The following is a 230686-nucleotide window of genomic DNA, read 5'->3' as shown; positions in this document are numbered from 1 at the left end:
GGGATACTTTTCGGCAAAACCGTCTTGGTTTAAATCAGCCAGCTCAATTTTGTGCAAGCGGTCATGTTGCTTTAATTGTTGCATTTCATTGCTGCATAAGGGGCAGGCACTGTCGTAAAAAATCCGTAATTCCATCTCGATACCTCTATGGTTAATTACTAAGTTCTAAATTAACTCAATAAGTTACTACAATGAATAATACGTCAAATGTGCTTGTTTAGATCTTTGTTGCTGGCTTATAGTCGCTATTATTGTAAGTTTTTGAATGTTATTATCTAGTTAACTAAAATGTTTCGGAGCAAAAAATGAAGAAGCCCTGTAAATTTTCTTCTTTACTCGTGTTCTCCTTGGTGGCTTTAACCAGTCCCTTTCTCGCGTATTCTACTGCTGCTGAGCAGACTACAACAGCTGCATCATTTGACCCCAGGCCCGTTAAAGTCCTGCAAATTGATGTGGGCAGTGATTTTCGAGAACGATTTTTACCTGGTGAAGTAAAAGCCTCAGAAAAAGCCGCTTTATCTTTTAGGGTTGCTGGTGAAATTGCTGACATTTTTGTGCGCCCCGGCGATGCCGTGGAGCCCGGCCAAGTGCTTGCGCAACTTGATGGCGCTATTTATATACAGCAATTGGCTGTCGCTCAGGCGCAATTTGAATTAGCTAAAGTTCTGTTCGAGCGTAATGCATCTTTGGTTGAGCAAGGGGTGGTTTCGCGTAATGATTACGATCAAACCAAAAGCGATTACACCATTGCCCAAGCCGCATTAGACAAAGCCAAAGCAGATGTGACTTACACCAAATTATTGGCTCCTTACAAAGGCATCATTTCTAAACGCAGCAAGCGTGCTTTTGAATATGTTCAAGCCCAAGAAGAAGTGATGGGAATTCGGATCGAATCAGCCATTGATATTAGTTTTCAGTTACCTGAGCAGTTTATTGGTGCGATTCAAAAAGCCGGTTCAAGCTTTGATAAGATGCAAAACCTTGAGGTGAAGTTTGACAGTCGCGATCGTTGGTATGCTGCCAGTTTAAAAGAGCTCAATACCATTGCCGACTCAACCACAGGTAGTTACACCATCATTTTAACCCTGCCAATGCCTGAGCAACTTAATGTGCTACCGGGGATGTCGGCCCAAGTAAAAGTCAAACTGCCTGCCAGAACCGCTGATGCTCATCCTAAAATTCCTGCTGGTGCTGTGATTACTGAAAATGAAACTGACTTTGTTTTTATCTGGTCTCCAAAGGCGTTAACCCTTGAAAAAGTACCAGTAAAATTAAAAGGCAATCGCTTAATATCTGGCCTTGAAGATGGTGACTGGTTAGTCGTTGCTGGAGCATCTGAGCTTAAAGATGGCCAAGCTGCGGTGCAATGGATTAAAGAGCGAGGCTTATAAATATGAACAGTAATTTTATCTATAGCATGCTTAAAAGTGTTGGCCTGCTGCTGGCGGTTATGACTCTGAGTGGCTGTGACAAAAGCCCCGATATTGAGCCCAATGTTACTAGAGTTACGACTTACGCTTTACCGGTTGTAGATAACTCGGTGATCCGTGAGTTTAATGGTGTTGCTAGAGCGCAAGACTTAACTAACCTTTCTTTTCGTGTTGGCGGCCGTATCGCGCAAATTCCAGCGAGCAAAGGCAAACAAGTCGAAAAGGGAGATTTACTGGCGATATTAGAAAAAACTGACTTTGAGATTGCTTTAAGCGATCGAAGGGCACGTATGGAGGTTAATTTTAAACAATCTGAACGTGGTAAACAGTTGGTGGCTAAGCAGTTAATGGCGCAATCTGATTATGATCAAATGAATGCCCAGTACTTAGTAGCAAAAGCCGAGGCAAGGCAAGCAGAGCTTAATCTGCAATACACTGAGCTAAGAGCGCCCTTCTCAGGGGTGATCAGTGATGTATTTTTAGAGTCTTTTGAAAACGTGCAGCCGGGCGTACCAGTGGTAAGTATTCAAAAGATTGAGCGCATCGAAGTGGATGTACAAATTCCTGATATGTTGATTGCGGTGTCAAAGAAGGCTAAGGACAGAAGCGTAGGCGCATTGCTAGAGGTCAGTTTTGAAGCCTTTCCTAATGCCACATTTGATGGCCATTTACTGGAAGTTAACACCGAAAAAGATCCCGCAACTTCAACCTATATAGCCACGATAGCAGTAGATTTAGACCCTAAATATAAAGTGCTTGAAGGTATGCCTGCCAAGGTGAAAGTTGACTTAAGCCACCTTACTTACACCTACAACCGACAGTTCTTGGTGCCTATCGAAGCGGTGATTATGCAAGATGGCAGTGACATTGAAATACAAGACAGTGGTGTTTGGCTGTTTGATAAATCTGATCAATCTATCCAGTATCAGCACGTGACTTTAGGTGTGATCGTCGGCGACAGAATTGAAGTTATCGATGGGCTAAAAGATGGCCAAGTGATTATTCAAACGGGCGCTTCACGTTTAGTGGCTGGTCAAAAAGTACAAGTAGTAGGGGGAGTGTAGGCTGATGATTGTATTGTTAATAAACCCATTACTCACAATCGTTCCAGCTAACACAAAGGAAAGTGTCATATGAATATTGCAGGCTACTTTGTCAAAAACACCGTCATTAGCTGGATGTTTACCCTGATCTTATTGATCGGCGGCTTAATGTCATTTACCGGCCTTGGCCAATTAGAAGACCCACCATTTACCATTAAAGATGCGGTAGTTGTCACCCTGTACCCAGGGGCGACCTCAACGGAAGTTGAGGAAGAAGTGACCTACCCAATCGAAAAGGCCATTCAAGAATTGCCTTATATCGATACTCTCAAGTCATTAAGCACATCGGGAATGTCACAAATTACTGTGACCATGAAAAATAACTACGGCCCTGATGAGCTTCCACAAATTTGGGATGAGCTGCGCCGAAAAGTGAATGATATGTCGTCCAGCTTACCGCCAGGGGTTCAGGCCCCGATGGTCAATGATGATTTTGGTGATGTTTACGGGGTGATGCTAATGGTCAGCGGTAGCGATTACAGTTACCGCGATATTTTAGATTACGTCGATTACGTTAAACGTGAATTAGAGCTAGTGCCAGGTGTCGGTAAAGTGTCATTGGCAGGCAATCAACAAGAACAAGTTTTCGTTGAAATGTCGCTTAACAAAGCTGCCAGTTCTAATATCGACCCATCTTTAGTTAGTAACCTGCTTAACTCACAAAATATGGTGTCTGATGCCGGTAACATTCAGGTTGCCGGTGACAACTTAAAAATCCGTACCAGTGGTGGCTTTAAGTCTGTTAGCGAGTTAGAAGGGCTGATTATTCCAGGCACCCAAGGCGATAAGCTTATTTACTTAAAAGATGTCGCCACAGTATCGCGGGGCTTTCAAAATATTCCCACCAATCTACTGACCTTTAATCAGCACAATGCGATCAACATTGGCATCGCATTTTCAACCGGGGTGAATGTGGTTGAAGTGGGTAAAGCCATTGACGCCAAGCTTGCCAGTATTGAAAGTGTCCGCCCAGCGGGCATGATGATTGAAACCATGTATAACCAGCCTAATGAAGTAGATGCTTCAGTGGGCAGCTTTGTATGGAACTTAATTGCCGCGGTAGTGATCGTAATCGGCGTGCTACTGGTCTTTATGGGCATTAAGTCAGGTATTTTAATTGGGTTAATTTTGTTCTTAACCTGTTTAGGCACCTTCATGTTGATGCTGCAAGCAGAGATTGAGCTGCAGCGAATATCCTTAGGGGCGTTAATTATTGCCTTAGGGATGCTGGTGGATAATGCCATTGTTATCGTTGAAGGCATATTAATCGGCAGGCAGCGGGGCCAAACGACTTTAGAAGCTGCTCAAAGCATTGTAAAACAAACCATGTGGCCATTACTTGGTGCGACAGTGATTGCTATTACTGCCTTTGCGCCAATCGGTTTATCACCTGATGCTACCGGTGAATTTGCGGGCTCTTTATTCTGGGTATTACTGTTTTCACTGTTTTTATCTTGGATTACTGCCATTACCATCACACCATTTTTTGCGCAGTTATTTTTTGGAAAAGATGCTGAAAAAGTGGAAGGTGAGCTTAAAGATCCCTACGGTGGTGCCTTTTTTGTGTTTTACAAAGTATTACTCGATTGGTGTATGAAGCATCGCTGGGTGAGTGTTATCGCCGTGGTGATGGCATTTTGTATTTCGATTTATGGCTTTGCTTACGTTAAGCAATCGTTTTTCCCGCCTTCTACCACGCCGATTTTCTTAGTGGATGCCTGGATGCCAGAAGGCACAGATATTCGTGAAACTCAGGGTATTGTCGAGGGCATGGAGTCCATCGCCATGGGGCTTGATAATGTTGAGTTTGTTGGCTCGAGCATAGGTAAAGGCTTTCCGCGTTTTCTACTGACTTACTCGCCAGAGAAAAACTACGCATCTTATGCGCAAATGGCTATTCGCACCGAAGATTTTGAGTCTCTTAGTGAGGTAATGACTGAATTTAGAAGGGCAGTCGAAGCTAAATACCCGCAGACGCAGTTTAAGTTTAAGCGCTTAGAAATCGGCCCTTCAACAGACGCTAAAATTGAAGCGCGTATTAGCGGTGCAGACCCTGATGTATTGCGAAGCATTGCAGCGCAAGTGATGGAGATATTCCAGGCCACACCGGCAACCGTTAACGTGCGTCATGACTGGCGTGAACGGGTGAAATACATTGCGCCTCGCTTTAATGAAACCCAAGCAAGACGTTTAGGTATCGTAAAAAGTGAAGTAGATGAAGCGATTAAGTTTTCGTTTACAGGGTTACAAATAGGGGTATACCGCGAAGGGACGACCTTATTGCCAATCATTGGCCGTTTACCAGAAGATGAGCGTATTGATATCGACTCACTTGAAAGTGTTCGTATTTGGAGCCCTGCGCTGTCTGCCTTTGTACCGCTGCAGCAAGTGGTTGATGGGTTTGAGGTTAAGTTTGAAGATCCCATTATTCAACGCCGGGATCGCAAACGTACCTTAACGGTATTTGCCGATACGGATTTTGAGTATGATATTTTACCGGCGCAATTGTTTGCCCAAATTAAGCCACAAATTGAAGCGCTAGAATTACCTGTGGGTTATGAGCTGCAGTGGGGCGGTGAGTTTGAATCATCCAATGATGCACAAGAGTCATTATTTGCCACCTTGCCACTGGGCTTTTTATTCATGTTCTTAATCACGGTATTCTTGTTTAACTCAGTGAGAAAACCATTAGTGATTTGGGCGTGTGTGCCGCTGGCCATTATTGGTATTACCTCAGGCTTATTGATTTTAGATAAACCCTTTAGCTTTATGGCGCTGCTGGGAATGTTAAGTTTATCGGGTATGCTACTTAAAAACGGTATTGTCTTGCTGGATCAAATTAACACTGAGATTAATGACGGCGTCGAAACCTTTGAAGCGGTATTTAACTCAACCGTTAGCCGTGTTAGACCCGTTTGTATGGCTGCTATCACCACCATTTTAGGGGTGCTACCGCTATTGACCGATGCCTTCTTTGAGTCATTAGCGGCGGTAGTGATGTTTGGTCTTGGGGTTGCAACCATATTGACATTAATCATAGTGCCGGTGTTTTACCTTATTTTCTTCAAGGTAAGTTATAGAAATTATAAAGAGTTTTAGTAAGCCAACTAGCTTGAAGTTAATCCTGTGGTAGTTGATTTTCTTTAAGCTGACTAATTAAGGTAAGTTAACTAAGCTATCAAGCACGTAAACTCGCATAATGGTTTGTTTATCGCTATAAATAGGAGAGTCAGCAGAGTTTACGTTGGCTCTTTTTTTATTTGATCTTTACTAGATGTATTCACGTATTGCGCATTGGTATACAAAAACAGTATCCAAAAACGCGTATTCAAAATGAGGCTTTCTATGTCAATTAGCCAAGCAATTATTAAAGTTACTAATTTACGTTTACGTACTTTCATCGGCTTTAACCCTGATGAACGAGAAAAGCAGCAAGATGTTGTTATTAATATTGAAATTCAGTACCCAGCCGATAAGTCTTTTCAAACTGATGATGTCGCTGATGCGCTGAACTACAAGATAATCACCAAGAAAGTGATCCAACATGTTGAAGAAGGTCGATTTTTATTACTGGAAAAATTAGTTGCTGATGTGCTGGCAATTTGCAGTGAGCATCCTTCCATTACCATGTCGCGGGTGACAATCGACAAACCACACGCATTACGTTTTGCCGACTCTGTTTCATTATCATTAGAGCAGCGAAAATAAAGTGAGTTTTAATTTGGCACGAGTTGCCATAAGGAAAACACATGATTTCTGAAGAAGCACGTAAAGTACAGCAAGTACTGATTGAGCGAGGTCTTGAAACCCCAGTCGTTGAAAATGACATGACTAACGAGCAAAAAGTGGCTCGCATTCAAGGATTGATGACAGAAGTTATCTCTACCCTTGGACTTGATTTAACCGATGACAGCTTATGTGAAACCCCTCATCGAATCGCCAAAATGTATGTTAATGAAATCTTCTCTGGGCTTGATTACAACCACTTCCCTAAAGTCACCCAAATTGACAATAAAATGGGCGTAGATGAAATGGTTAAAGTCAGTGATATTAGCGTGGTTAGTACCTGTGAACATCACTTTATTACCATCGATGGTGTTGCCAATGTTGCTTATGTGCCGGGGCGCAAAATTATTGGTTTATCTAAAATTAACCGCATAGTGAAATTTTTTGCCCAGCGACCTCAAGTACAAGAGCGACTCACCCAGCAAGTGCTGGTGGCACTGCAAACCTTGCTTGAAACCGACGATGTTGCCATTAGTATCAATGCCACCCATTACTGCGTTAAATCCCGAGGCATTATGGATACTCAATCCTATACCAAAACCTCCGCACTAGGCGGCTGCTTTAAAGCTAACCCTGCCTCAAGAGCTGAATTCTTTGCTAACAGCTAATCGGCTTTAGCTTGAATCATACTTTAAAGGTCATTAATTTCGAGTCAATGAGGCTATTATTAATTGCTTATGATTAATTGCAATGATAAACGACTGCATTAATGACCTTTTCTAACACTTCTTATTTTCAATAAAAATCATCATAAGAGAACTGCAATGAAGCAAACTATTTTCATTACTGGCGTCGGCAAACGTATTGGTTACGCCTTAGCAAAGGACTTTCTCGCTAAAGGCATGAAGGTCATCGGCACCTTTAGAACCCATTACCCCTCTATTGATGAATTAGCTGAATTAGGTGCCGACCTTTATCAATGTGATTTGTGCATTCCTGCTGAAATAGACGATATGTTAGCGCGCATTAATGACACCCATGACGAGCTTCATTGCATCATTCATAATGCATCTGACTGGCATAACGATAAAACCAAGCCGGGCATGACCTCAGCCGATATCATGAACCGAATGATGAATATTCACGTCAGTGCGCCTTATCAAATAAACTTGGCTCTGGCCGACAAATTAATCGCTTCAGCAAGTGGCAATATTGGCAGTGCTAATATTATTCATATTACCGATTACGTGGCAGAAAAAGGCAGTAAAAAGCATATTGCCTATGCGGCCAGTAAAGCGGCAATGCACAATTTAACCCTGTCATTTGCGAGTAAACTTGCGCCTATGGTGAAAGTCAATTCCATTGCCCCTGCGATGATTTTGTTTAATGAAGGCGACGATGAGGCCTACAAAGCAAAAGCGCTAGCCAAAGCCATACTGCCTAAAGAGGCGGGTAACCCTGAGATCATTGAATTAGTTGATTACCTGACAAGCAGTCAATACGTCACTGGTCGCAGTTTTGCGGTGGATGGTGGCCGTCACTTAGCCTAACTGTGTTTGCTATTGAGTTTATATAGGGGAGCTACGGCTCCCTTTTTAATGGTTGAATATTTTAAATAGACATCTAGACGTCTTATTGTTAGTGTGGAGTACCACTGGTTTTTGGTTGTTTTTTATCCGGCTATTAATTCGAAAGTTTATCCGGCAAACAACTTTTTGGTAGATGGCCCAATTTGAATATCTTAAGGTAAAGGAAGGCATTATGACGGCAGAAAACATGAAACTGGAATCACTGGCATTACATTATGGCTACGAGTCGGAAGCGACCACCAAGGCCGCAGCAGTGCCGATTTACCAAACCACGTCTTACACCTTTGATGATACCCAGCATGGTGCCGATTTATTCGATTTAAAAGTGGCTGGTAACATCTATACCCGCATCATGAACCCAACCACTAACGTGCTTGAGCAGCGCTTAGCCGCCATCGAAGGCGGCATTGGTGCCTTGGCTGTCGCATCAGGTATGGCTGCCATCACCTATGCGATACAGGCGCTCACCCAAGTAGGCGATAATATTGTTAGCACTAGCCAGTTATATGGCGGTACTTATAACTTATTCGCCCATACATTGCCCCGCCAAGGGGTTGATGTACGCATGGCAGCCTATGATGACTTTGACGGCTTAGATGCGCTAATTGATGATAAAACCAAAGCGTTGTTTTGTGAGTCCATCGGCAATCCAGCGGGTAACGTGGTCGATTTACAACGCTTGGCCGACATTGCCCATAAGCATGGGGTGCCGTTAATTGTCGATAATACTGTGGCAACGCCCGTGTTATGCCGCGCTTTTGATCATGGCGCAGATATCGTGATTCATTCGCTGACGAAATACATTGGCGGCCATGGCACCACCATAGGCGGGGTGATCATTGATTCAGGTAAATTTGATTGGGTCGCCAATAAAGACCGCTTTGCGATTTTAAATCAACCCGATCCGTCTTATCACGGCGTGGTGTACACCGAAGCCTTTGGCCCCGCTGCCTATATTGGCCGCTGCCGGGTCGTGCCCCTAAGAAACACCGGCGCAGCTTTATCACCCCAAAGTGCGTTCTTATTACTCCAAGGGCTTGAAACTTTAAGTCTGCGCATGGAACGCCATTGCAGTAATGCCCTAGCGTTAGCCGAGTATTTACAGCAACACCCTAATGTAAGCTGGGTAAACTACGCTGCGTTAGCTGATAGCCCATTTAACGCGACATGTAAAAAAATCACCGGCGGTAAAGCCTCAGGCATTATCAGTTTTGGTATAAAAGCAGCCGATGCACAGGCGGGTAAAGTGGCTGGTGGTAAATTTATTGATGCGCTGCAAATGGTGCTGCGATTAGTGAATATTGGCGATGCAAAGTCACTGGCTTGTCACCCTGCCAGTACCACCCATCGTCAGTTAGACAGCGCAGAATTAGCTAAAGCTGGGGTATCAGAAGATTTAGTACGTATTTCGGTGGGCATTGAGCATATCGATGACATTATTGCCGATATCAGCCAAGCGTTAGATAAAGCGGTGAGTTAACGCCAGTGTTTTAATGAGTTCTCAGCCTAATATTAAGCCCATCATGATATTGTCGTGATGGGCTTTTTTTGCATGTTAATTGCTGACATATTAATGGTTTATATACAGGATATGCGCCTTGTAGGGGTGATAATTATTGGTAGCGACACATCCCAATATTCTACTGGGAGTTGGCTCACTTGCTGGCAGTCGTGGGCAAAGCCCACTGCTAATGGTTTCCCATCAATCACTTGGCACAAAGTGCGATCGTAATAGCCACCGCCCATGCCCATGCGATTGCCCTTGTCATCAAACGCAACCAGTGGAGTGACAATCATATCCAGTTTGTTTACTGGGATAATATCTTGCACCGACAACGCAGGCTCAGCGATACCATATTGATTGAATACCATTTTTGATTCGGCATGGTAATGCAAAAACAACAAGTTACCTTTGCTAAATGGGTGAATGCGAGGTAAGTAGGTTTTTACCCCGATGTGCCAAAGGGCTTCTATTAATTTTTGTGTTGCCAGTTCACCGTCATGGCTGATGTACAGAGCCACTGTTTGGGCATTTTTTTGCTGTATTTCTGCCAGCATATGGCGGCAGGCAATTAACGAAAGCTGGTGCTGTTCTGCTTGGGTATAACTTTTACGTTCTTGACGAATATGCCGGCGAATAAAGTCACGGTTCATGCCTTGGCTATCAAATAAGGCGTAACGTTCTTGATCGCTCAATTCAAAACCTTGGTCTTGATGGCTCAGGTTATCAATATCAAGATGTTGATTATCATCTGCCACAATACTCAGGGTTTGATGCGCACCAATATGGTGTTTATTGCTTTGCGTTATGGTATTTGCAGACTTATTGATAGAAGAGAAATAAGTAATATTGATAGTTGGAGTGCGAGCTGGTGAAGGTTCGACCGAAATGGCATTGGTCATTAAGCGGGTCATACTCATTATTGGCGGTACTCCATACTTGCCATGTCTATTAAGGTTAGAGTACTGCGTTCGAGGGTATTTTAAAAGGGCGACTGGCTAAAATATCCCCCAGCCAGTCGCTTTATGGATAGTTATTTGTCCAGCTTTAAAGATTTAAGCAATACGGCGCAGTCGTATTCAGATACTGCGGTTTTGGCCTTTATCCAGAATCGTCTGCGGGTGGTGATAATCCCTGTTGCAACCGCTAATACTGCTATCTCAATATAAATAAACGGCATATATTGAATAGCCGGATCCAGTGCAGCGCCTAAGTATCGCGAGTAATTCGAATAGTGCTCTGGTATAAATTGCACTTGAGAGCTTACGGTTTCTAAGCCGAATTGGAGCGCTGCGACGCCAGCTACAGCAGCCAAACCTGCCAGTATTTTGAAGTACCACTTTTTAGGCCCCAAAAAGCCCGCAAAAACCAAATATAAACTCAGCAGTAACCCGCCACCCACTAACATGTTGGTGGGGAGCAAAGGGTAATGGCTAAGGGTGAACAGGATAGCAACAAGGTTCAGTAAAAAGTACGATACTACATAGCCAGAAAGTACAGTTAACCCTAACCGTTTGGGCTGACTAATTTGCTTCCAATACAGTTTAGGAATAGCGACATATAATCCCCAAAACCATGCAAGGACGATAGGGTAGTTTGACCAAGTGGGGAGTCCATAAAGGCCGAATCTCGCTAACAGTAAATCAATAAAAAATTGATAATGACTTAGCAGCCCCGAGCGATACTCAGCATCATAAATCATTTCAGGTGCTAGCATGGCAAAACACATAGCTACCATAGCTAAAATTAGTCCCCAATTGACAATGCCTTTGAGCAACTGCCATGCAAAACCCTGATTGTTATCTTTTTTAAGTTGAGATACCAAGCTTTGGTAGTTGCTGATGACCGCCTCTTTGATATCTTTTGATACCCAGTTTTCAGTCAGTAAGGCAATTTTTGTTTTGGTTTCATGGGCTTCAATAATATTTTTAATGGCCGGAATCGCTAAGGCTTTCTTATCATCGTCTTTGTCTCCGGCGGCTAACTTTTTGGCATTTTTCCACACTGCTGGGTCATATACGCCACCGGCATTGTGAGTCACATTGTTGGTACCTGCAAAGCACAGGGTGGTATCGGTGTTATCTATGGTCGCGGTATATTGTAGGGTCGGTAGGTTGGCAGTAAAACCATAGATGAACGTACAGCCATTTAGGGCTTCAGTAACGTCAATTTCATTCACGTCACTGATGTTGTTAATAATATTAAAGCCCGCATTGGTAACGTAATCTGTTATCCACTGGTGATAATCGGGGCTGTTGATAAACCATTTAGTTGATCGTTTTGCATCGCCATCAATGGTGTAGCTGTAATATAAATATCCGCCGCCATCACAAGTTTTACAGGTGACTTGACCTGAGCCATTACAGGTGTAACAGGTTTTTGTCCCGCTGCCATAACATGATGAACACGACTCTGTGGTGTAAACGGTGCGGTTATTGTGATCTTGCCTAGTCACATGATGACGGCCGCTGCCGTTACAAGATGTACATGATGTTGAGCCATTGCCATTACACGATGAGCATGAACATTTGCCGCGGCCATTACAGATATGGCAAATATCTTCACCCACATAACTATCAGGTGCTGAACCTAGATTGGTATCTTTAATGATAAAGTTTTTGGCGACATCAGCGGTTAAGATTTTTTTAAAGGTCTCATTAAAAAATCCATTTTGACCACTGACATACTCTTTGGCTTTATTGTGGGCACAATCACACGCTTGCGATGAGCTTCCTGACTGTATGCCTGATGGACAATAGCCACCGTGTTCGTGTTTGGTTACCCCAATTTCAATTGTCCAACCAAAATGAAATTTAACATTGGTGGTTTTGGCGCTTTCATCACTTAATACCACAGGGACATTTACCCCCGTTAGCTCTTTACCGTTTGAGCGGATAAAATCTTGAAATTGTTCTAATTTACTCACGTAATATGTCCTGTTAATCAATGCGTGAAAGACTAAAAATTATGTTATCAGTTAACCTTAACTATGCTGTTAAAGCTTAATGTTGAAAGTGGTCTCATCATTTTTGAGGTAGACCCACTGCCGCACCGAGTTATGGCCTGGAGCGCTGACTTTAATGTCGTAACCACCGGCAGACAGTTTCATTCCCGCTTGGTATTTGGGCTTTATATTCATCACTGCCACCTTGGCATTGTTAACATTGGTTTTAATGGTTAAAGGTAAAAGCGGCGCATGTGCTTGCGCTGACTGCGATGGTTTTTTTGTGACAGTTAATGGCGACATAATCGCTTGATCAAAGCGGTGAATTGGCTCACTGATGGCATCAAATCCCTGGGTGATAAACAGGCTTTGATCAATGGCTGTGCCAATTGGTTGCACCATAGGCTGAGTGACCAATAGCCACTTAAGCGCATAAGAAATGCTGGCAGAGTCATTTTTTTTCATTTGCTCAAAAAAGTAGTGCAGCGCTGAGCCATTAGCGGTGTAATGATTACCGCCTAGCGACAGTGGCACCACAAAAATAGCCACTAATATCCCCGCTGAAATAGCCGGTTTTATATAGGGCTTTGTTGGGCGGGCCTCGGCGTTTGAGGTGCGCTTTGCTTGTACTAACTCAAATGCTTTCATGGGTAGCTTTAACACGGTTAGCAACACCAACGCCAAGCTAATTGACATGGAAATAGGCGGAATAATCGTTGCTCTTAGGGCTGACTTACCGCTTGATTCAAATGCGCCGCCGTCAGCAAACTCAGCTTGCTGAGCTTCAAGTACATTAAGATACTCGGTGGTTTTGCGCTGAATATTAGGCTCAATGATGCGCTGCTTAAACTCACGATTATTCCAATCAGCAAGGGTTGGGTTCACATACAGTTCTGCCATTTTAGCTGCTATGCGGCGCTGAATATCGCCCTGTTGCTGAAACTGCTGCCAGCTTAAATTAGGCGGCATATCATTGCCTTGCTTCTTCATGGCTGCACGCCATTTGGCATCCGCTTGTTGGCGCACTTTTTTACTGACAGCATTATCAAAACTCACTCTGTCAGCCATAACCCAAGTGCTTGGTAACATTAGGCCTTTTTGTTTTAATCTGGCGTTGACTTTAGCACTGGTTATTTCATGGTGCCTGAACTCATGTATGCTTGATATCCCTAATGGATAACCGCCAGATTCTTTGACAAAATCTGGCTCCATTTTTACCATCAGCACGCTTTTGTAATGATTTACATCGTTAGTGAATATCATTCTATGATCTTTAAAACCGGCATCGCCGCCCATAGCAGCATCAACGGCTTGCATTGCGGTAAATAGGCCTAAGGTCATTACCCCGCTAATAATTGAATTACCGACATTTTCCGAGGTCGAAATCTCTTCTCGCTTTAGCCAATCATCAGGGGGAATATAGCCAATACCGTATTTGGCGATTTCTTGGTCATAACCGGTTTGTAAACGCTCGAAACAGCGATCGCGACTGCTGCCTTTTTTCATGTCGGCGCATTTATTACGACGCTCAAAATAGTCATACACCTTTTGGGCGATTTGTTGGGCACGGGACTCCACGCGGGCTTCGTAAGCATCAGTCCCTTTTTGGTATTTTTCCCAGCCTTGTTTAACTTGGTTTTGGGTGTCTAGCCAATATTCATTGGAACGCTCTGGCGAGCTGGCCAGTGCTTGGTTGTAATCATTAGAACCTTGAGCGTACTCTTTATAGCTATCTTGTAGGCGCAGGCGAAAACTATCGTAGTCACTATAGTGCAGATCGAAATTCGACATGGCGCGGTCACGGACAAATTTTTCCATGATGGCCCGTTTTTGCTGTTCTAAATCATCGACCAGCTTATCATCGGCATACACAAGGCCGCCAAATACAGACAGAAAGGTTTTTTCGGTGGCGTTATGTTCACTATCGGGATCGTAATGGATCCCTTCAAATTGAATAGACTTTTCAATAAGCGCGCTGCGTAGAACCTGTGATAAGTAAGCTTGTTGGCGCTCCTGTGGGCTTGATGTATCAATAATAAAATGATCCACTAACCACTTTTGACCAAAGAAAACTGTTGGCCACACTATCAGTGCAATCAGTGCAAAATACCCCAATGCCCGCGACACTTTGGCAACGCGGCGGCCCTTTAGTAATAAGTCTGCTAGCAGCAGCGTCACCCCTATACCACTGATGGTGCGACCAAATAACTCAATGGCGTGCAATTCATCTTCGCTGGCATTACGGCCACCGGCGACATCGGTTAAGGCGGCATTAAAAACGGCTTCAGGAAATAAATACACCACTGAGCAAATGAACATCAGTAGCATCCACCAAAAGGGTTTGCCCATTTGGGTTATTTGCGCTTCACGTTGCTGCTGATGCTTGGCTTTAGCCTGCGCTGAATGCTGCTTTGATTTAACCTTATTTAACGCTTGCTCAGCCGCTTGCATTTTTTGTTGTGTCGGGGCGCTATTGAGTAGATCGGTAGCAAAGGGGCTATGATTGTTATTGGTCATTGTTATTAATCATTGTTGTTATCGGTCTAGTTCTAGTTCTAGTTCTAGTTCTCGTTTCAGTTTTAGTTATTTAGCATTGCTGCTTGGCAAGGTTAAGATGATGCTGTCACCAGTATGGGTATCAATTTTTTCATCGGTGATAGTGGGAAAACCATGCTCCAATAACGGCGTAGGCGTGCTGGCTGGCACCACTTTAGCTTTCGCGCTATAGATGGATTTAAGGCCGGAGGTTAATGATAAATAGTAACCTTCATGCTGGTAGCCGAGCATTTCTTTAAAGCGATCAAAGTCAGCATCTACTGGCAGTGAGACAATGTATTGACCTAAATCTGTCACTGCTTGATAGCGCTGCGCTGGCACGGCGGCATTAAACAACTGCTGACAGATCTTGTAAGGCGTGGCATCGACAATGACACCATCAGGCAGATTATTTTTACTCAGTTTGAGCAACTGTGACTGATGATAATCCGTGCCATTAAGTGAATAGCTATACACTTTCATTCCTAGTCGCTGAGTGCGTTGTTTTACCCCAGAGTTTTGCATGTAGCTGCGAATATCAAGGTGGATCCCTGAGTTGTAACCCAGTTTTGCTCTTAGCTTTTTGAGTGCATCAGTGCTGGTGTGATCTTGATAACGGGAGCGATATCGTTTGGTACCATAATTGCTAGCGCGCTCAATATTAGTGTGATTTTCTAGATAGTAAGCATCGTTACTTGCGCCTTTGCGTAAGTCGCTGCGCAAGATATCAATGCTGGTAGGGTGACCACCTTGGACAAAGCCCAAGTAAACAATAGGGTTTATGCCTCGCAATTTCACTAAGGTATCTTGCTCAGACGATGAGAAGTAATAGCCTTCGTGGCCGACGTACTTTCTGAGCATATTATCTAGCTCAAGCAATTTTTGGCCATTGGCTTTTGACTTTATTTCTACATTTAATTTTTGATTTGGCAGTCGCTGGGCGGCGAATATTTTAAAGGACTCTTTAGCGGTGATCGGCCGCTCATTGAGTAGATTGTTATTATGCTTGTCCCGCAGTTTTAGCCGTTTAAACTCTTTAAGGTTCATGCGCTCCAGTTTGAAACGCTCACCGGTGTAATGCACAGTGGCGCGGCCAGTTTGGCTGTCATGGTGATTTACCCAAGTGCCATCGCCCAGCAACATGACATCAATTTCAACACTGTTGAAGTTATCGTTAAGTGCGGCAGAAATTGCATTGTAACTGCTTTCAGGCTGGCGAAAATCACCACGATGGGCTGAAATATCAATTTGGCATTGCGCTTTTGATAGCATCTTAATATTGCCGTTACTGGCAAGATATAAATTACGATCGCCTAAGGCCAATTGAGTATCGACAATATCTTTGCCGTGAGTTGCAGCATCATAGGGCAAGTGGCTCAGTTTTTTAGGGGTGACATGCACAGTTTTCACTGGCTCTGGAGTCGATTTACAAGCTGAAAGAATGAAAAATGAGCTAAAAAGAATAGAATAAAGTAGTAGGGTACTTAACTGGCGGCTTGGCATAACTCATTATATAAATTGGCTAATTTTGCTATTTTATACCGTAATCTAAAGGTTAAGACAATAATAACCATAACTTTAACAAGTGTGTCAGCCCCAAAGAAGTTTTTGATTCACTTTACTGAGGCTTTAGTTGGTTTTGATACATTTTTTGTAGGACCGTTAGGGCCTGTTTGGCGAATGATTGACAACCCATTATAAGTTTTAGCCATAAAAAACACCGTGAAGATGTTGTTTAAAAATGAGTGACTTTGCCAAAATATCGAGCTTGTGATTGAGAAGGGCTTGGATGGTTAAGGGCTTGGACGATTAAGGGCTTGGATGGTTAAGGGCTTGGACGATTAGGGCTTGGATGGTTAAGGGCTTGGACGATTAGGGCTTGGATGGTTAAGGGCTTGGACGATTAAGGTCTTGGATGGCTAAGGTCTTGGATGGTTAAGGTCTTGGATGGTTAAGGGCTTGGACGATTAAGGGCTTGGATGGCTAAGGTCTTGGATGGTTAAGGGCTTGGACGATTAAGGGCTTGGATGGCTAAGGTCTTGGAGGATTAAGGGCTTGGACGATTAAGGGCTTGGATGGCTAAGGTCTTGGATGGTTAAGGTCTTGGACGATTAAGGGCTTGGATGGCTAAGGGCTTGGACGATTAAGGGCTTGGATGGTTAAGGTCTTGGATGGTTAAGGGCTTGGATGGTTAAGGGCTTGGATGGTTAAGGTCTTGGACGATTAAGGGCTTGGATGGCTAAGGTCTTGGATGGTTAAGGGCTTGGATGGTTAAGGGCTTGGATGGTTAAGGTCTTGGATGGTTAAGGGCTTGGACGATTAAGGGCTTGGATGGTTAAGGGCTTGGATGGTTAAGGGCTTGGATGGTTAAGGGCTTGGACGATTAAGGGCTTGGATGGTTAATTGCTTGGATGATTAAGGGCTTGGCGGGTGAGTAGCTAAGCGCTAATTTTGGCCATAAAAAAACCACCATTGAGGTGGTTTGTTTTAAATTAAATTGCTCCCCAGAATACCGACCGTCGGTGCAGCCCTTGAACCGTAGGTTCAAGGCGGGAAAATGTTCATATCCTAAGGTTTCTCGATACGAGCCGAGCATACGCAATGTCAATGAAAGCATTCACCCTGGGTTTGTAAATATCGGCACAGGGACATAACCTACAAGCGAATATCCCAGGGAGCAAAACAGGGTTGAACCAGGTACCGTTAGCCATTACTAGCGGCAGTACATAATTCTAAAATTGTTAACCTTTCTTGGTGGTTCGTTCAAGCAACGAGTTTTCTAACGTTGATTGTAATAACGAGATACGCTCATCCATTTGCGCCATATACTGCTGATTTTTTTGCTGCTCTTCATACAACTCATGACCAATATTTAACGCGGCCATAATGGCTAATTCTTCGCGACTCAAATTGTTGGTACGTGTTTTTAATGTAGAAAGCTGCTGCTCGACACCCTTGGCAATCGCACGCAAAGCATCCTCTTGTCCCTTAGGACAATTAATCGAGTAGGTGCGCCCTAACAGGGAGATATCAATAGCACTATTACTCATGCTTCGCTGAAGATCCTTATTTGTCGAAAAATAAAAATTGTAGCAGGTTAACGACTTACCTCGCGATAACGCCTTAGCATTACGCTTTTACCACAGTTGATAACGGTATTAGTCTATTTGCGGACTATATAGCGCTACTATTAAAAGTGCAAGGTAACTCGCCGCCTTTACGATTATTTGCTTGTTGTCTGAGCATAATTAATCTTAAAACATAATTATGGCTAAACTCTCTACACGTTCCCTACACGTCAGGCAGGATAACTCGTTAAGCGCCTAGCTCAAGGCTAATACAAGCCGTCATTGCAATAAGCGTTACAATCGTCATTTCTATTTTTACAAATTAATGGCATCGAACAGTTTACCGTTTAAGAATACTCGCTTTGGTGCAAAACGCTTAGTTGATTGCGTTATAGACAAGACAGTTAATATCAGCTTTAGCTTTATAGCGGCGGGGTTAGTGAAGCTTTGGTCAATTTGCTATTATACTTAGCAAATCGCAATGAACAATTTGGTGGCAGTTATTAACTCTGCTAGCATTGCATCTGATTGAATATAACTGGAACAATATCATGGCAACCCCTCCTTCTTTATGTATTGAAAAACTAAAACAAGCGTTAGATTCAGCTGAAATTGGTCAGCATCCTGTTGAGGTGCATGGCGCATTAGTTGGTTTAATTTGTGGTGGGGTAGATCAAGCAAAATTAGCTTGGCAAAAGCCATTACTTGAATTGATGAATGACGGTCAAGCAGTCAGCACTGAACTGCAACAACTTATCAATGAATTATTCCAAGACACAGCGACTCGCTTAAGCGATGCTGAATTTGGTTTTACGCCGTTATTACCAGAAGAAGAAGAGCTACTCAGCTTGCGCTTAGAGTGCTTAGCCCTATGGGTACAAAGCTACTTAACCGCTATTGCGCTTATTCAGCCAAAGCTTAACGGCGCATCAACTGATGTGCGCGAAATTATCCAAGATTTAGGCGCTATTGCTCAAGTGGAATTTGATGTCAGCGATGATGATGAATCAGAAGCTGCATTTATCGAGTTGCACGAGTTTGTCAGAATGGCGGCTATTTTATGTTACTCAGAGTTTGGCCCTGAAATGCCATTAGATGAAGAATCCCCATTAGCGCCGCTGCACTAATTAGAATGTAGCTTTCGCCTTGGGCCGTGTTGGCTCGGGGTGAAAAGTCCTCTGGCATCACAGATACTTGAGCTCAGCCAGAACACGAACCAGAGCTGAACTAGCTACATGGCCAATAGCAATACCATCATAACAATATTCAATTCATATCATAATTAACAAAAACAATAAGAACAGGCTTTATGACTGAGTTAAACGCGAAGACAGATAGCAAACAGGCAAGTGCCCAATTACCACAGCCACCACAACAGGTGGATATCACTATTGTTGGCGGCGCTATGGCTGGTGCCAGTTTAGCGCTGGGTTTAGCAAAATTATCAGAAAAATTATCCGCTAAACATGCAGGTCTTTTAAATCGTCCTTTATCTATCGCCTTAATTGAAGCGCAAAAAACTGATGATAATCACCCAGGGTTTGACTCGCGTTCAATCGCCATTGCCCATGGCTCAGTATTTGAGTTAACTCAGTTAGGGATCTGGCCAAGTATCGCCAGCCTTGGCAGCGATATTGAAAATATTCATATCTCAGATCGCGGTCACTTTGGCATGACCGAGCTTAACGCTGAGCAATTTGGCCTGCCATCAATGGGGCAAGTGGTTGAGCTAGCGAAAGTCGGTAAAGTCTTGTTTGATCAACTTCAACAAGCGGATATTAAATTGCACTGCCCAGCAAGCCTAACTCAGCTTGAAACCGATATGGATGGTCACACGATAACCCTTGATAACGGCCAGCAAATTCGCAGCAAGTTGTTAGTGGCTGCAGATGGTGCTCACTCCAAAGTGCGCCAAGCGTTAAAACAAGATGTGACTCAAGTTGAATTTGAACAAGTGGCGCTGGTGGCCAATGTCCAAACTGATAAACCTCACAATAGTTGGGCCTATGAGCGTTTCACTGACACTGGCCCATTAGCCTTATTACCCATGGCGCCAATAAATGGTAAAACTCGGCTGTCATTAGTGTGGGCGCTAGATGCTGAGCAAGCCCATCAGTTTAAACACTGTGACAAAGTCGACTTTTTAGCCGCGTTGCAACAGGCTTTTGGCAATCGCGCCGGGCGCTTTACTGATGTCGGCTTACGGGTCAGTTATCCATTAACCTTATCTTACATGCCAAGACCGATTTATCATCGCACTGTGTTTATTGGCAATGCGGCGCAAACTTTACATCCCATTGCAGGTCAAGGCTTTAACCTAGGTCTACGTGATGTGGTTGGATTAATCGATGCTGTCGAAACAAGTATTGAAACCAGCATTAAAAGCAGTATTGATACAAGTATTGAAGCTGGCATTGAAAGTTTAGATCTTGGCCACAACTCGCTTATTCATCATTACCTTGCATCAAGACAGCAAGATAGAATGGCCACCATCAACAATGTTGAGTTTTTAGTGCGTGGCTTCTCAAATCAGTATTGGCCGCTAGTGGCTGGGCGCAGTTTAGGGTTAAGATTATTGTCATGGTGTCCGCCGCTTAAAGCGCCGATTGCCCATAAAGCCATGGGCTGGAAAAGCGTCTAAAGATTGCAAGTGCAGTAATAAAGCATCTCAGTAAACCGATTGAAGATTAAGGATTAACATGTTTCAAACTCAGACCTATGATGTAGCCATAGTTGGCGGTGGTATGGTTGGCTTGGCAACGGCAATCGGTTTAGCCGAGGCAAACTTAAACGTGGTGGTGATTGATGCGGGCCAAACAGAGGCTGTGTCAGGTGAGCCACGCCTTCGAGTGAGTGCCATTAACAAAGCCAGTGAGCGACTACTTACCAACTTAGGTGCTTGGCAGTTCATTGATAGCGCCCGCGCTACCCCATATTCAAAAATGGCGGTGTGGGACAAAGACGGTTTAGGTAAAATTGCCTTTGATGCCGCCAGCATTAGCGAGCCATCCCTTGGGGCGATTATCGAAAACCAAGCCATCAGCTTTGCCTTAGCAAAACGCGCCGCTGAACTCTCGAACATCACCCACCTAGAAGGTCAGCGACTAGAGCGCATCGCCTTTGGTGAGCGTGAATCATGGCTTACCCTAGATAACGGCGACAACTTAAGCGCCGCCCTAGTGATTGCCGCTGACGGCGCCAATTCTTGGGTGCGTAGCCAATGCCAAATCCCATTAACCTTTTGGGATTATGGTCATCACGCCATTGTCGCCACTATTCGCACCAGTGAGCCCCACGATGCTACCGCCCGCCAAGTGTTTTTAGCCGATGGCCCATTAGCTTTATTGCCATTGTATGAAGACAATTTATGCTCAATCGTGTGGTCAGTATCGCCCCAGCAAGCAGAAGAATTATTAGCGCTATCAAGTGATGAGTTCTCAAAAGCCTTAACCGCAGCATCAGATGGTCGTTTAGGCATTTGTGAACTGGTCAGCTCGCGCCAATCGCACCCATTACGGATGCGTTATGCCCGTCATTTTGCCCGTCATCGTTTGATTTTAGCCGGTGACGCCGCCCATACAATCCATCCGTTAGCAGGTCAGGGGGTTAACTTAGGCTTTTTAGATGCGGCCAGTATTATCGAAACCGTTAGCGAGTTACATGAAGCGGGTAAAGATCTCGGTGATTACGCCAACCTTCGCGCCCTTGAGCGCTGGCGAAAAGCTGATGCCATTGAAATGATTAGCGCAATGGAAGGGTTTAAAAGACTATTTTCCGGTAGCAATCCAGTTAAAAAAGCCTTTAGAGATCTGGGTTTAAACCTAGTTGATAATGTCGCAGGACTAAAAACAGTGTTCATCAAACAGGCTATAGGCAATAAAGTGAAACTTCCTAAGCTTTGTCGAGATTAAATTTTTTAGCTAATTCGGCCTAAAAATCCTTATATATCAGGGGATGGGCCGAGTTGGCGTAAATAAAGATATTAAAACGCCTATAGTCGCATTAGCTAAACTAATGACAAAGTCTCAGATTAGAAAATTTCCTACTATACAAAATTAACCCTGTGGGTATAATTTTGGCGCATTTATAAAATACCTTCATTAGTTTTACCCTCAGAAGGTTCATAAAAAAGAGATAATAATGGCTAATAAAACTGTACTCTTTAACAAGCACTTAGAATCAAATGGCAAGATGGTAGACTTCCACGGTTGGGACATGCCACTTAACTACGGTTCACAAATCGAAGAACATAACGCTGTGCGTCAAAACGCAGGTATGTTCGATGTATCACACATGACAGTGGTTGATGTGACGGGTACCGATGCTTGTGCATTTCTACGCAAATTATTAGCAAATGATATTGCTAAGCTTAAAGTTGCTGGCAAGGCGCTATACAGCGGCATGTTAGATGACAATGCTGGCGTAATTGACGACCTTATCACTTATTATCTTACCGATACCCATTACCGCGTTGTGGTTAACTCAGCAACTCGGGTAAAAGATTTAGCATGGATGGAAAAACAATCTGCAGGCTTTGAGGTGACGATTACTGAGCGCCCTGAGCTGGCGATGATTGCCGTTCAAGGCCCTAACGCTAAAGCCAAAGCCGCCACTGTATTCAGCGCTGAGCAAAACGCCGCCGTTGAAGGCATGAAGCCATTCTTTGGCGTGCAAGCAGGTTCACTGTTTATTGCTACCACGGGTTACACCGGTGAAGTTGGCTACGAAATTATCGTACCTGAAGCAGAGGCTGAAAACTTATGGCAAGCACTACTCGAAGCAGGCGTACAGCCTTGTGGACTAGGCGCACGTGACACCCTGCGTTTAGAAGCAGGCATGAACCTTTATGGTTTAGATATGGATGAAACCGTTAACCCATTAGCCGCTAACATGGGCTGGACTATCGCATGGGAACCAAGCGAGCGCGACTTTATTGGCCGCGAAGCATTAACGGCTATTAAAGCCGCTGGACCTGACAAATTAGTTGGCCTAGTCATGGAACAAAAAGGCGTACTGCGTCACGGCATGCCAGTATTCTTTACTGATGCAGACGGCCTAGAGCACCAAGGCTCAATTACTAGCGGCACATTCTCGCCAACCTTAGGCTACTCAATTGCCATGGCAAGAGTACCCCAAGGCATTAGCGATACCGCTGAAGTGGAAATGCGTAAAAAGCGCGTAGCTGTTAAAGTAATAGCGCCAAGCTTTGTCAGAAATGGTAAACAGGCATTCTAACCAAAGTGTTATAAATGCTTGTATTGAAGTCACTGAATAATAAAAGTGTTGCTAATGAGGTTGTTAGCCAGCACTTAAATAACACTAACGATTACGCTTTAAATTTATAGATATAGGAATTACGACAATGAGCAACATTCCAGCTGAACTTAAATATGCATCATCTCATGAGTGGATCCGCAAAGAAGAAGACGGCACTTACACTGTCGGTATCACTGAGCATGCACAAGAGCTATTAGGTGACATGGTATTCGTTGAATTACCAGAAGTTGGCGACACAGTGACAGCCGGTGAAGATTGCGCCGTAGCTGAATCAGTAAAAGCTGCATCAGACATCTATGCACCGATTTCAGGTGAAGTAATTGCCGTAAACGAAGCATTAGAAGACTCACCAGAGCTAGTAAACAGCGAAGCATTTGGCGAAGGTTGGTTCTTCCGCGTTCAGCCTTCAGACGAAGCTGAAGTGGCTAACTTGTTAGACGCTGACGGTTACCAAGAAGTGATTGACGAAGAATAATCGTCGACGCTACTAGAAGCTCCCTTGGGAGCTTCTTTTGTTTTACCTTTAAATATTTAAAGGCATTAGCGATCCTTACGTCCCGCGTATAAGTATTGCATTACAACATTTTTTTCCTAGACCAGCTATTGATGCCCTACCGCAAAATACTGGCAGATTTGGAACACGATTTCTCATGACAAAGCAGACCCTAACTCAATTAGAGCAACACGAATTGTTTTTAAGCCGTCATATCGGCCCAAGCCAAACTCAACAGCAAGAAATGTTGAATTTTGTTGGCGCAGAATCGCTCGAAGACTTAACCGCACAAACAGTGCCTGGTTCAATTCGTTTACCGCAAGAATTGACCATTGGTGATTCATGTGGCGAAGCAGAAGGCACCGCTTACATCCGCGGCATAGCTGGCAAAAACAAAGTCTTTAAAAGCTATATCGGTATGGGCTACTACGGTACAGAAGTACCCAATGTCATTTTACGAAACGTGTTTGAAAATCCGGGTTGGTATACAGCGTACACCCCGTACCAGCCAGAAATCGCCCAAGGCCGTTTAGAAGCCATTCTTAACTTCCAACAAGTGTCTATGGACTTAACTGGACTTGATCTCGCCTCAGCATCATTACTTGATGAAGCAACCGCCGCCGCTGAAGCAATGGCCATGGCCAAGCGCGTTTCAAAAGCCAAAAAAGCCAACATCTTTTTCGTGGCAGACGACGTATTCCCACAAACATTAGACGTAGTGCAAACTCGCGCAGAATGTTTTGGTTTTGAAGTTATCGTTGGCCCAGCAAGCGAAGCCGCAAACTACGAGCTATTCGGCGCATTATTCCAATACACTAACCGTTTTGGTGAGATTAACGACAACACTGAACTGTTCGCTAAGCTTGCTGAAAAGAAAGCGATTGTGACTGTTGCTGCTGACATCATGTCACTGGTATTACTTAAATCACCAGGGGCGATGGGCGCAGATATCGTTTTTGGTAGCGCTCAGCGTTTTGGCGTACCAATGGGCTACGGCGGACCACATGCGGCCTTCTTCGTTGCACGTGATGCACACAAACGTTCAATGCCAGGTCGTATTATTGGCGTATCAAAAGATACCCGCGGTAATAAAGCCCTGCGTATGGCTATGCAAACTCGTGAGCAACATATCCGCCGCGAAAAAGCCAACTCAAACATTTGTACTGCGCAAATCTTATTAGCCAATATGGCGTCGTTTTACGCGGTATTTCACGGCGCCGTTGGCCTTAAAAATATCGCCAGCCGTATTAACCGTTTAACAGACATCTTAGCCGTCGGCCTAAAAGCCAAAGGCGTAGCGTTAGTTAACAGCACTTGGTTTGACACCCTTTCATTATCAGGCCTTGATGTTGATGCGGTTAACGCACGTGCATTATCTGCTGAAATGAACCTACGTATCGACCACGACGGTATCGTCGGCATCAGCCTTGACGAAACCACCACCCGTGAAGATATCGCTCAGTTATTTGATGTCATCTTAGGTGCTGACCACGGTCTAGATGTAGCAACACTCGATGCTGAAATCATTGGCGGCGCTGCTTTTGGCGAAGGCGAGGGATCAATTCCTGCTCATCTCATCCGTCACGACAAGATATTGTCTCACCCAACATTTAGTAGCTACCAAAGCGAAACTGAAATGATGCGTTACATCAAGCGTCTTGAGAATAAAGATTTAGCCTTAAATCACTCAATGATTTCGCTGGGTTCTTGCACCATGAAGTTAAACGCCGCCGTTGAAATGCTACCAGTAAGCTGGCCTGAATTTGCCAACATGCACCCATTCTGCCCGCTTGAACAAGCCCAAGGTTACACTCAGTTAATTAACGAATTGTCAGATTTTCTCGTTAACATTACGGGCTACGACGAAGTGTGTATTCAGCCAAACTCTGGCGCGCAGGGCGAGTACGCTGGCCTGTTAGCGATTAAGAAATATCACGAGTCACGCAGCGAAGGGCACAGAGACATCTGTTTAATCCCCCAATCTGCTCACGGTACTAACCCCGCTTCTGCCCAGCTTGCTGGCATGAAAGTAGTCGTTACAGCCTGTGATAAAGACGGTAACGTTGATTTAGAAGACTTAAAAGCGAAAGCGGCAGAGCTTGCTGATAACTTATCGTGCATTATGATCACCTACCCATCGACCCACGGTGTGTATGAAGAATCAATCAGCGAAATCTGTGAAATCGTTCATCAACATGGCGGTCAAGTTTACCTTGATGGCGCTAACATGAACGCACAAGTAGGTCTTACATCACCGGGCTTTATCGGCGCTGATGTATCACACCTTAACCTACACAAAACCTTTGCTATTCCACATGGCGGCGGCGGACCAGGAATGGGCCCAATCGGCATTAAAAAGCATTTAGCGCCGTTTGTTGCAGGCCATAAAGTTGTCAAACCAGGCCGCGAAAGCGACCATAATGGCGCAGTATCAGCCGCGCCATACGGCAGTGCTAGCATCCTACCTATTAGCTGGATGTACATTAAGCTGTTAGGCACAAAAGGGGTTAAGCAATCAACCCAAATGGCGCTACTTAACGCTAACTATGTGATGAAGAAGCTGTCGGCCCATTACCCAGTATTATTTACTGGCCGTAATGATCGCGTAGCCCACGAGTGCATTATCGATTTACGTCCACTTAAAGAAGCATCTGGCGTCACTGAGATGGACATTGCTAAGCGTCTAAATGACTACGGCTTCCACGCCCCAACCATGAGCTTCCCTGTAGCAGGTACGTTAATGATTGAGCCAACAGAGTCAGAGTCAAAAGTAGAGCTAGACCGCTTTATCGAAGCGATGATCTCTATTCGTGGCGAGATTGCCAAAGTCGAAGCAGGCGAGTGGCCAAGCGATAACAACCCACTGCACAATGCACCACACACCATGGCTGACATTATGGACCCAGCGTTTGATTCACGTCCTTACAGCCGTGAAGAAGCCGTATTCCCAAGTGCAGCGGTTAAAGCGAATAAGTTCTGGCCGACGGTGAATCGTATTGATGATGTTTATGGGGATCGTAATCTTATGTGTTCTTGTGTCCCTCTAAGTGACTACGAATAATTGCTGCTTGGGCTTGATAATACGGCGTCTGCCGACACTTTTAGCTACTCATTGACACCAGTCAACTCCGTGGCTAAAAGCATCGGCTTCCTTGTCTTATCATCGCCAGCGACGCAATTATGGTGGTAGCTGGCTTTGTTTGAAGTTTAGTTATTTATTAAAGTACAAAAGCGAACCGATTGGTTCGCTTTTTTTTGGAATCTTAAACTTTGAAATACGACATCAGTAAAATTCGTGACGAAAAGTAGCGGTTTTCTGTCTTTTAAAATTATACGTATCATATTGATAATAAGTTTATTCTTCAATCTCAGTATTAAAGATTGTTTGCTGATCTACCTCTATATCTAAAGCCCTATGTAGCATCTTATGAATTTTTATATGGCTTGAACGCTTAATTTCACCTTTAGATACTGTGGATTGATCAATATAGGACCATAAAAATGTATCTAAAGAACTCACTTTTATACCGATTGCACCTACCCTGTAGAGGCAACTTAACATAGCATAAATGATATCATTGTCTTTAACTGATTTACCGGAAAAAAAGCTCTTCACCATGATCACGCAAGGGTCACTCTCATGCCCGTCATTCAAAGTCTCAACTATATCATCAAGTCTATTTGAATCTAATTTTGATCTTGTAAAGGTTGATGGTAACCCTCTTAGAACTTCAACTGTGTCAATAAAAGACGGATACATCTCACCCCATTCTTCTTTTAAAGATTTTAGTCTTTTTTCTGAGTAATTAGCTTCAGCTGCTATTATTGCCCTCCATGAAATACGATCTCGATCATATGCTATTTTAAGAGCTTCATTTACAAATTGAAGTACATCTCGTGGTCGGCGTAATGTGCGTTCTAACATAAAGTCTATAGAAGTTTGACCCCCGCCTTTCCTCGGTTTTGGAAAAATATCTTCAAACTTTATGTCCTCACTTGTATATTGGCTTTTAAATACTTCATTTATTCTTGATACAACTAGAGAGTCAAGTTCTTCTTTAGACCATTTAAGTTCTAAAATGTAAGATTCATATTTTTCTTCTTGAAAACCTGAATCTCTTGTTCTATCAAAAACCAAATCTAATAAGTCTTTTCTTAGCGCTGCAATCACTTTTACTGTTGGGATTTTTCTAAAAGATTTAATTTCCTCGATTAAAGCCCTAATAAATCTACAGCGAGTATTTGTATTTGCCCAATCTTCGTCTAATTGATCGATTAATATGTAAAACTTTTTTTGTTCATCATTAAATGAATACAGTGCCAACAGATCAAGTACTTCATTTAACTTCTTAATTTGTAAGCCATTAACGACTTGGCTTGCTCTTTGTTTGATTTCTGTTCTTTCTTGATCAGATAGTTTTTTTATTTCTTCTAGATTGAGCTTCAACCCAGAGAATTTAGCTCCTATTGAAGCTTTGGTATCTTTTTCTAGTTTTGAAGTTATTTCTCTTAAATGCTCATCAGTATCTAGCCAGAACTTATCACCCCATTCATTAAAGTATTCAATCGATTAATAACATGGCCACCCACTTTAAGTGGCTAAATTATCAACACTGAACTAGGCTTTAGTTATTGCTTAATAATAGGTGATAGATGATGGCCAGACCAAGGGAAACACTCGTGAGCTTAGAAGATACGCCTTACTACCACTGCTGTTCTAGAGTGGTGCGTAAAGCCTTTCTATGTGGTTTTGATGCAACTTCTGGTAATAACTATGAGCATCGCCGCGAGTGGGTTGATTCTAGGATATTAGAGCTTGCGACGATTTTTGCTATTGATATTTGTGCCTATGCAGTGATGAGTAATCATTTACATGTGGTGCTAAAAGTGGATATTGATACCGCCAAAAACTGGTCTGATAAAGAAGTGCTTATCCAATGGCATAAAGGCTTTAAAGGCACATTGCTGACCAATAAGTTTGTTAAAGATGAAACACTTAATGAATTTGAGTTACAGGCTGTGAATGACTGTATCACTCAATATCGCCTACGCTTGACTGACATCAGCTGGTTTATGCGCTCACTGTGTGAACCTATTGCCCGAATGGCCAATAAAGAAGATAACTGCACTGGTCGATTTTGGGAGGGGCGCTTTAAATCCCAAGCATTATTAGATGAAGCTGCAGTACTTGCGTGCATGGCCTATGTGGACTTAAACCCTATCCGCGCCAAGATGGCTACAGCCCCTGAAAGCTCCGATTACACCAGCATTCAGCGCCGGATCAACTCAGCCATGAAAGGTGAGCAACCCGCGGAGTTACTGCCTTTTGTGGGCAATGAACGTTTGGATATGCCTAATGGTTTGATGTTTAGCGTCAAAGATTACATTGTGCTGGTTGAAGATACAGGGCGGATTATTCGTGATGACAAACGCGGTGCCATAAGCGCGAGTAGCCAGGATATTCTCAATAGATTGAATATTCCTGCTGAAAACTGGTTAAAAATCACTACTGAGTTTGGTGCATTATTTAAAGGAGCTGTAGGGGCGTTACCTGCATTAACTGAATATTGTGAACATCTAGAGCGCAAGCGGCGACAAGGTGCAGCTAACTGTCAGCGATGGTTGTGCGCTTAATAAATCATTTCTTAATTTCAAGTAAAAGTATTCCCCACTTGATTGATATCAAGCTTTTCTGCTGGATTGAATTTAGTTTATGACTTAATTTTGGCGATTAATTATGAAATTTTCAGTCCTTTGGCAGGGTTCATCCCTTCAGTAAATGATTGTTGGTGTTAGCAACTTAAAATGAAAAGCGTTATGTTATAACTTCAAAATAATGGGTGGCTATGTATTTTTAAGCCACGAAATTTACATCCTTTCTTATTATTTTTCGTTATAAATAGCCATTTATGATAATAGATAGAACCGCTTAACCCATTTATAATCTCGATTAGAAAATAGTCACATGAATATCAAAGCAGGGAGTTGCCTCAACTATGAGCCACAGAGCATATATTGGAATATTTGCATTCCTATCTCTTATCGCTGCCATAAGTTGCTACTCGGAGGAGTCAATGTTTAGCATGTTTAAAAAAGTCGATGTAGAAGCGTTTCCTGAAGTTAGCGGAAGTTTGAGCCATAACGGACAACCTTTAGCAGGTATTAAATTAAAAAGAGGCTATCAATATTCAGGGGTGATGGAAGACAGAGACTGGGATTACACCACTACAGACAATGAAGGTAAGTTTAGCTTCCCGGAAATAATACACAGAACCAGTCACCCTCATAAGCCTTTTGCCAATACCAACATAGCCCAAGTTATAGCAATTGCTGAAGGTAATTTTACAGATATGAAACTCTGGCATTCGATAACTACTGGGAAAAAACATATTCCTTTATTAGCAGAAAGATTAGCACAACTTTATTGCGACGTAGCTAACGAAGTCAATAGGTATGAAATCATTGATGAAGACTACCCTAGTGGAGTTGTTCGTTATCAGATACTAAGTATTTGCCGCTGGCCTGAAATGGATAGGCTTGAAGCGGAAAAGCATAAAAAATACAACTAATAGTAATTCAAGTAACAAGGGACGTTTATGAATCAATTATCACCTAAACCTACATCCTTTCTTATTATCTTTCGTTATAAATAGCCATTTATGATAATAGATAGAACCGCTTAACCCATTTATAATCTCGATTAGAAAATAGTCACATGAATATCAAAGCAGGGAGTTGCTTCAACTATGAGCCACAGAGCATATATTGGAATATTTGCATTCCTATCTCTTATCGCTGCCATAAGTTGCTACTCGGAGGAGTCAATGTTTAGCATGTTTAAAAAAGTCGATGTAGAAGTGTTTCCTGAAGTTAGCGGAAGTTTGAGCCATAACGGACAACCTTTAGCCAGTATTAAACTAAAAAGAGGTTATAAATACTCGGGTGTCATGGAACAAATCGAGTGGGACTTCACCACAACAGACGATGAAGGCAAGTTTAGCTTTCCTGAAATATTATATAGAACCAGTCATCCGAATAAGCCCTTTGCAGAAACTCGTGTAGCTCAAGCAATTAAAATAGCTGAGGGAGACTTTACTGACACTTTTCTTTGGTCTTCAGTCAATATTGGTGAAAAGCACCTTGCACTTTTAGTTGAAAGATTAGCGCAATTAGATTGCGACCTCACTAACGACGCCATTAACCAAGAAATCATAGAAGAAGAAATTAGTCATGGAGTTTCAAGGCTTCAAGTATTTAGCATTTGCCGCTGGCCACAATTTGAAGCAATAGAAGTAGAAAAACGCAAAAAATATGGTGAATAAAAACTTACATTACAAGGAATGTTTATGAGTCAATTATCCCCGAAACTAGCATCAGAACTTGCAGCAAGAGTATATAGTGTCATTGATTTAGATTTAACTCCAAACTTTGGTAATCAATATATTAATAAGCATTTTGCCTTAAACAATACTGGCATAGGTAAAACCGGTGGGTTTATTTTTAATCGCCACTCAGGTTTTGCAGCCATGGGAATAGGCAAAGGCCAATACCAAGGTGATGCAATCATTGCCATTCGTGGTACTCAATTCAGTTCAGCGGCAGATTGGTCTACGAATGCACAAGTCGGCTTAAGCTTTGGTGACGGTAGCCAAATAGTCCACGCTGGGTTTAATAACGCTTTTACTTCATTAAAACAGCAATTTGCAGATTTTTTAGACTCATGGCGTAACGCTAATCCAGGTAAAGCGTTACACTTTGTGGGTCACAGTTTGGGCGGCGCTATCGCTTCACTTGCAGCTGACTGGGCCGCTGTTAACAATTACTCCTCAAACGTTAACTTATATACATTTGGTGCTCCAAGAGTGGGTCAACAAGGGTTTGCGATAGCTAACAGTAATAGACTCAATAAAATATATCGTTGTACTCACGGAGCCGATGTCGTACCTCAAGTGCCTTTATGGCCATTCATTCATGCACCTTACCAAGGGTTTGAATACCGCTTAGATAACAGTCAAGGTATTAGAATTAGTGCTCATGGTATGGACTCTTTAGCAGGTGCAGAACCAGGCTACCTAGTGTCAGCGAACACCGAACACTGGGGACATTTACACGTAAAAGCCAATCAATTTTTAACACCTGTAAAGCTAGACTATGACAGCCGTCATCAAGCCAGTTACTCTGACTATTGGGGTGATAAGCTCAGTGCAGGGTTAATCACCATTTTAAAAGAAGCGGGATACTATTCCGCAATTGTAGCGCAAGCAAAAGTCTCTTTCGGTCTCACTTTCTATGATCTTGTCGCCAAAACGCTAGAAAAAATAGCGGCCGCAGCTGTCACTCTAGCTGACAACGTTAAAGGTCTTCTGGGTCATATGTTAGTTTTTGCAGGCGCTGTAATCACAACCGTTAAAGATTTAACCTATGCAACTATACGTGCAATTTTCGATAAAATGCTTTCTCGTTTATATAGCAGCGTAAAAGAAGCGATTAAGTCAGTGCACAAGTAATCAATGCACAAATAGTAAGTGAATCGTCGGGAAGAATACGCCCCGACGGTTTATCAATCCAAAACTTATAAGCAACTACTTTATAAGCACATACGAGAAAATGAGGTGGTGGCCGTCTTAATTTTCAACGCTACCACTTGTTTCGATTTAAAGGCTGATAATTAAATTATATTAACAGTCCTATTTTTACTCTTGTCATTTACTGCCCGTTTACGCTGTCAGACGTACAGCTAAAAGTTGGAGAAAGCGTTAGTAAAAAACAGTCAAAGCGATAGTTAGTAACTTCGAACAAGGATTTCCAACCTATTATTTAAGGATGTACGCTAGTACCTTAAAGAAACAAACTGTATGTGAAATTTATCGTGATATAGATGGCGCCTTTATAGTTTCTACTGCATACCATGATTATGGCTTCAGTAGTTACAAAGTTAGATTTCACTGCCTAAATATTGATACTGAGTGTTTTTGGGCAGTTGACAATACAATGTTAACCATTCACACAGGGCGATCACCTAAGCCAACGACCTATCATCAAAAGCAATAAACACCATTAAAGCCAATGAGGTGGGTGACCATGATATTTCTTGATGAGTGACTCTAGTTCTAGAACAATCGAATCTCATCCAAGTAAGTGAAGGTATTATGATTATCAAACTAATTAAATATATTCTAATGTTGATATTATTTTTATATGTTCTTTTTTGTTTTTATCCAATACTAAACCCATCCGTATCAAGTGGAAAATTAAACGATGCTGATGAGTTTGTTATTGAGTTAGTTAATGGGCTATATAGCAAACCTTTCGTTTTAATTGGCGATATATCTGATGTTAACGGGGCCTTCAATGATGGGAGTAATTTTTCTTTTGAGGAAAGTTTTACTCCCATGTATAACTTTAGGATTTACCCTGAGACAAAGGAATACTTGATAATGGCTCAGCCGCAAGGATGGGAATATAAAGAACCAATATTAGTTGTTAGTACCATATCCTTTCTTGGGACAGAATATATATTCCAAGCCAGCGTGCTTCGATAAAATAGTAGGAGGTTGAAGAATTAAGTTGGCTCAGAGTCTGAACCAACTTATTTTAACCGTATTGGCTAGCCTGCCTTAGCTTGGATCCTGTAGGCATGCAGCAAAGGCTCTGTATAACCAGAAGGCTGAGATTTACCTTTAAAAATAAGGTCGCAAGCAGCTTTAAAGGCTATGCCGTCAAAATTAGGGGCCATATTAATGTACAGTGGATCGCCTGCATTTTGAGCATCTACCACTGCAGCCATTTTTTTCAGTGCCGCCATCACTTCTTCTTCACTGCATAAGCCATGTTCAAGCCAATTAGCTAAGTATTGCGACGAGATCCGCAAAGTCGCTCTGTCTTCCATTAAACCTACATTATTAATATCAGGTACTTTCGAGCAACCGACGCCTTGGTCAATCCAGCGCACCACATAGCCCAGTATACCCTGAGCATTATTTTCTAGCTCAAAGGTAATTTGTTGCTGGGTTAATGTTGTCGTGTCATCAAGCAATGGAATCGTCAACAAGTCATCGATGCTAGCACGCTTACGATGCTTAAGTTGCTGTTGAACTTCCGCCACATTTATTTGATGATAATGGATAGAATGCAGTACGGCACCATTGGGCGATGGTACCCAAGCCGTGTTTGCCCCCGCTTTTGGGTGAGCCACTTTTTGTTCTAGCATAGCAGCCATTTCATCTGGCATCGGCCACATACCCTTACCAATTTGAGAGCGACCTTGTAAGCCACATTCAAGTCCAATATCGACATTCCAGTCTTCATAAGCCTTAATCCATTTTTGCTGCTTCATCACAGATTTGGGGACAAAGGCGCCCGCTAACATTGAGGTATGGAGTTCGTCACCGGTACGGTCAAGAAAGCCGGTATTAATAAAGACAACGCGCTGTTGCGCGACCCTGATACACTCTTTTAAGTTGAGTGTGGTTCTGCGCTCTTCATCCATAATGCCGACTTTAATGGTATTACGGGGGAGGTTGAGTGCATCTTCTATCTTGGTAAATAAGTCACAAGTAAATTGCACTTCTTCTGGGCCATGCATTTTAGGTTTGACAATATTCACCGATCCTTTGCGGCTATTACTGCGACCATTATTGTTACCTTTAAGGTCATGCATAGCGGCAAGCACAGTGAGCATGCCATCCAATATTCCTTCTGGTACTTCATTGCCATGTTTATCTAGTACGGCATCAATCGTCATCAAGTGGCCAACATTACGTACAAAGAGTAAGCTTCTGCCGGGTAACGTTACGGTGTTAGCGTCTGTACTAGCATTAACATTAGCAGCGGTATAAACCCTATCATCATTAAGCTCTCTAAGGATTTGTTTACCATTTTTAGTCAGTGAGGCAGCTAAGTTACCTTGCATCAAACCTAACCAATTGCGATAAACTTCAACTTTGTCTTCAGCATCAACCGCCGCAACAGAGTCTTCGCAATCCATAATGGTGGTAACAGCGGCTTCAACTAACAAGTCTTTTACGCCAGCACTATCGCTGCTGCCAATAACACTGTCTGGATCAATTTGGATCTCAATATGCAAACCATTATTAACCAGCAAAATCGCACTCGGCGCATCTGCACTACCTTGGTAACCGACACACTTTTGTGCTTGGGTTAAGCTTGTGATTGTGCCATCAGTTAACAGCATACGTAGTTGGCCTGCATCAATATAATACCGCGTTACATCAGCATGGCTGCCTTGCACTAATGGGGCTGCGGTATCTAAGTGATGTTTTGCAAATGCGATAACTTTATTGCCCCTTATGGGGTTGTACTGTTTGGTCAGCTCGGCGCCGTCTTGTTGTGATATGGCATCAGTACCATATAGCGCATCATATAAACTGCCCCAACGTGCATTGGCGGCGTTAAGGGCAAAACGTGCATTTTTTACTGGCACAACTAATTGTGGCCCAGCTTGCGCTGCAATTTCATGATCGACATTTTCAGTGCTAATTTGAAAATCGTCACCCTCAGGCACTAGGTAGCCGATTTCGGATAGAAAAGCTTTGTATTGGTCTGGGTTAACGTCTTTAGCTGGGTGCTTTGTATGCCATTGATCAATTTGTTGCTGCAATTGCTGCCTTTTTTCTAACAAGGCCACATTAATGGGAGCAAATTCGGTAATGATGTCCTCAAATTTTGCCCAGAAAGTTGCTGAATCAATGCCTGTACCTGGACAAATGTCACTATCGACCAGTTGCCACAATGCTTGTGCTACTTGTAATCCACCTACTTGAATACGTGCTGTCATGTTTATCCCTACCTTTAATTCCTGTGCGCTGAACTTAAAAACCACTCAAATCTATTATTAATCGTTAATTCGCAGCAAGACTTTACTCTATATCAAATTAAGCTTATTTATCCAATTTATACTTGTTATCACCAATATTCATCAAATCTATGGCAAATCACCCTTTTTTGGTTAATTTGCAACGTATCAGTAATTAAAAATCAAAATAACAACAAGATTAAACGTCGCCTCTATTTATTTCATCTGCTGTTTTAGTGATTAATTGGCGCATCCATTGATGTGCTGGATTATGTTGAAGCAAGGGGCTCCAAGCCATAGTTAATGCAATGGGTGGAATAATAAATGGCGGCGGAACAATACTCACCCGATCATTATTGTTGTGATGACGAGCCATCTTACTTGGTATGGTTGCGATCAAATCCTGTTGCTCAGCCAACAAACACGCGGCTTGGTAATGGCGAGTAAAAACCGTGATTTGCCGTTTTACGCCAATTCGAGTTAATGCTTCATCCACCCAACCTAAGCGCTGAACATCAGCAGGATCCATCCCCACACCAACGCCCATTCCGGTTTTACTCACCCACACGTGTTTGGCTTGCAAATAACTGTCTAAAGAAAACTTGTGTAAAACTGGATTCGTCTTACTAATCAAGCAGCTGAAGTCGTCATTCCACAAAACTTTCTGGTGAAATGATTGCGGAATAGTGTCGAATCGATTGATCACCATATCGACTCTTCCTTGTTCTACATCAGGGAAACTGACATCACTTGGGGTCATGATGTCTAAAATAATGTTGGGTGCTTGAGTCCGAAGTTTTGCAATTAGCGGAGGTAGTAAGGTCGCTTCAGCATAATCACTAGCCATGACTCGAAAGACTTTGTCACTTTCTTGTGGGTCAAATTTGGCGCGAGGCTGTACGGCTTTTTCTAGCCCGATAATCAAGGTACTGATTATGGGTTGCAACTCTTTAGCACGTTCTGTCGGCGTCATGCCCTGACTGGTGCGAATAAGTAAGGGATCATCAAACAAGGTTCTTAAGCGTTTTAGGCCGTTACTCATTGCAGGCTGGCTAATACCAAGTTGGTCAGCTGCTTTAGTTACATTTCTTTCACGTAGCAAAACATCTAAATAAACAAGGAGGTTCAAGTCGATACGAGATACATTCATAAGATGAATACCGAAAATAGTAAGTATAAATTAGACTTATTTAACCAAATCTAACTATTATTTTCAACGTAATCATTTGCCGCTAATCAATTTGTTAAAGGAATATACACATGACTAACTACAGAAGTAATATCGATGAAGCTGCTACCTTGATTAATTCAGAAGGTAGTGCATGGAATGCCATCAACCCAGAATCAGTCGCTCGTATGCGTCTACAGAACCGTTTCCAAACTGGGTTAGACATCGCAAAGTACACTGCTAAGATTATGCGTGAAGACATGGATAACTACGATAAAGATTCATCGCAGTACACTCAGTCTCTAGGTTGCTGGCATGGTTTTATTGGCCAACAAAAAATGATCTCTATTAAAAAGCATCTTTTAACCACCAAACGTCGTTACTTATACCTTTCGGGTTGGATGGTTGCAGCACTGCGCAGTGAGTTTGGTCCATTACCTGACCAATCAATGCATGAAAAGACCTCTGTCGCTGCGTTAATTAAAGAGCTATACACTTTTCTACGTCAAGCTGACGCACGTGAATTGGGTGGCCTGTTCAGCCAATTAGATAATGCCAGCGAGTCAGAAAAAGCGGCGATTCAAGACAAAATTAATAACTTCGAAACCCATGTTGTACCGATTATTGCTGATATTGACGCAGGTTTTGGTAACGAAGAAGCCACTTACTTGATGGCAAAGCAGATGATTGAAGCCGGTGCTTGTTGTATTCAATTAGAAAACCAAGTGTCTGATGTAAAACAGTGTGGCCACCAAGATGGTAAAGTGACCGTCCCCCATGTTGAATTTCTAGCGAAAATTAATGCGGTTCGTTATGCCTTTTTAGAATTGGGTATTGATGACGGTGTGATTGTTGCCCGTACCGATTCACTAGGTGCTGGTTTAACACAAAAAATTGCCGTAACCAATGAGCCTGGTGACTTAGGTGATAAATACAATAGTTTCCTTGAAGTGGAAGCGGTTGATGCAGCAACACTTAAAAATGGCGATGTGGTATTCCAACAAGGTGGAAAGTTGGTAAAACCTGCTCGTCTACCCAATGGCTTATTTAAGTTCCGTGCGGGTACGGGTGAAGAGCGTTGTGTACTTGATTGTATTACTTCACTGCAAAATGGTGCTGACTTACTGTGGATTGAAACTGAAAAGCCTCATGTATCTCAAATCGGCGGCATGGTTAACGAAATCCGTAAAGTAATACCAAACGCAAAGCTTGTGTATAACAACTCACCATCGTTTAACTGGACACTTAACTTCCGTCAGCAAGTATTTGATTCAATGCAAGCAGCAGGACAAGATGTTTCAGCTTACAACCGCGATCAATTGATGAGTGTTGATTACGATACAACTGAGCTTGCTATTCAAGCTGATGAAAAAATTCGTACTTTCCAAGCTGATGCTGCACGTGAAGCGGGTATTTTCCATCACCTTATCACGCTACCAACGTATCATACCGCAGCACTATCAACTGATAACTTAGCTAAAGAGTACTTCGGTGACCAAGGTATGTTGGGTTATGTTGCTAATGTTCAACGTAAGGAAATCCGTCAAGGTATTGCCTGTGTTAAACACCAAAACATGGCAGGTTCTGATATGGGTGATGCACATAAAGAGTACTTCTCTGGTGACCAAGCGCTTAAAGCGTCAGGTAAAGACAACACAATGAACCAGTTTTAACGACTCGTTTTACAAACGATAGCAAGTGTTAAACTCGCTATCGTTTACACCAAAAAGCCTGAAGTATCGCTTCAGGCTTTTTTTATATTTTAATTTCCCGAACTAAATCACTTGGGTCAGTCTCTGAAAATAACATGGGCAGCCATGATTAATGGCTTGTTGCCGTTTCAGGGCTTAAGGCAATATATTTATTTCTGCCACTGTTTTTCGCCATGTAACATGCATCATCTGCTCGTTTAATCAGTTTGTTAATATCTTCGTTTTTATCCCACTGGGCAATGCCGATTGAAAGGGTATTTACTCTGTCCAGTGATGCAATTTTGAGCGCTCTGCAATTTTCTAGGATACGGTTAGCCAATATGAACGAATCGGTTAACGATTGCCCTGTAAGGACAACGACAAACTCTTCTCCTCCAAAGCGAGAAATAATATCTTCAAGTCTAAGGGTCTTTTTAAGCATATTTGCTATCGCCACAAGTAGTATATCTCCGATATTATGCCCCCAATTATCATTAACCGATTTGAAAAAATCTAAATCAATAAAGAACAGGGTTACCTCCATGTTTTCTCGTTTGGCTAACGACAACTTGGGATTAATGATGTCAAAAAATGCTCGTCGGTTTAGCAAGGATGTCAGTGGGTCTTCACGTGCAATTCTTTCTATGTCTTTTTGGGCTTTAATAAGTTGCCGTTTTTCGCGACGAAGCTGAAAATTGAGTTGCGCCATTAGATTACTAAGACTGCTTATTTCTTCAATTAGCTTTTCATCTTTTAGCTCCAACATTTCAGCAATACAATAGAACGAGGACTCCATTTTACGAAACGAACATAAAAGCCCTTCACCTTTTGTGGTTTTAAGTAGTTGCGGATCTGAGTCAAGGTCTATTATTTGTGTCACTCGAGGGGCACCGGCAAAAAAGTCATGCCAATTGTTTGTTTCAGATAGAAAAATAGCAAACAGTAAGTGAAAGCCCCGGTTGTGACTGATTAATGTGCCATCGTAAGCAAACTCAGCGATAGCCAATACGTGCGAATTTTCTGCGATATCTATTGCAAGTTCACTGGGGATATTCATTAAGCTAACCAGGTGTTGAGCTTTTGAATCGCTTCTTTGTAATCGCTGGTGATGAAATCGGCTTTAAGCACTTCTTGCGGTTCATGGAAAAAAGACAGCGCCTGACCGCCTACAATGGTTTTAATATGTGGGTATAAGGCGTCGATTTTTTGGAGGATCTCTCGAGCCTTTTTGATATTGTAAGGCATGGTAACGCTGATGATTACGGCTTTAGGTGACTCATTTGTAATATAATCAAGAATGGCATCTTTAGGTGCGTCGGCACCAAGATAGGTTGTATCCCATTCATTTGCTTCTAACGCTGTGGCAACCATCCATGAGCCAATTTGGTGTTGTTCAGATGCCGCGCAAGTTACCAATATCTTTGGTTTAGTTATTTCTGGAAGGTCTAGGTGCATTAGCAGCCCAGTGAGCACACGATTGGTAATGGCTGTGGCTAAATGTTCGGTGGATACTGATACGTCACCATTTTGCCAAAGCAAACCTATTTGATAGAGAGCGGGCTGAGCCTCATTATTAAAAAAACGCTCAAAGTCTTCCCATGTAGTGACTTTATTGAATGCATAGCTGTAGGCGTTACGGTGATCACCTGTAATAATATAGTGGAGAAAGGGGTTATCCATTGCAATAAACTCTTCTTCTCGGTTGCCTTTTATTAGGCTACAGCACTCATCATGGGCCCTAAGCATCCAATCGTATATTTGCACTAATTGTGCAGCCTCAATTGGTGGAATTGTCTTTAAAATCAATTGCTGCCATTTTTCTAGTTCTTCTTTAAAGTAGAGAAATGGCACCCCTTGAGAATGATAAGCCTGATAGACCCAAGGAAGTGCTTTCACTAAAGCGGTTCCATCACGGGATTCAATAACCTGGGAGATAAACCCAAGGTGGTTGCGGTGATTATTGATTAATAAGTCCAGCGAATTGCCATTTAAAAAACGACTTTGCTCGGGCTTTGAAATCCAGCGATTAATTTCTACCAGCATTTCTTCACCGAATTGACAATATGCATTAATGGCATTGTCAGTCACTGTGGCAAGTAGTGTATTGAGTTTTTGGCTATCCATAGTTAGTCCTCAATTGAACAGATACAAATTGAACTTATGCGCGAGGTTAAAAGTCGACAAAACCTAATGCTATTATAGTCATAATAAAGCTCATTGCTGGTTATCATTAAAGCAAAAGTAGTAAAAAATTAGGCAAGTTTAAGTGATGACTGTGCCTTTGTTTGAAATGCGTTGATGAGATAACTGAGGGCCTTTAGCGCCGCAAGTCGGTGTTGGTAAATGCTTCGACTTAGCAAGCACCTTGCTGACTTATAGGCTAACACTTGACCTTTAACCATTACTGCTAATTTACAGTTATCCCCCCATATTTAATTCAACAATAACTGATATTATTGGTTTTTTTCAATATTTAATTGTGGTTTATGTGATTTTTTAGAGTCAATATAAGCGCTTATGGCTAAGCCATTTGTTACTGGCGCTTGACGCTGAAAGCTTGCCTTATGGCGGCTATTAACACCATAGGGCAAGATTTTATCGCTGAGGACTATTTATTTAGCACAAATTGATCAATTTGATTTTGGGCTAAGGCTTGATCCATGGTGCCCTTTAGCAGTTTGTACATCAAAATCGAGGCATCAATCTCAGTTTTACGGTTAGTTAAACTTTCAATATTCAGCCCTAATGGAATATTAAGCGGTATAACCGCGGCTAAAATTTTCAGCAGGTTACTGTGATTAATCTTAATTGACTCATACAGAGGATCTTCTGCCGACAAAATACGCTGGCTGGTAGCTTCGGGTACCGACACACCTAACCAGTTGATAAATTCCAGAGTTTTAGCACTGCCGCAAGGTGAAAATGTCAGGATGATGCGATTAGGCTTGATATTGTTTAACGCACATTCTTTGGCGTAGCTGGTTAACATATCAATGGTTGCTTGGGCGTTATACACCGCCTGAGTGATGTAGTATTCACAGCCTTGGTTTGATTTACCTAACAGGCGAATATGTTCATTTTTTTTACTTAAATGGCGCTCTGCAATGGCCACGCCACCAAGGTAGAATGCTTGAGAGTGCGCCGCTAATACGCGGTAAGCGTCATTTAATGGTAATGAACTTGCAACCTGAGTCGATGGGGATCCCACTAATACCAAGTCTCTGACATTATTTTGATACCAAGCGCGGGACAACCACTCACTAAAGCCCTGTTCATCAAGACCGGCAACGCTCTTATAAGCAATAACTGGCTTGCCTGACTTTTGATTGATTAGCTGAGCGTAAGTACCAGAGTCATGAGTGGCTTTAAAGGGAAAAGGCCTTGGGGTATCAATGCGGCTGGTTTCATCCTGAATATCGTAGATGATCAAACCATCAAAGTTTATCTCATCAAGGCGAGCTAACAATTTATCAGCGATAATACTGACCGATTCAAAATCAGTATCGATTTTTGGTGGGGTTGTACCAATAAAATAGATCCCACGGTGATGATCGGATGAACGCTGTTTTAATGATTTTTTCATGTTTAGCCGTCTAGATGGATGTTATCTCCATTGTGTCTTAAATTTTGACCCTTGTTAAGGCCGAAAAAGGGTATTTTTTGAAATAATTAATAACCACTTAAATTAGTCGGCGATAAGTTTTAACTCAGATGATTTTATCTGTCTGTGGGTTTGAATATAGAGCAAGCAGAATCACATTTTCCCTATTAGTTGTGGTTAATGTACTTGGCTGAGGAGGTGACTTTATTGAGTTATCGCTGCGCCGTTTAATGCCGCAATTCTGGCATCGGTTGATAAATTGATGAATTTAGGTGCGGCAGTAACCGCTAGAATGGCAAGAATAATGATAACGACTACGAGCTCAATTAAGGTAAAACCCTTATTATGGTTAAGCGCCATGGCTCAAAAATCCATTTATTCAGTTTATTATTTGGCAGCGATGTTATTTCAAATGGGCTGCTACCCCTACTTATCTACTTGAATAAAAGGTTTTTTATTTATAAGAGTTTAGTATTTTTGACCTCCCTTTAATTAGCCTGTGACATAGTGTCGCAGTTTGTTGGTTTTAAGTTGAAACCTGTTCTGGTTAATTTATAAATGTCCGCACAAATATTATAGGTTTGTCATAGGACTGTTTATGTACCACTCTAAATTGATGATTTCTATCGCTGTCGCTTTAGGTTTTTTACCCACCTCCTTCGTTCAAGCCACTGAGGCTAATCCCACAGACACTCAGGCTGTTGAAACCACCCAAGAAAAAAAACACAAGCAGCACTGCGATAATAAAAGCTGTGATGACTACCTTGTGGTGACAGGGGAGTTAATGCGCGATCCTGCCAAAGTTGTCACCGATCCCAAAAAGCCCAGATTACCGCTGCCCGCTTATGACGGTGCAGGTTACTTAAAAACCATCCCCGGTTTTAGTATCGCCAGAAAAGGCGGCGCAGGTGGCGACCCTTCTTTAAGAGGCATGGGCGGTTCACGCATCAGTATTGTTGATGATGGCCAGCATGTTTATGGCACCTGTGGCGGACGTATGGATCCGCCAACAGCTTATATTTATCCAGAAGCCTATGATGCCATTACAGTGATTAAAGGCCCACAAACAGTAAAATATGGCCCAGTAGGTTCCGCAGGGACGGTATTATTTGAAAAAGATCGCCATAGCTTTAGTGAGAAAAGCCTTGAAGGTCGCGCCAGCGTAACCGGTGGCAGTTTTGGCCGTGAAGATTACTTAGTCGAAATAAAAGCAGGTACTGAAACCCATTACATTGATTTTGATGCTAATAAGTCTAAAAGCGATCATTATCAAGACGGTGATGGTACCACCATTCAATCCCTTTATGACCGTAATAATTACAATTTTGCTTTAGGTTGGACCCCCGACGAGTCAACCGTGGTTGAGCTTGCTTATGGCAGCTCAAGCGGTGAGGCTGAGTACGCTGACAGAACCAATAAAGCTCGTGTGATCGATAATGAAAATGTCACCTTTCTGCTGCAAAAGGATGTTGATTTTTACTGGCTGAATAATATTGATTTTCAGTTATATAGTAATGAAAACGATCACGTTATGGATCAGTTTGACCGCGGCGTAAATGCAGGCACTAATGTCAGACGAAAAACCGCAGGTGGTCATTTATGGTTTGATATTTCAGCCAATGAAAAATGGGAAACCATTGTCGGGCTTGACTATATGGACAGTAAGCACAAAGGACGCAGCATCAATCAAGCAGAAGATAATGGCCTAGATGATTTATTAGCAAAACCCTTTATGCAGGACATGGCTTATATCAATACCGGCTTATTTGTTGAATCAAGTTATCAGCTTAACCAAGGTAAAATCTTGACGGGGCTAAGAATGGATCAATGGCAAACCAGTTTATATGTGGCCCAGCAAGGCAGCCGTGATGATGACTTATTCAGTGGCTTTGTTCGCTACGAGTTTGAGACTGATAAAAGCCAATATTATATTGGCGGCGGCCATGCCCAACGTATTCCTGACTATTGGGAGTTCATGAAGGCAGACAATAATGATTTGTCACTTAAGGCATTTGATTTAGATGCTGAAAAAACCACCCAGCTTGATGTTGGCTGGATTTATCAAGACGATATTAAAATATCCACGGCGTTTTATTACGGCAAAGTGGCAGACTACATCTTAATTGATGCTAATACTGCCAAGACCGCAGCTTACAATATTGATGCAACGATTTGGGGCGGCGAATTAGGCCTGCTATATCCATTTACTGATCAATGGTCGGCGCAAACCACCGTCAGTTATAGCCATGGTGAGAATGACACTGACAATACACCACTAGGGCAAATATCCCCTTTAGAGGGTCGTATTTCAGTGAATTATGAAGCTGAAAATTGGACCGCTGGGTTATTTTGGCGGATGGTTGCGGCGCAAGATAGAGTCGCAATTGGTCAAGGTAATATCTCAGGACAAGATCTGGCTGAAAGCAGTGGTTTTGGCACATTGGCCATCAATGGCTCTTGGAAGCATGATGATATTTTAGTGAGTTTTGGTATTGAGAACTTATTTGATATTACCTATGCCGAACATGTTAGTCGCTCTGGAGCGGGTAATGACATTCCTGGTAGTTCACCACTATTTCAAGTTAATGAGCCGGGTCGAACCGCTTGGGTAAAACTTGATTACAATTTTTAATAAAAACCGGCAGGCTTGTTACATTTAATAAGCCTGCATCATTGCCCACTTTGGGTGAAACCTCTGCTTTAATGCCTGATACAGCCGCCGACAAACTTGTCCCTAGCTGCAATACATTGCTTTTATTCACATAACCTATGTAAAGCTATGCAAAGTTACCCTTTGGCAGTTTTCTTTATAAAGTGATCTAATTAAAATCAATCACGTAACATCTAAATAATATTAAATCATATTAAATAATAATAAACGAAAATGGATTTCCAGTTAATGAAAACACGCTATACGCTAGTGGCGGTTGCAACTTCGCTATTCATTTTATCTGCCTGCAGCAGTTCATCCTATCTTGACGAGTCTTTGGTTAAACCTGAGCTGCCTGCGTCGTGGCATACCGACGCCAAATCATTAAAAGACAATCAAAGTTGGGTAACACCAATCGCTACCGATCAGTTATTAGAACTTATCAGTATTGGCCTGAACACCAACCAGCAGTTAATTCAGTTAGCTCTTGAAGTCGAGGTTAACAAGCAGCAGCTTAATGTCAGTGATGCCAGCTTTTGGCCAGAGTTAAGCTTATCGGCTAATAGTGCTAGAGGGGGAAATAGTGATGCAACGTCTAGCTCCAATAGTCTTAGTCTTGATGTTAGCTATGAGCTAGATATTTGGGGCAAGTTATCCGATAGCGCTAAAGCCTCAAAACTGAATTTACTCACTGCTGAGGCCAATTATCAGCAAGCAAGGGATGCACTGGTTGCTGATGTGGTGATTGCCTACTACAAGGTAGTGACCTCAACAGAGCTCGTTAAGCTATTTGAGCGTCGCACCGAAAATGCCAAACTTAATTTTGACATCATTGAGTCGGGTTACCTGCAAGGGTTAAACACCGCGCTGGATGTGTTTTTAACTCAAAATGAGTTTCACAGTGAAAACTCAAACCTGTTGGCACAGCGCAGTCAGCGCAATAAAGATATTAGAACCTTAGAGCGCTTATTAGGCGGCTATCCAGCAGGTAAATTACTGATAGATGAAACACTGCCGCTATTGCCACAAGGGATTAAAATTGGCGTCCCCAGCGAGCTCGTTAAACGTAAACCACAACTGCAAGCCGCTTGGTATCAGTTGCTCGCTCAAGATGCCGTCGTGGCCTTTACTCAAAAGCAGCGTTATCCAGCCTTACGTTTAGGGGCTGATATTGGCACCGCCAGTAATGATATTGCTAACTTATTAAGTGGTGATTACAGTTCATGGTCAGTATTTGCCGGTATTACCGCACCGATTTTTAACGCCGGTCGCTTAAAGTCACAAACCGAGCAGCAAAAGCTGAAATTAAAGCAGCAAGAGCAGCAGTATTTAAATACTTTGTTTAGTGCCTTTGAGCTAGTTGAAAACAACCTTGATCTTGATGCCAGTTTGCAGCAGCAATATCGCTCAACTTTACAAGCGCAAGACAATGCCCTCCAAGCTGAAACCCTATCATTTGAGCAATACCAAATCGGCCTTGTCAGCTATACCACAGTACTGGATGCCCAAAATCGTGCCTTTGTGGCCCAAAGTTCGGTTATCAGCTTAAAAAACCAAATCATTGCCAACCGTATCGGATTACACCTTGCTTTAGGTGGCGATTTAGATGCCAGTGTGACAGAAGAAGAAAAATATGATGAATAAGAAATACCTGATCCCAGTAAGCATTGTTGCGGTTGCGGTTGCCACTATTATGGTGATTACCTCAAACCCACCTACCACTAAGCGTGGCAAACCGATGGCTGTAGCTGCCATGTCGGTTGAAACTCAGGTGCTTAAGCCACAAGATTATCAAATTCAGGTGAGCAGTTTTGGGGTGGTAAAACCGCGCACCCAAAGCTCGTTAGTGACGCAGGCTTCAGGTCAAATTCTATCTATTAGCCCCAACTTTCGTGAAGGTGGTTTTTTTGAAACTGGCGAAGTGTTAGTTGAGCTTGATGATAGAGATTATCAAGCTGAAGTTAAAATTGCTGAAGCTGGGTTAATGTTGGCTAGGCAACAATTATTAGAAGAACAAGCACGTACTAATCAAGCCTTAGCAGATTGGCAGCGCCTGAGTAATGGCCGCGAGCCGACATCGCTGGTGTTGCGTGAGCCGCAATTAGCTGCAGCGCGAGCGGCAATGCTATCTAACCAAGCGAAACTTGAACAAGCCAACTTGGCCTTGGAACGTACCCAAGTTGTTGCCCCCTTTTCTGGGCGAATTTTAGAAAAACATGTTGATGTAGGCCGGGTGGTTTCGACCAATAGTCAGCTGGCAACGATTTACGCCACCGATTATGTGGAAATACGTTTACCAATCAATAACAGTGATTTAGCACTGGTAGAACTACCTGAGCAAGGTAAGTCTGTGGTGGCTAAAGTGAGTTTTGAGTCTGACTTAATAGGCCTGCAAAAATGGGAAGGGCAGTTGATTCGCACCGAAGGTGCAATCGATAGTAACTCGCAGCAGTTGTATGTGGTGGCGCAAATTGATGATCCATTTGATTATCAAGCTAATCAGCAAATGCCACTGAAAATTGGTCAATACCTGACAGCCAATATTGCCGGTAAAAAGCTGAGCCAAGCGATCGTAATCCCGACTAAAGCAATCTATCAAGGTAGCTATGTGTATGTGGTTAATGATGGCAAGTTATTACGCAGAGAAGTGACCATTAGATGGCAAAACAGCCAAGATTCGGTAGTTAGAACAGGTTTGAAAAGTGGCGATGAACTGGTTATTACCTCCCTTGGACAAGTGAGTTCAGGCACCCCTGTCACTGTTGTTGGCGCAACGAATAAAGTTAAACCACAGCGAGGCCCAAGAGGTGAGGGCAGAGCCGATGGCAAGTCTCGCAGTAAGCCTGATGGCGAGCGTAAAACCAAACCTGCTAGTAAAGAGGAGTCACAGCCATGATTGCTTGGTTTGCTAAAAATCACGTAGCGGCCAATTTATTAATGTTGTTGCTGCTGGTATTAGGTTTAGGTTCACTGTCAACGCAGATCCCACTTGAAGTGTTTCCGACAGTTGAGTCTGAAAGGATCTCTGTTCGAGTATCGCTTCGTGGCGCGACCCCTGAAGATGTTGAAAAAGGGGTGACAATTCGTATTGAAGAGGCGGTGCAAGATCTTGAAGGCATAGAAAAAATCACTTCTAGCTCTTCAGAGGCATCATCGCAGGTCACCATTGAAGTTGACAGTGGTTACGACCCCCGAGAAATGCTAGCGGACATTAAAAGCCGCGTCGATGCCATTAACACCTTTCCGGTTGATGCCGAAAAACCTGTCATTGCCCTTGCCCAGCGTAAGCGTGAAGTCATCGCAGTAACGGTAACCGGCAAATATAGCGAAAAAGAAACCATCGAGTTTGCTGAAGTGGTGCGCGATGAATTGTTGCGCCTAGAGGGTGTCACCCAACTAGATTTAAGCGGGGTGCGTAACTATGAAGTGTCATTAGCCTTATCGCAAAACAAATTACGCCAGTACAACTTAACTCTGAGTGAAGTATCACGGGCGATTAATGCCTCTAGTACTGATATCTCTGCGGGTAATTTAAAAACTCAGGGTGGCGACATTTTACTGCGCTCTAAAGGCCAAGCTTATTACAAAGATGAGTTTGCCAATATTGCCATTAAATCTGCCGCTGACGGCACCATTATTCGTTTAGGCGATATTGCAAATGTGGTTGATGGCTTTGAAGAAACCCCTGTAAGAACTCGCTTTAATGGTCAACAAGCGGCATTTATCGATGTGTATCGTATTGGTCAGCAAAGCGCGATTGATGTGGCTGATAAGGTTAAAGACTACATTGATTCTCGTCAGGCAACCTTGCCTGAAGGCTATGGCCTTAGCTATTGGGATGACGATTCTGAAATCGTTAAAAACCGTATTGCTACCCTAACAGGCAGTGCGCTGCAGGGCGGCATACTTGTGTTGCTATTACTGACATTGTTTTTACGTCCATCAATTGCCATATGGGTGTTTATTGGTATTCCAGTTTCGTTTATGGGCGCATTCATTGTGATGCCATTTTTTGATGTGTCGTTAAACGTCATCAGCCTGTTTGGTTTTATCTTGGTATTGGGGATTGTGGTCGATGACGCCATTGTCACTGGCGAGAATATTTACACCCACCTTAAGACTGCGCCCAATGGCGAGCAAGCGGCGATTCTTGGTACCCAAGAAGTGGCCGCGCCAGTGACCTTTGGCATCTTAACCACAGTGACCGCTTTCTTACCTATGTTGTTTATCGAAGGCACTCGCGGGGCGATATTTGGTCAAATTGCGATAGTGGTGATCCCAGTATTATTGTTTTCGTTAATCGAATCTAAGTTTGTGCTACCCGCTCACCTTAAATATATTAAGATGCGCAGCGAGAAGGAAAATTATAATAAGTTTGAGATTTTTCAGCAAAAGTTTGCTGATGGATTTGAACGAGCAATCATTCAGTTCTATCAACCATTTTTACGCATAGCGCTAAAGCATAAAACCGCCACCTTGAGCTTATTTCTCAGTGTGTTGTTAGTGATAGCGGCACTGTTGGCCACGGGGTGGACTAAGTTTACCTTCTTCCCGCGCATTCCCAGTGAAACCGTCAGGCTTAACTTGACCATGCCAGCGGGTACCCCATTTGAAGTGACCAATGGCCATATCATTAGCATTGCTGCAAAAGCGGAGGCGCTGCAAGAAAAGTATCGTGATGAAGAAACCGGTGAAAGCGTGATCATCAATATTTTGGCCACAACGGGTGGTCGCGGCGGTAGCTCAAATGCAGGTGGGGTTCGTTTTGAAATAACCCCAGCAGAGAAGCGTGAATCAGATATTACCTCTAGGCAACTATTAACTGAATGGCGTAAAAGTGTTGGTGAAATTCCTGGGGCTGAGTCAGTGACTTACCGCGCTGAAATTGGCCGAAGCTCTGATCCTATTGATGTGCAGCTCAGTGCAAACTCCCTTGATACCTTACGTGAGATTGCCGATCAGGTTAAACAGCATTTAAAAACTTACCCGACAGTATTTGATATTGCCGACAGTTTATCTAACGGTAAAGAAGAGCTGCTAATTGAGTTAACCGAGCAAGGTAAAGCGCTAGGGCTCACTCGACAGGAAGTATCAAGTCAAATAAGAAGCTTTTATTTTGGCTCAGAAGTGCAGCGCATCCAGCGTGGCCGTGATGATGTGCGAGTAATGCTGCGCTTGCCGCTAGATGAACGTCAGTCATTAGATGACCTTAAAAAGGTCCTGATTACCACCAGTCAGGGCGCGCAAGTGCCGCTTGGTCATGTGGCTAAAATGACCTCAGGTAAGAGCCCATCAAGTATTCAACGCATCGATCGTTATCGGGTGTTAAATGTCACTGCCGACGTGGATAAAGACAATACCAATATGACTGTGCTACAAGCAGATCTTAAGGTGTACCTTGATGGTTTAGTGCAGCAATACCCTGGAGTAAGGCACTCACTTGAAGGCGAAGCTCGTGAACAGCGAGACAGCTTTGGGTCGTTGCAATGGGGCTTAGTGTTTGTGTTGTTTATGATTTATAGCCTACTCGCAATTCCGTTTAAGTCTTACATTCAGCCATTAATTGTGATGAGCGTGATCCCCTTTGGCTTAATTGGCGCAGTACTAGGTCATTGGTTAATGGGCTCGCCACTGACCATTTTCAGTATATTGGGGATGTTGGCGCTAGTGGGCGTTGTGGTCAATGACTCGCTAGTGCTGGTAGACTTTATTAATAAAAAACGCGCCGATGGTATGCCATTAGCGGAGGCGGTATTAACCGCAGGTGCAAAACGTTTTAGACCGGTTATGCTCACCAGTTTGACCACGTTTATCGGCCTAATGCCGCTATTATTAGAGAAGTCGACCCAAGCGCAGTTCTTAATTCCAATGGCGATATCATTGGGCTTTGGGATTATCTTTGCCACCTTTATCACCTTGATTTTGGTTCCGGTAAATTACCTTGTGGTTGAGCGCTTAAAGGGCAATAAAGTTGATAATGCCAGTCTAGATCAAGAGTTTGAAAATAGCTTTGGCGCTGCTAAGGTTAAGGTATAGCTCAGGTTATAATTCAGTGGCGATTTTAATCGCAAAATATAGCGTTGCCAGTAATGAAATGCCCTGCTGGCGACACTTTAAGCGTGATAAATGTGTCGGCCTAAAAAGTTCAAAACATTTATCACGAGATAAAAAACAAAAGGAAAAACAAAAATTATTGCAGCAGAAACGCTTAATATGAAGGTAATTGATAGCGATTAGTGATTTTTCGATGTTTGGTTGCATCTCAAGATAATCAGCAAATCAGGCATTCATACAATCAGGTAATCAGCCAATTATATAATCAGATATTTATACAGTCAGCAAATCAGGCATTTATACAATCAGCTTATTGGTGTTAGCCTAAATTCAATTACTGCAAATACTCTTACTGCTAACCTGCAAGCTTGGTGACCTGTTTTATTTTCTCGATAAGAACATGCTTTTCAAATGGTTTTGCCAAATAATCATCCATTCCTGATTCATAACATTTCTCAATATCTTGATCCAGTACACTGGCGGTAAGTGCAATGATTGGCAGCCGTTGCACAGATGGGTTTATTTGCTCCCACTCTCTGATTTTTTGGGTGGCAGTAAAACCATCCATAATGGGCATCATACAATCCATTAAGATTGCATCAAATATTTTGCCATCACTAATAAAATCAAACGCCTCAAGCCCATTATTAGCAATTACGAAGTTATAGCCCGCTTGCTTGACTAGCACTGAGGCGACCTTTTGATTAACGAGGTTATCTTCGACAATCAAAATCATGCCGTGAATGGTGCGTGGTTGTTCTTGCTTATCAATACCATCATTGGCGGCTTTTTTTTCAGCTGGGGTGACTTTGTTGCGCAGAGTACGACTTTCGATGCCATTACGAATGGCATCGCTAAAGCGCCTGCCAAGCAGTGGTATGGTGATAGAGGCGTCAATGTTATCTAATGTTCGCTGCTCAGAAGGGCTATTAATGGCAATGGAAAAACTATCTTGCAGCATGAGTAATTCGGGTAATGCTTTTAAAGCCTCTCGGTTCATTGAGGCATTATCAATAAATAACAGATCAAACTTTTGCTTATCCTGTAACAAGTCAAACGGTGATGGGTAACGGTAATTTATGCTAAATTCATGTTTACTACAGGCAGCATCAATAGCATCAATAATATCATTATTACTGGAAATAATTGCCGTAGTCAGGTGTTTAAACTCGTCTCTTTTAGGCTGCTCTTTGGTAATGATGCGGGCTTTAAGTTCAACGCTGAAACAACTGCCTTTACCTTTTTCTGAGCTAACTTTTATATCGCCGCCCATTAACCCCACTAGCTGTTTACAAATTGCCAGCCCAAGCCCTGTACCACCAAATTCACGAGTGATGGTGCCATCCTCTTGGATAAAAGGTGAAAAGATTTGTTGGTGATTTTCTTCTTTAATACCAATACCGCTATCGTATATTTTAATTTTCATATTGGCATAGTTAGCTTCGTCGTAATCGCAGCTCACAGCGACTTTAATAAAGCCGTTATTGGTAAATTTAACTGCATTTGACAGAAGGTTCATTAATACTTGGCGCATTCTATGTTCGTCAAGTGATACTAAGTGAGGCATATGTTCAGGGATTTCAATTTTAAGGTCGAGTTGCTTTTCAACGACTTTAGCTAACACCATAGTGAGGGTGTCATAGATGACCTCGGTAATATTGGTGTCGTTGTAAGCAATAGACAGGTTACCCGACTCAATTTTAGAAAGATCCAGAATATCGTTAATCAATAGTAATAAGGTATGTGAGGATGTTTCTATGGTTTGCAGGTACTCATTTTGCAAAGGAGTTAACCTTGTGCCTGACATTATCTCCGACATGCCAATAATGCCATTTAACGGTGTTCTAATCTCATGGGACATATTGGCCAAAAAAGAACTTTTGGCTTGGTTAGCTCTTTCTGCATCTGATTTTGCTTGCAAGATTTTGGCATCATTTAAAAAGCGTTCATGAATTAGGTTATTGAGCTTTTTAGAGAAGTAGCTTAATTCATCTTTACCACTTTCGTTTATCTTATTTGAGTAATCATGTGTTTTTTCAATTTTTGACATGGTTTTAATCACATGATGCAGATACTTTAGAATGCGGCGGTAAAGGTTTGCGCCAATGGTGCCAATAGTAACGAGCGATATTAGCAATGCAACGCAGAACATAATAATAAGCTGTTTAGACTTTGCTATTTCAGAGTGAATATTGGTGGATAATTGCTCTGAAATGGAAGTGACAACATATTGAATTAAGTTCAAACGCTGATTAAACACCTCCAAGTTAGCATCTGTATTATCAACAATTTCATTCCCTTGCAGAAATTGGCTGCGCAGCTGATAACTTTGTTGGAATGCTTGATCTGAAAAGGTAGTTAATAACAGGTCTACTTGCTCAGGCTTGGCGCTAATATTAATAAAGCGATCGACATACAGTTGTTGTCTTTCAGCGCTCATATTCAATTGACTCAGCAGATCTTCGTCGCCTCGATTCGTTATCAGTTGATCCATTAGCCATTTTTCTTCTGCAGACCACAGTGATAGCCATTGCAATTGAAATAAAATCGTCAAGTTCTGGTTAATTTTTTCAGGTACATCAAGCTTATCTTTTTCTAGCGTCATCAACCCTTGGTTTTGCAATTCGTTCATCCAAATTGACCAATCAAATAAATCCTCTTTGGTAAGGGCTGGCGATTCAGCTAAGGCTTCTTCAGTGCTGTTAAACCATGCTTGAATATCTTCACTGTGTTGAGCGCTAAAGCTTGTGGGTAATAACGCAGACAGTTGCTCAGTAATAGATGTGAATTGGGATAATACAAAGGGCTCATCTTGGCCGCTGAGCGCGTCTTGCGCTTGAGTAATTTGCCGATTAAGCTGGGAAAATAACTCTAAAAAGGTCACTTTGTTGTTAAGGCTGTTTAAAGCTTGCACATTATCAGTTTGTTTTTGGATTTCTAACGCTGATAAAAAACCTGCAAAAACCAATGGTAACAAGACAAGTGCCAACATCCTTGCTTTTATTGAAATACGATTCAATAAATTCATCTCAGCTCCTTGAGTAAAATTAGCCATAAAAAGTTAGCTATAAAGTTGTATATCGTAGGGTTCTTGGCTAAGTTTAGATTAGTAAAACTTCTGACTATGTTTAGCATAGTACAAAAACTATCTAGGAATGAAGGTTTTTATATGATTAATGGATTAAACCACAAAGCCTTTTTATTGAGCCTGAAGCATTTTTTTTTGAGTAGATTGTGCACAAGGCGGCTTATCTTTCTTACTGCATTAATTTTATCCCCATCAACTTGGGCTTTAGAGGCTGATACCAGCAAAAGCTCTGAGGTCGAATTCGCTATTTTTAGCCTTAATGATGACATGCCGCCTTTAAGTAAAAGTAAGGCGAGAATGTTATATCGAGGTAAGTCTAAAAAAGTCGGAGGTAGCTTTAAAATTGTCTTAGTTGATCTACCTGAAACCTCCATGCACCGCGAAGAGTTTTATAGCATGTTGCTGGGTAAATCGGTCTCACAAATGAATGGTTATTGGGCCGGGTTGGCTTTCTCCGGCAAAGGCTCGCCACCAGAAGAGTTAGACAGTGATGATATAAAGAAGATCCTCAAATGGCTGAACGACAATCCTAATGGTATTGCATATGCTCCGATAGAGTCGGTGCCTGAAGAAGTTAATATCTTAATCACAGTGCCACAAGGAGAGTAGCCATGTTATTAAACCGAAAATACATAATTTTACTATTAACCCTTGGCATGGCAACCAATGCACAAGCTGCGATAGAGCTGACTGACAACTTTTCCATCAGTGGTTTTGGTTCAACATCTATCAGTAAATCAGACAATAAAGCGCCATTATTTATTAACCGGGAAATAACAGATGAAACCTGTTATGACTGTGATACTTTATTTGGAATACAACTTGATTTAGATGTGTTTGAGGGCTTTGATGCATCAGCTCAAGTGGTTAAGCGCACCCAAGATAAATGGAGCGAACCTGAGTTAGAATGGGCCTACCTAAGTTATGAATTTAGTGACTTTAAAGTAAGGGCTGGCCGATTGCGCTTACCCTTGTTTTTAGTCTCTGAGTTTTATTTTGTTGGCCAAGCCTATGCGTGGGCAAGGCCGCCGGGTGAGATTTACGACTCGATTTTAGGTACCACCTCATACGATGGTGTTTCGCTGGCTTGGCAATATGAATTATCTGATGAAATATCACTTACCGTTTCACCTTATTATGGTTTCGGCCGCTTAACTGAGGTGAATTTAGGGCCGATATTGATGCAATTTGATTCTGACTATACCACCGGAATATATGTCGATTTAGTTGGGTTTAATTATCGTATCCATACTGGATTTTTACGGTCTAAATATACTTTACGCCCAGCCCCTACTGCTGATGAGTTAAGTGTATTTACTTTGGGGGCAGAATACAGTTTAGATGCTTGGCAGTTTATGGCTGAATTTGAACATGATGAGCTGCAAAGTAATTGGTACGCCAGTGTTGGTTATGCAATCGATGATTTTACTCCCTATGTGGTTTATGCCGAGAGTCGTGAGCTTAGAGAGAGTCAAGGGGTGACTATAGGGCTTCGCTATGATGTGACTTCATCGATTTCACTTAATGCTGAGTACCAGTCCATTTTAGGGGATAATCCAATAAACCGAGCGCAATTTGCCGCACCACCAATTATTTGGGGTGAAAGTACCGATGTTGAGTTATTAAGCTTGACGGTGAACTTTGTCTTTTGATGCTAGCTAAAGGTTTTGAGGCTAGGCAGTTAACTGCCTAGCCTTTTTAAATAGTTAACACTTTACCGCGATACTTATTTTTAGCTGTTTTGCTCGCAAAGATAGCTGCTTTGGCTTAATTGACTATTTAGTTTGCTATGTTGAATAATACGGCAAAGCGCCATCATTCATAACGCTTTTCGTAAAAAGAGCTTTAGATCAACCTCATGTAGTACACCAGCCGCCCCCTTAGCGGATATTCTTATTCAATCGCCCTAGTTAATTACCTCTTTTGGACTATATAGCTAGGTCTCACTTCTGACTTGTAGTTGTTTGATTGTTGAACAACGCCCTTTATAATGCCGCCGTTTAATAGATGACGCTTTTTAGAGGATGTAACTTGAGCACTTTGTATACAGAAACCCACATTGGCAGCATGCAGTTAAAGAACCGCTTTATCCGCAGTGCGACTTGGGAAAATATGGCAACTGAAGATGGCCATATGACAGAAAAGTTATACGCCATATACAAAGAGCTTGCTCAAGGTGAAGTCGGCCTGATCATTACAGGTTATGCCAATATCGTCGCAGAAGAAAAACCCAATGCGGGCATGATGGGCATGTACGACGACTCCTTTATCGAGGAATACAAACAGCTAACGGAATTAGTTCACCGTAATGGCGCCAAAATAGCCATGCAGCTGGCCTATGGTGGCACCAAAACCACTTACAACGTGGGTGAAAGAGTGATTTTTGCCCCAAGTGAGGTTTGCGAGCGTGGCACAAAAACCTTAGGTAAAGCCATGACCATTGCCGAGATAGATTACATAGTGCAGGCATTTGCGAAAGCGAGTTTACGGGCAAAACAATCAGGTTTTGATGGGGTTGAAATTCATGGGGCCCACAGCTATTTAATTAATCAGTTTTTAAGCCCTTATTACAATCAAAGAGATGATCAATATGGTGGCAGCCTAGAAAACCGCCTGCGCTTTTTAGTTGAAATCTATACGGAAACCAGAAAGCTGGTGGGTGATGATTACCCGATACTGGTGAAATTAACCGCCTGTGATTTTTTTGAAGGTGGTTTAACCTTTGCTGAAACCCGTGTTATTTGTAAAAAGCTTGCAGCCATTGGCGTTGATGCCATTATCATTTCTGGCAATATTCATGGTAAAGCTAATGACATGATTGGTGAGTCGTTTGAGGGGCATACCATTCAGCCACAGGGTTATTTTCATCAATATGGCGATGTGATAAGTCGTGAAGTGAATATACCAGTTATTACTGTAGGCGGGCTAACGGACATTGATGCCATAGAAACCATTGCCGCGAATACCAATATTCAATACTTTGCCCTATCAAGACCATTATTGTCAGAGCCTGATCTAGTGAAGCGTTGGCAGAATGGTGATAGAGCACAAGCCCTATGTGAAACCTGCTCAAAATGCCGCACTAAGCGTGGTAATTTTTGCATTGTAAATAAACAGCGAAAAGCTACGATTGCGGGTTTTTAACTTAATTGATTTAAGTACAGCTTGTATGTTGTTGACACAAAAAAGCCAAACTTTTTAATCGTTTGGCTTTTTAAAATGTCAAATTTAGGAGGATTATCTGTGATAGGGTTTAAATCATCCTGCCACTACTCGCCATCATCTTTGCTGATTAAAGTTTAAAGCGTTTAACCAAACCATCTAAATCATTGGCCATTGACTTTAATGCTTCGCTAGAGCTTTCGATACTGGTCGAGGCTTGAGCGCTGCTGTCACTGCTGTCACTAATATTTACCACATGCTGGTTGATCTCATTGATCACCGCAGACTGCTCTTCTGTGGCAGCGGCAATTTGTATATTAAGTTCTGAAATTTGCATCACATTTTCGGCGATGTCTTCAAGAGCTTGATAGGTTCTTTGTGACGCTTGAACACCTAGTTTAGCTTGCTCACGACCTTCTTGAACCGATGATACCGCAGCATTCGCGCCATTTTGTAATTCAGTAATCATAAGGTGAATTTCATCGGTAGAATCACTAGTGCGCTTAGCAAGGTTACGCACTTCATCGGCAACCACCGCAAAGCCTCGACCTTGCTCACCTGCGCGAGCAGCCTCAATGGCTGCGTTAAGGGCCAGTAAGTTAGTTTGTTCTGAAATAGCCCTGATCACATCTAATACGCTTGAAATGGCATTACTTTTTTCGGCTAAAGTCACAATACTCATCGACACACCTTCCATATTGCTGGCCATGTCATTAATAGTTGAATTTGACTCTTGTACTACCGTTTGTGCGCGTTGTGCTTTTTGCGTTGCTTCAGTAGTTGCTTGGGCGGCCACTGAAGCATTATTGGCAATTTCTGCGATAGTACTGCCCATTTCGTTAATGGCTACCGACACTTGATGAGCGCCATCACGCTGAACATCAGTGAGCTTTTTAGAGTGCTGCGCATCTGTATAGACTTGTTGAGATGCACTATTAACATCAAAAGTAGTGGTAGCAAGCTCTTGAATAACATTGTTTAATTTACTAATGAAAGCATTGAAGCCTTGTGCTAGTCGGCGCATTTCTTCGTTGCCATTTTCATTAAGTCGTTGGGTTAAGTCGCCTTCGCCTTCACCCAACTCTTTAAATGTATCGGCCAGCTGATTTATCGGGCGCACTAAGCTGTTCCCTAAATAAACACTGATCAGTGTAAATAATGCGGCTATCACGACAAAGGTGATGATAATGTTATTGCGCGACGTATCTAAGCCAGCATAAAGCTCTTCTAAAGGGACTTGTGCAACAATGTACCAGTCTAAACTGGCAATGTAACTCGATGCGATCAATTGTTGATCCACCATAACGGAGGCATAGTCACTTTTATTTATCAGCTTATGGGTATTAACTGACGGATATAAGTCACTAATGGTTTGTTTAGCCTTGTAATCGATGCTGGGGTGCACCTTGATGACGCCGTTACCATCGACGAGATACACAAAACCAGATTGTTCTATTTTGAAGCTGTTGAGGTAATCAACCATTTCATCAAATGATTTAGACACTCCAGCGACCCCAAAACCATTAGGTTGTTGGGCGTTGATATAGATATCAGTGAAACCCTTGCTGTCTTTATAGATGCTAGTTGATTCGGTTTTATTACTGTCTCGGAAGTTAAAAAACCAAGTATCATGATCTGGCTTTAGCTCGCGTAAAAAACCATCTTGATTCCAGTGTTTATGGTTGTTGTTGTCAGTAAATGAGACTTTACTGAAGCCATTATCACGTGCAGTTTGTGCTAAAAACTGGATGAGGTATTGCTCACCCTCAGCACTTTGTCCTTGATCGATCCACATTTTTATCATGCTATTTGACGCAATTGATTGGGTCATTATCTTCATTTGGTTGATTTCACCATCAATAGCATTACGAATACGCTGCACCAGGTTTGGCATATCAGATTGCTCTAACCTTGTTGATAGGACATTTTTAGCACTGCTTTGTCCGACGTAGGCCACGATGCTGGTTGATGCTATTACCGCAATTAACATGGCAGTGATTAATTTATTGCGAATGGATAATGTTGATAGAAAGCTCATGAATATTGACTCCTACACCCTGGCAAACTGACAGCGTGTTGTGGCTTAGGTTGTCCCTAATTGTAATTGTTAGCTATATCGGCCTGAAGGTTGTTATTATGAGTGATTATTGTGTTGTTCTGTGAGGTTAATAGTTGTTTTAATGTGACTAATGGTTTGTTTGCTCGAAATTTGCGCGCATGTAGCAATGTTGTTTCTTGGTTGTTATTGAGATGTTTTCTTTGTGCGGGCGCATTTATGTTAAGTCAGCCTTTATAAAGCTATCTTTCTGACAATAAGGCCATGTGAATAATCGATTCAATGATTGAAGCTTGGTCTGCTTCAAATTCCCCACCAAACTCAACACCTCTGACAAAGGGTTTTAGGTTACAAATTTTACAAGTCACACTTAAACAAGCCTCTTTGTCTTCATTATCGTCATCATTTATTGTGACGGTAATTGTTGAGGATGCTGCTAATGTATCTAAGCCGCCGTTGATAATGTTGATATGACAGTCTGACAGCGACACATCAGTCATGGTGGCCTCAAGTTGTTGGTCTTTAAATGTAACCTTGCAAGGTAACTCAGTTAATACTCTTTTCGCAGAACGTAGGTTATGAATGACCATAATGTCAGGAAAGTTCAGCACTAACATTTTTACCGGTGTGTTGAGGTAAATAGCCGATGCCGATTAATTTGAATAATGGCTTCAGAAGCATGGTTAATAGGCGTTCAAAACCTGTTAGTTTTAATATTTTAAGCACAAACATGAGTGCTGCGATAACCACAAAAGTCATCGCTAGATTTTCTAGCTGCTCCACAAACCATGCTAGATAGCCAATACCTTGTTTACCTTCCTGTTGCCATACAATGACCGCAGCCTCTTGGCCCTATTCGCTATAGCGATAAAACTGGTGTTATAGCCAAGCAAGGGCAAAACTTCCACCGATACGGATCACTAATGTTGCCCATAGGGAACCCCCGGCTTTTTTGCAATGCTCGCTTCTATGGGTAAGCCATGAGCCAGCAGGATCGATCGGCGCATTTTGATGCAGTTACAATCGAATAATAAAATTCAGAATATCGATCTCGCTGTAGAAGTGGGGCTGTCGCCGCCTGCGTGTTTGAAGCGGATAAAACGCTTACGAGAGGCTGGGATCATTATTGGTGATGTTTGTTTGATTAACCCGAGTTATCAGGCAATAAGTTGACTTTGATTGTGTCGATTGAAATGGATCGCGACCGGGATGATATCTATCGATTATTTCGACAAACTGTCATGAAAGCGCCTGAAGTCACTCAGTGCTATCAAATCTCGGGCCGTTACGATTTCATGCTTATTGTCTGCGTTACGGACATACAAGCCTATGAAAATTTATTGATAGCACATTGCGTTGTGATTTTAACATTCGCAAGTTTCATACATCCGTGTCATTACGTACGGTAAAAACGCCACCGCCATTAACTTAAATACCGATTAGCATGTTACTGAATTTGGCTAGGCATTAAATTATTGCAAATCTAACAGTAAAAAAATGGTTCAGTGACTGATGTCGCTGAACCATTTTTGTTGATTGCATGATAAAGACTGTTTCTTCAGTTGATCACTAACTTAATGTCATCAACTGCAGCTTATCTGAGCCAATCTGATTTAGTCGATGTCGTCAAAATACCAGTAACCAGCATTGACCCAAGCGGTTAATTGCTCAAGCACATCGTTATCGTTTAACCATGGACTTAGGTCTTGTGCACTAAGCTCTTGGGTATCACATAGCAGTGCGATTAAGGCTTCTTTGCCCGCAGATAGTTGCAGTTGCTCGCCATTGATATACAGCACGCCATCAGCAACGCTGGTTTCAAAGTACAGCGTGCGCAGGCCGCCAAGCTTTACTAAAGGTTGCAGTTTAAGCTGCTCAGTCACATCTAAACTTTGAAACCCTAAACTCTCTTCGGGTAAATCAAGTTCGCACTTAGACTGAGTCAGGTAGCGACCGCTAAATTCACTGACTAGCTTGTCATCAAGGGTGGCAAAAAGTTGCTGTTTAATTCGCTCAAGATCGCTGCTGTTCACAATACCTGAGTGTTCGCTTAAGGCGCGGTCAGGATCGGCAATTTGCTCATTGCACAAATCTTTGTCGATAATGTGATCGGCCATTGAACTGATCATATCTTTTGCCGATGCAGTGCGGTAACCCACAGAAAAGCTCATTGATGGCTCAAGGGTTACCCCATCATGAGGGTAGCCTGGTGGCAGATACAAGATATCGCCAGGGAGTAATTCAACATCAATGATCGGGTCGAATGCTTCGGTGTGCAGTAATGCCGGATGAGCTGCAAACTCTTTGTGCGGCCCAAGATCGCCAACTCTCCAACGACGTCGGCCAGAACCTTGGCAGATAAATACGTCATAGAGATCGATATGAGGACCAACTCCGCCACCCGGTGTCGCATAACTGACCATGACGTCATCTAAGCGCCAGCGTGGGATAAAATCAAAACATTTGAGCAGTTCTTCAGCTTCTGGCACCCAGTTATTAAGGGCTTGGACAATTAAGGTCCAGTCAGTTTCACCGAGCTCTTCATAGGATTCAAATGGGCCAAACTCAGCTTGCCATTCATCGTTTGCTTTAAACACGCGGCGCGATTCAACCACGTTTTCGCAAGCAAGGCCTGCCATTTCTTCTGGTGAAAGTAGGTCTTCAAAGTGTTTAAAGCCTTGTCGGATCACTAGTGGTTTCTTTTGCCAATACTGTTCAAGAAACTGTTTTGGCGTCATACCATTTAAATCTAATTGCATATTTATTACTCAGTGAAATTTGCCGCGATACTAGCAAGTATTAGCATTTGGTAATTTGGCCGAGATCATAAAATGGTGGATTAGCTGGTAAAGGCAATAAATCTGCCTAGCTCAATAGCGCCTGAAAAAATCTAAACCTGTTGAGTGTATCAATTCTCTACTTGTCACTGACAATAGCAGCACTTTGTAGACAAAGGTTTTAGTCATACATCAATGCTTGGGCTTTTTTATGATCGAACTCTTTTAGCGACTTTCTGGCGAGTTGCCTAAACGGCAGGGCTTTAACGACTTCTTCAAATGGCTGAATAGCAAAGGCCCAAAAAATTGACCCATCAAAGACTAAAATGATCAGTGCACATAAGGGGATTGAAATCACCCATTGGCCAGTAAAGTTAATTTTGAATACAGCGGTAGTTTTACCCACTGCTCGTAATATATTGCCATGAACCGTGTTGTAACCACGCACGATGGGCAAAAAGATATATAGCGGCGCAATGACAGCTAACGCTTGATAGGTTGCTGCATCTAAATGTGGGTAAATATCGGCAATAAAAATGCTCATAAGACCAAACAGCATTGCGCAAATCACTGAAATAACCACCGCAATATCGATACTGGTATCAACGTTTTTACTCAAATCATCCATCTTATTAGAACCAATAGCTTGGCTAATGGTAATGGCTGATGAGTGCGACCAAGCCGCAATAAATTGGGTTCCCGCTTTAATCCAAGGCATCACCAAGGTGATGGCGACATAGGCATTAATGTCGAGCTGTGAGTACAGCAACTGATACACAGTCACTCCCATCATCAGCATGGTTACATTGGCAGCAATCGGGAAAATTTCAATAAAATGCAGCCGAATATTGCGGCTCATAGAGGTGTTTTTATCAGGCAGCGTGATCTCAATGTCAGAGCTGTATTTCATATATGAGCCCAGATACATAAGCCGGACGCTTATGGCAATAATGCTACCTAGTGCGGCGCCTTGAACGCCCATAGCTTCAATTGCGATCGTATCGCTAAACTGATAACCATGAATAAGTAAATAGGACAAGACGGCGTTAATGGGCAACTCAATGAGATACCCTTTAAAGGGAATTTTAGTGCGACCCAAGCCATTAAACAGGGCAATCATCACCTGGGTTAGTGCAGTGTAAAGTATGATGTATTTTGAAATCACTAAGTAACTGGCAATTTCTTGTTGTAACAACACATTGTCTGTCAGCAGGCCAATTAAAGGGCGATCAAACAGGGTTAGCAATATCCAAAAAAGCAAGCCCACCGAGCAGTTAATCATCATCCCAGACCAGAATGCTTTTGATAGTGTTTGATTATTGCCAGAGCCAACGGCGCGACTCAACACCAATTGGGTACCATTGGCCAATGCCATTTGAATACCCAAAATAGCAGCAACAATAGCAGTGGCTATGCCCATAGCCGCTAAGGGGATTTCGCCTAAAGGCGATACTAATAAGGTATCTATCATCAACATGGACTGCATCAGCAGTCCATTTAATGCTAATGGCCAAGCAAGGGAAAGGTTCTTTTTTACATAGGACTGAGAGGGCACGGCTAGACCTTAAATGCGGTTAAGTTAAATCAGTTAAAAACAGAATAAGTTGTAAATTTAATCAAGTTATAGAAGGCGTTAACGTTGAATAATAGGCTAAATAACCATATTTCAATCTTGAATAATCGCTCCAATAAGCTTATTGACAGGCGCTTAGCTCACACTGCACTACTAACGTTTACAGGGACTATCATCGAGTTATACCTATTTGTACTACAATAACTTAAATCGTTTTTGGTTGCTATGGGGGAGGTTTTAGTTTTGGGGTTATAAATGACAAGATTAGCTATTGATACTCTGATAAAACAAAGAGCATAGGACGTTATAGGAACTGGTGTAACTGAGTGGTCGATTCGATAAAGAGAAAAGCAACACAACTTACTTTTGCTATGGCTTAAGTAAGTTGTGGATTGAGGATGTTACAGTTCGGCTGTGGCAATTAATTACCAGCGCAAGGTATTAATCCTTAGGATTTTAGCTTCATGTTGTGGGAACGAAACTTTAAAAAGCGCGATATTGAACTGACAAAAGTCATAATTCCAAAACACAACACAGCCGGTATCAGTGTCAACAAGGTGACTTTGACAAGTGAAATAACACCGATAAGTAATGGTGAAATATTCGGTTCTGAGTGGGGCTCACTAATAACCATATTGATAGTTGTCGCCCACTCACTCAGGGATACTGTCCACAATAAAGCGGTGAATAGCAGTGAAATTGACAGAATAATAAAACTACGGCTTATCCATTTGTGGCTAAGGTATTTCATAATTTAGGCCTTTTTTGCTGTTTGTTTTTTGAAAAACTTTTTACTCATACCCTTAATCCATTTCCAGTGCATTGCTAAGTGGATCCCTAGCATTGGCATCAATAGATTGCCTAGGTCGTGATGTATTTTTGACCATACCGGAAGGATGTCAAAATGAATCCCTAGCTGAGGTAGCATCACTTCTGACACCAAAAAGCCACTTAAAATAACCATCAGCATTGCTAGGTAGAAAATAAAATCCCACACAGCATTAAAACGGGCTTCACCAGATAATTGGCTGACAAACTTTTTAGGCAGTGACTTTAACCAGTCCCAGTGCAGTAATAGGTGAATAACCAAAGGGACTATAAACAATAAGCTTAACCATTCGTGCAATAAAACCCCTGTGGCTTTAGGGGCGCAAACTAATATAAATCCAATTAACAGTAGTGCATCCATGACGTAGAGTGTTTTACCTAAATCGTCTTTCCAAGTTTTCATTTATCAAGTTTCCATTAACCATCATCGATGACATTTTATTATCCCAATTAGCGATTCATATTCATTGACTGACATGAAAATAGATTGCTGCAATCAGCGCAATTTACCCTAAGTTGATTGACTTTATCAACTAACTTTACTTTGGTTTACACTTGGTATTTTTCACATTCGTAGTCGACTTTTCGTCGTGGTTAATGGTGATACAGTGATGTTATGCGCAGAAGTGATAGAGGGGGCTATTGAATTGCCCGCCACCTTGCGTGGATAGGCTTTTTTATGGCTGAACATTAACAAAAAGAAAAAAAGGCCAACGTCAATAGTTGGCCTTGCTATCGTAAGTACTTGCTATCGTAAGCAAGGGTATTAAATTGCCCAACCACCCATGTAGAAAACAACTAAGCCAAGGGTTATGGCGATAACGCCCACTCGAAGTTTACGCCACTCACCGCTGCATATTCGGCCAATGACTAAGGTGACAAACCCTAGCATAATTCCGGTGACGATATTACAACTTAAAATAATAAAGATTGCGCAAGTTAGCCCAGCCATAGCATCGACTTTATCGTCAAAATCAAGCTTACTGACATTACTTAACATCAGCAGGCCAACATACATCAGCGCGGGCGCGGTGGCATATGCAGGTACTAAATAGCTTAATGGCGCCAAAAACATCATCAGTAAAAATAATACACCAACGATGGTTGCGGTTAGTCCTGTTTTCCCCCCTGCCGCTGTACCTGCAGCTGATTCAATATACACTGCAGCGGGGGCGCCACCGACGGCGCCTGCAAAAATACTGCTTACAGAATCTGAGGTAAGTGCCTTACCTCCACTAATAATATTACCTTTGTCATCAAGTAATTCTGCTTGGCCTGCAACGGCACGTATGGTACCTGTGGCATCAAAAATAGCGGTCATCACCAAAGCCAAGACAATGGGTAGTACTACAGGGTTTAATGCGCCCATAATATCGAGCTGACCAATTAATGATTTATCAGACATTAAATCAGGTAAGGCAAACAAGCCTTGATAGGTCACGTTGGGATCAAACAATAACCCAAATAGCGATAAGCCAATGATCACCAGTAAAATACCGCCTGGTATCCCGCGTCGTTCAAGGCCAATGGTGGCCGCAAGTCCAATAATGGTAGCAATAACGGGCAGGCTATTGATGTCACCTAATTTTACCGGTAAGCCAGCATTGTTAGAGACGATTAATTGCACGCTATTGGTGGCAATCAAAAGTAAGAACAAACCAATACCAATACCTGTACCGTGAGCAATACCTTTAGGTAAATTAGTCAGTACCCACTGACGGATCCCTGTAACACTCACAAAAGTAAATATGAGACCCATAAGAAAAATAGCGCCCAATGTCACCGGAATTGATATCCCCTGACCCAGTACCATACTGAATGCCGTAAATGCTGTGAGTGAGATAGCACAACCAATGGCCATGGGTAAATTAGCCCATAACCCCATGAGTAAAGAACCAAAAGCGGCAATTAAGCAAGTGGAGATAAATACTGCCTCAGGGTCGAAGCCTGCTGTGCTAAGCATATTTGGCACCACAATAACCGAGTACACCATGGCTAAAAAAGTTGTTAAACCAGCAATGATTTCTTGTTTTAAGGTACTTCCACGAGCAGAAATGTTGAAATAGCGATCGATAAATGGAGCAGAGGCTGCAGTAGCCTTGGTGGTCTGTTTAGACGTCATAGTAGATAACCTTTGATCTCTTAAATATCAGTTAACCAATGAGTATTCATTGGCTACATAGCTACGGCAGGTAGAGCCCCAAAACCTTATGGTATTGGGTGAGAGATCCACTTAGCGCTATAAGCGTTAGTGACCTGCGATTATTGTAGTAAACAAATGTAGTAAACAAATTTGTTATACACATTATCTGGTAAAATTTACTCTTACCAACATAGCTTTTGTTGGCGCGAAGTTTACAGGATTAACCAATAGCGAAATTTGAAACAGCTAACAGTTTTACGCAACAAGTGTGAAAGTTACGTGAATGATTTGACCTAAGCGATATCGATAGTTAAACAAATCTTTTGATTTGAAAGTCTATGCTATTTAGTTAGTTGATATTTATGACTGCTGCGCTTGAGCAAAACGGCGCTATTGCCTACAATAGCGGATATATTTATTACTACAGATAGCAACCATGACTGACTCAACTGAGAAACTCGCTTTACCTGATCGCCTTTCCGTTAACCCACGTAGCCCACATCATGTGGCTGCCATTTTCGATCACGACATTGGTATTACCGTTAACGGTAAAGAGCGTTTTGACGTTGAAGAATATTGCATCAGTGAAGGTTGGGTTAAAGTACCGTCTCACAAAGCGTTAGACCGTCGCGGTCAACCGTTAATGATGACAGTTAAAGGCACTATTGAAGCCTTTTACAAGTAAGCTGATTAATCTTTAAATCAGTAGCTTGAGTTAAGATCAAAAAGCATTAGCTTGAGTTGTTAACTTAAAGCATAAAAAAGCGAATCGATTGATTCGCTTTTTTGTTTTTTTAATCTCGACGCTTTGTTAGCATTAGACTTAAATTGCGTTCATGCCTGTTTACGACTTAGATTAAATCAAAACGATCGGCGTTCATCACCTTTGCCCACGCTGTAATAAAGTCGCGAACGAATCGTTTTTTATTGTCATCTTGGGCATACATTTCAGCATAGGCACGCAGCTGTGAGTTTGAGCCAAAAATCAAATCTACCCGTGTTGCCGTCCACTTGAGTTTGCCTGTTTGACGTTCACAAATATCGAACAGATTATCTGATTTTGGTTGCCAGCTATAATTCATGTCGGTGAGGTTGACAAAAAAGTCATTACTGAGCACGCCAACATTATCGGTAAATACCCCATGTAATGTATTGCCGTAGTTGGTGCCAAGCACCCGCATACCGCCCACAAGTACCGTCATTTCAGGGGCAGTGAGCCCCATCAGTTGACTGCGATCAAGCATTAACTCTTCGGCGCTGACAATATAATCATTCTTTAACCAGTTACGAAATGCATCATGAAGCGGCTCCAAATCGGCAAAGGAGTCAATATCGGTCATCGCTTGGCTTGCATCACCACGGCCGCGAAAAAACGGCACTATCATCTCATAACCTGCCGCTTTGGCAGCTTGTTCAACCCCGACATTACCTGCTAGAACAATCACATCGGCGATACTGGCGCCGGTATCTGTCGCGATTTGGGCAAGTATAGTTAATACCTTACACAGGCGTGTCGGCTCATTGCCTTGCCACATATTTTGTGGTGCTAAACGAATACGGGCACCATTGGCTCCGCCGCGCATATCTGAGCCTCTAAAGGTTCTGGCGCTGTCCCATGCTGTTGTTACCATTTCGCTAACACTTAACCCGCTGGCGCTGATTTGCTCTTTTACCAATTGAATATCGTAGTGGCGGTTTCCTGCGGGAATAGGATCTTGCCAAATCAACTCCTCATCTGGCACATCAGGGCCGACATAACGGGTTTTAGGCCCCATGTCTCTGTGAGTCAGCTTGAACCAAGCTCTGGCAAAAGCATCAGAAAACTCATCAGGATTATGATAGAAACGCTCGGAGATTTTTCGGTATTCAGGATCCATTTTCATCGCCATATCAGCATCAGTCATCATGGGGTTGTAACGTTTGCTTGGGTCTTCAACATCAACAGGTTTATCTTGTTCTTTAATATTGATGGGCTGCCACTGCCAAGCACCTGCTGGGCTTTTTGTGAGCTCCCAATCGTAGTTAAGTAACAGTTGAAAGTAGCCATTATCCCACTGGGTTGGGTGAGTCGTCCATGCGCCTTCTATACCACTGGAAACCGTATCACGACCAATACCGCGGTTCGCTTGGTTATTCCAGCCCATGCCTTGTTGTTCAATGTCAGCGGCTTCTGGCTCTGGGCCCAGTAGACTTGCGTCTCCGTTACCATGGGCTTTACCCACGGTATGGCCGCCAGCGGTAAGGGCCACTGTTTCTTCATCGTCCATGGCCATACGTTTAAAGGTCACCCGTATATCATGGGCGGTTTTTAGTGGGTCAGGGTTACCATCAACGCCTTCTGGGTTGACGTAAATTAACCCCATCATCACTGCCGCTAGTGGGTTTTCGAGATTACGCTCACCTGAGTAGCGACTGCCTTCACTGCCACTTGGAGCCAGCCAATCTTTTTCAGCTCCCCAATAAATGTCTTTTTCAGGATGCCATATATCTTCACGGCCAAAGCCGAAACCGAAGGTTTTAAGCCCCATGGATTCATAGGCTATGGTGCCTGCGTAGGCAATTAAATCTGCCCAACTGAGCTTGTTGCCGTACTTTTTCTTAATTGGCCACAGTAGCCGACGGGCTTTATCGAGGTTGACGTTGTCAGGCCAGGAGTTAAGCGGGGCAAAGCGCTGATTACCTGTGCCAGCACCGCCGCGGCCATCAGCAGTGCGATAAGTGCCCGCCGCATGCCAAGACATACGGATCATTAAGCCGCCGTAGTGCCCCCAGTCAGCAGGCCACCATGGCTGACTATCTGTCATCAGTGCATGCATATCTAGTTTTAGCTCGGCGACATCGAGTTTTTTAATTTCCTCTTGATAATTGAAGCGATCGCCCATGGGGTTGGTCTTAGCATCATGTTGATGCAAAATATCCAGATTAAGCGCTTTAGGCCACCACTTGGTATTTGGCATGCTGTTGTCGGTCGTAGCACCGTGCATTACTGGACATTTGCCACCAGTATTTGTGGTGTTTTTATTCATAGCTTAACTTCCTTAGTATGTAGAACCCTAAGCCGCTTTTAGCAGCATAGCTTGCACAATATGATTGCTATAAGGCGCAGTACATTAGGTGTTCAGGTTGAATGACTACCCACTTTTTACCTCCCACAATTGGCGTATGATGAAAGCGATAGTCACTGCTTTTCGATATGACTATCTATCAAGTTAGTTCATAAAGTCAGACTTTGGCGCTTTTAAGCTCAATCGTTTTGATGGTTTTTATCTGAATGGGGATAAACAAAACATGGCTATCTTTTGTGTTGCCAATTTTTAGGGCATCTACGGTTTGTTGTTCGGTTTAGTCTTTGCTCGTGTCATTGCGGATGGTTAGACGAATAAACTGATAGTGAGTCCAATTGGTGGGGTTCACCACTATGAGGTATTTGCACCTCTTGGTTTGCTGAAAAACAGCTAAGCTTTGAGGTGAAGCCTTGCCACCCGTTGGCGGCACATTAATTTGGTGATTTGATCAGATCGTCCCCGATTCCGGTACGGCAATTAATTCGAACTCATTTGAGGTGAGTAACAGCAGTTGTAGCACTGATGGTACACAAATCATTTTAGCTAACGATTATTATGAATGTCAGTTCGATGTGCATCTGCTTGCCACTGAAAATGACGCCGCTGAAAATGTGTTTAAATATGACACCAGTGACGTTACCCCTTATGTCAGTAACCTTGCCGATCTCGTTGAGGTGGTGGTTAAAGATAATGAAGGTAACGAGGCAAATGATGTTGCTAACGTCACCGTTCAGTTGAACGAAGACTAATTTAAAGGAGTTACCCCCAAAAAGCGCTAGTTATCACTGGCGCTTTTTATTTTTGGCTTAGAGGGGCAATCATTGGGTCGATAGGTGCCGGTTGCCTACTGTATTAATATGCTGTTATCAATGAGTGCTAAAATTTTAGCTTCAAACAATAACAAGCATGCAACTAAAGTACATATAAGACTCTATTATCTTGTACTACTTATGTATGTAATTTCAGTTACTAAAGTGAGTCAGCAACATTTACGCTTAGCGCGTATATCGCCTGATATGGCCGCTTTAGAGTCATTTTCCTGTGATAAACACCGCTGAATCAAGGGGCTCACATGGTTTGCGCAATATACAAAACCTACCTAGACTGAACATTCAGTTTAATATCAAATTTCTCCCCATTTAACAGTGAAGTTTCCGCATAATCAAGCAAATATTAGAATCTATAAGGCTCAATTTTTATGGACTCAAAGGGCAGAAATCAAAGCGATATGGAAGGAATCGACCCTAACTTACGTCAAGGTTTTGTGTTAAATGACATTGTGGTATTACCCGACGATGGTGAAGTGATTGTTCATGGGGAACGGCGTCATTTGCCTCCTAAAGCTTTTGAAATCTTATTATATTTATGTTCAAACCCTGAGCAGTTGCTTTCAAGTCAGCGATTGCTCGCTTTTGGTTGGGGGAAACTTAATCGAAAGCGTAGAAATTTGAGCCATGTAATTAGCGAAATTCGCCACGCCTTAGATGATCACAAAGAGTCCCCTGTTTTTATCCAAACCATTACCCGAAAGGGCTATCGATTAATCGCGACAGTCGCCCCCCTTGATGAAGAGGCGCTTAACCGAAAGCGTGTGGCGTTAAAAGCGCAGCGGTCGACAACGCATTCTGCCGATAGCACACATACACCGCAATGGCACTTAAATATTGCCCTGTTAAAAAACTCTAATTTATTTCGTGTTAGCGTGGCTTTTTCGATTATGACTTGGCTCATTATTCAAATTATAGCCATTATCTTTCCGATTTTTAATGTGCCTGATTGGGGCATTAAAATTGTTGTTTTAGTACTGGTTGTCGGTTTTCCAATATTACTTATTTACACATGGTTTCAGGATATTAAGGTCAAAAAAGACTTATTTAAAGCTGATAGAAATCATCCGAAGAAAAAGGTGTTTTACAAACAGTTGGCGTTTGATTTTTTCTTTATTGGCGCGTTGTCCATTTTAGGTGGCTTTTTATCGCTGCATTTAATTGACTCTATTTATAATGAAAAACCCAAGGTCGCAGCGCTGAAAACTAGCCTACCTATTCAAGATAATCTCATTGCGGTTATCCCTTTTGTGTTTGATGAGCAAAGCCAATTACCACATTATTTTGAATCCACCTTTCAAGGCGAAGTGATTAGCGCCTTAAGCAAGCAAAGCGCTTTTAATTTAATGTCTCAGCGGGCAGTAAATGAAATTCCCCAAAACAGCAAACTATCCACCTATGCCGAAAAACTCGGGGTGCGATATTTAGTCGATGGCGCCATTACTGAAAATGCAGGTGAATTTTCAATAATATTACATATTACTGATATCAAAACGTATTTACAGGTGTGGTCTTCGGTTGTTAAAGGTGATGTCGGCAATATTTTGTTGGTGCAAAAACAAATATATCGTGAGCTTTTTAATGCCTTATCACTGATTGCACAGTCGAGTGAATTAGATAGTCAGGACCTTATCAGCACCGATGATTTCAAAGCTTATGACAGTTATATACAAGGTAAAAGCGAGCTGTTTAAAGCTCCCACTCAGGCCACATTAGCCCAAGCTGAATTTCATTTTATGAAGGCGTTGGCATTTGATGGGGAATTTACCTTAGCCAGCGCTGGTTTATGCCAAACCTATCTAAATCAATACCAGATAAATAAAAAACTTGCGACGTTTGAATCAGCCCAGCAAATTTGTAATGCACTGACTCAGGTGTCGAATTTAAAAGAAGAAGGCTTAGTTGCCTTAGGTAACCTAGAGCGCTTAAGTGGCCGTTATTCACAATCTATTGCGTTTTTTGACGAGGCATTAACCCTTAACCCTAAAAATATTGAAGCAATTATTGGCGCAGCCGACAGTCAGACTCAACTGGGTCACAATGATAAGGCGGTGGATTTATTTGCTAATGCGATTCAATTAGAGCCGGGATACTGGAAAAATTATCAGCGCTTTGGCAATTATTACTTTAATAATGGTCAATATAAAAAAGCCAAAGATAAATACCTTAAAGTCACATTATTAAAGCCTAACTACGCTAATGGCTACAGTAGTTTAGGCGGCGCCTATTTTCTTGATGATGAATTAGAAAAGGCCACTATGGCGTGGCAAACCGCATTATCTTTAGCACCTAATGCGTTAACTTACTCAAACCTTGGGACAGCACTCTTTTTTAGATATGAGTTTACTGATGCTGCTCAAAGTTATCGTAAAGCCATTAAGCTGAGCCCCAACGACCCAGTATTGTGGGCTAATTTAGCGGATGCAGAAAAGTTTTCCGGTGATGCCACTCAAGCCCTTGAAAGTTACCAACAAGCCTATAAATTAGCCCGCGAGCAATTTGTAGTTAATCCTAACGACCATGTTATGCAAGCCATGTTTGCCAGGTATCAATCAGAGCTTGGGGAGTGTGAACCGGCATTGCAAAAAATAACCTCAACTCAATTACAAGATAGCCCCGATCCATATCTTTTTTATGATATGGCCATAGCGGCGATAAATTGTGATGAAAAACAACTGGCTATTCAGTATATCGATAATGCCCTTAAATTAGGCTATTCGAAAAAGTTGCTGGCTAGAGATATTCAGTTTCAAGGTGTTTACGTCAACATGGCGATGCCATAACGCAATAAAACAAGGAAGAAGGCAATGAATATTACTATAAAACCATTACTCACAGCTCGAGCATTAACCTTAGTTACACTCATAGGTCTATTGGGGATGTTTTCACGACAAAGTCTTGCTGAAGATCAAACCATTAGTTTGGTTGCCAGTGAGTGCGCTGTCACGGTAACACCTAAAGAAGGTAGCGGCTGTGAGCAAGGGCAATGTGAAGGGGTTGAAGCGTGTATCTGCGCTAAGCGAGGTGACTTTATCACTTGGGAAATGAGCGATAATAATAGAGCCAAATTTAAGTTAAAGTTTAGCGAAAATTCGCCGCTTAAAGAACAATGTGGTAAGAATTTTAAAAAAGGTAAAGTAAAGTGCAAAGTGAAAGAAGAGCTTGACGTTGGGGAAAGCTTTGACTATTTGGTGATGCTTGAAGGCTGTGATGAAGGCACAGATCCACGTATTGTTATTTCGAAATAATAACGACTCAGTGAAAGTCAGAGTATGCATAATAGGCTGATTTATATGTTAGTTTATAGCTTGTTTTATATTTGGATTTATAAAAATCTGGGCTGGCATGACTTTTATGGGCGCGAAATTGATTATCAATAAACAAATATTACAGATTTTAAGGTCAATGGTCTTACTCCCATTGGCCTGTTTTTCAGCGTCGGCAGCTGAAACTCAAAGGTTTACTTGGCCTAACGGCGAAAAACTAGCAGTGAGCCTTTCTTATGATGATGCCTTAAACAGCCATTTAGACAATGTGTTGCCAGCACTGAATAAGCATCATTTTAAGGGCTCTTTTTATGTTATCTCCACGTCTTCGGTATTAGCGCAGCGAAAGAGTGAGTGGCAAGCTGCAGTTAAACAAGGTCATGAGCTAGGTAATCACAGTATGCAGCATCCTTGCCGCGCCTCATTGCCCAATAGGGGCTGGGTTAAGGTAGAGCAAGACCTTGATCATTATAGTGTCACACAGATGATTGATGAGCTTAGTGCTGCTAATACTTTTTTAAATGCTATTGATGGTAAAACTGAGCGCACCTATACCGTCCCTTGCGGTGATTTACTGGTGGGCAGTGCTTTACGCTTAGATGATGACTCGACTGGTGGTCAAGAGTACCTTAACAAAGTAAACCACCTCTTTACCGCGATTAAAGGCCACGGCGCTGACACACGCTTTAACCCCATCATTTACCCAACCGGCGAAACCGGTAAAGCGTTAATTGCTTATATTAATAATACCTCTACAGATACCTTGCTGATTAACTTAGTTTTTCATGGGGTGGGCGGTGATTACTTATCGGTATCATCCAAAGCTCATGCTGAACTATTGGCTTATTTAGCGGCCAACCGTGACAAGTACTATGTCGATTCATACCTTAACCTGATGAACTATGCAGCCGCTCAGCAATAACACTTTTTTAGATTTGGGTGTTTTAAGCTTTGGCTATATTTAGTGAGAGGCAGTGACAAGTATCATGTGGATTCATACCGTAATTTGATGAACTATGCAGCTGCGAAGTAATAGCAGCTAATTCTATTTAGCTTGTTTCAGCTTACGCTATCTTTAGCTTAATTCAGCCTTTAACATCAGCCTTTAACATCAGCCTCTAATATTAGCTGTAAATAAACTCTGCCAACTCAAGATCTCATTTAAACACAAGATGACTTTTATTCATGTTGGATAACTGTAGAATCCGCGGCTGTTTTATCACTAATTTTGTATTTATCATGATTGATCTGGCTTTACTTCCTGTTTATTTAACCACTGTGGTCGCTTTACTGCTAATACCTGGGCCTGACATGCTGCTGATCGCCAGCTCGAGTTTAAGTTATGGCCGCAAGGTGGGCGTGTATGCAAGCTTTGGCAATGCGACCTCTGGGCTTATTTTAACCTTGCTGGCAGCTATGGGTGTGTCGGCGTTAGTGGCAATGAACCCGATGGTATTAGAAGTGCTGCGGGTGCTAGGCGGCGCTTATTTATTAAAAATGGGCTGGGATTGTATGCGCAGCAGCGCAGCTGATGCCCCTGAAATTGAGCAGCAAAATAATTTAGCCAAATTACTTTATCGCCGCGCGGTAATGAGTAACCTGCTTAATCCCAAGGCGCTGATATTTTTTGTGTTATTTTTGCCGCAGTTTGTCTCTACCCAGCTTAGTGCCAGCTCAGGCGAGCAGATGTTGACTCTTGGGCTGATACTGAACGTCATGGGGCTCGCTTTTAATTTACTGCTGGTGGCTTTAGTGGGCAGTTTAGGTAAGCCGCTGCTTAAAAATGACAAGTTTAGAACCTATCAAAATAAGTTTATGGGATTGATATTTTTTGCCTTAGCCATTTGGTTGTTAGCTTCTCAAGTGCAAAGCATTAGTTAGGCCAATATAAGGTATTGAATTTTAAAGCGACTTTGCTTAAAAATAAAAAACGGAATGAGCTGCCACTCATTCCGTTTTTTGTTTTAGAGAACAAACCATTAATATTCATAGCGTGTTCTTGATATCTGCTTTTAAGCCGCTTTAACGTTTTCAGAGATGTAATTCATTAAGTACTGCGCATCCTTGTAAACGCCGCCTAGGGTGGCAGAGCCTCGGGTATAAAGCCACGGCAAGCCAATAAAATACAAGCCCTCAATATCATTACTGACACCGCGATAATTGCTGGGGTAGTTCATTTCATCAAATGAGATACCGTCAATCCAAAAAAAGTTGGGTTTAAAGCCTGTAGCCCAAATAATATTTCTGATGCTACTCACACTGCCTTTTTGAAATTTAATACTGCTTTCATCGGCTGACAAGGTTCTGCCCATGTGGATGACATTGTCTTTTGCTAGTAGTGATTTTACGTCAGTGCCAATGACAGGTTGCACGCCGCTGCTCAACCACTTGCCAATTTTGCTAAAACGGTTAACCGATAAAAAGCCGATTTTGGTGAACCACCACCATAGGGTTTTACCTAAAAAGGCTTGGGGAATGGCTTTGATTTTATTGGTGCCAGAAAAATGCACTGTGCGGCCGGTATCGGCTATTTCAGATAATATTTGCACCCCAGAATCACCCGCACCCACGACTAAACAATCACCTTGTTGCAGTTGAGATGGGCTTTTATAGTTTTCACTGTGCAGTTGAACAACATCTTTGGCAATATCAGCATGACAAGGTGGGGTGTAAGGGGTATGAAACGGCCCGGTGGCAATGATGACTTGTTTGGCTTTATAGCTTGTGCTGGCAGTAGTTATGTCAAAAATACCATTCACTTTTTTAATCGAGGTGACCTTTTGGTTAAACTCAATCGGTATCGAGAACTTATCTACATAACTTTTTAAGTAGTCTGCCACTTCATATTTATTGGGGTAATAACCTTTGGGAAAAGGAAATTTCATACCCGGTAGATGGTTATATTCAGTGGGAGTAAACAGGGTTAAAGAGTCCCAGCGCTTGAGCCATGGAGCCCCTATATATTCATTGGCATCGAGAATGAGATAGTCTTTATTATTGCTCGATAAGTTATACGCCATAGCCAGGCCAGACTGCCCTGCGCCAATGATGATAAATTCTTTCATGGAACCCCAATAAATACATATGGTTATTATTATGGGCTGCATTCTAACAGAACATCAGCGCTGAATCGGCTGTGGCCTTAAAAGAGTTAATGGCGTTACTGTAAACCTTGGTCGCTTTTCAGCGTTTAAATTAAACTCTAAAGGTTTAATTTCAATAAAAAACCACGGTAAATACCGTGGTTTTTTATTTGTGACTAGCCTTAGCTATATTACTTCTTAAACGCAGCTATTTCTTGCTCAACAGCTGCCACCACAGTATGCGGGCTACTGATGTATTTTGAGTGATCGATAAATATAGCGTTATCACCTACAGTCATCACTAATGCTGGAAAACTGTTAGTACCAATGACCTGTTGGATTTCGGCAATGCCTTCGAGTACGTATTCAGCGTCCATACTCAGCTCATCTTTAAAGACTTTATTTGATGGCGACAGTTTAAACTTTTCAACGATAGCATTGAAATCATGCTTAGTATCAAGCGGGTTACCTTCGATAAAGTGTGCTCTTTGAATCGCATTAAGTACAGGCAGTTGTTTATTCGCTTGCTTGCTTTGCAACCATCCCATTAGGTTAGCGGTTTTGACTGAGTTTTTAGGGCTATTGGCATAACGAATATGATCTCTGCCAAACTTAAGTCCACTCATTCTTGCTGCCGCTTCCATTTGCTCTTCGCCAGCACTGTCTTTGCCGATGAAATTGGCGCAATGTAATAAGTTTACATTCATTTCAGGGTAGGCTTCTTGTAATGCATTCACCAAAGGTGTTGCGGCGTAGCTCCAAGGGCAATGTGAGTCGTAGATGAAATAAAGCTCGGTGGTCATAGGAAAATTCTTGTTTGCTATCTGATGAGTTGATCCTAGTGAGTTTGTGGCCATTATTCAATGATTGAAAGCATACATAGCTAATAAGTTGGCTGTTTACATCTTGCAGAGGGGCTGACCCTTTACAATCGATATCGTGCTTTGAATTTTTCCTTATACAATTCAACCATCAAACGATAGCACATATCGATGGTAGGGCTTGATTTAATCGAACCAGACGTTTAAGTCCTAAGTAATCTTTTTGAGGTACAAAATGAAGCTAGCAAGTAACTTAAAACCTTTGGTCATAGCAATGGCATTAATCTGCCAAGCGATGTGGCACCACTAAAACGTTACTGCGAACTCGCTCTAAGATCGACTCAGCGGTATTTCCGAGCATAAATCCAATAATGCCTTCTCGCTGGCGAGCGCCTATAACAAGATATTGAGCTTTTAGGCGACAACTTAATTCGAACAGGCATAGATCGGCATTGCCTGTCAGGATATGCACATGCTCCTTATCTAGGCCAAGCTTTGCAATCTTGCTGTCATAACGCTGGTAAGCTTCTTTCACTAAGGTGTGAGTATTGACGATATCCATATCCCGCAGTATTTGCGGAAAACGCACCACGTAGCCTAGGTGTAAATCACAACCCGTAGCCTTAGCAAGTTGCTGGGCTTGGGTAATTACATCTTGGTTGAGGGCTTGTTTTAGTGGATCGCTAGTGCCCAAGTCCAGCGCCATTAAAATTGAATTTGCCTTATGCAAGGGGTGATTACTCAATAACATCAACGGTACTTTGATATGACGAATAAGCTGCCAATCTAAAGGGCGAAAACAGGCTGATTCATGAATAGATTTTAGCATCATGGCGTACTTGTCGGGGGTGACATACTCACATACATGTTCAACTAAATGCTTACACCACATATTAGTAAACTGTACCTCATTGGCATTGAGAACACTCAGTTGTTGCTTCACTGCGGCGCTATCATCGGCGCGAACTTGCTCTCGAACCACGCCGGCAATACGGGGATTATAGTAAGCATCGCCACTTAAGGACTCATAACTGTAGGACATGATTTCAGGAACTAAGCCTAACTGTTTAGCGAGGTTAATCCCTTCTTTTATGGCATTAGTTTGCTGCTGATGCTGTTGTGAAATAATAAATAATTTACTCATTTTCATTTCCTCTGACACTAAGTATAAGCTTAGCAGTTGGTTAAAAATCAACCTTGATCTTTGTCATCTAAACGCTCAATATTTAATCAATAACAATAAAAAGATTAAGGTTAATATGAACGTTGACCAGTTTGTTATTTCACTTTGCCTGATTTTGTTTTTGGGCAAACTTTTTGGCGAGATTTTTCAACGCTTCGAACTGCCAGAGGTGGTGGGAGAGATTCTTGCGGGCTTATTATTGGGCCCGTCGCTTACTAATGTTATCAGCCCTGATCCTACTTTGACTGTATTGGCAGAGCTTGGGGTGATCTTGCTGCTGTTTTCCATTGGCTGTGAAAGCTCAATTAAAAGACTTTATCAAGCTGGTGGTCGCGCGGTAAGCGTGGCCTTAGTGGGAATTATTGTTCCGGCTATTGTGATGGGCGTGAGTGGTGCCTACTATCTTACCGACTCAATATTCACCGCTATTTTTCTTGGGTGTGCCTTAACAGCGACGAGTATTGGCATTTCATTACGGGTGTTGGTTAATGCCAATCATGCAAAAACGACCGCGGGACATATTATCTTAGGCGCCGCCGTGTTTGATGATATCGGCGGAGTGATTTTGCTCAGCATTTTGTTCAACTTTGCAGCCCATGGGGAGTTTGATGTATTTAGCACGCTATTACTTATCACTAAAGTGCTGGTGTTTTTGTTACTGACGCCGCCCGTGGCTAGGGTGTTATTGTATTTTGCACGAGTACTAAAACCGGCTAGCGATAATTCAGGTTATGAAGTTATCATCACTATGATTTTAGTGTGCTTGTTTGCATGGCTAGCACACTTATTCGGTGCGCCAGCCTTGTTAGGCGGCTTTGCGGTTGGCTTAGCACTTAGCCGCCAATTTACCTCACCACTCAATCGCTACCTAGTTAACCCTTTTGCCTTTACCCACAAAATGGAGCAATCAAGTAAGGCATTAGTTGACGTTTTTACCCCGATATTTTTTGTTTACGTTGGAATAAGCTTAGATCTGAGCCAGCTAGATTACAGTACTAGCGGGGTATTGTTGTTGCTGTCATTGTTAGCCATTGCCAGCAAACTGGTTGCCGGCACGGTTGCTGGTGGTAACTGGCAAAAGAAACTTATTGTGGGTAGCGCTATGGTGCCGCGAGGGGAGGTCGGCTTAGTGTTTGCTGAAATGGGGCTGAAGACGAACATTATCGACAATAAATTATTTACCGAGTTAGTGGTGATCATAGCAATCACCACGTTAATCGGCCCCATGTTGCTCAAATGGAGTTTGAACAAGCATGGTCATCATTCGCAAGTAGAATAAACCTTAGTCAGCTTGGTCATTAACCACTGTCAGGGTAAAAGTTAATTTTTGCACCGACTGTGACGGCTGGTTATTGACCATAGAATACGATGGCATTGGGAAGGTGACATAGGGTTGCCCTGATTGTCCATCTACGCTTATTTGGCCTTTATCGTCAAAGGTAAACGATAACAGCTCGCCGTTCCAAAGCTGCAGTTCTTTTCCTTGATTATCTTCTCGCCATTGGGTGACCCATTTCATCACTAGCGTCGCCTTACCTGGGCGAGCATTATTTTGAAAGACACTGGCTTTTACTGACTCAATATCAGTTTTATTGCTGTGGATCTCAAGTACAGGGCTGCCTTTATCTAATGATAAATATAGAGGTAGCGTTAATGTTTTGCTGGCATCTGCTTTATCGGTAAAGGTCATATCTAATTGGGTGCTGACACAAAGTTGACTCCAACTGGCATCTTCGCTTTGGTATATATCTTTGATGACAATGTCGGTTTGGTATTGCTGAATATGGGCTTTAGCATATTGGTCAAATTTATTATCAACGATATAGCCTGATAGGGTATTGGCTGTAAATACGCTGAGTGAGCCGATATTGGCATTGTTATCCGTCACGCACCTGCCAGTGTTTTGTGTCACGCTGATATCGAGGTCTTTTTTAGCGCTGATGACAGAGGTGGTTGATTGACAGCCACAAAGCGCAAGTAGTGTTGCTAAGGCAACTCCTGTTAATTTTACCCTTGAATGATTCTTAGCAGTTATCCCCATACCTATTTCCTTATGTAAGTAATTTTTATTTACAACAATAAGCATAGACGCTGTTAGCGGTTAAGTTGCTTACAAATGGAGGTTTATTTATCAAAGAGCCGCTAGAGGATGTTTATTGAGGAAGCGAGAGCCGACAACACTGAGACTCTAGGCCTCAGTGTTGAGGATATTCTTATCTTGTTTAATATCAGTAAAGGTTAATGTTAACCGAGCTCAGCTTGTGGATCTGGCGCGCGCATGCGCTGCCACCATTCATCGCTAGCATCAATTTGCCCTTGCAGATCGATAGCTGGGTATGGGATGTTTTTTCTACGGCAGGCCTTGGCGAATATTGGGTGACCTTGTTCAAATAACATGGTTTGGCAGTAGCTGTGATCAAGCTGGCGGCTACCGTACATATTAGCTTGTTGGCGTTGACGCTGGGCTTCATACATGACTAAGGCTGCAGCGACTGATACATTCAGTGATTGCACCATGCCAATCATAGGGATGATGATATGTTGATCGGCGGCTTCGATGGCTTCAGGGCTGACACCATCACGCTCGTTACCCATGATGATGGCGGTTGGACGGGTATAATCGATTTCGCGAAAATCTACCGCAGTGTCTGAAAATGTGGTGGCTAACACCTGCATTTTTTGCGCTTTAAATTGCTTATTTGCATCATCAAAATTGCGGTGATTGACGGTATTAACCCACTGCTGACTACCAGATGCAGTATTGCCTGAAACCCAAAGGCTGTTATCGGGCATAACCGCATGAATTTGATGGATGCCAACGCTATCAGCGGTGCGCACCACGGCTGCAATATTTTGCGATTTATGGACTTTATCGAGGCAAACTGTCAGGTCGACTTGGCGATTATCAAGCATCTGATTTATTCGGGCTAAACGTTCTGGGCTCATGGGGCTGTTCTACTTGGTTTTATCTAAGAAAAAGCGAATTAATAAAAGGCGTATAATCCGTCCGTAACTGCTGAGTTAATATCTGCGTCATTATAACGCTTAATTGCTAAAGCTAAAATGCTATTCAGTTGTACATGTTTGATTTTAGTTATTAATCTTAGTTAGGGGACAAAACCTTAAATAATTCATTTTAAATTACTCCCCCCGTACACATGATGAGTTGACGCAAGGTATTAATTTATTTGGCTAACCGTCTCGTTGTACTTTTTGGGCTGCGTTGGTCAATAGCATTAATGACTTGCGGAGTTATTATGTGCTTTACATTGGTGGGTATGTCATTTTTCAGGGACGAACTTTCTCTAGGTTGACTTGTTTTCAATAAATAATAAAAGGATTTAAAAATGAATTATTAATTACTGTTTTGATGCTGAAATTTTATCGCCAAAATTGCATCTGGCCATTTGAGTGCTAAGATTAATTCAGTGCAGGTAAGCACATAAGGAATTTATTATTTTAAGCTCATACAGGGAGTTAGCATGAGTCGCTTCACAAGGATGCCTCGTCTACTTTTAGTAAGCCACTTTGCAATGAAATTGAGGTTAGCTTGCCTATTCCTCGGTTTTTTTTGTCCTTTTTTCTGTCACCTTACGGCAGCAGCTGAAGCTGAAGCAATTCCTAATGATGAGCAAGTAGTGCGTATTGCTTACCGAACTGATAGCACTCCGTTGCAATATCTTAATGACAAAGGCCAAGCTGCTGGTATTTTAATTGATTATTGGCGTACTTGGTCGCAAATCACAGGTAAAGCCGTTGAATTTGTACCAGGCTCTAATGCAGAAGGGCAAACTTGGTTAGCGCAGAATAAAGTCGATTTGTTGGCTGGTGTATTTCAAAATGAAAAACGCGCTAAAAGTATGTCTTTTTCTGCGCCACTGTTACATAGTGAATATTTCTTATACGCCAATACTGCAGAGCAAGGTATTGAATTTATTAAACAAATACCACAATACCGTATTGGTGTTACCCACAATAGTTTTCATCATAATTGGCTAAAAAAATATTTCCCCAATGCCGACATCAGGACTTTCAAAGGCTATAAAGCATTATTTGATGCTGCAATTAATGGCGAAATAAGCCTGTTTATCTGCCAGCCGCTTTACCTTGACACCTATTTAAAACAAACACCTGCAACGACTAAATTCAAAACCATTGAATCCGCATTATATTCACATCCTTTTCGCGCAGCAGTGAAGAAGGGAAACGTTGAATTACTGCAAACAATAGATACAGGCATACAACAAATAGATAATAAGAAAAAAGATGCGATATCTGCTAAGTGGAGTGGTTTTCATTGGGAGTATCAAAATTTAGCTGAACCGTTATTAGTGACACAGCCAATTATTACCCTTACAGAAGAAGAAAAAGCATGGCTAGCTGCTCATCCGATTATTCCTATTGGCGTAGACGGTCGTTGGCCGCCGGTAGATTTTATCGACCCTAATGGTGAGCACTCGGGAATTTTACATGACTATTTAACCCTTTTTGAAAAGCAGTTAGGAGTGAGCTTTGACACTCGAGTGTTTGGTAGTTTCCAAGATATGCTTTCTGCGGTTAGTTCTGGAAATTTAAAACTAGGTGCAACATTAGTAAAAAAACCAGACCGTGCCAAAAACCTGTGGTTTAGTGCGCCTTATTTTAGTGCGATTAAGGTGATTGTTTCTAAAACTGGCGTACAACAATATTCCAAATTGACAGAATTGTATGGCAAGAGATTAGCATTAGAGAAAGGCTTTTATTTAGTCGATGAAATTAGCAATAATCATCCCGAGATTAATCTAATGACCTTTTCAACAACTGAAGAGGCATTGAAAGCGGTCTCTTTCGGTACAGTTGATGCGTATATTGGCAATCAAGCGGTTGTCACTTGGCTTATGGATAGTTTGCAGCTGACTAATTTAACCTTTAGTGGCGATCCTATGTTTGCGCCCGCTCATCAAAGATTTGCCATTTATAAAGATCCTGAATGGGAGCCCTTGCTTGGCATTCTCAATAAAGCCCTCGATTCGATAAGTGTGTCAAGACGCCAGCAGATACATACTGATTGGATTAATCAAGACAGTAAAATTAGCAGTCCACTTATTTTTACTCAAAAACAGCATGCATGGTTGGAGGCTCATCCCACTTGGCGACTAGGAGTTGATAACAGCTGGCCGCCTTTTGAATTTATTGATGATAACGGTGTTTATTCTGGGATGTCGGCAGATGTGATGTCCAGATTGACAAATTTAATTGGTGCAGAGTTTATTTCCCCTGTTAACAAACCCTGGTCCCAAGTGTTGGCAGAGTTTTCCGCTGGAGAGCTAGATATTTTACCTGCTGTAACCCCCACACCTGAACGGCGCGAGGTGATGCTGTTTTCTACCCCTTATTTGGAAAGTCCATATATGGTGTTAGTTCATCAAGATACCCGTTTTGTGACCAGTCTTGATGATCTTGATAATAAGCAAGTCGGTGTGGTTAAAGGCTATGCCATCGAAGAGACATTAAAACATGATTATCCACAATTTAATTTAGTACCATTTTCATCCAATAAAGAGGCACTGATTGCACTAAGCGCTGGTGAAATTGATGGCTATATTGGTAATTTAAATGCCTCATCTTGGACATTAGAAGAACTCGGTATTCGTAATGTAAAAGTGACCGCAACCACGCCTTATACCTTTAAACAATCAATCGGTATTCGCAAAGATTGGCCTGAATTGTTGGAAATTGTCAATCTCGCGATTGCGAGAATTGACCCTCAGCAACGGCAAGCTATCGAAAATAAGTGGTTTTCTGTGCAGTTTGAACATCAGGATAATCATTATCAGATTTGGCGGGCTATCTTAATTACCTGTGGCATATTGTTGCCAATGATACTGTATACCCTTGTTTGGAATAGAAAGCTTAATAAAGCAAGGCTTAAATTAACACAAAGTAGTAAAAAACTTGAGGAGGCAAAGCGTGATGCATTACAGGCTAGCGCTTTTAAAAGTCAGTTTCTTGCCAATATGTCCCATGAAATTCGCACCCCCATGAATGCCATTATTGGTATGACGCATTTATTGCAAGGGACAGAATTAAATCATAAACAACAGGATTATTCTGAAAAAATAAGACGAGCGTCTTTAAGTTTGTTGGGGATTATTAATGACATACTCGATTTTTCAAAAGTAGAGGCGGGTAAACTCGAAATTGAACAGAGCGAGTTTCTCTTACATGAAGTATTTACTAACATTGCCAACCTATTGGGGATAAAAGCCGTCGATAAAGGCATTGAGCTGCAGTTTGAGTTAGACCCTAAAATACCAGAAACAATTATTGGTGATGCGTTACGCATTGAGCAAGTGCTAATAAACCTAACCCAAAATGCGATAAAGTTTACCGAAAAAGGTGAGGTATTGCTGCGTACTAAAATGCTGTCGCAAACAGACGAGCAAGTAGCCATAGAATTTTCAGTTAAAGACACAGGTATAGGGATTGAACCAGCTAATTTAACTAGTATTTTCAATGCCTTCACTCAGGCTGATGGCAGTATTACTCGGCTCCATGGTGGTACTGGTTTAGGCTTGAGCATCAGTAAGCAATTAGTTGAATTAATGCAAGGTGATATTTCTGCAACCAGTCAACCCGATCAAGGTAGCACCTTTAGCTTTAGGCTTAATCTTGCAGTGCCTAAAGTCACTTCTAGTCGAAAATCAGTCATTACGGAATGTGCTTCCCTTAAAGGGATGAGAGTGCTTGTGGTTGATGATAATGACAATGCCAGAGAAATTTTAAAAGAGCTGCTGGAGTCATTTTTCTTTGAAGTTGATACCGCAGTCAGTGGTGCGCAAGCGATTGAAATGCTCAGCGTGATCAACAATATGGAAGATGAGCGGCCATATCAATTAGTGTTAATGGATTGGCAGATGCCAAAAATGAATGGCATTGAGGCTAGCCGAAGCATTAAATATTTACCGCTGCGTAAGCAACCGTCAATAATCTTAATTACCGCTTACGGGCGTGAAGATGTGATGAATGAGGTGGAAAATGATTTGCTGGATGCATTTTTAATTAAACCGCTTAATGCGTCAGTGCTATTTGATACCTTGATGAAAATCTTTGAGCCTTCGCAGCCCATGGGGCCAGCAACAGAGAAGAATACGATTGAGCAGTTAGAGGGCCATGTGTTATTGGTAGAAGATCAATCGATTAATCAACAGGTCGCTACTGAATTTTTACAGCGTATGGGGTTAACCTCAGCAGTAGCCGACAATGGTAAGCAAGCAATAGAAATGGTTGATGAGCAGACATTTGATGTTGTTTTGATGGATGTACAAATGCCGATTATGGATGGTTTCGAAGCCACCGAAATCCTCCGCAGCCGTTTTGATAAAAAACAACTCCCGATTATTGCGATGACCGCCCATGCGATGAAAGGGGATCGCGATAAGTGCTTACAAGTTGGGATGAACGCTCACCTGGCTAAACCCGTTGAGCCCGATCAGCTTTATTTAGCCCTTAGCCCCTACCTTACCCATAAACAAAGCCAGAAAGTTCAGGGGCAGCAAAATATGTCGCTTGCCCCCATAGAGGGAGTTGATGTGCTCTGGGGTATTAAGCGATTAGGGGGCAACCAACAGCTTTATGCGCAACTTATTGGTGAGTTTTATCAGCGTCACAAAGATCAGTTGCACTTGTTGCAGAGTTATCAAGATGCTGACGATTTAAAATCAACCATACGAGCCGTTCATACTTTAAGAGGTGTTGCTGGCAATATTGGCGCTAAACAACTAGAGCAGGCGTCGGCTAATCTAGAAAGCCAACTGCATAGTCACCCATCCCCCTTTGATGTCCCTGAGTGGCAAGCTTTTACCGATAGTCTTACGGTATTAATCGCAGGGCTTGAGCAATGCCAATGGATTAATCAATCCGTAAGTAATAGCACTGACATAAGACAGCCGTTTAAAGTATCAGCCAATTTAAGCAGGGTTTTATCACCGCTTGATGAGCTATTAGCAGCTGGAAATCCGCAAGCTAAAGAAAACATATTAGCCCTCGATGGCGAGGTCGATAGTCATCTGATTGAGAAACTTATCGAGCAGGTCAATGAATTTGAGTTTGATAATGCTAGAGAATTAATCGCCCAAGTCATAGCCCAAGCAGAACAGGAAACTGAACAGGAAACTGAACATGTCACCATATCTTAAAGATAAAATATTAATTGTTGATGATGAAGCATTTTACATTAGTGTATTGATCGAGGTTTTGGGGAGTAAATACCATGTTTCTGTGGCGAAAAGTGGCGAACAAGCACTGGAACGTATCGCCCAAGGCTTTATGCCTGATTTAGTGTTACTGGATATTTTGATGCCTGGATTAGACGGCTATGAAGTATGTAAAAAGTTAAAAAGTAACCCTGACACTAGCAACATACCGATAATGTTTTTGACGGTAAAGGCTGAAATAGAAGAAGAAATATTGGGCTTTGAATTGGGTGCTGTTGATTACATCACCAAACCTTTTAGCCTTCCCATTATTCGAGCTCGAGTTAAAACCCATTTGGCCTTAACTTCGGCAAATAGAGCTCTGGAAGAGCAAAACCATGACTTAGAAGCCAAAGTGCTTGAGCGAACGGCTGAAATATCTCGAACCCAAGATGTCGCTATTTACTGTATGGCCTCGCTAGCAGAAACTCGTGATAATGAAACCGGTAAACATATTCGTCGCACTCAATATTACGTTAAAGCCTTAGCTGAATATTTAAGAGAAAACTCACCTTATTCTGCGAGTATTGATGATGCTTACATTGACCTATTGTTTAAATCAGCGCCGTTACACGATATTGGTAAAGTGGGGGTTCCGGATGCCGTTTTACTAAAGCCAGGCAAGCTTGATGAAGGCGAATGGAGTGAAATGAAAAAGCATGCCGAATATGGTAAATCAGCACTGGAAAGCGCTGAAAATGAATACGGAAATTCAAGCTATTTAAGCATCGCCAAAGAGATAGCTTATAGTCACCATGAGCGTTGGGATGGCAGCGGCTATCCAGAAGGTTTAGCTGAAGAAGATATTCCCTTGTCGGCACGGATTATGGCCATTGCCGATTGTTATGATGCACTTATTAGTCGTCGAGTTTACAAGCCGCCTTTTACACACGAACAGGCTACAAGCATAATCAAAGAAGGCCGCGGCTGTCATTTCGACCCACATATAGCAGATGCCTTTGATGCGCTTCAAGAAGAGTTTATTAAAATTGCCGATCGCTTTCAGGATGATGATTAACCTTAACGATTAAGCAATAAAAGAGGCGTGACAAGCCTAATGCACTTTAAGTCTTAGGCTAACGTTCTATTTTAAATCAATTTATAACATTGTCGTTATTTTAAAGAGCCTATGTTGTTTGGCGGATTTGCTATCTCAAAAAAGGGTCAGCGGATTGTTGAGGGGGAATAAAGACTACTGCGTGACAGTGGCGCTAATCGTTAAATAGGCTTTTTGGCTATTGGGTACAAGCATTATTGTAAAACTCGTCATCTAATTTAAAGCAAGATATTGGATTTATTATATATTTCTAATGATTTCTCACGTTGCCCTCATTATAATAATTAACATATTAGACTTAAGGTGTATGAGTTTTATGAGTGATAAACAATATCATCACGGTGACTTAAAGGCGTCTTTGATTGCTGCAGCCAATACTATCTTGCAACGCGATGGCGCTAATGCCTTGTCACTGCGGGCGATAGCGGCTGAAGTGGGTGTTTCTCATATGGCACCTTATGCGCATTTCAAAAACAAAAAACAATTGCTGAGTCATATTATTGAGTCTGGTTTTGTACTCATGGCTGATGCGATGGAACACTGCACGGCACATCTAGATAAAAATGATGCTGCGGTAGCGGGAGAGTTAGTGTTGGCTTATGGGGTGAGCTACTTAGAGTTTGCCATCGCGAATCCACAACTATACCGTTTGATGCTTGGTCAAGTTGAGGCTTCAGCAATGAAAACGCCAGCATTAAAGACAAGTTCGTCGACTGAACAAAATAACCATAGTGAGAATAGTCATAATGAAAATGAGCAACTAAGACGACCATTTAATTTGCTTCGCTCCGCCTTTGCCTTACAAAATGAAGACAACCAAAAAGTAAAAGCCCAAGCAATTGGCGCTTGGGCTATGGTACACGGCATGGCGGCACTTATGACCGAAGGCCATATTCAGTTACCGCAAGGGGTTAACTTAAAACAATATTTAGCTGACGCCAGCTCGGTTTATTTCAAGCTTAAATCATAATTTCAATGTCGCTTAAGGGAAAAGCCACACAAGAATGACACCAGCCATAAGCTTCATCGGTTGAGCGTAGCTTTGCTTCTGCGGGGTTAAATACCGCGCCGTTTAACACCTTCACTCGACATAAGCTGCATTCACCAGAGCGGCAGGCATTCTCGGCGCTAAAGCCATAACGCTCCATGCTGTTGAGTAATGGCTCATCCACTCTGGCTTCAAAACTGCCTTGGCCTTTAATCGTCACCTTAATCACATCTGAGGCGTTAACATTGCTCGGCCATCCCGCTAAGTTTTGTGGGTTTTTAGGCGGGCCATTACATTCTATTCGTACTCGTCTGGCTTTGACGTTAAGTAGCCTGAGTTGCTCAGCGCAGTGGTCATGAAAGCTGGTAGGCCCGCATACATAGAACATCTTCTGTGATAATTTTTCAGCGTCATCCCCTAACAATTGTGTCAGCCGCTCAACATTAATCCGTCCTGTCATCCCTTGGTATTGCTCGTTGGGACGGGTAATGATCCAACTGATGCGCAAAAAATCATGCTCTTTTTCAAGTTGCTTTAATTCTTCATCAAAAATCACATCAGCTTGATAACTGCTGGTATAAATGAGATGTAATTTTTGGTTTTTCTTCCGCTCAACTAAGGTGTTGGCAACAATGTCTTTGATCATACTTCTGGCTGGGGCAATGCCTGAACCGCCTGCAATGAAGACTAAGTCATCACCGTGAAATAGCGGGTTATGGTAAAAGGTGCCCATGGGACCTGTGCTTTCAAAGCTATCGCCTGTTTTCACTTGATCTAGTAAATAGTTAGATACAAAGCCACCCTCAACCCGTTTGATGGTTAAATCATAATATTCTCGCTGCTGGGGCGCTGAGGATATGGCGTAAGGTCTAGCGGTTTTAGTGCCGTTAATATCGACAAATAAATTAATATATTGGCCTGCCTGAAATGGCGGCAGGGTTTGGGTGTTTGAGGTTAAGCGCAAGGTGACTGTGCTTGGGGTATCGACAATCACCTCACTGACAGTGAGCTTTAATCTTTTAGGATGTAACCGAGCGATAGTTTGGGCCACATTGCCTTTTTGTTCGTTAAAGTCGGTGCCTGCCTGATACAAGTTTTTTTGGTGTGCTAGCGCTTCATTGTAACCGTCGACCGCATGCAAAATATTCACCACGGGGCGTTGTTCTTTTTCGATGACTGAATTAGGCATGTGATAACTCCTGTTGTGGTTGCGAGGCCGCTTTAGGCTTTGATAATTGCTTTAGTACTTCTTTGGCGGTGCTTTGACCGACCATATAGGTTGGCTGGAAGCCGCCCATGCCATTCCAGCAACCTGCTAAGTTGAGACCGGCTACTTCACTGACGCGGCGACGAAATATATTGGCATCTTGGGTGTTTTGCTGGAAACCATATATCGCCCCATGGGGGGTATTTAAGTAACGCATCATGGTTAATGGGGTGGCCACTTCTACTTCTTCAATATGCTCACGAATGTGAGGAAATACTCGCTCGGCGTGATCAAGGAGTTTTTCTGCAAACTGGTATTTGGTACGAGCATAATCTTCAGGGCTTAGTGCTTGCCAAGGTTCGCCATACTGCAAACAAAGTAAAGATAATGCCGACTTACCTTGCGGGGCAAAACTGGGATCATCATGGTTATAGCAGGTCATCATGGTGTGTTTTGGCGGCGTTAACGATTGCATGATCTCATGAGCCACTTCTTCATCTCGATCATCAATAATAAAGTTGGATGCCGCAGTCACGCCGATATCACTTGGGGAGCAATCTAACCCTAGGTAAAGCACAAAAGCAGAGGTGCCAATACGGCGCGACTTCATATCAAATGCGGCTTGTTTCGGCGTTGGGATATCCAGCAGTTCATTGAAGGTGTGTAATGGGCTGGTATTGGAGATAACTTGCTTACAAGTAAATATCTCATTGTGCTCAGTTTTAACCCCAACAACTTGGTTTTTATCAGTAATAATTTTGTCAGCGCCGCAGTTAAAACGAACCTCACCACCCGCATTAAGGAATGATTCCAATAAGGCGCTAGAAATAGCTTGTGAGCCGCCTTTAATATGACAAGGTTTGAATGATGCGTAGGCATATAGCATCACTGCCAAGTCACGAAACGGGAAGTCTTTTGGCGGTAAACCCAGATAGCACCAGTAGGCGGCGATAACGGCTTTAAGATCTTTATTGGTAAAAAATTGATCCAGTAATTCTTTGGCTGGCCTTAAGCCGTACTTCACAAATAACGGGCAGCTTGCTTTTAAAACTGCTTCATCATTTGAATGCCTTACTTTAGGCATGACCATAAAGCATTCCATGGCAAGGCCTGCACATAAATCTAAAAACTGGCCAATATTGTCTGCTTCTTCTGGATAGTGACTCACCAGTGTTTTACCCAGCGCTTTCCAATGTGCTGGCAAAGTAATATCAATTTCAGGCTTAGCGCCGTTAGCTGATGGCATCACAAAGCGATATAGCTCGCGCTCTTCAACCACATCAAGTTGATCCATGATGCCCAGTTCAGTGAATATTTGACGCATGATAAACGGATTTTGCTCAGTGCCCATGCCGCTAAGTTGGTGCAGAGCCACTTCAAATTCAAAATTACCGCGCACAAAAGAGGTGGCACAACCTCCAGGAATATTATGGCGTTCGAGCAATAATGTTCTTGCTCCGCCTCTTTGCAAGGTGGTTGCTGCGGTTAAGCCAGCGTTCCCTGCTCCAATTACAATCGCATCAAAATCTGTCATTGTGGTTTCAGCTCCATTGTTAGTATCAATTTGTTATATCGACTTGCGGTATAAATCCCTTGTGTCCCTTTGAACAGATAAGGCTCGAACGAGTAAGGCAAAGTTAAAAAGCAATCCTTACGGTGTAAACTTTATGCCGTAAAGATATGTGTGTTATGTGTGCTTTGTCAAGATTGATTCAGTTAATCATCTCTGTTTTTTTGATCAATTAACTGGCTTTTGGACAATGGCTGTTGGTTTAGTTATCGGTTGAGCTGTCAGTTTTGTTATCGGCACTTGTAACGTCAGTGTTAACTCAGGCGTACAGTAAGGCATGACGTTAATATTCAGTCCTCACTGACTTGAGGCAGTGTTCGTGATTAAATAAATCGTTTTTGAGGCATAAAAATAATAACCGGAGCGATAAACATGAGTTGTCCCCACAGTAACTATCGGGCGATGGAAGAGGATATTCACACCGACTTTAAAGATGATATGTCCTATGGCGATTATCTACAGTTAAATCAAGTGTTGTCGGCGCAGCAGCCATTATCAGATCAACATGATGAGATGTTGTTTATTGTTATCCATCAATCCAGTGAATTGTGGCTAAAGCTAGCAGGGCATGAACTCAGTGTGGCGATTACCAATATCCAGCAGGGCGATTTTGGTCATGCTTTTAAAGTGATTTCTCGGGTCAAACAGATTTTTAACCAGTTAACTCAGTCGTGGAATATTCTTTCAACACTTACCCCTGTGGATTACCTTAAATTTCGAGATTCTTTAGGCCACTCATCGGGATTTCAGTCTTATGGTTATCGTAAGTTGGAGTTTTTATTGGGTAACAAGAACGCCTCTTTACTAAAAGTGCATGAAAGCGATCCTGTGGTGCATCAAGAGTTAACGCAAATTCTCGAAGCGCCTAGTTTGTATGATGTCACTTTAAAAGTATTGCATGAGCGTGGTTTATATATTGAAGCATTGCAGTTAAATCGTGATTTTAGCCAGCCCTATGAGCGTAATGATTCAGTGTTAAATGCATGGCTAAACGTCTACCAAAATGCCGACGAGCACTTTCAACTGTATGAACTCGCCGAAAAGTTAATTGATATCGAAGACAGTTTTCAGCAGTGGCGCTTTAAGCATATGTATACCGTGCAGCGCATAATTGGCAATAAAATGGGTACGGGCGGCTCATCTGGGGTGGGCTTCTTGAAAAAAGCCCTGGATATTAGCTTTTTCCCTGAGCTGTTTGAGTTACGCACCCATCTGTAAATTTGATTACGGGTTTACTACTATATTTACAACCCTGCTAGCACAAGTACGAGCGCGGGCAGCAATATCAGTAGCGACATCAGTAATAGTATCAGTTACAAATAACACAAGATTACCAATAAAAATAATCGGTTTTGGAGAGCAAGCATGGATCAGGATTTTGCGCTAACACTACAAACTCACTATCAAAGCTTTAAGGTGAGCGAGCGTATTTTATTGTCGGGCCACTCTCATCAAGCCTGGCCTGATGTAGCAAAGCTGGGCTTAGTAAAGTGCTTTGATGATGCCGCAAAACACATAGATGAAAAATGGTCACTAGCCTTTGAAAAAGCTGACCGGGTGCGTGACTTTTACCGTGGTTTATTGGGTGAGCCCCAAGCGCAAATTGCCTTAGGCGCTTCAACCCATGAACTGATCTTACGCTTTTTGTCCGACTTGCATTGCTTTAAACAGCCCCTTAAACGCCCGATTAAGATTGTCACTACAGATGGTGAATTTCACTCCTTGAGGCGCCAGCTGAGCCGTTTAAAAGACATCAATGTTGATATTGAAGTGGTTGAGGTGCAGCCAAGTGACACTTTAGCTGAGCGCATCATCAACAAGCTTGATAGCGATACCGATGCCGTAATGTTATCAGCAGTATTTTTTGGCACCAGTGAGATATTTAACGAGGTTGGCTTGGTGGCAAAAGCGGCACAAGATTTAAACATCCCTTGTTTGGTTGATGCCTATCATGCCCTTAATGTGCTGCCATTTAATCTCGATGCATGGCAGCTCACCTCGGCATTTATCGTTGCTGGTGGCTACAAATATTGTCAGGCAGGTGAGGGCAATTGCATGCTGCGCATTCCTGCAGAGTATCAGGGCAGCCCGATTATCACTGGCTGGTATGCGGAATTTGAGGTACTTGATCACGTACCGGGGAAAGTGGGTTATGGCCCGGGTCAAAGCGCTTTTGCAGGCTCGACTTATGATCCCGCCAGCCATTACCGCGCCGCTGAAGTGTTTGATTTTTTTGAGCAACATAAGCTTACTGACATCAAGCTGAGGGCGATAAGTCAGCAACAAATTAGCGTTTTATGGCAAGGGATTGAAACTATGGGCTTAAGCCGTGACGTTTTAGCTTTGCCGTCACATAACATCATTGATAATGCTGGATTTTTGTCTTTAACCACCGCCAAAGCCAATCAGTGGGTTGTGGCGCTGGGGAAACAAGGCGTTTTATGTGACAGTCGCGGCAATCAGTTACGCTTTGGCCCCGCACCATACTTATCAAATGCGCAGTTATCTAATGCGCTGAATGCGATTGAGGACTTGGCTAAAAGCTTGAGCTAGTTTTTTACTAAACTTTTTTACTAAATTTCTGTTACTAAAGTTTTTTTGCTTAGCTTTTGCAGCGCTTGTCTGCTTAAAAGATTAACCAGCCATGCTACTTGGCTGGTTAATATTGAGGAGTTAATTTTGAGCGCTTCACTTTATTTACTGGGGAGTTAATGTTTACAGAGGCGTTATCGTTTGTTGAGGGATAAATTGTGACGAATAGCTTGTCGTATCTGGGTGTGAAGCTCGAAGACGCGGCTGAGATCATTTAGATTTAAGGATATGTTTTCTAACATGACCAAATCTACATTATATTCTGGGTAGTGGAGTGACATAGACATGTAGCCAGATAAGTAGCCAGTATGGCTGTACTCTAAAATGCCATCTTCTTTATTGATCCTAAGCCCGTAGCCATAACTCATGTCCGGCCATAAAAATTTAATCTTGCTATGAGACTGTGTCATAAGCCCATAACTTTTTGGGCTGATAAACTTACCAGAATGTAATTTATGCTGAAATGAGGCAAAAGCTTTTGTGGATGCAATTAACCCTCCTGCAGGGAGAAGTGCTTCGTCAATCACTAAATCTGTAGCTGTAAGAACATCTGATTCATTTAGGCCGACAGCCAGTGAAGTCACTTTTCGTCGAATACTATCAATACTGCCCACTTCTGCATAAAGCTCGTCTAGCTTATTATTTTGTGAAAACTGCACAATCTGTTGAGCAAATGATTGTTGGTTTACCTGTTCGAGTAGTTGCCCTAAAAGAGAATAACCAAAGTTAGAGTATTGAAATTGACTGCCAGGTTCAAATTTATTGGGCTGGCCTAACTTGTCAACTCCAGAGGTGTGACTAAGGAGGTGATGTATGGTAATTGTTTCGTTATATCGTTTAGGATCAAAATGAGTTTTTTCGATTGAGCTCGACTCAATACTGTTGTGCTGTTTGGGTTGATTAGGGGCAGCCTCATCAAAAAGATAACTATTCAGTGAACCCTTTAAGTCTAGCTGACCAGCATCGACAGCTTGCAGAATCAAAGTGGCGGTAATTTGTTTAGAAAGAGATGCTATAACAAAGCTAGAACCTTGGGTAATTTCTTTGCCTTTTTGTAACTTGAGCAGTGGCTTACCATTTTCTAGTAAAATGACGCTGCCACTAAATGGCTGAGGTGAATCATCTATGGTGTCCTTGATTAACCTTGCTATTGATGTAGTTGTAATGCTGACTTTTTTAGGCGCTGTATTACCTAATAACGAGGAGGCATAGCCATAGCTTTGACTAGTTAGTAATAATAAAAAACAGATTAATTTGGTGGTGTTTACACAAACGGTCATTAGTTGTCCTTAACATTATTGGGCAGCATATTTTTTGGGGGTAACTATCTTGTTATCTCAACATTCAAATAAAAAAATCAGTTGCTTAACCTTAATTGCGAAGGCTGATTTTATTTTTCACTTTTTGCCTTAATTTTATATGCTCATCATTATGTAAAAATGATCGATGATAAAGCATCGAGATGGGCGCTTTATTCATTTTCATTGGGCAAGCAAGTAGCTTTACGCCTAGCTTTGTTGCAATCGCGGCAAGTCGTTTCGGGGTGATGGATATGGCATCAGTATGGGCGACATAGGCAAGCTGTGAGACTAGCGAAGTGGCCTCATGGGCAATATCTCTGGGTTTTGGCGCGTCACTTAATAGCATAAATAAGTTCGACTTTTCGCGCCTGACATTGATGGATACATGGCGCTCATTATAAAACTCTTGTTCAGTGATTGAGTCTACAATCCGAGGATGATCTTGTCTTACGGCAACCATCACTTCTTCTTCAGATACCTTTTCACTCACCACGCTTGGGTCGTTAATGGTGACAAAGTCTAATACCAAGTCGACCTTTCGATTTCTGATATCAGTAAAAATCTGCTCTTGATTTAATGGTGGGGTAAATACGTCAATGTCGAGGTTGGCTAAGTCATAAACCAATAAATCAGGGGCATAAATTTTATGGCCTACTTTAAATAAGGCTTCATAAACTAAATCTGATGCTGGCGCGAGTTTAGTCATCATGTAATTGGCATGGGCAGTAGGCTCAATAGAGCGGCCTTTGCGGATAAATAACGTATTAGCGATATCGGCTTCAAGTTGTTTTATACGCATACTCACCGCCGCCTGACTGATATTAAAATGCTCGGCAGCTTTAGTGTATGACTGTAATTCATACACTTTCATGAAGGTGTTTAGCAGATTCAAATCCATATTACGGCCTCTTTATTATAAGTCAGGCTTATGTTTAACATCACTTGTAGCTTATTCATCGTTGTCACGGCTTATATATAATACACCTATTGATGATATTTAGTCCCCTTAAACTGATATCTGGCTTTACTTTAAACCGAGGTGTTTATGAAAAAATCAATTATTACTACTGTAATTTTGTCTGTATGTTCTTCAGCTGTCGTGGCGCACGATCATGACCATAGCGCAGGCACTGATGAGCATGCGCTTACTACCACATTCGAATACCAAGGAAAGCCAGCCACCAAAGCGACGATTGCAGCCAATAAAGCTTTTGCCAAAACCTTAGACTTTAACAATACCAAGGGTTTTGAAGAAACCCGTAAAGGCTTAATCGCCGAATTTGATGAAACGACCGCAGCCATCATTTGGAATGACTATCGATTTTTAGAAGGTAAAACCCCTGATACGGTGAATCCATCATTATGGCGTCAAGGACAAGTGAACCATGAAGCGGCAGGCTTGTATCAAGTCTCAGATAAAATCTTTCAGGTACGCGGCACCGACCTTGCCAATATGAGCCTTGTTAGAGGTGAAACAGGCTGGATTATTTTAGATCCGTTAACGACCCCAGAGGCTGCTGAAGCATCGCTTCGTTTTGCGTTAAACAACTTACCAGAAGACGGCGATTTACCTGTGGTAGCGATGATCTATTCCCACTCCCATGGCGATCATTTTGGCGGCGCGCGTGGTATTCAAAAAATGTTCCCTGATGTAGTGGCTTATGGCTCTAAAAACATCACCAAAGAAATAGTTGATGAAAACGTGCTAGCGGGTAATGCCATGTCACGCCGCGTGTCTTATCAATATGGCACCGTATTGCCAATTGGTGAAACCGGTATTGTTGATGCAGCGCTATCAAATGCGGTCACTAAAGGCGAGCTAAGCTACGTCAAACCAATTGAAACTAATCATAAAGCTGATATTGAGTCTTGGACTATTGATGGACTTGAATTTATTTTCATGAATGCGTCTGGTACAGAGGCGACCTCAGAAGCTGTGGCCTATATTCCAAGTATGAACGCCATTTGGGCAGCAGAGCTGACCTATAAAGGCATGCATAACATTTACACCTTACGCGGTGCGAAAACCAGAGATGCGCTACTGTGGTCAAAGAAAATTAATGAGGTGATCACTGAGTTTGGTGCTGAAGCGGATGTGTTATTTGCTGCGCACTCAGCGCCGATTTGGGGCAATGAAGATTTAAATGATTTTCTTAAACTGCAACGAGACAACTATGGCTTTGTTCATAATCAGTCGCTGCGTTTAGCCAATAACGGCGTAGTGATGCAAGACATTGGCTGGGAGATCCAAAACCTGATCCCAGAAACCATTCAAAGTGCATGGCATACCAATGGGTACCACGGTACCTACAGCCATAATGCCAGAGCAGTATATAACTTATATCTTGGCTATTTTGATATGAATCCGGCAAACCTTAACCCACTGCCAACCCAAGCTCAAGCGGCTAAGTTTGTTGAGTACATGGGAGGCTGTAAAGCGGTGTTAACCAAAGCGCAGGGCGACTTTGATAAAGGCGAATATAATTTTGTTGCCACGGCAATGAATAAAGTCGTAACCGCTTGCCCTGAGCTACAACAAGGCCGCGACTTACTGGCTGATACCTACGAGCAACTGGGCTATCAAAGTGAAGGCGCGGGCTGGCGCAACGTGTATTTAAGTGGTGCTTATGAACTGCGCCATGGCATTCAAGAAACAGTGTTAAAAGGCAATTCTGCTGATGTGATCAGTGAAATGGACATGGGGATGATTTTAGATTATCTGGCAGTGCAAGTTGATGCCAGTGTTGCCCAACACAATAGCTTTACCATGAATATCGTACTGCCTGATATTAACGAAACTTACTATGTTGAAATGAGTAACGGTAACCTCAACAACATCAAAGTGACTAAAAAGAGCGCTGCAGATGCAACCTTTACCATCAACAAAGAAGATGTCGATAAGTTTAGTTTACAGCAGGTGAGCATCGCGGAATTACTGAAAACCAAGCAAGCCAGTTTACAAGGCGATCAGACAGTAATTCAAAAACTCGCTAAGTCGCTAACCCAAGCAAACCCATCGTTTAAAATTGTGCCATAGTTAACAGGCTCTTAGGGTAAATATTGCAGTAAGAGGCAGCATTTGATTTATGTTGCCTCATTTTTTATCTTTTGTAGCGAGCTCAGTAACTGTTGTTTCTTTATCTAGGTATCATAACGTCACAGCAATGTGGCGTTTTGTGGCTGATAGCCAGTTGACTGTTATTACCGTTAACTTAGTAAAATCCTTAATATGAGGATTTTATTAATTACAGGGCTTATATCGAGTTATGATTTACCATAGATTAAACCGCCTGAGCCAATTTTCGCAAATCAACTATGAATAAAAACATTACCATTGCACTGCCTTCGCTTATTCATCGCATCGGTGGCAGCGCAGCCAAGCAAGCTAAAGATATGGCAAAGCAATATGGCTGCGAGCTTAAGCGAGTGCGCCGTTCACGCAACTGGCAGCTGGTGGGTGATGCCATCAATATTCAGTCCTTTGCTGCGCAGTTACATGGGCAAGCTAATACTGAGTTTGCCCACCTGATAAAAAAGATCAATATCGCACTGCTTTCCCATAGTGACAAACTAGAACCGTTAACGGCTAAATTAGCGCGTTTGATCACTGATAGTCCCAGCATTACTCTGGCTGAATTGATACAACTTACCGGCTGCACAGAAGCCGAGGCTAGAGTGGCTCGCTTTGATACTAACTTGTGTTAAGTTGTTGTTTAAAATGTAGTTAACATTTAATCGTTAACTGGTAAGTTATTTCATTTGTTGGTGTTTTAGGTGCTCTTTAACCAGTTCAATCATGGCCATTGCGGCAAAAGATAATGGCTTGCCTTTACTCCAAAATAAATTCATCTTCCAGCTTAAATTGGTATCAATAAGTTCACGCTGCACCACGCCTTCCAGTTGATAACGCTCGGCAATAAACTTAGGTAATAACATTATCCCAGTGCCTGCAGCAACCAGCGCTATGCCAAACTCAGGTTGATTCACTAAGGTTGGGCTTTCTATGCTGATACCAGCCTGTTGATAAGCATTAATGACCATCTCATGCAGTGAAAACTCTGCTTCAAATAAGATATGCTCGCAGTTACCCAGTGCCTTGATGGATATTTGCGGCTGCTTTGCCAGCGGGTGCTGACTTGGCAGCACCACGACCATAGGCTCGGTATGAATTGCTATTCCTTCAAACTCTTGATTAAGCTCGATAATACCTGTTGCTAGCTCTATTTCGCCATTTTTTAATGCTAAGGTTTGTTGCACTCCACCGCGAACTAACAGCTGATTATTAATGTGTGGATAACGTTGCTGGTATTTGGCAATAATTGGCGCAAATAGCTCGGCGCTGCCCAGTGGCGCTAAGCCTAATTTTAACTGCCCTTTATGGAGCCCTTTCAGTAAGGCTATTTCATCAAACAGCGCTTGTTTGGTGCTGAGTAACTGCTGCGCATAGTCATACACCAGCTGGCCGTAGCTGGTAAGGGTTACGGCTGTGCCGCGTTTACCACGGGTGAGTAGCGTAAGCTCAAGTTCAGCTTCCAATTGGGTGATGGATTTTGACAGCGCAGGTTGGCTAATATGGATTTTTTCTGCAGCGCGATTAAAGCCACCACAGTTTACGATGTCGACAAAATATTGCAGCGTTTTAAGATCCATAATTACATAGCTTTTAGTTATTTAATTGGTAAATAATATTCATTATTTTTATTTTTATTGCAAGGATAAAATAGCCACCTCGAAACGAATTTAATCTGATGTGTTATGACTTCCTCCCTGATGTTTGTAAAACGAACTTCCTATTTGCTGTTACAAGTGGCTTTTTTGTGTGGGTTAGCTTTTAGCGCTCAATACTTGGTTGAGCTGCTAGCGTTACCCATACCAAGTAGTGTGATTGGCCTGATTTGCTTGTACATTCTATTGGCATTTAAGTGGTTACCTGAGCGGTTTGTCGCGGTGGGTGCAATGTGGTTAATTGGTGAATTATTGCTGTTTTTTATTCCTCCGGTTATCGCCTCAATCCATTATGCTCCGATGTTTGAAGAGTTTGGGGGTAGTTTGATGTTCACCTTAGTGCTGGGCAGTATTTCAGTGTTAGTGATCACCGGTTTTGTTATCGATAGGGTATTTAGATTCGAGCGCCGTAGAAACCGCGCAAGTCGCAAAAGAGCAACAAAAATGTTAGCAGATGCAGCGCTGGCAACGTCAGATACGGTGGGAGTTTAATATGCAGTTTCTTAGCTCATTGACCTTAATGACATCGCCATGGATGACATCACAAACCGCTGCGCTAATCTGTCTGCTAGCAACCTTAGTGGCTTATTTTACAAGTAAGTTTTTATACCGTCATTACCATTACTGGTGGTTGTCACCGATTATTTCAACACCGGCAAGTTTAATGGTATTGGTAGTGATTTTTTCAGTGCCGTTACCTACTTATTTTGTTTATAACCATTATCTTAGCGCTTTGCTTGCGCCAGCAACTATTGCCTTTGCGCTGCCCATATACCGTGAGCGTAAGTTAATTGGCCGTTATCCATTAACAATTAGCATTGGGGTGATTACTGGTTTGCTGGTGGGATTATTATCTTCATGGCTGATTGAGCAGTTTGTTTATTTACCGCCTGAGCTATCACACAGTTTACTGGTGCGTTCAGTATCAACCCCATTTGCTATTGAGGCAACTACCGCATTTGGCGGTGCACCTGATTTAACTGCAACCTTAGTATTAATTACTGGGGTGCTAGGCATGTTACTTTGCGGCCCTGTATTTAAATTAGCCAAAATTAAAAGCCCATTGGCAAAAGGTGCAGCTTTAGGCGGCGCTGCCCATGGTGTGGGCGCGGCCAAGGCGGCTGAAATTGGCCAAGAGGAAGGGGTTGTGGCCAGCCTAACCATGATTTTTACCGGTATTGCTATGGTGATTGGCGCGCCGTTATTTGCTTATGTTTTAGTGTAAATAAATCAACTGCTTTATGTTTGCTTTTTAAGCAAGCTTACCGCATATTAATTAGTCAAAATGGTTTTGATTGTTATTCTCATTTGTTTAGGTAAATGCTGCGATGAGTTAATAGTAATCAAGTCAATACACCAGCGCCGCTAATTTGATATGGGTAAAATATGAAAAATAATAATATTCCACAAGAAGCTTTTGATTGGTACGATGAATATGCCCATGGCGGTATGGACCGTCGTACTTTTATGAAAAAATTAACCGGTTTAGTGGCGCTGGGCTATTCCATGACAGTATTAACCAGTGCGCTATTACCTAATTATGCCTTAGCCGAGCAAGTGTCATTTAACGATAGTGACATTAAAGCCAGTTATCAGAACTTTGCGTCCCCCCAAGGCCATGGCGAAGGTCGAGGCTATTTAGTGTTACCCACCCAAGCTGTAGAAAACCCTGATAGTAAATTCCCTGTGGTATTGGTTATTCATGAAAATAGAGGTTTAAACCCTTACGTCAAAGATGTGGCCCGCAGGCTGGCTAAAGCAGGCTTTATTGCGTTTGCGCCTGATGCCTTGTTTCCGCTAGGTGGCTATCCTGGCAATGACGATGAAGGCAGATCCATGCAGCGCACCCTTGAGCGTGAAAAAATTCAATATGATTTTGTTGCCGCTGCTAAGTTTTTAAAATCACATCAGCAATCTAACGGTAAACTGGGGGCAGTAGGTTTTTGTTTTGGTGGCTATATGGTGAATTATTTAGCCGCGATAGAAAGCGATCTGATTGATGCCGGAGTTCCATTTTATGGTACGCCAGCGGCCAAAGCCTTACGGCCAAATATTAAGGCGCCACTGATGATCCAATTGGGTGAGCTTGATAAACGGGTTAATGCGTCATGGCCAGAATATGAAGCGGATTTAAAAGCGGCCAATGTCGATTACGTTATGCACATGTATCCCAATGCTAATCATGGTTTTCATAATGACTCTACCGGCCGTTATGATGAGAAAAATGCTGAACTTGCTTGGTCAAGAACCATGGCATTTTTTGAAGCAAGACTAGCCTGAGTTGAGCGCTAAGCTGTGTGTGGGCATGTGTTAACTTGCCCACCTGCTCAGTGCTATTTTTCCAGAGTTCAGAGTCAGGTGAACTCTTTGCTGGGTTATCTTATCGGTTTGCATATTTTATTGGCAGTATATCCAAGCTATTCACACTCAGCTTGAATACATACTTGCCACAAATTGGCGTTATTTGACACTTTTTTAGATTAAACTAGCCTGGCTGATGGCGAAGGTGTTGTTATCTTCTATACTTTTATTATTCAGTGTTTTGGCTGCAAAGATAAAAAGTAGTTTTAGCGGTTTAAGTCGATTTTAATATCAGGGAAGAAGAGCAATTTTTAGATTCTAATAGCTTTAGTTATATTCCCCTCCCTGCGATGGCAATGCCGTTTATTTCTTAATCTCAGTACCAATAAATTCATGGTTTAAGTACAGCATTTAGCACCCTTTATCGACTGTTAACGCTAAGGTTTACTGCATGTGGTTTGGTTTATTATCGCTCAGAAATTGTATCTATGCTTCGATGATGCGTCGTGCAGCAGTTGTGTGTGTGCTATTTGTCTTAGTGACTTTGTTAATCGTAAGCGTATCTAGCTCGTTCGCTGCTGCTTTATCTGCCCCCTTATCAGAGCCTAAATCTGAGCCTTTAGTTGAACGCTCTGTAAAAACCTCAGCACAGCTCAAAATAACCCAAATATCAGAATCGTTATCACTAGCGTCAACAAAAGCAGTGGATATCGTATATTTGCAGTTACGTTGGCATCATCAATTTCAATTCGCCGGCTATTATGCTGCGTTAGAAAAGGGTTTTTATCAAGAAGAAGGTCTTGAGGTTCGTTTGCTTGAAGGCGATCCGCAACGCTTACCGGTAGCCGAAGTGTTATCGGGTAATGCTTTATATGCAGTAGGTAACAGTGAGGTGCTATACCATCGCCTTTTAGGTGAACCACTTATTGCTTTGGCTGCTATCTTTCAGCATTCACCATCTATCTTGTTGACGTTAAAAGAGTCAGGAATACGCTCTGCCCATGACCTTATTGGCAGAAGAGTGATGCTGGCGAATAAGGGTAAAGATGCAGGCTTTTTGACCATGTTAGTTAATGAAGGCATTTCCTTGTCACAGCTTGAGATCGTCCCCAGCAGCTTTCAGCTTGATGATTTAATCACGGGCAAGGTGGATGCTTTTAACTCTTATATTACCAATGAACCCTATGTACTTGCTCAAGCTAATGTCCCCTATGACATTATTGATCCAGTAAGCTACCGAGTTGATTTTTACAGTGATATTTTTTTCACTACTGAAGCTGAGTTAAATAATTATCCAAAACGTGTTGCGGCAATGAGGCGAGCGACCCTCAAAGGTTGGCGCTATGCCATGGACAACCCTGAAGAAATAGTCGATATATTAATGGCTAAGTATCAGGTTAATAAAACCCGTGAGCATTTGCTCTATGAAGCTAATGCAATGCAAAACTTGATTCTGCCTAATTTGATCCAAATTGGGCATATGAACTCTGATCGCTGGCAACATATGGCAAATACCTTTGCTAAGGCCAGTGTGGTCAATGATATTCGTCACCTTGATGGCTTTATTTATAATGATAGCCCTACATCAACTCCTAACTGGCTCTACCCGGTATTATCCATAGCGCTTTTTTTGGTGGTTTTAGCCAGTAGTATCACTCTCTATATGCACTTGTTTAATCGACGTTTGGCAGAGGCTAAAACGACTTTACAGCAAAGTGAGGAGCGCTTTAGGGCTCTTAGCGAAGCAACCTATGGCGGTATTGTTATCCATGATCAGGGCCGTATCCTTGAGTGTAATAATGGTTTATCCACTATTACTGGTTTCAGTTACTCAGAGCTCATTGGTATGGATGGTTTGAAATTAATCGCGAAAGAGTATCTTGAAACGGTAAAAATAAGAATGCATCAAGATGATAGAAATAGTTTTGAAGCTGAAGGCCTTCGCAAGGACGGAACACGATATCCGCTAAGCATTAAGGGAAAAAATATTACTTATAAAGGCTGTAATGCACGAGTTATTGAAGTTATTGATATTAGTAATAATAAAAAAATTGAAGATCAACTCAAACTCGCAGCCAGTGTTTTTACTCATGCCCGTGAGGGCATCATGATCACCGACATTAATGGGGTTATTATTGATGTTAACGCCACTTTTAGCGCGATTACCGGTTATGAGCGAGAAGAAGTCATTGGCAGAAACCCACGTTTTTTAAACTCAGGTAGGCACAACAGCGAGTTCTTCAACAGGATGTGGGCATCGTTATTACAACATAAGCAGTGGTCAGGCGAGCTGTGGAATAAGCGTAAAAATGGCGACATATTTGCCGAGCTAATCACCATTAGTGCGGTTACAGATTCCGAGGGGCAAACCCAAAACTATGTCGCACTGTTTTCAGATATCACCTCAATGAAGCGCCATCAACAACAACTAGAACACATTGCCCATTATGATCCGCTAACAGGGTTAGCCAATCGGGTAATGCTGGCGGAACGACTGGATCATGCAATGAGTCAGAGCATCAGACGCGGAAAATTTTTAGCCGTGGCTTACCTTGATTTAGATGGATTCAAAGCCGTTAATGACACCTATGGCCATAATGTCGGTGACGAGTTGCTAATTACTTTGTCGCAGTTAATGAGCGAAACTCTGCGAGATGGAGACATTCTGGCCCGTATTGGTGGTGATGAATTTATTGCTTTACTGGTGGATTTAGAAAGCATGCACGATTGTGAGTTGGTTCTAGAGCGGATGCTAGAGGTAGCAAGTTGTCCGATTAAAGCTGCTGGAGCCATTTTGCAGGTGTCTGCCAGTATTGGCGTTACCTTGTACCCTCAAGATGGTGTGAGTGCAGATCAACTGATACGCCATGCCGACCAGGCCATGTATATAGCTAAACAAAGTGGCAAAAACCGCTATCACCTGTTTGATGTCAATAAAGACAAATCCTTACAAAGCACCCTTGAGGTGATTGATGATATTCAGCGGGGGATTGAGCAAGATGAGTTTGTTTTATATTACCAGCCGAAAGTGAATATGAAATTAGGCACTGTGATCGGTTGTGAGGCGTTGATCCGTTGGCAGCACCCAGAGAAAGGCTTGCTATTACCTGGGGAGTTTCTTCCTTTTATTGATAATCATTCCATCAGTGTCACTTTGGGAGATTGGGTTATTGATACCGCGCTTTCACAGATGTATTCATGGACCCTTGCTGGCTTTGATATTGCTGTCAGCGTTAATATTGACGCCTTACAATTACAACAAAAAGATTTTACTGCCAAACTCTCAGCAGCATTAGCGCAGCGACCGTTGATTAAACCGAGTTCATTGGAGCTTGAGATACTAGAAACCAGCGCGCTGGGGGATATGGGGCAAGTGCTGGCGACAATGGAGCAATGCATTAATATTGGCGTCAGCTTTGCGCTTGATGACTTTGGCACAGGGTTTTCATCACTCACTTACCTTAAACGTTTACCTGCCAACCTACTGAAGATTGATCGGAGTTTTGTCAAAGGCATGCTGATTGATATTGATGACCGCGCCATTGTGATGGGGGTGATTAGTTTATCGCGGGCTTTTCATCGCCAAGTTATTGCTGAAGGTGTTGAAACCATCGAACATGGAACCCAGCTATTGTCTATGGGCTGCATGCTAGCGCAAGGTTATGGTATTGCACGGCCAATGCCTGCTGAGCAATTACCAATGTGGGCAGAGAGTTGGAAGCCTGATAGCGCTTGGCAGTAATCAAGAAAATACAGAATAGGAATGAGAAGGTTAAGTAAGCGAACGGTAAAGGTCAGTGGGGCACTCGAACCCCACTGTTATTTGTCTTTTGTTTACCTAGCCAATGGTTACCTAGCCAATGGTTACCTAGCTAATATTTACCTAGCCAACTAGGCCTGCATTGTCACAGCGCCGAGATAAAGCATATAGCCACTAAAGCTCACTAAACACAGCGCCCCCGCAGTGCGGCCAAAGGTATAACTTTTTTCAGTAGCAGGGATGTTTCTTTGTTTAAAATAAGTAACCATAAATGCCACAGCGACGATAGCGGTGAGTAACAGCATCATAGGGTAATCACGGGCGACCAATAATTCTGGTAATGGCTGCTTGTCACCTAACAGCGCAGGGAAGGCAATCACCCCAAGTATATTGAAAATATTTGAACCAATCACAGTTGCAAATACCATGTCATGCATACCGCGGCGCACTCCAGCAATGGCTGCTGCTAACTCTGGTAAACTGGTACCAAAGGCAATAACGGTTAGCCCAATGATTAACTCACTGATCCCGGCAGCTTTAGCCAGTTCTACAGCGCCCCAAACCATCAGTTGTGAGGCGGCTAACAGCACACTTAGCATTAATAGCGTTTCCACAGCAGAGCGGCTTTTAGATATTTCTAAAAACTCAACTTCTTCTGCGTCAGCTTCGCCTTTACCCACTAAAAAGGCTAGGTAACCACAATATGCCGCTAACGCTACTAGTAGTAATAAGCCATCTTGGAAGTCTAAATTGCCGTCTGACATTAACAGGGCGCAAAATAAGATTGCCGCGATTAAGATAGGTAAATCCCGACGAATGAAATGGACTTTAATGGATAACGGCACGAGTAAAGCACAAATGCCAAGCACTAATCCTATATTAACGATATTAGAGCCAATACCATTACCAATAGCGAGTTCGCCAGCACCATTTAGGGCTGCGATAGAGGACACGAGAAGTTCTGGAGCTGAGGTGCCAAAAGCCACCACAGTCATACCGATAAAGGACATAGAGACTTTGCAATGCTTAGCCAGAGTCGCAGAACTTGCGATCAACCGGTCGGCACTGACAGATAAAGCGATAAGACCTGCAACGAGTGCAAGTAAAGGTAAAAATAATGACAACATAATATAACGCACTGCAAGGGCTGGTTGTGTTAAGACACGAAAAACCCACGCCCAGCCCTAGCTATATGCGTGTGGTCATTCGAGTCTCGCCAGACGCTTAATGCTAAGCGTTGATTGCACCATGGTCTTCGACCAATTATGTTGACACAACCTCCTGTCGTGGTGACAGAACGGCTACTCCCTCAAATTTGGGCGCATTTTAATCTATTATTCGATTCGTTTCAATAGCAAATTTGTGGCTATTCGCGTCAAAGCTACTGCCAAGTATTTAGCACTGATATCGCTCGGCTTACAAGCCTTAGTGCTAGGAAAGACTTGTCATGCTAAAAACCGGCTAAGATAAAGGCAACTAACTAAAAGGCCGCTTATTCTTCATTGTCATTAAGGTTATTAAAGAGCGCATCAGCAATGCGTGTAAATGTGGCCAAGTCTTCAACTGGCAGGTTTCGCAGCATTTTTTGATTCACATCGTTTTGGGTTTTTGCAATCAGTACAGCGAGTTTTTTACCGTCTGCAGTCAGTGATAATATCTGACTTCTTTTATCTTCTGGGTTTGCCGTTTTCGTTAGCCATTGGTTATCCATCATTTCTTTTATTAACCGAGCAATTTGTGCTTTATCTCTGGCTAAAAGGTTAACGATATCGTTTGCGGTGCAAGTGTGACTGTTGTTAATCAAGCTAAGGCATTTAACATGCATGGCATTTAAGCCAATTTCATTAGCCTTAAGAGAAGATCGCATGGCTAAACGGTATGAATGTGCGATGTTAAAAATCGCATCAGAAATGGATAAGTGACTCATTTTTGGTTGGTCCTGATAATTAGTTGACTTAGTCAACAATACTAACTATAGTTGACCTTATCAACTTACTAGCTTTTTTTCAAGTCGAAGAGGATGTCTCTATGAAGCCTAGAAAGCCCAATTTGCGCTCTGTACAGGTTGCAGAGATTATTGAGCTGTCGTCTCATTTACGTCGAATTATCTTTAGCGGAACCAGTTTACAAGGTTTTCCGCAGGGGCTTGAAGGCGCGCACGTTAAAGTGTTTTTGCCATCGACGGGCGATGAAGCGCAAAAAATGCGTTCGTACACGATTCGTTTTTTTAACCCACACACTAACCAGCTAGGGTTAGATTTTGTGATTAACCGTCACCAAGGTCCTGCCACCAGTTGGGCAAAAAAGGCAAAAGTGGGCGACCGTATTAGTATAGCGGGCCCAGGTTTGATGAAATTAACTGACTTTAATCACCATAGTTACTTGCTGGTGGGGGATATCACCTCTGTAAATGCCATAAATGGTTACGTGCCTAGATTTAATCCTGATGCCCAATTAAAGGCCATTATTAGCGTGCCTACCCGTGCTGATATCATTGAGATGGATTATGACGATTCAAAAAATACTCATTGGTTTATTGAAGATGAGTCAACAATAACCCTTGAGCAACAAGTACAACTAATCGCTAAAGACTTACCCAAGGATAGTCATGTCTTTATGGGGCTAGAAGCTGGTCAAATACGCGCTTTGAAGCCCGTATTACAACAAGAGCTTGGTTTTGAAAGGCTTAACATCTTTGCTGTTGGCTATTGGAAGCAAGGGATTGATGCTGATCGTTTCGGGGCGTTGAAAAAAGTTAATCCACTGTAAATATCCATGATAACCGTCATAGCCAAGTGACAAGCTATATTATTATCAATCACAGCTAAACCATAGCAGCCAGAGCTATAATTACTGCTAAGCATAAGTATATTAGCGATTAATTGTGCTATATACCTGTTAGTCAGTGGTCAGATATCTGGCTGTTTTGATATTTAAATAAAATAATACCTTTACAATTTTTTAAACTAATGTAAGATTCACCTCGCTCTGACATTCAGAGTTATTAATGAAACATCAAGTAAAAGTAAAGCCTCAGAATTCTACGTTATCGTTGTTCCTCTGTGTTTCCCTTAGCTTCATCGTCACATTAAATAATTCAGCTCTCAGCGCATCGCATTTTCGCGATAAATTTTTTAATTCTTAATTATATAAGGGACACATTATGTCTAACACTACTGGTATCGTAAAATGGTTTAACGAAGACAAAGGTTTCGGCTTCATCACTCAAGACAATGGCGGCGCAGATGTATTCGTACATTTCCGTGCTATCGCTTCTGAAGGTTTCAAAACTTTAGCTGAAGGCCAAAAAGTTTCTTTCGATTTAGAGCAAGGTCAAAAAGGCCCACAAGCAGCTAACGTAGTTGCTATCTAATTTGAAAGTCGACGTCACTGGCTAGCCAGTACGTTACTTCAAATAATTACGCTTTTAGGTTTACCTATTTATCGTAATTATTAAAAGAGCGAACCTTTGGGTTCGCTTTTTTGTGTCTGAAATTCAATGCTTGTTTCATCTTTCATCTTTCATCTTTCATCTTTCATCTTCCATCCAGCATCCAGCATCCAGCATTCAGCATTCAACATCTAACATCTAACATCTAACACCTAACACCTAGCATTTCAGCTGCTTGCTTTATATCCTGATCTAATCGCCTTGTTTGATTCAATGTCTGTTTCGTTATTTATAAGCGACTTTCCACCATGGCTAACATCATCTTTATGACTTAGTGATGGGGGCTGATACTTTTAAATCTGCGTAAAAATGAAAGGCTACCTAATGAGGTAGCCTTTGTGTGAAGCGTTATCACGATTATGTGGCCACCGTTTATGTGGTCAAACCTTCTGTTGAGAGGATGAGCTCTTTAATTGCTTGGTAATATTTCACGTAACCAGTGCAGCGACATACATGCTCCCCTAAAGACTCAAGTATGACAGCTTCTACATCCGCTTTGTTAATGGGTGATTTTTGCAATTTTTCTATCAGTAGCGTGGTTTCATTGGTGAAGCCTGAAGTGCACCAGCCACATTGAAAGGCAAAATGCTTGATGAATGACTCTTGTACTGGGCTAAGTTGAATGATTTCACCCATGTCATTGGTTTTAGCATGGCCTTCAATGGTTCTGATTTTAAAGTTGTTGAATGCATGAGCACCCGAGATACAAGTTCTTACTGTGCTACTACTGCCATCATCATTATCAACGATCACTACACAAGCATGGCAAATGCCTTCACCACAACCAAATTTTGTTCCAGTCATATTGAGATATTCATGAAGAAACTCAATCATCATGACATCCGTGCCTACATCGATAGGGCCGACTAATTTTCCGTTAATTGTTAAACTGATATCACTCATAATTAAATAGCCTTCAATATGTCTTGTGGTGTAATCGGTAGATGATAAAAACGCTGGTTTGTTGCTTGATAGATAGCTTCCACTAATGCAGGTACCACAGGGATCATCACGACCTCGGCAACACCTTTTGAGTCATCTGAATCTGACAATGGTGGCATAATGGTATGCTTCATATTCCATACACCATTATGTTTTGCAAAAGGAACTTGGTAACGGTCTAGGTTCCATTTACCTGTTCCTGCTCCTGTTTCGTCATCAGGTAGGTATTCATATAATGCGTGTCCAACGCCCATTGTTAGCCCGCCTTCAAGCTGACCTTCAACGAGTTCTTTAACATGGACATTTCCCGGTTCAATCCAACTATGGGTGCGCAATATCTCTACATTCCCTTGCTGCTTGTCAATGGCAATCTCAACCAAGGTTGCACAAGGGGTGTAGTAAGTGACCATGGCATTGTTCATATTGGTTTTAGGGTAATTGACTGATAGACGTTTTATGACTTGATAGCCTGCAGCATTGTATTGCTGCTTTTGCTCTGCTGTTGCGCCAATACCATATTGAATAGCAATTGCATCTAACGGAAAGTTTTGTTTTTTACCGTTAATGTCAAAATCAGCGGTTGCCCATTCCCAGCGATTAAAGGCATGGGTCATGACAGAGGTGATTAATCCCATGGCATGGGCTTTTTTGGCAAGTAGTGCAAAAGGGATAGGTTGCTGGCCTGCTAGCACCATAGCGCCCTTATCCCAGCTGTATTTTACCGTAGCAGGATCAATTTTTGCTGTGCTCTGACCATTGATGATAGCGGCAGCAGCGGGTATTAAGCTGTATTGTAGAATAAATTTTGCAGCCTGAGCGGTAGCATGGCTTTGAAAAAAGGATGACTGACTGGCTGATGAGGCCATTCCTATGGCAGGTGTCCATGTGGGTTTTTTAGACATTTCATCTTGATGGGCTTGAGACATAGTGTATGGATTGTCGTTTTCAATTAACTCCATGGCATCAAATTCTTGAATCTTTGCCATATGGACTTCATCAGCCATATTACCAAGGTACTTGGCTATTAATGCCCCTTGGGATGTTTCGGTTCCCGTGCCCATTTCAATTGAGCAAACTTGGATAACAATTTTACCTTCGGGGGTGATGGCAACCGAAGCCGATGGTGCCTCAGCTCCCGTTCCGTAATCTTTGGTGGCAATCCCAAAGCCGACGCCATACATTTTAGTTGGGTTGGCTTTTTCAAAGTCTGCTTTGTTTTGTTGTCGATTAACCCAGATATCATGCTTTTCAGCTAAATCGAGCATTTCGACGTAGCGTGCTTTACCGTTAGGCGTCGCGCCTTGGGTATTTTTTTGTCCAGTTTTAAAGGCATTAATTCTTCGTAATTCAAAGGTATCAATATCTAACGCTTCGGCAGCTTCATTGATCATCATTTCCATCGCGCCCATGGACTGCAGTGTGCCATAGCCCCGCATAGATCCTGCGTGAGGGGTTGCTGAAGGGTGACACCAGGCTTGGATATCATTTCTTGGTAAGTAATAAATACTCTGAATTGCACTGGCGCCGACCATGGTAACCGAATCAGAAAAATTCTTTCTTCCTCCTCCGGCTAGTACCATATTGGTGACTAATCCAGTTATTTTCTTGGTTTTTTTATCAAAAGCCAGTTTGTGATCCATGTTAAACGTATGGCGTTTCAAACCTGATTGAAATTGTTGAAAACGATCATTGGCGATTCGCACTGGATTGGTACTATAAAGTGAGGCAATAATGCCGTAATACGGGAAAATGGTATGATCTTTAGCGCCAAAGCCACCACCAATATAAGGGGTGTGGACGATAAGCTCTTTAATGGAAACACTTAGGGGACTTTTTGCTAATACCTCACCGGCTTGTGCGTAAAAGTCTTGGGGGGATTGAGAGCAAATGACCACGTGTAATCTGGCGTTGTTTTTATCAAACCAACCATTAAATGCTTCAGGTTCTAACATCATGGGTTCAATTGATTGGGTCGTGAAATTTTTATCAATCACTAACCAGTCTGGATTAGTTAAATCATTTTGTAACTCACTGGCGTAATACATGGCCTTTTCGGCACTATTACCTGATGGGTTAATACTGGCACTCCAAACTGGTTTATGATTTTCATAATCAGGGAAAATTAATCCATCATGCAAAGTACTGTATTTATCTTCTGCGTCGCTGCCACCGTCGCCTTGTTGTCGAATGATACGCCAACAAGCATAGGGATCTTGGTTGGCGGTGACTAACGGAGTTGATTCGCCCCATTTGAAAATCGCGTCATTAAACTCAATTGCAGCTTTGGCTTGTTTATATTTTATGAATGTATCAAACAGTAAAATGGCGACTTCATGACCTTGATAATCTGGAGTGTTACCTAATGGTAATAGCATGTTTTTGCCATAGAAATCGGGTAACTTAAGTTGGTTGTCTTTTAGGGTTTTAGCAGTAATAGTAAAGTAAGGTTTGGCATTATCAGGAATACTTGAAAGGTCTAAATCAACGAGAATTTTATCAGCTCGGTTGACCCTAATAATATGTGCATAATGTTGTTTTTTAGGCCAGTCAGGGATGTCCTGAGCGCGATAGTCACGGCCGTAAATTTTCTGTCCGGTGACTTTTTCTATCGCATCATAGCGATAAGCGGGTTTAGCGCCAACATTCCATTTGGCTTTTAATTGCTCTGAGGTGGTTGCGGCGAAAGCTTTATTTTTATCAAAAATCATTGGTGCGCTGTATACCGCAACACCACCAATCACACATTTTTTAATGAAACCTCGACGTGACAAATCCGTGTTACCTGTGTTCATAGTAAAATCCCAAAATGATGCGCACTTTATGTTTAAATGCATTAAATAACGTTAATCGACAAATCTATAAAAATTATAGTAGAAGCAAATAAAGATGGATGAGTTTTAATACATTGATTTACGTAAGATTTATCAGAGAATATGGTGTAATTGATTTTAAGTTATTGTTTTTATGTTGTTTATGTTGTTTATGTTGTTGGCGGCTAGATTGGCGATTGTGGTTTTCATACCTTATCTTTATTCTTTTACAAGAATATCGCAGAGGTGATGTCTGGCGGATTGAAATTATTCGAAGACGTGATTTAGAATGAGGAGAATTAAGTGAGCAATAGACAATTAATACTACTGCTTAGAACCAGTATTACCATTGGTATTTGCTTAATTTTACTTGGGATTTATTTACACAACTTTAATGATACCGTAGCCGCAATGGGCGTTAAGGGAATTATCATCAGTTCGATGTGTGTCGCTTTTGGCATGGTGCTGTCACTGCCAACTAAAATGTATTTAACCTTTATTTTGGTTGCTAGAGAAGCAAATAAAAAAGACTCATCCGAATGATGCTATCTGGCGGTGAGCGCAAGTTCATTCTCAGCCTCAACTGCAACTTTTGCCTCAAGCTTAACTTAAGTCTTATTCTTCACAAGATACCTTTTGGCGACACACTTGGTTTCTACCGGCTTTTTTCGCTTGGTACAAACAGCGATCGGCTAAGGTTAAAAGCTTGGTTTTATTAACTAGGTGACGCTGATTGGCACTAACACTTACCACCCCAGCGGATGCTGACAGAAACCCGGTTGCTGAATCACTATGCTCAATCTCGAGCCGTTTAAGCTGCATGGGGAGATCTTCAAGCCAGTGCTTATTTTGATTTGAACTGACAGAAACCAAAATAAATTCTTCGCCACCAAAGCGCACCACCATATCGGCACCTTGGTTTGAAAGTAACTGGGCAAAGCTGACCAAGGCTTTATCGCCCATTAAATGCCCGTAGCGGTCATTATATTTTTTAAAGTGGTCAATATCGATCATCGCCAATGAAAGGTACTGCCCCTGTTTTAAATTGTGTAACAGAGTCGAGAATTGCTTATCGAAATTATAGCGATTATGAATCCCTGTTAACTTATCAGTTTGCGCTTTTTGTGTTTGAATTAACTCGTATTTATATTGTTTTCTCAGCAGTACATCCGTTTGATATTGCATCGCGGTCATGATAGCAACTGTTATCACATAGAAGTTTATACTCCAAATGATATCCACCTCGGTGTTGAATTGGATTATAAGCAGAGCAACACCCAGTAACAGCCAAATAATGAACTTTTGACCTAAGTGAAGTATGGGAATGGCTGTAATAAAAATGGCTGACAGCATAGGGCCGCCTTCATGGAGCTCTTGATGGTTAATAGCATAGCTATAAAAGAATAAACCATTGATGAGGGTAAACAGCACCGCAAAAAATAACAGTATCGAATCAAGGTAACAGGTGGCTGATTTTTTAATACTGAAAATCATTACCATTGCAATTAGGAGGCTGACAATACGGGTTAAGATGTCGGCGAAAGTATAATTAGTGGCTGCAAATGAAGATAGGGTAAAAAATAGCAACACCGTAATTAAGATGTAACTCATCATTACTGCATTTGTGCGTGAGCGTTGATTTAAAGATTGTTGAAATGATAGTTCTGCCTCTTTATCTAACACCCACTTAGCAGGTAACCATTTCATTATTGACTTCCTTAGATTAATACTACGAGATACGACTCAAACCCTCAGTTAACATTATAGTATTAGTTAATTTTTTAGTTAATTTTTATTTCGCATTTTGGCTACTTGATCGATTATTTTATGATTAATCTCGTGACTATTAGTTAGACAGTATTGCATGAATACCCTCTATTCATGCTGTTGCTTTACAAGCCTGATACAGAACTTTAGGGCATATTGGGGCAAGTCTTCTTATTAACTATCTTGTTAATAATCTCAGTAAATTGAGTTACATTGTGGATTTGCTGCTGGTCAATATTGATATGCTCTAACGCAAGTTCAATATTAAGGTTATCAAGTTCTAGTTGCGCGATTAGCGACTTTGCATCTAGCTCTATATGCTCTAGGGTTAAGATAAGAAAGTCATTGCCAAACACTCTAAAAATTAACGACTCTGGCAAAAATGCAGTTAACTTGTTGGCTATAAAGGTAAGTTTTTTATCACCTTCGAGCCAGCCGTGGGTTTTATTGTATTGACCAAAATTGAACAAACTGATGACGTAACAGCAATGATAATGTTTGCTAAATAGCTCTTCGTTTAACGTGATAACGTGCTCTAGATATCGATAGTTATATAAACCGGTAAGCGAATCTTTGTAATAATAGGCAAGCCTTGCTTCTTCAAACTCATCCTTTAAATAATTATGATCAACAGGAATTAGATTAGCACTCTCTAGCACTGGCACAGCTGCTTTTACCGTTTCAGGGCAAAATTGTTTACCTGCCAGCGCCTTTATTTCTGCGATAGCTTCTTGTTTCGATTTACTCATTTTATAGATACGTTTTGAGGTCATTGCATCAAAGGCGTCAACTAAAATGAGAATATGAGAAAGTGGGCAGATCTGTTTGCCTTTAAGTCCCCGAGGGTAACCCGTCCCATCATAGTGTTCATGATGGCACCTGATGATTTCAGCATGTTTTTTAAAGGCTTTAATCGATACCAGTAGCTTGTAGCCGCTGTCTAAATGCTGCTGAATAATTTTGTATTCTTGCGAGGTGAGTTTACCTGGTTTTAGTAGAATACTATCGGGTGTAGATATCTTACCTATGTCATGCATGATTGCTGATTCATAGAGGATTTCCACTTCAGCATTACTAAAGCCCATCTCTTTAGCTATCATCACTGAGTATTGTGCAACCCGCCGCGTATGACCAGCGGTGTAGCTATCGCGCCGCTCCACTAAATCAAGCATAGATGATAGTACTTGACGGTAGTTTTTTACATCTTGTTGCTTGTGTTTTAGTGCCAGCTCTCGCTCTTTGCTATTAAGGGCATTTCTTTCTATCACGTATAAACATATAACCAGTAACACGGATAAAAAGATGGCGATAATGGCGACCAGATTATTGTAAAAATTGAGCTCAACCATCAGCTTGTTGATCTCTTGATCTACTGCAAATTCTAAATCATCCACATATACCCCTGTGGCGATAATCCAATCAAAAGGCTTATATAATTTGGCATAGGCCAGTTTTTTAACGATTTCATCATTGGTATTACGTTTGAAATAATACTCGAAGTAAACTTCACCTTGAGCATTAATGCCATCAAGCTCCATCTGGAAGGGGTAGTTACCTTTGATGTCTTGACTGAGGGTTGATAATAGCTGCCCTTCGGTTTCAGGCTGGCTAGGGTGAACTTTTCTAATGGCAAAGTCATCACCACCGGCGTAATTAATCACTTCATTTACCCAAACGTAGGTTTCTGGGTTCTGCAGTTTAATTAGCCTAATAAAGGCAGCGATCCTTTTTTTCGCTTCATTGATAACTTGAGGTGGTAATAATGACAGTGTCATTTGCATATCATCAGCAATCGCTGTGTTAATACTTATTTCAGCCAAGGTATTGTCTGGCTTAGAGGAGTGTAAACTTGGCTTATGGGATGACTGACAAAGAGCTTGTCCTGATTGTGTTAATTGGTATTGAAACTCATCATCGTCAGCGGCTAAAGTTTGTAGCACTTGGCAGCGTTGATGTTCAGGGGTGTTATTAAGGACTAATTTGAATTGTTGCGAATGCGTTTGTAGATTAGTTTGTTGTTTTTGGTATTCGCGCTTAAGGGTTGCTTCAGCTGCGATATGCACCGATGAAACAAGATCAGTAATATGCTCTTTTTTTAATTTAAATAAGTTTTCGCTGATAAGCTGTTTTTGCTTATCGATGACAAAATCTTCTGAGCGATTATCTAGATACAGAATTGATATACAGAATGAAAATACAATCAGTCCAAATAATAATGACTTTCTTAAATGCAGGTTAATCATATCTATAAGTCGCCCCTTATTAAGTTATTGTGACTAATAAGGGCTGATGGAAGCACAGGGGCGTAATATGCCACTAAGTGCTTGAGGTGTTTGATGCTAGCTGCGCGTATAACGTCAGAAGGTCTTGTAAAATAGCGAAGAATAACAACATAAGTGGTTTGAAAGGCATTGGCCTGAGTAATGCTATCTATTACAGAGGCATCAGCTAACGTGACATATTCTAACGTGACGTCTAGTAAACTAAGATTGAGTAAAGTGAAAAATTGGCTCATCCTTAATCACCTCTAAAAACTCCATTAACTAAACAATAGCGCATTTATTAGTGAAGTTACAACTAAGTTAACCAAAGGGATTGCTGAAATTTTTCAAAGTTAGATATTATTGATTTAATTCAAAAAATATAGCTTGTCACAAGGTGATCTTTCTAGGCAGTTATGGCTAAAAATTCCTATTTACAGGTCAAGGATGAGTTAAAATGACTGGCTAGAGCAATATAACCGCGAACAATTATTTACCGCTTTTGCCGCTAATGCTGCCAAGTATTCCCCGCAAAATTTGTTTGCCAAACTTACTGCCCACCGCGCGTGCAGCTTGTTTTGAAAAGCTCTGTACTAGACCTTGACGGCGCTTGGTGCCAAATAGCAATTCGCTAAACCAATTGCTTTGTTCATCCTCGCTATCTTTTTGGGGTGTTGAGCTTGGTTTTTTTGGGGTAGACTTTTTAGTGTCAGCTTTTTCTATAGGAGGCTTGGCATCAGGGGCTTTTTCAAGTTGCTCGAGTTGATTGAGGCGTTCATAAGCCGACTCGCGATTAATGGCGATATCATAATGATTGCCGATAGGGCTTTGGGCGCGACAAGCATTACGCTCAGTCAGTGTTAATGGCCCCATACGACAGCGGGGCGGGGATATCAGCGTTTGCTCAACCATACTGGGCACACCATTATCTTGTAAGGTTGATACTAAGGCCTCACCCACGGCTAAGCTCGAAATCACTGCGGTGATATCCAGTTTAGGATTTACCACAAAGGTTTCAGCGGCGGCGCGAACCGATTTTTGGTCCCTTGGTGTATAAGCCCGCAAAGCATGTTGAATACGATTACCCAATTGCCCCAATATCGCATCGGGTATATCGTCAGGAAATTGTGAGCAAAAATACACCCCAACCCCTTTAGAGCGGATTAGGCGCATAATTTGCTCGATACGCTTAAGTAGATGATCTGGGCTATCCTCAAACAGTAAATGGGCTTCATCGATAAAAAAGGCCAACTTAGGTTTATCGGCATCGCCGACCTCAGGCAGGTTTTCGTATAGCTCTGATAACAACCATAGTATAAAACTGGCATATAAATTTGGGGTTAATACTAATTTATCTGCCGCCAGAATATTGATTAAGCCATGGTTTTGCTCATCAACGCCCATGATGTCACTTAGCTCAAGGGCGGGCTCGCCAAAGAAAACCTCACCACCGTCACGCTTTAAACTCATCAGCGAGCGCTGAATCGCCGCTAATGATTGCGCACTGACTAAACCGTATTCAGCACTGATGGTTTTACGCTCTTTTGAGACCAAGGTCAGAAGCGCTTTAAGGTCGTCTAAATCCAGCAGTAATAAGCCTCGGCTATCGGCTAAGGCAAAAACGATGTCTAAAATGCTGCTTTGGATGTCATTTAGCCCCAGCATTCTGGCTAATAATGTTGGCCCCATTTCACTGACGGTGGTGCGAATAGGGTGACCTTGCTGGCCGAGTAAGTCCCAAAAAACGCATGGATTAGCTTGGGGGCTGAAATTGCTAATACCAATTTTATCAGCGCGGGCTAATAGTTTATCTGACACCTTGCCTGCAGCGGCTAGACCTGAAATATCCCCTTTAATATCAGTAACAAAAACCGGCACACCTTGACGGGAAAAGTTTTCAGCTAACATCATCAGCGAGACCGTTTTACCCGTACCTGTCGCTCCTGCAATTAAGCCATGACGATTACCATAACGCAGTTGTAGCTCAACGGGATTATCGCCTTTACCTATCAATATCGTGTTTGTTGAACTTTGTTTCATTGTCGCTCCTTGCAGATATTGCTTTAGGTAAAAGCACAAAGGGGTGATGGTTAACGCTTATGTAATACGTTTATGGCAATAACAGTGTAGAACAAGAATGTAAAATAAGAATGTCGAATTGATTGGCTGGCGCACAAACGCTGTGGCCGCTAAGTAGCATGTCGCTAGCGAGTGATTCATTTTTGTAGCGCTATAAAATCTATAGCTCATACGAATAATAAAAAATTATCGTTTTAAGAATTTTTAATAATTATTTTAATCCTCTCCATTGCCGTAAACTAGCCCTATTAAATCAACGCAAGCGTTTTAGATTGTTATTTTGTTATCACTACTAACAGCGCTTTCATCTCTGTGAAGCTAAGGGCAAATTATGAAATTTTTACACACTATGATCAGAGTTGCAGATCTTGAAAAATCGATTGAATTTTATACTGATGTGCTGGGTATGAGTGTGCTCGATAGAGCTGAAAACACTGAATATCGTTATACCTTAGTGTTTGTTGGTTATGCCGATCAGCCAGATGGCACTAGCATTGAGCTGACTTACAACTGGGATACAGACCAGTATGATATGGGTAATGCCTTTGGTCATTTAGCCTTAGGTGTGGATGATATTTACGCTGCTTGCGACAAGATTAAAGATTTAGGCGGAAAAGTCACTCGTGAGCCCGGCCCTGTAAAAGGCGGCGCGACGCACATCGCATTCATCACTGACCCTGATAACTATCAAATTGAGCTGATTCAACTGAGCTAACTGAACCGAGCTAACTGAACTGAGCTCGTTATCTCAAAGCCCTATTACATCGGCTGCTCAATGACCCATTTTTCGAGGAATGACAACATGAAACAAGCATTATTTCAAACGCTGCAACTAGGCCGTCATACACTAACCAACCGCATTGTAATGCCACCAATGACCCGTTCACGTGCTTCACAGCCAGGAAACTTGGCTAATGACATGATGGCAAAATATTATGCTCAGCGCGCACAAGCGGGTTTAATTGTGGCTGAAGGCACGCAGATTTCTGCAATGGGTCAAGGTTATGCTTGGACACCGGGTATTTACAGCCCTGAACAAATTGCGGGTTGGAAAAAAACCACTGATTTAGTTCATCAACAAGGCGGGGTTATTTTTGCTCAGCTTTGGCACGTTGGCCGCGTTACTCACCCTGATAATATTGGTGGCGAGCAACCTATTTCATCTTCTGCCCTTAAAGCTGAAAATGTAAAAGTCTTTATCGACAACGGCACCCAAGAGCCTGGTTTTGTTGATGTGGTTGAGCCACGGGCAATGACCAAAGCAGATATTAAAGCTGTGATTGAAGAATATCGTCAAGCGGCGCTTAATGCGATTGAAGCGGGTTTTGATGGCATTGAATTACATGCTGCTAACGGTTATTTAATTAACCAGTTTATTGATTCAGAGGCGAATAACCGCACCGATGAATACGGCGGCTCAGTAGAAAACCGTTTACGTTTTTTAAGTGAAGTGGTTGGCGCTATGATTGAGGCGATTGGCGCTGACAGAGTTGGGGTGCGTTTAGCTCCATTTACTTCATTAAATGGCACCGTTGATGCTAACCCTGTTGAAACTTACACTGCTGCAGCAGCGTTATTAAATACCCATAAGATTGTGTATTTACATATTGCAGAAGTGGATTGGGATGATGCTCCTGAAACCCCAGCAGGCTTTAAAAAAGCGGTACGTGAAGCATATCAAGGGGTACTCATTTATGCCGGTAAGTATAACGCCGATACCGCAGAGCAAGCGATACAAGATGGCTTAGTGGATATGGTTGGTTTTGGCCGCCCATTTGTGGCAAACCCAGATTTACCTAACCGTATTAAGCATGGTTACCCATTGGCTGCGCATGATCCAGCCACCTTATTTGGTGGTGATGAGAAAGGCTTAACTGATTATTGTGAGTATGCTAGCAACTAATGCCTATAAAGCGCACGCTTGCTAGTTAAGCAGTCGCTAAACAGGTTAAAATATAATAGCCACTTTACTTCACTGTAAAGTGGCTATTTTACTATATGAGGGGGTGGTTAAGCTAACCGCTAATACCTTTCTTTTTATCAATGCATGACGATCCATGCATATTGATACAGCACTTTAGTTAATCTTATTTTCACTGCGGCCTGCTTGTTTTAGGCGCTGATGAGCTGTGTCTGTTTCAATATTACTCTAGAGAATTATCAATGCGCGGAGCGTTATATTTATTTATTGCCACCTTGTTGGCTGCTGTTGGCTGGATTTCGTCAAAGCTTGTGGTTGATGAAATGCCCGGCGAAGTGTTTATTGCTAGCCGCTTTATGTTAGCTAGTCTGATTTTATTACCTTTTTGCTATAAAAGTATTTGGCGATTAAGAGCCAAGCAGTTGCTATTAGCCTGCGGAGTAGGCATTTTCTTGGGGATGTCGTTACAGATTTGGGTGTTTGCGGTATCGATCAGTAATAGCCTGTCTGAAGGGGCATTTATCATGAGTTTAGCGATGATCATTGCGCCTATGACCGCCTGGGTTTTGTTTAAAGTTAAGCCTCACCGCGCATTTTGGTTAGCTTTACCCATCAGTGTGGTAGGGATGATGTTACTGAGTTTAAGTAATGGCTGGCAAGTGGAGACCAGTCAATGGTATTTCTTACTTGCCTCTTCATTGCTGTCTGTTCATTTTGTGTTGAACAAAAAAATTAGTCTCAGTATTAAGCCACTTGATTCGATATGTTTACAGCTATTTATGGTTGGCTTAGTTGCTGCTGTGTATGTTGCCTTTACCCAGCAATTAAGCTTTGAGGTCAATGATAGTTTGATATTTTGGTTTGTGGTTTCTACTGTTATCGCTACGTCAGTGCGTTATGTATTTCAGACTCTAGGCCAGTATCAAGTTAAGATGGAAACCGCGGCATTGATTATGATTTTAGAGCCTATTTGGACCATGATCTTAAGCTTTAGTCTGTTAGATGAGCAAATTTCGCTGCAAAAAGTTATTGGCGGTGCGCTGATTTTTATATCCCTAAGTGTTTATATTAAGCTGTCTAAGCCACCTAAAAACGCTAACTGATGCACTAACAACAAAAAGCCAGTCGTGAGACTGGCTTTTTAGTTAAGGCTCTACAGACCGATTAGAGCTGGTTTAAGTATTTCTCAACGCTGGCAAGTTCACGCTGCTTTAAGCTGACGCAGTTTTTAACACTTTCATCGAGCTTGGCTAAGGTACGGCCAAACTCAGGTGTTTGCGCGACTTTTGGCTTAAAGAATGTGTTGGTTGTATCCAGTGCCGCTAAATCACAACCGCTACCGGTAAACGATGGGATCATCGCCACCGCAAAGGGAGGTAGTTTCGCTTTTATGGCGCTGAAGTTAGCATAGATCCAATCTCTAAAGCGTTGTTTACGCTCATCGGTATAAGCTTGCCCTGCAAAGATATAGCGTAAATCTGGCGCATTGACTTTATCGGTCAAACTATAAGCTAGCACGCTGTTTTGTAGTTTTTCAGTAGGCGCATAGCCTAAGGCATACATTAAACGAGTGCGTTTTTGCGGGTCTTTCGTTACCTCAAATTCAGCTTTTACTTTCGCTAATACCTTACTGTCACCAAAATACACTGCAATATTGAGGTAAGTGCCGATAAGGTACTGGTCAACATCGTTATTACCATTAAGGTACAAGTCAGCTTGTTTTTTAGCGGTTGCAATGGTGGTTTTATCTTTGGCTTCAAAAGCTAATAAGTTAATCAATGTTGGACGTAACTTACTAATAGATGATTTTTCATCAACTTTTGCAGTAACACCGTACTTCTCGATTGCGCTTTGTGCTCTTGAGGCAATGAACTTAGCCCATAGCTCTTGGTTGGTGTCATCAATAAAGGTGCGTTTTTGAGATTGTAAGTAACCTAATGCGGCAGAGACGATTTGCGGATGTTGGTCATCAATAAATGCGCCTAAAATATTCAGTAACTCACCACCTGAGATAAAGCCGGCATCTAATAAGGCATCAGCTGCTGAGATCAAGGCTTTACGCTCACGAGCTGTAAGCTGGGTTTTAGCATTGGCTAATAAGTTGCTCATTTGTGTTTCATCTAACAACCAGCGGTAGTAACCCATGGCGTCTGAATCTGGATAAATCCAATCAGGACTGAATGCTAATTTGATGGTTTGCGATTGACTGGTGAGTAAAATGGTTTCGGTTGCAACTTTGTCACCTTTACCGTATTTAACCGATACTGGCACAGTCCAAGACTGCTTTGCAGCTACAGTGCCAGCATTTACAAAGCGGCTTTGTTTAAGGGTTAGCTTATCACCTGCTAATGACACATCGATTAAAGGGTAAGATGATTGTTCAATAAAGGTGCTTAAGATACTGCCAACATCTTTACCAGAGGCTTTTGATAAGGCATTCCAAAGATCATCAGCTTCAGTATTTTGAAAGGCATGATCTTTAATGTATTGACGAATACCCTTATTAAATTCAGCCTCGCCGATATAGTTTTCTACCATATCTAGCACTGCTTCGCCTTTACTATAGGCAAGGCCTAAACCGTCCATAATGTCGGCTTCGGTTTTAATGGGCTTGCGGATAGGCTTGGTCGATACCCGTGCATCTAATGACATCACGTAGTTTTTGGATAATGCTAAGTTAGATTCAAACTCAGGATGAATTTGTTCGGTGATTTTAGCCGCCATCCAGCTGGCAAAAGCTTCGTTTAACCATAGGTCATTCCACCATTGCATGGTCACTAGGTTACCGTACCATTGGTGTGCTAGCTCGTGGGCAATAATTGAAACGGCAGTTTTTTTGCTATTTTGGCTGGCGGTTTGCTCATCAACTAACAAAATATCTTCACGATAAGTGACTAAGCCTGCGTTTTCCATCGCCCCAAAAGGAAACTCAGGTACGGCAACGCTATCAAGCTTTTGATAAGGGTAATCGACCCCAAAATAATCTTCTAATGCACTAAGCACTAACGGCATTTGCTCGGCTGCATATTTGGCTAGCTCGATTTTCCCCTTAGTGGTTATTACGCGCCCTGGGACTTTCATGCCTGTGACTTCAATTTCTTCAAATTGACCCACAGCATAAGCAACAAGGTAAGAGGATATTGGCTTGGTTTGAGCAAATACGTGAGTTGTCAGGCCATCTTTGGTTGCAACTGAAAGCTCTGGGGTATTGCTGTAAACCTTTTCAGTACTTGGGGCTGTGATGGTGACTTGAAAAGGGATTTTATATTCTGGTTCATCAAAGCTTGGAAAACTGCGGCGCGCATCACTCATTTCAAACTGGGTAAATAAGTAGGGCAGGCCGCCATCAATGGTTTTATACAGGCCGACAGATTGACGGTTATAAGGGGCTGTGAAATCCATTGAGAAAGAATATGCACCAGGTTCGATAGTATGTGGGCAGTTAAACAAAACCACCCCAGTATCTTGCATGATTACATCTAGTTGGCAGTCTTTGTTGTTAGCTGATTTGGCATCTAACTGGATATTGCTAGCAGTATATTCTAAACCGTTAAGCTGTAATTGCTTAGTGGCTTGGAGTACTTCAATTTGAATTTCAGTGCTGCCTGAAAACTGATCTTTTACTGGATCTAAGTTGAGCTTAATACTTTGTGATAGTGGCTTGGCGACTTTACTTAGCACGTATTCATTGGCTAAGGCGTCGGTACTTCCCACAAATGAGAGCGTAACCAGTCCCGCAGTGACGATTCGATACATGTTATTTCCTGTTGTTTTAATTATCATTCCATGATGTTTAATGGCATTGATTAGGATTGAGTGACTATTAGCGTTTTTATTGATAACGATTGTATTCATAACGCTTGTATTGGAACCATTGCATTGATGATTCTATAAGGTCATTTAAAGCTGACGCTGATTATAACAAGTTAACAGCTAAGCGGTAACTTACGAGCATCATTTAAGTTAGGGTTGTTGTAACAATTGATGACTTGCTTAGAGTATTTAGTGTGATTACTTAGAGTAGCGCTTGATTGAAGCATCATCTAATCCCAGCTTGGCTAACATTGCTACATATCGAGGCGTGTGACGTATAGCTGCAAACCTTGGGTCATGTTTGGCGAAAATCAGGCAATTTGATTGGTATTCTACGGCTTGTTCTAGCAGCGGAAATACCTTTTCAGTTTGGCCCATTAACGCGAATATCACCGCCGTTTCATAGGGGCACATGTACAGCTGTTGTTGTGTCGCCTGTTTTATTAATGGCAACACCTTATCTTTATATCCGCCAGCGGCATAAGCTTGGGCCAATAGAATTAAGGGGAATGGGTCTTGATGACTCAAGGCAACCCCTTGCCTTGCCAGTTTAATACTTTGTTCTATATTGCCATTAATGTAGTGGGCTACAGATAAGCTCAGTAATGGGTAGGGCATTTGAGGATGTTGTTGTATTTTGCGTTTACCCCAAGCGATTGCAGCGTCAACTTCACCGACCATCATTAACGCCCATAAGCCCCATTCGGCTATCTCTTGATTTAATGGGTCTAAATGGTCTGCTCGCGCCACTGATTGCTGTACTTTTTCAGCTTCACCGAGTGCAGTGTAGTACAGGGCAAACCCGAGTTCTGTCAGAGCAAGATTAGGGTCTATCTTCTTTGCTCTGTTAAGCATTATCCAAGCATCTTCCCATAACATGGCATGAATATAAGCCATACCTAATGACGCTTGAACGCTTGCTGAGTTAGGATTGATAGCCAGCAGCTCAGTGGCTGAAGCAATGACTTTGGGCAGTACATCTTTGGGTTTTTCAAATGAAATCATTAATATTCGATAAGCATTGGATTTAGCAATGTAGGCAGCTTCAAAATTTTCATCTAAGGCGATGGCTTGGGAGTACAAGTCAATCGCTAGCAACACTGAATCATGGCTCATCTGAGCTTGTTGGTATTGGCCTTGAACATATCGCTCATATGCGACTAAGTTGCTGGTGGGAACTTGAGCTAATTTCGCTTTTTCATCTTCAAGTATAATCACCTGTAACGATGTGGATACTGAGGAAGCAATGTCATTTTGAGCACTGAATAAATTAGTTTTATCCACGTTAATGTCAAAGCTGCCTTCCCAAACGACTGCACCGTTATCAATATTTTCTAATTCCACAGTAAAGCGTACATCACCATTGTTCGCTGTTTTTACTACCCCATCGAGTACAAAGGTCACTTCTGGTAATTGCTCTTTGATATGAGCACGCGTTTTGTTTGATTTAAAGGTAAATGCTGATGGCGGCGGCACCACCTTTATTCCTGATACTTTGCGTAAATCTTGAATTAGTTCTCGGGTTATTTGGTCGGCAAAAGGCTGCCATTGGCTAACGTCATTACTTGAAACTGACATAGGCGTAATGAGTAAATAGGGCTGCTTTATTACTGCTGTTGAGGGAGCGCTTTGATAATAAATGCCGCTGACAATAATCAGTATGATGAATAAAATCAGGCTAACGATTGTGACTGTTGATTTTAGTGCAGGTGTTTGTTTGCTGCTTACTGTTGTTTGACTCTGCTTTGGGGGGTTAACAGGCACTATTTGAGCCGGTGAAGCGGCTAAGTGCTTATCTGAATTTGCGCTAATAGATGTTTCAAAAGATGCTTGAACCGGTATATTTAGCGACTCTTTTACAGATTCTTCTACATCAGCGATGAAATGGTAGCCTCTGGATCTGATGGTTTTAATGACTTTTTGCTGTTCACCATCATCCGCTAAGGTTTTGCGGGCGGTTTTAATATGATTACTGAGGGTGGTGTCAGTGACTTCTCGCCCAGCCCATATTTGGCTCAACAGCTCGTCCCGAGAAATAATACGCTGCCTATTTTCAATAAGGTAAATAATTAAGTCATAGACCTTAGGCTCTACCGATAAAACATGGCTATCTTTACGGATCTCATACCGATCAGTATCAATCTCGATATTGTTAAATCGAAACAGCATAGATAATCCCTTATTTTATAGACATGAACAACGGTATTCAGAGCAGAAATAGCTAGGATCCATTCTAGCTGACTATTTGCCTTTTTTTGATCAACTTACGCTAAGCGAATGGCACGCTTGAGCTAATTAATACTAAATCGTTAGCTAACCATCATGTTTGTTACTGTGTTATTGCCAATAATGACACTTCTTAAAAATTGAAAATACATTAAGGAGTGCGATTATGCCTACGCCACTAGAAATTCTGCTGGACCCAGTTTCTTTAGCGTTGCTGGGAATATATTTGGGCCTGATGCTGCTTGAAGCAATTAAGCCTGCCCAGCATCAAGCAAAGGTTAAAGGCTGGTATGCTAAATCACTGTTGGTGTTTATTTGCTATTTTTACCTTTCGACTTATTTACCCTTGATATGGGATAAGTATTTATTGCCTTATCAATTGGTCAATCTGCAGCAGTTAAACCCATTGGCGAGTACCATTATTGCCGTGCTGGTTTTCGAACTTGGTATTTATGTATGGCATCGGAGTATGCACCGAACGCCACTGCTGTGGCGAACCTTCCATCAGATGCATCATAGCGCCGAAAGGTTAGACTCATTTGGGGCTTTTTATTTTAGCCCACTAGATATGATTGGCTTTACATTAGTTGGCAGTATTAGCCTTAATGTGTTTGTGGGTTTATCACCGCAGGCAATTAGTTGGTTTTTATACATCACCATGTTTCTCGCCGTATTTCAACACACCAATATTAGCACTCCTCAGTGGCTTGGATATATTATTCAGCGACCTGAAAGCCATTCTGTGCATCATCAAAAAGGCCTACATAGGTATAATTATTCTGACCTGCCTATTTTTGATATTTTGTTTGGCACCTTTAAAAACCCGCCAGGCTTTGTTAACGAAATCGGCTTTTATCAAGGCGCCTCTTCCAGAGTGAAGGACTTGCTATTATGTCGTGATATTTCTAAGCCCTGATGCTATCAGGCATATTTAACGGCTGAACAGACAGTAAAGGCTATCGGTTTAGCCTACTTTATGTTCGGCTTTGTTCGTTATTTGCATCAAAAATCGCTATTAGTATCAAAGTTGCTTCAAGTATCAAAAGTAGTTTTTAGTATCAAATGCCGATTTTAAATTATTAGCAAACTCGATAAATTTCTCTTTAATGGTGCGCTTGATAGACACCTCCAGCGAGCCCCAAATAACCTTACCCTCAATGGTGATGACAGGAGCTTGGCGGGTTGCGATAGAAGGCGCTTTGTTTTCAATGCTACTGACGAGCCCGTAAGTTTTACACACCACATTAATGCCTTCAGGAACATAGATACTGCTACTGCCCAAAAAGCAATTAATCTCAATGGTGACATGTTGATGCTGAAAAATGGCATCACTAAAATCCAGTGTGGTTTCACCTATAATATTATTAACCTTAATAACCTTTGGCACCACCCATTGGCCGTTACGTTCACTGTTACCTAATATGCTGGTTAAGCGCATATCTTCAGTGGCAGTTTTGCTGCCATAGTTTGGCGCAAACTGGTGGTCTTTTTGCTGACTATAGTCAGTATCAGCGGTTAAGGTTAGGTCTGCGACCAGTGCGACGATCTCTTGATGAACACTTGAGTTCATTGCCTCATCAAGGCGTCTTTCAAAGGCTTCAGCAGAGATAATGCCGTGGCTATAATTGACAATTAACTGATCGATAACTTGTTCTCTGACTTGCTCAATAGGGCGATCTTCTAAAATCACGGCCATAATGTCACTCCTTGGACTTTATAGTACATAGTGACTCAGATTTTAGTCACTAGGGTAGATGTTGTATTTAAGTTAAATTAAAGCAATATGCAGGCCAGTTTAAAGATGCTATATAAAAACAGTGCTTTATCATTCTTGCAGCATTGCGTTATCGTTTTTAACCTTTATAAATGCAAATGATATAGTGAAAGTAGCCAGCTGAATTAGTCAAAATAACCAGTGAACAGCCATGGGTTTGTCATTTTTTCTACGTATAGTTACGCTATAGAGCCATCTGCACCCGCTATTACGGATTTTTTATGGTTTAAAAACTCCATAAAGATTGGTGTCTAGCACTCTTTTTTTCTCAATGGAAAAGCCTAAAATGCACCGCATCGGCATCACCTATGAGGAAAATCATTATGTCACACCCAATTATTGCAGATTTGAATAAACGTTATACTGTGAAAAAGTATGATTCAAGTAAGCGTATTTCAGCAGCGGATATGGACGTAGTGAAACAAGCGATTCGTTTAACTGCTTCTTCTATTAACTCACAGCCGTGGAAATTTATCGTATTAGAAACTGATGTGGCAAAACAACGTTTTCATGAAACGTTTACCAATATGCACCAGTTTAATCAGCCTCATGCTACTGAAGCCTCCCATGTGATTTTATTTGCCCATAACCCTAAGTTCACTAAAGATGACTACAGAAAAGTTGTTGATGTTGAAGTGTCGTCAGGTCATTTACCGGCAGACATGTATGACAACATGCTAAATGGTGCTTTTGGTTTTGCAGAGCAAAATACTGATGACAGTGGTTTTAATGGCCATTGGACTAAAGCGCAAACCTATATTGCTATTGGTAATACCTTGCATACGCTAGCTCGTTTAGGGATTGCTTCTACATCGATGGAAGGTGTTGATCCAAGCTTAATTGGTGAAATTTTTAAAGAAGAGTTAGATGGTTACGTTTGTGAGTTTGCGCTAGCAATGGGTTATCACAAAGAGGGTGAAGATTATAACTTTGGTTTACCTAAATCGCGTTTACCTGAACAAGATGTCATCACTGTTTTATAAACTATATTTGGTCGTTTAAATTATAGCTTGTAACACCTTTCTAATTGATTATTCTGTCCCTGTTATTAAAGCCCATCATGTACTCATGATGGGCTTTTTTGTGTTGAGTATTTTTAAAAGATTAAATCAGCAGCTTAGTCTCCATTTTAAACAGTCACTATTTCACAGGAAGGTGGAAAATTTTAGGTTCGGCTTTAATAAGCCCTAAATGACTGATAATGCTGCAATGTAACCCGTCACATTAACGTTGAGCATGAGTTAAACCTTTATAGGGACTGACTTTAACTGGAATACTGATGAAATTGAGTAGCCTCTGCAAGGTGCTATTCATACGTGTCATGCCATGAACCGCTGGCGCTGAAACGATATTATGAAGAATGGAATGTATTTGATGGGAGGCATGAATATTGATGGATGAATGCAGCTGCTTTGGTTGATAGTAATATCATTAAGGCATTGCGCAATCGCTAACAACAGACAGTATTAAGAAGAGGAATTACTTAGCTGCAGCTTATTGATAAAGCCGCCATTATGTTCAGTGTTTCAAGTCGTTCTCAACATGGTAAGTTATTCCAAAAAGTGTAGAGTCATAACTAAAGCGACTAAAAATGCTGATAAAATGGTAAAAAGGTGGGATTAATAATGACGTATTAGCTTGATTTTACTCTCCCAGTAATGGCTTGGGAGAGTCGTGAAAGTAAACTATAACTTCTTTAATAAGGAACTTGGTTTTGCCATAAATTGTTGTTTACCGCCTTGTCATAGCCGTTTTGGTATAAGGCTTCCATGTACTGCTGATCAAACATTTTCTTGGTGGCAGGTTCTGCATCAAACTTGTCGTCAATATAAGTGAATGACAAATCGTAGTTATTTACTTCGCTGTAATACAGCATTCGATATAAATCACCTCTAGCTTGTTGAATCGTCATACTTTTCAAACTGCGATTCAGTAGTTCAAGGCCTTTATCATGTAGGGAAATATAAGGTGATTTTAATACCCCGTTACGGATAACGTGAATATTAGTTGGTTGCTGATAACCTAAAGCCTGATTGACTAACCCATAATCGAAATTACCTGGGTCGACAAACATTTGTGAGTTCATGCCGCCATCAACATGTAGTTCTTCTAGAGGCTTTCCATCTATCTCAACATTGATGAATTGTGGTGGAAACACCCCTGGAATTGACGAGCTTGCGGCTAAAATTTGATGAACTAAGTCATATTTATTTGGTAAGTTACTGGCAGCAATTTGGCCAATATTCCAGATCATCAGCTCGCCAGAATCAAACTGCGTAGTGCCAATAAATAGTCGACGCCCTTTTTGGTGTTCAGTCGCTATTTTATCAATCATTGTAGCAGGGTAAAACTGCTCCACTAGCTCATATAGACTACTGCCATCAGTAAAGGCATCTTTAAAAAGAGCATTTAAAAAATTGCGTTTACCTAATATAGCCTTATCGTTAAGGCCTAGCATGACTTGCTTTAATCGATGAATTTCATCACCACCAATAAATGCAAATGGTGCAATCAAAGAGCCTGCACTGATCCCTGTGACAATGGTGTATTGCGGTAGTTGATTACTATCATAAAGGCCGTTTATTACTCCGGTGCCATAAGCACCCTTAGCACCACCACCCGATAACACTAATATATTTAGCTTTTCTGACGCACTTGCTAATGGTGTGGTGTTGGTGGTTGCATCATATAAAAACGCAGGTTGTTCATCAGCCCAAAATCGATAAGGTTCAGCTATTTCGGTTTGATCCGCCGCCACGAGAGCATCTTTGTAATTATTAGCATCAACCCGTTGTTCAAGTTGATGATTTGAGCTACAGGCCGTTATGAACAAGGCAAAAAATATTAACTTAATAAGGTTCTTCGGGGTGTTCATTAGTGTCTCCATTTAGCCGTTTAGCGGCTAAAAATCTAAAGATATTTTAAATCAAATTAGCAATATTATAGAAGCGAAAGCGGTTTCTATGATCTGCTGATAATTAATATTAGAAGGTTAATGGACATTGTGTAATCTGTTAAATCGCGTTTGAAGGATTTAACCCTCACAAAACGGCTAACGTGAATTGCTATCGTCAATTGGGGGTAGATGGGCGATTTATCGATTTTAAACCGTGTAAATCTCACGCTTTTACTACTCTATAGCGGTTAATTTTATTACTTCAATGTTAATGATGATGGTTCGATCCTTCATAAGCGATTACAAGGTAAGGGTTAAATTAATTACTATAAATTTAATTATTCAGGCTCATACAGCAAAGATGCAAACTTTAACCTAATATTAGGCTTGAGCTACTTTGATGATTCACTAGCCAAACCCTAGCAATCAGAGATACATGGAGTTAATTATGACCGTGTTTTACCGTTCTACCCTTGCAGTGCTTATTTCATTAACATTAGTGGCCTGTGGCAGTGATGACAGCCCTAGTGTTACAGATCCAGAACCTGAAGTACCCGTTGTCGAGCCACTGCCACCACAGCAGATTGATCTGATCATTGGTGATAGCACCGTAATGGGGCTTAGAGAGTCAGTGGTGATTAATGATGTAGAGGGTACGGCAACGCGAGTTGAGTTAGAGGCGTTTAAAGGCATTACTTATGCGACTTCTGCGCGCTTTGAGCACAGTGTGGTCACAGAATTAACAGATGTGGTCGATGCAACGGTTTTTGGTGATGCCTGTCCGCAACTTGATTTAACGGTGCAGGAGCAATCAGAAGATTGTTTAAACCTTAATATTTGGCGCCCAGAAGATACGGTCGAGTCCGCTGAATTACCGGTTTATGTGTTTATTCATGGTGGTGATTTTGAATTTGGTTCAGGCTCAGACCCGCTAGTACAAGGCGATAATGTTGTCGCTCAGGGGGCATTAGATGATAAACCATTTATTGCGGTCACTCTAAATTATCGTTTAGGTATTTTAGGTAGCTACTGGCTTGATGGTAGTAAGAACGACAAAGGCGGTAATTTTGCTTTAGGCGACCAAAAACGTGCGCTTGAATGGGTGCACAATAATATTAGCGCCTTTGGCGGTGACCCAGAAAAAGTCACCCTTGTTGGTCAAGGTGCGGGTGCGATGTCGGTGGGTATTTTGCAACAAACTGAAACTAAGGAAGTTATCACTGGTACCTACTTCCAACGTGCCATTATGCAATCAAACCCTTATGGATTTGATTACAAATCTTATAACCAAGCAAAAACTTATCAAGGTAAGTTACAAGCTTATGGTGATGAATTATTTGGCACTACCGCAGCGGTTTCGCTTAATGACTTAACCCTTGAACAAATTATGCAAGTGCAAGAAAAAGCACTTAACCCATTAGCAAAAATTGGTGCATGGTCAGGGCTTGACTGTATCGACCTGGATAGAATTGACTATGGCGTCCCGTGTTTCCTGTCAAAGTTTAGCGCAGAAATTACGCCATTTGCTAATTTGAAACCTTTTGCTCCTTATATGGACTATCGTCCAAAGGGCGGTTTATTTGAGCCAGAAGTGAAAGGCTATCATTTAGAAGCACAGCCGGCACTCACTGAGCTAAATGTTCCGACGGTTTTAGGTTTTAACACCAATGATTCTAGAATTGTGTCATATGTGCCAAGCTTAACTTCACTGATCCCAACTATCATTGAGTTAATCAACGAGCAAAATAATGCGCCAGAAGACCCAGATGCCGCCGCGGCAGATATTGAGGCTTGGTTAGCATCGCAAGATAACTTGGAATTAGTACAGCAACAGTTAATGGGTTTAACGGCTGACGAAATTGAAGCACAACTTGAGTTAGGTGATATTTTACCGAGTACCGCTTATGACGCAATTACCCGCTTTTTCTTTGGTTTAGGTAATGGTGAGTTAATTGATAGCGTGTTTGCATTAACTGACTTTTATCCGAATGAAGAAGATGAATTAACTGGTGCTACGGGTAATATGGCGCAATTTAATTTGTTAACCAATGACATGTTATTTAGTGGGCCTGCACGTGTTAAAGCCAAGCAAACAAGCGACACTGCCGAGCAGGCGGTAACGTTATACAATTTTGATTATCAACCAAGCTTTAATGTGTGGACCACCAGTAATGATGCAACCAGCATTGATCTTGGTGCATTGATTAAATCAATTAGTTGTATAGGTAAAATGTGCGTGGGTGCAGAGTTACCGTTCGTATTTAATAAGCCTTACACTGTAACAGGTAATAAGATTAACCCAAGTGCATCTGATGTTGCGTTAATGGATAAACTATCGCGTTTATGGTTTAGCGATGCCTTGTTTGACAACTATCAGTTCACTACCGCGGATGACACTGTGTTAGTGATTGGTGCTGACACCAGCATTCAAGTTGAAGAGAATTGGGATAAAAGAAAGCAAGCTGGTCTTGACCCAGAGTTACGCGAAGGTCGCTTAACGGGTCTTGAGGATTTAGGCTTAATTTTAGGCTACTTTAATTAATGACTAAATAAGCTTTATCTTTATCGCTTTGATTGGCGGCTAGCATTTGCTAGCCGTAATTTTTTAACCATAATGACGGTATATCAATGAACATGCATTCTATTTCTAAGTGCCTAACTGTACTTAGCTTTATTATTGTTACCATAGTGGTGACTGGCTGCGCAACGTCTTACCCTGAGGTTGAGGACGGTTTTCAAGCGGATTGGGACTCGAAAAAATACCATGCTGATTTGTACTTAATCCCTACTGCACCAGAAGCCTTAGCGAGGCGTATTGAGCTAGTGCGTCAAGCCAAAAGCTTTATTGATATGACTTACTTCTCATGGAATAAAGATACCTCGGGATTAATGCTTTTTGCCGAAATTAAGCAAGCTGCCGATCGCGGTGTAAAAGTCAGAGTAACCCTTGATGACTTGTTGGTGTTTAATGAAAAGTGGCTTGCAGAGCTCGCCCACCATCAAAATATCGATATTCGTATTTTTAACCCTTTCGACTCTCGAAAAATGGGTTGGATTGGCCGTGCGATGGACTTTCAAATTCATCAGCAACAGCTGGATAATCGCCTGCACGAAAAGTACTTTAACGTTGATGGTCACAATATGATTTTAGGTGGCAGAAACATTGGCGATGACTACTTTGGCTATAGCACTGAGGCAAACTTTTTTGATTTAGATGTCATTTTTAAAGGTGACGTCATTAAGGCTTTTGAAGCGAATTTTGATGGGCTGTGGGGCACTGATTATTTGATCCCAATCGAAATGCTTGTAGAAGTGAAGCAGGTGGGAGTATTTACCGAGTTTGAAAAAACTTATCGGCAACAAACTGAAAACCGCCAACAAGTGGTGAATGCGATTAATCAGCAAGTGCAGAGCTTAACAGAAGTGGGTTATACCGCAGCTGTTGTGAAACCTGTCTTTGATTCGCTTGAAAAGATGAAAGACAGTAAGCCATATTTTAGAAGTCGAGTTGAAAATCTAATGACTGATCCGGTGAATGATGCCAAGAAAGCCGTAATTTCAACGCCTTACTTAATTCCAACCGATAATAAATTTACCATTATTGAAAAGCTTAGTGCCAATAATGCACAGATCACTTTAATCACAAATTCATCGGCATCAAATGATTCGGGGTTTGTGCCGGCATACTTTGAAAAGCATCGCCCACTGTTATTAGATATGGGGGCGGATTTATATGAATATAAAGATCATGCTAAAAATAGTGATCATTTTTACCATAGTGATACTTATTACCATAATAAGACCTTTATCTTTGATGATTTATATTCCTACATTGGATCATCGAACTTTGATCCACGTTCAGATTTTTTAAATATTGAGTTTGGGGTGTTAATCAAGAGCCCAGAATTCGCCTTGACGTTAGAGCATTACTTACTGGCCAATAAAGAATTGCTTTATTGGCATGTAACTCAACAAGAAGACGGCAGTATTAACTGGCAATCAGGTGATGAAAGCTATGACGCTTCGCCTCATTATGGTGGTTGGCATGCTTTACCGGATTGGCTGATAAGGAAAATGAATGGCGAGTCAGAGCTTTAATTAAAGCCATATTTAGGGGCTAGTACGCTTTCTTTACGTAAGTCATTTAACGCCACAATATAAGAGCATGTTAGCTAAGAGTTTGTTAGGTAATAGGTTACTGACTAAGAGATTATTTGCTAACAGGTTATTAGCTGAGAGGATTAGTTGAGAGTTTGTTAGCTAAAAGGATTACTAGAAATAAACAATAATCCATTGTTTTTATATACGTCCAACCCCTTGCATGATAATGAGTTTGTAGGGTTTCATTGCAGTTTAAGCAACAAATACTCGTTAATGAGCTAAATTTAATCGCGGTTATTTTTAACTAATAATAGCTATAAAAAAGCACCCAAGTTCTTTATAAAAGGCAAGGGTGCTTGATAAACACTAATTAGTTGCTGGAAGCCGTTACTCCACCACCACCAGAGCCACCACCGAAACCTTGAGCACCAGGCGCTGGAGCTGCTCCAAATGTGCCACCACTGGCAGTGAGTGTCTCCTCAAAGACCTCTGCAACAATTGAAGGGTCTATACCATTTGCAATAGCGATAGCCAATGCATCATCAGCGTTCATTCCTGCAGTTTGTGCAGCACTAAGCACTTCTAATATAGTTGCGGTTTTGCCAAAAGTCGCCTGTAAAGCAAAAGCGAGGATATTGGTTTGTTCTGCAGGTGATGATTGCATTTGAGTGAGCGTGTAATCAGCTAAACTCGTCCCTGAATTAGCAGCTGTCTGAACGCCATTGGTAAAATCTGTTTGAGATACAGCATATGCTCCTGCTGACAACGCCGTTGAAGATATTGCAGCAATCAAAATGAGCGTTAATTTGTTAGGGTACATTTATTCTGCCTCATGGTTTGATGGGGGACAAAAGTCACTGAGTTGTAAAGTACAGCTCCATGAACTATCTAATGTCACTGGTATAAGAGTAGTCAAATTTTGAACAGCATACAAACCGTTGCCTTGAAGACCATCCACATGGATATTGGAAAAAATGCCTATCATGGCTGGTGTTTCCAATTGCGCAGCGATGACTTTTAATCCAATACCATGGCATATTTGGGTAACTGTCTGGACAAAAAAGCGTGTGTCAGCTTGATCTATATCATGTACAAAGCAAGGATCTAATTTAGTAAAATCAACGTTTAAGTTACGAATATAGTGAAATGAGTTTAAGTTTGAGCCAAAGTTTTCAATGACAATATCAATTTTTAATTCTTTAGCTTTATTAATAAATGAGGTTGTAACAGCTGACGAAAGTATCACGCCAGATTCTTTAATTTCATACAAAAGTGGTGGAAGTTTTTTTTGTTGTAGTTGATATAAATTAAATAGCCAATGAGTAAAAGCAGAGCTTTGTATCGCTTGGTTGCTAATATTAATAGCTATGGGTGTTTTTTTTATGTGTGTTAATTTGTAAAAGATGAAACAAGTTATTGCTTGCTCAAGCTCAAGTAATACGCCCAATTTATCGGCCATGGAAAATACATCTAGTGTGGGTAAAGACTCTCCATTAAATTTAAAGCCCACAAAGGATTCAACATACATAATTGATTGTTGGTTATCGACTACCGGTTGTAGCAGTAAATCAAAAAAGTCATCTAAAGGAATACATTTAAGCTCAAAATTATCTTGGTTGCAGTGTTTAAGCTCGTTGATAAAGTATTCAGTAAAGTGAGTTAAAATGTGAGCCCATTCTTCCCGTGTATGATGGCTATTGTCAGCTTGTGACAGTATTAACTCAGCGTGTTTGTCGCAATATGGGTTAGTGGTTAATTGAGAGTCTAATCGTTTGAGTGTGTCGCTAAAGCTTTCATTGGCACCAATACAAGTCACTGTATATTTTGCAAAACCATCTTCAACGTCGTGTTCTGTTTTGTTAGCCACTAAAATATCGATTAATTGCTTATGGACTAATTTGACAGCATCCTCTGTTAATGGCGATAGAAAAGCAAATTCTGACCCAGAAACTCGATAAAGCTGTATTTCGGTGATTTGATTAAGTTGCTTGCTAATAATATTGGCCCCTAACTTAATATAGGCATCAGCGGCGGCATATCCTTGTTTATCGTTGATACTTTTTAGCGATGGCAGGGCTATCAAGCCTAAATAGAACTGATTTTTTTGTGGTGTATTTGTTGATTGAATCGATTCGAAATTTTTTAATAGAGCGCGTCTGTTTGGTAATTCTGTTAAAGAGTCTATGTAGGCATGTTTTGCTAGATTTTCAGCAAGTTGGGTTTGTTCTTTAAAGGCCCGCTGAATATTAGCAATCATCTGATTCATAGCATCGACGACCGCTTTAAGCTCTGTAGTAAAAGGAATAATTGGGTTGGTAATAAAGCGTTTTTTTGACGCTGAATTGGCTTGTTGCTCAATGGTTTTTAGCGGTCTTAGTACTGCTTTTAAAATGAAGTAAGCGATTAATAAGGTAATAATTAATAGAATAAAAGTGGTAGTGAGACTCGTTACTGCATGATGCCATAAGTTATTATAGGAAATACCAACATGGGACTGCACTGATAACTGCCCGGCTAAACGCCAACCATCACTTACCTCACTGGTCATTATGGGAGGTTGTAATGGAAAACTGGCCATAAACCAATTGGGCACAGATAAAGTGGGAAAATCAATCGTTCGCTTAAATTGAACAACTTCATCGATGTCAGTAAATTGAATTAGTTGATAATAACCCGAGTCAAAAATGACATTAGTCATTGTTTCTGCAACAACAAGGTTTTGCTCGTTCATATAAGGCGAAATTGAAAGCCCTAAGCTATGTGCCGCGCCTTGAGCATGAGAAGCAAGTTGTTCATTTAAATAGTCTCTCATGGTCGAGATATTGTTATATAAACCAAAACTGAAACTAAAAACTGTTAAGCAGCTAATAAGTAAAAATACTTGTAATTTTAGCGACATTCCTTTGTTTACCATTCAGCGACTCCAATTCCATTTTCGCATGTTATTCACCATTCTCTATTCTATTAACGAGATCTGTCCAACTTTTAGAGCCAGTACTAACAGGGCGATTTGAACCTAATCCCCGTGCTTTAGTTAACCATAAGCCTTGACTGTTAAATGAGTAAATTGGTTTTAAATCAGTCCGTTGATTTGATTTTTTAATGCTTGTTGTCAAATTATCTAATACTAAGGGCATGGCCTTAGGGTTATCAAAATAAATAAGTACCATGTGTGGTTGGTCAATTAATAACGCTCTAACATACATTAAGCGCATTTTTTCTTCGCTGACTCCCATTGCTTTTAAAGTAAAGTACTTAAAAATTGCAAAGTCTTCGCAATCGCCACCTTTAGTGCCCAATGACTCTATCGGTGTCCCCCAGTAATCATTTTTATTCCAATGTTCGATATCGCTGACAAAATTAATATGTCGATTGGCAAATTGATTAACCAAGTGCAAGCGTTCACTGTCAGAAAACTCAGCTCCCTTTTCAATAATTGATTGCCACTTATGAAAGTCATCGATTCTGTTAAGTCCATATTTTAGTTCAATTTGAGTAAAAAACGCGCCAGAAAAAATATTGTGGTTCATTGTTGAAAAGCAAACAGCAGAAAACACTATTGGTATTAACAGCCAATAGCGTTGCCAATTCAAATCAACACGCAATGAATTAATTTTCTCACCCAACCTATCCATAGAGATGCTAAAACTGTAGCAAAAATGTGCAATAAGGGATCTGTAAATTTCATCATAGCGAAGTTGGCCTTAATGATCGTCAATATAATGACGTATTTAATTAGGTGCCTCATGCAGTGTTCTAAGTTTAAGCTCCGAGATTTCTAGGGACTAAACTATTGCAAAATTGTTACATTGTTTGTTGGTACTTACTAACTTGCTTTGTTTTTGGCACGGATCTTGATTGAATTATGTACAGCTATTTAGGGCGATTTAATGGCCTTATTTTATAATTATTACTTAACACGCTTAATTTTGATTTTTAGTTATTGTATTTAAACGTTTTTTTGTTGTTGCTAGCTTTAGTTCCCCTAAGTGGTTGGTGTTTATTAAAGTTAACATTGCACCAAAATACAGCAGCCTCAGGCATAGATGGATGCGTTCTAAGCTCTGAGGATCCACCAAGTGCAAGGGTGACCTATACTAAAGTACTATTCTTGGTTCGCAGTAATAGTACTTAGTTTGATACCGAGGTGAGTAATTAGGCTACTTTAGGTTGATTTTTGAATTGAGGTTATAGGGTTTCAAAAAACTGACAGGGGTTTCATGTATGCTTCAATGTAACATCATTGTTAAGTGGGCTTGATGAAGCCGATTAACTTAGATGGCGTAGACTTTAATGAAGATCAATTTTTATTTTCATACTTTGTACCGAGATTCATGTGAGTGTCTATACTTTCATTTGTTGCTAAGTTTTCTGGTTGGATTTGAAAGTTGAAGCGGCCTAACTGCCAATCAAATTTGTAAATTATTAGCTAAATTATTCATAACTTTTATAGCAATCTGGAAGCTAAAATTCAGTGCGGTAGCGTGGATAAAGCCATCTAGAGATATGTGGAATTATAATTTTTTGCTATTGAATCTACCGATAAGATTTACAAAAAAAACATTAACTTATATGTTAAAAAGGGTGTTGTTTTAAATGAAAATAGCAATTGCTGGTACAGGTTATGTTGGCTTATCGAACGCTATGTTACTTGCTCAACACAATGAGGTTGTTGCTGTAGATATTATTGAGTCCAAAATTAACCTCCTCAATGACAAGGTGTCGCCAATTACCGATACTGAAATTGAAGATTTTCTTGCAAATAAATCGTTAAACTTTACAGCGACCTTAGATAAAGTCAGCGCCTACCAAGGTGCTGATTTTGTGATTATAGCCACTCCTACGGATTATGATCCTCAAACAAATTATTTTAATACTTCTTCTGTAGAAATGGTTATTGAACAAGTGACTTCGATTAACCCTAGCGCTGTGATGATCTTAAAATCTACTGTGCCAGTTGGATATACCGAACGGATAAAGGCAAAGTTAAATTGCGATAACATTATTTTCTCACCGGAATTTTTACGTGAGGGAAAAGCACTGTACGACAATCTATATCCTTCAAGAATAATTGTGGGAGAGAAGAGTAAACGCGCTGAAATATTTGCTGAGTTAATGGTTCAAGGGGCATTAAAGCAAGATATCAAAGTTTTGTTTACCGAGTCGACAGAGGCTGAGGCGGTCAAACTATTCTCAAATACGTATTTAGCCTTAAGAGTGGCTTATTTTAATGAGCTAGACACCTATGCAGAATCCCTTGACCTAGATACCAAGCAGATAATCGATGGAGTAGGTTTAGATCCTCGTATTGGCAATCATTATAATAACCCCTCTTTTGGTTATGGCGGCTACTGTTTACCAAAAGATACTAAACAACTGCGAGCTAACTATGCTGATGTGCCAAATAATCTGATAACAGCAATTGTTGACTCTAATACCACTCGAAAAGACTTTATTGCTAATTCTATTCTAAAGCGAAACCCTAACACTGTAGGTATTTATCGATTAATCATGAAGTCAGGATCAGATAACTTCAGGGCCTCAAGTATTCAAGGCGTGATGAAGCGCCTTAAAAGTAAAGGCATAGAAGTGATTATTTATGAACCTGTTATGGAGCAAGATACGTTTTTTAACTCACCAGTGTACCGAGATTTAGCAGCATTTAAAGCTAGTGCGGATGTGATTGTATCTAATCGAATTACAGCCGATTTAAATGATGTATTAGAAAAAGTCTATACCCGAGATTTGTTTGGCAATGACTATTAGTCGCTTTGGAACTTTGTGAATATTTGAAACGAAAGAGCAACTAACCTCGGTACTGTTAAAGGACTAAAAGTGATTCATGCCTGAAATTTCAAATGGGAAAAAATTAGCTAGTTCAATGCTCTATAGCGTAACAGGTCGATACTTAGTGTATTTAGTGCAGTTACTATCAATGATGATACTAGCGCGAATATTTACACCTGAAACTTTTGGTATATTTGCTGTTATTCAAGTATTTGCTGTATTTTTTGCCCTATTAAGCGAGATGGGTTTTGGGCCTGCTTTAATTAATGAATCCAAAATATCAACGCAGATGCGCGATGGTATTTACAGTTTTACTTGGGTTTTGGGTGCTGCGGTTTCTGTAATTTTCTTTATCATATCTCCACTTATTGCTTGGTTTTATGGTGATGACATATATCAATATTTAGTTATTCCGGTTGGCATTAGTATTGTGTTTAACACCTCGGTTATAGTGCCGATGTCTGCACTAAACCGAGAGAAAAAATTTATTACCATAGCGCGATGTGAAGCAATAGCAGAGATCATTTCCGTTGTCTTTTTACTGCTCACTTTAGACTATTTTGAACCTATATGGGCGCTAGCGATAAAGCCTTTGGTCGTCTCAATTTTTCGATATATTTTGATACTGTTTGCCGCTAAGAATACAGAAGAAGGTATTCCGCACTTTGGCCGAGAATTAGGCCATGTTAAAAAAATATTGGCTTTTTCAAAGGATCAAGCCGGTTTTAATTTTTTAAACTACTTTTCAAAAAATTTAGATAATATCTTAGTGGGTAAGTACTTAGGTGCAACAAGCCTAGGGATATACGATAAAGCCTATCGATTGATGAGATACCCACTGTTAATATTAACATTTGCAATGGCGCCGGCAATACAACCTGTTATGAAGGAGCTTAGAGAAAACCCTCCTGAATTTGAACGGTTACATATAAAGTTTACTAAATATATGTCATTGCTTGGTGCTTTAGTCGGAATATTAATATGTATCTTTGCCGATGAAATCGTGTTCATTTTACTTGGTGATAAATGGGGGGATGTATCTATATTGCTTAGAATTCTTTCTATTTCAATTCCAACTCAAGTGGTGATTAGTTCAAGTGGTGGTTTTTACCAAGCTGCGGGTAGAGCAGATTTATTATTGAAATGCGGCTTTTACCATGCCCTCACCAGCGTAAGTGCCATTGTTATCGGGGTATATTTAGGTGGTTTAGAAACGCTTTGTTGGTTAATAGTTATCAGTTTTACAATTAATTTTATTCAATGCTACCTGCTAATGAGTAAACATATTTTTCCTTCAGGCCTGTCAAGTGTATTTGGTACGATATCCTACGGGGTTATCAGCAGTGTAATTATTTTAGCTGCAAATTTTGTATTAGCGACTAATTTTTGATTATTAATATTTGGTGTCAGTCAGTGATTTATTTTAATTTTTCTCCGTTTTACTTTACATGTTCAATATGCATTTTATTTGAATGGGTTCTTAATGGTTTATTTAGCACTATTAAAGATAGGTAAAGGGCTTAGCAAATGAGTTATAAATATACAGTCATTATCCCTCACTATAACAATATCAATGGTTTGAATAAATTGTTATCAACAATACCTTCCAAAAACTATGTGGAAGTTATAATTGTAGATGATAATAGTCATTCGAAAGTGACTGACTATATAGATGAGTTTATGGTTAAGCATTATGAAAACTTGACTGTGCTGACTAATGAATCAGGTTATAAAGGTGCTGGCGCGGCAAGAAATATTGGGATAAAGCATGCTAAAGGAGAATTTATCATATTTGCTGATTCCGATGATTATTTTGTAGATAATGCTTTTGATACTATCTGTTCTGGTCTTAAAAAAGATTGTGACATTTGCTACTTTAAACCAACCAGTTTTTGTTTGGTTGAAAAAGAAAAGTCAGACAGGCATGTTCGATATGCTAAATTGATTGATAACTATTTACAGTCTGAATGTGAAGATATCCGCTATAAATTTTATGTCCCCTGGAGCAAGGTGTTTAGACGTAAATTCTTAGTTGAGAATAATGTTCGCTTTGATGAGGTTTTAGCATCTAATGATGTGATGTTCTCTTTAGTGTCAGGGAGTAAAGCGAATAAAATTAGTGTGTTGGATGAAGTTTTTTATTGTGTGACCAGAGGTGTTGGTACCTTAACTGTTAACCGTTCAAAAGAGGTTGTTTCTTCTAGAGTTGAGGTGGCTTTGAGAGAGTCATCCTACATAAAAAATGAAAAAATAAATACCGAAAATCATTCAGTTATCTCAGTATTTAAATTGGCAGGAGATAAAATAGATCCCCCTTTGGCTTTGTCGACCTTGTTTGCGTTTTCGAAAGGTCATTTACCTTTTTTTCCCCAGTCATATAAGAATTATATTAAGAATCCAAGATTGATTTTAAACAGGATTTTATCTAAACCCGTTGTAGATTCTTCAAAGAGTAGCAAGTATAAAAAATATTCATTTTATTGCTCATTGTCTATTTTGTTTTTATATGAATGTGAAATGATAATTTTTAGTTGATAGCATTATTTTAATGAACAATATTTATCTTTTAAATGGATTTATAGGAAATTTGTTTTCGTAAGATGCTTTAACATAAGGATTTAATTATGTTGGCTAGTCGAAAGCTTGAAATTGACACGTTACGGGGGGTGGCATGTATATTGTTAGTTAGTTATCACGTAATTGGATCTTCATCTACGCAAGGAATGAGAATAGACTCAGGCGTATTACGTGATATTAATGATGTGTTTATTTATATTCGTATGCCGCTTTTCTCATTTTTATCAGGACTCATATATGGTATGAGACCCTTAAAAAGCAATTTTATTCCTTTTTTAAAAAAGAAAACGGCAAGATTGCTATACCCTATGCTAACGGTTGGAACTTTGTTTGCTTTGTTACAGTTTTATGTGCCAGGGACTAATCGAGAAACGATAAACTTTTGGCTTATGCATATTATTCCTGTCGGCCATTATTGGTTTTTAGAGGCGATTTTTTTAGTTTTTTGTTTAGTTACTTTGTTTGAGTTTTTTAATCTGCTCAATAGTTATCTAACGTCTGTTTTTATTTTGGTTCTTTCTATCGTTATTTACCTTTTAGGCGTTGATGTTAACTATTTATCTTTAGATGGTTTTTTTTACTTATTACCATTCTTTTTATTTGGCATGATGAACTCAAGGTTCCCCTCTGCTATGCAAAAAATGTCAACTGTTAGTTTAGCGATACTGGTGTCTTACGGGTTATCGTTATACTTTGACTTCGATGACAGAGCATTAAGAATTGGCATTGGATTTAGCTTTTGTTTTACTCTGTTTTTATTGAAAATAAAGATGAAATGGCTTTCGTACATTGGAGTTTATTCTTTTTCTATTTATTTGTTCCATGTGTTCTTTACGGCATCAAGCCGGATTTTTTTAAATTATTTTGATGTATTAAATACGAGTTTAGTTTTTATGGTTGGGCTTACAGCAGGCATCGCAGGCTCTATTGTTATTGATAAACTATTAAGTAGTAATAGTTGGATGACTCATTACGTGTTAGGTAGGTAGTATGTTGGATAAAGACAATGATGTTAACAAGTTGACCGTGGTGATCCCTACTTATGGCAGAGCTGAAAAGATTTTAAAATCAATACATTCTTGTCAGCATCCAGATATATCAATTGTGGTGATAGATGATAATGGACTAGATACACCTAACCAGGTTTCAACTAAAGCGCTAATAGATAACGTAGCCCCTGAGTTTAATGGCCGCTTATTATATTATGCTTTAAATGATAATTCAGGCGCTTGTATAGCACGTAATAAAGGGGTTGAATTAACCAAAACCTCAATCGTCACTTTTTTAGATGATGACGATATGCTGCTTGTTGAAGCAACCTTAGCTAAACTTCAATTTTTTAATGAGCACAGCGAGTACGATATTTGTTGCAGTGATATGTACTCTAAGTTTAATGGGAAAAAATATCAGTTAGATTTCTGCCACTTCAAGGGAACCACTCCGATTGAATTACTCGAAGATGGTAACTGTTATACTCCTATGGTTATGGGCAGAAAAAAAGCATTGATGCAAATTGGTGGCTTTGATAATTGTAAAAAATACCAAGACCATGTGCTAATCCTTAAAATACATTTAAGCAAGCTAAGTGTGCTGTTTTTTAAGCAGCCAACATTTATCCATGTGGATCATGATGAGTATCGAATTTCAAATACACCGTGTTCTTATCAGACGGTTAAGCTTAGATTTGAATATGAAGAAAAGTTACTCAACAGTCTTAATTTAGACGATGCTGAGTATCAGAGATTGAAAGCGATTATATTATATAGGAAAAAATATCTTTGTTTTTATTATATAGTGATGCCAAGACTCAACTCCTTTAAAAAAAGGTTTATTGGTACCAAAAGATTTTTGTATTCGATAGAGCAAGATGGTAATGCTATTTTTATTAATGGTAAATCATTTTTTTATGCACTGAAAACCGTAACAGGCTTACCTTTCTTGATAAAAAGAATGGCTTATAAAATAAAACATAGTAATTAACAAGGAGTACTTGTGGATAGTCACTTATCATATAGCGATGATGATAGTATTCTAAATGTTAAGTTTTCATTTGTTTTTGCTGTTTTAATATTGTTTTCTATATTTACTCCTTTTTTATCATTTCTTTGTTGTGCTTTTTTGATTGTTTATACTCACAACTATAAATTGGTAAAGCTACTACCTATATCGCTTGTGTTTTTCTTTATTTTAATCAATTTTAATCGGGAGTTTTTCGTAAAGGGTAACGACCTAGAATGGTATTATACTTACTTTACTAATTTTTCAGATTATGAATTAGGTTTTTTTAATGCTTTTGAAGATGATCTGGCTAGCGTGTCATTGAAAGCAAGTGAGCCCCTGTATCATTTCTTTGTTTATATCTCGAGTAAAGCGACCAATGGATATTATCCAGCTTATATTCTCTGGGTACACTGTGTGATTTATCTGATTCCAACCTTTGTGATTATCGAGATCTGTAAGCGCGAAAAAGTAAATGTCTTGATATGTTGCTCTTTGGTTTTGTTTCAAATGTTGGTGTTTTATGATTTTGGTAATGCATATAATTTAATCAGACAACAGGTGGCCAGTTCGTTTCTGGTGCTGACTTTTTATTTTATGTATATAAAAAAGCCATGGTTTTGTTTGTTTTTCTCTATTGTTTCAGTGTTTACTCATAATTCAACGGTTTTGATGGCCGCACTAATATTATTGTTTTGTTTGTACAATATTAACTACATATCATACAAGCTATTACTAACGGCAACGGTGTTGTTATCTATTTTTTATGTTGCTGTATACTTTAACCTTAGTGGTCACTATGAAGATCTCGAAGATAAATCAAGAGGTCTAGTTGTTAAACTGATTGATTTTAGTATTTTTATTTTTAGTGGGATAATTGTATTTTTTTATGACTCAAAATATAGGAATGTTTACCGTTTTTTAGTGGTGTTATTCATTGCTCTGATGTTTTGTCATATTAGTTCTTTTTTACCTCTAAGATTTTTAACCTTTTATGATTCTTTTAAGTGGCTTAACTATTTTATCATCTTTAATTATTTCAGCACTAAGCTCTCATATTACAAAAATGCTAATTTAAGTATTTTTACTTCTTGTTTGATCTTAGGCTTTACCTATTTCAACCTGAAGCTTACTTATACAGCATATATATATAATGGTAGTTTTCTAGATTTTGTTATTGATTCACCCATTTATTATTTAGGTATTGATTTATGAAAGTGTTACTTATAACTACTTGCGTTTATAATGAAACTAACTACTCAGACTTTAAACGCCTAGTTAATAGCTTGCACTCGCAAAGTAGTGAGGCCGTCTTCTTTCATGCTGTTTTATTTCAAAACTACACTCAGACTGAAATGATTCAACCCGCTAATAATGATAATTATTATGCCGAACACTTTTACATTAAAGATATCATTTCACTATCTAAAGCAAGAAATTTTATTATCGAGAGAGTTTTCGATCTTCTTAGTGATTATGATTACATTTCCTTTCCCGATGATGATTGCTGGTATCCTACGAGTTTTTGGCTCAATTTTGAAGGGTTAGTAAGTACCAATGATTGCGACCTTTTTTATACCAAGTTTTGTTCCAGCCCGATAGATGCTGTTGGTGGTATTGAAAAGCATTCTGCTTATAAATTGGTTCAAAACGCGTCTTCAAACACCACTATTTATAAAAGTCAGATTGTCGCTGAATTGAGATGTTTTAATGAGAGTTTCGGTGTTGGCAGTGAAAATAATGGTGGTGAAGATACTGATTTTGCCATTAGAGCAATGTTGTTATCTAAATATATATGGTTTAGCAACTCAAACCTAATTGGCCATCGCGATCCCATTGCTGAGTTCAGATATCGATACTTCAAAGGCTCTTTCGGCGTGTTAAAGAATCATTGCTTTAGCTCACTTGCATTGATGCTGATTACAGCAAGAAAAACCTGTGTAGGGTTAGTCTTTCTTTTTTCTAACAAAATTAAAGTTACTGACTTTTTCATAAGGTGAATAAAATGGATTTTACAAAAAAGAATAATTTTTTGGGTGTGAATTTTAATGACTTTACAGCCGATAATCTGGTTCATCATATTGTTAATTATAATGGTGAATATTCAATGCTAGTTACGCCTAATGTAGACCATGTCATCAGGTACAACTCTGATTCAAGCTTTAAAACTATATATGATAAAGCTGATATTACTGTCAATGATAGCCGAATTTTAAATCTCTTATCTAAGCTGGCTAGGGTTGATATCGGAGATGTTATTCCAGGTAGTGATTTAACCAAACGAATCATAGAGACTTTGCCAGAAAAAGATTTTGATATAACAGTTATTGGTTGCTCAGATGAAACTATATCCTTTGTAAAAGCTAAATATAAGTTACGCTCAGTTAATCATTATAATCCTCCGATGGGGTTTATTGATGATGATATTGAAGTAGGTAAGTGTGTTGATTTTGTATTAGCCAATCCTGCTAAATTAATATTTCTTTGCGTGGGCTCACCAAGACAGGAAATTCTATGCCAAAAACTTAAACAGGCAGGTGCTTCAGGTCTGGCTTTGTGTGTTGGTGCTTCCTTTTTATTTTTAAGTGGTGAGGAAAAAAGAGCGCCTGTGATATTTCAAAAACTATCACTAGAATGGTTTTTTAGATTAATGCAATCACCAAGAAGGTTATTTGGTCGGTATGTTATTAATGGCGTTAAAATTTTTCCGATATTCATAAAGTACATTCATCAAAAGCATTAATTAATCCTTATTAAAGTGATTGGTAACGCTCATCGCTCCTTTTTTAACGTTAAATTCCCTATTGGTCACTGTAAAAATAATTTTTATCGAGGTTGAATATGATTTTACCCGTAATTATGGCAGGTGGTTCAGGCTCTCGTTTGTGGCCATTGTCTCGCCAGCAATTTCCTAAGCAGTTTCTTACTTTGTTAGATAATCATTCAATGTTGCAAACAACAGCGAACCGACTAGATGGAATTATTCATTCAGCGCCCTTAGTTATTTGTAATGAAGAACATCGTTTTTCTGTTGCTGAGCAGTTTCGTTTAGGCAATATAGATAACAGCGGAATTATATTAGAACCCGAAGGGCGAAATACCGCCCCCGCAATTGCACTTGCTGCTATGTATGCGGTTCGCAATGGGCAAGACCCTTTATTATTAGTGCTAGCCGCAGATCATGTCATTAAGAATGAGACCGCATTTTGTGAGGCTGTCACCAAAGCGGTAACCCTAGCAGAACATAACCAATTAGTGACGTTTGGCATTGTGCCGACAGCGCCAGAAACAGGTTACGGCTATATTCAACGGGGTGAGTTACTCGCTGATGAGCTTGGGTTTGAGGTTTCTCAGTTTGTTGAGAAGCCGAATTTAGCAACTGCGAAAGATTATATTGCCACTGGGCATTATTATTGGAATAGCGGCATGTTTTTGTTTAAAGCCAGTGTTTATTTACAAGAACTTAAATTATATAGCCCTGATATTTTTGCCGCTTGTGAAGCCGCAATGGTCAACACTACTCATGATGTAGACTTTATTCGTGTCGATGAAGCGGCTTTTATTACAAGTCCCGAAGACTCAATTGATTATGCTGTTATGGAAAAGACCAAGCATGCAGTGGTTGTGCCTATGGATTGCGGTTGGAGCGATGTCGGCAGCTGGTCTGCATTATGGGAGATTGAAGATAAAGATCCCCATGGAAACGTCTTTAAAGGCGATGTTATTGGTATAGATACCAACAATAGTTATGTTAATGCCACTGAAAAACTGGTGGCAACTATCGGCTTAGATGATGTGGTTATTGTTGAAACTAAGGATGCGATTTTAGTTTCAAAACAAGCTGATGTTCAACAAGTTAAACATATTGTAGAACAACTGAAAACTCATGAACGCAGCGAGTGGCAACACCACCGCGAAGTTTATCGCCCTTGGGGGAAATATGACTCCATCGATCATGGCGGACGTTTTCAAGTCAAGCGAATTACTGTCAAGCCTGGGGCAAAGTTATCAGTGCAAATGCACTATCACCGAGCAGAGCATTGGATTGTGGTATCGGGAACTGCGAAAGTAACCAATGGCGATCAAGACATTTTATTAACTGAGAATCAATCTACTTATATCCCTGTTGGTGTTATCCATGCCTTAGAAAACCCAGGTAAAGTGCCTCTAGAATTAATTGAAGTGCAATCGGGATCCTATCTCAGCGAGGACGATATTGTACGCTTTGAAGACAGATATGGCCGTGTAGCAACAAAAGGCGTATCAAATGCTTAATTCAAAACAAGTGATAGCTTCAAGTCATATCGGTTTTGGAACCAGCGGTGCCAGAGGTTTGGTATGTGATTTCACTGTTGATGTGTGTGCTGCCTTTACAGTCTCTTTTTTAAATATCATGCAAGCCTCTTTTAATGTTCACACAATCGCAATAGCGATAGATAATCGTCCAAGCAGTTTTACGATGGCACAAGCCTGTGCTGCAGCTCTAGAGCTGTGTGATGTAAAGGTTGTTTATTATGGTGTTATCCCAACGCCAGCATTAGCCTGTATTTCGATGAGCCAAGAGGTTCCTTGTATCATGGTGACAGGAAGCCACATTCCCTTTGACCGAAATGGATTAAAGTTTTATCGGCCTGATGGTGAGATTACTAAAGCCGATGAAATAGCGATTTTAAATAGTGAATATTATTATCCTTGCGTAGAGCAACTACCCTTGCTTACCGTGGATAATGCTGCTGAAAATCATTACATAGATCGTTATGTGAGTTTATTTGATTCGCCATGGTTAACTGGTAAGCGCATTGGCATTTATCAACATTCAAGTGCTGGGCGCGATTTATATCCACTCATTTTTGAAAAGCTGGGTGCCGAGGTTATATCCATTGGTCGCAGTGATACCTTTGTGCCTATTGATACTGAAGCAGTTAGTGACGCAGATTGTCAAAAAGCGATCGAGTGGACGCACGAGTATCAGCTTGATGCGTTATTTTCCACTGATGGTGATGGTGACAGACCATTGCTCGCTGATGAGCAAGGTAACTGGCTGCGTGGTGACATTCTGGGGTTACTTTCCGCCAAGGCGTTAGATATCGATGGATTAGTTGTACCCGTTAGCTGTAATACCGCCATAGAACTAAGCCACTATTTTGATCTAGTCGTAAGAACTAAAATTGGCTCCCCCCATGTGATAGCCGCGTTTTCTGAGGTAGAAAGGCAAAGTAGTCGTATTGCTGGATTTGAAGCTAATGGGGGCTTCTTGCTGGGGTCTACTATCGAGGTTAATGGACATAGTTTGACTGCACTACCTACTCGCGATGCTGTATTGCCTGTTTTGATGGTACTTCATAGTGCTTTGAGTAAGACTGATTCTAACTCTATTGCAGGATTAGTAGCACAATTACCCCAACGCTTTACCCATAGCGACCGTTTGACAGATTTTAATACTGAACGCAGTAAACAAATTATTAAATTAGGTTTACAGCAGCCAGAGTATTTACTTGAGCAATTAAACCTATCTAAAAATAAATTATTAGAAGTTAATTCTACAGATGGACTACGCTTAAGTTTTACTAATGGCAATATTGTTCATTTACGACCATCGGGTAATGCTCCGGAATTTAGATGTTACGCCGAAAGTGATTCTATATCCAAAGCTAAACAATTAGTTGAACATACTTTGTATCAGTTATTGAACATCAATTTAAATGCATCGTTAGTTAATTAGGTGAGCTAAATGGAAAGTCCATCAACACTTCAATTTGTCGGTACCCGTTCTAGTTTCTTATTGCGTATCTTTGATATTGCCATTATTGCCGCCGCATTAATGATCATGATGCATAGCTATAATATTACTTTCAATAAGGACTACTTATTAGTGCTGATTGGGGTGCTGTTTTTTTATAGCTATATTGGTGAGTCTTTAGGGCTTTATCGCTCATGGCGTTCAGGGCGGTTTTCTACCATGTGTAGGATCGTCTCTTTGGATGTAACACTTGCCTTTGTGCTTATGACCCTATTGTTGTTTGTATTTAAATATAGTGAAGTTTATTCTCGGGTAACAGTGGGAGGATGGTATGTCTTAACACTTATATCTTTAGTGAGTTGGCGACTGTGTGTGCGTGAGTTTAAACGTTTTCGTCGTAAAAAAGGTTATAGCGTCCAAAAAGTAGCCATTGTAGGTTTAACTGAGGCGGGGCAACGCTTATATACTCAAATACAGAAACATGATGAGTTAGGTTTTGAGTGTGTTGGTTTTTACGATGATCGAGACCCTGAACGTATTGAAAACTTAGACTTATCTTGCCTAAAAGGCACTATTAACGATGCTGTCGATGTTGCACGTAAAGGTGAAATTCAGAAATTATATGTTTGCTTACCTATGATTGCGGAGCAGCGAACTGCCGATATTATTTTAGCGCTAGGCGACAGCACAGTTGATGTGCTCATTACCCCTGATTTTTTATTGAAAAACTTAATGCATGCACGCATAGGCAGTGTTGGCGAGGTTGATACCTTAAGTGTGTTTGAGTCACCCGTTAACGGGATGATGCGCTTTTATAAACGTAGTTTTGACCTTGCTTTTAGCGTTATGGCATTAATTGTTTTAAGTCCTGTCTTATTGGTTATTGCTTTCGCGGTTAAATTAAACTCCCAAGGTCCTATTATTTTTAAGCAAGATAGATATGGACTTGATGGGCGAAAAATTAAAGTGTGGAAATTTCGCTCAATGACAGTGACTGAAAACAGTAATGTGGTTATTCAAGCGAAGAAAGGAGATGCACGAATAACCAATGTTGGCGCATTTTTACGTAAAACCTCGCTAGATGAATTACCACAATTTTTTAATGTACTCATGGGGGATATGTCGGTGGTTGGCCCAAGACCACATGCGATTGCCCATAATGAAGAATATAGACATTTAGTTTCCTATTACATGCTTCGTCATAAAGTATTACCTGGTATTACGGGCTGGGCACAGATAAATGGCTGGCGTGGTGAAACCGATACCCTTGATAAAATGGAAAAAAGAATCGAATTCGACTTGGCTTATATAAGAAATTGGTCTATTTGGTTAGATGTGAAAATTGTCTTTATGACATGCTTTAAAGGTTTTGTCGGTAAACATGTTTACTAAAAATCACAATGAAAGGAATAGGTGATAACAATGAGAACAAAGCTAAATATATTTACACTATTAGTCATCTCAGCTGGGATAGCAAATGTGAGTGCTGAAGAAAAAGCTGGGGTAATTACCACTGAGTCCGGTGTTGATTTTATTCCAGCATTAAATGCAGGCTTAAAATATGACGATAATATTGCCAGTAGAAGTACAAATGAAGAAGAAAGTTGGATATTAACCGTAGCCCCTGCGGTGCAGGCAAAGATGCTCGATGGGAATAACATTTATACTATTGATGCCGGTATTGAGTACGGTGATTATTTCGATAGTAGCGACGATAACTACCTTGATGCACTCTTAAAAGCTCGCGCTCAGGTAGAGTTAAATCAAAGCAATCGTTTCAATCTTGAAGCTAAGTATTTTTACGGTCACGAAGATCGTGGTACTGGTGTGTTCGATTTTGGCTTTGATGATGGACTGCCAACAGAACCTGCTACCTATGATATTTTTCAAGGTGGTGGTTATTATGAGTATGGCGCTAAATCAACGCCGGCAAGAGTTAGGATTAATGGTTTATATGATTCTAAGGAATATACAAACTTTAAAGAATTAACCCAGTTCCGTAATAAAGATAACGTTAAATTAGGGGCTACCGTTTTTTATGATACTCGAGCAGCCACTAGTATTTTTCTTGATTACCAATATATTCAAACCGCTTATGACGTCATGGATCCTGGCGGAGATAGAGACAGTGATACCCAAAATTTACAGTTAGGTGTTGAGTGGGAAGCAACCAGTACCACTGAGGGTTCTATTAGGATCGGCTATCAGAAAAAAGCATTTGATAATCAAGAGCGGGAAGATTTTAGCGGTGTAGCTTGGGATGCCAAGTTAACTTGGAAACCATTGACCTATAGTCAGTTTGACTTCTATACCGGTCGCAGTAGTGAGGACCCTGATACATTTGGTGATTATGTTCGTGAGACCACTTACGGGGTTAAATGGAACCATGATTGGAGCGACTTGTTTGGTACCACTCTCGGGTACGATCGAATACAAGACGATTACACAGGCTTTGAGCGTGAAGATACCACCAATGTTTATCGCGTTTCGTTCAATTTTGAAGTGTTGCGCTGGATGACGCTAAGAGCAGGTGCAGATATTGCTGACAATACATCAATACAAGAACGCTTTGATTACGATCGTAATATCTATTTTATCACTGCCGAAATGACCTTGTAATTATTGGTGCAATCATGAGATTTCTATTTTTAAGTCTAGTTTTAGCTCTTGTATCCATGATGCTGACATCGACTGCAGAGGCGGTCGAGTCTGATGATAGTTACCTATTAGGGGCTGGTGATACCATTATTATTCAAGTGTATGGTGAGGACGCCTTAACCTTGGAAACTCAACTCACCAATAGTGGCACCATTAATTTTCCTTTTTTAGGCCCAATTAAACTTAACGGTTTGACCATAAAACAAGTGGAGCAAATTGTTTATAAGGGTCTTAAAGGGGATTATTTTGTTGAGCCTAGTGTCTATGTCGGAATGGTGGAATATCGACCTTTTTATATTCACGGCGAGGTTAAAAAACCGGGTGGCTATCCATATCAGCCAGGAATGACAGTTAACCAAGCCATCGCACTAGCCGGTGGGCTGACTGAGCGGGCTTCAGAAGACAAAATCAATATTTCCCGAGAAGGCGCAAAGGTAAACTCCAAGCGTGGCAACATTAACAGTAAGATTTTTGCTGGTGATACTATTACCATTGAACAGAGGTTCTTTTAAATGACTCAGCAGGAAAGGCGAGCCAACCCATTGCCTCAAATTCAAATGGATCAGCTAATTGATTTCAAAAAGCTAATAAAACCTGTTATGCGTTTTAAATGGCGCATATTAACCTTTGCGATGTTGATTACTGCTTTGGTTATTTTTGTCGTATTGAAAATGACGCCAATATACAGTGCAAAGTCTACCTTATTGATCGAATCAGAACAGGCTAATGCTATTAAAATAGATGAAGTTTATGGTATTAATTCAGGGCAGCAAGAATATTATTTAACTCAATTTGAAATTATAAAATCACGCTCAATTGCAGAGCGAGTATTTAACGAATTAGATTTAATAAATCACCCTGCATTTGTCTCAGAACCAAGTTTGTTTAGTCAACTAGCCTATTTACTCGATTTTATTCCAAAAGAATATATTCCCGAAGAGTACCTACCTGATGACTTATTGCCTGAAGGGAGTGCTACAGAAAATGTTGACCAAGAAATTGTTAAGCAACAATTAATCGATACCTTTGCCGAAGATATCAGTATTTCACCGGTTAGAAAAACGCAATTGGTCCATATTCGTTATGAAAGCTCAGATCCCGCCTTGGCCGCATTAGTGGCTAATGTGGTGGGAGATACCTATATTTTAAGTCAATTGGAAGCAAAGGTTGGCATGACACAAAAGGCCAATACTTGGTTAGGTGGAAGGCTAGAAGAGCTAAGATTAAAGCTAGATGAATCTGAAACACGCTTAGAATCTTTTAAGCGGGCGAATGGTCTGGTTGATGTTGAAGGGGTCACAGCGTTAGATGCTAAAGAGCTCGAACGATTAAGTGATGAAATTGCCATGGCACGCTCACGCAAAGCGCAGGCAGAGAGTTTTATTACCGTGGTCAGGCGCTACGGTGCTACTGATATCAGCCGTTTAGAAAGCTTACCTGAAGTAACCTCCCATCCCTCGATTCAAAATGTTAAGCGTGAAGTGGTGATTGTTGAAAGAAAAGTTTCTGAGCTTGAGCAAATTTATGGGCCAAAGCATCCAAAAATGATCGCGGCAAAAGCTGAGCTTAAATCAGTACAGAGTAATTTACATAGCCAAATAGCAAGATTAGTGAGAGGTATTGAAGAAGAAGCGCAAACAGCAGGACGTAAGCTGAAGGGGTTAGAAGCGCAGTTTAATAAATCAAAAGGCTCTTTTCAAAACCTGAGCACTATAGATACTGATTTCCGTCGCATGCTGCGTGAAGTTGATACTAATCAACAATTGTTTGATAGCTTTCTTGCTCGTCAAAAAGAAACCGAAGTGACCGGCAGTTTTGACTCGCCTATCGCCCGCTTTACTGACAGAGCGATTGTGCCAATCTATCCTACTAAACCCAATAAAAAGCTGATTGTAATATTGACCTTTTTTGCCAGCTTAGGCTTTGGGGTGGTGATGGTATTAATACTGGATGGGTTAAATGACACAGTTAAAAATAGCGATGACGTAGAGAAAATATTATCGCAGCGGGCATTAGGTTATATTCCAAAAGCCAAGAAAAGAGCTACTTATAAAGAGATTAACTTCGCCTTTTACGATAATAATCAGCCTTTACATGCAGAAGCGGTTCGCACTATAAGAACATCGATGTCATTAATGGCCATGGGCAGTGACTTCTCTACCATTGAAGTGACATCATCGACGCCTAACGAAGGGAAAACCAGCACTTCAATGAACTTAGGCTTTGCTTTTTCTACGATGGAAAAAGTATTGATAATTGATGCGGACTTACGTAAATCCAGTATGGGCGAGCGTTTTGGTTTACCCTCTTATCAGCCAGGGCTTGCTAATATATTATCAGGTACAGAAAGCTTGCCTCATTGTATCGTTGCTGATGTTAAACCTAATGTCGACTTTATGCCTGCAGGAGCGGTGCCACTTAACCCGCAGGAGCTTCTGTCTTCGAGCCAGTTTCCGAAGTTATTAACCTTGCTGAAAACTCAGTATAGTAAAATCATTATCGATACCCCGCCAATACATGCCGTCAGTGACGCATTGATTATTACTTCGTTATGTGATGCAACGGTATTAGTGGTAAAAGCCGATCATACCCGTAATGAAGTGATTAAATTAAGCTTAGCAAAATTAAATCAAGCGAGAAGTAAAGTCTTTGGTGTCGTTCTAAACCAGTTTAATACGAAAGATGCACAGCATTACCAAGGTGACTATGGCTACTATAAAGCTTACGGCGCAGATCAGACTCCTAAAGATAAACCTGTGCAGTTTGCAGATTATGCCGCCAAAGATAAGCCTAAGCCGTTTTCTGACTTGGACAATATAAAAGTATGATTGATTTACATTGCCATGTATTAGCCAATATCGACGATGGAGCTAAATCCGTTGATGAAGCACTGAGTTTAATGGCTTTGGCACAGGAGCAAGGGGTAACCCGCATGGTGGCAACCCCGCATATCCATCTAGGCATATATGACAATGATATCAACTCAATATCTGCAGCTTATAAGGCGCTTTCACAAGCCCTAGTTAGCTCTAACATTGCTATTGAATTGCGCGCGGCAGCGGAAGTGCGGATTTCACCAGAAATCGTCTTGTTTGTTGAGCAACATAAATTGCCTTTTATTGGTCATTATCAGCAAAAAGATGTCCTACTATTAGAGTTACCCAGTAGCCATATCCCAGCGGGAACAGATAGGTTAATTAGCTGGTTATTGAGTAAAAATGTATTACCGATGATTGCTCACCCTGAACGTAATAGAGAGCTGCAAAACCACCCCCATAGAATTAAGCCCTTTGTCCAGTCCGGCTGTCTATTGCAGTTGACCGCAGCTTCGTTATTGGGGGATTTTGGTGATGCGCCAAAACAGTTAAGTGAGCATTTTTTAGAACAGCGACTGTATACCATCATCGCTTCAGATTGCCATTCCTTAAAACGTCGCCCACCTAAAATTGCCCAAGCAAAGCAATTGGTTAGTAGCTTAGTTGATGAAGAGTACGCTTTTGCATTAACGACAGATATGCCCAGAACTATTTCTAATTCGCTATTTCAATAATCATAAGGTGATGACATAAAATGTTGAAGTTTAAAATGATAAAAAACTTCACTTGGTCAAGGCAAAGGCTGATATATGTATTTTTACTCCTTTTGCTAGCGGCGATATTGCCGGTTATTGTGCAAAAAGGCATGGCCAGTGCGTATCATTTTAAATCCCGATTCTATATTGATCATTGGCAGAAAAATAACCCTCCTACCCAGCTTCAATACTCAGCGGCATTATTGGCCGCTGATAATGCTTATAACCTTGATAGTAAAAACCCTCACTATTTATTGACCTTGGCAAAAGTCATGGAGTGGGGCGTATATGCAAATTTTGCCGCTGCCAATAACGCACTATTTAACCAGTTATATACCAATGCCATTTCCCAAAGGCCGACATGGCCTAATGCTTATAGTGATTACGCATATAATTTAGCCTTCATTCAGCATGATGTGTCACAAGTATGGCCTTTATTAGATAAGGCTGTACTGTACGGTCCTTATACCCCTGAAGTATTGCATCAAATTCTAGCCATCGGTTTTGCATATTGGCCTCAGTTAACCCTAGTACAAAAGAAAAACGTTTTTGAAACGGCGCGGATTTCAGCTATGGCTAGCTGGGACGTGCGCACTGATTTGAAGCGCTTAGCCACGCAATATGACATGACGCCAATAGTATGTACCTACTTTAAATTTATCACCCCAGAGTTTACTCCCAAAGATAAAAACTGGGTTGAAAAGGAACTGTGTCGTTAATGGATACTCTTGCCAAACCAACGAAGGTTTTCAGCGGACGCTTTGATCATTTTATGATATTGGCTCTGTGTGTGGTGATTATTTGGATGCCAATCCCTTTAGGCAGTAATCGTATTTGGGCGTTGGCGATCCTTGAATTTACAACAATATCACTGGGGATAGTACATCTTGGCTATTGCCTGAAGCATGATAGTGCATTTTTTCGCTACCAGTGGCAAAAGCAATTATTGCTCCCCCCAGGGCTGTTATTGATATATTTATTTTTACAGTATCTTAATTGGCTTCCAGGTATTGATAGTGTCGACCCTTACCAGACTCAACAACAACTCCTTAAGACTCTGTGTTATTCAATTTTTATTTTCTTATTAAGCCAATATTGTCAGCATTCTAAAACCTTAAGGTGGCTGTTTATAGCAATTATCTTATCAGGGTGTTTGCAGGCTTTTTATGGGGTGATTCTGAATCTACTGCAGTTAGATGCCTCGCCCATTTTAGGTTTTAGTGATGGCGAAAAGGCCCGTGGATCCTTTGTGTATCAAAATCATTTTGCTAATTATTTAGCCTTATGTTTAAGCATTGCGTTTGGTTGGCTGTTATCAGAGCTTAAAACCACTAAGCACGATCAAGATAAGCGCGCCATGCTTATCGGGATGATATCAACACTATTAAGTCGAAAATTAATTTTACGTTTAGCAATCGTGTTGATGGTTATAGGACTAATAATGAGCCGTTCGCGGATGGGCAATGCGGGCTTTTTTGCTGCTTTAGGCCTGATGTCGGTTATTGCATTATTTATTTACCGCCGCCCGCCGACATTGTTTAAACCCTTAGTTATCAGTATTTTTATTTTAGATTTGATTATTGTTGGTTCGATTTTTGGGATTGAAAAAGTTAAGCAGCGCTTAGCTGAGACCAGCTTTGCTTCAGAAACCCGCGATAATGTGGTTATTGATAGCTTACCTATCATTCAAGATAATCTTTTTACAGGTACAGGAGGAGGCAGCTTTTATACGGTTTTTCCGCAATACCAACCCCAGTTTTACTCTGGTTTTTATGATCATGCCCATAATGAATATGTGCAATTTGTAATTGAGTATGGTGTTGTTATGACGGTGATATTAGGCGCTTGGGTGTTGTATTCGTTTTGGCTTGCTTGTCGAACAATGTATCTACGCAATAACAAGCTTTATAAGGGTATCGCATTTGGTTGTGCTATGGCTATCGTATATATGCTCTTGCATATCTCGGTTGATTTCCATCTACAAGCACCAGCCAATACGTTACTGTTTTTAACCATAATAACCCTGTGTTGGTCGGTTCGTTATTTACCTTCTGAGCCTCAGCGAAAGGCTCGAAAATCATTTTAGTTTTACTTTTACTATACAATTTAGCGCTAGTTAAATAAGGATATTTTATGAAAGTTGTCATTCCCGTTGCAGGTTTAGGCACGCGTATGTTGCCAGCTACCAAAGCCATACCTAAAGAAATGTTACCCATTGTTGATAAACCCTTAATTCAATATATTGTTGATGAATGTGTCAGTGCGGGAATTAAAGAAATTGTATTGGTGACTCATGCCAGTAAAAATGCAATTGAAAACCACTTTGATAAATCTTACGAGTTAGAGTCAACCTTAGAAAAACGGGTTAAACGTCAGTTATTACATGAAGTGCAGTCTATTTGCCCTAAAAATGTCACCATTATGCATGTGCGTCAGGGTGAGGCTAAGGGCTTAGGCCATGCGATATTATGTGCAAAACCCTGTATTGGAAATAATCCATTTGCAGTGGTGTTGCCCGATGTCATTTTAGATGCCTACTCAGCGGATCAGCGAACTGAAAACTTAGCTTCTATGCTGGTGCGTTATCAGGAGTCCCAAGCCAGTCAAATTATGGTGGCCCCTGTACCTGATGAGCAAGTGAATAAGTACGGCATTGCAGATTGCGCTGGTGAAACCGTGATGGCTGGAGAGTCAGTCAAAGTGTATAAAATGGTTGAAAAGCCTGCAGTGGGTCAAGCGCCGTCAAACTTAGCCGTGGTTGGTCGTTACGTGTTGTCCGAAAAAATTTGGGATTTACTAGCCCAAACGCCGCCGGGCGCAGGGGATGAAATTCAATTAACTGATGCTATTGATATGCTGATTAAATCTGATGCGGTGGAAGCTTTTAATATGACGGGTAAATCCCATGACTGTGGCGATAAGCTTGGTTATATGAAAGCGTTTGTTGAATACGGTTTGCGAGATGCTAAATATGGCGGCGATTTTAGTCGTGAAATTAAACTGTTATTAACCGAATACGACTAATGTAAGTTAATGAAATTGTGATTTATATACTGTTATATGCGGTGCTACCGAGCCAGCCCTAGCGTCTTTGCTTGAAAAGGCTGACAAACTAAAACCTAATCTTCGATACTGTTGCGGCAATAACGCTAAAATGGTGTTTGAGGTTAGGTTTTTTGTACCTAAAATTTATGTTAATAATATATAAAACAGAGTTTTATGTTGTGTGGTCGAGGTATGGGTAAATAGCCTAATCAAAGCCATTATATTGTTGGATAGTCCTCCGCTAAACCGCTAAACCGCTAAACCGCTAAACCGCTAAACCGCTAAACCGCTAAGCTTGCTGATACTTCATAATCATTTAGTCGGTGAGTTAAGCTAACTTTACTTGGCGCTCAATTCTGAACGCGAAGGCATAGTTCGCCATTTCCTATCTAATTCGTCTATTTTTTAGCTTTTTAATTTATTTTAATAAGTCTAGCAATCTTAGAAATCAACTACCCCTAAGTGAGTATGGCTTAAGGTTATAGTTATCAAGGGGTTTTTATTGGTATTTGATGGTTTGACTTTATTTTGTCTTTTACGAAGGGTTAGATCCATCAAAATGTATTAATCGGATTGTATGTTTATTCCTATGATGTTTTCCAAGGAAGCGAAAGACACAAGGTATCACTGGTCAAACGGTCGGATTGAAAGGTTCAATCTGGATTCAGCAGTGTTAATTCTAGCAAATATGCCAGTCAGTTCGCTCCACCTAATTCTTAATATGTAAACTTAACCTGTAAGGCAGCAATGATTATGAATATCATCCAAAATCTTTTTGCTATTTCGCCCTATATTGCGTTGTTTATTACTCTGGCACTTGGTTATCTGATCGGCAAAATTACCATAGGACGTTTTGTTCTTGGTGGTATTGCAGGTACCTTGTTGATGGGAGTATTAATTGGCCAATTTGGTGTGCAAATAGACCCAGGTGTCAAAACCATCTTCTTCGCATTATTTATTTATGCGGTAGGTTATCAAGGTGGGCCTCAATTCTTTGGCGCGCTTAACTTCAAAACTATCAACATTTTACTTTCCGCTGTCGTGATGACGGTAACCGGTTTAATTACGGTATTAGTGGCAGCTAAGTTATTTAGCTTAGACAGTGGTACTGCAGCAGGTCTTGCTGCCGGTGGCTTAACGCAATCAGCCATTATTGGTACTGCTGGTGATGCGATATCTCAATTAGGTGGCATGACCGAAGAAGCTAAAAGCTTGATGCAAACCAATGTGGCTGTGGGTTACGCCGTAACATACATCTTTGGTTCGTTAGGCCCAATTTTAATGGTGTCATGGTTAATTCCGACCTTTATGAAATGGGATATCCGCGAAGAAGCACTAAAGCTAGCTGAAAAAATGTCTGACGGTAAGCCTGAGCTGGCGCCAGGTGAATTTAATGCGATGACAGATCTTGTGTCACGTGCTTATAAAATTCCTACAGACAGTCGATTAATTGGTCAAGATATTCAAACTGTAAACGGTGATCTGCTTGATACCGCTATCGAAATGATTTCACGTGATGGTCAAAACATTGAAGTTGATAAATCAGTGGTGATAAAAGCGGGTGACATCTTAGTGGTAACCGGTCTTCGCCAAGCTATCGCTGGACACATAGAGTCAGCCAAGCATGAAGTGGCATTACCACGTGGCACCGTATTAATTGAAGAAAATCGTCAACTTGTTGCTAATGACAAGCAATTAATTGGTAAAACACTTGCACAGATTAAAGCTGAAACTAACGTGGATACCTTACGTGGTGTGTATGTTACCGACGTGATCCGTGGTGGTAACTCGCAAAATATTTCAGCCGATTTTATCGTCCATAAAAATGACATTATTCAAGTCACTGGCTCTGCAAAAGATATTAACCGTATCGAAAAAGGCATCGGTAAGCGTTTAGTTTCATTATTTTCAACTGACTACGTACTGTTTGGTTTAGGTATGGTAGGTGGCTTATTAATTGGTCTGATTAACTTCGAAATAGCCGGTATTCCAGTGACAATTGGTTCAGGTGCAGGTTGTTTGATTTCAGGTTTATTTGTGGGCTGGTTACGTAGTCGTAAACCAAATATGGGATCACTGCCACTGGGCGCTTCAAACTTCTTACGTGACTTTGGTTTAGCGGTATTTGTTGGGGTTGTCGGTTTACAAGCAGGACCTCAGGCAATCGATATGGTTAAAGAAAACGGTTTAACCTTATTGTTCCTAGGTGTCGCGGTAACCATTATTCCACAAATTATCTCTTTCTTTATCTCTTACTACGTATTGAAGATTAAGAACCCGATTGAAGCACTAGCTTGTGTTGCAGGTGGCCGCAGTGCTAATCCAGGCTTTGCAGCTCTACTTGAAAAAGCAGGTAATGCAACACCGGTATTTGCTTTCACGGTCACTTACGCCATTGCCAATGTATTACTCACCCTTTGGGGTCCAATCATTGTCGGCATTATTTCAACCCAATAATTACCCTAGATAGTCGATGAGAGTGACGTCTCCTCTTATCGACTATCACCCCAAATTCACCCTTTTAAATTGATAAATAGGTAAAATATTATGACTACATCAAATACTCAAACTGTACCAACAATCGATTTCACTAAATTTGCCAACTTAAGCCCATTTGAATTAAAAGATAAATTGATTGAAGTGGCTAAAACCGTTCCAGATCGTATTTTATTGGATGCGGGCCGCGGTAACCCCAACTTCTTGGCCACCTTACCTCGTAAAGCATTCTTACGTTTAGGCGATTTTGCTATCGAAGAATCAGAGCGCAGCTACTCATACTTAAACGAAGGTTTTGGTGGTATTCCGGATGGTGTTGGCGTTGTTGAACGTTTTGACACTTTCGCAAAAGAAAACCTAAACAGAGATGGCGTTAAGTTTTTACAAAAAGCAATTAGCTATGCTAATGACCGTTTAGGTATTGATAAGCAAGCTTTTTTACACGAATTTGTAAACGCGTTTTTAGCCTGTAACTACCCTGTGCCTTCACGTATGTTAACCAACATTGAAAAAGTGGTTAAGCAGTACATAGGTGAAGAAATGTATGGCCCAATGCCAATGACAACTGACTTTGACCTGTTCGCTACTGAAGGTGGCACTGCGTCTATGACTTATACTTTTGCGACAATGTTCAACAATGGTTTACTTAAAAAAGGCGACAAAGTGGCGTTAGTGACGCCTATCTTTACCCCTTATTTAGAGATTCCAGAGCTTGCTGAATATGAGTTAGAAATTGTTGAATTACGCTTAGACGAAAATACATGGCAGTTACCACAATCAGAAATTGAAAAATTAGCTGATACCGGTATCAAACTATTGTGTGTGGTTAACCCTGCCAATCCTGCATCGGTTAAGTTTTCAAACGATACGTTAGACCGTTTAACTGACTTTGTTAACACACAGCGCAAAGATTTGTTTATCATCACTGATGACGTATATGGCACATTTGCAGACAACTTTATTTCGCTATTTGCTAAACTGCCATACAACACCTTATGTGTGTATTCATTCTCAAAATACTTTGGTGCAACCGGCTGGCGTTTAGGTACTATCGGTATTCATTATGAAAACGTATTTGATGATGCAATGCGTGCGTTACCAGAAGCGCATCAATTACAGTTAGATAACCGTTATAAAACACTGACACCTGAACCAAGAGACATTAAGTTTATTGACCGTATCGTTGCCGACAGTCGTGCTGTAGCCCTAAACCACACAGCTGGTTTAGCATTACCACAACAGGTGCAAATGGCATTATTTTCATTAAGTTGTTTAATGGACTTGGAAGATAATTACAAAGCAGCTTGTAAACGTATTATTCGTGAACGTTACATCACATTGTATAAAAACATGGGTGTTGAAATTGAAGAAAACGAAGACCGTGTTGATTACTACACCCTACTAGAGTTAGATGCTTTAGGTGGTAAACTTTATGGCGATGAGTTTGTACAATGGTTTAAAGATAACAATAAAGGTCAAGACTTCCTCTTTGTGTTAGCGTACAAAACAGGGGTAATTTTATTACCAGGTAAAGGATTTGATGTTGTTCATGCTTCAGTGCGTGTATCACTAGCTAACCTAACTCACTACGATTATGAGTTAATTGGTCGTGCGACAAGAGTCGTACTTGATGGCTACTTTGCAGAGTATCAAGCAAGCTAGTTAATCAATACCGCAGTTAATCAGTCAAATATTGACTGATGATTGAGAAATGAAAATGCCAATCTTTTGATTGGCATTTTTTATGCTTGATTGAAAAATTTTGTACTATATTTCACAGTTATACAAAGTATTAAAACAGCAACAAAGCTTAATTGGGCAAGATTGCGACATGGTGTATTAGCTGCGTGATACTAGAGCAAATGAATTAAGGGAGTATCTATGGGAACGATCAGGTTGAATTCTATTGTTATTGGCCCATTGCTGTGTATGCTGCTGACGCCTATGGCTGCTGTTGCTAATGATAATGCTGAAGATAGCGTTGCCAATGAGCCAAGCTCATTAGTGCCAAATTTAAAAGAAAACCAAGCACCTTTAACCGTGAATAAAGGCAATTTTGTGGCAGCGCCCATTCCGTTTTCAAATCCGACCATTGATTCAGGTTTAGGCGGATTAGTGGGCTACTTTTATCCACAAACCGCAGAGCAAAAAGCGGTACAACCTCCTTCTGTTACCGGTATCGCAGGGTTTTATTCCAGTAATGACAGTTGGGGCGCGGCAGTTGGCCATGCCAGTTATTGGGATAATAATAACTGGCATTTAAAAGGTGGGGTCGCCTATGCCGATTTAAAGCTGCCGTTAGTGTCAACCGAGTTGCTTGGTTTACCTATCGACGTTGATTGGGATATTTCTGGCTACGGTGCACTGCTTGAATTGGAGCGACGCATTAGTGGTAATTGGTTTGTCGGAGTTAATGGGGTATTCATTGATTTTGAACAAGACTTTAATGTTAACATTAGCTCCATCGATTTCGATTTACGAAATGAAATTGTCTCCGCAGGACTTGGTGCTGGGATTATTTATGATTCTCGTGATGTGCCTACTAACCCTTATGATGGTTATTACTTTAAGCTCAACGGCACTTTTTTTGATGATGCCATTGGCAGTGATACCAACTTTGAATCTTATTCATTAGAGTTTGATGGTTATTTTCCTGTGCATGAGTCGATAACCGTGGCTTATAAATTAAAAGGCTGTTTGAAAGAGGGTAACGTGCCGCTATGGGCAGCTTGTCGTTTAGGGTTACGTGGTTTTTCATCCACTGAATATATGGCCTTAGGTGCCATTGAAACAGAAGCTGAAGCCCGTTGGCGTTTTCATAAGCGCTGGGGATTAGTGGGTTTTATTGGCGCAGGTAAATTGGATGATGTGAATCATGCGGATAAATCTGATGATATCATTCCTTCATACGGTATTGGCGTGCGCTTTATGCTACAACCAGCAGAGCGAATCAATTTACGCTTAGATTATGCTCGCTCATCCAATAATAATGATGCGCTTTATCTTTCTGTCGGGGAAGCATTTTAATATCGTTATTTTAGTCTATGACTTACATTAGATGTTGTTTATATTGGTTGTCGTTAACTGATATTCTTTAAATGTAGATAGTTAATTATTCTTAAAACATAAATAAAAGAGAGTGTTATGAAAGGTGTCATTTCGATCCAGTCGCATGTTGTTTACGGGCATGCAGGAAATAGTTCAGCAGTATTTCCTATGCAGCGTATGGGTTTAGAAGTTTGGCCTATTCATACAGTGCAGTTTTCAAATCATACTCAGTACCAACAGGGCTGGACTGGGCGGGCTTTTTCTGCCGATGATATTAATGAGCTGGTGGCGGGTATTGGTAACATAGGTAAGCTTGCAGATTGTCAGGCGGTGCTATCAGGTTACCAAGGTAGTGCTGAGCAGTGCCAAGCAGTGATCCAAACCATTAAAACGGTTAAAGAGATCAATCCTCAGGCTATTTATGTGTGTGATCCTGTAATGGGTGACCCTGAAAAGGGCTGTATTTTGGCTGATGGTATTACTGAGCAATTAATTAAACAAGTTATGCCTCTGGCTGATGTGATTGTACCTAATCAATTTGAGCTGAGTCAGTTCACTCAAATGGATATTACCAATCTTGAGCAAGCTAAAGCAGCTTGCCAAAAAGCATTGTCTTTAGGGCCTGATATTGTGTTGGTTAAGCATTTACACAGCATCGCTGATGAGACATTCACCATGATGCTGGCAACCCAAGAGGGTTGTTATATCAGTCAGCGTCCACAACTTGAGTTCGTAAAACAGCCAGTTGGTGTTGGTGATTTAATTTCGGCGTTATTTACTGCAAGTTTAGTGCAAGGCTTATCTGCTGTTGAGGCATTTGAACATGCAACAGATGCTTGTTATGGCGTGTTAAAAGAGACCGCCCATCAGCGCCAGTGGGAGCTACAAACTATTGCTGCCCAGCAAGAGCTGGTCACACCTTCAGAGCACTTTAAAGCGATTAAAGTTTAGTGGTTTAGGTTTATAGGTTGAGCTTTAATGATTTGGCTTTAATAAATAAGTATCGCAATGTTTAGTTATAAGGCCTTTGACCTAACTGAATAAATCAGAGCTAAATAAAAACCACGCTAATTAGATTAAGCGTGGTTTTTTGTTTATATGGCATAGCTATTATCTGAATTAAGAGTTTTAAGACGCTTAATTTACGGCTGTTTATTCAGTACCTCATCAATATCAGCTGCACTGTGGCGATTAGGCAGTTGCTCCCATTCTTCGCCCCATGAGCGATTGACGATACGACCACGCTTTACTGCTTGGCGCAGGGCAATAATATTGGCCCAACGAACTAAGTTCGGATAGCTTGCGACATCTAAAAACTCTGCAGCATCATAAAGATGGCCCAGCACCAAACTGCCGTACCATGGCCAAATTGCCATATCGGCAATGGTGTATTCATCACCGGCAATAAAGGCATGTTTCGCTAATTGCTTATCAAGCACATCAAGTTGACGTTTGGTTTCCATAGCGAAGCGATTAATCGGGTATTCAAATTTTTCTGGGGCATATGCATAAAAGTGACCAAAGCCGCCCCCCAGATAAGGCGCTGCTCCTTGAAGCCAAAATAACCAATTTAGCGTTTCTGTGCGCAGAGCAAAGTCTTTTGGTATGAAGTGACCGAACTTATCTGCTAAATAAACTAAAATCGCGCCAGACTCAAAGACTCGCACCGCTTTAGCACCTGAGTTATCGGATAATGCTGGAATTTTAGAGTTTGGATTGATATCAACAAAGCCTGATGAGAACTGCTCACCTTCGCCAATATTAATCAAGTAAGCATCGTATTCTGCCTCTTTTACCCCTTTGGCTAGTAGCTCTTCTAGCATGATGGTGACTTTCTGGCCATTTGGTGTGGCTAATGAATGCAGCTGAATTGGGTTGCTGCCAATAGCTAATTCTTTTTGGTGACGAGCGCCTGAGTCTGGTCGGTTAATACTTGCCCATTGACCACCGTTTTCTTGATTCATGGTCCAGACTTTTGGTGGTACATATTCGTTGCTCATGATGTTTCCTTATCTGTGTCACTATTCTGTTTTAAAAGCATGTGTTTTAAAAGCGTGCGTTGTTATATGCGCGGGTATAAATCAGATATTGGGACTAATACGAAATTAACAATGATAAAGCTCATAACCATTGGTTATTGTTCAGCTGCGAATATCATATGGATTGACTGTTACTTTAAAGTGGGTTCATTACATAACTTAAAGATAAAAAATGCCAGTCAATTGAACTGGCATTTTGGTTTTTTAATCAAGTTTGATTAGCTCTGATTATTGCTTAACTACCAAATACGCACACGTTGATCTTCTGGTAGGTACAGCTTGTCACCAGGTTTAACATCAAAGGCTTTGTACCATGCATCATGGTTACGTGGCGCTAATGCGCGGTAACGCCCTGGCGCGTGAGTACCTGCACGAAGCTGACTTAACATACTTTGCTCAGTACGTTTTTCTTTCCACACTTGCGCCCATGCTAAAAAGAAGCGTTGATCGCCTGTAAGGCCATCAATAATCGGCGCTTCTTTGCCGTTTAAACTCAGTTGATAAGCGTTATACGCCATGGCTAAGCCGCCAACATCACCGATATTTTCACCAAGGCTATTACGGCCATTAACGAAGTTTTCTGGGATTGGCTCATATAAACTGTATTGCGCTGCTAGCTGGTCAGCTTTAGCATCAAATGCCGCTCTATCTGAGTCGGTCCACCAATTACGCTGAATACCGTTGGCGTCCGATTTTGAGCCCTGGTCATCAAAACCATGGCCCATTTCGTGGCCAATAACGGCGCCAATGCCGCCGTAGTTCACTGCGGCATCTGCGTTAGGGTCAAAGAATGGTGGCTGTAAAATTGCGGCTGGGAATACAATCTCGTTGAATGAACTATTGTAATAGGCATTGACAAATTGTGGCGTCATGCCCCAACGGTTACGGTCGGTTTTTTGTAGCTCTTTAGCGACGCTGTCAGCATGAAAATATTGACGTAGGTTGTGGATGTTCGCCACTAAATCTTTGCTTGTCAGTGATAAACCATCAAACTGTTGCCATACATCTGGGTAACCAATTTTTGGTTTAAATGCGGCAAGTTTAGCGTGTGCATTGACTTTAGTTTCAGCACTCATCCAATCTAGGCCATCAATACGTTGACCCAGTGAAGTACGTAAGTTCTCAACTAATTCCGCCATTTGCTGTTTTGATGATTCAGGGAAATAACGTGCCACATACACTTTACCAATCGCAAAACCTAATGATTGCGTGCCCGACATTTCAGCGACTGCGCGTTTCCAGCGTGGTTTAGGCTCTTCTTGCCCGCTTAACTCTTTACCGTAAAAAGCAAAGCTGGTGTTGTAGATGTCTTCAGATAATAATTCTGCATTATTACTGATGGTGTGGAACTTAAGGTAATCCTGCCAAACATTAAGTGGTTGCTGATTAATTAAGGCAATCATTGCTTTAACTGGCTCAGGCTGTGAGATATTTAATTGTGGAACTTGATAGCCCGTTTGTTCGATAAATAAATCCCAATTAAAGCCTGGGTATTGCGCTGCTAAATCAGCACGTTTAACTTGGTTGAGGGTCAGGTCGCGGTTACGGCGCTTTTCTCTTGGCCATTGACCTTCAGCAATTTTTGTTTCTAATGCCAGTATGGCTTCAGCGCGAGCGCTGCCATCTTTGATACCAGTGAAAGCCAGCATGGCTGTAATGTGCTCAACATAGGCTTTGCGGATGTTAACGAAACGTTCACTGTCTTCTAGATAATAAGAACGGTCGGGTAAACCTAGACCACCTGCGCCAATAGACATTTCATATTGATCTGGATTGATGCGATTAAACCACATGCCACCATAAATTGGCGATGCAGCATCGGTTAACCAAGTTTGACCGAAGACTTTGGTTAAGTCGTCGGTGTTGTTAATGTTGTTGATGCTATCAAGGGTTGCTTGAATTGGGCTGACACCCAGCTTATTAATGGTGTTAGTGTCCATGTAAGCATTATAAAAATCAGCGATAAGTTGCTCTTCAGCATTTAAGTCATTGCGGCTGGTGATATCATCAATGATTTCTTTAACTTGGGTTTCACTGCGCTCAGCTAATGCTGTAAATGCGCCATAACGAGTTTTATCTGCTGGCATGTCAAAGTTGTCATACCAAGTACCACTGGCATACATAAAGAAGTCATCACCGGGTTTAACTGCTTCATTGCGGGCGCTTAAATCAACCCCAAAGCTACCAAGCTCAGCTGCGCCTTTGGCTTGGGCAGTGACTTCTGCTGCTTCATTAGTGACTTTGACATCAGATGTACCGCATGCGCTTAAAAAACTGGAGGCGAGGGCGAGGGCGATTAAGGACTTTTTCATTATTATCTTCTTCCTTGTTGGTAATTAAAGTATTTATAGAGCGTTTTTTAGATAAAAATTAGCTAACAATATTGTTAAGCCAAGGGGAAATGTCAACCTTGTAATTGTTAGCAAGTTTGAGCAAAGCATTGTTGGGCGTTAAGTTATTCGGCTAGAAGTAGTAACACCATGCTTTAAAGCTTGTTTGGGCGGTGAGTTTTAACCGCAGTTAACGGGCGCATATTAATCTGCGCGTAGTTTGTGTATAACTAGTTTATACAATTCAGTTTCAGCTTTTTAGGCTAATTATGTCCAGCAACCCAATTGCTAATAAACAATCAATTATCATCATTTTAAGCTTGCTGTTAGCAACGGTTTCAGCGGTGATCTATATTACCAAGGCTCACCAAAGCCATAGCCCCGAAACTTGGACATCATTTGTTTATAAAAATGGTTATGAGTCAGCCAGTTATTTGATGCAAGATGGTTTTAATGATTATGCTTCATGCAAAATTTACTCCCAAGATATGTCTGTCACTTATCAGAATGCCCCTTGGCAATGTGGGTCTAAATGCCGCTTTGATTCAATGAGGCAAGGTTTTGAATGCGAGTCGATGATTAACGATTAATCAGTAGTTGCCGCTAACCTCTTAGATTGAAATCAAGTTATTTGCCACGTATCATGCGCTTTTTCATCATATTGAATATTATGCGCCACTTAAAAACCTGTCATCACTCTGACACACCTATCGAGTTTGTTGCTGCTAATCAACCACATATGCTGACGCGAATTGCTGCTAGAGCAATTGTATTAAAAGGTAATAATATTTTGATGTTATATACCGAGCGTTATCACGATTACAGCTTGCCAGGTGGCGGTGTTGATGCCCATGAAGATATTGAGCAAGGGTTGATCCGCGAGTTACAAGAAGAAACCGGTGCGAAATCTATTAGCAATATTACCGCATTTGGGGTTTATGAAGAGTATCGCCCTTGGGATCGTGATGGCTATAAAGTGATAAACATGCTGAGCTACTGTTTTAGCTGTGAGATAGATAGTGAGCTGGGTGAGACCCGATTTGAAGCCCACGAAATTAGCAACGGCATGCAGCCTGTATGGATTGATATTGATGAAGCGATTCAGCACAACCTTAATACCATTGCCAATAGCGCTAAAAAAGGTTTATCCATTGAACGTGAAACCTTTTTACTTAAGCTAATTAAAGCTGAGCTTATCAATAGCTAGCTTTGAGCTAAGAGGATACTTGGGGTCGTAGAGTTAGTGTTGAGCTAATAATGGTTACTCAACATATTCCTTTAACGCCCAGCAAATAACGTAGGGGCGTCGTCATTGCGGCGAGTATGGTTATAACTGCTTAGTGCTTAATTGCTAAGCTCTTTAATAAATAGCTACCTTGCTACTTTTTGAGATGTGAACGTTCTTTTGAATTTCCAAGTATGGACGGCGATCACAAAAATGGCTTTTGCTTGCAGGTTTATTAATTAGTAATTAAGCAACAGTTTTGAAATACAGTTTTCATAGAGACTGACTAAATTATTGAAATAGCTGTTTTATTAGTGGATTAAGCTTTATTGATAGGGGCGATTTGATGTCACGCGAATGATTATTTCTTTTGGTTGGTAATATATCTACAGTTTAATGATTTGAGTAACGCAACCCCGACCTTGGTATAACTCTGGATAGCTTGACCAATGTTAGTAACTACCTGACACTCTATGCTAACCAAATACCCTACCAAGTATGGATAATAAAAAATGCTAATTTTCTTTATTTGTATTGCGATGTTAGTCCTCGCTTATAAATTCTACAGCCCTTTTGTTGAGCGCCAAGCGGGCATTGACCCAAATGCAAAAACACCTCAAACACGTTTTGACGATGGGGTTGATTACGTCAAAGTTCATCCCGTTAGAGCGTACCTTATTCAATTTTTAAACGTTGCTGGTGTCGGGCCAATCTTTGGTCCTATCCTGGGGGCATTATACGGTCCAATCGCCTTAGTGTGGATTGTATTGGGTAATATTATTGGCGGCGCGGTGCATGATTACTTCTCTGGAGTTATGAGCATCAAAGAAGACGGTAAAAGCTTACCTGAAATCGCCGGTCACTATTTTAATGTGTACTTTAAAGGGGTGATGTTGGTATTCACTGCGATGTTATTGTTCTTCGTTGGTGTGGTGTTCATTATGAGTCCTGCGGGACTGTTAAGTAACTTAGAGTTATTTGAAGGTACCATCTTGGCTAACAATACCTTTTGGGTATTGGTTATTTTAGGCTATTACTTCTTAGCGACACTGTTACCCATTGATAAAATTATCACTAAATTGTACCCATTATTTGGTCTACTCATGATTGTGATGACAGTATCAATTGCAGTGGCACTGCTTATCAGTGCGCCGCAATTGCCCGAGGTTGCAGATATTTTTGCTTATTTTGACCATAGCCATTACAACAATGATTTACTGGAGCCAAATCCTGATGGTTTACCAGTATGGCCGTTATTATTTGTCACCATAACTTGTGGTGCCATTAGTGGCTTCCATTCTACTCAAGCCCCTATTATGGCTCGCTGTTTAACCAATGAAAAATATGTTCGCCCAGTTTATTATGGCGCAATGATGTCTGAAGGTATTGTTGCTTGCGTATGGGCAACAGCAGGTATTGCGGCTTTCCCTGGTGGATATGTTGAGCTTAAGAGTATTCTTGATGCGGGTGGGCCTGGCCTTGTAGTGAACCAAGTTGCGAGCACTTATCTTGGCGTTGCTGGTGGTATTATGGCGATTATTGCTGTAGCAATTTTCCCGATAACCTCAGGGGATACCGCGTTCCGTTCATTACGTTTGACCATCATTGATGCGTTTAAAATCCCGCAAAGTATGCGTAACCGTTTGCTATTAGCCATTCCAATTCTGGTGATTGCATACTTTATGACTAAGATTGATTTCTCATTAATCTGGCGCTATTTTGCCTTCTCCAACATGTTACTTTCAACCAGTGTACTGTGGTTGGCAACTAAGTACTTATTTAACCGTGGTACTTTCCATTGGATTGTGAGTTTACCTGCAATCGTCGGTACTTCTATCACAGTCTCTTATATTATGACTGCGGGTGTTGGCCTTGGTTTACCACAAGAGTTAAGCCAGCCAGTGGGTATCGCTGTTGGGATTATATGTTTAGTAGGGCTGATTATTGCCCACAGTAAACGTAAAGTCGCGCACGCTTAATAGGCTCTGATATCGGCTAATTCTGCAATGATTTAAACGATAGATGATAACAATTAGGTGATCGCAGTTAAGCAATCACATAAAAGATGTTATTTAAGCCCCAAAAACCGATGTATGCATCGGTTTTTTTATGCCTAAATTGGGTCGTACAGCAAGTTAAAAAGCCAGCTTAGAAGTCAGTTGATGATCAGTAATAGCGATTAGCCATTGTATTCACTGAGTGTGGTCAATTTGACGTATCCCAAAAAATGAAGGGCAAGGTAGATGCTGCTATCATGCCCTTTATTAAGGCTAGCTGCGGTTAGGTTTATTCATCTTTATTGATAATCGGATTACACACACCTGTGCCCGTTAATGCAATATGGTTGAGGTTGTTTTTAATCACTTTAGAACCAACATTGAATGAGGTTTCAGGTCGACTGATGAGGTAACCTTGCACACAATGAATGCCCAGTTTTTTGATTAATTCAAATTGAGAGGCCACTTCAACGCCTTCAGCAACCACTTTTAAATCAAGGGTTTTCCCCAAGTTACTAATCGAATCTAAAATCTTTTCGTATTTAGGGTTAATAGTAGCTTGGTCAATAAACAGCTTATCAATTTTGATCACATCAACGGGTAAATTAGCCAATGTTGAAAGGGAGCTAAAGCCAGTGCCAAAATCATCGATGGCAATTAATACCCCTTGGCGGCGTAGTTTTTGTAAATCATTAATAATAGTGTCAGATGCATGGATTAAACATGATTCTGTTATTTCCAATAATAATGCTCTAGCTGGTAAGCCTGTTTTCGCTAAGGTGTCCATAATCCAGTCGTATAACGGCACATGCTTTAATTGCACCCCTGAGATATTCACTGAAATTCGGACTTTATTCATGCCGGCATTGTGCCAAGCTGACATTTGGCGACAGGCTTCAAATAAAATCCAGTTACCCAGTTCAATGATCAAGTTTGAGTCTTCTGCGATTGGGATAAATTCAGTTGGGGTGATTGGGCCTTCAATAGGGTGATTCCAACGGACTAAGCATTCGAAGTAATCGATACTGCAGTCATCAACGCTGACAATCGGTTGAAATGATAAGCTGAAATTTTGGCTGGCAATGGCTAAACGCATTTCTTCGAGTAGGTAGTGATAGCGGCGAATTTTATTACCCATTTCTGGCGAATAGACACGAAAAATACCGCGACCATCGGCTTTGGCGCGGTACATGGCCACATCGGCCATTTGTAATAGTGTATTGGGGTTTGATGCGCTGTCAGGGTAGCTAGCAATGCCAATGCTAGCACCAATTTTTATGATTTTATTACCAAGTACGAAATCTCGTTCAACTTCTTGTAGCACGTTTTTAGCGACTTCCACTGCACGGTTGTCATCGTCAATGTGATCAATAAAAATAGAGAATTCATCACCGCCTAAACGGGATAGATTTAGCTCTAAATTTACCCCAGAGCCGATATAGCTAAGGTCATGGTTTCTGATCACTGTGGATAATCGATTGGCAACTTGAATGAGCACTTCATCGCCAAAGCTGTGGCCAAAGGAGTCATTAACCTGTTTAAATCCATCTAAGTCTATGAATAGTAAGGCTTGTTTGGTGCCATCTTTTTGGGCGCGTTGTAACTGTTTTTCTAAGTGTTCAAGGTAGGCATGGCGATCGACAAGACCGGTGAGCTTGTCTTGAAATATAGTTAACTGGGTATCAATATTTTGTTGTTTTACATGCCTATTTAACTCATTTAATGCCACGCTAATGTGTGACAGAGTATTGTTAGTGTGATTGTTTGGCTGCTTTATTTTGAAGGTCGCTAACAATTTATCGGTTTCATTACTGATAAATTCAAGTGATGCACTGTTCTTCTTATCAGAACTGGCTTTGATATAAAAAGGGATAAAGCAGGCAAATAGAAACATGAGTAGTAATGGCACATTACTGAACATCATCATAGCGCCAAACACGTCTGTGACCTTGACTACGGTGAGTTCATTGTCATCCCGAGCCAGTACCGCAAAGTAATGCTGCCCAGATTTCACGATATCATTTTCTAAAAACAGCCACTTTTCCCAATTGGAATTAGTATCTATGACATTGGCAGGTGCAATCTTAATTACGTTGTGGTGAAAATTTTCAGTATGAATAGCATCGATACCCTGGCTAAAACTTAACACCAGTAATACGTTCATCATCATCAAAAAGCTAATTAACATGAATACGAACTTTGAAATTTTAGTCATAAAGAGTCTTAGTAAAGTGTGCCGATTGAAAATCGTATGATGTTCGCATTTTGTTTACGGTAGTTGGCAATTTTGTTTCAATGATGTAGCGGCTGAATTATAAGCTCATTAATACGGGGATACAAGATTTTTTGGGTTATCGAATTGTTAAAAAGTGCAATAAATATAATGTGTTACGAATGTAACAAAGCTTTTTCTGTGGACGAGGGGAGCGTTTTAACCAGATTTGTAACTGGCTTTAAATTGGCTTTTTTTACAGTGCAATAAGGTGAAGTAATAATATGAATTAGCATTATATTCGGCACTATAGCCAATTGGCTTTGACCCGTCAGTTATTTGCCCAACATAGATGGCACAAAAGTATTAAGGTAATAGCACTGCTTCGGTTAACTTTATCGCGTCACTGTTACAAAAATCCCACCGCCCATTAATGGCGATAGGATTTATTAATCGGCGAGGCATGGTCTAGGTAGTTACACCTTGTCTAGCTCAGTTGTAATTGCCAGTTACCATTTCTTATAAGGTAAAAATTTACCATTCATGGTCACTAATACGCGATCGCCTTTGGGATCTTCAATTTTATCAATGTTTAAACTAAAATCGATTGCGCTCATTATCCCGTCACCAAATTTTTCATGGATCACAGCTTTCATCGGCATACCATACACCTGCATGATCTCGTAAAAGCGATACACTAATGGATCGGTAGGCACTGTCGGGCCTAAGCCTTTAAGTTGGGAGTTGGTTAGTGGCATCATTTGCTCTGCTTCGATACCTAAGGCTTGTGCAATTTGAATTGCTTCAGCTTCAGATGCACAGGCTTGGCCGTAGCATAATGCCGCCACCCAGACCTCATCTCGGCCCACCATCTGACCTATATCATTGAAGGTGAGTTTTTGTGCTTTTTTGGCAGCTAAAATCGTTTTACTTAGGGTGTTGATTTCCATAGTGCAGCTCCAGTTTAAGTGACATAGTTAAGGTAAAGTTAATTAGCACATCAGCGAAATATTAATAGCAAGATGATGAGACTTAAGATTGCACAAATCCCTTGCCAGAACTTAACAGGCTCGCGCTCGATAAGTGGGGCACGGGTTTTATTTAAAAAAGCTTGAGTGGGATGACGCAAGTCGTATAAGTATTCTGATAATTCACTGTAGCGTTTATAAGGATTAGGATGGAGCGCTTTTTTTAACGCATCATCAATCCAGGCCGGGATGTCGCGCTCATCATCCAATACTGATTGATATACCAAGCGGTTTTGCGCCGCTTTGGTCCTTGCTTGGGACATCTTACCGTCGAAGGGTAATTTGCCGCTGAGCATTTGATAGGTGATCACCGCCAGTGAAAAGTTATCAGCCATATGGGTGATAACTTCACCTACAAAGTATTCGGGGGCGGTATACTGCACTGTGCCGAGAATATCGGCATGTACGATTGGGGATGATATTTCAGCAAGACCAGCTACTTTGGTGGCGCCAAAATCTATGATTTTTACCATGCCATTAATGTCAATCATGATGTTTTCAGGGCGTAAATCTTGATGGATCATTTCTTGCCGATGAAAAGCCCGCAAGCCTTTAGCTATTTGCTCGACAATATCACGCACGGTTTCAATAGCGGGTTGTGGATTATCTAACATCCACTGGCTCAGGGTAATGCCTTCGATGTATTCCATGGCTACATAGAGATAATTACGCTGTTTAGTGGGCGGACAAGGCTTAAGGATATGGGCATTATTTAGCCTTCTGGCAATCCACTCTTCCATTAAAAATCGTTCAAGATAAGCAGGATCACCTTGTAAATCTATTGATGGTGTTTTAATGACAACTTTTTCTAGGTTGTCGATATCCATGGCCAAGTACACATGGCTGCGACTGCTATGGTGCAAAGCCCTGAGGATTTGATAGCCGTCAAAATTCATTCTGGCATCAAGAATAGGTGGAAAAGGTTGTTCGGTGAGTTTTTGTAAAGCTTCATCAGCGCTTTGCAGCGGCAAGTCATCAATGCGGATAATTTGAATGGTTAAATTGTCTTGGCTGCCATTGGCCAGTGCAACCTCTGCAATGACTTGGGCGGCAATATCTAAGGCTTGATGATGTAATTTTATTAATGAGTTAATTTCGTCTTCGGAAATAAATTCATAAATGCCATCGGTTGTTAAGATAAAAGTATCACCGACTTCTAGTGCCTTAGCATCATAATCGATTTCTAAGAAGGGGCTGATACCTAGGCCGCGGTTAAGGTAGCTTTTATGAGCGTTTATCCACAGGCGGTGATCTTCAGTAAGCTGAGTTATTTCATTATCCCGCAACCGATAAATGCGGCTATCACCAATATGAAATATATGGGCAGTGGTCGATTTGAAGACCATCGCGCTTAAAGTGCATACATAACCACGATCGTTATCAAATCGATGTTCACTTTTTTGGGATTGGGAATAGAGCCAAGAGTTTGTGGCGGTTAGCACCTGAGCGGCGGACTTTTTAACCGACCAAGATTCTGGCGTGCAACTATAGTCATCTAAAAAGCCCCTTACGCTAGCTTCACTGGCAATTTGGCTCACATCACTACTACTGATCCCATCAGCAATGGCAATAGCAATGCCCTTAGAGGTCAATAGTGGTTGCTTTGGGATCGTGGCGCCATGAAAATCTTGATTGATTTCCTTAATGCCTTTGTTGGAATATTGGCCTATTGAAACGGTGAGCTTTCGAGTCATATATTTTCTTATTAAGCTAAAAGTAATGGCTCATCAGCGCCAATCATAAATACTTGCTTTTAAGTGCAACTAACATTCCAAAACGTGGCCAGTGCGCAATGTTAACTCAGTCAAAAGGCTAACAAGTTATAGCGTTGCAGCATTACTATTGCCTAGCGGTAACTAAGTTAAACCAATGAAAGTCTGTGATGGCGCTCAGTTGGTCGTTTGCTTTGTTACGTAATGGTGCAGTGCGAATAATTAACGCACTTAAATAGATCGAAATAGCGGCTGTGACTGGCTTATTGGCTTTGGGGTTAAAACATTATCCATTAGCAATAGTTAATTTAACGGGCTGTGTTTTATATAACGGTTTATATCTTTAAAATCAGTATAATTATACTTAAGCTAATTAACTGTGGAACACGCTGTGCTTACAAAAATACTGGTAACCTTGTTAGTGATCGTCGCTTGTGTGCTGTACATACGCAGCGGTCGTGGCACAAAGAAAAAGCCGGCTTTAGTGTCAATGGGCAGTGATTCTTCACCGCTATTTTCAAAATTGATTATTTATCCGATGATCGCCGTTTCGATGCTAGTAACTGCAGCCTTTTGGGGCTGGTCATGGTATGACGATAATAAAATTGTGCAAGTGACCATTTCATCGCCTGTTGAAGCGATGTCGGCAACTTATTATGTGCGCAAAAAAGACATTGAAGCGCAGCGTATTACCACTGTGGATGGCATTCAAATTCGCTTATCTAACCAAGAGCGTATAACGGTAGCGGCACCTACTACGAAGTGATTTTCAGCTCGACTCGATGAACAAGTTATTTAGTTTTTCGTTTGCCATTGCAAACAAAACCTCATAAAGCGTTTGAGTAGTGGGCTTTGGTATTTGTCTTTATGTACTAGCAATCAGAAACAAATGGGCGGCATTACTGCCGCTGCAATACCTTATTGATATCAAGGCTGAACACTTGATTGCCATTGCAAACAAAACCTCATAAATCTTTTGAGCAGTGGATTTTGGTATTTGTCTTTATGTACTAGCAATCAGAAACAAATGGGCAGTATTACTGCCGCTGCAATACCTTATTGATATCAAAGCTGAACACTTGATTGCCATTGCAAACAAAACCTCATAAAGCGTTTGAGTAGTGGATTTTGGTATTTGTCTTTATGTACTAGCAATCAGAAACAAATGGGCGGCATTACTGCCGCTGCAATACCTTATTGATATCAAAGCTGAACACTTGATTGCCATTGCAAACAAAACGTCATAAATCTTTTGAGTAGTGGGCTTTGGTATTTGTCTTTATGTACCAGCAGCCAAAAGCTGCGCGGCATTTCAATTGGTTGTTTGAGTAAACTAACTCGGCCACTTTCTATAGCATATTGCGCGGCTAAGGTGGATAAGCAACCTAAGCCCAGCCCTGCTGAGACACTGCTAATTAACGCCTCTGTGGTATTAAGCTCAAAGGCCAGTTGCCAGTGTTTAAGTTGTGGTGCCAGCGTATTGATAAAGCATTCTCGCGATCCGGAACCTGGCTCTCTTAACACCCAATCATGATTGTCTAAATCGTTAATAGTTACCTTTTCAAGCTTAGCTAGAGGGTGCTCAGAAGCACTAATAACACACATGTTATCGGCACTGAAGGGCACAGAGAGGAGATCAGGGTGGTAATTATCTCGTTCAATTAAGGCGACATCTAGTTCAAAATCAAGCAGTTTTTGGCAAATAGTAGCGGAGTTTGAAATGAATAAACTTTGGCTGAAGTGTTGCTGTTGCTGGCGAAACTGGCTCAGTAAATAAGGGCTAACATGGTTGCCTATGGTGTCACTACTACCAAGCCTGAGTTTACCGCTATTGGCGTGCTCATCATCAAAGAGGGTATTGATTTGCTGGGCGCGATCCAGTAATTCATCGGCCAAAGGCAGCAGTTTTTGACCTTCTTGATTAAGGATAAGTCGATTATTTACGCGATCAAATAGTGGCTGTCCTAAGTGTTTTTCAAGCTCTGCTAGCGCCATGCTTACCGCCGCTTTTGATAAGTATAGTTTTTCAGCTGCTGCAGTTAAGGTGTTGTGCTGAGTAATAGCGTTAAATACATTGAGCTGCCGCAAAGATATCAGTATCGCCATGGTGTTATCATCCCCGCTTTTCATGGTTATCATTAGCGCTGACTTAGGTTTAACGCCAGTTTGCTTTTATTGTCAGTTGTTTTGTTGATGGCCTAATTATACGTTCAATTAAACTTAACGCATGTTTTAAATAATTGGATATATCTGAACAATTAGCAAGAGTAATATCAACTCAAGCTAAAAAGTTGAAACTCTTTTATTGCAATCTCTTTGATTGCTAACAAAGGGGTTTATCCGAGAGTTAAGTTGAGGCCACCATGATAAACATCGCTAAAGCTAAATTAATGACCGCTCCAACCCCTATGGCAGGCTTAGCATTGGCGATTGCTAGCTTAGGTTGGTGCTGGGAGAATCTCGCCGATTTTCAGGGTTATGGTCAATGGGGCAGCGCTGCTATTGCGAGCCTATTATTACTGGTGTTAACGCTGAAGTTTTTATTGCTGTCTCATACCTTAAAGGCAGATTTAGCGCACCCTGTGGTTGGCAGTGTAGTACCGACCTTTGCCATGGCCACCATGGTAGTATCTAACTCAGTTGGGCATTTTTACCCTCAAGTCGGTGATGCTTTATGGTTATTTGCAGTAGGGCTTCATATCGTATTTTTGATTAGCTTTTTATATCACCGCGCTAAAGCATTTGAGCTACATCATATGGTGCCAAGTTGGTTTGTGCCGCCGGTGGGGATTATCGTGGCCGATGTGTCTTTTTCAGGTAACCCGCAATTGACATTAATCGCCCATATCGCCTTGGTATTTGGCATGCTTGCCTATGCCTTGATGCTGCCGGTGATGATTTATCGTTTGATATTTATCCATGAAGTGCCTGATGCGGCTAAACCGACCATGGCAATTTTAGCGGCGCCAGCAAGCTTATCACTAGCGGGTTATTTAACGGTAACGGCTACGCCATCACCCATTATCATTGCCTTACTATTTGGCATTGCAGTGCTGATGACCAGTATTATTTATTTAGCCTTCTTTAAGTTACTAACCCTCCCTTTTAGCCCTGGCTATGCCGCGTTTACTTTCCCTATGGTCATAGGCGCGACAGCATTATTTAAAATGATCAGCTGGATGCAAAGCATTAATATGGCTGAGCAATACATTCAGCAAGTGCGGATACTGGCTATTATAGAATTATCGATAGCCACCGTGGTAGTGGTGTATGTGGCCGCGTGCTATTTACACTTTTACCAACCCCGAAGGGCAAAATCCGCGCAAGTTTAGCGCGGCTTAATGGTTAATGTGTGCTCAATAGTTTGTGGCAATAATGGCGTAGCTTGATTATTAACATATTGCTGATAGCCACTACGATAATAAGGCGATAACGGGTGGCCAGATTGCCCACCAGGAATGCTCATGATGGCATCTTGCTCATTGCCCGGTTGTACAATAAATCGCTGTGAGGCGCCAAATGAGGCACCTTGCACCGCTGGCATAAAGCTGTCGCCATAACCTTGTGCAGCAGGCATATCTAACCAATGGCTCAGTAAGGGCATCTGTTTTGAAAATGGGTGCTTAATGTCGAGCTTATTTACCTCACCCCAGCGTAAATCAGCTAGCTGATTATCTTGACTGTGCTGTTTAAGTAAGGCGGTTTTAGCCTGTTTGTAGGCGCTGATGGCAAATTCATCCCAACTTTGGAATTGCTTAGGTAGCCAGCTTTTAGGCTGCTGATTGATCAGTTGCCACATAGGCGTTTCTAAATAGCGCTTAATCACAGCTAAGCTGCTGCCTTGGCTTGTTAGATTAGTTTCAATCGGCGCAAAGCTTTGATCTATCATGGCGGCGCGAAAATGTTTTACTAAGCTATAGCCCACCGAGTCTGCACAGGCACAATCGCCCCATTGATTGATGAACTTAACATCTTCAGCGAACCGTTTGGGTTGTTGGCTTAGCAGATTAAGTAGGTATTGCTGCCAAGGCTGTAAAAATCGTGCTTGATTATCTAGCTGCAAATTAAAAAAATCAGTTTCAGTAAATTGCTCTTGCTCATGTAATCTGTCCCGAATTTGCGTAGCGCGGGCCCCAAGAGCATAGCCGCCATCACCGAATTGGGCTAAATCTTGGGTGGAGAGCACCCGTGAATTAGCGGTCCAAATACGATGGCTGAGTGGGTTAATGACACTTGGGACATTGGGTTGGGGTTGCTGCCAAGCTTGGGTTTGCACTTCAGTTGCTGTTTGAGCGACATTGGCAGGATTACTACGACTTGGTAGCGCGCCAGCTATCTTCCAGCCCGCGTTACCTTGGCTGTCTGCTAACAACATATTTTGTGCTGGAATACCGATACTGCTGGCTAATGCCATGGCTTGATCGACTGTGGTTGTTTGCTCTAGTTCAATTAAGCCCATATTAATCGCATAGTCTTGATGGGCGACCCATGATAGTGCGTAGTTTTTATCATTAACGGTTTTTACCGGGCCATTTTCACTGACTTGTACTGTATGCATCACTTCTGAGCTGGGCAGTTTAATCGGCTCATATTCAAGCGCTATTTCAGTGTTGGCGTCAATTTCAACCCAGTCAGCGGTGTCCACATAACTGTTGGTAAATCCCCAAGCGAGCTTGCCATTAGAGCCCACAACAATGGCTGGCGCGCCGGGTAATGAGACGCCAGTTATTTGCGTCGATGGATTGGTATTATTTGGGACATTATTGGTTTTAGCATCGCTAATGCTGGGGTAATTTAATTGCGCTCGATACCAGATAATAGGTACGGCAAACGATAAGTGCATATCATCAGATAACATTGCCCGGCCAGACTTGGTAAGCTCTCCGGTCACTGCCCAGTTATTGCTGCCGACCTCTAATGGGGCGGTGATTGTGCTGCTGTTTGCTTGAGCCAAAAGCTGGGGCTCAAGTGTTGGGATATCGCCGTCAAAGTAGGGGATTTGGCTATCATCAAGAGCTGCCTGATGGTGGCTTGTTTGGGTTAAAAATGCCAGCATATCGGGGCCAAAGGTCTGTTTTATTTGGGTTAAGGCCATATCTCGCTTAATGGTATTGCCTTGTAAATCAAGATACATACTAAATATGACCAATAAGCTGTCGGTTTCATGCCATGGTTGAGGACTTGATTGGGTGAGTAGGTATTCAAATGAGGACAGAGTTTGCGCCTTCAGTGCGGCATTTACCCCTTTAGTGTAAACCCTAAGGGTTTGCTTTTCTTTTGTGGTTAAGCCATCAAATATCATTTGTGCCCGTTTGCGTAGCTGATGAAAGCGGCGGTTTTTATCGCGCTCAAGTGCCTTTTTACCAAATATTTCAGCCAGTTCACCTGCGGCATTGCGTCGTAATAAGTCCATTTGAAAAAAGCGGTCTTGGCTGTGGGCATAGCCAAGGGCATAAGAGGCATCAAGGCGGTTGCTGGCGCTGATAATCGCCGTGCCGAGTTCATCACGTTCAATGGTGACAGGCGCTGTTATATCTTGGCTATTAAAGCTTGTATTTAAGCTGGGCATACTTAGGCGCAATACACTATAAATGGCTAATAACACCAGCATGAACAGTACGACTAGGCTGGTGAGCGTGTATTTGGTGACGTTAGATTGCAACACCTTGGTAAAGCTAATAGACATGGTTATGACCCTAAAGAATATTCGAGTCTATGATAACCAAGGTTACTAGTTTGTTAACAGCATTTTGTTGCTTATAGCAAAATAACTTAACGTTATAAAATAGCGTTTATAAATTAGGGTTAGTTAATCATTGCTGATTAATTTTGGCTTTAAATTTAGCGCGAGTTTCTTGATTGGCTTTACTGTACCAATAATCGAGCATTTCAGTGATTTCTGCCTGATCTTGAGCAATTGTCTTAGGTGTAATCGCTGTCGGAGTTAATGCTGGCGCAGCCGCGACAGTGGCAGGTGCTGCTGTGGTCGTTGACGCAGGAGTTATCGTTGCTGTCGAGGTTATTGTTGGTGCAGCAGTTAACGCTGGCTTAGTCGCGAGATTGGCGTTATCGACACTTAGCGGCGTAAAGCTCATGGCGGCAGGTTTATTGCTAAGGTTGTACTGGCTGAGCTCAAGCTCAAAATCGCGGCCTAATTGCAGCCCATCTTTTAGGAGTAAATCTTGTATAAACTCCACAGGTAGACCTTGGCTATTGCTAAGGGTTAATTGGGGCGATTTATTAAAGCTATTGGCGGCATTTCGATTGCGTATGCTTGGCAGTTTAAGGCGATAGGTATCATTACTGGCGCTAAACTTTACGATCACCGCTTCAGATTTAAATTGCGTTTGCATGCCGCTATCACGGTAATTAACCTGATAGCGAAATAGCAGCTGATTGTCACCTTCAACCAAAGTCACTTCATCAGTATCCAATTGTTGGCCATTCAATAGCAATACATCAACACTACTAGGAATATCTAATACGCTAGCGGCAAAGCTTGCAGGGCTGGTGATGACGACGAGGAGTCCGATGATAAGTGGATGTAATTTCATGGTGTTCTCATTATGGCTAGAAGTGGGTATGGTCACTATTGGCATTGAATGATGCTGAGCGAGCAGTGACTATTTGTTCAAAACAATGCTTAATCGTTCCATTAAGTTATAGCAAAGCTCGCCTGAGTTACAACTTAGGCATAACTAACTTTTAGGAATTTGATAATCAAAAAACTTGCGATGTTCAGGGCCTGCTAAGTTGGTGTTCACTTTATTAGGGTGCTTATATTCGCCCCAGCTTGCCACATGGGTGCCAACATTAAGCTGTGGAAACTCAGCAGTGGGGCTGTCATGTATACCAATGAAGTTGAGTAAAGTTTGCAGGCTATTGTTATCGCTAAGTTTTATCGATAGAAAGTCATCTCGATGCTTAAAGTAATGGTAAACAGCTTGTTGATGCGCAAGGTAGCAAGCTTTTAAACGCGCTTCATCTAGCAGATTATCAGCGTCTAACGGGCCAAAAGTTTGTTTGAAACAGCGCTTAAGGATCGGATGGAAGGTGCCGGTTTTATCGGCAAGGTTTGGCCTCATTTTTGTGAGCAGCATTTGTATTGACGCAACCCAAGTGTCGATAGGTCGGTCGATGTAGACAAATTTGGCATCGGGAAATAACTGATCTAACTGTGGGTAATCACAAAAACAGGGCACATCTGAAACCACATCGGCCACTTCAAAAGCGCGTTTGGTTAAACCGATATGGGCGACTTTTAATCCCTGTTCAAGTAAGGCAGCACTCACGCTGGTGGTGCCAGTTCTGGGCAAACCAATGATAAACACTTTGGACATGATTGCTCTCGATTAATACTCAAGAAACAATGATGTTAGGCTTGGGTATGGTGAGTTAAATGTGCGCCGAAAACGCAATAAACTAAGGTGGCTCCTTAGGTGCGGTACAAAATTTTTATCACATGCCAACCGAACTTGGTTTTAACTAAATGGGGGGTAATAAGCTCACCAGTAAAACAGACTCTATCGAATTGTGGTACCATTTGACCTTTTTTAAATTCACCTAAGTTACCGCCACTTTTTCCTGAAGGGCACGATGAATGTTTTCTTGCTAGCACATCAAATTTAGCGCCATTATCAAGTTGCTTGATTAAGTCTTCTGCTTGGGTTTTGTGTTTAACTAATATGTGCAGTGCTGCAGCGGTTCTGGCCATGGGGACTCTCCAATCAATAATGGCCAGATTATACCTTGTTTAATGGCAAAATTTGAATCGAATTTAATCGCCCGAGTTTGACTCTGATTTTTAGTTGAATTGATGGTATAACAGCTAGCTTAGTCCCTTTAAAACAGATGAGTGATACATGCCTCAACGACTCAGCAGCCCGTTAGTGGATCAGCCATTAGCCCGTAAGCAAGTGCAATTGTTTTACGTTTACGACCCTATGTGCAGTTGGTGCTGGGGATATCGCCCCACTTGGCTGGCATTAGCTGAGCAAATCAAGCTGCAGTTGCCTCAGGTGCAACTGACATACCTGTTAGGCGGCTTAGCCCCAGACTCCGATGTGCCAATGCCACTAGAAATGCAGCAATTTTTAGCTAACACCTGGCAAAAAATAGCGACGCAGCTAGGAACCCAATTTAATTTTGATTTTTGGCGTCAATGCAAGCCAAGGCGTTCGACTTATCCCGCCTGTCGGGCTTGCCTTGTGGCAAGGCACTATGGTTTAGAGCAGCAAATGCTGTTTGCCATTCAACAAGGCTATTATTTGCAGGCGCAAAACCCCTCAGATGACAGCACACTCATTGCATTCGCAAGCCAACTGGGTATTGATGAAGCAGACTTTAGGGCGAAATTAACCTCCAGTGCCACGCAGCAGCAATTACTGTCTGAGCTTAATGTTGCTCAGTCTTTACCTAATGAGGGTTTTCCGTCACTGGTATTGGCGATTGATCAGCAAAGCTATTGTGTTCCATTGGATTATAAAGACGTTAATGTCAGTCTAAAAGCGATTAACAAGCTGTTAGCTGAGTAACTATCAGTTATTTTTGGTTAATGACAGGCACAAAAAAACCAGTTGCAAGGCAACTGGTTTTTATTGCTCTTTATAGAGCGCTTACACTTGATTAACTAGTTTGACCAAATCTGGATTATGGACAATCTACATCAAGACTAAGTTAGTTATTCTACTGTGTGACAATCAGCACAATCAGTAATAGTTAGATCTGATGTGTGTAAATCAGTATCTAATTCGTGATGGTCAGTAAAACCATGACAATCATCACAAGTTGCGATGGTTGCTTCCATTTCTGTATGCTCTTCAACATTAATAGTATTGTGACAATCAACACAATCAACAGCAAAAGCAGAACCTGCAAACATAAGTGCAGCAATCATAGATAAATATTTCATAGTAACTCCATCATCAGTTAAGGGGCTTAATCGCCCATGCTAAGAACCTAAGTTGGCCTTAACAAACTGCGCATACTCAATGAACCAATATCTTAATGAAAATAAATCCGTTACTTTAAAACTAAGAACACTGAAAATTGGATAGCACATTTTTTAAATTAGTCTTTGTAATACAGCCTAAACTGCCTTACTCGAAGACTATCTTATCGATTTATGTTAATTGAAACTTAAAATTGCCCTTAAAGCTACAGTTTTGCATTTTCTAGCTTAGTTAATTCTCAAGGTTGTGATCTGCTTAATAAAATTCTAGAAAATTAAAATGTGTTAACCCTATCCGAGTTCAGAATTAACAGGGGGAAATTTTTGGAGAAAGCGGCTTAATCATTTAGGCGCGACAGATCTTAATCCATTTATCTGGTAGTGGATTAAGTAATGGCTGGAGCTGCGAAACATCATGATAAAGCCAGTTGTTAATCTCGGTAGACGGAATAAACAATGGCATGCGGTGGTGATACTGAGCGCATTTATCATTAGGGTTAATGGTAAGTGTAACCAGTTGATTTTCTTCAGGGTACAGTATGCCAGCCATAAACAATGGCTTATTAGCTGCGTGACTGAAGCGATACTTTTGTTTTTTAGTCTGGCGTTCATCGCGCCACTCAAACCAAGCACTACAAGGGATGATACAGCGCTGCTGTTTAAAGGCATTGGCAAAGGTTGCTTTGTCGGCCGCGGTTTCTCCTTGGGCATTAATAATGATTTTTTTAGACCAATTAGGTTTTATCCCCCAAAGGCTATTTATGACAGTTAAAGGCGGAATATTTGCCGAGTGACTTATTGTTGCAATTGCAGTGCTACTAGGGTCTGCGGCATTTATTGATGGGGTTGTTTCAGGGCAAGTACGAGTGATGCAGGTAACAGTATCTGTTGGGCGTAAATCAAGGTTTGTTTGTATCGACAGTGGCATATCAAACAAGTCATCAAGTGTTTGCTTCATGCCATCAAATAGCATTTCAATTCTGCCACACATCATTTCGGCCCCTTTTTATTTCCATTCACTTAAAGTAGCATTTTTTCCCATGAGTTTGACTAATGATTTGTGTCGAGTAGCTTTGAAAATTTGCTTAAATAGCATTCTCGACTTTAAAAATTCAAACGAGCGTATAAATTTTTTAAAAACTTTTTGCTTCAGCGCACACGTGTAAGTTTATGAAATGCTGGTATTATTTTTTAAATGTTACTTTGTTGTTGTAATTATTGGGTTTATTTTTAATTAGAATGTTTGATCTAATTTAATTTTTGTGACGTAATGCACACTATTAGTCTGGTCTGATGAGTGTAAAACTATGAGCTTAAGAACAACATTTAAAAAAGTATTGCCAAGTATTTCGACGACAGAACAAGAAGCGTTAGATGCCGGAGATGTTTGGTTAGAAGGGTCTATTTATCAGGGCATTCCTGATTTTGCCGCCTTACGTGACATTCCTGGGGCAACGCTGTCAGCTGATGAGCAAGCTTTCCTCGATGGCCCGGTGCAAACATTAATCGAAATGGTTGATGATTTTGAGATTCAAAATGGTAAACACTTACCAGACAATATTCTTACTTACTTAAAAGAGAACAAATTCTTCTCTTTAATTATTCCTAAGTCTTACGGTGGACTTGAGTTTAGCCCTTATGCTAACTCAACTATCGTAGCGACCATTGCTGCTAAAAGTTCTGCGGTTGCTGTTACGGTCATGGTGCCTAACTCTTTAGGTCCTGGCGAGTTATTAATGCACTACGGTTTAGATAGCCAACGTGACTTTTGGTTGCCTCGTTTAGCTAACGGCCAAGAAATTCCATGTTTTGCGTTAACAAGCCCTGAAGCGGGTTCTGATGCTGGTGGTATTCCTGATATTGGTACCGTCACCATGGGTGAGTACCAAGGCGAGCAAGTACTGGGTTTATCAGTAACTTGGGATAAGCGTTATATCACCTTAGCGCCAATCGCTACGGTACTCGGTTTAGCGTTTAAAGTTGAAGATCCACAAGGTTTATTAGGTGGCAAAGAACAGCTTGGTATTACTTGTGCGCTTATTCCTAAGGCGCACCCTGGTGTGCAATTAGGTAACCGTCATGATCCTATGGGCTGTCGTTTTTATAACGGTACTACCCGTGGTGAGAATGTGTTTATTCCAATGGACTTTATTATTGGTGGTCAAAGCAACATAGGTCGCGGCTGGCAAATGCTGGTTAGCTGTTTAGGTGCTGGCCGTGGTATTTCGCTGCCGGCTTTAGGTGTTTCAGTTAGCCAATGTTCATTTAAGTCTTCTGCTGAATATGCCGCTGTGCGTGAACAGTTTGGTTTATCAATTGGTAAGTTTGAAGGTATTCAAGAAAAGCTTGCAGATATTGCCGGTAAAACTTACTTGCAAGAGGCGATGCGAGTGCTAACCACTGAAGGATTAGGTTTAGGCTTAAAACCTTCTGTAGTAACAGCTATTGCTAAGTATCACATGACAGAGCTTGGACGTGATGTTCTTGATTCTGCTATGGATATTCAAGCTGGTAAAGCGATTCAACGTGGACCACAAAATACCTTAGCATCAGGTTATGTGGCGCAACCTATTGCAATTACCGTTGAAGGTGCCAACATTCTAACCCGTAACTTGATGATTTTTGGTCAAGGGGTGATGCGTTGTCATCCTCACTTACAAAGTATGGTTGAATCAATTCATAGTGATGCAAGTGATGCTGATAAAACCTTTAACCGTATTTTCAGACAAACCGTAGGTTACAGTGTTGGTAATAGTTTACGAGCATTCAAATTAGGCGTATTGCCATTTACTGCTCCTGCTTCATCTGCATTGCCTGAAGTTATTGGTTACGAAAAATCAGTACACAAGCTTGCATCTAAACTGGCTGTTTATGCTGACTTCTCGTTGCTTGTATTAGGCGGCAAGCTTAAACAGGCTGAAATGATCTCAGCACGTCTAGGTGATGTAATGAGTTACCTTTATGCGGCGATGGCATCGATTCGTTTTTACGAGCAAAAAGTGTCAGCAGATGAGCGCACGCAAGCTAAGCCATACTTTGATTACGCGACTCGTTGGGCGCTATGTAAAGCTGAAGAAGCACTACTAGGCTTCCTAGAGAACTTCCCATCTAAGCCGACTCGCCAGTTCATGCGTTTAATCACCATGACTTACTCAGCTAAAATGCCAAAAGTGAATGATGATTTGGTCAGAGAGCTTGCCCATCAAGCCCAGCTTGATACTGAGTTTAAAAAGCAGTTAACTCATTTAATTAAGCCTGTTGCTGGTGATGGTAACTACATTAATGAGCAAGCTTACTTAGCTAAAATGGCATGTTTACCTATGCTAGCTAAAGTGAAAAAGGCCCTTAAACAGCGTGTATTTAAAGCTGGGGTTCGTTTCTCGTTAACACTGGATGCCGCGCTTGAAGCTAAGGTTATTACAGCCGATGAGCATAAGCAGCTGCAAGATTACAACTTAAAGCGTGAACGTGCGATTCGAGTTGATGAGTTTGATTTTGATATGAACATAATTACCGATAAAGCGGATTTAAAAATCGCTAACTAATATCGCTAAAATCAGCCTTGTTTAGGATGTTAAAAGCCGCTTTTAAGCGGCTTTTTTGCGTTTAGGGCTTATGTTGGCAAGATTAATGTTTGATTAATTGTCGATTAAATTGTAACCGGCTCACAATTTTGTATTAAAGCTGTATTTTAAGCGCGTCTTAATCATCAAAGTTTGATCTTAGTTCGTTTTTTGCTCAGCGCTAGGGCGTATAAATTAATGATGGTCACTAACTTTGTGGAGGAATAATGACTCGTGCTTATAACAGCAAATTGGCGTTAATACTCAAGGTGACTTTTATTTGCTTGCTGCCCAGTGTTGGTCATGGTGCTGAGGCCATTGTGGGCGGCGTTGTGGGTTATGCCGATTATAGCGCTTCTTCTGTGGGGCTTTCTGATACTCAAGAAAGTGGCATTAATTATCAATATAGAACAGCGATAACGTTAAACCCAAGTAACCGTTTATACGGTGCTTATTCCTATAATTCTGATGATATGACTCAGCATGAAGGACTATTAGTCTCCTATGACCGACTGTTTTCGGTTGATGATGTACATGATATAAAATGGTTTATTGGTGCTTCTGCAGGGTTTAGCGGTAATGAAATTCAATTAACCGATTTAGATCGAAGTTATTAAGACTCTGGCAGCAGCTATGTTTATGGCGGACAAGTGGTTTTTCTATTTGATTTGGGACATGATTTTACATCTGAGATAGGTTTTCGTTATTTAAGGCATAATGTCACTTCTTCGATGGAATATAACAGTGCTGCGTTATCAGTTAATGATGCTGAGCAAATTTACTTCGGCATTGATTTTACCTTTTAATCGCTTGTAATAAAAAAGCCATATCAAAATGAATTGATACGGCTTTAAAACTAAGCGGGTTAACTTTTTTAGCCCACTTTTAATTTAGTCATCAATTAACTTGCTTTGATAAACTTGCCTTCAGAATCTTTAAAACTACCAACGGCTATGATAATAAAGTCGATTAGTGTCCAAATACCAAAACCACCTAAAGTTAATAGCATTAGGATACCAGTACCAATTTTACCTGCATAAAAACGGTGCGCACCGAACATACCTAGGAAAAAACATAATAGTAGCGTTGGTACGAATCCTTTGTCGCTTACTTGGACATCTGCAGTTGCTGTTTGTACTTCTGACATAAATAAATCCCTTAATTATAATTTTTGTCCTGGATAGGTAATCAACTTACCTTTCCCGTCCCTATAGCTTCCAACTAGAAGCATAAAAGTGACCACTATAGTGTGAATAACATCGATAACGATGAGACCTAAACCAAGTAGCGCGAGGGTGACGTCTTCAAACTGCATGAGTGTTAGCCCTACAATGGCTAAAGATAAATCAAATACACCATGGCTAATACGGCCGCAGTAAAAATGATGAATTCCTAGCACTCCGAAAATACCGGAGAGGATAACTGCTACAGCGTAGTTTTTTTCTGATTTGACAGAATCAGTCACTTTCAACCTCCTTGATGAAAATCTTAAAGCTTTTATATAGCAAAGGCTTACCTTTATCAATCTAAAGTTGTTAACAAATAAGTCAAATTGTGTCACAAATCTAGGTTTAATAAGAAATTTGAATAACGATAGGTTAAATCAATGAGAGCTTATTTCCGAGCTGCAGGCTATACATGAATGGTTTTTTCGATAATGTTAATGCTAATGTGAAAAAGTTGTAAATTATGATTAAGTTAGGCATGTTAACCTTCGGGTAAAATTAAAAATATAAGAAGGGTTATATGTCATATCTAGCAATAGCAGCAACTAGACGAATTCAATATTATTTGAGTCATAAAAAATCGTTTAACCTAGCGATTATAGTCGGTTTATGTAGCGTAATACCTTCAATACAATCAGCCGATTTTAAAGTCATCCACGCTGGCGAATTACTTTCCATTGCAGGTGAAAAAACCACTAAACAACAATCAATATTGATTAAAGATGGTCAAATCAGCGCCATCAACAGTGGCTATATTGAGCTTCCATCCAGCCAAATAACTGAAGCAGATACCCTTGAATATATTGACCTCAAAGACAGCTTTGTCATGGCGGGTTTAATGGATATGCACGTGCATTTACAAGGGGAGTTAGGGCCCAATAATGACAGCGAAGCATTACGCATGTCAGATGCCGATGTGGCAATGAAAAGTGCTTATTTTGCAAATAAAACACTGTTAGCTGGTTTTACCACAGTAAGAGATTTAGGCGCCAAGCCTGAGCAGATTTATGCGCTTCGTGATGCGGTTAACAAAGGCTGGTTGGCAGGCCCTCGAATTATTGCCTCAGGCGGCGTCTCTGTCACTGGTGGTCATGGTGATGTGGATGGGAAAAGCCCTGACTTACTGGATATGCTAACCTCTAAAACCATTTGTGATGGTCCCTTTGATTGCCGCCGTGCCACGCGCCGAGCGATAAAATATGGCGCGGATGTGATTAAGATTACCTCTACAGGTGGCGTGTTGTCAGATACCAATACTGGCACAGGCCAGCAGATGGCCAATGACGAGTTAAAAGAAGTCATTGATGCAGCGCATGCATTAGGGCGTAAAGTCGCCAGCCATGCCCATGCGGCTGAAGGGATTAATGCGGCTCTGAGAGCAGGTGTTGATAGCATTGAACATGGCAGTTACGCCAATAAAGAATCGATTAAGCTATTTAAAAAGTCAGGGGCTTACTTAGTGCCAACCCTGTTAGCGGGTGACACTGTGGTTCAAATGGCTAAAAGTGATGGCAACTTTATGTCTGAAGCAATTAAAGCCAAAGCGATTAGGGTCGGTCATGATATGCAAAACAACTTTGGTAATGCCTATAAAGCGGGGGTTAAGATTGCTTTTGGTACAGATAGCGGCGTATCACGCCACGGCGATAACGCGAAAGAGGCTGTGCTGATGAGTCAGGCGGGGATGAGCAATCAAGATATCTTAGTCAGTGCGACCATTAACGCTGCTGACCTTATTGATATGAGCGATACTCTAGGCACGCTAGCACAAGGTAAGCATGCTGACATTATTGCAATGAAAGCGAGCCCCCTTGAAAGTATTGATGCCTTACTTGATATTCATTTTGTCATGAAATCAGGTAAAGTACATAAGCAATAACCTTGGCTAATCATTATCACCAAGGCTCCCGAAGGAGCCTTTTTAATGGATGGTTAATTTAGTCAACCCAATGCAGTACATCACGAATAATCGACCATCGCGGCACTGGTGTGGTTGCGCCTTTTCCTAGCATCCAATAATCATAAAATTGTTGCTGGTGGCCATCGACTCGGCGCAGTTTTTGCCAGTTATTAATGTAGTTTAATAGTGACTGATTAGTTTGTGCGACAGCATAAGCCACAGGATAGCGATTTTTACCTTCTAAAATGGCAATGCCGTAGCCTGGGAAGAATAATGTCCAAGCTGAACCTGCTTCAGCGCTGATCACCACCGCATCGTATTTGGGCGCTTTTTGCCTAAAGAAATCTTTATAACCGTCAATTTTAACAAAATTAATATGAGGCAGTTTTTTCTTGGCATCGGCAATTTTATCATCATGTTCAACATAGGCGATGGTGGTATTTTCCATTTCGAGAATGGACTCATCAGTTTTGAAGCTATTAACCCGATGATCTTGAGTGGCAATGGCGATGTTAAGCTCTAGCACTGGTTCGCCATAACTAAGCCTGTCCATTTGTTTGATATCCATTGACAGCCCCGACATGGCGACATCAAAATAGCCAGCCTGTAATGACGCTGCGAGCTTATCTTTTTTGAACGGGATAAACTCTACCTCGACTTTCAAGTCCTCCGCCAACTTAGTGGCCATTGCAATATCAAAGCCCACTAACTGGCCGGCATTATTGTAGTAACTAAAAGGCACATTACTGGGAATGTAACCGACTCTTAGTAAGCCACGTTGGCGAATGGAATGGACGCTGGCGATTGCTTGAGTGGGCGTTTTACCGATTTCAGGGTATTGGCGAGTCACTTTCGTGGGCACTTTGTCAGCCACTTTCATGTTGGCGATCACCTCACTGGTGATATCAGGGCTATGTATAAATAATCCCATACCTATGCGGCAAACAACAATGGTGACCGCGGTACTGGCTAAAAGCCCAACCGACATTTTAATTAATTGCGGCGGACGAATTTTCAGTGTCCCTTGGAATAAGCACACGGTTAATAGGGTGAGGGCGAATAGGTTCATTACTGCGGCAATAGAGTTGAACTTGCCTGTGATAAAGCCTGACATGACAAATAGTTGGAATAAGTCTGAAGGTAGTTGCACTAAGTCCAACATAAAAGGAATGGCGACATACACACTACCAAATAAAGATAATAAGCCACTAACAGACAATGATGGCATAGCGCTGATATCAACAGGGGTGCCATTAAACCAGCCAGCAAAGTAGACAAACAAGATAACGGTTAATTTACCGATATTGGGGAAGGTAAATGCAATAGGCACCAAAATCTCAATCAGGGTGACGCCATCTTCAGTTAAGTTATTATGCTCACGCATAATTTGCTTACACTCAGCAATAATTACCGGAATAACAATAAAGATATTACCTGTGGCAAAGGCGGTAACTAAACTGGCTTTACTTATGTTAACCGTCTGCCTATAAGTGATTGGCGTTAATGACGAAACTATCCAAGGTAGCACTGCAAATGTGAGCAATAAGCACAAAGCAAAGTAACTAATAAGGTAAACCTGCATACTGGCAAATTCATCAACTCCCATAGTGCCAGCTGCCGATGCTGACATGGCAAAAATACCAATAGGCAACACTTTAACCAAGCCTTGGGTGATCCGAGAAAAGGCTTCTGTGATGGTATGCATGAAGGTTAACACCAGCTTTTTATTGTCGCCCTCCATACTAATTAACGCGAGACCCAAGGCAATACTGAATACCACCATGGCAGGAACATAGCCTTCCGCCATCGACTCAAACGGGTTTGAAGGAATATAGAGCTTAAAATAATTAATCGGCTGGGCAGGTTCGATAATACTGGTGCTGAAAAACGATGCTGATTCAATAAACGGAAAAGACAATGGCATTAACGCAGTGAGAACTAAACCGACTAACCACAGCAATAACATAATGGCGCCAGCGCGGCTAAAAATTAATATGGCCGTGCTTTTTTGCAGTTTGCCTATACCGCCAATAAGCGATACCACTATGTAAGGCAATACGGTCATTTGCATTAATAAAATAACGCCATTACCGATAGCGCTAAGCCAGCCTACGGACTCGCCAAAGAATATCCCCACAGCAAAGCCGACAAACATAGCCACTAGCATTTGGGTTGAACTGGTCATCGCAAGTAATTTTTTAAACACAGTTATGTTCCATTTATTATCTGGGCTTGAGGGTAAACTCACATTAACCGTTAGCAGGCTAATGTTTTGATAATGCTACAAAGTTGTTGCTCAAGTTTAATATTAACAGTGTTAGTTTGGATTAGGGATAATTTGTACAATAAATATCTTACTGAATTTATTTATATGCAGTGTTTTTGAAACGGCTAAAAAGCCACTGTAAATACAGTGGCTTTAAAGGGGAAGGGGGGGGAGTTTCAATACAGATATTCAGAGGCTTAATGTGCCACTGGTATCATTAAAGCGGTTTTAATTTGCCTTTAGCGTCATTAATACACTGGTAACCTTTACCGCGCATGAAGTCAGCGAGTTCTGTTTCAATACGCTCAAAGCAAGCTTCACCTTCTTTTTCAAAACAGGTCGCGATTTGTACCGCATCAGCACCGGCGAGTAGGTATTCAAAGGCATCGATTCCGGTTTTTATCCCGCCAACGCCAATGATTTGTACGTCATCATCCAGCAGTTCACGAAAGGCGCGCACATTGGCTAAACCGACAGGTTTAATATAATCACCACATAAGCCACCAAAGCCGCCTTTAGGCTTGATTATGGGTTGCTCAGTGTACGGGTCGATAACTAAAGTGTTGCCGATTGAGTTAATGCAGGTGATAAATTTTACTGGATATTTTTTGATGACATTGGCTGCTGCCACAAAATGTGACATATCAAAATAAGGCGCCAGTTTAATCCCAATTGGTTTATTGCCTAGCGCTGTTAGGGCAGCGAGTGCTTTGTCAGTTTGTTCAAAGTCATAGGCGACCTGCGCTTTACCGGGGATATTAGGGCAAGAGAAGTTAACTTCAATTAGGTCAACATCACTGTTTTGAAAGGCGCTGACCATTTCAATATTATCTTCAATGCTAAAGCCTGAAATGCTTACAACAACAGGTTTACCTAATGCTTTTAATTGAGGCACCATTGCTAAATAAGCTTTATAACCTAAATTGGGTAAGCCCATCGATTGAATCGAACCTAATGGTAAATCTTTATAGCGTGGCTCAGGATTGCCTTCGCGCGCTTCCATGGTACAAGATTTAGTGACCACAGCAGCCGAATGAGATTGGGCAATCGTGTGCAGTTCATCCCAAGTGGTGCACTTGGGGCCAGAGGCATTCATCAAGTAACTGTCTAAGCTAATACCAGCAATTTCAGTGGATAAATCGATGTTCATGAAGCGTCCTCTTGGTGGAATAAACAATAAAAAAGCATGTGTAAATTGCGAGGTAGTTTATGCAGCGGGACAATAGAGGTATTGATTAAAAACAATAAATATGACAAATGTGTGATTATTTTTTAAGAGTGTTAACTAGAGCGCATAAATGCTGCTGTTCTTTATGCGCTGTTCTTTATACCACCGAGTAAGGCAGCGATGAACTGTTGCTGTTAATCGCCACTTACGTTTATAGCTATTTTAATTTGTAAATGACCTCAACACGCTCCTCGACACTGACTTGACCGTATTGATAGCTTTCGGCCGTGTCACTTTGCATTGCCGCCATACGCATCATCACAGGTTGTACCGGCTGCTGAGTTAAGTAACGGATTTTCCAAACACCATCAAGCTCACGCTCAAACCCTTGGGCCAATGATTGGGCTTTTTGTTTGGCATCTTTAATAGCGGCTTGTCTTGCTTGTTCAATCGCTGCAGTTTCGTTTGATGATTTCAAACTGATATTTTGCACCTGATTAATGCCTTCTTCTAATGCGGAATCTAAAATGTCATTAAGCTTAGGCAACTGCTTGATGGTAACAATCACTTGTCTGTTAGCGCGGTAACCCACTAACTCTTTGGGTTGTTTCGAGGGGTAATGGTATTGCGGCTGAATGCTCAAATTAGCGCTAGATATCGCATTTTTATCGACTCCAGCATCCTTGAGTCGCTTGATGAATTTAGCGACGGCTTGATCAACAGCGACTTTAGCTTGCTTAGCATCATCTTTAGTTAGGCTGACTTGAACTGAAATTACCGCCATATCAGGGGCTATTTTTAAATGGCTCGTACCAACCGTTTCAATATGTGGAAAATTATAGTCAGCAGCAATAGCATTTTGAGACAGTGAACCAAATAGTAATCCTGTTGCTAGCAAACCATTCATTAAGGTTGTTTTTATAATGCGATGTGTTGATGTTGTCATGTCGTGCTCCAAACAATAAATGAGGTTGGTAGTAACCTTGTTATAGCTATAAACGAGAGCAAATTTGAAAAGGGTTAATTTATTGAATTTTATTTTTGACGCGATAAAACCTAATTAAGAAAAGTCAGTTTTTAATAAGCACTTTTTAGGCGTTTGGCGTTTAATGCAAAATATAGGCGTAAAAAAGCCTAGTTAAATTAATCGCTAGGCTTTTAGGTTAGGCATATTAAAAATGATTGCGGCGTTATTCTACTCGCTCACCATCAACCCAAGTTTCCAGCACCTTAGTTTTCCAAATATCTTCAGGGTTAATAGCAAAGATATCTTTATCAATCAGAATAAAATCTGCTTTACGCTTAGGGACAAGTTGGCCAATCATTTGCTCTTGATGGGCGGCAAAAGCGGCGTGGGTGGTAAATGTGGCTAATGCTTCGGTTAAATTCATGCTTTCGCGGCGATACCAGCCATCAACAGGTTGATTGTCGTGATCTTGACGAGTTACCGAGGCGTGCAGGCCATAAAAAGGATTTGGCGACTCAATGGGGAAGTCAGAGCCTGCGGCAATAATCGTATTGGCATTAAGTAGCTTACGCCAAGCGTAGGCGCCTTTTATACGGGCATTACCAATTCGGTCTAATGCCATGTTTTTATCACTTGTGGCATGGGTTGCTTGCATTGATGCGATAACATTGAGTTGCGCAAAACGTGGAATATCGGCTAATTGCAACACTTGGGCATGTTCAATTCGATGGCGTAAATGACGGCTGTTACTTGCGGCGATATTGGCTTGGTAGTGATCCAACACTATTTGATTGGCATTATCGCCAATGGCATGGGTATTGACCTGAAAGCCTGCATCCATCGCTTGTTGAATCGTATCGCCCAACTCTTTTTCAGAATAGAGCAATAAACCTTTATGGCCAGCTAAATCGCTATAGTCTTCAATCAATGCAGCGCCGCGACTGCCAAGGGCGCCGTCGGCGGATATTTTTACGCTGCTGATGTGTAATTTATCTGAGCCTGAAGCCATCGGCCCTGCCTGCATCATCTTGTCAAATTCAGGGTCTTGAGCATCTATCATGGCGTACACGCGAATTGGCAGTTTATCGGCATAATCAAGTGCCTGATAAGCCGCGATAGTGTCACTGCCAATACCTGCATCATGGACACTTGTTAATCCCTGCTTAGCCAGCGAAGTAAGAGCTGTTAGCAGTATCTCTTGTTGCTCGTCGATAGAAGGTTGTGGGATTTTAGTAGTGATCAGGCTCATGGCATTATCAATAAATACCCCTGTCGGCTGACCATCAGCATATTTGATAATTTCACCACCTTCAGGGCTGGTGGTGGCAGAGCTAATACCAGCGATTTTCATCGCAGCGCTATTTGCCCAGCCAGCATGGCCATCAATGCGAACTAACCATACAGGGGTATCGGGAAAGACTTTATCCAGTGATGCAGCCACGGGAAAGTTTTGTTGTGGCCATAACACTTGGTTCCAGCCGCGTCCTTGTATCCATTGCATTGTTGGTTGTAATTGCCTAAATGCTACAACAGTTTCAACGGCTTGTTGTTCAGTCACGCTGCCACGTAACTGGGCTCGCATCAGGCTTAATCCATAGCTTAAAACATGACCATGCGCATCGATAAGGCCTGGTAGTAAGGTTTTGCCTTGTCCATCAATTCTTACAATACTGGTGTTAGTACTGTAGGGAAGATGTTCATTTTCAAGGTAGATTTTTTCAATGACATCGCCGTTAAATTGTAATGCCTTAAACTCAACTAATTTACCATTACTGACAGTGTAGCCATTGATATTATTGATAAGTTTACTTTGGGCAAGGCTTGTTAACGGGGGAAGGCAAAGGCAAGTAAGTAATAGTAATTTATAGTTCTTAAGCATGATTAAACCGGTCCATGTTCTTATTATTTGTGTTTTTAGCGTATCTTAAATACAAAATGCCACACTGTTACCAAAATGTTAACTGCTTTGTTTTGAAAAGAGACCTTTGATTCTAGGGCTGTAGCACTTTGGTGGTTAATATTCATCTCGAAAGCGCAATGCTCCCTCTTTATTTAGTAGGCCGTTGGCTAAACCTTGAATATCGATGGTTGCGATGAACTGGTATACTTTAAATTATGTAATAGGTTAATATATAACAATATTTATATTAATTAACCTTATCGGTTTCAGTGAATTCCAACGCCAATGTCTTTTATGGCAAAGAGCTTCGAGAACTGAATAAAATGAATCGAATGTGATTTTGACAACTGTTTGGGTGTGCTATGGATTATGTTGCTTTATTTTTGGTGCTGGTTGGAAGCATCGGGCTGGTGTTATCGTTACGCCCAGCTTATGCCATCTGTGCTTATTCTCAGTTTAGTAATAAAGGCTGGTTGACGCTGTTATTGTTAATTGGATTATTTATTGTCAGTTACCTCAGTTATTTATCTTTATTATTTAGCTCTACCAGTGAGATTGATTTTATACAATTAGTAGTGGCTGGTATTTTCTTCGCTGGCGGCGGGTTTGTGTACTTGGTGACGAACCTAAGTAAGCAAACAATTATGGATATTGATGTGTTATTGCAGCAAAAGCACCATCAAGCGAACCATGATTTGTTAACCACATTAGCCAATCGTCAGCACTTTTATCGCCATATGGATCAAATGTTAGCGCTAAAAAGTGAAGGTTTTTATTGCTTAATGTTAGACATTAACAATTTTAAAATGATTAATGACACGTTTGGGCACCCAGAAGGGGACCGAATTTTAACAGTGATTGCCCAGCGGATCTTGCAAGTCGTACCTGAAAATAGCTTAACGGCCCGTATTGGCGGTGATGAATTTGCGATTATTATTCCTGATACCGCCACTCTGAATATTTCTGATGTGGCGAAAGATATTGAAACTGCACTATTAATTGACATTCCTTGTGCTGGACATTTGATTGTCATTGCCGCCAGTATTGGAATTTCTCAGTATCCAGAGGATGGGCAAGATAGCAAAACCTTAATTAAGTATGCCGATATCGCCATGTATCACGCAAAAAAGAATGAAATGCCCCATCAGTATTATCAATCTCATCTACCGACAACCACACTACCTGAATCTGTTTTAGATGTTGAAAAGAGTTAAGGGATCATTATTCTTAAAACTAGAATCGCGAGTGGTGAATATCGCTCATTCTGAAGAACCTAGGGCTCCTATTAACCAGATATGTATTTACCAAGGTTTTTAAATTATTGCGGTTTTTTGTTGTTAAGGCTTTAATTGGATTAAATCTACCCGCTCAAGCTGATTTGCTCTCACATTGTGGTTAATGAACTGCTATTCTAGTGACGAGATCATTGATAGAGAATTACTATGGAAAAATCAGCTTTTTTAGATGCCATGGGCGTAACCCGTTGGCGCAGCGCTGATAGCCAAGGCAAGCCGTATTTAATTATTCATGATGACGGTGATGATATTAGCCAGCATAGTTTGGTTAAAAGCGTGTTGTCGCTATTACATATTGATGAGTCACAATGTGAGTTTGATACTGAAATGGTCAAAGGCATGCAGGTGATTTGGGATATGCGCAAAATGCGCGTCCGTCCACGAGTGGCTTGGATTATTACCGATCCTATTGAGGCGTTATTGCAAGGCCATCAAGGTAAGAGAGACCTGTGGCAACAGCTTGGTTTGCAGCTTGATAAAACGGCTTCGATTGATACAGATAAGTCAGCTTAGAATTTAGTTACTGACATTGACGATATAAAACAGTGATTATTTAAAGCTTCGATTATTTAAAGCTTCGATTATTCAAACTTCCACTATTGAAGAAACCTTATGACTTCAGCTTCTCCTCAAACAAGTTTAACAATTTCGTTATTATCTCCTGAAAACACAGCTGCAATGTTTGAAATTGAGTCTGCTGCACATTCTCACCCTTGGAGTTTAGCAAGCTTAGAAGACTGTTTTGGCCGCTTATATCGCGTTTATGGAGTCTTTGATAAAGATGAGCTTATTGGTTTTGCCATTGTGCAGCAAATTGTCGATGAGCTGACGTTATTAGATATTTGTATTGCGCCGAATCAACAAGGAAAGGGTCTAGGAAAGCAGCTACTTAATCATGTTATCTATGATGCTAAAGTGAAACAGGCAGTGGTGGTGATGTTGGAGGTTCGACAGTCTAATCTTGCTGCAATTGGCTTGTATAATACATTAGGTTTTGTTGAAGCAGGTCGCCGCACGGGTTATTACCCAAGCGTAACTGGCCGTGAAGATGCTATCTTGATGGATTACAGGTTATTGCCAGAATAAATGACTGAATGAATCATATGCTGAGTAAATTAATATTGTTAAACCAATAAAGAGCGTTAAATGAGAGAGTCGTTAAGAGCCAAAATAATCCAAGTGTGCGATAAAAAAATTGCCGCCAAAGGCGATAATGTTGGTTTATCATTTTATGCCTTTTTTGCCAATAAGAACGATGACCCGATATTATTGATGGAAGCTGCGACTTGGTGGATTGAAACTCATCAACTTGATCATTTCGTTAAAGCCCATGTGATTAAAGCAATGGTTCAAGCTGGTAAGTAATACTATTAATAACAGACATTAAAAACGGCGCTCTAGGCGCCGTTTTAGTCTCTTAGGAAGCAAATAAAGCTTACTTCACTTCTTTACCTTGCGCTTGTAAATCCGCATGGTAGCTTGAACGTACAAGCGGGCCACAGGCTGCATGGGTAAAGCCAATCTCGTCAGCTAATGCTTTTAGCTCATCAAACTCTGCTGGTGGCACGTAACGCTCAACCGGTAAGTGGAACTTACTTGGTTGTAAGTATTGACCTAAGGTTAACATCTCGACGTTATGAGCACGTAAATCACGTAATACATCGGCGATTTCTTCGTTTGACTCCCCTAAGCCCATCATTAAACCTGACTTAGTTGGAACATCAGGGTGACGGTCTTTAAAGCGTTTTAGTAAATCCAATGACCACTGGTAATTTGCCCCTGGACGCGCTTTACGGTAATGCATTGGCGCTGTTTCAAGGTTGTGGTTGAACACATCTGGTGGCTCAGTGGCTAAAATATCTAAAGCGGCGTCAATACGGCCACGGAAATCAGGCACTAAAATTTCAATTTTAATTTCAGGATTTAAGATGCGGATTTCACGAATACAATCAGCAAAGTGCTGTGCGCCGCCGTCACGTAAATCATCACGATCTACAGAGGTGATCACCACATATTTAAGCTTCATATCTTGAATGGTTTGCGCGAGTTTCTTAGGCTCAGCTGCATCAGGCTTTAGTGGACGGCCGTGGGCAACATCACAAAAAGGGCAACGACGAGTACAAATCGCCCCTAAGATCATAAAGGTGGCAGTACCGTGGTTAAAGCATTCAGCAAGGTTAGGGCATGAGGCTTCTTCACATACTGAGTGCAAACCGTTTTTACGCAGTGCTGATTTTATATCAGTAATTCGCTGGTTTGATGCAGGGAGTTTTACTCTTAACCAATCTGGTTTACGCAACATGGTTTCACGTTCAGATGGAACCACTTTAACAGGGATACGCGCGACTTTTTCAGCATCACGCAATTTAACACCGGGTTGTAATCTTTCAGGCCTATTCATTTTATTCTGCTAATCCTTGATGATGTACAAGTTCTTGGTAGCCTAATACTTGGCTTAATGTTTGAATCAGTTTGTCGCCAGCTTCAGTCACGGTTTGTGGGCCGCCTAAGGCTTTGCATTGCACCATTTCAAGTCCGGCATAACCACAAGGATTAATGCGCAGAAATGGTGCTAAATCCATATCGACGTTGAGGGCAAGGCCATGAAAAGAGCAGCCTTTACGAATGCGTAACCCTAATGACGCGAGTTTTCGCTCGTCAACATAGACACCGGGTGCATCTGCTTTGGCGTAAGCATTGACATCGTACATGGCGAGCATATCAACGATGCTTTGCTCGATATTATTCACTAATTGTCTCACACCGAGTTTACTTCTTTTTATGTCAATGAGTGGATAGACAACCAGTTGGCCGGGGCCGTGATAAGTGACTTGTCCGCCGCGATCCACTTGGATCACTGGGATATCGCCAGGATTGAGAATGTGTTCACTTTTGCCTGCTTGGCCTTGGGTGAATACCGGTGAATGTTCAACTATCCATAGCTCGTCGTTGCTGTCACTGTCGCGATTGTCAGTGTAACTTTGCATGGCATGCCAGACCGACTCGTAATCTTGGCGGCCAAGATGCCTGATATGTAACGTCTGAGTTTGCAAGGGCAAGCTCTCCCTCAAAAAAGTTGGCTTATTATACGCACCTATCACTGAAATAACATCAAAGTGATAGGTGGATCACGTTTTATACCATTTTGAGCGGTGTTAAAGTACGCGGTTTACACCTTCAATTGCAGCAAGATCTGTATAAACTTGCTCAATATGTTCTTTACTGGTAACAGTAATACGAATTGATACTGCGTAGTAGGTGCCTTTGCTTGATGCTTTGACTGTTGGCGCATAATCGCCAGGTGCGAGTTTTTGCGCTACAGCAACGATGCGATCAGCTAAGGTATCGTCAGCATTACCGATGACTTTGAATGGGCATGAATTTGGAAAATCCATTAGTTCGCCAAAGTTTGTTTCTAACATGTGTTTGCTCTCTACGGTTGAATGCGCCTGTTTGTAGATATTACAGCAGGTACAGTTGAAGCTGTTATCACTTCTATATGGGGTAATTATACTGTAATACAAGTCTGCGAGCAGCGTTTGATGGTCATTTTTACTGCGCCATTGTAATTTATTACCTAAGGCGTTAGTTTTGCGCTGCTGCTTCGATAACAATAAAGCCACCCGAAGGTGGCTTTATTGTAGATATCAGTTTGTTTAACTGACCATTTTGCTAATTATTTAGAAAATAGCTTAGCTTATTATTCACCAAACCAGCCTTCAAACATTTGCTTGAAGTAATCCATCAATTTGCTAAACCAGCTGCCTTCATTGACTTCATTTAAAGTGACTAATGGGAATTGAGCTATGTCTTTGCCATCTAATTGGAAGAAAACACGGCCAACAGTTTCGCCTTTCGCTAACGGCGCCGTTAGTGGCTTAGTTAGCTCAAAGTTTGCTTTTAAGTTTTTAGCTTGACCGCGATTAATGGTAATAGGCGTGTCGGTAACGACACCTAAATCAACCGTTTCACGATCACCATACCAGATTTTTTGGGTAACAAAGGTGTCGCCAGCTTTATATGGGGTAATGGTTTCAAAGAAACGGAAACCGTAGTTAAGCAGCTTTTTGCTTTCAGCTTTACGGGCTGACTCGCTGTTAGTACCCATCACCACGGTAATGAGACGCATACCGTCATTGGTTGCTGAAGACACTAAGTTGTAACCCGCACCTGATGTATGGCCAGTTTTGATGCCGTCAACATTAAGGCTGTTATCCCACAATAGGCCGTTACGGTTATATTGTTTAATGCCGTTAAAGGTGAAAGATTTTTCTGAATAAACACGGTATTCATCTGGCACATCACGAATTAACGCTGCGCCTAGCAATGCCATATCATAGGCGGTGGTTTTGTGATTATCAGAATCTAAACCATGTGAGTTTTCAAAGTAACTTTGGGTCATGCCCAGTTGCTTTGACCATGAGTTCATTAAGTCAACAAAGCCATCTTCGGTGCCGGCGATATGTTCTGCCATTGCCACACAGGCATCGTTACCTGATTGAATAATAATGCCGCGGTTTAAATCTTCGACCGTGACAGTTTTACCCACTTCAATAAACATTTTTGACGAATCTGGGAAGTTTTTAGACCAAGCTTTTTTACTGATGGTTACTTCATCATCTAAAGAAATATTACCGACTTTAACTTCATGACCAATAACATAACTGGTCATCATTTTAGTTAAGCTAGCAGGGTTAAGTGATTCATAGGCATTGCTTTCAGCAATCACGCGCCCTGAATTGTAATCCATTAGAACATAAGCTTTAGCGGCGACAGTCGGCGCATTAGGCATAACCATAGGTGCATTAGCTGCGTTGGCTGCTTGAGATGAAAAAGATACCGCAGAAAGCAACAGCAAAGATTTTAGGGGAGTGTTAACAATATTCATCATTAAATTGGCACATCTCTGGTCAATGTAGAAGGTGACGTCGTTTAGGGTTTATTTTTAACTTACCGTGTTTGATGTGCTAGTGAAAGCACCAACAAACGCATTTATCAAAAATAGCATAAAAACCAAGCAAGATTATTACTTTAAAGCATCTTTAGTAGGTTTAAATGAATAAACGACATAATTAAAAACATTATATCATTAGTCGCTGACAATTTGACATTAAGCTTCATTAACATAAATAAACTGTCAGGCAGGCTAATTTATTATTTTTCAAAAACTGGTTATTTTTTAGGGTACATCATATAGCTATTAGGGTGGCCATCTTGTTTTAGCTGCACTAATACTTTATTCGCTAAATAACGCTGTCCAATTGGCCCGAGTTGTAGGCGATAAAAGCCATTAGCCGCTTCAACTTTTGCCGGCACTTGGTACTTTTGTTCAAGCTCTTTTGCCAGCACATTAATCCGCAGCAGATCTTTAGAGGCCACCACTTGAATAAAATGCACGCTGGAGTCTTTTAGTTCATCTAGTGCCATTGATTCTGGTGACTCAATATGAATGGCTTCAATGCTGACTTTAGCGGTGCCTTGCTGCAACATACCAATTTTGTAGGCCGCTGCGTAGGATAAATCAATGATGCGCCCTTCATGGAATGGGCCACGATCATTGACTCTGACAATCACTTGTTTGTTATTAGCCTCATTAGTGACTCGCACATAACTTGGTAATGGCAAGGTTTTATGGGCTGCTGACATGGAGTACATATCATAGGTTTCGCCGTTTGATGTTAGGTGACCATGAAACTTTGACCCATACCAAGATGCGCCGCCCGTTTGTTTAAAACCTTTCGCGCTCGACATCACCTGATATGACTTGCCGCGCACAGTATAGTTTTGCTGGTTTCCTTGGCGACTATAGGGCTCATACTTTGGGTGGGCATCTTCAACCTTACTGACATCGGGGGCACTTTTAGGGGCGCGATCATCTTTGAGCTGATAGCGGTCATCTTGGCTAGTTGGCGTCGGTGAACTTGAACACGCAGCCAATGCACCGCACAACCCAACCACGGCGAGACTAATGAGTGACTTTTTTAGCATGTCATATTTAATGTGACAGTTTATTTGACCGTTCATGTGAGTGCGCATCTTATTTGTTGTCATGTGCAGGGGCTGCACCTGAGTGGTACGCAGCTGCTAATTGCTGGCTAAATTGATATACCGCCATGGCATATAGTGGGCTGCGATTGTAGCGGGTAATCACATAAAAGTTATTAAGCCCTAACCAGTAGTCTGTTGCTTTGGGTTGCTCAAGTTTGATCAGTAATGCAGATTGCGAAGCATCAATATCTTTGGCAGCCGCTAGGGATAAACTTGGGGTCAAGATATCAGCCACAGTTTGTGTCGGCTTACCTTTAAGCCATACCTTGGCTTTAGGCGCGGTTTCAACGGTGTGATTTAATTTAAGGGCAACAGGTGCGCCTTTTTTCCAGCCGTGTTGGTGGAAATAATTAGCAACACTACCAATAGCATCCGGCTTACTATTCAATAGATCTCGGCGGCCATCACCGCTGAAATCAACCGCGTAGTGACGATAGCTTGAAGGAATAAACTGGCCATAACCCATAGCGCCAGCGTAAGAGCCTTTAAGGTTGTCATTATCTAATTGCTCTTCTTTAATTAATGACATCAGGTTGCCAAATTCTTTCCTGAAAAAGGTGGCTCTAGGAGGATAGTAAAAGCCTAATGTATACAGCGCATCTTGTACTTTATAGTTACCCATGTAGCCGCCGTAGTAGGTTTCGATACCGATAATGGCAACAATGATTTGCGGGTCAACTTGGAATTTTTCTGAGGCCTGCTTGATGGTTTCAGCATTTTGTTGCCAAAAGGCTAAGCCTTTTTCTAAACGGGAGTCAGTTAAAAAGATGGGATAGTATTGGTGCCAAGGTTTGGCTTCCCAAGGTTTGGAAATAGCATCAAGTACGGCTTGATTATGATTAGCAGATGATAAGAATTGCTGAACTTCTTGTTCGGTAAAGCCCTTGCTCACTTGTTCAGTGATAAAAGCCTGTTTTAGTGCGCTGACTTCTTGCTCTGTTGGCGGCGTTGGTGCAGCAAAAGAGGTTGTTGAGCTGAGTAATAATGCCAGTCCAGCAGCGATTTTAGTTATTATTTGCATTTAAGCTCCGGTGTTATTGCGCTGCCATAAGGCGAATTTAATCTACCTTTGTGGCAGCGTTGCCATATTTTGTTATGTCATGTAGCTTGACGATGTTTATCTATCAACAAAGCGTCTATGGGTATGAATACTCATCAGAATGCCAAAACCAATCATCAATGTCATCATTGAAGTACCACCATAACTGACTAAGGGTAAGGGCACACCTACTACAGGTAAAATGCCTGATACCATACCAATATTGACGAAAATATAAACAAAGAAGGTTAAGGTAATACTGCCTGCCAGTAAGCGAGCAAAGGAGGTTTGCGCTCGCGATGCGATAACCAAGCCGCGGCCGATGATATACATATACAGGGCAAGTAACAGTAAACTGCCGATCAGGCCAAACTCTTCACCGATAACAGCAAAGATAAAGTCGGTATGGCGCTCTGGTAAAAACTCAAGTTGTGATTGTGAGCCTTGCAGCCAGCCTTTACCCCATAGACCACCTGAGCCAATGGCGATTTTCGATTGAATAATATGATAACCCGCGCCGAGAGGGTCGCGCTCAGGATCAAACAAGGTCATCACCCTAGTGCGCTGATAGTCGTGCATTAAGAAGTACCACAGTACCGGTAAAAAGGCTAAAACCGCGGTCACACAACTGCCGACAATTACCCAGCTCATGCCTGATAAAAACAGCACAAAAATCCCCGAAGCGGCGACCAAAATTGAGGTGCCTAAATCAGGTTGCTTAGCAATCAGTAACGTAGGAATTAGCAGAATAACCAAACCACCGGCTAAATAACGTTTTTTCGGTGGTAGCGGAAATTTACTGATGTACCACGCCATAGTAATAGGGAAGGCGAGTTTGATAAGTTCTGATGGCTGAAACTCCATAAAGCCTAAGTTTAGCCAGCGCTGTGCGCCCTTATTAATGGTGCCAAAAAAGTGTACCCCTAGCAGTAGGATGATACCTGCCACGTAAATGGGTAAAGCCCAGCGCCTGAGAATTTCAGGGTTTATTTGGGCAAAGATAAACATGACAAATAATGACAAGCCAAAGCGGGTTAATTGCCTTTCCATCATGGCAAAGTCTTCACCGCTGGCAGAATAAATCACAAACAAGCCAAAAATCATTAGCGCGAGTAGGCCCAACAATAACGGTAAGTCTATGTGTAGTTTTTGCCAAATAGTCTGTTTGTGTGGGTGGTGTGAGGTATTCATTGTTCCACCATCCATTGATCTCGTAACATGTATTCATCCAATAGCGCCCGGGCGACAGGTCCAGCATTGACTCCGCCCCAGCCAGCATTTTCAATAACCACCGCGAGAACAATCTTAGGGTTTTCATAAGGCGCGTAGGCAATAATTAAGGCGTTATCTCGTAAAAACTCTGACACGGTATCAGCATCGTATTTTTCATCTTGGGCAACACTAAATACCTGCGCAGTACCGGTTTTCATTGCTGCGGTATATTTGGCATCAGTAAAGCGAGACTTATCAGCCGTTTTTCGCATCGCTTCGTTAATGATTTCCCAGTTATTATCATCGTTTAATTTTATTGGTTCACGCTCATCAATCGGGGTATCGATTTTAGCGGTGTCATCTTTAAATGATTTTAATAAATGCGGCGTATAACGGGTGCCGTGATTGGCTAAAATGGTGGCGGCATTAGCAAGCTGTAATGGTGTAGAGGTCCAGTAGCCTTGACCAATACCCACCGAAATCGTATCACCAATATACCAAGGCTGATTGTAACGCATGCGCTTCCAATCTTTTGATGGCATGATGCCGTTGGCTTCTTCGTAGATATCAATGCCACTTGATTCGCCAAAACCAAATTGGTTCATGAAATCAGCAATCTTATCGACACCGACTTTATAGGCTAAGTCATAAAAGAAGGTATCACAGGAGTCCATGATGGCACTGTATACATCAACCCAGCCGTGGCCCCAGCGTTTCCAGTCGCGGTATTTACGTTCGACATTGGGGATTTGCCAAAAGCCTGGATCCCAGATGCGGGTTTTTTCGCTAATGGCTTTTTGTTCTAAGCCCAGTAGTGCAATATGCGGTTTTACCGTTGATGCTGGTGAGTATTGGCCTTGGGTTGCACGGTTGATAAGAGGGCGTGATTTATCGTTTAGTAGTGCGTTATACGCCTTGCTGCTAATACCGTGAACAAATAAATTAGGGTCATAACTTGGGCTTGATACCATCGCAAGTACGCCGCCATCTTGTGGATCGATTGCAACCACTGAGCCGCGGCGACCATCTAATAGTTCCATAGCTTTTTGCTGTAGTTTTAAATCTAAGGTGAGGTAAATATCTTGCCCAGGCGTTGGCGGGGTCACCTTCAAGGTGCGGATCACGCGGCCACGGTTATTCACTTCTTCTTCAAGGTGACCAGGGGTGCCTAATAATAGGCTCTCATAGAACTTTTCAATCCCCTGTTTGCCAATATCATTAGTGGCGGCGTAATTTTTCCAGGTACCCGATTTTTCAAGAGATGCGCGATCACGGGTGTTAATTTTACCCACATAACCCAATACGTGAGTCATCAAATCTTCATAGGGGTAATGGCGTTTAAGGCCTGCTTCGACTCTAAAACCGGGGAATTGATGTTGGTTAACACTGAATGCGGCAACTTGCTCTTCAGTTAATCGGCTTTTGATGGTTAATGGTTTAAAGCGGCGATGATAACGTAATCTTTCAGTGATACTTTCACGCTCTTCTTCAGTAAGGGCAATAACCTCATTGAGTTTATCTAGGGTCGCAGTAATATCTTTAGACTTTTCTGGGATGACTTCTAGGGTATAAAACGGCTGGTTTTCAGCAAGCAGTTGGCCGTTACGGTCGTAGATTAAGCCGCGACTCGGGGCTACGGGCACAACGCGGATACGGTTGTCATTAGAGCGGGTTTCATAATCAGTGTATGAGACAACTTGCAGTTGATAAAGGTTAGACAGTAAAACACTGATGAGAATAAACACGCACAGGAAAGTGAACAAAGCACGACGTTTGAATAGCGACGCCTCGGCAGCGTGGTCGTGCATGGCAATGCGCTTTTTTGGCGACACTTAAGCTTTCTCCGATGAGATTCAGGCTAATAAATTCAGATTTGTTATATTAGCTGAATTAGCTTTGCTTTTACCAGAGCCTTGACCAATAAGGTTTACTCTCTATGGTAGGGGTGGTTGTTATTTATACTCCATGCTCGATAAAGGCTTTCGGCAACCAGTACTCGAACTAATGGATGGGGCAAAGTGAGGGCGGATAAACACCAGCTTTGGCTTGCAGCAGCTTTGCATGCTGGCGCAAGACCTTCAGGACCGCCAATCAATAAACTGACATCACGGCCATCAAGCTGCCATTTGCTGAGTTGCTCGGCAAGTTGTGGGGTTTCCCAGTTCTTACCAGGCAAGTCTAGGCTTACAATGTGATTGCCTTTGGGTACTGCTGCTAGCATTAGTTCGCCTTCTTTTTGAAGAATGCGTGCTATATCAGCATTTTTACCGCGCTTTCCTGCGGGGATCTCAATCAACTCTAACGCCATATCACGAGGAAAACGACGTTGGTATTCTTCAAATCCGCGGGTTACCCAATCTGGCATCTTGGTGCCAACAGCAATCAGTTGTAACTTCATTATGCGTTGTTTTCAGACCATAGTTTTTCTAGATCATAAAACTCACGTGTTTGGTCTTGCATTACATGTAAGATTACGCCACCTAGATCAACCAGTACCCATTCACTGCTCTCACGGCCTTCAACACCTAATGGTTGTAAGCCTGCAGTTTTAGATTCAACGATCATATTTTCCGCAATTGCGCGAACGTGTGTTTTTGATGTGCCAGAGCAAATAACCATAAAATCAGTGATTTGTGATTGTTCTGCAACGTCTAATACCACAACGTCTTTGGCTTTCAGGTCATCGATTTTATCGATAACAAAATCTTTTAATTCCGTGCTCTGCACGTCACTTACCTCGATATATAAAAATAACGGGGCATTATACGCAAAATACCTATGCGAGCGCAATTGAAGCTGAAATTGATTTTAACAGCAGCGATTTTTGAGGCGGGAATTACGAGGGGTTAACGGTAAAGTTGATGTTGTAAAATATAGGCTTGGATGCACGCTGGGAGTTTTTTATTTAATGAGCCTTTTGCTAATTTCAAAGAGCCATCAGCGGAAAAATGAGTGCTTTGTGCGAGTAGTTTAGTGCTTTGGGTGGGTAAGTGAGTTTCGTTAGCCATTAACTGAGTCAGCTGCGCCCTTATTTCAGTAGAGGAGATATCTTGCAAGGTCACTTCAACTGGGAATATATTGCCAACTTTAGCCTCAATCGACTCAGCTTGCTGACAATCTACTTGCTTTTGTTTAAGCAGTTGCATCATCGGATGGTCATGGCTCGCTGACCAACCAGGGCGGCGACAAACCACCAAATGGCACAGGGCAAATAATTGCTGCCATTGATACCATGACGCTAGCTGAATAAAAGAGTCTGTGCCCATTATGAAATAAAATTGATGCTGGGGATAACGCTGGGTTAATAACTCAAGAGTGGTCACAGTGTAAGATGGACTATCACGATTAATTTCGATATCACACACTTCAAGCTCATCATATTGCTGACAAACTAACTCAGCCATAGCTAAGCGTTGCTCACTGCTAACTTTAGTGGTTTGTTTGTGAGGCGGGATATGATTAGGCATTAGCCAAATTTTGTCTAAATTGAGCTGTTGTTTTACTTCAATGGCAGGTTTGATATGACCATAATGAATGGGATCAAAGGTGCCGCCTAAAATCCCAATCTTCATGTTTGCAGTTCTATATGGGCTAATCGTCTGTGGGCATTAGGATCAAATAACAGACTTAAATGGCTGATAGCGGTCCAATCTTCTACCCCATGCTGCTTGAGGTTGCGCTCAATTTTTGAGGCAAAGGCTAGCATGTGTTCGATTTGACTGAGGCTCAGTCGGGTTAATGCCGCTTGATAAAAGGGTTTACGCTTATCCCAAATACGATGTTTAGACCATAAACTATTCAGTTGCTCGCCTTGCTCTACTGCAGATTTTAAACTGAGTAATACATTTAACTCTTTAAACAATGCCCACATTAGAATTGGCATCGCAGTGCCTTCAGCATTAAGCTGTACCAACATATGCTGGGCATGTTTTTGGTGGTTTCCTAGTAGCGCATCGGTTAACTGAAACACAGTAAAGCGCGACTGATCTTCAAAATAATCGTTTAAATGATCGCTGTGGATTGGCTTATCAGGGCTGAGTAATTGCAATAATTGCAAGGCTTGCTCAGCAGCCAACAAATTACCTTCAAACAAGTTAAACAGCATGGCTTTGGCGTCCATCTGCACCTGTAACTTGTAAAAATGAATGCGATTATCTAACCAGCGCTGGAACTGTTTCCCTTCAGGGGTAGCGCAAGGTAAATAAATACCGTCGTTATCAAGGGATTTAAACCATTTGCTTTTGGTTTCAGCAGATATCTTTGGCCCATGGATAATCAGAATAATATCCGGATTAGGATTTTGCATCATGGCTGTTAACGCTGCCGAACCTTCGGTGCCAGGTTTTGCTTGGGGAAGCGTCAACTCGATGATGCGGCGACTGGCAAATAAACTCATTGATTGCCACTCTTGTTGCAAATCATTCCAGCTAAAGCTGTTGTCTTGAGTTAAATGTACCCGCTCTTCAAAACCTTGTTTTTTAGCCGCGCTGAGAATTTGTGCTTTGCAGTTTTCAATTAACCATGGGTCGTCACCAAAGAGTAAATAACAACCATGGAGTGTTTTGAGATGCTGATTTAATTGATCTGGGTAAACCCGCATCAATTCACCTCGATTGAGGCCAGAGTTTGGATAATATTATCAGCCGCTTGAATACGCATTTCTTTGACTAACATTTCCATTTCTCGGCTTTTTGCGAGTGCAGTACGCGGATCGTCTTGATAATCACGGCGAATTTCAGATACGAATCGCTGTGGCTCGCTGCCTGGTATCATCACAGCGTAATTAACCACATAAATAAGCTCATACTCAGCTACGTTACCCGTAGGATATAAAGACAGGGTAGCACGCTCTAGGGAGTCATTGATGAGGCTTAAAGTGGGTGTTTCATCTGATGCGGGTACGGTTGCCACACGGTGAATACGTAAGCGTTCATTAACTAGACGGGTCAGTTCACTGTATTGGTCATTGGAACGCAGGTGCAATTCTTCAAGTTCGGCAGGAATTGAATAGCTACGTTGTAATTTAAAGCCGCAACCAGCACTGGTCATAATGACGAGCGCCAACAAGGCCAAGTTAATGCGTTTAATTAGCATCACTGTTTTTGGCATCCTTTAACTGTACATGCATAAGATGGGTATTAGGTTACATCTTTAACTTTATGAAGGTGACGAATGACGAGGCTAATTGCTTGTCATTTGTCACCTTCAAGCTATCGTTACTTATAAATGATTAATTAGCAACGATGTTTAGCAGTTTGCCTGGTACATAAATCACTTTGCGTACGGTGACGCCATCAGTGAATTTTTGTACGTTTTCATCAGCTAAACCTAGGGCTTCTACTTCTTCTTTAGCAGCATCTGCAGCTACTGTGATTTTAGCACGCAGCTTACCGTTAACTTGCACGATAATCAGTTTGCTGTCTTCAACTAGTGCTGACTCATCAACTGTTGGCCATAGGCTATCTTCGATATCAGTTTGGTTACCTAAGGCTGTCCACATGCTGAAACAAGTATGTGGGATGATTGGGTAAAGCAAACGTGTTACTGCTGATAATGCTTCTTGCATCAGGGCTCTGTCTTGCTCATTAGCAGACGGGGCTTTTTGCAACTTGTTCATCAGTTCCATGATAGCGGCAATGGCGGTATTGAACATTTGACGGCGTTCAACATCATCACTGACTTTAGCAATGGTTTTATGTAATTCACGACGAAGTGCTTTTTGATTGTTATCAAGTGCTTTAGGGTCAAGTTCAACCACATCACCTTGAGCGATATGATCATGAGCTGTTTTCCAGAAACGCTTAATGAATCGATGTGCGCCTTCAACGCTTGATTCTTGCCACTCAAGGGTTAACTCAGGTGGGGCTGCAAACATCATGAATAAACGCACGGTGTCAGCACCGTATTTATCAACCATTTCTTGTGGGTCGATACCGTTATTCTTAGACTTAGACATCTTGCTCATGCCGGTATAAACCAGTTCATGACCTTCACTGTCTACCGCTTTTACTACACGGCCTTTATCGTCAGTTTCTTGTACTGTAACGTCAGATGGTGAAACCCAAACGCGGGCGCCTTTCTCGTTGTTATAGTAATAAGCATCAGCCAATACCATACCTTGAGTCAGTAAGCGTTTGGCTGGCTCATCAGAGTCAACTAAACCAATATCACGTAGCAACTTGTGGAAGAAGCGGAAGTATAGCAAATGCATACAAGCATGCTCGATACCGCCAATATATTGATCCACTGGTAACCAGTAGTTTGCTTTAGCAGGATCAAGCATTTGATCTGCATGGGGGCTACAGTAACGGGCGTAATACCAAGATGATTCCATAAAGGTATCAAAGGTATCAGTTTCACGCAGTGCTGGCTGGCCATTTACCGTGGTTTTAGCCCACTCTTTGTCAGCTTTTATCGGGCTTTGAATACCATCCATTACCACATCTTCAGGTAATACAACCGGCAGTTGCTCAGCTGGTGTTGGCATTACGGTGCCATCTTCAAGCGTAACCATAGGGATAGGAGCGCCCCAGTAGCGTTGACGCGATACCCCCCAGTCACGCAGACGGAAGTTCACTTGACGCTTACCTTTACCTTCAGCAGTCAGTTTGGCATCAATAGCATCGAATGCAGCTTGGAACTCTAAACCGTCAAACTCACCTGAATTAAATAGCACGCCTTTATCAGTAAAGGCAGCTTCACTGATATCCACATCGCTATCAGCAGGCTTGATCACAGCTTCAATGGTTAAACCGTATTTTTTAGCAAACTCATAATCACGTTGGTCATGGGCTGGAACTGACATTACTGCGCCAGTACCGTAGTTCATTAATACAAAGTTACCGACCCAAATAGGCACTTCTTTGCCGGTTAATGGGTGGATTGCATTAAGACCGGTCGCAACGCCTTTCTTTTCCATTGCAGCCATAGCCGCTTCGGTAGTATCAACGTTTTTACATTCTTCAATGAATGCAGCAAGCTCAGGGTTATTCTTTGCTGCAGCTTCAGCAAGAGGGTGACCACTGGCAATTGCAACATAGGTTACGCCCATCACGGTATCAGGACGAGTGGTATAGATATCAAAGCTATCGTCACTGCCAGCAACACCGAAAGTCATTTCAATCCCTTCACTGCGGCCAATCCAGTTACGTTGCATCGCCTTAACTTGCTCAGGCCATTCATCTAACTTATCGATATCGTTTAATAGCTCTTCAGCGTAATCGGTGATTTTAATGAACCACTGAGGGATTTCTTTTTGAACCACCTCAGTGTCACAACGCCAACAGCAACCGTCTTGTACTTGCTCGTTAGCCAGTACTGTTTCATCGTTTGGACACCAGTTAACTGAGGCGGTCTTTTTGTAGACTAAGCCTTTTTCAAATAACTGGGTGAAGAACCATTGTTCCCACTGGTAATACTCAGGGGTGCAAGTCGCGATTTCACGACTCCAATCATAACCAAAGCCTAATAGCTTAAGTTGGTTCTTCATGTAGTCGATATTTTCATAAGTCCATGGCGCAGGCGCAGTCTTATTATTGATTGCGGCATTCTCTGCAGGTAGACCAAATGAGTCCCAACCGATAGGTTGTAACACATTTTTACCTTGCAAACGTTGGTAACGAGCAACAACATCACCTATGGTGTAGTTACGCACGTGTCCCATGTGAAGTCGGCCTGATGGATAAGGGAACATAGAGAGACAGTAAAATTTCTCTTTGTTTGCATCTTCAGTTACTTCGAAGGTTTTTTTGTCTTCCCAGTGCTTTTGCACCAAGGCTTCAATTTCTGAGGGATTATATTGCTCTTGCATCACTCTATTCCGGCCAATGCCGCCCATTGTTTGATCTAGCGCTAAAAAGCGCGAGTAAGATCTGCATAGAATAAACTAGAAGTGATGCATTAAAAAGGTTCAGATGAAGGAGTATTTACTATGAGTGGACGAAGTTCAGCGTTATTAGCACTATATAAGACGCTTTTTGAGCAAGTTAAGAAACAATATGATGAAGATAACTCATTGACGGCAAAGAGCCTTTTTGCTTCTGTGACCCAGTGTAAAGATTATTTGCAATTAAAGTCAGCCGCCGATGCCGAGGAGCTTGCTTTAGCAGAAGATTTTTTAAAGCGTGACATCGCCAGCTACATAAAAGAGGAAAATGCCGATAACCTCAGTTTTAGCCCAACTGTCATTGGTATTGAAAACACCTTATGGCACTGGCTGGGTGAAATTACTGATCGCAGCCAAGTAGAGTGGCATGAAATTGCCCAAGACTTTAAGCATCAGGGTTTTTATATGTCAGGGGAGGTGATTAACCAAGGTAAAGTGATTTGTACTGAGTGTAATCATGAAATGAAAATTGAATTCCCCAGTATTATTCCAGATTGCCCACAATGCGATAATGAAATGTTCACTCGAGAAGCGCTAACGCCTTAAAGCGCTGCCTATTTCAAACAATAGCACGATTTTAGAGATTGTTTGAGACAGTAACTATGCTAGCTGACTTAAGTGGCATAGTGCTTTACGTCTTATGTTTATGTAATAGTGTTTTACGGCTTATGTTTATGCAATAGTGTTTTATGGTCAATTTTTTATCGATTAACTGAGTTTAAAGCGCATATTTAGCAACCCGAGGTGCTAACTTGGTATGTTGGCGGGTTAGCTTCACTACTGGCCTGGGTGTACAAAAAATAGCAGTTGTCATCACGCACTTCACCATCGTCATTGAGATCATATCCAATATAGGTTTCAGGTGCACCTCGATATTGGATTTCCCAATCGTCCATCGACACAATCCATTTTTCGATATCAGTATTATCAAGATAACCGTTTATTAAACGGGTATTGAAACTGCCATCGCCTTCTAAATCGATATCGGTTAAATCATCACGACCTGGAACACTTCGGGTAGAAATACTGGGCATTTGCGTGCGTGCATAAACGAGGGTATTAGCTGCTTTAACGCTGCTCTGTAATTGTGATAATGCGTTAATTCGGGCTTCAGTGGCAAAGTTGATAAACTTTGGCGCAGCAATAATGGCAATGACGGCCAAAATGATAATGACCACCACTAACTCAATTAATGTAAATCCATTTGGATTGAATATATTTGGCTTAACTGGCAATGCTTGCTGCAATCATGGCCTCCTTGCTATTTTTTTCTGCCTTTGTTTAATAATAGTTGATATATAAAACTAAATAAAATTATCAAGCTACATAATATGAGTAACGGTGTTTGGCCTATTCGCTTAAACCAAGTTTCACCGTCATATAAGGCAACGTCAGCCACTAATACTCCAGATTTGAACTGTGGCAGTTGGTGAGTAATACGGCCTTTAATATCGACCACAGCGGTAACACCGTTGTTGGTGGCTCTGACTAAGGGGCGCCCCAACTCAATTGCGCGCATTTGGGCTATTTCCATGTGTTGCAGTGGCCCGATAGAGTCACCAAACCAGGCATCATTAGACACTGTGAGTAAAAAATCAGTGTCTTTATTCACATTGGCGCGTAATTGCTCAGGAAAGACGATTTCGTAGCATAAAGCCGGTGCCACTTGATAGCCTAAAGCATTAAGGTTTTTTTGCTCATAGGTGCCACGTGCAAAAGATGACATGGGTAAATTAAAAAACGGGGCTATTGGGCGTAAAAGGCTTTCAAAAGGGACAAACTCACCTATTGGTAATAGATGATGTTTCTTGTAATCATTAATGCCACTTCCAACGTAATCGCCCTCAGTCTGCTGAGGATGATAGGCATTGCCCAATACAATTAATGAGTTATAAAAGTCATTTTGTTGCATGCTAATAATACCGGTAATGATGGCGCTATTATTTAAATTAGCCACCTTGTCGGTATTATGTAAAAAGTCTGCCACCATAGCTTCAGGCGCTGGAATCGCGGCTTCAGGCCAAATGATGATATCAGCATCAAAATTAGGCCGACTTAAATCCATATACTTGAGTAAAGTTGGCCATAGTGCGTCAGGCTCCCACTTCATACTTTGCTCAATATTGCCTTGTACTAAAGCCACTTTAACCGTTTCATTTCGTGGGCTTATGTCGGAGATGTGCGGCGCAAGGTAAGTGCTGATAAATATCAAAGAGAATATGATGATAACACTGGCAAAACGTTGATATAACACCAGTGCGATACTGCCACAAACCAGTGCGATAACATAACTTAAGCCTAATGCGCCAATTATACTGCCAAGCTCTGACAATGGCCCTTGGGTTTGACTGTAGCCTGCCCATAACCAAGGGAAACCTGTGAGAACCCAACCGCGCATCCACTCGGTAAATACCCACAGTGCGGGGAATAACCCTAAGTAACGAAAATAAACTTGCCAGCCTTGAGTTTGCTGATATTGGGACAGTTTCGCAGTGAGATAACCTGCTAGCGCTGGAAATAAGGCCAGATAAAGCGCCAATATTGCCATTAATGCCATTGATACTATTAGCGGTAAACCACCAAAGGTATCAATGCTGACATGTACCCAACTAATGCCAAATGCAAAACAGCCAAAGCCGAAGCTTAACCAATGAAAGAAGTTTTCTTTCGGGGTTAGGCTGCGACTTTGCCATAAAACAAACAGCATTGCTGCGGGGTAAAAAGCCCAAATAGCGTAGGGGGCAAAAGCAAGTGTGGTTGAAGCACCTGCAACAAATGCAGTCACCATTTTAATCATTGATGACTTGGAAAGTTTATTTTTTAGCACAGAGTTAGTCGTCGAGTTCTTCTAGCAGTTTTTGATCGGGTAACTTCACACTAAGTTGAATTAAACGTCTGGTGTCAGCATTGGTGACTTTAAACTCGATATTATCGATAACGACAGTTTCATTTCGCTCTGGTAAGTGACCAAATGCGTGTGAAACTAAGCCGCCTACGGTATCAAATTCTTCGTCGCTAAATTGGGTGCCACAAGCGTCATTAAATTCATCAATCGGTGTACGTGCTTTAATCATAAACACGGTGTTACTGATCTTTTTGATTTCGGTATCTTCTACTGAACTATGATCGAACTCGTCTTCGATTTCACCGACGATTTCTTCTAAGATATCTTCAATCGTCACTAGGCCGGATACACCGCCATATTCATCGACCACGATGGCCATATGATATCGCTGGGAGCGGAATTCTTTTAGCAGTACATCAACGCGTTTGCTTTCAGGCACAACAACCGCAGGCCTGATGACTTGATGCAATGAGAAAGGTTGAGCTGATTGTTTGAAACCATATTTAAGTAAATCTTTTGCAAGCAAAATACCTTCAATATGATCTTTATCCTCGTTGACCACAGGAAAACGGGAGTGTGCAGACTCAATGACTGTTTCTAGTAGCTCTTCAACAGTGCTATCGATTTGCAATGTGACTATTTGGCTTCGAGGGATCATGATGTCGCGTACCCGCAACCCTGATACTTCTAATACGCCATTCATCATTTCGCGGGTGTCTTCAGTAATTAAAGAGCGCTCTTCTGCGCCAGCAATTACATCAACTAAGTCTTCGCGATTTTGAGGTTCGCCCTGAAACATCTGACTAATTTTGCCAATCCAGTTCTTCTTACGGGCGTTGGTACTCGGTGGGATGTCGTCACTCATAATATTTTACTAAATCAAAATCAGCATGTTATATGCAGTCGTCTGATTTATTTACGCTTCCTTATATGGATTTGAAAAACCTAAGCCTTCAATGAGTTGAGTCTCTAATGACTCCATTTCTTCAGCTTCATTATCGATAATATGGTCATAGCCTAGTAAATGCAAGCAGCCGTGAATAACCATATGGGCCCAATGTGCGACAAGGGGCTTATTTTGTTGATTTGCTTCAAGTTCTACCACCTCAGCACTAATGATGAGATCGCCTAATAGCGGTAACTCAATCCCTGGAGGCGCTTCAAAGGGGAAAGACAATACATTAGTCGGCTTGTCTTTACCACGGTAAGTATTATTAAGTTGCTGGCTTTCAGTATTTTCAACAATTCTGATGGTCAGTTCAGCTTGCGCCATAGTGTTACCAAGGGCTGTCGCTACCCATAGCTCAAATTCACTTCGGCTGGGGAGCTTACTGCTGTCAGTAACGGCAATTTGCAGATCTAAATCAAGTTTAAGACTCATTATTTATTGCTCCGTCTTTACTGATCTCGTTGGCGTTAACGTCCACATTGGCCATTTGTTCATTAAAGGCCGTTTGACGTTGTTTATACTGGCGCTCTTTTTCAGCTTTTTGTGCTAGCTCTTTTGAATCAAAGGCTTCATAAGCTTCGACAATTCTTGCCACAATCGGGTGACGCACCACATCTTGAGACATAAAGAAGTTGAAGCTGATTTCATCGACCTCACTCAATACTTCAATGGCTTGGCGAAGCCCTGATTTTTGACTGCGAGGCAAATCTATCTGGGTAATATCACCGGTGATCACCGCTTTCGAGTTAAAGCCGATACGGGTTAAGAACATTTTCATTTGCTCAACGGTAGTATTTTGGCTTTCATCCAATATAACAAACGCATCATTTAGGGTTCGACCACGCATATAGGCTAAAGGCGCGACTTCAATAATATTACGTTCAAGTAGCTTTTCAACTTTCTCAAAGCCCATCATTTCAAATAAGGCATCATAAAGCGGGCGTAAATAGGGATCGACTTTCTGACTTAAATCCCCTGGTAAAAAACCTAATTTTTCGCCAGCCTCAACAGCTGGGCGGGTAAGGAGTATTCGTCTTACTTCTTGTCTTTCAAGGGCATCAACAGCTGCGGCAACTGCTAAAAAGGTTTTACCGGTACCGGCAGGTCCCACACCAAAGGTAATGTCGTGTTTGGCCATATTCGCCACATACACAGACTGGTTTGGATTGCGAGGTTTGATGATGCCGCGTTTAGTTTTGATATGCAGGGTGTCATCTTCAGCCGATGATTCAGCTTCGAGGTTAATGACCTCCTGAATGGCTAAATGCACTCGCTCTGGCTCTAAATCTGGGGTGCTACCTTTAACAGTTTGGGTTTCAATGTATAGCTGTTTCAGTAAATTATTAGCATTAAAGGCATGTCTTGGCAGGCCAACGATTTTGAAATGATTATTCTTATGGATAATCTCAACACCTAAACGACGTTCAAGCTGTTTAATGTTGTCATCATATGGACCACATAATGAGGCAATTCTTCGAGTTTCAGCAGGCTCGAGGTATAAATTCATGGTAGTAACTTTAGTGGACAAAAATAATGCTCCAAAAGAAAAAGAATGCGAATAGGTATAAAAGTTAAAATACCACGGTATTAACTGAAAAGCACAATAAAGGCGGCTCGAGGCCGCCTTTATTAAATAATGATAAACCCGTTTTATGGCTAAATTAGCTGCCTGGGGTAAATTGGCTTACACCAATATCATCATCAGTTTTGTGTTTGGCTACGATATCTGACGGACGTAAACTTCGACGTAAATCCATCTCGTCTTCGCCACGAATAAATACGCCGCGCAGCGAGTTTGTATATACATCAACAATTTCAACATCCACAAAACCGCCAATACACTTAGGATCAGCTTCAAAGTTCACTACGCGGTTATTTTCAGTACGGCCGCGAAGCTCCATAGGGTTCTTAACTGAAGGGCCTTCAACTAAAATACGTTGAACAGTGCCTAACATTTGGCGGCTGTAGCGCATGGCTTGTTGGGTAATACGGTCTTGTAAAATCGCTAAGCGCTTTTTCTTTTCTTCCATGGTGACATCATCTGGCAAATCAGCCGCTGGTGTTCCTGGACGGGCGCTGTAGATAAAGCTAAAGCTGTGGTCAAAACTGACATCTTCAATCAACTTCATGGTGTCTTCAAATTCAGCATTTGACTCACCAGGGAAGCCGACAATGAAGTCGGAACTGATTTGGATATCAGGGCGCGCTTTACGTAAACGACGAATAATTGATTTATATTCAATTGCCATATGACCACGTTTCATATTAGTTAGAATGCGGTCTGATCCCGATTGCACTGGTAAATGTAAGAAACTCACCACTTCAGGGGTATCTTCATAAACATCGATAATGTCTTGTGAAAACTCAATGGGGTTACTCGTTGTGTAACGCACACGGTCGATACCATCAATTGATGCCACTAGACGCAATAACTCTGCGAAGGTGCAAATATCATCATCATGGGTAGCACCGCGAAACGCATTCACGTTTTGACCAAGCAGGTTTACTTCACGTACACCTTGTTCAGCAAGTTGTGCGATTTCTAAAATGACATCATCAACCGGGCGGCTAACTTCTTCACCGCGGGTGTACGGCACTACGCAGAATGAACAGTATTTACTGCAGCCTTCCATAATAGACACAAACGCCGATGGACCGTCAGCGCGAGGCTCAGGTAGGCGATCGAATTTTTCAATTTCAGGAAAGCTCACATCAATAACTGCTTTATCGCCATTATTAATTTGGGTGATCATCTCAGGTAAGCGATGTAAGGTTTGTGGGCCAAAAATAATATCAACGCACTGAGCACGTTCTTTAATGGCTTTACCTTCTTGTGAGGCAACACAACCACCTACACCGATAATTAGATTAGGTTTTTTGTCTTTGAGGGTTTTCCAGCGACCAAGCTGATGAAACACTTTTTCCTGCGCTTTTTCGCGAATTGAACATGTGTTTAGTAGCAGTACGTCTGCTTCTTCAGCATCCTCAGTCAAGGTATAACCTTGATAATCGTCCAGCAAGTCAGCCATTTTAGATGAATCATATTCATTCATCTGACAGCCCCAGGTCTTTATGTGTAGTTTTTTACTCATCAGTTACGCCGTTCTATTACCACAGAAAAATAGCCGAGTATTTTAACTGCACAAAGGCTCGCTGGCTAGCCTTTGTGCACACTTAAGCGGCATTATTCTGAAATGACTAATACCCCTATATTTTCAGGGTGTTTATCTATTTGGGCTAACTCATTTGATTGATTGGTAAAATAGCCAAATTGTTTCGCCATTGTGACGTTATCTTGTCTTGCTTGAACAATTATTTTTTGCGCTAGCTCTCTATTAAACTGCGTAAGCATTTCCGTGGTTTGTTGATATAAGGCATAATCGAAGGATGAACGGTGAATAACCGTAATGGTTTCCATCGGTTGTACTTCGGCTTGTGCTGTCATTGGCATAATGGCTGCGCCAGCAACAAGCCCTGCAAGTAGCGGCATAGTATAGAGTGACTTAGTAAACTTTTTTACATAACTCATTAACGTATTACGGCTGCTTGTTAGTGATTTAAGGGTTCCATTATTAGATTGTACATAGGTGCTTTGACTGAACATACTATCCTCTCTTACCTTGACATTTAAGGGGTTGGTTGCAAGGCATGTCATACTAGACAGTCTCAGTATAAGGTAAGGTTTGGTGGTTAAAGTTTAACCAGTGTAAGCAAGTGTTGCTCAAACTCAAGATAGCAACATATCGACACAATCGAGGCGTTACAGACACCTTTGTACATAGTTTCAATGACACTTATTGGCACATAATAGTAGCCGCTGTCATGGCGTTTCAGTATTACAGCTTTTTTAAAGGTAAATAGACAATGCATCAAGCATCGAATGTAGTTGAACATGATGTCGTCATCGTTGGCGGTGGTATGGTGGGCGCAGCTGTAGCTGTAGGATTAGGTCAGCTTGGCTTAAATGTTGCCATGGTTGAAGCATTCGCGCCTAAAGCCTATTTACCTGAGCAGCCGTTAGATTTGCGCGTATCAGCTATTAGTGTGGCCTCTGAGCAATTACTCGAACGCTTGGGCGTAATGGAGCAATTACGCACTATGCGTCATGTGGCCTATAAAGGTTTAGAAACCTGGGAGCTCGATGATTGCATTACCCGTTTTCATGCTGATCAGATCGATGAATCACATCTGGGCTATTTTTTTGAGAACCGCTTAATTCAACTGAGTCTGTGGCAGCAAATTGAAAAGATGGACAATGTGCATTGTTATTGCCCTGATAGCGTTGCTAAGTTCGAGCGTATTGAAATGAGCAATAGTGACGTAAAATCATTGTCTCAAGGAATGAAAGCGACCCTTAAAAGTGGCGTTGAATTACATGCATCATTATTAGTTGGCGCAGATGGGGCTAACTCACAAGTAAGACAATGGGCCGGTATTGGTATTACTGGCTGGGATTATGCTCAGTCAGCCATGCTCATTAATGTTGAAACTGACACCGCGCAGCAAGACATAACTTGGCAACAGTTTACCCCTCAAGGGCCACGCTCATTACTGCCATTACCGGGTAATAACGCCTCATTAGTATGGTATGACAGTAATAGTCGCATTAAGCAGCTTATGCAGCTCAATCATAAACAACTGGCTGAGCAAATTAAGCTTAACTTTCCATCAAGGCTTGATGAGAACTTTACCGTTATAGCTAGAGGCAGTTTCCCGCTCACAAGACGTCATGCCCAAGATTATTGCCAAGATAATATTGTGATTTTAGGTGATGCAGCCCATACCATTAACCCGCTTGCAGGGCAGGGCGTCAATATTGGTTTTAAAGATGTCGATGTATTGATTGCAACCATTGCCGATGCAGTAGGCAATGATAAACCTTGGTGGACAGCATCTTGTTTAAAGCAGTATCAATGCAAACGTTATAGCGATAATTTATTGATGATGTCAGCAATGGATGCATTCTATGCAGGCTTTAGTAATGATTTATTACCAATAAAACTGTTAAGAAATGGGTTGTTGAAACTGGCAAACTACGATAATCCGATCAAACAGAAAGTGCTTAAATACGCATTGGGTTTAGCGTAACTTATTCTATTTAATCAGCAATCACGCCTTCCCCCACCACGCAATTTCTAATGGCGGTTAACTATATTCACTGTGAACTTTTTCACAGTGAGGTTATCCCCATTCTGTCTAATTATCACAGTGTATTTGTTGAGTTCAGTTTTGAGTGTTAAAATGCCGCGCTTTAGCGCCTTCAAATCACAAAATCTTAGTCTATAACTATTAAGATGGATAAATGATATTGAAGATAACGCAGTCATTTAACCACTGAAATTGAGTGCTAATGAGTCAAATAAAACTAATTGTCGGCCTTGCTAACCCAGGTGCAGAATACGCCCACACTCGTCATAATGCGGGTGCATGGTATGTACAAGAGTTAGCGCGTTTATGTGGCGCCACCTTAGCGCCAGACAGTAAATATTTTGGCTTAACCGCCAGAGTCACTATTGATGGTAAAGATGTGCGTCTACTTATACCTACTACGTTTATGAATTTAAGCGGTAAGTCAGTGGGCGCATTAGCGAACTTTTTTCGTATTTTACCTGAAGAGATATTAGTGGCCCATGATGAGCTTGATATGGAGCCGGGCGTTGCCAAGTTTAAATTGGGCGGTGGTCATGGTGGTCATAACGGCTTAAAAGATATTATTGCTAAGCTTGCCAATGAAAAAGGCTTTTACCGATTACGTATTGGTATTGGTCACCCTGGAGATAAAAACCGCGTCAGTGGTTATGTCTTAGGTAAAGCGCCAGCGAGCGATCAAGAAAAGATGGACGCAGCAATAGATGAAGCGGTGCGTTCAACTGAAATATTGTTTAAACAAGACATGGCGAAAGCGATGCACCGATTACACACATTCAAAGCGCTCTAATTAGCCGCGCTTTGATTATTGATTTGACACAACTTACCACTTCCTAGGTGAGTTTAATTATATAAAGGTAAAAATATGGGTTTTAAATGCGGCATTGTGGGTTTGCCAAATGTTGGTAAGTCAACACTATTTAATGCGTTAACTAAAGCAGGAATCGAAGCTGCTAACTTCCCGTTTTGTACCATTGAGCCAAATACGGGTGTGGTTCCAGTACCTGATCCACGTTTAGATGCATTAGCAGCGATTGTTAATCCAGAACGTATTTTACCGACTACAATGGAATTTGTGGATATTGCAGGTTTAGTTGCTGGCGCATCAAAAGGTGAAGGTTTAGGTAACAAGTTCCTAGCTAACATTCGTGAAACGGATGCCATTGGTCACGTTGTACGTTGTTTTGAAGATGACAACATCGTTCATGTTGCTAACAAGGTTGACCCTGCAGGCGATATTGATGTTATCAACACTGAACTTGCGTTAGCGGATTTAGACAGCTTAGAGCGTGCTATCTTCCGTCAGCAAAAGCGCGCTAAAGGCGGCGACAAAGATGCTAAGTTTGAAGTAGAAGTACTTGAAAAAATGCGTCCAACTTTAGATGAAGGCCAAATGCTGCGTTCATTAGAGTTAAGCAAAGAAGAAATGGCTGCAATTGCCTACCTTAACTTCTTAACCCTAAAGCCAACCATGTACATTGCTAACGTATCTGAAGATGGATTTGAGAATAACCCACATTTAGATGCTGTTAAAGCCATTGCCGCGACAGAAAACGCCGTGGTGGTTGCAGTATGTGCCGCTATTGAGTCTGAGCTTGCTGAAATGGACGCTGAAGAGCGTGATGAGTTTATGGCAGACCTTGGTCTTGATGAGCCAGGGCTTGATCGCGTTATTCGTGGTGGTTATGAATTATTGGACTTACAGACTTACTTTACTGCAGGTGTAAAAGAAGTAAGAGCATGGACTGTGCCAGTAGGCGCCAGTGCGCCACAAGCTGCTGGTGTGATCCACACCGACTTTGAGCGTGGCTTTATTCGCGCCCAAGTAATGGCCTATGATGACTTTATCGAGTTTAATGGTGAAGCAGGTGCTAAAGAAGCAGGTAAGTTACGCGTAGAAGGTAAAGCTTATATCGTTAAAGATGGCGATGTAATGCATTTCTTATTCAACGTATAAATAGTATTTGCAGACTTTAATTAGTCAAACAAGCGGTCGAGGTTAACTTTTTTGGTCAAATATGCCGATTTGCTACGCAGTTTGGTGAACTTATAGCCGAACAGTGCCAATTGATGAAAATAGCTAAAAAAAGCAGTTGACCTCGATACGCTGAATAAGCATAATACGCCCCGTCCTCACGACGAGGGCAACGAAAGATAAAGTGGCAATGTAGCTCAGCTGGTTAGAGCACAGCATTCATAATGCTGGGGTCGCAGGTTCAAGTCCCGCCATTGCTACCATCTTCTCAAGATGTCAAACTAGAGATTCGCTGGTTAGTTAAGGCCGCAAGGTTTTAGAAATATGACTGGCTACCTTCTCAAGGTTAAATGAGCATCGTGTTCTGGATGTTAAACAGAGTCAGTGCGGGAGTGGTGGAATTGGTAGACACGCCAGATTTAGGTTCTGGTGCCGTAAGGTGTGAGAGTTCAAGTCTCTCTTCCCGTACCATTATATAGAAAGGCTGGCATTAGCGGGTTTTTCGAAAAAGCTTTAGATTGGGATATCGCCAAGTGGTAAGGCACCGGGTTTTGATCTCGGCATCCCCAGGTTCGAATCCTGGTATCCCAGCCA

The 230686-nt window shown here is 41.4% G+C and carries 179 protein-coding genes, 3 tRNA genes, 1 other RNA gene and 2 pseudogenes (1 of these 185 cut by a window edge); 99 read left to right on the top strand and 86 right to left on the bottom strand.

Annotation, left to right across the window (positions count from 1 at the left end; genetic code table 11):
* Positions 1 to 135: the start of a thiol-disulfide oxidoreductase DCC family protein gene (locus Q4591_RS02195; RefSeq protein WP_102438492.1), read on the bottom strand. 255 nt of this gene lie to the left of the window's left edge; only the first 135 of its 390 coding nucleotides appear in the window; its start codon is at positions 133 to 135; its stop codon lies beyond the left edge, outside the window.
* A gap of 170 nt (positions 136 to 305) precedes the next feature.
* Between Q4591_RS02195 and Q4591_RS02190 the strand changes: the two genes are divergently transcribed.
* From Q4591_RS02190 to Q4591_RS02160, 7 genes are all read left to right on the top strand, one after another.
* Complete coding sequence (locus Q4591_RS02190; protein WP_102531729.1) at positions 306 to 1391, top strand: efflux RND transporter periplasmic adaptor subunit; 1086 nt, start codon at positions 306 to 308, stop codon at positions 1389 to 1391.
* Positions 1392 to 1393: 2 nt separating this feature from the next.
* Complete coding sequence (locus Q4591_RS02185) at positions 1394 to 2494, top strand: efflux RND transporter periplasmic adaptor subunit (protein ID WP_303459146.1); 1101 nt, start codon at positions 1394 to 1396, stop codon at positions 2492 to 2494.
* A 69-nt stretch (positions 2495 to 2563) separates the two neighbouring features.
* Positions 2564 to 5632 carry an efflux RND transporter permease subunit gene (locus Q4591_RS02180; protein ID WP_102438488.1) on the top strand — a complete coding sequence of 1023 codons (3069 nt, stop codon included), beginning with the start codon at positions 2564 to 2566 and terminating at the stop codon, positions 5630 to 5632.
* Positions 5633 to 5884: 252 nt separating this feature from the next.
* Positions 5885 to 6241: a dihydroneopterin triphosphate 2'-epimerase gene (folX, locus tag Q4591_RS02175; RefSeq protein ID WP_076539769.1), complete on the top strand. Its 357-nt coding sequence runs from the start codon at positions 5885 to 5887 to the stop codon at positions 6239 to 6241.
* Positions 6242 to 6282: 41 nt separating this feature from the next.
* Positions 6283 to 6927: a GTP cyclohydrolase I FolE gene (gene folE / locus Q4591_RS02170; protein WP_102438485.1), complete on the top strand. Its 645-nt coding sequence runs from the start codon at positions 6283 to 6285 to the stop codon at positions 6925 to 6927.
* Between the two features lie 156 nt (positions 6928 to 7083).
* Positions 7084 to 7809, top strand: coding sequence for a dihydromonapterin reductase (folM, locus tag Q4591_RS02165; RefSeq protein ID WP_102438483.1), 726 nt, complete (start codon positions 7084 to 7086; stop codon positions 7807 to 7809).
* 226 nt (positions 7810 to 8035) lie between these two features.
* Positions 8036 to 9328: an O-acetylhomoserine aminocarboxypropyltransferase/cysteine synthase family protein gene (locus Q4591_RS02160; protein WP_102438582.1), complete on the top strand. Its 1293-nt coding sequence runs from the start codon at positions 8036 to 8038 to the stop codon at positions 9326 to 9328.
* A 98-nt stretch (positions 9329 to 9426) separates the two neighbouring features.
* Here the strand turns inward: Q4591_RS02160 and Q4591_RS02155 are convergent, their stop codons facing one another.
* From Q4591_RS02155 to zapA, 6 genes are all read right to left on the bottom strand, one after another.
* Complete coding sequence (locus Q4591_RS02155) at positions 9427 to 10269, bottom strand: 5-formyltetrahydrofolate cyclo-ligase (protein WP_303459143.1); 843 nt, start codon at positions 10267 to 10269, stop codon at positions 9427 to 9429.
* A 113-nt stretch (positions 10270 to 10382) separates the two neighbouring features.
* The gene (locus tag Q4591_RS02150; protein ID WP_303459141.1) at positions 10383 to 12275 is read right to left on the bottom strand and encodes a hypothetical protein; all 1893 of its coding nucleotides are present in this window, start codon (positions 12273 to 12275) and stop codon (positions 10383 to 10385) included.
* Positions 12276 to 12344: 69 nt separating this feature from the next.
* Positions 12345 to 14810: a hypothetical protein gene (locus Q4591_RS02145; protein WP_303459138.1), complete on the bottom strand. Its 2466-nt coding sequence runs from the start codon at positions 14808 to 14810 to the stop codon at positions 12345 to 12347.
* 66 nt (positions 14811 to 14876) lie between these two features.
* Positions 14877 to 16331 (bottom strand): glycerophosphodiester phosphodiesterase family protein, encoded by a 1455-nt coding sequence (locus Q4591_RS02140; RefSeq protein ID WP_303459136.1) that lies wholly within the window; start codon positions 16329 to 16331, stop codon positions 14877 to 14879.
* Positions 16332 to 17325: 994 nt separating this feature from the next.
* A non-coding RNA gene (ssrS, locus tag Q4591_RS02135) (6S RNA) lies at positions 17326 to 17508 on the bottom strand.
* Between the two features lie 61 nt (positions 17509 to 17569).
* A complete protein-coding gene (zapA, locus tag Q4591_RS02130) occupies positions 17570 to 17878 on the bottom strand; it encodes a cell division protein ZapA (RefSeq protein WP_076539654.1) in 309 nt (102 codons plus the stop codon).
* Between the two features lie 569 nt (positions 17879 to 18447).
* Between zapA and Q4591_RS02125 the strand changes: the two genes are divergently transcribed.
* From Q4591_RS02125 to gcvP, 6 genes are all read left to right on the top strand, one after another.
* Positions 18448 to 19023: a UPF0149 family protein gene (locus Q4591_RS02125; RefSeq protein WP_102435706.1), complete on the top strand. Its 576-nt coding sequence runs from the start codon at positions 18448 to 18450 to the stop codon at positions 19021 to 19023.
* 182 nt (positions 19024 to 19205) lie between these two features.
* Entirely contained in the window at positions 19206 to 20537 is a 1332-nt protein-coding gene (gene ubiH / locus Q4591_RS02120; protein ID WP_303459134.1) for a 2-octaprenyl-6-methoxyphenyl hydroxylase, read from the top strand.
* Between the two features lie 58 nt (positions 20538 to 20595).
* Positions 20596 to 21807: an FAD-dependent oxidoreductase gene (locus tag Q4591_RS02115; RefSeq protein ID WP_303459132.1), complete on the top strand. Its 1212-nt coding sequence runs from the start codon at positions 20596 to 20598 to the stop codon at positions 21805 to 21807.
* Between the two features lie 229 nt (positions 21808 to 22036).
* Positions 22037 to 23131: a glycine cleavage system aminomethyltransferase GcvT gene (gene gcvT, locus Q4591_RS02110; RefSeq protein ID WP_303410347.1), complete on the top strand. Its 1095-nt coding sequence runs from the start codon at positions 22037 to 22039 to the stop codon at positions 23129 to 23131.
* Positions 23132 to 23258: 127 nt separating this feature from the next.
* A complete protein-coding gene (gene gcvH, locus Q4591_RS02105) occupies positions 23259 to 23648 on the top strand; it encodes a glycine cleavage system protein GcvH (RefSeq protein ID WP_076539644.1) in 390 nt (129 codons plus the stop codon).
* 175 nt (positions 23649 to 23823) lie between these two features.
* Positions 23824 to 26727 carry an aminomethyl-transferring glycine dehydrogenase gene (gene gcvP / locus Q4591_RS02100; RefSeq protein ID WP_303459130.1) on the top strand — a complete coding sequence of 968 codons (2904 nt, stop codon included), beginning with the start codon at positions 23824 to 23826 and terminating at the stop codon, positions 26725 to 26727.
* Between the two features lie 294 nt (positions 26728 to 27021).
* On the opposite strand, the gene Q4591_RS02095 is transcribed toward gcvP, so the two are convergent.
* Positions 27022 to 28113, bottom strand: a complete 1092-nt coding sequence (locus Q4591_RS02095; protein ID WP_303459127.1) for a hypothetical protein — start codon at positions 28111 to 28113, stop codon at positions 27022 to 27024.
* Positions 28114 to 28322: 209 nt separating this feature from the next.
* On the opposite strand from Q4591_RS02095, the gene Q4591_RS02090 reads away from it, so the two are divergent.
* From Q4591_RS02090 to Q4591_RS02070, 5 genes are all read left to right on the top strand, one after another.
* Complete coding sequence (locus Q4591_RS02090; RefSeq protein WP_303459167.1) at positions 28323 to 29300, top strand: transposase; 978 nt, start codon at positions 28323 to 28325, stop codon at positions 29298 to 29300.
* 449 nt (positions 29301 to 29749) lie between these two features.
* Entirely contained in the window at positions 29750 to 30235 is a 486-nt protein-coding gene (locus Q4591_RS02085) for a DUF6795 domain-containing protein (protein ID WP_303459125.1), read from the top strand.
* Between the two features lie 264 nt (positions 30236 to 30499).
* Positions 30500 to 30988, top strand: a complete 489-nt coding sequence (locus Q4591_RS02080; protein ID WP_303459123.1) for a DUF6795 domain-containing protein — start codon at positions 30500 to 30502, stop codon at positions 30986 to 30988.
* Positions 30989 to 31012: 24 nt separating this feature from the next.
* On the top strand, positions 31013 to 32173 hold the full coding sequence (locus Q4591_RS02075) for a lipase family protein (protein WP_303459121.1): 1161 nt from the start codon (positions 31013 to 31015) through the stop codon (positions 32171 to 32173).
* Positions 32174 to 32815: 642 nt separating this feature from the next.
* The gene (locus Q4591_RS02070; protein ID WP_303459119.1) at positions 32816 to 33208 is read left to right on the top strand and encodes a hypothetical protein; all 393 of its coding nucleotides are present in this window, start codon (positions 32816 to 32818) and stop codon (positions 33206 to 33208) included.
* Positions 33209 to 33273: 65 nt separating this feature from the next.
* On the opposite strand, the gene Q4591_RS02065 is transcribed toward Q4591_RS02070, so the two are convergent.
* The gene (locus Q4591_RS02065) at positions 33274 to 35463 is read right to left on the bottom strand and encodes a malate synthase G (RefSeq protein ID WP_303459116.1); all 2190 of its coding nucleotides are present in this window, start codon (positions 35461 to 35463) and stop codon (positions 33274 to 33276) included.
* Positions 35464 to 35680: 217 nt separating this feature from the next.
* On the bottom strand, positions 35681 to 36631 hold the full coding sequence (locus tag Q4591_RS02060) for a LysR family transcriptional regulator (protein WP_102435682.1): 951 nt from the start codon (positions 36629 to 36631) through the stop codon (positions 35681 to 35683).
* Between the two features lie 110 nt (positions 36632 to 36741).
* Between Q4591_RS02060 and Q4591_RS02055 the strand changes: the two genes are divergently transcribed.
* Positions 36742 to 38322, top strand: coding sequence for an isocitrate lyase (locus tag Q4591_RS02055; RefSeq protein ID WP_303459113.1), 1581 nt, complete (start codon positions 36742 to 36744; stop codon positions 38320 to 38322).
* 148 nt (positions 38323 to 38470) lie between these two features.
* On the opposite strand, the gene Q4591_RS02050 is transcribed toward Q4591_RS02055, so the two are convergent.
* From Q4591_RS02050 to Q4591_RS02035, 4 genes and pseudogenes are all read right to left on the bottom strand, one after another.
* Positions 38471 to 39397: a GGDEF domain-containing protein gene (locus Q4591_RS02050; protein WP_303459111.1), complete on the bottom strand. Its 927-nt coding sequence runs from the start codon at positions 39395 to 39397 to the stop codon at positions 38471 to 38473.
* Entirely contained in the window at positions 39397 to 40464 is a 1068-nt protein-coding gene (locus Q4591_RS02045; RefSeq protein WP_303459109.1) for a B12-binding domain-containing protein, read from the bottom strand. The genes Q4591_RS02050 and Q4591_RS02045 overlap by 1 nt, the downstream gene beginning before the upstream one ends.
* 484 nt (positions 40465 to 40948) lie before the next feature.
* Entirely contained in the window at positions 40949 to 41923 is a 975-nt protein-coding gene (locus Q4591_RS02040) for a methylenetetrahydrofolate reductase (RefSeq protein ID WP_102435674.1), read from the bottom strand.
* Between the two features lie 240 nt (positions 41924 to 42163).
* Positions 42164 to 42301: pseudogene (locus tag Q4591_RS02035) on the bottom strand (type IV pilin protein); the annotation flags it as partial.
* Between the two features lie 238 nt (positions 42302 to 42539).
* Between Q4591_RS02035 and Q4591_RS02030 the strand changes: the two are divergent.
* The 4 genes from Q4591_RS02030 to Q4591_RS02015 all read left to right on the top strand — a co-directional run bounded on the left by Q4591_RS02030 (position 42540) and on the right by Q4591_RS02015 (position 50627).
* Entirely contained in the window at positions 42540 to 44573 is a 2034-nt protein-coding gene (locus Q4591_RS02030) for a TonB-dependent copper receptor (protein ID WP_303459107.1), read from the top strand.
* 267 nt (positions 44574 to 44840) lie between these two features.
* A complete protein-coding gene (locus Q4591_RS02025) occupies positions 44841 to 46235 on the top strand; it encodes a TolC family protein (RefSeq protein WP_303459105.1) in 1395 nt (464 codons plus the stop codon).
* Complete coding sequence (locus Q4591_RS02020; protein ID WP_102435672.1) at positions 46225 to 47487, top strand: efflux RND transporter periplasmic adaptor subunit; 1263 nt, start codon at positions 46225 to 46227, stop codon at positions 47485 to 47487. The genes Q4591_RS02025 and Q4591_RS02020 overlap by 11 nt, the downstream gene beginning before the upstream one ends.
* A complete protein-coding gene (locus Q4591_RS02015; RefSeq protein WP_102531883.1) occupies positions 47484 to 50627 on the top strand; it encodes an efflux RND transporter permease subunit in 3144 nt (1047 codons plus the stop codon). The genes Q4591_RS02020 and Q4591_RS02015 overlap by 4 nt, the downstream gene beginning before the upstream one ends.
* A gap of 373 nt (positions 50628 to 51000) precedes the next feature.
* Here Q4591_RS02015 and Q4591_RS02010 read toward each other — a convergent pair whose 3' ends face one another.
* Positions 51001 to 53673 carry an ATP-binding protein gene (locus tag Q4591_RS02010; RefSeq protein ID WP_303459099.1) on the bottom strand — a complete coding sequence of 891 codons (2673 nt, stop codon included), beginning with the start codon at positions 53671 to 53673 and terminating at the stop codon, positions 51001 to 51003.
* Positions 53674 to 53868: 195 nt separating this feature from the next.
* Between Q4591_RS02010 and Q4591_RS02005 the strand changes: the two genes are divergently transcribed.
* From Q4591_RS02005 to Q4591_RS01995, 3 genes are all read left to right on the top strand, one after another.
* On the top strand, positions 53869 to 54342 hold the full coding sequence (locus tag Q4591_RS02005) for a hypothetical protein (protein WP_241901131.1): 474 nt from the start codon (positions 53869 to 53871) through the stop codon (positions 54340 to 54342).
* Positions 54343 to 54344: 2 nt separating this feature from the next.
* On the top strand, positions 54345 to 55385 hold the full coding sequence (locus Q4591_RS02000) for a porin (RefSeq protein WP_102476671.1): 1041 nt from the start codon (positions 54345 to 54347) through the stop codon (positions 55383 to 55385).
* Between the two features lie 379 nt (positions 55386 to 55764).
* A complete protein-coding gene (locus tag Q4591_RS01995) occupies positions 55765 to 56877 on the top strand; it encodes an NADH:flavin oxidoreductase (protein WP_303459096.1) in 1113 nt (370 codons plus the stop codon).
* A 148-nt stretch (positions 56878 to 57025) separates the two neighbouring features.
* Here Q4591_RS01995 and Q4591_RS01990 read toward each other — a convergent pair whose 3' ends face one another.
* Together Q4591_RS01990 and Q4591_RS01985 are read right to left on the bottom strand one after the other, a co-directional pair.
* Positions 57026 to 58933 carry a methyl-accepting chemotaxis protein gene (locus Q4591_RS01990; RefSeq protein ID WP_303459094.1) on the bottom strand — a complete coding sequence of 636 codons (1908 nt, stop codon included), beginning with the start codon at positions 58931 to 58933 and terminating at the stop codon, positions 57026 to 57028.
* A 260-nt stretch (positions 58934 to 59193) separates the two neighbouring features.
* Positions 59194 to 59568, bottom strand: a complete 375-nt coding sequence (locus tag Q4591_RS01985; protein WP_303459091.1) for a PilZ domain-containing protein — start codon at positions 59566 to 59568, stop codon at positions 59194 to 59196.
* Between the two features lie 394 nt (positions 59569 to 59962).
* Between Q4591_RS01985 and Q4591_RS01980 the strand changes: the two genes are divergently transcribed.
* A complete protein-coding gene (locus Q4591_RS01980) occupies positions 59963 to 60124 on the top strand; it encodes an Lrp/AsnC family transcriptional regulator (RefSeq protein ID WP_303459087.1) in 162 nt (53 codons plus the stop codon).
* 20 nt (positions 60125 to 60144) lie between these two features.
* Complete coding sequence (locus Q4591_RS20120) at positions 60145 to 60360, top strand: Lrp/AsnC ligand binding domain-containing protein (RefSeq protein ID WP_368389905.1); 216 nt, start codon at positions 60145 to 60147, stop codon at positions 60358 to 60360.
* A gap of 204 nt (positions 60361 to 60564) precedes the next feature.
* Here the strand turns inward: Q4591_RS20120 and Q4591_RS01975 are convergent, their stop codons facing one another.
* The 4 genes from Q4591_RS01975 to Q4591_RS01960 form a co-directional block, all read right to left on the bottom strand.
* Positions 60565 to 61710: a cupin domain-containing protein gene (locus Q4591_RS01975; RefSeq protein WP_303459083.1), complete on the bottom strand. Its 1146-nt coding sequence runs from the start codon at positions 61708 to 61710 to the stop codon at positions 60565 to 60567.
* 199 nt (positions 61711 to 61909) lie between these two features.
* A complete protein-coding gene (locus Q4591_RS01970; RefSeq protein WP_303459080.1) occupies positions 61910 to 63283 on the bottom strand; it encodes an MATE family efflux transporter in 1374 nt (457 codons plus the stop codon).
* A gap of 772 nt (positions 63284 to 64055) precedes the next feature.
* On the bottom strand, positions 64056 to 64532 hold the full coding sequence (locus Q4591_RS01965) for a cytochrome b/b6 domain-containing protein (RefSeq protein WP_303459077.1): 477 nt from the start codon (positions 64530 to 64532) through the stop codon (positions 64056 to 64058).
* Between the two features lie 363 nt (positions 64533 to 64895).
* Positions 64896 to 66251 (bottom strand): NCS2 family permease, encoded by a 1356-nt coding sequence (locus Q4591_RS01960; protein WP_102476678.1) that lies wholly within the window; start codon positions 66249 to 66251, stop codon positions 64896 to 64898.
* A 457-nt stretch (positions 66252 to 66708) separates the two neighbouring features.
* On the opposite strand from Q4591_RS01960, the gene Q4591_RS01955 reads away from it, so the two are divergent.
* Positions 66709 to 66957, top strand: coding sequence for a DUF3297 family protein (locus Q4591_RS01955; RefSeq protein WP_076539562.1), 249 nt, complete (start codon positions 66709 to 66711; stop codon positions 66955 to 66957).
* 166 nt (positions 66958 to 67123) lie between these two features.
* Here the strand turns inward: Q4591_RS01955 and katG are convergent, their stop codons facing one another.
* Positions 67124 to 69298 (bottom strand): catalase/peroxidase HPI, encoded by a 2175-nt coding sequence (gene katG, locus Q4591_RS01950; protein ID WP_102476679.1) that lies wholly within the window; start codon positions 69296 to 69298, stop codon positions 67124 to 67126.
* Positions 69299 to 69834: 536 nt separating this feature from the next.
* Between katG and Q4591_RS01945 the strand changes: the two genes are divergently transcribed.
* The 5 genes from Q4591_RS01945 (at position 69835) to Q4591_RS01925 (ending at position 75311) form a co-directional block, all read left to right on the top strand.
* Complete coding sequence (locus Q4591_RS01945; protein WP_303459072.1) at positions 69835 to 70086, top strand: hypothetical protein; 252 nt, start codon at positions 69835 to 69837, stop codon at positions 70084 to 70086.
* Positions 70087 to 70535: 449 nt separating this feature from the next.
* Positions 70536 to 72947 (top strand): winged helix-turn-helix domain-containing protein, encoded by a 2412-nt coding sequence (locus tag Q4591_RS01940; protein ID WP_303459069.1) that lies wholly within the window; start codon positions 70536 to 70538, stop codon positions 72945 to 72947.
* A 24-nt stretch (positions 72948 to 72971) separates the two neighbouring features.
* Positions 72972 to 73412: a hypothetical protein gene (locus Q4591_RS01935; protein ID WP_303410711.1), complete on the top strand. Its 441-nt coding sequence runs from the start codon at positions 72972 to 72974 to the stop codon at positions 73410 to 73412.
* Positions 73413 to 73569: 157 nt separating this feature from the next.
* On the top strand, positions 73570 to 74352 hold the full coding sequence (locus Q4591_RS01930) for a polysaccharide deacetylase family protein (RefSeq protein ID WP_102440447.1): 783 nt from the start codon (positions 73570 to 73572) through the stop codon (positions 74350 to 74352).
* 317 nt (positions 74353 to 74669) lie between these two features.
* Positions 74670 to 75311, top strand: a complete 642-nt coding sequence (locus tag Q4591_RS01925) for a LysE family translocator (RefSeq protein WP_303459066.1) — start codon at positions 74670 to 74672, stop codon at positions 75309 to 75311.
* Positions 75312 to 75442: 131 nt separating this feature from the next.
* On the opposite strand, the gene Q4591_RS01920 is transcribed toward Q4591_RS01925, so the two are convergent.
* The 3 genes from Q4591_RS01920 to Q4591_RS01910 all read right to left on the bottom strand — a co-directional run bounded on the left by Q4591_RS01920 (position 75443) and on the right by Q4591_RS01910 (position 78478).
* A complete protein-coding gene (locus Q4591_RS01920) occupies positions 75443 to 76495 on the bottom strand; it encodes an NAD(P)/FAD-dependent oxidoreductase (RefSeq protein WP_102476684.1) in 1053 nt (350 codons plus the stop codon).
* Positions 76496 to 76704: 209 nt separating this feature from the next.
* Entirely contained in the window at positions 76705 to 77316 is a 612-nt protein-coding gene (locus tag Q4591_RS01915) for a protein-disulfide isomerase (protein ID WP_102476685.1), read from the bottom strand.
* A 298-nt stretch (positions 77317 to 77614) separates the two neighbouring features.
* Positions 77615 to 78478 (bottom strand): universal stress protein, encoded by an 864-nt coding sequence (locus Q4591_RS01910; RefSeq protein WP_102440449.1) that lies wholly within the window; start codon positions 78476 to 78478, stop codon positions 77615 to 77617.
* 115 nt (positions 78479 to 78593) lie between these two features.
* Between Q4591_RS01910 and Q4591_RS01905 the strand changes: the two genes are divergently transcribed.
* Entirely contained in the window at positions 78594 to 79796 is a 1203-nt protein-coding gene (locus tag Q4591_RS01905) for a cation:proton antiporter (protein WP_102520883.1), read from the top strand.
* Positions 79797 to 79799: 3 nt separating this feature from the next.
* On the opposite strand, the gene Q4591_RS01900 is transcribed toward Q4591_RS01905, so the two are convergent.
* Both Q4591_RS01900 and trmH read right to left on the bottom strand, forming a co-directional pair.
* Positions 79800 to 80558, bottom strand: a complete 759-nt coding sequence (locus Q4591_RS01900) for a hypothetical protein (RefSeq protein WP_102476687.1) — start codon at positions 80556 to 80558, stop codon at positions 79800 to 79802.
* A gap of 203 nt (positions 80559 to 80761) precedes the next feature.
* Entirely contained in the window at positions 80762 to 81463 is a 702-nt protein-coding gene (gene trmH / locus Q4591_RS01895; protein WP_303459061.1) for a tRNA (guanosine(18)-2'-O)-methyltransferase TrmH, read from the bottom strand.
* 536 nt (positions 81464 to 81999) lie between these two features.
* Here trmH and Q4591_RS01890 point away from each other — a divergent pair.
* The 3 genes from Q4591_RS01890 to Q4591_RS01880 all read left to right on the top strand — a co-directional run bounded on the left by Q4591_RS01890 (position 82000) and on the right by Q4591_RS01880 (position 88778).
* A complete protein-coding gene (locus Q4591_RS01890) occupies positions 82000 to 86694 on the top strand; it encodes a transporter substrate-binding domain-containing protein (RefSeq protein WP_303459058.1) in 4695 nt (1564 codons plus the stop codon).
* Positions 86678 to 87769 (top strand): two-component system response regulator, encoded by a 1092-nt coding sequence (locus tag Q4591_RS01885; RefSeq protein ID WP_102476690.1) that lies wholly within the window; start codon positions 86678 to 86680, stop codon positions 87767 to 87769. The genes Q4591_RS01890 and Q4591_RS01885 overlap by 17 nt, the downstream gene beginning before the upstream one ends.
* 355 nt (positions 87770 to 88124) lie before the next feature.
* Entirely contained in the window at positions 88125 to 88778 is a 654-nt protein-coding gene (locus Q4591_RS01880; RefSeq protein ID WP_198589377.1) for a TetR/AcrR family transcriptional regulator, read from the top strand.
* Here Q4591_RS01880 and Q4591_RS01875 read toward each other — a convergent pair.
* Both Q4591_RS01875 and Q4591_RS01870 read right to left on the bottom strand, forming a co-directional pair.
* Positions 88768 to 89985, bottom strand: coding sequence for an FAD-binding oxidoreductase (locus Q4591_RS01875; RefSeq protein ID WP_102531899.1), 1218 nt, complete (start codon positions 89983 to 89985; stop codon positions 88768 to 88770). The two genes, Q4591_RS01880 and Q4591_RS01875, sit on opposite strands and share 11 nt — an antisense overlap.
* Positions 89978 to 91537: an NAD(P)/FAD-dependent oxidoreductase gene (locus tag Q4591_RS01870; protein WP_102440441.1), complete on the bottom strand. Its 1560-nt coding sequence runs from the start codon at positions 91535 to 91537 to the stop codon at positions 89978 to 89980. The genes Q4591_RS01875 and Q4591_RS01870 overlap by 8 nt, the downstream gene beginning before the upstream one ends.
* Positions 91538 to 91945: 408 nt before the next feature.
* Between Q4591_RS01870 and kynA the strand changes: the two genes are divergently transcribed.
* Together kynA and Q4591_RS01860 are read left to right on the top strand one after the other, a co-directional pair.
* Positions 91946 to 92791 carry a tryptophan 2,3-dioxygenase gene (kynA, locus tag Q4591_RS01865; RefSeq protein ID WP_303459055.1) on the top strand — a complete coding sequence of 282 codons (846 nt, stop codon included), beginning with the start codon at positions 91946 to 91948 and terminating at the stop codon, positions 92789 to 92791.
* A gap of 147 nt (positions 92792 to 92938) precedes the next feature.
* Positions 92939 to 94126 carry a kynureninase gene (locus Q4591_RS01860; RefSeq protein ID WP_303459053.1) on the top strand — a complete coding sequence of 396 codons (1188 nt, stop codon included), beginning with the start codon at positions 92939 to 92941 and terminating at the stop codon, positions 94124 to 94126.
* A gap of 173 nt (positions 94127 to 94299) precedes the next feature.
* Here the strand turns inward: Q4591_RS01860 and Q4591_RS01855 are convergent, their stop codons facing one another.
* Together Q4591_RS01855 and Q4591_RS01850 are read right to left on the bottom strand one after the other, a co-directional pair.
* A complete protein-coding gene (locus tag Q4591_RS01855) occupies positions 94300 to 95445 on the bottom strand; it encodes a serine hydrolase (protein WP_102520890.1) in 1146 nt (381 codons plus the stop codon).
* A 91-nt stretch (positions 95446 to 95536) separates the two neighbouring features.
* On the bottom strand, positions 95537 to 96364 hold the full coding sequence (locus Q4591_RS01850) for a LysR family transcriptional regulator (protein ID WP_303459048.1): 828 nt from the start codon (positions 96362 to 96364) through the stop codon (positions 95537 to 95539).
* 147 nt (positions 96365 to 96511) lie between these two features.
* On the opposite strand from Q4591_RS01850, the gene Q4591_RS01845 reads away from it, so the two are divergent.
* The gene (locus tag Q4591_RS01845) at positions 96512 to 98503 is read left to right on the top strand and encodes an alkyl/aryl-sulfatase (RefSeq protein ID WP_303459046.1); all 1992 of its coding nucleotides are present in this window, start codon (positions 96512 to 96514) and stop codon (positions 98501 to 98503) included.
* Positions 98504 to 98781: 278 nt separating this feature from the next.
* Positions 98782 to 99171: a ribosome recycling factor family protein gene (locus Q4591_RS01840; protein ID WP_303459044.1), complete on the top strand. Its 390-nt coding sequence runs from the start codon at positions 98782 to 98784 to the stop codon at positions 99169 to 99171.
* Positions 99172 to 99216: 45 nt separating this feature from the next.
* On the opposite strand, the gene Q4591_RS01835 is transcribed toward Q4591_RS01840, so the two are convergent.
* A complete protein-coding gene (locus tag Q4591_RS01835; protein ID WP_303459042.1) occupies positions 99217 to 100116 on the bottom strand; it encodes a LysR substrate-binding domain-containing protein in 900 nt (299 codons plus the stop codon).
* Positions 100117 to 100236: 120 nt separating this feature from the next.
* Between Q4591_RS01835 and Q4591_RS01830 the strand changes: the two genes are divergently transcribed.
* The 4 genes from Q4591_RS01830 (at position 100237) to Q4591_RS01815 (ending at position 106234) form a co-directional block, all read left to right on the top strand.
* Positions 100237 to 100683, top strand: a complete 447-nt coding sequence (locus Q4591_RS01830) for a CidA/LrgA family protein (protein ID WP_303459040.1) — start codon at positions 100237 to 100239, stop codon at positions 100681 to 100683.
* A 1-nt stretch (position 100684) separates the two neighbouring features.
* Positions 100685 to 101416, top strand: coding sequence for an LrgB family protein (locus Q4591_RS01825; RefSeq protein WP_241904037.1), 732 nt, complete (start codon positions 100685 to 100687; stop codon positions 101414 to 101416).
* Between the two features lie 161 nt (positions 101417 to 101577).
* A complete protein-coding gene (locus tag Q4591_RS01820) occupies positions 101578 to 102471 on the top strand; it encodes a dienelactone hydrolase family protein (RefSeq protein WP_303459038.1) in 894 nt (297 codons plus the stop codon).
* Between the two features lie 472 nt (positions 102472 to 102943).
* Entirely contained in the window at positions 102944 to 106234 is a 3291-nt protein-coding gene (locus Q4591_RS01815; protein WP_102439131.1) for an EAL domain-containing protein, read from the top strand.
* Positions 106235 to 106383: 149 nt separating this feature from the next.
* On the opposite strand, the gene Q4591_RS01810 is transcribed toward Q4591_RS01815, so the two are convergent.
* Positions 106384 to 107379: a calcium/sodium antiporter gene (locus Q4591_RS01810; RefSeq protein WP_241901121.1), complete on the bottom strand. Its 996-nt coding sequence runs from the start codon at positions 107377 to 107379 to the stop codon at positions 106384 to 106386.
* A 365-nt stretch (positions 107380 to 107744) separates the two neighbouring features.
* On the bottom strand, positions 107745 to 108179 hold the full coding sequence (locus tag Q4591_RS01805; RefSeq protein ID WP_102439129.1) for a MarR family winged helix-turn-helix transcriptional regulator: 435 nt from the start codon (positions 108177 to 108179) through the stop codon (positions 107745 to 107747).
* Positions 108180 to 108280: 101 nt separating this feature from the next.
* Between Q4591_RS01805 and Q4591_RS01800 the strand changes: the two genes are divergently transcribed.
* Complete coding sequence (locus Q4591_RS01800; RefSeq protein WP_102520781.1) at positions 108281 to 109021, top strand: siderophore-interacting protein; 741 nt, start codon at positions 108281 to 108283, stop codon at positions 109019 to 109021.
* 394 nt (positions 109022 to 109415) lie between these two features.
* Positions 109416 to 109625, top strand: a complete 210-nt coding sequence (locus Q4591_RS01795) for a cold-shock protein (protein ID WP_076539522.1) — start codon at positions 109416 to 109418, stop codon at positions 109623 to 109625.
* Positions 109626 to 110075: 450 nt separating this feature from the next.
* Here Q4591_RS01795 and Q4591_RS01790 read toward each other — a convergent pair whose 3' ends face one another.
* Both Q4591_RS01790 and Q4591_RS01785 read right to left on the bottom strand, forming a co-directional pair.
* Positions 110076 to 110609 carry a (2Fe-2S)-binding protein gene (locus tag Q4591_RS01790; RefSeq protein ID WP_368501192.1) on the bottom strand — a complete coding sequence of 178 codons (534 nt, stop codon included), beginning with the start codon at positions 110607 to 110609 and terminating at the stop codon, positions 110076 to 110078.
* Positions 110609 to 113437, bottom strand: coding sequence for a xanthine dehydrogenase family protein molybdopterin-binding subunit (locus Q4591_RS01785; RefSeq protein WP_102477043.1), 2829 nt, complete (start codon positions 113435 to 113437; stop codon positions 110609 to 110611). Before Q4591_RS01785 ends, Q4591_RS01790 begins: the two co-directional genes overlap by 1 nt.
* Before the next feature lie 321 nt (positions 113438 to 113758).
* On the opposite strand from Q4591_RS01785, the gene Q4591_RS01780 reads away from it, so the two are divergent.
* Positions 113759 to 113998: a hypothetical protein gene (locus tag Q4591_RS01780; RefSeq protein ID WP_102477044.1), complete on the top strand. Its 240-nt coding sequence runs from the start codon at positions 113759 to 113761 to the stop codon at positions 113996 to 113998.
* Between the two features lie 72 nt (positions 113999 to 114070).
* Here the strand turns inward: Q4591_RS01780 and Q4591_RS01775 are convergent, their stop codons facing one another.
* The 4 genes from Q4591_RS01775 to Q4591_RS01760 all read right to left on the bottom strand — a co-directional run bounded on the left by Q4591_RS01775 (position 114071) and on the right by Q4591_RS01760 (position 119523).
* Complete coding sequence (locus tag Q4591_RS01775; RefSeq protein WP_102531019.1) at positions 114071 to 115162, bottom strand: GGDEF domain-containing protein; 1092 nt, start codon at positions 115160 to 115162, stop codon at positions 114071 to 114073.
* A gap of 206 nt (positions 115163 to 115368) precedes the next feature.
* The gene (locus tag Q4591_RS01770) at positions 115369 to 117465 is read right to left on the bottom strand and encodes an HD domain-containing phosphohydrolase (RefSeq protein ID WP_102477046.1); all 2097 of its coding nucleotides are present in this window, start codon (positions 117463 to 117465) and stop codon (positions 115369 to 115371) included.
* A 2-nt stretch (positions 117466 to 117467) separates the two neighbouring features.
* On the bottom strand, positions 117468 to 117737 hold the full coding sequence (locus Q4591_RS01765; protein ID WP_303410649.1) for a hypothetical protein: 270 nt from the start codon (positions 117735 to 117737) through the stop codon (positions 117468 to 117470).
* Positions 117738 to 117972: 235 nt separating this feature from the next.
* Positions 117973 to 119523, bottom strand: coding sequence for a helicase HerA-like domain-containing protein (locus Q4591_RS01760; RefSeq protein ID WP_102477047.1), 1551 nt, complete (start codon positions 119521 to 119523; stop codon positions 117973 to 117975).
* A gap of 370 nt (positions 119524 to 119893) precedes the next feature.
* Between Q4591_RS01760 and gloA the strand changes: the two genes are divergently transcribed.
* The 3 genes from gloA (at position 119894) to Q4591_RS01745 (ending at position 122586) form a co-directional block, all read left to right on the top strand.
* The gene (gene gloA / locus Q4591_RS01755) at positions 119894 to 120277 is read left to right on the top strand and encodes a lactoylglutathione lyase (RefSeq protein ID WP_102439116.1); all 384 of its coding nucleotides are present in this window, start codon (positions 119894 to 119896) and stop codon (positions 120275 to 120277) included.
* An 87-nt stretch (positions 120278 to 120364) separates the two neighbouring features.
* On the top strand, positions 120365 to 121465 hold the full coding sequence (locus Q4591_RS01750; RefSeq protein WP_102477049.1) for an alkene reductase: 1101 nt from the start codon (positions 120365 to 120367) through the stop codon (positions 121463 to 121465).
* Between the two features lie 260 nt (positions 121466 to 121725).
* A complete protein-coding gene (locus tag Q4591_RS01745; RefSeq protein ID WP_102477050.1) occupies positions 121726 to 122586 on the top strand; it encodes a DMT family transporter in 861 nt (286 codons plus the stop codon).
* 61 nt (positions 122587 to 122647) lie between these two features.
* On the opposite strand, the gene Q4591_RS01740 is transcribed toward Q4591_RS01745, so the two are convergent.
* Positions 122648 to 125239, bottom strand: a complete 2592-nt coding sequence (locus Q4591_RS01740; RefSeq protein WP_303459028.1) for a M1 family metallopeptidase — start codon at positions 125237 to 125239, stop codon at positions 122648 to 122650.
* A 255-nt stretch (positions 125240 to 125494) separates the two neighbouring features.
* Positions 125495 to 127465 carry a winged helix-turn-helix domain-containing protein gene (locus Q4591_RS01735; protein ID WP_303459026.1) on the bottom strand — a complete coding sequence of 657 codons (1971 nt, stop codon included), beginning with the start codon at positions 127463 to 127465 and terminating at the stop codon, positions 125495 to 125497.
* A 223-nt stretch (positions 127466 to 127688) separates the two neighbouring features.
* Between Q4591_RS01735 and Q4591_RS01730 the strand changes: the two genes are divergently transcribed.
* A complete protein-coding gene (locus Q4591_RS01730) occupies positions 127689 to 128438 on the top strand; it encodes a sterol desaturase family protein (RefSeq protein ID WP_102477053.1) in 750 nt (249 codons plus the stop codon).
* Positions 128439 to 128561: 123 nt separating this feature from the next.
* On the opposite strand, the gene Q4591_RS01725 is transcribed toward Q4591_RS01730, so the two are convergent.
* Positions 128562 to 129218, bottom strand: a complete 657-nt coding sequence (locus Q4591_RS01725; protein WP_303459023.1) for a LiaF domain-containing protein — start codon at positions 129216 to 129218, stop codon at positions 128562 to 128564.
* Positions 129219 to 129619: 401 nt separating this feature from the next.
* Here Q4591_RS01725 and Q4591_RS01720 point away from each other — a divergent pair, with 401 nt between their 5' ends.
* Positions 129620 to 130279 (top strand): nitroreductase family protein, encoded by a 660-nt coding sequence (locus tag Q4591_RS01720; protein WP_303459020.1) that lies wholly within the window; start codon positions 129620 to 129622, stop codon positions 130277 to 130279.
* 713 nt (positions 130280 to 130992) lie between these two features.
* On the opposite strand, the gene Q4591_RS01715 is transcribed toward Q4591_RS01720, so the two are convergent.
* A complete protein-coding gene (locus tag Q4591_RS01715; protein ID WP_102439104.1) occupies positions 130993 to 132171 on the bottom strand; it encodes a patatin-like phospholipase family protein in 1179 nt (392 codons plus the stop codon).
* Between the two features lie 469 nt (positions 132172 to 132640).
* Between Q4591_RS01715 and Q4591_RS01710 the strand changes: the two genes are divergently transcribed.
* Positions 132641 to 134734 (top strand): carboxylesterase family protein, encoded by a 2094-nt coding sequence (locus tag Q4591_RS01710; RefSeq protein WP_303459017.1) that lies wholly within the window; start codon positions 132641 to 132643, stop codon positions 134732 to 134734.
* Positions 134735 to 134820: 86 nt separating this feature from the next.
* Positions 134821 to 136290, top strand: a complete 1470-nt coding sequence (locus tag Q4591_RS01705) for a phospholipase D family protein (protein WP_303459014.1) — start codon at positions 134821 to 134823, stop codon at positions 136288 to 136290.
* A gap of 373 nt (positions 136291 to 136663) precedes the next feature.
* Here Q4591_RS01705 and Q4591_RS01700 read toward each other — a convergent pair whose 3' ends face one another.
* Genes Q4591_RS01700 through Q4591_RS01690 form a run of 3 tightly spaced genes read right to left on the bottom strand, consistent with a single transcriptional unit; the run spans position 136664 to position 139823 of the window.
* Positions 136664 to 137113: a hypothetical protein gene (locus tag Q4591_RS01700; RefSeq protein WP_102520792.1), complete on the bottom strand. Its 450-nt coding sequence runs from the start codon at positions 137111 to 137113 to the stop codon at positions 136664 to 136666.
* The gene (locus Q4591_RS01695) at positions 137114 to 139207 is read right to left on the bottom strand and encodes a LapD/MoxY N-terminal periplasmic domain-containing protein (protein ID WP_303459012.1); all 2094 of its coding nucleotides are present in this window, start codon (positions 139205 to 139207) and stop codon (positions 137114 to 137116) included.
* A 28-nt stretch (positions 139208 to 139235) separates the two neighbouring features.
* On the bottom strand, positions 139236 to 139823 hold the full coding sequence (locus Q4591_RS01690; RefSeq protein WP_241903532.1) for a transglutaminase-like cysteine peptidase: 588 nt from the start codon (positions 139821 to 139823) through the stop codon (positions 139236 to 139238).
* A gap of 1066 nt (positions 139824 to 140889) precedes the next feature.
* Here Q4591_RS01690 and Q4591_RS01685 point away from each other — a divergent pair.
* The 22 genes from Q4591_RS01685 to pdxY all read left to right on the top strand — a co-directional run bounded on the left by Q4591_RS01685 (position 140890) and on the right by pdxY (position 168164).
* Positions 140890 to 142059: a nucleotide sugar dehydrogenase gene (locus Q4591_RS01685; protein ID WP_102439094.1), complete on the top strand. Its 1170-nt coding sequence runs from the start codon at positions 140890 to 140892 to the stop codon at positions 142057 to 142059.
* 76 nt (positions 142060 to 142135) lie between these two features.
* Positions 142136 to 143470: a lipopolysaccharide biosynthesis protein gene (locus Q4591_RS01680; RefSeq protein ID WP_102477057.1), complete on the top strand. Its 1335-nt coding sequence runs from the start codon at positions 142136 to 142138 to the stop codon at positions 143468 to 143470.
* 137 nt (positions 143471 to 143607) lie between these two features.
* Entirely contained in the window at positions 143608 to 144615 is a 1008-nt protein-coding gene (locus tag Q4591_RS01675; RefSeq protein WP_102531346.1) for a glycosyltransferase family A protein, read from the top strand.
* Positions 144616 to 144704: 89 nt separating this feature from the next.
* Positions 144705 to 145646 carry an acyltransferase family protein gene (locus tag Q4591_RS01670; protein WP_102531345.1) on the top strand — a complete coding sequence of 314 codons (942 nt, stop codon included), beginning with the start codon at positions 144705 to 144707 and terminating at the stop codon, positions 145644 to 145646.
* Position 145647: 1 nt separating this feature from the next.
* The gene (locus tag Q4591_RS01665) at positions 145648 to 146637 is read left to right on the top strand and encodes a glycosyltransferase family 2 protein (RefSeq protein WP_303410619.1); all 990 of its coding nucleotides are present in this window, start codon (positions 145648 to 145650) and stop codon (positions 146635 to 146637) included.
* Between the two features lie 12 nt (positions 146638 to 146649).
* A complete protein-coding gene (locus Q4591_RS01660; RefSeq protein WP_102439084.1) occupies positions 146650 to 147870 on the top strand; it encodes an EpsG family protein in 1221 nt (406 codons plus the stop codon).
* The gene (locus Q4591_RS01655) at positions 147867 to 148655 is read left to right on the top strand and encodes a glycosyltransferase family A protein (protein ID WP_303459006.1); all 789 of its coding nucleotides are present in this window, start codon (positions 147867 to 147869) and stop codon (positions 148653 to 148655) included. Before Q4591_RS01660 ends, Q4591_RS01655 begins: the two co-directional genes overlap by 4 nt.
* Before the next feature lie 5 nt (positions 148656 to 148660).
* A complete protein-coding gene (locus Q4591_RS01650) occupies positions 148661 to 149398 on the top strand; it encodes a WecB/TagA/CpsF family glycosyltransferase (protein WP_102439080.1) in 738 nt (245 codons plus the stop codon).
* 98 nt (positions 149399 to 149496) lie between these two features.
* Positions 149497 to 150930, top strand: a complete 1434-nt coding sequence (locus Q4591_RS01645; protein ID WP_102477061.1) for a mannose-1-phosphate guanylyltransferase/mannose-6-phosphate isomerase — start codon at positions 149497 to 149499, stop codon at positions 150928 to 150930.
* Positions 150923 to 152377, top strand: a complete 1455-nt coding sequence (locus tag Q4591_RS01640) for a phosphomannomutase (RefSeq protein WP_303459003.1) — start codon at positions 150923 to 150925, stop codon at positions 152375 to 152377. The genes Q4591_RS01645 and Q4591_RS01640 overlap by 8 nt, the downstream gene beginning before the upstream one ends.
* Before the next feature lie 9 nt (positions 152378 to 152386).
* Entirely contained in the window at positions 152387 to 153787 is a 1401-nt protein-coding gene (locus Q4591_RS01635; protein ID WP_303459001.1) for an undecaprenyl-phosphate glucose phosphotransferase, read from the top strand.
* 30 nt (positions 153788 to 153817) lie between these two features.
* Positions 153818 to 155014: an outer membrane beta-barrel protein gene (locus Q4591_RS01630; protein WP_102477064.1), complete on the top strand. Its 1197-nt coding sequence runs from the start codon at positions 153818 to 153820 to the stop codon at positions 155012 to 155014.
* A 14-nt stretch (positions 155015 to 155028) separates the two neighbouring features.
* Complete coding sequence (locus tag Q4591_RS01625) at positions 155029 to 155565, top strand: polysaccharide biosynthesis/export family protein (RefSeq protein WP_102477065.1); 537 nt, start codon at positions 155029 to 155031, stop codon at positions 155563 to 155565.
* Complete coding sequence (locus Q4591_RS01620; protein WP_303458998.1) at positions 155566 to 157881, top strand: polysaccharide biosynthesis tyrosine autokinase; 2316 nt, start codon at positions 155566 to 155568, stop codon at positions 157879 to 157881. It begins immediately after the preceding gene.
* Entirely contained in the window at positions 157878 to 158603 is a 726-nt protein-coding gene (locus Q4591_RS01615) for a tyrosine-protein phosphatase (RefSeq protein ID WP_303458996.1), read from the top strand. Before Q4591_RS01620 ends, Q4591_RS01615 begins: the two co-directional genes overlap by 4 nt.
* 20 nt (positions 158604 to 158623) lie before the next feature.
* A complete protein-coding gene (locus tag Q4591_RS01610; RefSeq protein WP_102439063.1) occupies positions 158624 to 159343 on the top strand; it encodes a hypothetical protein in 720 nt (239 codons plus the stop codon).
* On the top strand, positions 159343 to 160710 hold the full coding sequence (locus Q4591_RS01605) for an O-antigen ligase (protein WP_102439061.1): 1368 nt from the start codon (positions 159343 to 159345) through the stop codon (positions 160708 to 160710). The genes Q4591_RS01610 and Q4591_RS01605 overlap by 1 nt, the downstream gene beginning before the upstream one ends.
* A 47-nt stretch (positions 160711 to 160757) precedes the next feature.
* Complete coding sequence (galU, locus tag Q4591_RS01600; protein ID WP_102439059.1) at positions 160758 to 161648, top strand: UTP--glucose-1-phosphate uridylyltransferase GalU; 891 nt, start codon at positions 160758 to 160760, stop codon at positions 161646 to 161648.
* 774 nt (positions 161649 to 162422) lie between these two features.
* Entirely contained in the window at positions 162423 to 164126 is a 1704-nt protein-coding gene (aspT, locus tag Q4591_RS01595) for an aspartate-alanine antiporter (RefSeq protein WP_102439057.1), read from the top strand.
* 90 nt (positions 164127 to 164216) lie between these two features.
* A complete protein-coding gene (locus tag Q4591_RS01590; RefSeq protein WP_102520803.1) occupies positions 164217 to 165827 on the top strand; it encodes a bifunctional aspartate transaminase/aspartate 4-decarboxylase in 1611 nt (536 codons plus the stop codon).
* Between the two features lie 219 nt (positions 165828 to 166046).
* Positions 166047 to 167192 carry a BamA/TamA family outer membrane protein gene (locus Q4591_RS01585; RefSeq protein WP_102439053.1) on the top strand — a complete coding sequence of 382 codons (1146 nt, stop codon included), beginning with the start codon at positions 166047 to 166049 and terminating at the stop codon, positions 167190 to 167192.
* 117 nt (positions 167193 to 167309) lie between these two features.
* A complete protein-coding gene (gene pdxY, locus Q4591_RS01580; RefSeq protein ID WP_303458993.1) occupies positions 167310 to 168164 on the top strand; it encodes a pyridoxal kinase PdxY in 855 nt (284 codons plus the stop codon).
* 191 nt (positions 168165 to 168355) lie between these two features.
* On the opposite strand, the gene yghU is transcribed toward pdxY, so the two are convergent.
* On the bottom strand, positions 168356 to 169213 hold the full coding sequence (yghU, locus tag Q4591_RS01575) for a glutathione-dependent disulfide-bond oxidoreductase (RefSeq protein ID WP_303458989.1): 858 nt from the start codon (positions 169211 to 169213) through the stop codon (positions 168356 to 168358).
* Between the two features lie 278 nt (positions 169214 to 169491).
* Positions 169492 to 171564, bottom strand: coding sequence for a M13 family metallopeptidase (locus Q4591_RS01570; protein ID WP_303458987.1), 2073 nt, complete (start codon positions 171562 to 171564; stop codon positions 169492 to 169494).
* A 287-nt stretch (positions 171565 to 171851) separates the two neighbouring features.
* Between Q4591_RS01570 and Q4591_RS01565 the strand changes: the two genes are divergently transcribed.
* From Q4591_RS01565 to Q4591_RS01555, 3 genes are all read left to right on the top strand, one after another.
* Positions 171852 to 172172, top strand: coding sequence for a hypothetical protein (locus tag Q4591_RS01565; RefSeq protein WP_102520806.1), 321 nt, complete (start codon positions 171852 to 171854; stop codon positions 172170 to 172172).
* Positions 172173 to 172252: 80 nt separating this feature from the next.
* Positions 172253 to 172789, top strand: coding sequence for an NUDIX hydrolase (locus Q4591_RS01560; RefSeq protein WP_102439177.1), 537 nt, complete (start codon positions 172253 to 172255; stop codon positions 172787 to 172789).
* 530 nt (positions 172790 to 173319) lie between these two features.
* Positions 173320 to 174786, top strand: coding sequence for a carbon starvation protein A (locus Q4591_RS01555; protein ID WP_102439041.1), 1467 nt, complete (start codon positions 173320 to 173322; stop codon positions 174784 to 174786).
* Between the two features lie 307 nt (positions 174787 to 175093).
* On the opposite strand, the gene Q4591_RS01550 is transcribed toward Q4591_RS01555, so the two are convergent.
* From Q4591_RS01550 to Q4591_RS01540, 3 genes are all read right to left on the bottom strand, one after another.
* Positions 175094 to 177019, bottom strand: a complete 1926-nt coding sequence (locus Q4591_RS01550) for a bifunctional diguanylate cyclase/phosphodiesterase (RefSeq protein WP_241901124.1) — start codon at positions 177017 to 177019, stop codon at positions 175094 to 175096.
* 506 nt (positions 177020 to 177525) lie between these two features.
* Positions 177526 to 177966: a cyanase gene (gene cynS / locus Q4591_RS01545; protein ID WP_102439039.1), complete on the bottom strand. Its 441-nt coding sequence runs from the start codon at positions 177964 to 177966 to the stop codon at positions 177526 to 177528.
* A gap of 50 nt (positions 177967 to 178016) precedes the next feature.
* Entirely contained in the window at positions 178017 to 179738 is a 1722-nt protein-coding gene (locus tag Q4591_RS01540; protein ID WP_303410594.1) for a bifunctional protein-serine/threonine kinase/phosphatase, read from the bottom strand.
* A gap of 409 nt (positions 179739 to 180147) precedes the next feature.
* On the opposite strand from Q4591_RS01540, the gene Q4591_RS01535 reads away from it, so the two are divergent.
* Complete coding sequence (locus Q4591_RS01535) at positions 180148 to 180522, top strand: hypothetical protein (protein ID WP_102520808.1); 375 nt, start codon at positions 180148 to 180150, stop codon at positions 180520 to 180522.
* Between the two features lie 437 nt (positions 180523 to 180959).
* On the opposite strand, the gene Q4591_RS01530 is transcribed toward Q4591_RS01535, so the two are convergent.
* Entirely contained in the window at positions 180960 to 181856 is an 897-nt protein-coding gene (locus tag Q4591_RS01530) for a LysR substrate-binding domain-containing protein (protein ID WP_198589366.1), read from the bottom strand.
* A gap of 263 nt (positions 181857 to 182119) precedes the next feature.
* On the opposite strand from Q4591_RS01530, the gene Q4591_RS01525 reads away from it, so the two are divergent.
* Positions 182120 to 183088: a TDT family transporter gene (locus tag Q4591_RS01525; RefSeq protein WP_303458983.1), complete on the top strand. Its 969-nt coding sequence runs from the start codon at positions 182120 to 182122 to the stop codon at positions 183086 to 183088.
* Here Q4591_RS01525 and Q4591_RS01520 read toward each other — a convergent pair.
* The 4 genes from Q4591_RS01520 to Q4591_RS01505 form a co-directional block, all read right to left on the bottom strand.
* The gene (locus Q4591_RS01520; RefSeq protein WP_303458981.1) at positions 183085 to 185442 is read right to left on the bottom strand and encodes a penicillin acylase family protein; all 2358 of its coding nucleotides are present in this window, start codon (positions 185440 to 185442) and stop codon (positions 183085 to 183087) included. The genes Q4591_RS01525 and Q4591_RS01520 overlap by 4 nt on opposite strands.
* Positions 185443 to 185569: 127 nt before the next feature.
* Positions 185570 to 186310 (bottom strand): DUF2057 domain-containing protein, encoded by a 741-nt coding sequence (locus Q4591_RS01515; protein WP_303458979.1) that lies wholly within the window; start codon positions 186308 to 186310, stop codon positions 185570 to 185572.
* Between the two features lie 144 nt (positions 186311 to 186454).
* Positions 186455 to 187096, bottom strand: a complete 642-nt coding sequence (locus Q4591_RS01510) for a sulfotransferase family protein (protein ID WP_102439029.1) — start codon at positions 187094 to 187096, stop codon at positions 186455 to 186457.
* A gap of 95 nt (positions 187097 to 187191) precedes the next feature.
* A complete protein-coding gene (locus Q4591_RS01505) occupies positions 187192 to 187470 on the bottom strand; it encodes a peptidylprolyl isomerase (RefSeq protein ID WP_102439027.1) in 279 nt (92 codons plus the stop codon).
* 148 nt (positions 187471 to 187618) lie between these two features.
* On the opposite strand from Q4591_RS01505, the gene Q4591_RS01500 reads away from it, so the two are divergent.
* Positions 187619 to 188290: a DsbA family protein gene (locus Q4591_RS01500; RefSeq protein WP_102477075.1), complete on the top strand. Its 672-nt coding sequence runs from the start codon at positions 187619 to 187621 to the stop codon at positions 188288 to 188290.
* Between the two features lie 146 nt (positions 188291 to 188436).
* On the opposite strand, the gene Q4591_RS01495 is transcribed toward Q4591_RS01500, so the two are convergent.
* Positions 188437 to 188667: a hypothetical protein gene (locus Q4591_RS01495; protein ID WP_303458974.1), complete on the bottom strand. Its 231-nt coding sequence runs from the start codon at positions 188665 to 188667 to the stop codon at positions 188437 to 188439.
* Between the two features lie 385 nt (positions 188668 to 189052).
* A complete protein-coding gene (locus Q4591_RS01490; RefSeq protein WP_102439021.1) occupies positions 189053 to 189700 on the bottom strand; it encodes an SOS response-associated peptidase family protein in 648 nt (215 codons plus the stop codon).
* A 313-nt stretch (positions 189701 to 190013) separates the two neighbouring features.
* On the opposite strand from Q4591_RS01490, the gene Q4591_RS01485 reads away from it, so the two are divergent.
* The 3 genes from Q4591_RS01485 to Q4591_RS01475 all read left to right on the top strand — a co-directional run bounded on the left by Q4591_RS01485 (position 190014) and on the right by Q4591_RS01475 (position 193075).
* Positions 190014 to 192251 carry an acyl-CoA dehydrogenase gene (locus Q4591_RS01485; RefSeq protein ID WP_303458973.1) on the top strand — a complete coding sequence of 746 codons (2238 nt, stop codon included), beginning with the start codon at positions 190014 to 190016 and terminating at the stop codon, positions 192249 to 192251.
* A 245-nt stretch (positions 192252 to 192496) separates the two neighbouring features.
* A complete protein-coding gene (locus Q4591_RS01480) occupies positions 192497 to 192886 on the top strand; it encodes a hypothetical protein (protein ID WP_303458971.1) in 390 nt (129 codons plus the stop codon).
* Positions 192887 to 192919: 33 nt separating this feature from the next.
* On the top strand, positions 192920 to 193075 hold the full coding sequence (locus Q4591_RS01475) for a hypothetical protein (protein WP_303458969.1): 156 nt from the start codon (positions 192920 to 192922) through the stop codon (positions 193073 to 193075).
* A 95-nt stretch (positions 193076 to 193170) separates the two neighbouring features.
* Here the strand turns inward: Q4591_RS01475 and Q4591_RS01470 are convergent, their stop codons facing one another.
* Together Q4591_RS01470 and Q4591_RS01465 are read right to left on the bottom strand one after the other, a co-directional pair.
* A complete protein-coding gene (locus Q4591_RS01470; RefSeq protein ID WP_102477078.1) occupies positions 193171 to 193416 on the bottom strand; it encodes a TM2 domain-containing protein in 246 nt (81 codons plus the stop codon).
* 15 nt (positions 193417 to 193431) lie between these two features.
* Positions 193432 to 193734 (bottom strand): NINE protein, encoded by a 303-nt coding sequence (locus tag Q4591_RS01465; RefSeq protein ID WP_157936144.1) that lies wholly within the window; start codon positions 193732 to 193734, stop codon positions 193432 to 193434.
* A gap of 281 nt (positions 193735 to 194015) precedes the next feature.
* Between Q4591_RS01465 and Q4591_RS01460 the strand changes: the two genes are divergently transcribed.
* Positions 194016 to 195374 (top strand): amidohydrolase family protein, encoded by a 1359-nt coding sequence (locus Q4591_RS01460; RefSeq protein ID WP_102532064.1) that lies wholly within the window; start codon positions 194016 to 194018, stop codon positions 195372 to 195374.
* Positions 195375 to 195432: 58 nt separating this feature from the next.
* Here Q4591_RS01460 and Q4591_RS01455 read toward each other — a convergent pair whose 3' ends face one another.
* From Q4591_RS01455 to Q4591_RS01440, 4 genes are all read right to left on the bottom strand, one after another.
* Entirely contained in the window at positions 195433 to 197601 is a 2169-nt protein-coding gene (locus tag Q4591_RS01455; RefSeq protein ID WP_102439013.1) for a cation:dicarboxylase symporter family transporter, read from the bottom strand.
* Between the two features lie 277 nt (positions 197602 to 197878).
* Positions 197879 to 198811 carry a dihydroorotate oxidase gene (locus Q4591_RS01450; protein ID WP_102439011.1) on the bottom strand — a complete coding sequence of 311 codons (933 nt, stop codon included), beginning with the start codon at positions 198809 to 198811 and terminating at the stop codon, positions 197879 to 197881.
* A 235-nt stretch (positions 198812 to 199046) separates the two neighbouring features.
* Positions 199047 to 199751: an oxidative stress defense protein gene (locus Q4591_RS01445; RefSeq protein ID WP_102439169.1), complete on the bottom strand. Its 705-nt coding sequence runs from the start codon at positions 199749 to 199751 to the stop codon at positions 199047 to 199049.
* 268 nt (positions 199752 to 200019) lie between these two features.
* Entirely contained in the window at positions 200020 to 201675 is a 1656-nt protein-coding gene (locus Q4591_RS01440; protein WP_102520815.1) for an amidohydrolase, read from the bottom strand.
* Positions 201676 to 202058: 383 nt separating this feature from the next.
* Between Q4591_RS01440 and Q4591_RS01435 the strand changes: the two genes are divergently transcribed.
* From Q4591_RS01435 to Q4591_RS01420, 4 genes are all read left to right on the top strand, one after another.
* On the top strand, positions 202059 to 202910 hold the full coding sequence (locus Q4591_RS01435; protein WP_303458965.1) for a GGDEF domain-containing protein: 852 nt from the start codon (positions 202059 to 202061) through the stop codon (positions 202908 to 202910).
* Between the two features lie 228 nt (positions 202911 to 203138).
* Entirely contained in the window at positions 203139 to 203504 is a 366-nt protein-coding gene (locus Q4591_RS01430; protein WP_102439005.1) for a hypothetical protein, read from the top strand.
* A gap of 165 nt (positions 203505 to 203669) precedes the next feature.
* Positions 203670 to 204077 (top strand): ribosomal protein S18-alanine N-acetyltransferase, encoded by a 408-nt coding sequence (gene rimI / locus Q4591_RS01425; RefSeq protein ID WP_241901127.1) that lies wholly within the window; start codon positions 203670 to 203672, stop codon positions 204075 to 204077.
* A 60-nt stretch (positions 204078 to 204137) separates the two neighbouring features.
* A complete protein-coding gene (locus tag Q4591_RS01420; protein ID WP_076543093.1) occupies positions 204138 to 204356 on the top strand; it encodes a DUF6500 family protein in 219 nt (72 codons plus the stop codon).
* A gap of 70 nt (positions 204357 to 204426) precedes the next feature.
* Here the strand turns inward: Q4591_RS01420 and lipA are convergent, their stop codons facing one another.
* From lipA to leuS, 14 genes and pseudogenes are all read right to left on the bottom strand, one after another.
* Positions 204427 to 205392: a lipoyl synthase gene (gene lipA / locus Q4591_RS01415; RefSeq protein WP_076543094.1), complete on the bottom strand. Its 966-nt coding sequence runs from the start codon at positions 205390 to 205392 to the stop codon at positions 204427 to 204429.
* Position 205393: 1 nt separating this feature from the next.
* Positions 205394 to 206044, bottom strand: coding sequence for a lipoyl(octanoyl) transferase LipB (gene lipB, locus Q4591_RS01410; RefSeq protein WP_076543095.1), 651 nt, complete (start codon positions 206042 to 206044; stop codon positions 205394 to 205396).
* Positions 206045 to 206146: 102 nt separating this feature from the next.
* Complete coding sequence (gene ybeD, locus Q4591_RS01405; protein ID WP_076543127.1) at positions 206147 to 206413, bottom strand: DUF493 family protein YbeD; 267 nt, start codon at positions 206411 to 206413, stop codon at positions 206147 to 206149.
* A gap of 278 nt (positions 206414 to 206691) precedes the next feature.
* The gene (locus tag Q4591_RS01400) at positions 206692 to 207882 is read right to left on the bottom strand and encodes a serine hydrolase (RefSeq protein WP_303458963.1); all 1191 of its coding nucleotides are present in this window, start codon (positions 207880 to 207882) and stop codon (positions 206692 to 206694) included.
* Between the two features lie 281 nt (positions 207883 to 208163).
* The gene (locus Q4591_RS01395; protein ID WP_102439167.1) at positions 208164 to 208979 is read right to left on the bottom strand and encodes a septal ring lytic transglycosylase RlpA family protein; all 816 of its coding nucleotides are present in this window, start codon (positions 208977 to 208979) and stop codon (positions 208164 to 208166) included.
* Between the two features lie 49 nt (positions 208980 to 209028).
* Complete coding sequence (gene mltB, locus Q4591_RS01390) at positions 209029 to 210060, bottom strand: lytic murein transglycosylase B (protein WP_303458962.1); 1032 nt, start codon at positions 210058 to 210060, stop codon at positions 209029 to 209031.
* Between the two features lie 96 nt (positions 210061 to 210156).
* Positions 210157 to 211269, bottom strand: coding sequence for a rod shape-determining protein RodA (gene rodA / locus Q4591_RS01385; RefSeq protein WP_303458960.1), 1113 nt, complete (start codon positions 211267 to 211269; stop codon positions 210157 to 210159).
* The gene (mrdA, locus tag Q4591_RS01380; RefSeq protein ID WP_102477088.1) at positions 211266 to 213122 is read right to left on the bottom strand and encodes a penicillin-binding protein 2; all 1857 of its coding nucleotides are present in this window, start codon (positions 213120 to 213122) and stop codon (positions 211266 to 211268) included. The genes rodA and mrdA overlap by 4 nt, the downstream gene beginning before the upstream one ends.
* A 95-nt stretch (positions 213123 to 213217) precedes the next feature.
* On the bottom strand, positions 213218 to 213688 hold the full coding sequence (gene rlmH / locus Q4591_RS01375) for a 23S rRNA (pseudouridine(1915)-N(3))-methyltransferase RlmH (protein ID WP_076543100.1): 471 nt from the start codon (positions 213686 to 213688) through the stop codon (positions 213218 to 213220).
* Entirely contained in the window at positions 213688 to 214017 is a 330-nt protein-coding gene (rsfS, locus tag Q4591_RS01370) for a ribosome silencing factor (protein ID WP_076543101.1), read from the bottom strand. Before rsfS ends, rlmH begins: the two co-directional genes overlap by 1 nt.
* Before the next feature lie 230 nt (positions 214018 to 214247).
* Positions 214248 to 214862 (bottom strand): annotated as a pseudogene (gene nadD, locus Q4591_RS01365) (nicotinate-nucleotide adenylyltransferase); the annotation flags it as partial.
* Positions 214859 to 215890: a DNA polymerase III subunit delta gene (gene holA, locus Q4591_RS01360; protein ID WP_102438993.1), complete on the bottom strand. Its 1032-nt coding sequence runs from the start codon at positions 215888 to 215890 to the stop codon at positions 214859 to 214861. The pseudogene nadD and the gene holA, both read right to left, overlap by 4 nt.
* On the bottom strand, positions 215890 to 216384 hold the full coding sequence (lptE, locus tag Q4591_RS01355; RefSeq protein WP_303459162.1) for an LPS assembly lipoprotein LptE: 495 nt from the start codon (positions 216382 to 216384) through the stop codon (positions 215890 to 215892). The genes holA and lptE overlap by 1 nt, the downstream gene beginning before the upstream one ends.
* A 136-nt stretch (positions 216385 to 216520) precedes the next feature.
* On the bottom strand, positions 216521 to 219100 hold the full coding sequence (gene leuS / locus Q4591_RS01350) for a leucine--tRNA ligase (protein WP_102439165.1): 2580 nt from the start codon (positions 219098 to 219100) through the stop codon (positions 216521 to 216523).
* Between the two features lie 120 nt (positions 219101 to 219220).
* On the opposite strand from leuS, the gene Q4591_RS01345 reads away from it, so the two are divergent.
* Positions 219221 to 219721, top strand: coding sequence for a zinc ribbon-containing protein (locus Q4591_RS01345; RefSeq protein WP_076543105.1), 501 nt, complete (start codon positions 219221 to 219223; stop codon positions 219719 to 219721).
* Positions 219722 to 219906: 185 nt separating this feature from the next.
* Here the strand turns inward: Q4591_RS01345 and Q4591_RS01340 are convergent, their stop codons facing one another.
* From Q4591_RS01340 to Q4591_RS01310, 7 genes are all read right to left on the bottom strand, one after another.
* Positions 219907 to 220422 (bottom strand): prepilin-type N-terminal cleavage/methylation domain-containing protein, encoded by a 516-nt coding sequence (locus Q4591_RS01340; RefSeq protein ID WP_102438989.1) that lies wholly within the window; start codon positions 220420 to 220422, stop codon positions 219907 to 219909.
* Between the two features lie 14 nt (positions 220423 to 220436).
* On the bottom strand, positions 220437 to 221972 hold the full coding sequence (gene lnt / locus Q4591_RS01335) for an apolipoprotein N-acyltransferase (protein WP_303458957.1): 1536 nt from the start codon (positions 221970 to 221972) through the stop codon (positions 220437 to 220439).
* A 34-nt stretch (positions 221973 to 222006) separates the two neighbouring features.
* Positions 222007 to 222885 carry a CNNM family magnesium/cobalt transport protein CorC gene (gene corC / locus Q4591_RS01330; protein ID WP_102438987.1) on the bottom strand — a complete coding sequence of 293 codons (879 nt, stop codon included), beginning with the start codon at positions 222883 to 222885 and terminating at the stop codon, positions 222007 to 222009.
* A 51-nt stretch (positions 222886 to 222936) separates the two neighbouring features.
* Entirely contained in the window at positions 222937 to 223401 is a 465-nt protein-coding gene (ybeY, locus tag Q4591_RS01325) for an rRNA maturation RNase YbeY (RefSeq protein WP_102477091.1), read from the bottom strand.
* Positions 223391 to 224497: a PhoH family protein gene (locus Q4591_RS01320; protein WP_102438983.1), complete on the bottom strand. Its 1107-nt coding sequence runs from the start codon at positions 224495 to 224497 to the stop codon at positions 223391 to 223393. The genes ybeY and Q4591_RS01320 overlap by 11 nt, the downstream gene beginning before the upstream one ends.
* A 133-nt stretch (positions 224498 to 224630) precedes the next feature.
* Positions 224631 to 226061: a tRNA (N6-isopentenyl adenosine(37)-C2)-methylthiotransferase MiaB gene (miaB, locus tag Q4591_RS01315; RefSeq protein WP_102438981.1), complete on the bottom strand. Its 1431-nt coding sequence runs from the start codon at positions 226059 to 226061 to the stop codon at positions 224631 to 224633.
* Positions 226062 to 226153: 92 nt separating this feature from the next.
* Positions 226154 to 226573, bottom strand: coding sequence for a hypothetical protein (locus tag Q4591_RS01310; protein WP_102438979.1), 420 nt, complete (start codon positions 226571 to 226573; stop codon positions 226154 to 226156).
* 260 nt (positions 226574 to 226833) lie between these two features.
* On the opposite strand from Q4591_RS01310, the gene Q4591_RS01305 reads away from it, so the two are divergent.
* The 6 genes from Q4591_RS01305 (at position 226834) to Q4591_RS01280 (ending at position 230686) form a co-directional block, all read left to right on the top strand.
* On the top strand, positions 226834 to 228057 hold the full coding sequence (locus Q4591_RS01305; protein ID WP_303410541.1) for an FAD-dependent monooxygenase: 1224 nt from the start codon (positions 226834 to 226836) through the stop codon (positions 228055 to 228057).
* A gap of 262 nt (positions 228058 to 228319) precedes the next feature.
* Complete coding sequence (pth, locus tag Q4591_RS01300) at positions 228320 to 228907, top strand: aminoacyl-tRNA hydrolase (RefSeq protein WP_102438975.1); 588 nt, start codon at positions 228320 to 228322, stop codon at positions 228905 to 228907.
* A 75-nt stretch (positions 228908 to 228982) separates the two neighbouring features.
* Positions 228983 to 230074: a redox-regulated ATPase YchF gene (gene ychF, locus Q4591_RS01295; protein WP_102438973.1), complete on the top strand. Its 1092-nt coding sequence runs from the start codon at positions 228983 to 228985 to the stop codon at positions 230072 to 230074.
* Between the two features lie 204 nt (positions 230075 to 230278).
* Positions 230279 to 230355: transfer RNA gene (locus tag Q4591_RS01290), tRNA-Met, on the top strand.
* 123 nt (positions 230356 to 230478) lie between these two features.
* Positions 230479 to 230563, top strand: a tRNA-Leu gene (locus Q4591_RS01285).
* 48 nt (positions 230564 to 230611) lie between these two features.
* Positions 230612 to 230686, top strand: a tRNA-Gln gene (locus Q4591_RS01280).

The organism is Shewanella sp. 3_MG-2023 (assembly GCF_030548765.1).
Taxonomy (GTDB): Bacteria; Pseudomonadota; Gammaproteobacteria; order Enterobacterales; family Shewanellaceae; genus Shewanella.
Note: the sequence above shows the minus strand (reverse complement) of the source record. Positions and strands in the feature narration are given on the sequence as shown.

Excerpts from the sequence above, each read along its gene's own strand:
- Q4591_RS02190 (WP_102531729.1), top strand. The coding sequence starts at position 306 with ATGAAGAAGCCCTGTAAATTTTCTTCTTTACTCGTGTTCTCCTTGGTG.
- Q4591_RS02185 (WP_303459146.1), top strand. The coding sequence starts at position 1,394 with ATGAACAGTAATTTTATCTATAGCATGCTTAAAAGTGTTGGCCTGCTG.
- Q4591_RS02180 (WP_102438488.1), top strand. The coding sequence starts at position 2,564 with ATGAATATTGCAGGCTACTTTGTCAAAAACACCGTCATTAGCTGGATG.
- folE (WP_102438485.1), top strand. The coding sequence starts at position 6,283 with ATGATTTCTGAAGAAGCACGTAAAGTACAGCAAGTACTGATTGAGCGA.
- folM (WP_102438483.1), top strand. The coding sequence starts at position 7,084 with ATGAAGCAAACTATTTTCATTACTGGCGTCGGCAAACGTATTGGTTAC.
- Q4591_RS02160 (WP_102438582.1), top strand. The coding sequence starts at position 8,036 with ATGAAACTGGAATCACTGGCATTACATTATGGCTACGAGTCGGAAGCG.
- Q4591_RS02155 (WP_303459143.1), bottom strand. The coding sequence starts at position 10,269 with ATGAGTATGACCCGCTTAATGACCAATGCCATTTCGGTCGAACCTTCA.
- Q4591_RS02145 (WP_303459138.1), bottom strand. The coding sequence starts at position 14,810 with ATGACCAATAACAATCATAGCCCCTTTGCTACCGATCTACTCAATAGC.
- Q4591_RS02140 (WP_303459136.1), bottom strand. The coding sequence starts at position 16,331 with ATGCCAAGCCGCCAGTTAAGTACCCTACTACTTTATTCTATTCTTTTT.
- zapA (WP_076539654.1), bottom strand. The coding sequence starts at position 17,878 with ATGAGTAATAGTGCTATTGATATCTCCCTGTTAGGGCGCACCTACTCG.
- Q4591_RS02125 (WP_102435706.1), top strand. The coding sequence starts at position 18,448 with ATGGCAACCCCTCCTTCTTTATGTATTGAAAAACTAAAACAAGCGTTA.
- ubiH (WP_303459134.1), top strand. The coding sequence starts at position 19,206 with ATGACTGAGTTAAACGCGAAGACAGATAGCAAACAGGCAAGTGCCCAA.
- Q4591_RS02115 (WP_303459132.1), top strand. The coding sequence starts at position 20,596 with ATGTTTCAAACTCAGACCTATGATGTAGCCATAGTTGGCGGTGGTATG.
- gcvT (WP_303410347.1), top strand. The coding sequence starts at position 22,037 with ATGGCTAATAAAACTGTACTCTTTAACAAGCACTTAGAATCAAATGGC.
- gcvH (WP_076539644.1), top strand. The coding sequence starts at position 23,259 with ATGAGCAACATTCCAGCTGAACTTAAATATGCATCATCTCATGAGTGG.
- gcvP (WP_303459130.1), top strand. The coding sequence starts at position 23,824 with ATGACAAAGCAGACCCTAACTCAATTAGAGCAACACGAATTGTTTTTA.
- Q4591_RS02090 (WP_303459167.1), top strand. The coding sequence starts at position 28,323 with ATGGCCAGACCAAGGGAAACACTCGTGAGCTTAGAAGATACGCCTTAC.
- Q4591_RS02085 (WP_303459125.1), top strand. The coding sequence starts at position 29,750 with ATGTTTAAAAAAGTCGATGTAGAAGCGTTTCCTGAAGTTAGCGGAAGT.
- Q4591_RS02080 (WP_303459123.1), top strand. The coding sequence starts at position 30,500 with ATGTTTAAAAAAGTCGATGTAGAAGTGTTTCCTGAAGTTAGCGGAAGT.
- Q4591_RS02075 (WP_303459121.1), top strand. The coding sequence starts at position 31,013 with ATGAGTCAATTATCCCCGAAACTAGCATCAGAACTTGCAGCAAGAGTA.
- Q4591_RS02070 (WP_303459119.1), top strand. The coding sequence starts at position 32,816 with ATGATTATCAAACTAATTAAATATATTCTAATGTTGATATTATTTTTA.
- Q4591_RS02065 (WP_303459116.1), bottom strand. The coding sequence starts at position 35,463 with ATGACAGCACGTATTCAAGTAGGTGGATTACAAGTAGCACAAGCATTG.
- Q4591_RS02060 (WP_102435682.1), bottom strand. The coding sequence starts at position 36,631 with ATGAATGTATCTCGTATCGACTTGAACCTCCTTGTTTATTTAGATGTT.
- Q4591_RS02055 (WP_303459113.1), top strand. The coding sequence starts at position 36,742 with ATGACTAACTACAGAAGTAATATCGATGAAGCTGCTACCTTGATTAAT.
- Q4591_RS02050 (WP_303459111.1), bottom strand. The coding sequence starts at position 39,397 with ATGAATATCCCCAGTGAACTTGCAATAGATATCGCAGAAAATTCGCAC.
- Q4591_RS02045 (WP_303459109.1), bottom strand. The coding sequence starts at position 40,464 with ATGGATAGCCAAAAACTCAATACACTACTTGCCACAGTGACTGACAAT.
- Q4591_RS02040 (WP_102435674.1), bottom strand. The coding sequence starts at position 41,923 with ATGAAAAAATCATTAAAACAGCGTTCATCCGATCATCACCGTGGGATC.
- Q4591_RS02030 (WP_303459107.1), top strand. The coding sequence starts at position 42,540 with ATGTACCACTCTAAATTGATGATTTCTATCGCTGTCGCTTTAGGTTTT.
- Q4591_RS02025 (WP_303459105.1), top strand. The coding sequence starts at position 44,841 with ATGAAAACACGCTATACGCTAGTGGCGGTTGCAACTTCGCTATTCATT.
- Q4591_RS02020 (WP_102435672.1), top strand. The coding sequence starts at position 46,225 with ATGATGAATAAGAAATACCTGATCCCAGTAAGCATTGTTGCGGTTGCG.
- Q4591_RS02015 (WP_102531883.1), top strand. The coding sequence starts at position 47,484 with ATGATTGCTTGGTTTGCTAAAAATCACGTAGCGGCCAATTTATTAATG.
- Q4591_RS02010 (WP_303459099.1), bottom strand. The coding sequence starts at position 53,673 with ATGAATTTATTGAATCGTATTTCAATAAAAGCAAGGATGTTGGCACTT.
- Q4591_RS02000 (WP_102476671.1), top strand. The coding sequence starts at position 54,345 with ATGTTATTAAACCGAAAATACATAATTTTACTATTAACCCTTGGCATG.
- Q4591_RS01990 (WP_303459094.1), bottom strand. The coding sequence starts at position 58,933 with ATGAGCTTTCTATCAACATTATCCATTCGCAATAAATTAATCACTGCC.
- Q4591_RS01985 (WP_303459091.1), bottom strand. The coding sequence starts at position 59,568 with ATGTTAGTGCTGAACTTTCCTGACATTATGGTCATTCATAACCTACGT.
- Q4591_RS01980 (WP_303459087.1), top strand. The coding sequence starts at position 59,963 with ATGCAGTTACAATCGAATAATAAAATTCAGAATATCGATCTCGCTGTA.
- Q4591_RS20120 (WP_368389905.1), top strand. The coding sequence starts at position 60,145 with ATGGATCGCGACCGGGATGATATCTATCGATTATTTCGACAAACTGTC.
- Q4591_RS01975 (WP_303459083.1), bottom strand. The coding sequence starts at position 61,710 with ATGCAATTAGATTTAAATGGTATGACGCCAAAACAGTTTCTTGAACAG.
- Q4591_RS01965 (WP_303459077.1), bottom strand. The coding sequence starts at position 64,532 with ATGAAAACTTGGAAAGACGATTTAGGTAAAACACTCTACGTCATGGAT.
- Q4591_RS01960 (WP_102476678.1), bottom strand. The coding sequence starts at position 66,251 with ATGACGTCTAAACAGACCACCAAGGCTACTGCAGCCTCTGCTCCATTT.
- Q4591_RS01955 (WP_076539562.1), top strand. The coding sequence starts at position 66,709 with ATGACTGACTCAACTGAGAAACTCGCTTTACCTGATCGCCTTTCCGTT.
- katG (WP_102476679.1), bottom strand. The coding sequence starts at position 69,298 with ATGAATAAAAACACCACAAATACTGGTGGCAAATGTCCAGTAATGCAC.
- Q4591_RS01940 (WP_303459069.1), top strand. The coding sequence starts at position 70,536 with ATGGACTCAAAGGGCAGAAATCAAAGCGATATGGAAGGAATCGACCCT.
- Q4591_RS01935 (WP_303410711.1), top strand. The coding sequence starts at position 72,972 with ATGAATATTACTATAAAACCATTACTCACAGCTCGAGCATTAACCTTA.
- Q4591_RS01930 (WP_102440447.1), top strand. The coding sequence starts at position 73,570 with ATGGTCTTACTCCCATTGGCCTGTTTTTCAGCGTCGGCAGCTGAAACT.
- Q4591_RS01925 (WP_303459066.1), top strand. The coding sequence starts at position 74,670 with ATGATTGATCTGGCTTTACTTCCTGTTTATTTAACCACTGTGGTCGCT.
- Q4591_RS01920 (WP_102476684.1), bottom strand. The coding sequence starts at position 76,495 with ATGAAAGAATTTATCATCATTGGCGCAGGGCAGTCTGGCCTGGCTATG.
- Q4591_RS01915 (WP_102476685.1), bottom strand. The coding sequence starts at position 77,316 with ATGACCACCGAGCTTTATTTCATCTACGACTCACATTGCCCTTGGAGC.
- Q4591_RS01910 (WP_102440449.1), bottom strand. The coding sequence starts at position 78,478 with ATGAGTAAATTATTTATTATTTCACAACAGCATCAGCAGCAAACTAAT.
- Q4591_RS01905 (WP_102520883.1), top strand. The coding sequence starts at position 78,594 with ATGAACGTTGACCAGTTTGTTATTTCACTTTGCCTGATTTTGTTTTTG.
- Q4591_RS01900 (WP_102476687.1), bottom strand. The coding sequence starts at position 80,558 with ATGGGGATAACTGCTAAGAATCATTCAAGGGTAAAATTAACAGGAGTT.
- trmH (WP_303459061.1), bottom strand. The coding sequence starts at position 81,463 with ATGAGCCCAGAACGTTTAGCCCGAATAAATCAGATGCTTGATAATCGC.
- Q4591_RS01890 (WP_303459058.1), top strand. The coding sequence starts at position 82,000 with ATGAGTCGCTTCACAAGGATGCCTCGTCTACTTTTAGTAAGCCACTTT.
- Q4591_RS01885 (WP_102476690.1), top strand. The coding sequence starts at position 86,678 with ATGTCACCATATCTTAAAGATAAAATATTAATTGTTGATGATGAAGCA.
- Q4591_RS01880 (WP_198589377.1), top strand. The coding sequence starts at position 88,125 with ATGAGTGATAAACAATATCATCACGGTGACTTAAAGGCGTCTTTGATT.
- Q4591_RS01875 (WP_102531899.1), bottom strand. The coding sequence starts at position 89,985 with ATGCCTAATTCAGTCATCGAAAAAGAACAACGCCCCGTGGTGAATATT.
- Q4591_RS01870 (WP_102440441.1), bottom strand. The coding sequence starts at position 91,537 with ATGACAGATTTTGATGCGATTGTAATTGGAGCAGGGAACGCTGGCTTA.
- kynA (WP_303459055.1), top strand. The coding sequence starts at position 91,946 with ATGAGTTGTCCCCACAGTAACTATCGGGCGATGGAAGAGGATATTCAC.
- Q4591_RS01860 (WP_303459053.1), top strand. The coding sequence starts at position 92,939 with ATGGATCAGGATTTTGCGCTAACACTACAAACTCACTATCAAAGCTTT.
- Q4591_RS01855 (WP_102520890.1), bottom strand. The coding sequence starts at position 95,445 with ATGACCGTTTGTGTAAACACCACCAAATTAATCTGTTTTTTATTATTA.
- Q4591_RS01850 (WP_303459048.1), bottom strand. The coding sequence starts at position 96,364 with ATGGATTTGAATCTGCTAAACACCTTCATGAAAGTGTATGAATTACAG.
- Q4591_RS01845 (WP_303459046.1), top strand. The coding sequence starts at position 96,512 with ATGAAAAAATCAATTATTACTACTGTAATTTTGTCTGTATGTTCTTCA.
- Q4591_RS01840 (WP_303459044.1), top strand. The coding sequence starts at position 98,782 with ATGAATAAAAACATTACCATTGCACTGCCTTCGCTTATTCATCGCATC.
- Q4591_RS01835 (WP_303459042.1), bottom strand. The coding sequence starts at position 100,116 with ATGGATCTTAAAACGCTGCAATATTTTGTCGACATCGTAAACTGTGGT.
- Q4591_RS01830 (WP_303459040.1), top strand. The coding sequence starts at position 100,237 with ATGTTTGTAAAACGAACTTCCTATTTGCTGTTACAAGTGGCTTTTTTG.
- Q4591_RS01825 (WP_241904037.1), top strand. The coding sequence starts at position 100,685 with ATGCAGTTTCTTAGCTCATTGACCTTAATGACATCGCCATGGATGACA.
- Q4591_RS01820 (WP_303459038.1), top strand. The coding sequence starts at position 101,578 with ATGAAAAATAATAATATTCCACAAGAAGCTTTTGATTGGTACGATGAA.
- Q4591_RS01815 (WP_102439131.1), top strand. The coding sequence starts at position 102,944 with ATGTGGTTTGGTTTATTATCGCTCAGAAATTGTATCTATGCTTCGATG.
- Q4591_RS01810 (WP_241901121.1), bottom strand. The coding sequence starts at position 107,379 with ATGTTGTCATTATTTTTACCTTTACTTGCACTCGTTGCAGGTCTTATC.
- Q4591_RS01805 (WP_102439129.1), bottom strand. The coding sequence starts at position 108,179 with ATGAGTCACTTATCCATTTCTGATGCGATTTTTAACATCGCACATTCA.
- Q4591_RS01800 (WP_102520781.1), top strand. The coding sequence starts at position 108,281 with ATGAAGCCTAGAAAGCCCAATTTGCGCTCTGTACAGGTTGCAGAGATT.
- Q4591_RS01795 (WP_076539522.1), top strand. The coding sequence starts at position 109,416 with ATGTCTAACACTACTGGTATCGTAAAATGGTTTAACGAAGACAAAGGT.
- Q4591_RS01785 (WP_102477043.1), bottom strand. The coding sequence starts at position 113,437 with ATGAACACAGGTAACACGGATTTGTCACGTCGAGGTTTCATTAAAAAA.
- Q4591_RS01775 (WP_102531019.1), bottom strand. The coding sequence starts at position 115,162 with ATGAAATGGTTACCTGCTAAGTGGGTGTTAGATAAAGAGGCAGAACTA.
- Q4591_RS01770 (WP_102477046.1), bottom strand. The coding sequence starts at position 117,465 with ATGATTAACCTGCATTTAAGAAAGTCATTATTATTTGGACTGATTGTA.
- Q4591_RS01765 (WP_303410649.1), bottom strand. The coding sequence starts at position 117,737 with ATGAGCCAATTTTTCACTTTACTCAATCTTAGTTTACTAGACGTCACG.
- Q4591_RS01760 (WP_102477047.1), bottom strand. The coding sequence starts at position 119,523 with ATGAAACAAAGTTCAACAAACACGATATTGATAGGTAAAGGCGATAAT.
- gloA (WP_102439116.1), top strand. The coding sequence starts at position 119,894 with ATGAAATTTTTACACACTATGATCAGAGTTGCAGATCTTGAAAAATCG.
- Q4591_RS01750 (WP_102477049.1), top strand. The coding sequence starts at position 120,365 with ATGAAACAAGCATTATTTCAAACGCTGCAACTAGGCCGTCATACACTA.
- Q4591_RS01745 (WP_102477050.1), top strand. The coding sequence starts at position 121,726 with ATGCGCGGAGCGTTATATTTATTTATTGCCACCTTGTTGGCTGCTGTT.
- Q4591_RS01740 (WP_303459028.1), bottom strand. The coding sequence starts at position 125,239 with ATGTATCGAATCGTCACTGCGGGACTGGTTACGCTCTCATTTGTGGGA.
- Q4591_RS01735 (WP_303459026.1), bottom strand. The coding sequence starts at position 127,465 with ATGCTGTTTCGATTTAACAATATCGAGATTGATACTGATCGGTATGAG.
- Q4591_RS01730 (WP_102477053.1), top strand. The coding sequence starts at position 127,689 with ATGCCTACGCCACTAGAAATTCTGCTGGACCCAGTTTCTTTAGCGTTG.
- Q4591_RS01725 (WP_303459023.1), bottom strand. The coding sequence starts at position 129,218 with ATGGCCGTGATTTTAGAAGATCGCCCTATTGAGCAAGTCAGAGAACAA.
- Q4591_RS01720 (WP_303459020.1), top strand. The coding sequence starts at position 129,620 with ATGTCACACCCAATTATTGCAGATTTGAATAAACGTTATACTGTGAAA.
- Q4591_RS01715 (WP_102439104.1), bottom strand. The coding sequence starts at position 132,171 with ATGAACACCCCGAAGAACCTTATTAAGTTAATATTTTTTGCCTTGTTC.
- Q4591_RS01710 (WP_303459017.1), top strand. The coding sequence starts at position 132,641 with ATGACCGTGTTTTACCGTTCTACCCTTGCAGTGCTTATTTCATTAACA.
- Q4591_RS01705 (WP_303459014.1), top strand. The coding sequence starts at position 134,821 with ATGAACATGCATTCTATTTCTAAGTGCCTAACTGTACTTAGCTTTATT.
- Q4591_RS01700 (WP_102520792.1), bottom strand. The coding sequence starts at position 137,113 with ATGTACCCTAACAAATTAACGCTCATTTTGATTGCTGCAATATCTTCA.
- Q4591_RS01695 (WP_303459012.1), bottom strand. The coding sequence starts at position 139,207 with ATGGTAAACAAAGGAATGTCGCTAAAATTACAAGTATTTTTACTTATT.
- Q4591_RS01690 (WP_241903532.1), bottom strand. The coding sequence starts at position 139,823 with ATGAACCACAATATTTTTTCTGGCGCGTTTTTTACTCAAATTGAACTA.
- Q4591_RS01685 (WP_102439094.1), top strand. The coding sequence starts at position 140,890 with ATGAAAATAGCAATTGCTGGTACAGGTTATGTTGGCTTATCGAACGCT.
- Q4591_RS01680 (WP_102477057.1), top strand. The coding sequence starts at position 142,136 with ATGCCTGAAATTTCAAATGGGAAAAAATTAGCTAGTTCAATGCTCTAT.
- Q4591_RS01675 (WP_102531346.1), top strand. The coding sequence starts at position 143,608 with ATGAGTTATAAATATACAGTCATTATCCCTCACTATAACAATATCAAT.
- Q4591_RS01670 (WP_102531345.1), top strand. The coding sequence starts at position 144,705 with ATGTTGGCTAGTCGAAAGCTTGAAATTGACACGTTACGGGGGGTGGCA.
- Q4591_RS01665 (WP_303410619.1), top strand. The coding sequence starts at position 145,648 with ATGTTGGATAAAGACAATGATGTTAACAAGTTGACCGTGGTGATCCCT.
- Q4591_RS01655 (WP_303459006.1), top strand. The coding sequence starts at position 147,867 with ATGAAAGTGTTACTTATAACTACTTGCGTTTATAATGAAACTAACTAC.
- Q4591_RS01650 (WP_102439080.1), top strand. The coding sequence starts at position 148,661 with ATGGATTTTACAAAAAAGAATAATTTTTTGGGTGTGAATTTTAATGAC.
- Q4591_RS01645 (WP_102477061.1), top strand. The coding sequence starts at position 149,497 with ATGATTTTACCCGTAATTATGGCAGGTGGTTCAGGCTCTCGTTTGTGG.
- Q4591_RS01640 (WP_303459003.1), top strand. The coding sequence starts at position 150,923 with ATGCTTAATTCAAAACAAGTGATAGCTTCAAGTCATATCGGTTTTGGA.
- Q4591_RS01635 (WP_303459001.1), top strand. The coding sequence starts at position 152,387 with ATGGAAAGTCCATCAACACTTCAATTTGTCGGTACCCGTTCTAGTTTC.
- Q4591_RS01630 (WP_102477064.1), top strand. The coding sequence starts at position 153,818 with ATGAGAACAAAGCTAAATATATTTACACTATTAGTCATCTCAGCTGGG.
- Q4591_RS01625 (WP_102477065.1), top strand. The coding sequence starts at position 155,029 with ATGAGATTTCTATTTTTAAGTCTAGTTTTAGCTCTTGTATCCATGATG.
- Q4591_RS01620 (WP_303458998.1), top strand. The coding sequence starts at position 155,566 with ATGACTCAGCAGGAAAGGCGAGCCAACCCATTGCCTCAAATTCAAATG.
- Q4591_RS01615 (WP_303458996.1), top strand. The coding sequence starts at position 157,878 with ATGATTGATTTACATTGCCATGTATTAGCCAATATCGACGATGGAGCT.
- Q4591_RS01610 (WP_102439063.1), top strand. The coding sequence starts at position 158,624 with ATGTTGAAGTTTAAAATGATAAAAAACTTCACTTGGTCAAGGCAAAGG.
- Q4591_RS01605 (WP_102439061.1), top strand. The coding sequence starts at position 159,343 with ATGGATACTCTTGCCAAACCAACGAAGGTTTTCAGCGGACGCTTTGAT.
- galU (WP_102439059.1), top strand. The coding sequence starts at position 160,758 with ATGAAAGTTGTCATTCCCGTTGCAGGTTTAGGCACGCGTATGTTGCCA.
- aspT (WP_102439057.1), top strand. The coding sequence starts at position 162,423 with ATGAATATCATCCAAAATCTTTTTGCTATTTCGCCCTATATTGCGTTG.
- Q4591_RS01590 (WP_102520803.1), top strand. The coding sequence starts at position 164,217 with ATGACTACATCAAATACTCAAACTGTACCAACAATCGATTTCACTAAA.
- Q4591_RS01585 (WP_102439053.1), top strand. The coding sequence starts at position 166,047 with ATGGGAACGATCAGGTTGAATTCTATTGTTATTGGCCCATTGCTGTGT.
- pdxY (WP_303458993.1), top strand. The coding sequence starts at position 167,310 with ATGAAAGGTGTCATTTCGATCCAGTCGCATGTTGTTTACGGGCATGCA.
- yghU (WP_303458989.1), bottom strand. The coding sequence starts at position 169,213 with ATGAGCAACGAATATGTACCACCAAAAGTCTGGACCATGAATCAAGAA.
- Q4591_RS01570 (WP_303458987.1), bottom strand. The coding sequence starts at position 171,564 with ATGAAAAAGTCCTTAATCGCCCTCGCCCTCGCCTCCAGTTTTTTAAGC.
- Q4591_RS01565 (WP_102520806.1), top strand. The coding sequence starts at position 171,852 with ATGTCCAGCAACCCAATTGCTAATAAACAATCAATTATCATCATTTTA.
- Q4591_RS01560 (WP_102439177.1), top strand. The coding sequence starts at position 172,253 with ATGCGCCACTTAAAAACCTGTCATCACTCTGACACACCTATCGAGTTT.
- Q4591_RS01555 (WP_102439041.1), top strand. The coding sequence starts at position 173,320 with ATGCTAATTTTCTTTATTTGTATTGCGATGTTAGTCCTCGCTTATAAA.
- Q4591_RS01550 (WP_241901124.1), bottom strand. The coding sequence starts at position 177,019 with ATGACTAAAATTTCAAAGTTCGTATTCATGTTAATTAGCTTTTTGATG.
- cynS (WP_102439039.1), bottom strand. The coding sequence starts at position 177,966 with ATGGAAATCAACACCCTAAGTAAAACGATTTTAGCTGCCAAAAAAGCA.
- Q4591_RS01540 (WP_303410594.1), bottom strand. The coding sequence starts at position 179,738 with ATGACTCGAAAGCTCACCGTTTCAATAGGCCAATATTCCAACAAAGGC.
- Q4591_RS01525 (WP_303458983.1), top strand. The coding sequence starts at position 182,120 with ATGATAAACATCGCTAAAGCTAAATTAATGACCGCTCCAACCCCTATG.
- Q4591_RS01520 (WP_303458981.1), bottom strand. The coding sequence starts at position 185,442 with ATGTCTATTAGCTTTACCAAGGTGTTGCAATCTAACGTCACCAAATAC.
- Q4591_RS01515 (WP_303458979.1), bottom strand. The coding sequence starts at position 186,310 with ATGAAATTACATCCACTTATCATCGGACTCCTCGTCGTCATCACCAGC.
- Q4591_RS01510 (WP_102439029.1), bottom strand. The coding sequence starts at position 187,096 with ATGTCCAAAGTGTTTATCATTGGTTTGCCCAGAACTGGCACCACCAGC.
- Q4591_RS01505 (WP_102439027.1), bottom strand. The coding sequence starts at position 187,470 with ATGGCCAGAACCGCTGCAGCACTGCACATATTAGTTAAACACAAAACC.
- Q4591_RS01500 (WP_102477075.1), top strand. The coding sequence starts at position 187,619 with ATGCCTCAACGACTCAGCAGCCCGTTAGTGGATCAGCCATTAGCCCGT.
- Q4591_RS01495 (WP_303458974.1), bottom strand. The coding sequence starts at position 188,667 with ATGAAATATTTATCTATGATTGCTGCACTTATGTTTGCAGGTTCTGCT.
- Q4591_RS01490 (WP_102439021.1), bottom strand. The coding sequence starts at position 189,700 with ATGATGTGTGGCAGAATTGAAATGCTATTTGATGGCATGAAGCAAACA.
- Q4591_RS01485 (WP_303458973.1), top strand. The coding sequence starts at position 190,014 with ATGAGCTTAAGAACAACATTTAAAAAAGTATTGCCAAGTATTTCGACG.
- Q4591_RS01480 (WP_303458971.1), top strand. The coding sequence starts at position 192,497 with ATGACTCGTGCTTATAACAGCAAATTGGCGTTAATACTCAAGGTGACT.
- Q4591_RS01470 (WP_102477078.1), bottom strand. The coding sequence starts at position 193,416 with ATGTCAGAAGTACAAACAGCAACTGCAGATGTCCAAGTAAGCGACAAA.
- Q4591_RS01460 (WP_102532064.1), top strand. The coding sequence starts at position 194,016 with ATGTCATATCTAGCAATAGCAGCAACTAGACGAATTCAATATTATTTG.
- Q4591_RS01450 (WP_102439011.1), bottom strand. The coding sequence starts at position 198,811 with ATGAACATCGATTTATCCACTGAAATTGCTGGTATTAGCTTAGACAGT.
- Q4591_RS01440 (WP_102520815.1), bottom strand. The coding sequence starts at position 201,675 with ATGCTTAAGAACTATAAATTACTATTACTTACTTGCCTTTGCCTTCCC.
- Q4591_RS01435 (WP_303458965.1), top strand. The coding sequence starts at position 202,059 with ATGGATTATGTTGCTTTATTTTTGGTGCTGGTTGGAAGCATCGGGCTG.
- Q4591_RS01430 (WP_102439005.1), top strand. The coding sequence starts at position 203,139 with ATGGAAAAATCAGCTTTTTTAGATGCCATGGGCGTAACCCGTTGGCGC.
- rimI (WP_241901127.1), top strand. The coding sequence starts at position 203,670 with ATGTTTGAAATTGAGTCTGCTGCACATTCTCACCCTTGGAGTTTAGCA.
- Q4591_RS01420 (WP_076543093.1), top strand. The coding sequence starts at position 204,138 with ATGAGAGAGTCGTTAAGAGCCAAAATAATCCAAGTGTGCGATAAAAAA.
- lipA (WP_076543094.1), bottom strand. The coding sequence starts at position 205,392 with ATGAATAGGCCTGAAAGATTACAACCCGGTGTTAAATTGCGTGATGCT.
- ybeD (WP_076543127.1), bottom strand. The coding sequence starts at position 206,413 with ATGTTAGAAACAAACTTTGGCGAACTAATGGATTTTCCAAATTCATGC.
- Q4591_RS01400 (WP_303458963.1), bottom strand. The coding sequence starts at position 207,882 with ATGATGAATATTGTTAACACTCCCCTAAAATCTTTGCTGTTGCTTTCT.
- Q4591_RS01395 (WP_102439167.1), bottom strand. The coding sequence starts at position 208,979 with ATGCTAAAAAAGTCACTCATTAGTCTCGCCGTGGTTGGGTTGTGCGGT.
- mltB (WP_303458962.1), bottom strand. The coding sequence starts at position 210,060 with ATGCAAATAATAACTAAAATCGCTGCTGGACTGGCATTATTACTCAGC.
- rodA (WP_303458960.1), bottom strand. The coding sequence starts at position 211,269 with ATGAATACCTCACACCACCCACACAAACAGACTATTTGGCAAAAACTA.
- rlmH (WP_076543100.1), bottom strand. The coding sequence starts at position 213,688 with ATGAAGTTACAACTGATTGCTGTTGGCACCAAGATGCCAGATTGGGTA.
- holA (WP_102438993.1), bottom strand. The coding sequence starts at position 215,890 with ATGCGGGTTTACCCAGATCAATTAAATCAGCATCTCAAAACACTCCAT.
- lptE (WP_303459162.1), bottom strand. The coding sequence starts at position 216,384 with ATGCTAATTAAACGCATTAACTTGGCCTTGTTGGCGCTCGTCATTATG.
- leuS (WP_102439165.1), bottom strand. The coding sequence starts at position 219,100 with ATGCAAGAGCAATATAATCCCTCAGAAATTGAAGCCTTGGTGCAAAAG.
- Q4591_RS01345 (WP_076543105.1), top strand. The coding sequence starts at position 219,221 with ATGAGTGGACGAAGTTCAGCGTTATTAGCACTATATAAGACGCTTTTT.
- lnt (WP_303458957.1), bottom strand. The coding sequence starts at position 221,972 with ATGATTAAAATGGTGACTGCATTTGTTGCAGGTGCTTCAACCACACTT.
- corC (WP_102438987.1), bottom strand. The coding sequence starts at position 222,885 with ATGAGTGACGACATCCCACCGAGTACCAACGCCCGTAAGAAGAACTGG.
- ybeY (WP_102477091.1), bottom strand. The coding sequence starts at position 223,401 with ATGAGTCTTAAACTTGATTTAGATCTGCAAATTGCCGTTACTGACAGC.
- miaB (WP_102438981.1), bottom strand. The coding sequence starts at position 226,061 with ATGAGTAAAAAACTACACATAAAGACCTGGGGCTGTCAGATGAATGAA.
- Q4591_RS01310 (WP_102438979.1), bottom strand. The coding sequence starts at position 226,573 with ATGTTCAGTCAAAGCACCTATGTACAATCTAATAATGGAACCCTTAAA.
- Q4591_RS01305 (WP_303410541.1), top strand. The coding sequence starts at position 226,834 with ATGCATCAAGCATCGAATGTAGTTGAACATGATGTCGTCATCGTTGGC.
- pth (WP_102438975.1), top strand. The coding sequence starts at position 228,320 with ATGAGTCAAATAAAACTAATTGTCGGCCTTGCTAACCCAGGTGCAGAA.
- ychF (WP_102438973.1), top strand. The coding sequence starts at position 228,983 with ATGGGTTTTAAATGCGGCATTGTGGGTTTGCCAAATGTTGGTAAGTCA.